Below are 229,766 nucleotides of genomic sequence, written 5' to 3'. Positions count from 1 at the left end.
GGGCCGGGTGTCGTTCCAGTGGGGCATGCGTCAGCCGAGCCGGAGCCGGTAGCGCAGCACGCGATCGCTTGCGGTCATGGTCATCACGCAGGCCTCCATCGGTTGATCGTCACCGGAGAGGATAAGCCGCGACAGGAGGATCACCGGGTCCTGTTCGCCGAGTTGAAGGGCTTCCCGTTCCACTTCGGTGGGCATACGTGCGGTGACCGATTCCTCGACGTGCCCCGCCACATGGCCGAGCCGGGCGAGCAGCGTGACTGCTCCTCCGGGCACCTTCCTCTGCTCGGCGAGCTCGGTGCCGGCCGCGATGCGGGCCGGGTAGTACGAGTCCGCGAGCTCCACGGGCAGGCCATCAAGCAGGATCAGGCGTCGTCGTACGACCACCTGCTCGCCCTCCGGGAGGCGTAGGGCCCGGGCGACTTCAAGCGGAGGCACGACCATCCCCGCAGCGAGAAGTCGCTGTCCGCCGCGACGGTTGTTCTCCGCGGCCTCCTCCGTCCACGCGTCCGACCGGCCCTGCCCACGGGGAGTCAGGTACCGCGTCGATTCGCTCTCCCATTCCTCGTTCGTCAAGGGCCGTTCCTTCCATCGGCGGACCTCCAACGTATCGCCAGGAGCCGTGGAGGCGGAGTTGCTGACACCTTGCAACCTTAAGTCGATTCGCCTTAAGGTTTGCTGTGAGCTTCGCAACACCCTTGCGAGGCACTGCTGCAGGGGGATCGATGGACCCAATGCATTCCGAGCCCGTCCCGTCGGGGGCCGCGCAACGATTCTTCGACGCCGTACCGGCATCGATCGCCATAGCCCGCGACTTCGCGACCACAACTCTGGCGGCCTGGGGCCTGTCAGGACGAGCCGATGACGTACGGCTCTGCGTCTCCGAGCTCGCCTCCAACGCCCTCACCCACGCCGCCGCCCCCGGCCGCGGATTTCTCGTGAAGGTGGCCGCCGCCGGTGGGTGGGTCCGAATCGAGGTCCACGACAGCAGTAGGACCGTGCCGCGCATTCGGCGGTCCGGCTCTACGGACATCTCCGGGCGCGGCCTGCTGATCGTCGATGAGCTCTCCGACGGTTGGGGCGTCGAGGACCGCGAACCGATCGGCAAGGTGGTCTGGTCGCGATTCAGGGCCGAGTCCGCGTCCGAATCCGGAGCGGGCGCCAGCACCGACGCCCGGCCCGACATGCGCGGGCGGGGCGACATCCTGCACGGGCGCCCGGCCCTCGTGATCGGGTTCGGCAAGCTCGGATCGAGCATTGCCCGGCTGCTGCACGCCAAGGGCGTCCATGTGACCGTCTTCGACATCGACCCCGTCCGCCGGACGCAGGCGCTTTCTCAGGGCTTCACCGTCGCCCGGGACCGGGAGAGCGCGCTGAACGGGGCAGGGCTGGTGCTCTGCGCCACGGGCGCGATCTCGTTACGCGGGGAGGACTTCCCGCATTTGCGCAATGGAGCGTACGTCGCCACCGTGACGAGCAGTGAGGATGAACTGGAACTGCTCGGACTGCCGGACGTCTACACCCGAGCGACGGTGAGCGAGCACGTGACCCGCTACCGGACCACGGGCCACTACTTCTATCTGGCCAACGGCGGCAACGCCGTCAACTTTCTGCACGGCGCCAGCGTGGGGCCTTTCATCTTCCTGGTGCAGGCCGAGATCCTGGCGGCCATCAGGATGCTCACCCGCGGTGATCTCGAATCCGGTATGCACGAGGTCAGCGCGACCGACCGCGCCGCCATCGCGGCGATCTGGCTCAACTACTTCAACAGGTGATCGACTTGGCCATCACGTCCGAACACATCCGTGCCACCGTTGACGCGTACCTGGACGCGCACCCTGAGGAGAAGGACGCGCTGTCCGTCGTGCTCGGGCTGCTTGACGACGGGGCCGACCTCAGCAGCCGTCAGGAGTTCCGCGGGCATGCCACGGCCGGCGCGGTTCTCGTCAACCGGGAGGGCGAGGTCCTGCACATTCACCATCTGGCTCTGGACACGTGGCTGCTGCCCGGCGGCCACCTCGAACCGCAGGACACCACGCTGCATGACGCGGCCCTGCGGGAGCTCACCGAGGAAACGGGTATCGCCATGGAATCGGTCACCTCGGTCGGCGACCGGCCCGTTCACATCGATACTCATCCGATCCCGGCCAACGCCGCCAAGGGCGAACCCGGCCACCGGCACATCGACTTCCGGTTCCTCTTCCGCACCGCGGCCGATGTGAGGGAACTGCAGGCCGAAGAGGTGACCGACTTCGCTTGGCGTGACGCGCCGACCCTTGCCGATGAGCGACTTCGTCAGCGGGTCCGCTCCGGGATCCGCTGAACCGGAGGGCGGAGAGCGCTTGCTCGGGTGGGGTGAACGAGGGGCAACTTCGTGGTGAAGGCATGCTGTGGTGCTCCTGTGAGTACGCCCTTTGTCTGCGCAGTCTCATTACATTGCGTGTGCTGCATGTCTGCCGCATATGCAGCCTTCCTTGAGACGGCCAGCAGGGGTGGGGGATGGCAGCAGGGGACACGGGGGGCGCGGCCGGGGTCGGTGCGCGCTGTCGGATAGACATCGATGACGAGGGATTTCACTCCTGGCGGCTCACCGCCCAGAACGGGCGGACGGTAGCGGTCGGCGCAACCGCTTACCCGGACTACGGGGAGTGCCTGCGGGCGTTCGGGCGGTTGTGTGCCGGGTCGGAGGGGCTGCCCGGGGGAGTGCAGCACGCCGCCGACAGCAACGGCTGGGTGTGGCGGCTGCGCGGTGCGGACGGGCAGACGGTCGCCGTCTCGTCGCGGGCCTACGAGCGGCACTCGACCTGCCAGACCGCCTACGACCGCTTCCGCGCGCTGCTTGCCGAGATGGGTGCCGCCGGGACCGAACAGGTGGACAACGGTCTCTCCGAAGGAGCCGATGTGCGGTAACTGACGCCATGTGAAACGAAGTTGCCTCTACGGGGCCCCTCGTTCACATCGCCTTGCGCACGCGTCCACCGCACCCCGTGAACGTCAGCCATGTGACGACACGAACGCATGACCGACCACCCGCGGCAGCCGCCGCCGAGGACGTACCGAGGCGGCTGCACGCGGATCCCGGGCTGCCCGACCGTGTCTTCCGCGCGGTGGCCCGGGGCGGTGGGGGGTTCGTGCTGGCGGTGATGCTGCTGGTCGGCGGGTTTCTGCTCTACCGGGCGTGGCAGGCGCTGTCGAAAGCCGGCTTCTCGTTCCTCACCACGGAGGCGTGGGAGCCCGACGCCGGGAACTTCGGCATCGCGGCCGTCCTCACCGGCACGGTGCTCATCGCCCTCGTCGCGATCTGCTTCGCCGTACCGCTCGCCATCGGTACGGCGCTCTACATCTGCGAGTACTCGCCGCCCCGGCTGCGCCAGACGCTGATCAGTCTGGTCGACCTGATGGCCGCCGTGCCCTCGGTGGTCTACGGGCTGTGGGGGCTGTTCTTCCTCCAGGGGCACGTGCTGGGCACGGCGCGCTGGATCGCCCGGTACTTCGGCTGGTTCCCGCTGTTCAAGGTCGACGGCGCCGACCCGTCGGACCCGCTCGCGACCGCCACCGTCTACACCTCCTCCACCTTCGTCGCGGGCATCGTCGTCGCGCTGATGGTCGCGCCGATCGCCTGCTCGGTGATGCGGGAGGTCTTCTCGCAGGCGCCGGTCGGTGAGCGGGAGGGCGCCTACGCGCTCGGTGCGACGCGCTGGGGCATGATCCGCAGCGTCGTGCTGCCGTTCGGCAAGGGCGGCATGATCGGCGGCACGATGCTGGGCCTGGGCCGCGCGCTCGGCGAGACCATCGGCGTGTACCTGATCATCTCGCCGGTCTTCGCGGTCCAGCCACACATCCTGCAGAACGGCTCCAGCTCCGTCTCCTCGCTGATCGCCCTGCGGTACGGCGAGGCCAGCGAGTTCGGCATGTCCGCGCTGATGGCCGCGGGCCTCGCGCTCTTCCTGATGACCCTCGTCGTCAACTTCGCCGCATCGTCGATCGTCGCCCGCAGCCGGTCCGGCGCGGCCAGCGACTCCTGAGGAAGGCCCGATGACCCTCGTCGCCCCGCCGCGCGGAGACAACGCCATGAGCGCCCAGAACTCCCCGCGCACCACTCTTCCCTCGAAGTCGACGTCACCCGACGCCGGGAGCCCCCGCGAGCCGCGCCGCCGGCTCGCGCTGCTGCGTGCCACCGATGTGTACGCGGTGCTGGGCGCCGCGGCGGCCTCGCTGAGCATCACCGCGCTGCTCTTCACCCGGCTGCTGCCGTTCAGCGGCGGGCTCGGCTTCACGCTCGTGGCGTACGGGCTCTTCCTCGGGCTGTACGCGCTGCTGGTCTCCTTCGACGAGGACGGTCCCGCCGTCCGCGACCGGGTGGCGGCCGTCCTCGCCCAGAGCCTGGGCCTGCTGATGCTCGCCGCGCTCGCCTTCGTCGTCGTCTACACCCTGTGGGAGGGCCGCAAGGCGCTGCCGCACCTGAACTTCTACACGCAGGACATGGCGTCGGCCGGGCCCCTCGACCCGCTGGCGGCGGGCGGGATCCTGCACGCGATCACCGGCACGCTGGAGCAGATCGGGATCGCGCTGGTGGTCACCGTTCCGACCGGGCTGCTGTGCGCGGTGTTCCTCAACGAGGTGCCGGGCCGGTTCGCGCGCTTCGTGCGGACCATCGTGGAGGCCATGACGGCCCTGCCGTCGATCGTCGCGGGCCTGTTCATCTACGCCACCGCGATCCTCACCCTCGGTCTCGACCGCTCAGGACTGGCCGCCGCCCTCGCGCTCTCCGTGATGATGCTGCCGATCATCATCCGCGCCGCCGACGTCGTCATCCGGCTGGTGCCCGGCCCGTTGCGCGAGGCCGCGTACGCCCTCGGCACCTCGCGCTGGCGGACGGTGTGGCACGTGGTGCTGCCCACCGCCAGGTCCGGGCTCACCACGTCCGTGATCCTCGGCACCGCGCGCGGCATCGGGGAGACCTCGCCGGTGCTGCTCACCGCCGGATTCACCGCCGTCACCAACACCGATCCGCTGTCGGGGCCGCAGGTCTCGCTGCCACTGGCCACGTTCGAGTTCATCAAGTCGCCCGAGCCGACGATGATCGCCCGCGGATTCGGCACGGCCGCCGTGCTGATGGCGCTCGTCCTGCTGCTGTTCGTCGCCGCCCGGGTGATCGGCGGGCGCGGCCCAGGCCGGCTGACCCGCCGCCAGGAACACCGCCGTGTGCTGGCCTCGCGCCGCGACGCGGCCCGGTTCGCCGCACGGTTCGCCGCCCGCGCCGAGGAACAGCTCGACTCCGGCTCCCGTGCATCCGCCCCGACCAGGAGTGCTTCGTGATACCCGCACCCGTACTACCGCCCGCTGATGCCCGCCGCATCCGCGCCGCCCGCGCCGTCGCCGCGCTCCTCGCGCTCCTCTGCGTGCTGCTCGCCGTCGAGCTGCCCGCGGCACCCGCCGCGCACGCCGACTCGTACACCAAGATCAGCGGGGCGGGGTCCACCTGGAGCTCCAACGCGCTGGACCAGTGGCGCCGCAACGTCACCCAGTACGGGATGACGGTGAACTACGCGGCGGTCGGATCGTCCGTCGGGCGCGAGCAGTTCAAGAACGGGGTCTCGGACTTCGGCGTCTCGGAAATCCCGTACGGGCTGACCGAGTTCGGCGTGAAGGAGGCGCCGCCGAAGCGCGGCTACGCCTATATGCCGATCGTGGCGGGCGGCACCTCGTTCATGTACAACCTCAAGATCGGCGGCAAGCGGGTCACCAACCTGCGGCTGTCCGGCGCGGTGCTCACCAAGATCTTCACGGGGAAGATCACCATGTGGAACGCACCCGAGGTCGCGGCCGACAACCCCGGCCTGACGCTCCCGGCCCGCCGGGTCATCCCCGTCGTCCGCTCCGACGGTTCCGGCACCACCGCGCAGTTCAGCACCTGGATGGCCAAGGAGCAGAGCGGCCTGTGGAACGACTACTGCCGCCGCGCCGGCAAGCCGACGCCCTGCGGCCTGACGTCGTACTACCCGGTCATCCCCGGCTCCGGGTTCACCGCCCAGTCCGGCTCGCTCGGCGTCTCCGGCTACGTCCGGCAGCCCCAGGCGGAGGGCGCGATCACGTACGTCGAGTACTCGTACGCGATCAAGACCGGCTTTCCCGTCGCCAAGCTGCTCAACAGCAGCGGCTACTACGTCGAGCCGACGGCCTCCAGCGTCGCTGTGGGCCTGATGTCCGCCCGGATCAACGACGACAAGAACTCCACGGACTATCTGACGCAGATCCTCGACAACGTCTACCGCTCCGGTGACCGCCGGGCCTACCCGCTGTCCAGCTACAGCTACATGATCGTCCCGACCACGAACGAGGCGCCGTTCACCGAGGACAAGGGCAGAACGCTCGGGGCCTTCGCCTACTACTTCCTCTGCGAGGGGCAGCAGCAGGCCGACCAGCTCGGCTACTCGCCGCTGCCCATCAACCTGGTGCAGGCCGGGCTCTCGCAGGTCCGCCGGATCCCCGGCGTCGAGGCCAAGAACGTCGACATCAAGGGTTGCCGCAACCCCACCTTCTCCTCCGACGGCTCCAACACCCTCGCCAAGAACGCCCCGTACCCGCAGCCCTGCGACAAGCGCGGGACGACGCAGTGCTCGACGGGCACGGCGGGTGCCAGGAACCAGCAGACGCCGGTGAAGTCCGGCGCCAACGGCGGCAGCTCGTCCGGCAGTTCGTCCGGCAGTTCGTCCGGAACCACCGGCGGGACGACTGCCGGCACGTCCGGCGGCACCGCGGCGGGCGGGACCACCGCCGGCGCCACGACGGCGGGCGCGACGACCGGCACCACTGGCGCCACGGCCATCGACCCGGACACCGGGGAGCAGCTGCCGGCCGACAGCGGCGGTGGCGGCGACGCGACCGTGGCGGGCAACCCCGTCTCGCTCGCCGCCGACGGGCAGGGCGCGCTGCGCACCACGCTGATGGCGCTCTCCGCGATCCTGCTGCTCGGTGTGGTCGTCGGCCCGCCGATCGCCGCCCGCGCACTGGGCGCGCGCAGCGGCCGCAGCGGCCGCACCGCCCGCACCCCAGGCAAGGGAGCGGACGCATGAACAGGCTCAACAGCAAGCGCGCGAGCAGGCGTCCGGGCCGGCAGATCCTCGGGTTCGCCGCTCTCCTCGCGGCCCTCGTCATCGCCCTGCTGCCACTGCCCGTCACCACGTCCCAGGCCAGCGCCGCCGACGGCGAGGAGTCGGCCGTCACGCTCTCCGGCAGCAAGGGCCGCTACGACGACTTCTCCGCTCTGAAGGTCACCGTCCACCAGACGAAGAAGCTGCGGGCGCAGGGCGTCCGGGTGACCTGGACCGGCGGGGCACCGACCACCGACACCGAGTTCACCTCCAACTATCTGCAGATCATGCAGTGCTGGGGGGACGGCCGGAACGGGCCCGACCGGGAGAACTGCGAGTTCGGTGCCTCGGGCATCGGCGGCACCGGCGGCCGGTGGGCCGGCCAGCGGGCGCTGCCCGACCAGGTCGACCCAGGCGAGAAGACGTACGTCCTGGACCCGGCGCACCCCTTCGACAACCCCTTCGTGCCGTTCCGCCCGGTCAAGGGAAAGCCGACCAAGTCGTCCACGGACTTCACCTACTTCGGGCCCATCGACACCAACGAGCAGCCGTTCGTACGCGTCGGGGCCGACGGCACCGGGGAGTCGGTCTTCGAGGCGCAGACCGTCGTCCAGGCGCCCCATCTCGGCTGCGGCGACGCCACGGCCGCCGGCCCGCGGCACTGCTGGCTGGTCGTCGTGCCGCGCGGGGCGCACGACACGGACGGTACGACGGCGACCGCCGGGGACAAGGTCGACGCGTCCGGGCTGTCCACCACCAGCTGGGAACAACGGCTCGTCTTCCGGCTGGACTTCCTGGCCACCGGCTCCTACTGCCCGATCGGCCAGCCCGAGTCCCGCACCATCGGTTCGGAGATGGTGACGGACGCCCTCACGTCCTGGCAGCCCACGCTCTGCCAGAGCACCGGTACGACCTTCGGGTTCAGCCAGAGCGGCGAGCCCTACGCCCGCCGCCAGGTGACGGCGGCGGCCGCCGCCGCCCCCGGTCTGGCCTTCACCCTCGACCCGGTGGAGGCCGCGGAAGGCGGGCCACCCGTCGTGCACGCGCCGGTCGCGGTCTCCGGCCTCACCCTCGGGTTCTACATCGAGACACCGGGCTCCGGCGAACTGCAGGAAATGAGACTGACGCCACGGCTCGTCGCGAAAATGCTCACGCATTCCTATATCCGTGACGTGCCGGGCTGGCAATTGGCGCAGCCGCCCGCACATGTGGCGAAGAATCCGGCGTCCCTGCGCAACGACCCGGAATTCATCGCCCTCAATCCGCAGTACAAGAACTGGGCGGTCGACGCGGCCCGGCCGCTTTCCCTGCTGGTGCCGCTGGACGAGACCGACACCGCGCGCCTGGTCTGGCAGTGGCTGCGGTCGGACCCGGAGGCCAGGGACTTCCTCGCCGGGAAGCCGGATCCCTGGGGCGCGAAGATCAATCCGTACTTCGGCAGCCTGACCCTGGACAAGGACACCGGCCTGACCGACTTCCCCAAGTCCGACCCGACGCTGTCGCCCGCGCTCTCCGTACCCCCGAACGACCCGCTCCAGTACGGGATCACCGACCTGGACCCGTACACCCAGGACATGCACGACAGCGCCCAGCGCACCCGGCGCGGCAACACCGGGCGGACGATCGTCGCCGAGCTCGACAGCAACGCCCACAAGGCGAAGCTGGTCAGCCAGGCCTCCAAGCCCGGCGACCGGGCCGTCATCGCCCTCGTCGACTCCGCCTCCGCGGCCCGGTACGGACTGCGGACCGCCGCGCTGCGCACCGCCGACGGCACGTTCGTGAAGCCGACGAACGACGCGCTCGCCAAGGGCGTCGGCACGATGCGGCCGTCGGCCGTCCCCGGGGTGCTGACCCCCGACCCCGCGAGCGCCAGGGGCGGGGCGTACCCGCTGACCACCGTCACGTACGCCGCCGCCTCGACCGGCCGGCCCGCGGCGGACCGCGCGGCGTACAGCCGGCTCATGCGGTACGCGGCGGGGCCGGGCCAGACGCCCGGCGTGTCGGCGGGCCAGCTGCCGCCCGGCTACGCGCCCATGCCGCAGTCGCTGCGCACCCAGGCGCTCGCCGCCGCCACCACCCTGGAGAAGGCGACGGACCCGCCGGGGGCGGACGGCGGCGCCACGGCCGGCGCGGGATCCGCGGGCGGCACGGTCGGGACCTCGTCCGGCACCGGCGGCGGCGCGACGACCGGCGGTCCCGGCGGCGGCACCGCCGGCACGTCCGGCGGGCCACCGGCGTCCGCCACCCCGCCCGTGAACCCCGCCCAGCACATCGATCCGCAGAAGCAGAACGTCGTCCGCGCCACCGGCTCCACGCCGGGCGCGGTGCTCGGCGCCATCCGCTGGGTGCTGCTGGCGGTCCTCGTCGCGGGCGGCGGCTCGGCGCTGGCCGGCCCGGCGATGCTCCAGTGGGGGGTGTGGCGCCGGCGGTCCTGAGGAGGGCCGTTGCATGCCGGGGGATTCGTGGTGCCTGAAGGGGATACCAGCAGTCGCATTCGCTGTGGCGAATCTCCTAAGGGGTGCCTTGGAAACCCTCCCGTAACCTTTTCATCCGCCCCAATTGGTGGCCACCGCAACGTAATTCGGGAATTGTTTGCGGTGGCCGGCCGACGGGTCGGCAGCACGAAAGTCCGGATTTTGCTTGCACGTCCATTCGGTATCCGTTTATTCGGAGGAGAACAGAAGTGAACGTCAAGTCCCGCGCTCGTATCGGCTTCATCACCGCGACTGCCGCCATCAGCCTCGCCGCCATGGCCATCCCCGCCGCGGCCAACCCGCCGGCCGGCGAGTACCGGCAGCTCGCCGGGGTCGGTTCCGACACCACCCAGGACGTGGTGAACGGTCTCGGCGACGTCGTCACGAACGCGAGCGGCAAGATCATCGCCTCTTACGACGCGACCGGAACGTCCCCCATCAAGACGCGTGCGGTGGGCTGTGACACCCTTGCCCGCCCCGACGGTTCCGGGGCCGGTATCGCCGCCCTGAACAACGCCGTGGACAACAGCACCGGCTGCCTCGACTTCGCGCGCTCGTCGAGCGGCCCGTCGGACACCAGCACCACGGACCTGACCTTCATCCCGTTCGCGAAGGACGGCGTCACCTACGCCACGCGCTCCTTCAGCGCACTGCCGACGAACCTCACCAAGACCCAGCTGACCGATATCTACAAGTGCACGCTGACGTCGCTCAACGGCGTGACGATCCAGCCGCTGCTGCCGCAGACCGGTTCCGGCACGCGGAAGTTCTGGCTGAACACCCTCGGCCTGACCGACGCCACGATCGGCTCGTGCGTCAACGGCACGATCCAGGAGAACAACGGCCTGGCCCTTACCAACAACAGCCAGATCATGCCGTACTCGATCGCCCAGTACATCGCGCAGGGCAAGAGCCTGCCGAACGTGCCGAACCGTCGTGGTTCGTCCGTGCTGCGCAACGTCAACGGCGTGGCTCCGACCACCGGCGGTGTCCTGAACACCTCCTTCCCGATCGTGCGCGACGTCTACAACGTCGTCCCGACCGCGAAGCTGACCGACGCGCTCATCTCCTCCACCTTCGTCGGCACGACGTCGAAGGTCTGCGCCCAGACCACCGTCATCCAGAACTACGGCTTCGGCTCGCTGGGCGCGTCGTGCGGCTCGACCACGGTCAAGGGCGAGAAGTGACCTTGTGCCGGAGCTGATCTGACACCTCGTTCAACGGCCGGGCGCCTCTCAGGCGCCCGGCTTCCGTCCTGACCGCGGTACATCCCTTGGGGGGATCGCCACCATGATCGTCATCGCACCACGGAAAGTCCCGGCCGTCTTGTTCGCCCTGGCGGCGGTCCTCCTCGCGGCCGCGGCCGCCCTGTTCGGCGCGGCCGCGCCGGCGCACGCCGGAGCCGCTGCGAGCGGGTCCGCTGCTAGCGCCGGGACGTTCGCGCCGACGCCCGCCGGCGGTGACCTCACCGCCGACCCGTTCCTGACGTCCCTGCGCACGTCCGCGGGCTGCCCGGCGGGCTTCGGCGCGTCGGCGGCCCTCCAGTTCGTCATGCCGGACGGCTCCGCCGTGACCATCCCCGGCGCCCGGGAGTCCGGTGGGTTCGACACCGGGCCGTTCACCCTCACCTACGACGCGATCGGCGGAACGCTGGCGGACGTCATCGGCGCGCCGGTCGCCGACGGGGACCACGAGCTGCGCGTCACGTGCTGGAACGGCACCGGGGACGCGGCGCCCGCCGCCTTCTCCACCACCATCACCAGCACCGGTGACACCTGGACGGTGAAGTCCCAGGCCGTGCCCACCGCCACCACCCTGACGGCGAGCCCGGCGGGCACCGCCGCCGCGGGCGCCGAGGTGACGCTGACGGGCGCCGTCGACCCGGCGGGGGCCGTCGGCAAGCTCGCGTTCTTCGACGGAGCGACGGCGTTGGGGGAGGCGGACGTGGTCTCCGGGCAGGCCACGGTGAAGACGTCCGCGCTCGTTGCTGGGGCGCATGACCTGACGGCGCGGTTCACGCCGGCGGATCCGGCGGCGTTCGTGGCGTCGACGTCGGCGGTGGTGACGTACACGGTCACGGCGGCGACGCAGTCGCCGTCACCGACGGATACGGGGTCTCCGACCCCTACGGACACCGGGGTTCCGTCGCCCAGCGACACGGGATCGCCTACGGCGACGGATACGGGTTCGCCCAGTGCGTCGGCGACGACGGGGGACACGACGTCGGGCGCCGGCGGTACGTCCGGTGATGGCGGTACGGGCGGGAGTTCCGGCGGCGGGTCGACGGGTGGCAACGGGAGCCTTGCGCATACCGGTGCCGGGGCGGCGCTGCCGTTGGGGGTGGCCGCGGGTGTGCTGGCTGTGGCGGGTGTCGTGTTCGTGCGGCATGCGCGGCGGAGTGGGTTGTTGACGTTCGGTGCGCCGCGGCATCGCTGACCGCCGGCCGCCGGCCGCCGGCCGCCGGCCGCTGACCGCCGGCCGCCGGCCGCTGACCGGTGGTGGGCCGGGGGCCGGGCCCTCCGGGGCGGGGCTTCGAAATCGACTATTTACGGGCCTGGCGGCCCGCAAATAGCTCGGCAGCATTTCGAAACCCCACCCCTGCGGACCCGTCCCCCTTCCGTTCAAGCCGCCGGTCTCCGTCGGTGGCCGTTCAGGGCCGCCCCTCAGGTCCTCTCTCAACGACTTGGAGCGCATCCCCGTGACCGTGCTCGCCCCACCCGCCCCGCCCGCCATCCGGTCCCCCGAGCCCGTTGCCGAACGGCCGGCTCCCGCGCCCGGTATCGCGCTGGTGGGTGCCGCGCTGTGTGTTCTTGCGGCGTTGCTGCTCGGCTTCGCCGCGAACCTGACGATCGTGGGACATCTGCAGCATGCGCGCGACCAGCGCACCGCGTACGACGATCTGCGCGCCGAACTCGCCATGGGTACCGCGCCGGTGGGACAGACGACGTTCGACGGTAAACCGTTGGAAGCGGGCGCGCCCATGGCGTTGTTGCGGATTCCGGCGCTCGGGCTGAAGCAGGTGGTCTTCGAGGGGACCACGTCGGGTGTGCTGCGGTCCGGGCCGGGGCACCGGCGGGATACGCCGTTTCCCGGGCAGGCGGGCACCAGTCAGATCTTGGGGCGGGCGTGGGGGTACGGGGGGCCGTTCAACGATGTTGCCCGGCTGCCGGTGGGCGCTGTGATCAAGGTGACGACCGGTCAGTCCACCGCTGAGTACCGGGTCACGGGGATCCGCAGGGACGGCGATCCGCTGCCCGCGGTTCTCGGTACGAACAAGGGGCGGCTGACGTTGGTCACCGCGACCGGCTGGGCCTATACGCCGTCGGGGGTCGTTCGGGTGGATGCGGATCTGGTGTCGGAGACACAGCCGAGTCCGCCCCGGCCGCGCCGGGCGGGGTGGATCGATGCCGCCGAGAAGCCGCTCGGGACCGAGAGCGGTGCCTGGATGTCGGTCTATCTGTGGTCGCAGGCGCTGCTGGCGGCCGCGCTGCTCACCGTGTGGACGCATCGACGCTGGGGGCGGTGGCAGACCTGGATCACCGCCGTTCCGGTGCTCACCGCGCTCGGGGTCGCCGCGTCCGGGGCCGCGACCTGTCTGCTTCCCAATCTGCTCTGAGAACGGAGATCTGCACCATGACCGATACCGAGGTACTTCCGGTTCTCAGCGAGACGGGCGCCGCCACGCTGCGGGCCGATGCTGTTTCCGCCTGGTTCGGCGATCACAAGGTCCTGGACCGGGTCTCGCTGACCATGCCCGCGCGCCAGGTCACCGCCCTCATCGGGCCCTCCGGCTGTGGCAAGTCGACGTTCCTGCGGGTGCTGAACCGGATGCACGAGCTGATCGGGTCCGCCTCGCTCGCCGGGCAGGTGCTGCTCGACGGGGAGGACATCTACGACCGGGGGCGCCGCATCACCAGTGCTCGCCGGCAGATCGGGATGGTGTTCCAGAAGCCGAACCCGTTTCCCGCGATGTCGCTCTACGACAACGTGCTCGCCGGGCTGAAGCTCGGCGGGATCAAGTCCACCCGGGCCGGGCGGGACGATCTGGTCGAGGAGTGTCTGACGCGGGCCGGGCTCTGGAACGAGGTCAAGGACCGGCTGCGGCAGCCCGGTGGCGCGCTGTCCGGGGGGCAGCAGCAGCGGTTGTGCATCGCGCGGTCGTTGGCGGTGCGGCCGCGGGTGCTGTTGATGGACGAGCCGTGCTCGGCGCTCGACCCCACGTCGACCCGCCGCATCGAGGAGACGATCGCGGACCTCTCGTCCGAGGTCACCATCGTGATCGTCACCCACAACATGCAGCAGGCCGCGCGGGTGTCGGACTCCTGCGCGTTCTTCCTCGCCGAGCAGGGCACGCCGGGAGTCATCGTGGAGCACGGTCCGACGGACGCCATGTTCAGCGACCCGCAGGACCCGCGCACCACCGACTACGTCAACGGCCGCTTCGGCTGACCCTCAGATGCCGGCGGCCGCCGCCAGGTCCTTCTTGAGGGCGGCCAGGACCGTGTCCGCGGTGGTGCGGGCCGCGGTGAGGGTGGTGACGGGGACGACGACCTCGAGGTAGCACTTGATCTTGGGCTCGGTGCCGCTCGGGCGCACGATCACCCGTGCCGACCCGACACCGGAGGCCGTGTCGCCGGCCAGGGTGTAGCGGAGGCCGTCGGTGGGCGGGAGCTGCTCGCTGCCCTCGGCGAGGTCCTCGGCGGTGGCGACGGTGAGGCCCGCGAGGACCGTCGGGGGCTTCTCGCGCAGCCGCGTCATGGCGTCCGCGATGAGGGAGAGGTCGGCGACGCGCGCGGAGAGCTGGTCGGTGGCGTGCAGGCCGTGGTCGAGGGCCAGGTCGTCCAGGAGGTCGTCGAGGGTGCGGCCGTGTTCCTTGAGGGACGCGGCCAGCTCGGCGATGAGCAGGGCGGCGGTGATGCCGTCCTTGTCGCGCACGCCGCCGGGGTCGACGCAGTAGCCGAGCGCCTCCTCGTAGCCGTAGCGCAGGCCGTCGACGCGGGCGATCCACTTGAAGCCGGTGAGGGTGTCCTCGTAGGGCACGCCGGCCGCGGCGGCGATCTTGGAGAGCAGCGAGGACGACACGATGGAGGCGGCGAAGGTGCCCGTCGCGTGCTTGTTCACCAGGTGGATGGCGAGCAGTGCGCCGACCTCGTCGCCGCGCAGCATCCGCCAGCCGGACGCCGAGGAGCGGTCGGGGACGGCGACGGCGCACCGGTCGGCGTCCGGGTCGTTGGCGATGACGATGTCCGGGCCGAGGGACTGCGCGGCCTTGAAGGACAGGTCCATCGCCCCCGGCTCCTCCGGGTTGGGGAAGGCCACGGTCGGGAAGTCCGGGTCGGGCTCCGCCTGCTCGGTGACCGGGGTCGGCGCAGGGAAGCCGGCGCGCGCGAAGGCCGCCATCAGGACCTCGCGGCCCACGCCGTGCAGCGGTGTGTAGACGACGGACACGTCACGCGGTCCGCCCGGTGCCACGACGCCGGCCGCCCGGGTCAGGTACGCGTCGATGACGTCGTCACCGAGGACCTCCCAGCCGTCCGCGGCCAGCGGTACGTCGGCGAGCGACCCGACCGCCGCGATCTGGTCGGCGATCTCCGCGTCGGCGGGCGGCACGATCTGGGAGCCGTCGCCGAGGTAGACCTTGTAGCCGTTGTCCTGCGGCGGGTTGTGGCTCGCGGTCACCATGACGCCGGCCACCGAGCCGAGGTGCCTTATGGCGAAGGCCAGGACGGGCGTGGGCAGCGGGCGGGGCAGCAGCGCCGCCCGCAGGCCCGCGCCGGTCATCACGGCCGCCGTGTCGCGCGCGAAGTCGTACGACTTGTGGCGCGCGTCGTAGCCGATGACGACGAGGCCGCCGGTCTGCCCCTGCGCCTTCAGATAGCCGGCGAGGCCCGCGGCCGCCCGGATCACCACCGAACGGTTCATCCGCATCGGGCCGGCCCCGACCTCGCCGCGCAGCCCGGCCGTGCCGAACTGGAGCGTCCCGGAGAACCGCTCCTCCAGTCCGGCCGCAGCTGCCTCGTCACCGGCCTCCACCGCCGTCAGGAGCGCCTCCAGCTCCGCCCGGGTGTCCGGGTCCGGGTCCTCGCCGAGCCAGGTGCGCGCGGCGTGCGTGAGCTGAATCCTGTCGGTTCCCATAAGAGCTCCTGATCGGGGGGAGGTGCGTACGGATGCTGCCGCGGACGGGGTCCGGGAGGTGCCGCCGGGCAGGCCTGTGGTGCAAGCCTGCCCGGCGGTCAGGGGCATCGACCCGTTCGGGCCGGCACGACCTAGAGGCGGCCGAGGACCTGGCCCAGCAGGCTGCCCATCCGCGTGGCGGACTCGCGGCCGGCCTCGAGGACCTCTTCGTGGTTGAGCGGCGCGCCGGTCATGCCCGCCGCCAGGTTGGTGACGAGGGAGATGCCGAGCACCTCGGCGCCGGCCTCGCGGGCGGCGATGGCCTCCAGCGTGGTGGACATGCCGACGAGGTCACCGCCGATGGCGCGGACCATGCCGATCTCCGCCGGGGTCTCGTAGTGCGGGCCGGGCAGCTGGACGTAGACGCCCTCCTCCAGGGTGGGGTCCACCTCCTTGCACAGCGCGCGCAGCCGCGGGGAGTACAGGTCGGTGAGGTCCACGAAGTTGGCGCCCACGATCGGCGAGGTCGCCGTCATGTTGATGTGGTCGCTGATCAGGACCGGCTGGCCGGGGCGGAAGTGCGGGCGCAGCCCGCCGCAGCCGTTGGTGAGGACGACGGTCTTGCAGCCCGCGGCGACGGCGGTGCGGACACCGTGCACGACGGTGGCGACACCGCGGCCCTCGTAGAGGTGGTTGCGGCCGAGGAAGACCAGGGCGCGGACGCCGCCGATCGTGACCGAGCGGACCTTGCCCGAGTGGCCGGCCACTGCGGGGGGCGGGAAGCCGGGGAGCTCGGTGATCGGGAATTCGGCGTCGGCGGTGCCGAGCTGGTCGGCGGCGGGGACCCAGCCCGAGCCCATGACGAGGGCGACGTCATGGGTCTCGGCGCCGGTGAGCTCGCGCAGGCGGGCGGCGGCGGCATCGGCGGCGCCGTACGGGTCGGGGTTAACAGAAGCGTTCACGCGCACGAGGGTATCCGGTTCCGGCCTACGCGCGTAGACGTCCCAGCGGAGCGTCCCCGGGATTTCGGATGATCCGCTGATTGACGACCGTGCCGGCGGGAGGTTAGGACACCGCCGGGACGGGTGACGGGCCCTGGTGCCGGCGGTTCAGCAGGGGCGCTTGCGCAGCTCCATCACGTAGTCGTGGGGCGCGCCGCACGATTCCGCGGCGTCCGCGATCTCACCGAGGTAGCGGGCGTTCGGCAGGCCGCCCTCGTAGTCGTTCAGCACATACGTCCAGGCGGCGACCTCGCCGTCCAGCGTGTGCACCCGCACGGTCGTACGCCGGTAGATGCTGAGCGGTACGCCCTCCCAGCGGTCCATCGACTCCTCGTCGATCGGCGCGATGTCGTACAGCCCCACGAAGACCTGCCGCAGCGGGTCCTCCACCAGGGTCGCCAGGGCACCTTCCCAGCCCATCTGCTCACCGCCGAAGGTGAGCCGCCAGCCGTCCAGCCAGCCGGTCCCGCGCAACGGGGAGTGGGGGGCGCGGCGGGTCATGAGCCGCGCGTCGAGGTTGCCTGCGTAGGCGGCGTAGAGCGACATGAGGACGAGAGTACGGGAGGGAGGTGAGCCCCCTGTAAGTGAACGCTTGGCGCGTGCGGGACAATGGGGTACGTGACTCGGATCGTGATCATTGGCGGCGGACCCGGCGGATATGAGGCAGCGCTCGTTGCCTCGCAGCTCGGCGCGGAGGTGACCGTCGTCGACTGCGACGGTCTGGGCGGGGCGTCGGTACTCACCGACTGCGTCCCGTCGAAGACTTTGATTGCCACCGCCGAGGTGATGACCACCTTCGACTCCTCGTACGAAGAGCTGGGCATCATCGTCGCGGACGACACCCCGCCGCTGGAGCAGGCGGCGCGTGTGGTGGGCGTGGACCTGGGCAAGGTGAACCGGCGGGTGAAGCGGCTGGCGCTCGCCCAGTCGCACGACATCACCGCCTCCGTCACCCGTGCGGGCGCACGGGTGATGCGCGGTCGCGGCCGACTGGAGGGCTGCCAGACCGCAGGTGGCACCCGGTGTGTCGTCGTCGAGGCGGCGGACGGCACGTCGGAGACGCTGACGGCCGACGCGGTGCTCATCGCGACCGGCGCCCGCCCGCGCGAGCTGGCGGACGCACTGCCGGACGGCGAGCGGATCCTGAACTGGACGCAGGTCTACGACCTCGACGAGCTCCCCGAGGAGCTCATCGTGGTGGGCTCCGGTGTGACCGGCGCGGAGTTCGCCGGCGCGTACCAGGCGCTCGGCTCGAAGGTGACGCTTGTCTCTTCGCGCGACCGCGTGCTGCCGGGCGAGGACCCGGACGCCGCCGCCGTGCTGGAGGACGTCTTCCGGCGCCGCGGCATGAACGTGATGGCGCGCTCCCGCGCCACGAGCGCCAAGCGTGTTCCCGGACCTGCTACGACACAGGGACCCTCCTCGCCGAAGGCGGGCGAGGAGGGACGGGTCGGCGACCGGGTGGAGGTCACCCTGGCGGACGGCCGGGTCATCACCGGCTCGCACTGCCTGATGGCGGTGGGCGCCATCCCGAACACCACCGGAATGGGTCTGGAGGAGGCGGGCGTCAAGCTCAAGGACTCCGGCCACATCTGGACCGACAAGGTCTCCCGCACCTCGGCGCCCGGCGTGTACGCGGCCGGTGACGTCACCGGCGTCTTCGCCCTCGCCTCGGTCGCCGCCATGCAGGGCCGGATCGCGATGTACCACTTCCTGGGCGACGCGGTCGCGCCGCTCAACCTCAAGACGGTCTCCTCGAACGTCTTCACCGACCCGGAGATCGCCACCGTCGGCTACACCCAGGCTGACGTCGACAGCGGCCGGATCGACGCCCGCTGCGTCAAGCTGCCGCTGCTGCGGAACCCGCGCGCGAAGATGCAGGGCATCAGGGACGGCTTCGTGAAGCTGTTCTGCCGCCCCGGCACCGGGATCGTCGTCGGGGGTGTCGTCGTGTCGCCGCGGGCCAGTGAGCTGATCCACCCGATCTCGATCGCGGTCGACAACAACCTGACCGTCGAGCAGATCGCGAACGCGTTCACCGTGTACCCGTCCCTGTCGGGCTCGATCGCCGAGGTGGCGCGCCAGCTGCACACCCGCAAGACCGCGAGCGAGCTCTAGGCCACGGCCTGGCCGCCGCTCGCGGGCGTCGGTCGCGGCCGGGAGATGACCGGACGGTAACCGGGTGGTGGAGCCGTAAAGGCTCTACCACCCGATGGTCTCTTTTGTGCACGACTTCGGTTAAGTGGCGCAAAGTGCTGAAAGCAGACGGTCGTTGGCGTTACTGTCAGTTCCGTGTTCGCTGCAGAACGTCGCCAATTGATCCTCGAAATGGTGCGGGCCAACGGAGCGGTTTCGCTCCGTGAGCTCGCCCGTGTCGTCCAGACCTCCGAAGTGACCGTACGGCGGGACGTGCGCGCTCTGGAGGCCGAAGGACTGCTCGACCGCCGGCATGGCGGTGCGGTTCTGCCGGGTGGCTTCACCAGGGAGTCCGGTTTTCCGCAGAAATCCCATCTAGCGACCGCGGAGAAGACGGCCATCGCCGATCTCGCGGCGAGTCTCGTCGAAGAGGGCGAGGCCATCGTGGTCGGCGCCGGGACCACCACGCAGGAGCTGGCCCGCCGGCTCGCGCGGATCCCGGGACTGACCGTCGTCACCAACTCCCTGCTGGTGGCGCAGGCGCTGGCACACGCGAACCGGGTCGAGGTCGTCATGACCGGCGGCACTCTGCGCGGCTCCAACTACGGCCTGGTCGGCAGCGGCGCCGAACAGTCCCTCCAGGGACTGCGGGTGTCGCGGGCCTTCCTGTCCGGCGCCGGACTGACCGCGGAACGCGGTCTGTCGACGTCCAACATGCTCTCCGCGAGCGTGGACCGGGCGCTGGTGCAGGCGGCGGCGGAGGTCGTCGTGCTGGCCGACCACACGAAACTGGGCGCGGACACCATGTTCCAGACCGTGCCCACGGATCTGATCACGCATCTGGTGACGGACGAACCGCCGCCCGGTGACGACCGCAGCGCGACCGAGCTCCAGGCCCTCGCGGACCGTGGAGTGCAGGTCGCCGTCGCGTCCCTGATGGGGGCCGACGCCATCGCGGCCGGCCGGCCGCGCCGCGAGATGCCGATGCCCGCGCCCCGGAGGCACCCGCACCCGGGACAGCCGCCGCTGCGCAGTGCGGCGCCGATCGCGGCCGACCAGCAGGCAGCCAGGATCGCCGACCTGCGGCGCCGTTAGGGACGCCGCGGGAAGGGATCCGACGGACTGGGCCCGGGCCGTGGCAGGCCCGGGTCGCGGAACGGCCTGGGGGTTGGGAAAGGCCTGGTCACGGGAGCTCCGGCATCACGCCTGCGCGGTGACTCCTGCCGGGGCGCGCAGGCCGTGCAGGGTCAGGTCCATCAGCCGGTCGAAGATCGCCTGGCGCTCCGGGTCCTTCTCGGCCACCAGCACGATGGCGTTCGTCAGCTTGAGCAGGTCGGCGATGGTCGCGTCCGCACGTACCTCACCGGCCCGCTGGGCGCGCTCCAGCAGTGCCCCGCCCGCCGCGCGCAGCGGTGCCTTGCACGCGGTCATCTTCGCGTCGCCCGCGGCCATGATGGCCGCCGCCAGCCCGCGGTACATGGTGGAGTGGACGGCGACCATCCGCAGCCACCGGACGAGTGCGTCGGTCGGTGAGTCCGCCGTCAGCAGTTCGTCCGCGCGCACGGTCAGCAGCTCGACCTCCTGCTCGAAGACCGCGTTCATCAGCGCGTAGCGGTCGGGGAAGTGCCGGTAGAGGGTGCCGATGCCGACGCCCGCGTGGCGTGCGATGTCCTCCAGCGACGCGTCGGTGCCGTGCACGATGAAGGCCTGTCGGGCCTCGGCCAGCAACCGGTCGTAGTTGCGCTGCGCGTCTGCCCGCATCGCCACCTGCCTCCCAAGGTCCGATCCCGGAATTCCAGGATCCCAGAATGGCATTGTAGAACCGGAGGCGTCCTCCGTATAGTTTGCGGAGGCACCCTCCGCTTCTGCCTCTCTGGAGGTCTACTCATCATGTCCACATCCTTGAGCACGGCTCCGGTCGCCGCCCCCGCCCCGACCCGGCGGCACCACCCGTTACTCGCTCTCTCCGCCATCGTCGGCACCCAGCTGATGCTGCTGCTGGATGCGACCGTGGTGAACGTCGCCCTGCCGGGCATAGGCGCCGACCTGGGCTTCTCCTCCACCGGCATGTCCTGGATCCTGAACGTCTACATCCTCACGTTCGGCGGCCTGCTGCTGCTCGGCAGCCGGATCGGCGACCTCATCGGCCGCCGCCGCGCCCTGATCATCGGGGTGCTGGCCTTCACCGCCGCCTCGGTGGCCGGGGGATTCGCCACCGACGCGACGCTGCTGCTCGTCTCCCGCGGCGCCCAGGGCGCCGCCGCCGCACTGGCCGCGCCCAGCACGCTTGCCCTGCTGACCACCACCTTCACCGAGGGCACCGAGCGCAACCGTGCGCTGAGCGTGTTCTCCGCGATCTCGGGCGCCGGCTCCGCCGTCGGCCTGATCGTCGGCGGGATGCTCACCGAATGGGGCTCCTGGCGCTGGGTGTTCTTCATCAACATCCCCGTCGGGCTCGCCATCGCCGCGCTGGCCCCGCGCTATGTCGCCGAGACGGCCCGCCACCCCGGCGGCCGGTTCGACGTCGCCGGGGCGCTCACCGGCACCCTCGGCATGGCCTCGCTCGTCTACGCGTTCATCCGCGTCGCCGACCAGGGCTGGAGCGACACCCGGGCGCTGACCACCTTCGCCGCGGCGGCCGCGCTGCTCGCCGCGTTCCTGCTCAACGAGGTACGGGCCGAGCGCCCGCTGGTCGTGCTGCGGCTGTTCGCGGACCGCAACCGGGCCCTCGCCTACGGCTGCATGCTGCTCATTCCGGCGGGCATGTTCGGGGTCTTCTACTTCTCCACCCAGTTCCTGCAGGGCGTACTGGGGTACAGCCCGCTGCGCACCGGCTTCGCCTTCCTCCCGCTGGCGGCCCCGCTCTTCGTGGCCGCCCGCACCGCCCCGCGCGCACTGGCCCGCTTCGGCGCCAAGCGCGTCGCGTCGGCCGGCGCCCTGCTCTCGCTCAGCGGGACGCTGTGGCTCTCGCAGCTCGACGCGGGCACCGGCTACGTTGGCGCGCTGCTCGGGCCGCTGGCCCTCATCGGGGTGGGTGTCGGCTTCACGATGATGCCGCTCAACACCCTCATCCTGACGGGCGTCCAGCCGCGTGACGCCGGTTCGGCGTCCGGACTGCTGCAGACGATGCAACAGATCGGCGGCAGCCTGGGCCTGTCGATCCTCGTCACCGTCTTCGGCACCGCGGCCCGGCACGCCGGCGGGGGCGCGGGGGAGGTCTTCACGGCGGGCGCCACCGCGGCCTTCGCGGCGGCCGCCGTCTTCACCGGCCTGGCGCTGTTGCTCGTCCTGGCCGTACGGGCGCCCTCGAAACGCTGAGGGTGCGGGACAGCGAAATGCCGGGCGGGCCCGATCGGGCCCGCCCGGCATCGTCAGTTCACCCGACCGGAGATCAGTCCTTGATCTCGCAGATCAGCGCGCCCGAGGTGACCGAGGAGCCGACCTCGGCCGTCAGGCCCTTGATGGTGCCGGAGCGGTGCGCGTTGAGCGGCTGCTCCATCTTCATGGCCTCCAGGACGACGACGAGGTCGCCCTCGTTGACCTCCTGGCCCTCCTCGACCGCGACCTTGACGATGGTGCCCTGCATCGGGGATGCCAGGGAGTCACCGGAAGCGGCCGAACCGGCCTTCTTGGTGGTGGCGCGGCGCGGCGCCTTCTTGTTCAGGCCCACCGGCATGGACGCGACACCGAGCGACGCCGGGAGGGAGACCTCCAGGCGCTTGCCGCCGACCTCGACGACCACCGTCTCGCGGGCCGGGGCCTCGTCGTCCTCGCCACCGACCGGCGCGAACGCCGTGATGGTGTTCTGGAACTCCGTCTCGATCCACCGGGTGTGGACGGTGAACGGCTCGGTGGATCCGCCCAGCTCGGGGGCGAACGCCGGGTCGGCCACGACCGCGCGGTGGAACGGGATGGCCGTGGCCATGCCCTCGACGCGGAACTCCGCCAGCGCACGGGCCGCACGCTGCAGCGCCTGCTGCCGCGTCGCGCCGGTCACGATCAGCTTGGCGAGCAGCGAGTCCCAGGCCGGGCCGATGACCGAGCCGGACTCGACGCCCGCGTCCAGCCGCACACCGGGGCCCGACGGGGGCTGGAAGGTGGTGACGGTGCCGGGGGCGGGCAGGAAGCCGCGGCCCGGGTCCTCGCCGTTGATACGGAACTCGATCGAGTGACCCCGCAGTACCGGGTCGCCGTAGCCGAGCTCCTCGCCGTCCGCGATCCGGAACATCTCCCGGACCAGGTCGATACCGGAGACCTCCTCGGTGACCGGGTGCTCGACCTGCAGACGGGTGTTGACCTCCAGGAAGGAGATCGTGCCGTCCACGGCCACCAGGAACTCCACGGTGCCCGCGCCGATGTAGCCGGCCTCCTTGAGGATGGCCTTGGACGCCCGGTACAGCTCGGCGTTCTGCTCATCGGTCAGGAACGGCGCCGGAGCCTCCTCCACCAGCTTCTGGTGGCGGCGCTGCAGCGAGCAGTCACGGGTGGAGACGACCACGACGTTGCCGTGGCTGTCGGCCAGGCACTGCGTCTCGACGTGCCGCGGGCGGTCCAGGTAGCGCTCGACGAAGCACTCGCCGCGACCGAAGGCGGCGACCGCCTCGCGGACCGCTGAGTCGAACAGCTCCGGGATCTCCTCGATGGTGCGCGCGACCTTCAGACCGCGCCCACCACCGCCGAAGGCGGCCTTGATGGCGACCGGCAGGCCGTGCTGCTGGGCGAACGCGACGACCTCGTCAGGACCCGAGACCGGGTCCGGGGTGCCCGCGACGAGCGGGGCACCGGCACGCAGCGCGATATGACGCGCCGCCACCTTGTCACCGAGATCGCGGATCGCCTGCGGCGGCGGGCCGATCCAGGTCAGCCCGGCGTCCAGCACCGCCTGGGCGAACTCGGCGTTCTCGGACAGGAATCCGTATCCGGGGTGGATCGCGTCCGCCCCTGATTCGGCTGCGGCGGCCAGCACCTTGGCGTAGTCCAGATAGCTGGACGCCGGCGTGTCACCGCCCAACGCGTAGGCCTCGTCGGCCGCGCGGACATGCAGCGCGTCCCGATCCGGGTCTGCGTAGATGGCTACGCTGGCGATCCCGGCATCCCGGCAGGCGCGGGCGACGCGGACTGCAATTTCACCGCGGTTGGCGATGAGCACCTTGCGCACGATGGCTCCCTCCTTGAAACAAGCCGAGTTTAGTTACTGACGACACTTCATGCCGAGTCACCCCTACAGGTGAGCTTGCCCACACGGAGGGTGATTCGAGCGCCGGTCGAGCGCCCGAGTGCCTGCTAAATCCACGGTACGACCCCATTCGTCCGGGTGCCCCAAGGGCCTTGGTGTGGCCCATGTCTCTCTGAGTGACCAAGGGCAGGATGCCGGATCCTTTGTGGGTTCTCCACGAATAGGGGGTGGAATCTTTGCTGGTCCGCCACCCCGAAAGGGTGGTGGGGTCATGGACCTTGCCGCGCGGCGTACCCGTTAGTAGCGTTCGCGATGCGTGATACCCGGGGTAACGGTTGCAGGTTGAAGGGGGAAAGGTGCGCAGAGGTCTGGCCGCGACCACGGCTGTAGTGCTCGTCCTTGAGGCGTTCGTCATCGCGTTCATCCATGTGGTGCTCGGCCTCGCCGTGCGCAACCAGAACATGTCCGTCGCGGGACTCGACTCCGACGGCATGGCCATCGGCACCTGGGTCGGTGGTGCTCTGTTCGGGCTCTTCCTCATCGGCTGTGCCCTCATCCCGGCGCGGGTAGCGCTGCGTGGCCGCCCGCCCGGCCGGTTCGGGCAGATCCTGCTCATCGTGTGCGCGGTCGTTCACGGCCTGCTGGGTGCGCTGGTGGTCGGCCTCGTCGGCTGGGCCGCCTTCGTCTTCATGATGGTCGTCCTGGCGCTCCTTGTCGGCACTCTGCTGCTGTACCCCGACACCGAGGACAGCGCACCCGCCGCCGGGAGCAACGGCAACGAGGTCCCGCCGCCGACCGCCCCGGCCGCAGCCTAGGACGTTACGGGCAGGGGCGGGCGGAAACCGGCGGCTACGCCGTCCAGAGGTCGGTGATCCGCACGTCCAGGTCGCCCAGCAGCCGCCGCAGCGTCGGCAGGGACAGGCCGATGACGTTGCCCGGGTCCCCGTCGATCCCGTCGACGAACGGGGCCGAGCGGCCGTCCAGGGTGAACGCGCCCGCGACGTACAGCGGCTCGCCGCTGGCGACGTAGGCGGCGATCTCGGCGTCGTCCGGCGAGCCGAAGCGCACCGTGGTCGACGCGGTCGCCGAGACCTGCTTGCCGTTCGCGGTGTCGATGACGCAGTGACCCGTCCGCAGTACGCCGGAGCGGCCGCGCATCGACACCCACCGGGCGGTCGCCTCCGCGGCGTCCGCCGGCTTGCCCAGCGCCTCGCCGTCCAGGTCCAGTACGGAGTCGCAGCCGATCACCAGCTCGCCGCCGGTCAGGCCGGCCGCTACCGCCGCGGCCTTCGCCTCGGCCAGCACCCGCGCCAGCTCCGCCGGGTTCGCGGCGGTCAGCGCGTCCTCGTCGACCCCGCTGACCACGACCCGGGGATCGAGTCCGGCCTGCCGCAGCAGGTTGAGCCGGGCGGGGGATGCAGAGGCCAGGACGAGAGGGCGACGGGTGCTCATCGGGCCATCGTAATTCGGGCCGCGGCCGCTGCGGTGCCGGGGCGGGACACTGCCGGACGGTCAGCTGTGCCAGCCGACCAGCAGCATCAGCAGGGGAATGGTCAGCGCGATCACGAGCATCGCGCGCCGCAGCATCGCCTGCACCTGCCGCATGTCCTCCGGCGGTTCGTCGCGCCGGTCGCGGTCCGACCACAACATGTCTTCCAGGTTGCGCCCGGGAAAAGGCCCGCGCCTGAGTACGGGTACTCAAGCGCGGGCCGGGAGATGACTATTTGTTCGGCTTGCTCCGCTGATGCGGCCGGGCCGGCTCGTTCAGCGCGGCCAGAAGGACGTGCGCCACGCGCCGGGACCCGGGCCGGGGACAGGGCGGGGCACGTTGTGGGCCGGGTCGGCCCACTGCTCCGTCGGGTGCGGGCCGTCGGCGCTGCCCGACGTCGCGGCGGCCCGCGCCTGGACCAGTGCCACGACGGCGGCCAGCTCCTCCGGGGTCGGATTTCCCCGCTCTACCTTGATCACCACGGGACGGCTCCTTACAGGGGGATGTTGCCGTGCTTCTTCGGCGGCAGGCTCTCGCGCTTGTTGCGCAGCGTCCGCAGCGCCTTGACGAGGTGCGAGCGGGTCTCGGACGGCATGATCACCGCGTCGATGTAACCGCGCTCGGCGGCCACGTACGGGTTCAGCAGCGTGTCCTCGTAATCGGTGATCAGCTGCTGGCGCAGCTCCTCGACCGCCTCCGGCGTCTTCGCCTCGGCCAGCGTGCGGCGGTGCAGGATGTTCACCGCGCCCTGCGCGCCCATGACCGCGATCTGCGCGGTCGGCCACGCCAGGTTCAGGTCGGCGCCCAGGTGCTTGGAGCCCATCACGTCGTAGGCGCCGCCGTACGCCTTACGGGTGATGACGGTGATCAGCGGGACCGTCGCCTCCGCGTAGGCGTAGATCAGCTTGGCGCCGCGCCGGATGATGCCGTTCCACTCCTGGTCGGTGCCGGGCAGGAAGCCGGGTACGTCCACGAAGGTGATGACCGGGATGTTGAAACTGTCGCAGGTACGGACGAAGCGGGCGGCCTTTTCCGACGCGTCGATGTCCAGACAGCCCGCGAACTGCATCGGCTGGTTGGCGATGATGCCGACCGGCCGGCCCTCGATCCGGCCGAGGCCCGCGACGATGTTCGGCGCGAACAGCGCCTGCGTCTCCAGGAACTCGCCGTCGTCCAGCACGTGCTCGATGACCTTGTGCATGTCGTACGGCTGGTTCGCGGAGTCCGGGATCAGCGCGTCCAGCTCCAGGTCCTCGGCGCTGGTCGCCAGGTCCGCCTCGACCGGGTAGGCCGGGGCCTCCGCCAGGTTGTTGGACGGCAGGTACGACAGCAGCGCCTTCACGTACTCGATGGCGTCCTTCTCGTCACCCGCCATGTGGTGCGCGTTCCCGGACGTCGTGTTGTGGGTGCGGGCGCCGCCCAGCTCCTCCATGGCGACGTCCTCGCCGGTCACGGTCTTGATGACGTCGGGTCCCGTGATGAACATGTGCGAGGTCTGGTCGACCATCACCACGAAGTCCGTGATGGCCGGCGAGTACACCGCGCCGCCCGCGCAGGGGCCCACGATCAGCGAGATCTGCGGGATCACACCGGAGGCGTGGGTGTTGCGGCGGAAGATCTCGCCGTACATGCCGAGCGAGGCCACACCCTCCTGGATGCGGGCGCCGCCGGAGTCGTTGATGCCGATGACCGGGCAGCCGGTCTTCATCGCCCAGTCCATGACCTTGACGATCTTCTCGCCGTAGACCTCGCCCAGGGCGCCGCCGAAGACGGTGAAGTCCTGGGAGAAGACCGCCACCGGGCGGCCCTCGACCGTGCCGTAGCCCGTGACGACGCCGTCGCCGTAGGGGCGGTTCTTCTCCAGGTCGAAGTTGGTCGACCGGTGCCGGGCGAGCTCGTCCAGCTCGACGAACGAGTCCTCGTCGAGGAGCAGTTCGATCCGCTCCCGGGCGGTCAGCTTGCCCTTGGCGTGTTGCTTCTCCACCGCGCGCGCGGAGCCGGCGTGCGTCGCCTCCTCCATACGGCGGCGCAGATCCGCGAGCTTGCCCGCGGTGGTGTGGATGTCGTGCTCCGGCTCGGCCATGGAGGCGGCTCTCCTGCTCTCGTGGGTCCTGTCGGGTCCTACTTGACTGGCGAGTAACGCTGTTTCGTAGCGTAACGGCGCGACTGGTTCCCGAGCAGTGCGGCGTTGGACACACTCCGCTCACAGGTCTTCTCCTAATCTGGGCGGATGACGACTCCCAACCGCTGGTCCGACCTGGAGCGCCCCCCTCTCGGCGAAGCCGCGCTGCGCCGGGCGGTCATCGCGCCGGACAGCCCCTGGACGTCCCTCGACGTCGTCGAGGCCACCGGTTCCACCAACAGTGACCTCGCACAACGCGCCAACGCCGGTGCCCCCGAAGGCGCCGTACTCGTCGCGGAGGAGCAGACCGCGGGCCGCGGCCGGCTGGACCGCCAGTGGTCGGCGCCGCCCCGCTCCGGCCTGTTCCTCTCGGTGCTACTGCGGCCCGCCGACGTACCGGTGGAGCGCTGGGGCTGGCTGCCGCTGCTCGCCGGAGTCGCGACCGCCACGGCGCTGTCCCGGACCGCCGGCGTCGACACGGCACTCAAATGGCCCAACGACCTGCTGGTCACCATCGACGGCGAGGAGCGCAAGACCGGCGGCATCCTCGCCGAGCGCGCCGGCACCGACGCCGTGATCATCGGTATCGGGATCAACGTGTCGCTGCGCACCGACGAACTGCCCGTCCCCGCCGCGGGCTCCCTCGCCCTCGCCGGCGCCAAGGGCACCGACCGCGACCCGCTGCTGCGTGCCGTGCTGCGCTCCCTCGCCGACTGGTACGGCGAGTGGCGGGCGGCCGGCGGCGACCCGGCCGCCTCCCGTCTCCAGCAGACGTACGCGGCCGGCTGCGCCACGCTCGGCCGTGAGGTCCGCGCCGAGCTGCCCGGCGGGCGTGAGCTGGTCGGCACCGCGGTCGGCGTGGACGACGACGGCCGGCTGGTGCTCGCCACCGCGGACGGGGAGCAGGCGGTGGGCGCGGGGGACGTCGTCCACATCCGCCGCGCGTAGGACCGGGGCCGGGCGGTGGAGGCAGCCCGTCCGGATCCCGGTCCTCCCTTGCGGATCTCCCGTCCGCGGGGGCGCGGAGGAGACCCGTTGACGTAGGCACGGGCAGGTGACGTGAGCTACGGCACACCTGCCGTATCGTTGAGGCGGCGTGTCGGCTTGATGATCGGAAGGGCTCGGACGGGCATTGCGCAGGGATCTGACAGGGGGCGGAGGGTGAGCGTGGACGACGCGGACCTTCCCCCGTACGCGACGGATCTGGGCACCGGCCCGGACCCGGACGGCATCGACCCCGATCAGCCGGCCGATCCGGCCGGCTCCGCCGACCCCGGGACGCCCGCCGATCCCGGTGCCGGCACGGATTCCACCGATCCCGCCGAGCATCCGCTCGCACTGCGCCTCGAACACCTCATCCTCGGCGCCGGCCGCCAGTACACGCCCTTCCAGGCGGCCCGCACCGCCGGCGTCTCCATGGATCTCGCCTCCCGCTTCTGGCGTGCCATGGGCTTCGCCGACATCGGCCAGGCGAAGGCCCTCACCGAGGCCGACGTGCTGGCGCTGCGCCGGCTCGCCGGGCTCGTCGAGGCCGGGCTGCTGAGCGAGTCGATGGCCATTCAGGTGGCCCGCTCCACCGGCCAGACCACCGCCCGCCTCGCCGACTGGCAGACCGACTCCTTCCTCGAAGGGCTCACCGAGCCGCCCGAGCCCGGCATGACGCGGGCCGAGGTCGCCTACCCGCTCGTCGAACTGCTCCTGCCCGAGCTGGAGGAGTTCCTCATCTACGTCTGGCGGCGCCAGCTGGCCGCCGCCACCAGCCGCGTCGTCCAGTCCGACGACGAGGAGGCCATCGACCGCCGGCTGGCCGTGGGCTTCGCCGACCTCGTCGGCTTCACCCGGCTCACCCGGCGGCTGGAGGAGGAGGAACTCGGCGAGCTCGTCGAGGCCTTCGAGACCACCTGCGCCGACCAGGTCGCCGCACACGGCGGGCGCCTGATCAAGACGCTCGGCGACGAGGTGCTGTACGTCGCCGACGACCCCGGCACCGCCGCCGAGATCGGGCTGCGGCTCATCGAGACGATGACCGGCGACGAGTCCATGCCCGCACTGCGCGTCGGGATGGCCTTCGGGACCGTGACCACCCGGATGGGCGATGTCTTCGGCACCACCGTGAACCTCGCGAGCCGGCTGACGTCGATAGCGCCACGGGACGCCGTCCTCGTCGACGGTGACTTCGCGCAGGCGCTCGGCGCGGCGGGCGACGCCCCCGTCTCCGAGGTCGACGCGTCCGAGGACGACAAGTACCGCTTCGCCCTGCAGCCGATGTGGCGCCGCCCGGTGCGTGGGCTCGGCGTCGTCGAGCCGTGGCTGCTGACACGCCGTAGCTGACCCCACCTCCCCTGCCGCGCGGCGGGCGCGGCTGGCATGATCCGGGGCATGACGGAGTCTGAAGTGCGGTTCGGGGAATGGGTCGCGGTGCGGCGGCACGGCGCGCGCGTCGCGGAGTTGGTGCTGGATCGCCCCAAGGCGATGAACGCCATCTCGACGGAGATGGCCGGGAACGTGGCGGCGGCCTGTGCCGCGCTCGCCGCCGACCGGACGGTCAGCGTCGTGGTGCTGACGTCCACGCACGAGCGCGCGTTCTGCGTCGGCGCGGACCTGAAGGAGCGCAACTCCTTCACGGACGCCGACCTCGGCCGGCAGCGGCCGCACACCCGTGCCGCGTACACCTCGGTGCTGGAACTTCCGATGCCGTCGATCGCCGCGGTGCACGGCTTCGCGCTCGGTGGCGGCTTCGAGCTGGCGCTGTCCTGCGACGTGATCGTGGCGGACGCCACCGCGGTGGTGGGGCTGCCGGAGGTCTCGGTGGGCGTGATCCCCGGCGGTGGCGGCACCCAGCTGCTGCCGCGCCGGGTGGGCGCGGCACGGGCCGCCGAGCTGATCTTCACGGCGCGGCGGGTGGCGGCGGAGGAGGCCCGTGAGCTGGGCCTCGTCGACGTCCTGGCCGCCGCGGGCGAGGACCGCGCGGACGCGCTGGCGCTCGCGGAGCGCATGGCCGCGAACTCGCCGGTGGGCCTGCGGGCCGCGAAGCGGGCGCTGCGGCTCGGGCACGGACTGGATCTGCGGGCCGGTCTCGACGTCGAGGACGCGGCGTGGCGGACGGTGGCCTTCTCGGGGGACCGGGCCGAGGGCGTGGCGGCGTTCAACGAGAAGCGGACGCCGGACTGGCCCGGGGAGTGACGCCGGCCCGGGTGGCGGCGGGCGGCTGACGGGGGAACAGTAAATTCGCCCAGGGAGTAGTCAAACAGCCCCAAGTGCGACATTTGTTCTTAATCTGGTGGGATGGGTGACGGGACGGCCGATCGACGGCTGCGAGCGGTCGTGGAGTTGGCGCAGGCGATGGCGGCCGCCCAGGACCCGCGCGAGGCGGTGCGGGCGGCCGCCACCAGGGCGCGGCTGGCGATGGGCGGGTCCTTCGCGGCGCTGTCGTCGTGGGAACGGGGATCGGGCCAGCTCAAGGTGCTCGTCAACGACGGCGACCTGGCGCCCGGCGAGGACCCGGAGCCGCGGGACGAGACCTATCCCGTGAACGACTTCCCGGAGATCGTCGAGTTCCTGCACGGGAAATGGGCCGGCGGCGGGGAACCGCACGCCTGGGTCGAGACGGCCGAGGAGGGCCCGCAGGGGCCGGGCGCGTACTGCCACCAGCGGGTCGCCGCCCTGCGACGGCGCGGGCGCGGCTGCTGCGTCGTGGCGCCGATCGTGCTGCACGGGCGCGCCTGGGGCGAGCTGTACGTGGCCCGGGGCGCGGGCGAGCCGGTCTTCGACCGGGCGGACGCGGACTTCGCGACGGTGCTGGCCGCCGTGATCGCGGCCGGGATCTCGCAGACCGAACGGCTCGCCGAGGTCCAGCGGCTGGCCTTCAGTGACCCGCTGACCGGGCTCGGGAACCGGCGCGCCGTCGACGTCCGGCTGGACGAGGCGCTGGAGCTGCACCGGGTGTCGGGGACCGTGGTGAGCCTGGTGGTGTGCGATCTGAACGGTCTGAAGAAGGTGAACGACCGGCTCGGGCACGCGGTCGGGGACCAGCTGCTCGAACGTTTCGGCTCCGTCCTGTCGCTGTGCGGCGCGCTGCTGCCGGGCAGCCTGGCGGCCCGGCTCGGTGGCGACGAGTTCTGCCTCGTCGCGGTCGGCCAGAGCCCGGACGAGGTGGTGGGCGCGGCGGACGAGCTGTGCCGGCGGGCCACCGAGCTGGAGGTGGGCGAAGGCGTCGCGTGCGGGGTCGCCTCGACGGGCGACCCGATCGGGCCGGTACGGACCGCCCGGCGGCTCTTCCGCCTCGCCGACGCCGCCCAGTACCGGGCCAAGGCGCTGCGCTCGACCACTCCGGTCGTCGCGGGGCGCGGGGGCCCGGACGACCCCGTCGTACGCCTCGCGGACCAGCCGCCCGCGCCCGAGGGCGAACGCCGGCGGATTCGCGGGCGCCACGGGTCCTGACGGGCGGGCCTGCCGGCGGGCCCGGTTGCCTTGCTGTGCCCGGCCCCGAGCGGTTGTCGGGTAGGGCCCGCGAAGATCACCGGGGCGGGCCATCGAAGATCGCCTGCGAAGGTAAGGAGTGACAGGCGGCGATTCACTCTCTAGGGTGCGTGAATATGAATATGCATAACGTGGTCATCGGCGCCGACGGCGCGAGCGCGGACGACGTCCTGGCCGTGGCTCGCGGCGGCGCGAAGGTCGAACTGTCGCAGCAGGCACTGACCGGGATCGCCGCGTCGCGGCAGGTCATCGAGGCGCTGGCGGCCAAGCCGGAGCCGGTCTACGGCGTGTCCACGGGCTTCGGCGCGCTGGCCGTCCGCCACATCAGCCCGGAGCTGCGCGCACAGCTGCAGCGCTCGCTGGTGCGTTCGCACGCCGCCGGCATGGGCCCGAGCGTCGAGCGCGAGGTCGTGCGCGGCCTGATGTTCCTGCGGCTGAAGACGCTCGCGTCCGGCCGCACCGGCGTGCGTCCGGTCGTCGCCGAGACGATGGCGGCGATCCTGAACGCCGGAATCACCCCTGTCGTGCACGAGTACGGCTCGCTCGGCTGTTCCGGTGACCTCGCACCGCTCGCGCACTGCGCGCAGGTGCTGATGGGCGAAGGCGTGGCCGAAGGCCCCGACGGAACGATTCGTCCGGCCGGCGAGCTGCTCGCCGAGGCCGGCATCGAGCCGGTGGAGCTGCGCGAGAAGGAGGGCCTGGCCCTCATCAACGGCACCGACGGCATGCTCGGCATGCTGGTGATGGCCTGCGCGGACCTCGCGCAGCTGTTCACCGCCGCCGACATCACCGCCGCGCTCTCGCTGGAGGCACTGCTCGGCACCGAGCGCGTCCTCGCGCCCGAGCTGCACGCCATCCGCCCGCACCCGGGCCAGGCCGCGAGCGCCGAGAACATGCGCCGCGTGCTGGAGGGCTCCGGCTTCACCGGGCACCACCAGGACGACGCCCCGCGCGTCCAGGACGCCTACTCGATCCGCTGCGCCCCGCAGGTCGCGGGCGCCGGCCGGGACACCCTGGCGCACGCCCGGCTGGTGGCCGACCGCGAGCTGATCTCCGCCGTCGACAACCCCGTGGTGCTGCCCGACGGCCGCGTGGAGTCCAACGGCAACTTCCACGGCGCGCCCGTGGCATACGTCCTGGACTTCCTGGCGATCGCCGCCGCCGACCTCGGCAGCATCGCCGAGCGGCGCACCGACCGGCTGCTCGACAAGTCGCGCTCGCACGGGCTGCCGGCGTTCCTCGCCGACGACCCGGGCGTGGACTCGGGCCTGATGATCGCTCAGTACACGCAGGCCGCGCTGGTCAGCGAGATGAAGCGGCTGGCCGTGCCGGCCTCCGTGGACTCCATCCCGTCGTCCGCGATGCAGGAGGACCACGTCTCCATGGGCTGGTCCGCGGCCCGCAAGCTGCGGACGACCGTCGACAACCTGGCGCGGATCATCGCCGTCGAGCTGTTCGCCGCGACCCGCGCCATCGAGATGCGCGAGAAGCTCACCGCGGGCGGTCTGCGGCCCGCCCCGGCCACTCGGGCGATCGTGGCGGCGGTCCGTGAGGCGGGCATCGACGGAGTCGGCCCGGACCGTTTCCTGTCGCCCGACCTGGAGGCCGCGTACGCGTTCGTCCGGGCCGGAAACCTCAACGCGGCGGCCGAATCGGTGACGGGGCCGCTGGCCTGACGCCGGATCAGCGGGGCCGGCGCCGCGCGCCGCGCGACTGCTGAGCGATTGCTGAGCCGCTGCTGAGCGTGACGATGATGAGGGGCGCACACCCGCGGGTGTGCGTCCCTCGGTGCTTCAGAGCGCCTGCGCGCGGGAGCGCCGCCCTGCGTTCAGCACCAGCCCCGCACCGCCGACGAGGAACGCGGCCCCGCCGATCAGATACGGCGTGGTGTGCACCGTTCCGGTGGCCGCGAGATGGAGCGTCCCGGTCGTCGACGTCGTCGGTCCTGATGCCGTCACGGGTGCCTTGACCTGCGAAGCGGGGGCATGATCCGGGCTGGCGGTGGCGGACGGCACGAAATACAGCGCTGCCAGTACGGAAGCCGCGGCGGCGGCGACGAACGGGCGTGGAGAGGCCAGAGGCGAGGTCAACGGATCCCCCATTGGGTGCGGCGACTTGACCGTAGACGCCGATGTTAGTGACCTGGTGTGCCTGGTGGGAAGCTGGCGCTCCGGCGTTTACGCTCCGTCGCATGAGCACTACTGAGATTCCCCGTGGCGACAGCGGCCCGCGCTATGTCCGACTCCAGGTCGAGCTCGTTCTCGAGGTCACCGGACAGCAGGAAGTGACCGCCGCCGCACTGGAGCACATCGCCGCCGACGCGGAGATGCCCGCCGAGGAGCGGACGCACGCCGAGGCGGCTGTGAAGCAGGACGAGTCCGAGGCGCTGGCCTATCTGATCGACCCGTTCGACCTGGTCACGACGGTCCCCGGGATCGAACTCGTGCAGGCCTCGTGGTCCTGCGCGCACACCGAGTACGACCCCGACTCCGAAGAGTGGGACATGTACGACGACGACGATGCCGCAGAGGAGGACGTCGAGGAGGCCACCACGCCGGCCTGATCCCGGTCCGGCTCCGCCTGATCCTGGTCTGACCTGCATTTTTCCCCGACCCCGGGCCGTTTCGCGGCCCGGGGTTCCGCACGTGTGCCTCGACACACTTTCCGGACAAAGGGAACGGACTTCCGGCCCCGCATGTTCCTCTGGTTATGGATGAGGCTCGTTTCCGGATCCATCTCGTCCGGATCCGTCGCTCGCAGGGACGCGGGCAGGACTCGCGGGAACGCGAGCAGGGAACGTGCGCCCGCAGGCATTGGAGATTTGTGTGAAGTCGCCCGACCCCGGCACCGCAACCGGCCCCGTCAACGGCATGACGCCCGACCAGCGCGCGCGCTCGCGGCGCAGGCGCCGCACCGGCCTGGCGGCCGTCGCGGTCGTGCTCGGCGGCGCGGTCGCGCTGACCGCGTGCGGCGGCAGCGGCTCGGACAAGGGCGCCGCCGCGACGGACAAGGGCAAGACACAGGCGGACGTCGACGCGGCCGCCGCCGACGTCTCCTCGGACGCCAAGATCGCCATCACCCCGAAGACGGGGACCAGCAACGCGAGCATCAGCAGCGGCACCAAGATCGCCGTGACCGACGGCAAACTCACCGCGGTCGCCATGACCGAGGTCGTGAGCGGAAAGGCCGTCAAGGGCGCGATAGCCACCGACGGCACCAGCTGGAAGCCGGACGCCTCCCTCGACCGCGGCAAGAAGTACAAGGTCGCGGCCACCGCGCAGGACGCGAAGGGCCGCGTCGTCACCGAGACCTCCACCTTCGGCACGGTCTCCGCGAGCAACAGCTTCATCGGCTACTTCACGCCGGAGGACGGCTCCACGGTCGGCGTCGGCATGCCGGTGTCGATCAAGTTCGACAAGGCCGTCACCAACAAGAAGGCCGTCGAGTCGGCCATCAAGGTGGCGTCCAGCAGCGGCCAGACGGTCGTGGGCCACTGGTTCGACTCCACCCGGCTGGACTTCCGTCCGCAGGAGTACTGGAAGGCCGGCTCGAACGTCAGCGTCAAGCTGAAGCTCGACGGCGTCGAGGGCTCCAACGGCGTCTACGGCGTCCAGAACAAGGACGTCAACTTCACCGTCGGCCGGTCCCAGGTCTCGACGGTCGACGCCACCACCAAGACGATGACGGTCGTCCGCGACGGCAAAACCATCAAGACCATCCCGATCTCGGCCGGCTCCGCCGACCACCCGACCTACAACGGTCAGATGGTGATCTCCGAGAAGTACAAGCAGACGCGGATGAACGGTGACTCGGTCGGCTTCAAGGGTGAGTACGACATCGCCGACGTGCCGCACGCCATGCGGCTGAGCTCCTCGGGCACGTTCATCCACGGCAACTACTGGGGCAACAAGTCGATCTTCGGCTCGGCCAACACCAGCCACGGCTGCATCGGCCTGAGCGACGCCAAGGGCGCCAACGACCCGGACACGCTGGGTGCCTGGTTCTTCGACCAGTCGCTGATCGGCGACGTGGTCGTGATGAAGAACTCGCCCGACAAGACGATCAAGCCGGACAACGGGCTCAACGGGTGGAACATGACGTGGAGCGCTTGGACCGCCGGGTCCGCGCTGGGTGCCACGTCCTGATCCTGCGGGTTTGCCTGCGGCCGGCTCGAGCCGGGGGCCCGAAGGTCCCTCTCTAGGCCGTGTTGCGAAAGTCCCGCCTGGCCCACGGCGTCTGGCACGCGCCCTCGCCGCGTTGTCGGGCTCGTCCACGTACGTCCAGTACGAGGACGACCCTCCGCCTTGCGAGCGCACGCACCGGACGCCGTGGACCACGCCCTCCGGGCGAACGGCGCTCCTTTCACAACACGCCCTAGCGGGCGGTCCATTCGGACGGGTCGTCCAGGACCGCCCGCACCGCGCTGTACGCCGCGCCCAGCAGCACCCCGTCCCGGCCCAGCCGTGACTCGACCACCAGCGCGCCGCCGCCCGTGACCCGTCGCCCCAGCTCCCGCCGCACCCCCGGCAGCAGCCACGGGGCCAGCTCGGAGAGCGGGCCGCCGAGGACCACCGCCTGCGGGTCGAGCAGGTTCACGGCGCCGCTCAGCGCGATCCCGAGCGCCCGGCCGGCGGCCTCCAGGGCCGCCAGCGCGGGCGCGTCGTCGTCCGAGGCCGCCGTCCGCAGCGCCTTGAGCCGCCCCGGCAGCTCCGGGGCGATACCGGCCGCGCGCAGCACCGCCTCCTCGCCCGCGTACTGCTCCAGGCAGCCGCGGGCGCCGCAGGAGCAGCGCGGACCGTCGGGGTAGACGGGGACGTGCCCGAGCTCGCCGGCGAAGCCGCGCGCTCCGCGGAAGAGGCTGCCGTTGATGACGAGGGCGGCGCCGATGCCGATCTCTGCCGAGACGTGGATGAAGTCGGTGAGGGGGGCTTGGGCAGCGCCTTGTGGGGTGTCGGTGGCGGGGAGCGCCTTCTCCCTGCCGGCCAGCCACAGTTCTGCCAGTGCCCCTAGGTTCGCCTCGTTCTCCACGGTCAGTTCGGTGCGTTCGTTCTTCCAGCCGAGGTTCGGTGCCCGCAGCACCGTGTGCTGGTCCCTCCCCACCAGGCCGGGGACCGCGACGGTCAGCCCCGCCGGGCGCAGCCCGAGCGCCACCGCTTCCTCCGTCACCTGCCGGACGAGTCCGTCCAGCTCGCCGAGCGTCTGCGCGGCGGCCCGGCCGCGGTTGCGGGCCTCCACGGTCGCTCGGGCCCGTACGGTGCCGCGCAGGTCCACGACGCAGGCCGCGAGGTGGTCCACGCCCACTTCGGCGCCGATCCCGGCGGGGCCGCGCGGGCTGAGGGCGAGGGCGGTGCCGGGGCGGCCCACGGTGCCGGGGCGCTGCGCGCCCAGCTCGGTGACGAGGCCCGCCGCGATGAGTTCGTCGACGAGCGTCGAGACGGTGGCCCGGGTGAGGCCGACCTCGGCGGCGACGGCTGCCCGGGAGAGGTTGTCGCCGGCGGCGACGGCGTGCACGACGGCGGACAGGTTGCGGCGGCGCAGGGCGGCTTGGGGGTTGGTGCCGGTTGCCACGGTCGGTCCGTTCTGTGGTCTGTGGGGGCGGGGGCCGGGCCCTCCGGGGCGGGGCTTCGAAATCGACTGTTCACGATCCCCCAACCTTCGGCCGGGGTGCCCCCAGGGGCCCACAAATAGCTCGGCAGCATTTCGAAACCCCACCCCTGCGGACCCGTCCCCCTCCGGTTCGAGCCACCCGGGGGGGGTGGGGGCCCTGGCCTCCTGCGTGTCGTTCGTCAGGTGGTGGTCAGCGCCGCTCTCAGGGATTCCAGCGTGGTTTCGTCCCGTTCGATCGGATCGTAGACCGGGCCCGCCGACGTGCCCCAGCGGGCGGCGATGTCGGTGGGTGTTTCCCCGGTGAGGAGGGCGGCCGCCTGCGCGGCGGCGCCCAGGGCGACGAGGTCGTCCGCGTCGGGGATCTGGACCGCTCGTCCGGACAGCCGGCGGACGGTCTGCCGCCAGGCGGTGCCGCGGGCGCCGCCGCCGATCAGGAGGAGGGGCTCGTCGGAGGGCCGGTCGTCGACGGCCAGGACCAGGTCCAGGGCGGTGAGGAGGGTGTAGGTGGCGCCGTCGTAGGCGGCCTGGAGGATCTGGCCGGGGGTGGTGTCGTGGCGCAGGCCGGTGAGGGTGCCCGAGGCGAGGGGGAGGTTGGGGGTGCGCTCTCCGTCGAGGAAGGGGAGGAGGGTGATCGTTCTGTTGGGTTCCACGGCTTCTCTGGTGAGGCTGAGGAGGCCGGCGATCTTGTCCACCGCCTGGGTGCAGTTCAGGGTGCAGGCGAGCGGGAGCCAGCCGCCGTGTGCCCCCGCGAAGCCGGCGACCGTTCCCGTGGGGTCGGTGGGGCGGTTGGTCGAGGGGGTGTAGACGGTTCCCGAGGTGCCCAGGCTGAGGGCGGCGCGGCCGGGGGTCAGGCCGAGGCCCAGGGCGGCCGCCGCGTTGTCGCCGGTGCCGGAGGCGACCGGGATGCCGGGTGGGAGGGGGAGGCCGGGGAGCGTGGTCCCTGCTGGTTCTCCTGGGGCCAGTACGCGGGGGAGGAGGGCTTCGTCGAGGCCGACGGTGGTGAGGACGGCGTTGTCGTAGGTCTCGGTGTCCGAGGCCCACCAGCCGGTTCCCGATACGTCGCCGCGATCCGTGACCGCCTGGCCCGTCAGCCGTTCGGTGAGGAAGTCGTGCGGCAGGCGCACTCCGGCCGTCGCGGCGGCGACGGCCGGTTCGTTCTCGCGCAGCCAGGCCCATTTCGCGACGGTGAAGCTGGCTCCGGGTACGGAGCCGAAGCGCTCGGCCCAGTGTTTGGCTCCGAAGCGTGCGACGAGTGCCTCTGCCTGGGGGGCTGATCGCACGTCGTTCCAGAGGAGGGCCGGGCGCAGGGCCTTACCCGATGCGTCGAGGGTGACCAAGCCATGTTGTTGGCCTCCGATGGAGATGGCCGAGGCCGGGTGTGGGGACAGGGCTTCGAGGGTTGTTCTGAGGGCTTGCCACCAGACCTCCGGGTCCGTTTCGCGCCTTCCGCCCTCGCTGACCGTGTGGGGCGATCTGGCCCGCGCCAGCACTTCGCCGGTGTCCACCCGGACCGCCAGCGCCTTCGTCGACTGGGTGGAGCTGTCCACCCCGATCACGACCGTCGGTTCCATTGAGCGACCCCCTTCTCTTCCCATCGCGGTCCTCGCATACTAATTTGTTCAACGGTCTTACGAATAGGAGCCGGCGCCATGAGTCTCACCCCCACCCCCGAGCACAAGTTCACTTTCGGCCTCTGGACGGTCGGCTGGCAGGGCCGCGACCCGTTCGGTGACGCCAGCCGCCCCGCCCTCGACCCGGTCGAGTCCGTCACCCGGCTCGCCGAGCTGGGCGCGTACGGCGTGACGTTCCACGACGACGACCTCATCCCGTTCGGCGCCACGGAGGTCGAGCGCGAGACGCACATCAAGCGGTTCCGGCAGGCCCTCGACGCGACCGGCCTGGTGGTGCCCATGGCCACCACCAATCTCTTCACGCACCCGGTCTTCAAGGACGGCGCCTTCACGTCCAACGACCGTGACGTACGGCGGTACGCGCTGCGCAAGACGGTCCGGAACATCGATCTGGCCGTCGAGCTCGGTGCGCAGGTCTATGTGGCGTGGGGCGGCCGGGAAGGGGCGGAGTCCGGGGCGGCCAAGGACGTGCGGGTCGCGCTGGACCGGATGAAGGAGGCGTTCGACCTGCTCGGCGAGTATGTGCTGGGGCAGGGGTACGACCTGCGGTTCGCCGTGGAGCCCAAGCCGAACGAGCCGCGCGGCGACATCCTGCTGCCGACCGTGGGGCACGCGCTCGCGTTCATCAACGAGCTGGAGCACCCGGAGCTGGTCGGGGTGAACCCCGAGACCGGGCACGAGCAGATGGCCGGGCTCAACTTCACGCACGGCATCGCGCAGGCGCTGTGGCACGGCAAGCTCTTCCACATCGACCTCAACGGCCAGACCGGCATCAAGTACGACCAGGACCTGCGCTTCGGCGCGGGCAATCTGCGGGACGCGTTCTGGCTCGTCGATCTGCTGGAGACCGCCGGTTACGAGGGGCCCCGGCACTTCGACTTCAAGCCGCCGCGTACCGAGGACTCCGACGGCGTCTGGGCCTCGGCCGCCGGGTGCATGCGCAACTACCTGCTGCTGAAGGAGCGCGCCGCCGCGTTCCGTGCCGATCCGGTCGTGCAGGAGGCGCTCAGGGCGTCCCGGCTGGACGAGCTGGCCCGGCCGACGCTGGGGGAGGGCGAGACGCTCAGTGATCTGCTGGGCGACCGGGCGTCGTTCGAGGACTTCGACGTCGAGGCGGCGGCGGTGAAGGGCATGGCGTTCGAGCAGCTCGACCAGCTGGCGATGGACCACCTGCTCGGCGCCCGCTGACCTTTCTCATCCGGCTCTCAGTCCGGCCTCACCCGTTCATCACCGCTGGTTCCTACCGTGACGGCGCAGCGGGAGTACGAGGGACCTCCGATCCACTCGTACTTCCGCCGTCCCCATTCATCCCCCCGCATCCTGGCCGGGGTGGCAACGGCGAGGAATCGCATGTTCTTTACGTATCTCAGGCGCGAGCTGCGACGTCGCAGAAAGGCCGCGCTGGTCATCGCGCTGGGGCTGGCCCTCGGTATCGGGCTGGTCATCACCGTCAACTCGGCCTCGGCGGGGATGCAGGTGGCGCAGGGCAAGGTCCTGCAGTCCCTGTACGGCCTCGGGACCGATATGACGGTCACCAAGGCCGCCGCCGCGCAGGGCAGTACCGGGGCCACCGGGCGTCCGAAGTTCAACTTCGGTGCCACCACGGACTCCAAGGAGCAGAGCAGCGACCAGGTGATGGTGCAGGGCTTCGAGTCGCTGCCCAGCACGGTCGTGTCCCAGGTCGCCGGGCAGAAGGGGGTGGACGACGCCGTCGGCGGGCTGAGCCTGCGGGTGCTGAAGGTGAGCGGGCAGTTCGACTGGGGGCAGGTCAAGCAGGGCCAGACCACCGGCGGCGGGCGCGGTGGTGGCGGCGCGCAGCCGCCGAGTGAGGTGCAGGGCGGTGGCGCGCAGTTCGACGTCAACAACTACTCGGTCTACGGCGTGGACGTCGCCAAGCCGGCGCTCGGGCCGCTGACCTCCTCGAAGATCACCTCGGGTACGTCCTTCACGAGCGCGCAGTCCAACACCGCCGTGGCCGTCCTCGACAGCTCCTACGCCAAGGAGAACAAGCTCGCGGTCGGTGGCACGCTCACCATCAAGGCCGTCAAGTACAAGGTCATCGGCATCGCGACCGCCGACAGCGGCGACTCCGCCGCCAACGTCTACATCCCGCTGACGCAGGCCCAGACGCTGGCCGGCGCCAAGGACAAGGTCACCACGGTCTATGTGAAGGCCACGGACTCGCAGCAGATCGACGGCGTCAAGTCCGCCATCCAGAACAACGTCCCGGGCACGACGGTCACCACCTCCGCCGATCTCGCCTCCACGGTCTCCGGTTCGCTCGCCACCGCTTCCGACCTGGCGACGAACCTCGGCAAGTGGCTCTCCATCGCCGTGTTGATCGCCGCGTTCCTGGTCGCGGGACTGCTCACCTCCTCCGCCGTCAGCAGGCGCGTGCGGGAGTTCGGCACGCTCAAGGCGCTGGGCTGGAAGAGCCGCCGGGTCACCGGTCAGGTGATGGGCGAGGCCCTGGTCAACGGCCTCATCGGCGGCGTCCTCGGTATCGCGCTCGGCCTCGGCGGCGCGTACCTCATCACCGCCATCAGCCCGACGCTGACCGCGTCGGTCGCCTCCGGTGGCGGTGGTGGTGGTGGCTTCGGCGGCGGGCCCGGGCGGCAGGCCGCGACGAAGGCGCTGGACATCGCGCTGACCGCTCCCGTCAGCCTCGGCACCATCGGCCTGTCGGTCGGCCTCGCCGTCGCCGGCGGCCTCATCGCGGGCACCTTCGGCGGCTGGCGCGCCTCCAGGCTCCGCCCGGCGGACGCCCTGCGCCGCGTCGAATAGCCACCCACCTTCAGTCTCAAGGGAGTTGACCATGTACCAGCTGACCGGCGTCACCAAGCACTACCGACGCGGCAAGGACACCGTCGAGGCCCTGCGGGGTGTCGATCTCACCATCGAGGACGGCGACCAGCTCGTCATCCAGGGCCCCACCGGCGGCGGCAAGTCCACCCTGCTGCAGATGCTCGGCGCCCTCGACCGCCCGACCGAGGGCTCGGTGGAGTTCGACGGCGTCGACCTCGCCCGGCTCGGCGAGGCCAAGCTCACCAGGATGCGCGCCGAGAACATCGGCTTCATCTTCCAGAGCTTCAACCTCATGCCGACGCTCACCGCCCAGGAGAACGTCGAGACGGCCCTCGTCCCCATGGGCGTCAAGCCCGCGGAACGCCGCCGCCTCGCCGTCGAGGCCCTGGAGTCCGTCGGCCTCGACGAACGTCTGAGCCACCTCCCCTCCGAGCTCTCCGGCGGTCAGCAGCAGCGCGTCGCCATCGCCCGCGCCCTCGTCAAGAAGCCCAAGGTCCTCCTCGCCGACGAGCCCACCGGCAACCTCGACGAGGCCACCCGCGACGACATCATGGGCCTCCTCGAAGGCCTGTGGAGAGAACGCGGCCTGACCTTCATCCTCGTCACCCACGACTCCGCCATCGCCAAACGCGCCCCCCGCCTGGCAACCATCCGCAAGGGCCGCGTCACGGTGACGGAGCGGGTCCTGGCGACCTAGCCGGCTGTCGGGGCCGGGCCACCCGACGAGGGCCCGGCCCCGACACGGCGGTCGGCAAGGAGACCTCCGCGGCGTACACGAGCAGGTTCGCGAAGCGCAGCCATGGGAGCAGGTGCATGTTCAGTGGCGCGTACCTTCATTGCCAGCCGTCCAATGCACGCTCTGCGTTGTCGACCAGTTCCTTATAGGTCATGACCTCAACGCGACTGATGTGTGTGTTGAGGGTGCGGAAGGCCTCGTTGATCGCGTCTTCGGCAACAACGGGTTGCGCGGCAGGGTGTCCAATCAACACGAGTGCGCTTGCTCGCCGAGTCTCGATGCCCAGTTCATCTCGAATGCGGAGTCGGTGTTCATCCAAGCCGACAAGGTAGTTGACCGCTTGGCTCACTGCGTCGTGTACTTCGGCCGTCGGTACCCAGCACCCTCGGTGTTCCTTGACCAGGCGGCCGCGCAGGCTCATGGAACGCTTCAACTCGACGATATGTAGTGCGCCATCCCCGCGTATGAGGGGGATATCCACCTCGTCGCCTGGTACCAATCGGCGCTGGACCGCTTGGCTCGCGAACTGGCCACCGAAGATCCAGTGCTGACCGTCCAGCGCGCGTTGCAAGTCGAGCTCACTCGCCTCCGGATCCTCCACCACCTTGCGCAACGCCTTGAGATCCTTCCGACGCTTTTGAATCTCGGCGGCCCGGAGTAGCAGTTGCCCCTCCTCGTCCGCTGCCAAAATTGCCAAGGAGCCAGGAGACATCACGATGTGGCGGGCAGATTTCTCCGGATCTTCCAAATCGACTCTTTCGCGTAGGACTTGCTCCATCCACGCGGCCACCTCGGCAGAGCCACGGACTATTCGATACCGGCTGGGTTGCTCCTGCGACTGTTGCATGTAACGGGCGTCCCGGGCGACGGACCCTACGTGAGTAAGCACCTCGCTCGGGCTCGCGTCGGGATACTCGCTGAGGTACTGATCGCCGAGCTGAGCGAAGAAGGCAAGACTCGCGGCTATCGTTCGTGCCAGGAAGTCCTGGTGCGAGCTCAGCGGTTGTGTCGACCGTTGAAAGAGGCGGTATCGCTCTTCGAAGTCCGGTCGGAGGATCCGACCTTCCGCGTAGTCCAGAGAGTCTTGTATCAGTCGCACGATGTGCCACTCGTCTGCCGCTGCCGCTGCCGAGCGCACGTTCTTCAGTACGGTGACGAGTGCTTGGCCTCCTCTGCAGGGGACCTTTCCGCTGCTCATATGCTTGAAGACCGATGCAAGCGCGTCCTTGACGTCAGGATCGATGGCTTGCTCGGCCACGCGCTCCAGTTGCAACTTCAACGCGAAGTCAGATCTCACATCCATAGTCACGATTCTGGTGCCTGGCACTGACAGAATCAGCTTGCGTTGTACCTGCTGAAGATGTGGAGTGCCGCGTCGATCTGTGCTTTCGTGCGGTCGTCGGCTTCCCCTTCGAGTCGCACGAAGACGACGGAGGAACCAGGGTCGGCCGCGACCAGCAGGGTCAGCGGTATTCGGCCCGCCAACGGGTAGTCGTACCAGCCCCCGGGCCTCTCCACGTCCGTGCCTGGGAGGGCGCCCTCGATAGCCCCCCAGTCCGAGTCGTCGAAGCGGTAGCCCGAGAACTCCGCAACCGACTCGCAGAACGGCCGCAGATTGGCCTCATGGATCCAGCGGCCGCCGAAGATCGGATCGGAGCACGGAGGGTCGTCTGTCGGTCGTGACGACTCCGATGGGGATGGAAACACCCGTGCCTCCCGGCCCGCAGTACCCGTCAACGTTGCGGTCAAGGTACCGCTGGTCGTCCGGATCGCGAGGGTCGTTGGCGGTGGTGCGGGACAAGCGCAGCCGTGATCGTGGTCACGGATCTTCGATGGTGGGCCGGACGGGGGACAGGAACGGGTCCGGTCGCTCGGTGAGGGCGCCGCGGGCGAGGCGGTGGACTCGGAAGGCGTTGGGGTTCTGCGGGTCTTCGTCGTCGTACGTGTGGAGCAGACCGTAGGAGCCGGGCGCGATGCGGCCGACTTCCGTGAACAGGTCGATGATCTCCGGGCCGTGCAGTCCGGAACGGTTGGGGTGGCCGGCGATGTGCAGCATCCAGCGACCGTTCATCGCGCGCAGGTCGGCCAGGTAGGGACTGTCCATGCGATCGAGGAGTGTCCGCACCTGGCCGAGGAACGCGTCGCAGGGAGTCTCGTCCTCGGGGTCGGGACTCCCTACGAGCGTGATCCAGCCGTGGTACTCGAACACGTCGTCTCAGCAGCCTGAGGGATGGCTGGACAGCCAGTTCCTGTGCTCGTCGCGTAGGGCGTCCCGCTCCTGGGGCGTTGCCAGGATGACGTCGGCCCCGCCGTCGTAGGGGTGGTGGATCCGGCGGAGATCCGTATCGGTTACGAGCACGCCGGCCAGTTCGTCATCCGCCACGTGCCGGAGCAGCGTGTCGATGCAGCCGCTCTGCCATGGTCGTCGGCTGACGTAGAGGTGGGTGTGGACGTCGGAATCGAGATCGGGGTCCTCCGCGTCCGTGAGCGTGGTCCAGCGGGAGGCGCCGTGGTCCGCGTCGCGGCGGGTTGCGGGGTGCTCCGCTTCGGCGGGAGGAACCGACCAGGCCGTGGTCACCACGTACACGTCTCTGCCGACGAACAACCCGTCCAGGACCGTGTTGTACCGGTCCAGGACGGTGGTGTACTCGTGCTCGTTCTCCGGGTAGCGCTTCCCCCCGGGGAGGCTGTGGAAGCGCACCCACCGGTCGTTGTAGACGCTTCGTAGTCGGTGCGCGACCGGCGGGCCCAGCGGCCGTCTTTCCCGCCACAGCGCGGACAGGGCTTCGCTGTCGAAACCGACATCCGCGCCGGGCGGGAGTGGGTCAGCCATCTGCCGGGGCGATTCCGGTCGGGCAGGAGCGGCCCCAGTTCGTCTCCGAGGGGGAGTCCAGGTTGACGCCGGTGCCGCCGATGCCGCAGTAGCCGTCGGGGTTCTTGTCGAGGTACTGCTGGTGGTAGGGCTCGGCGGGGTAGAAGGGGCCGGCCGGGAGGATTTCGGTGGTGATGTCGCCGTAGCCGGCCTTGGTGAGGATCTGCTGGTAGGCGTCGCGGGAGGCCTGGGCGCCGGTGAGCTGGTCCGGGGAGTGGGTGTAGACCGCGGAGCGGTACTGGGTGCCGGAGTCGTTGCCCTGGCGGTTGCCCTGGGTGGGGTTGTGGGACTCCCAGAAGACCTTCAGCAGCTCGGCGAAGGACACCAGCGCGGGGTCGTAGACGACGCGGACGGCCTCGGTGTGGGCGGTGAGACCGCTGCAGACCTCGTCGTAGGTGGGGTTCGGGGTGTGGCCGCCCTGGTAGCCGACGAGGGTGGTCCAGACGCCCGGGGTCTGCCAGAACTTGCGCTCGGCGCCCCAGAAACAGCCCATCCCGAAGTCCACGACCGCCAGATCGGCGGGGTACGGGCCGGTCAGCTGCTTGCCCAGCACGGTGTGCCGCGCGGGCACGTCGAATTCCGGCTCCGGGCGGCCCTTGAGGGCCTCGTCGGCGGAGGGCAGGTGGTTCTTGTGGCGGTTCAGGAACATGGGGGTTACTCCTCCGGGGTCGGCTCGCTCTGAGAGAACGTATGGACGGCCCGCGGGATTCCGTGCGGGTTCATTTCGCCCGCTGGAGTGCCTTCCGGATCGCCTTGTTCCGGGTGGCGACGAAGAACTCCGCGGGATCCACCTGGTAGCGCCAGGGGAGGGCGTCGATCCAGCCGTCGACCAGCCGGAACTGCTCGGCGGACTCCTGGAAGCGCCCCTGCTGATACAGGAAGAACGCGAGGAGGTGCCGGGCCTCGGGCAGCTGGGGGTGGTCCGCGCGGGCGGCGGCCACGTCGGCCAGCAGGGCGTCGACCCGGGCGAGCAGGTAGGGCGCCCGGTATCCGGCGCGCTTCACACCCTGCAAGCCGCCGTGCTCGTACCAGCTGATCAGCGGCAGAGCCTGGAGCAGGCTGCCGAGGGGAGCGCCGGCCGCGGCGTCGGCGGCGAAGCGGTTCGCCAGCTCTCCCGAACCGCACCACTTCGCGCACAGGTACTGCAGCACCGAGCTGTGGGCGAGGAAGTGGTGCGGGGCACGCTTGTCGACCTCCGTCCACATCAGGTGGAAATCGTGGTGGGAGTATCCGAAACCGATCCCGACCCAGAGTTCCGGCATTCTCGCGCAGGGGTCCTCGGGCGCCAGCTGCACGGCGCGGAAGGCCGCGGCCCGTGCTCGGGTCAGCAGGTCGAAGAACCCCTGGAACTCCTGCGCGCTGGTGTACCGCGCGTAGTGGCCCCCGCGCCTCTTCCAGGCCAGGTCGACCAGTCCGTGCGCCTCGACGAGTGCCGCGGTGGGGTCGTCCGGCCGTTCTGCCTGCCAGGCCTTCAACGAGGTGTTGTCCCAGGCGGCGAGCTTGCCCAGCCGCTCGGCCCGGTAGGCGCGGAGATCCCAGTCGTCGCCGGTGTCGGCGAGCAGCTGGGCGGCGGGCTGCCAGTCGCCGGCCCGCCCCGCGGCCAGGGCGACGTCCAGCACCGGGTCGGGGCCCGGGCGGGTCGTGTCCTGCTGATCCTTCGGCACCAGGCCGGGCTCGGGCGGCCGGCTGACCGCCCTTCTGGTCATGAACCGGTGGTACTGCCGGCGGAGCCTGGGGCTCAGCCCGAGCACGAGGAAGACAAGCAAGGCTACTGCCATGGACTCAGGGCTCCTGGATGAGGGGAAGTGCGCCGGCCAGGAGCTCGCGCAGCGGCCCGGTGTCGGGGTCGTCGGTGACGGCGGCGTCGAGGGCCTCGGGGAGGGCCTCGTCGTAACCGTCGGGGAGGGTGAGGCGGGCGGGGGTGGACCAGGAGAGCGTCCAGTCGGCCTTGCCGGCGTCGGCGAGGGTGACGCAGGTCAGCATGGACAGGCCCGAGCGCAGCGCGGGCCGCGCGAATTCGCGGGCCGCGCGGCCGGTGACGGCGGCGGCTTCGGGGGATTTGGGGAGCCGGTCGGCGATGGCCCACAGCCGGCCGGCGTCGATGGCGTCCAGGATCTCGTCGAGGCTCGCGAGGCCGCGCTCCGCGGCGTGACCGGCCCCCGCCGCGGCCTGCTGGAGCGGCCGCGCGCCAGCCCGGAAGGTGGCGAGCCCGGCCTGGCTCGCGAGGGCTTCCCAGCTGACGTGCCGCATCCTTGCCGCGCCGGCCGCGAGCGTCGCGGTCTCCAGGGCGGCCAGTACCCCGTCCGGGTCGCGCAGCAGGGTGAGGGCGGACGGTGCGTCGGGATCGTCGCGCACACCGTCGTCGGGGAGCGCTTCGAGCAGGCGGACGCGTTCGGCGATGGGCGGGTGCGAGTCGTAGGGGGAGTGCTCCGGCTCGGGGAGCTCCGCCCGCAGTCCCGCCAGCTCGGTGCGGCGGTCCGGGTCGGCCAGCAGATGCCGCAGCCCGCCGTAGAACTCGCCGGTGGGCGGGAGCAGTTCCACGTCCCAGCCGAGGGTCGCGTAGCGGCTGACGTAGAAGTCGAAGGCGGCGTCCAGGACCGGGATCTCGCGCAGTGCGCCGGCCGCCGCGTCGCGGCCCACGATGCGTGCGGCGGCGCGGTCGGCGGCGAGCTCCTGGCGGCGGCCGACGGACTGGGAGGCGCGCATGTAGAGCTTGGCGTAGCCGGTGTAGATCCTGGCCAGCACCGCGTGCGAGGCGCTGTCGTTCGCCGCGGCCTGTACGTGGAAGGACTCGATGGTACGGACGACGCTGTCCCGGCCGCGCATGGTGATGCCGGCGAGGCGGGTGTCGCGGTTGCTGTAGTGGCCGAGTTCATGGGCGAGGACGGCGCGCAGGTGGGGGACGCCGAGCCCGGTCATGAGCGGTACGCCGAGGAACAGCCGGCGCCGTCCGGGCAACAGGCCCAGCAGATGGGCGCGCTCCGAGACACCCGCGTTGACCTGGCCGGTGAGGGTGATGTCACGGGGCGGGCGGGTGCCGGCCTGCCGCGCGAGGTCACGCACCTCGGCCCACAGCTCCGGCTGCTGCGTGTCGTCCACGGTCAGCCCCGGGGGGCCCTCGTCGCCCTTGCCGCCGCGGAACATGAACACTCCGCGAATGATCGGGAAGGTCAGCAGCAGCGGCACCACGAGCAGCTTGCCGAGGAAGAGCAGGGCGAGGTGCCCCTGGAAGGACTCGTAGACGATCACGCCGAACACTCCGGCCAGCACGGCCAGCAGGCCGGTACTGAGGACGTAGAAGCCCGCGAGCAGCACGAGAGCGCGCAGCGCGCGCAAGGTTGCGCCCATTGAAGAAGGTCCCCCCACAGGACAAGAGTTCGAACTCGAAGCGGGATCATACGGCGTGGGGCAGCACCCGGACCAGGCGGTTACCGGGCCCGGGCGACTACGCTCGGCGGAATGAGCGACCACGACCAGCAGCACCAGAATTTCGAAACCCTCGCGATCCACGCCGGTCAGGCGGCGGACGCCCAGACCGGCGCCGTGGTGACGCCGATCTACCAGGTGTCGACGTACAAGCAGGACGGAGTGGGCGGGCTGCGCGGCGGCTACGAATACAGCCGCTCCGCCAACCCGACCAGAACCGCGCTGGAGGAGAACCTCGCGGCACTGGAAGGCGGCCGGCGCGGGCTGGCCTTCGCGTCCGGGCTGGCGGCGGAGGACTGCCTGCTGCGCACCATCCTGTCGCCCGGCGACCACGTGGTGATCCCGAACGACGCGTACGGCGGCACGTTCCGCCTGTTCGCCAAGGTCGTCGAGCGCTGGGGCGTCCAGTGGTCGGTGGCCGACACGTCCGACCCGGCGGCCGTGCGGGCGCAGCTGCGGCCGAACACCAAGGCGATCTGGGTCGAGACCCCGTCGAACCCGCTGCTCGGCATCACGGACATCGCGGCGCTGGCGGAGATCGCCCGCGGCGCCGGCACCGGCGTGCGGCTGGTGGTGGACAACACGTTCGCGAGCCCGTACCTGCAGCAGCCGCTCGCGCTCGGCGCGGATATCGTCCTGCACTCGACGACGAAGTACATGGGCGGGCACTCCGACGTCGTCGGCGGCGCGCTGATCACCGGTGACGCGGCGCTCGGCGACGAGCTGGCCTACCACCAGAACGCGATGGGCGCGATCGCCGGGCCGTTCGACGCCTGGCTGGTCATGCGCGGCATCAAGACGCTGGCGGTGCGCATGGACCGGCACAGCGCCAACGCCACCCGGATCGCCGAGATGCTCCAGTCGCACCCGAAGGTGTCGCGGGTCCTGTACCCGGGGCTGGCCGAGCACCCGGGGCACGAGATCGCCGCGAAGCAGATGAAGGCGTTCGGCGGCATGATCTCGTTTCAGGTGAACGGTGGCGAGGAGGCGGCCGTCGCGGTGTGCAACCGCGCGGGCCTGTTCACGCTGGGTGAGTCGCTGGGCGGCGTCGAGTCGCTGATCGAGCACCCGGGCCGGATGACGCACGCCTCGGTGGTGGGCTCCGCGCTGGAGGTCCCGGCGGACCTCGTACGGCTCTCGGTGGGCATCGAGTCGGTCGACGACCTGCTGGCGGACCTGACCCAGGCGCTCGGCTGATCCGTCCGAACCGGCTGATCCGTCGCTGTGGGCACCTGGTGCCCGAGCCGTCGTGAGGGCACCTGGTGGCCGGCCGAGCCGCTACCAGGTGTCCACCGGCGGCGTGGTGTCGAGCGGCTGCGGGTCGGGCCACTCCAGCACCGCGAACACCACGCCCGTCACGATCGCCGCGACGAGCAGCAGCCACAGCAGCTGGTGCACGAAGCGGCGCCGCCGCAGGATGCGGCGGCCGCGCTCGGCGGCCCGTTCCGCCAGGTCGGCGGGGACGTAGGGGTGCGGGGTGTCGAGGACCCGGCGGACCTCCTCCTCCTTGCGGTCCGGGGGCATCACGACGCCGCTCCCTGGATCTCGTCGGCCGCGGAAGAGCTCTCGGCCGGAGTGTCCGACGAGGACGCCGATCCCCCCGCCGATCCCCCGGGCGGACCCCCCGGCGATCCCCCGGGCGGACCCCCCGGCGGGTTCTCGCGCGAGTTCTCCGACGCGGCCTGTTTCCTGGCCTTCTCCGCCGCCGCACGGGCCTCGGTCACCGACCGGGCGGGAGCCGGCGCCGGGCGGCTGCGCAGGGTGGCCGTGGCACGGTTGCAGATGGCCCGTACGCGCTCCACAGGCAGTCCCAGCTGCGCGGCGGCCTGTTCCTCGGCGACGCCCTCGAACAGCCGCAGAACGACCACCAGCCGCTCCTGGGCGGTGAGCCGGTCCAGCGCCCCGCCGTGCGGCCGGCGCCACCAGGGCCGGTACGCGAAGCGCCGTACGAGCTCGGTGCGGGCCTGGTCGTACGGGTCCTCGGAACGCATCCGGAACCAGTTCGCGTACGTGTGCGCCAGGACGGTTCCCAGCAGTTTCTCGGCCGCGGCCGGGTCACCGGTGAGCAGGGTGGCGGCGTGCAGAAGCCGTCCTGCCGCTCCTGCGGTGAACGCCTGAAACTCGACGTCCCGTTGGTACTCCGCTGCCGCCCGGCGCGTGCCCACGCCGCCAGTGGACGTCAAGCAGGCGGTTCAGGTCAAGAGCTCTGCGGGTGCGGGGTGCGCGCGGCGGCCGGGCAGGACCGGCTCGAGCGCCGGCCCGGGCGTCGGGACCTACTCGTCGGCCGGTCCCGACTGCACCGTCGTCGCGTGCCACTCGGACAGCGCCAGGTTGAAACGCCCGAGCAGATCGCAGAACATCTCCCGCTCGTTCTCGCTCCAGCCCTCGGTGACCTGGGCCATCAGCTGCTTCCGGGAGCTGCGGACCTCTTCGAGCCGGCCGAGGCCGCGCGGCGAGAGGGCGAGCACGACGGCGCGGCCGTCCTCGGGGTGCGAGGTGCGCTTGACGAGGCCGGTGTCGACGAGCGGCGCGACCTGGCGGGTGACGGTGGAGGAGTCGATGCCCATGCCCTCCGCGAGCGCCTTCACGCCCATCGGGCCTTCGCGGTCGAGCCGGTTGAGCAGCAGGTAAGCGGCCCGGTCCATGGAGTTGCGGGCCTTGCCCACACCGCCGAGGCGGGTCTGCTCCGCGCGCCGGGCGAAGAGAGCGACCTGGTGCTGGAGCCGCTCGAAGAGTTCGGTGGGCCCCTCCTCGTCGAGGGGGGGAGAGGAGGGCGACTCCGATGGATTGGGCATGGCCGGAAGCTCGCGTTCTGTCGGTCCTGCGGAGGTTGGGAGAAGAGTACGCGGAGAGGGTCACCATGAGACCCATCCCGCACAAACCGTGCTCCGGCGGTGACACGGGACCGGAACTGGGACACTGGGCGCATGGACAGAGCGGCGCCCGCAGTACCCCACCCGATCACGCTCGACGACGTGCGCGGGGCCCACAAGATGCTGTCCGGGGTGGCCAGGGTGACCCCGATGGAGGGCAGCCGGTACCTCACCGGTCTGGTCGGCTCCCCGGTGCATCTGAAGTGCGAGAACCTGCAGCGCACCGGCTCGTTCAAGGTGCGCGGCGCGTATGTGCGGATCGCCGGCCTGACGCAGGAGGAACGATCCGCCGGGGTCGTCGCCGCGAGCGCCGGCAACCATGCGCAGGGCGTCGCGCTGGCCGCGTCACTGCTCGGTGTGCGGTCCACGGTCTTCATGCCGGTGGGCGCACCGCTGCCGAAGATCGCGGCGACCCGCGACTACGGGGCCGAGGTGCGGATGCACGGACAGGTGGTGGACGAGACGCTGCGCGCCGCCAAGGCGTACGCGGAGGAGACCGGCGCGGTCTTCATCCACCCCTTCGACCACCCGGACATCATCGCGGGCCAGGGCACGGTGGGCCTGGAGATCCTGGAGCAGTGCCCCGAGGTGCGGACGATCGTGGTCGGCATCGGTGGCGGCGGGTTCGCCGCGGGTGTCGCGCTGGCGGTGAAGGCGCTGCGTCCGGATGTGAAGGTGATCGGCGTGCAGGCGGCGGGCGCGGCGGCGTATCCGCCCTCGCTGGCGGCCGGCGAGCCGGTGGCGCTGGGCGCGGTGGCGACGATGGCCGACGGGATCATGGTCGGCCGGCCCGGCGACATCCCGTTCAAAATCATTCGCGAACTGGTCGACGAAGTCCGTACCGTTTCCGAGGACGCTCTTTCCAGCGCGCTGCTGCTGTGCCTGGAGCGGGCGAAGATGGTCGTGGAACCGGCCGGGGCGAGCCCGGTGGCGGCGCTGCTGTCCGATCCGGACTCCTTCGAGGGCCCGGTGGTGGCGGTGCTGTCCGGGGGGAACGTGGACCCGTTGCTGATGCAGCGGATCCTCCGGCACGGGATGGCCGCGGCGGGCCGCTATCTGTCCCTGCGGCTGCGGGTGACGGACCGTCCCGGTGCGCTGGCGACGCTACTGGCGGTGTTGTCAGAGGCGGACGCTAACGTCCTGGACGTGAGCCACGTGCGGACCGACCCGCGGCTGGGACTCACGGAGGCGGAGGTCGAACTGCACCTGGAGACCAAGGGGCCGGAGCACTGCGAGGCGGTCGAGGCCGCTCTGCTGGGGGCCGGCTACATGGTCATCTGACGTCCGCTCCGGGCCGAGGTGCCCGAAGATTTCGGGAGCCCTGGTCTTGACGCGATATATCGCATGCGCCATGCTCGCGATGTGTCGCGTTTGGACTCTGTGTGTGCGGGCCCGGACGCCGGCCGAAACGGGTCGCGGCCGCCCGCGAACCTCGCGAACACCGACACCAGAGACCTATCCCCGGATTGGGAGTAGTCACATGCCAGGCGCGATCTACGCCGAAGGTCTGGTCAAGACCTTCGGTGACGTACGGGCATTGGACGGAGTGGATTTCGACGTCCCGGAAGGCACGGTTCTGGGACTGCTGGGCCCGAACGGCGCCGGCAAGACCACCGCCGTACGGGTTCTCACCACCCTGCTGCAACCGGACAGCGGTAACGCCGTCGTGGCCGGTATCGACGTGCTCAAGCACCCCAACGAAGTCCGCCGCCACATCGGCCTGTCCGGCCAGTTCGCGGCGGTCGACGAGTATCTGACCGGCCGTGAGAACCTCCAGATGGTCGGCCAGCTCTACCAGATGAAGAGCCGTGACGCGAAGCTCCGCGCGGCCGAACTGCTGGACCGCTTCAACCTCGCGGACGCGGCCGACCGGCCCACCAAGACGTACTCCGGCGGCATGCGCCGCCGGCTGGACCTCGCCGCCGCGCTCGTCGTCAAGCCGCCCGTGATGTTCATGGACGAGCCCACGACGGGCCTGGACCCGCGCAACCGGCAGGTCATGTGGGAGGTCATCCAGGACCTGGTGGCCGGCGGCACGACCCTGCTGCTCACCACCCAGTACCTCGAAGAGGCCGACCAGCTCGCGCACGACATCTGCGTCATCGACCACGGCAAGGTCATCGCCCGCGGCACCTCCGACCAGCTCAAGGCGCAGACCGGCGGCGAACGCGTCGAGGTCGTCGTCCACGAGCGGGAGCGGCTCGCCGAGGCGGAGGGCGTCCTGCGCGGCTTCGGCAAGGGCGACACCAAGACCGAGGATCACACCCGCCGGATCACCGTCCCGGTCGACGGCGGTGCCAAGCTGCTCGCCGAGGTCATCCGCGATCTCGACGCCCGGGGCATCGAGATCGACGACATCGGGCTGCGCCGCCCGACCCTGGACGATGTGTTCCTCTCGCTGACCGGCCACGAGGCCGAGGTCGCCGCACCGGAAGAGGAGGCCAAGTGATGGCCGTCATCGACGCGAAGCCCACGACCACGCTCGCCCCGCGGTCCGGCGGCGGGGTCATGCAGTCCGTCCGGGACTCGCTGGTCATCGCCAAGCGCAATCTGATCCGGATGACCCGCATCCCGGAGATGATCATTTTCGGGCTGATCCAGCCGATCATGTTCGTGGTGCTGTTCACCTACGTGTTCGGCGGCTCCATGAAGGTCGGCGGCAGCACCGATCCCAACACGTACAAGGAATTCCTGATGGCGGGCATCTTCGCCCAGACCGTCACCTTCGCCACGGCGGGCGCCGGCGCGGGCATCGCCGACGACATGAACAAGGGCCTCATCGACCGCTTCCGGTCACTGCCCATGTCGCGCGGCGCGGTCCTCACCGGACGCACTCTCGCCGACCTGGTGCAGACGATGCTGACCGTCGTCGTGCTGGCCGTCGTCGCCCTGATCGTCGGATGGCGCGTCCACGAGGGCATCCCCAAGATGCTCGGCGCCTTCGGGCTGCTGCTCCTGCTGGGCTACGCCTTCTCCTGGATCGGCGCGCTGATCGGCCTGTCGGTCCGCACCCCGGAGGCGGCCACCTCCGGCGGTCTGATCTGGCTGTTCCCCGTGACGTTCATTTCCAACGCGTTCGCGGACACCACCAACATGACGCCCTGGCTGCGCCACATCGCCGAATGGAATCCGTTCAGCGCCACGGTGCAGGCCTGCCGGCAGCTGTTCGGCAACCCGGGCGTCTCGCAGTCCAGCGCCTGGCCGATGCAGCACGCCGTGTGGGCGTCGCTGCTCTGGTCCGTCCTGATCCTCGTGGTGTTCCGCACCCTGGCAGTGCGCAAGTACCGCTCCGCGACCGCCTGACCCGGACGACCGCCTGACCTGACCCGTAACGCGGAACGGGCTCCCCGCCGTACCCACGGCGGGGAGCCCGTTCTGCGGTGTCCCGGAAGGTGTGTCCAGGAAGGTGTGTCCCGGAAGGTCAGCCGCGGTGCGGCTTGACCGAGAGGATCTTCACGGAGGACTTCTTGCCGTTCGGCAGCTCGTAGACGGCGTCCTCGCCGGCCTTCTTGCCGCTCACGCCCTTGCCCAGCGGGGACTGCGGCGAGTACGTCTCCAGGGTGTCGCTCACGTACTCACGCGAGCCCACCAGGAAGGTCATGGTGTCGTCCGGGTCGCCGTCGAAGGCGATCGTCACGACCATGCCGGGCGCGACCACGCCGGTGTCGGCCGGCGCCTCGCCGACCTTGGCACGCTCCAGCAGCTGGGTCAGCTGGCGGACCCGCAGCTCCTGCTTGCCCTGATCCTCGCGCGCCGCGTGGTAGCCGGCGTTCTCCTTGAGGTCGCCCTCCTGGCGGGCTTCCTCGATCTTGGCGATGATCAGAGCGCGTGCCGGACCCGACAGGTACTCCAGCTCGGCCTTCAGCTGGTCGTACGCCTCCTGGGTCAGCCAGGTGACGCTCTCGCTGGTCTGGCTGGTCTGGGTCACTGGTGCTCCTCGTAGGTACTGCGTGGGACTGCGTCGAGTGCCTTGCCATCGCGTGGCCGGGCGAAACCTGGAGCTTAACAATTCCGGCACCCACACGGGAGCGGGAAATCGTCAGTGTGTCGTCGTGGCAGGTCAGCCCTGGTCCGCCGGCTTGCAGCCGAGCAGCTCAGCGGTCTCCCCGCGGTGGGTGGTCCGCATGGTGACCACGGTATCGACCTGCTTCTTGTGGTCGCGCATGGTCACGTCCATGCGTCCCACCTCAGTGTGGTCCTTGTCCACCGAGCGCAGCGTGCACACGGCGACCGTTCCGGCGTCCTTACGGACCTCCAGATGGATTTCCACGGCCTGGTCCGAGACGGCCCGGGACTTGATGACCTCGCCGCTCACGTCCGTGCCCGCGACCGAGTGCCAGCCGAACCAGCCGACCCCGCCCAGTGCCAGCACGCCCAGCACCAGGCCGATGATCTTCAGTCGCCGGTCGGCCCGCGCATCGGCGCCGCGTCCGTAGCGCCCTTCGGGCAGCCCCTCGCGCACCGCAGCCATGATCGTTCCTTCCGGTGGGGGCCATGGAATTAATTGCCCCCTCGCTTCGGTCACTATAGGAGGCGCCCTTTACATGGAACGAGGGGGCTACTACCGATGACTAGAGGATCCAGCCTTGACTGAGCAGCTGCGACTGATGGCCGTCCACGCCCACCCTGACGACGAGTCGAGCAAGGGCGCGGCCACCATGGCCAAGTACGTGTCCGAGGGGGTGGACGTACTGGTCGCCACCTGCACCGGCGGAGAACGCGGCTCGGTGCTCAACCCCAAGCTCCAGGGTGACCCTTATATCGAGGAGCACATCCACGAGGTCCGCGCCAAGGAGATGGACGAGGCCCGCGAGATCCTGGGCGTCAAGCAGTCCTGGCTCGGCTTCGTCGACTCCGGCCTTCCCGAGGGCGACCCGCTGCCCCCGCTGCCCGACGGCTGTTTCGCCGTGCAGGACGTCGAGGAGGCAGCCGGCGCCCTGGTGAAGCTGATCCGTGAGTTCAAGCCGCAGGTGATCACCACCTACGACGAGAACGGCGGCTACCCGCACCCCGACCACATCATGACCCACAAGATCTCCATGATCGCCTTCGAGGCGGCGGGCGACCCGGAGCGCTACCCCGAGGCCGGCGAGCCGTGGACGCCGCAGAAGCTCTACTACAACCAGGGCTTCAACAAGGCACGCACCGTCGCCATGCACGAGGCGCTGCTCTCCCGCGGCCTGGAGTCGCCGTACGCGGAGTGGCTGGAGCGCTGGAAGCAGTTCGACCGCCCCGAGCGGCAGATCAGCACCCATGTGCCCTGCGCCGACTTCTTCGAGATCCGTGACAAGGCGCTGCTCGCGCACGCCACCCAGATCGACCCGGACGGCGCCTGGTTCCACGTTCCCATGGAGATCCAGCAGGAGGTCTGGCCGACCGAGGACTACGAGCTCGCCAAGTCGCTCGTGGACACCTCACTGCCCGAGGACGACCTCTTCGCGGGCATCCGCACCGCCTAGCGCACAATGGGTACCGTGATTGCCTCCCACGCACTGACCCAGTACGTCCCGCTCGCCGCTCAGGAGCTGGACAACAACAAGGTGACGCCCGGTCTCATCGGCTTTGTGATCTTCGCGGCGATCGCGCTGTCGCTGTGGGCGCTGATGAAGAACATGGGCAAGCAGTTCAAGAAGATCGACTTCGAGGAGGCCCCGGACCCCGCTGCGGCGGCCCCGAAGCCGTCACGGGGTCTGCGGGCACACCGGGAGGCGCAGGCCGCCGCCCGGGCCTCCCAGGACAACCCGGCTTCGTAACGCGCCCAGGCGTCCCAGGACCACCAGGCTTCGTCACGCGCCCGGGCGCCGGCCGGGCCGGCCGCACACCGGCCCGGCGGGCGCTCCTGCCTGCGGCCCTCAGGGCGCCGCCGGCAGCAGGTCCATGACCATGCGCGCGGAGCGCCGCGGCATCATGCCCAGCCGCCACGCCTCCCAGCTGCCGCCGTGGGTGGCCGTACCGCGCTCCAGCAGGACGGTGTAGGCCTCGGCGTACTCCTCCAGATCCGGGTCCCGGCCCGGGTAGTGCGCGGCCAGCAGGGCGCGCAGCGTGTCGGCGGCCTGCCCGGCGCCGTCGTCGGACAGCAGGGGCTGGACGGTGCAGCGGAGGAACACCGCCCAGTCCTGGCCGCGCCGGTCGCCGAGGCCGTGGAAGAGCTCGCGGGCCTCGTCCAGCAGCGTGAGGGCCTCGACGAAACGGTTGTTCCCGGCGTCGATCACGGCGAGCTCCAGGCAGGACCAGGCCTCGCCGTGCTCGACGCCGATCCGCCGGAAGTCCTGCCGGGCGTCCTGGAGCAGCTGGCGGGCGAAGCCGCTGTTGCGGAGGTTGCCGGTGCGGACGGCCCGCTGGTCGCGGGTGACCCGGGCCGAGTGGTGGCGGGCGCAGGCCAGCCCGTACACGTCCCGTATCCGGCTGAACATGGAACGGGCCCGCTCCAGGGTGCGCAGCGCCTGGTCGCCGTTGCCGGACTCCTCCAGCGCGTGCCCCAGGTAGTACAGCGTCCAGGCCTCGCCGCGGGCGTCCTCGCAGGCCCGGTGGCGGACGAGTGCCTCGTCCAGTTCGCGGGCGGCCTCCTGGGCGTTGCCGCGCTGGAGGGTGGCGCGGGCGAGCTGGGTGCGGGTCCACGCGGCGCCGCGCGGGTCGCGGGTCAGCGCGTAGCACTGGCCGGCGCTGCGCAGCTCGGCCTCGCCCTCGTCGACCGCGCCGAGCCGCAGATGGACCTGCCCGAGCTGGAGGTGGGCCCAGGCCTGCCCGCTGACGCTCTCGTTCTGCCGGTGCAGTTCGAGGGATTCCAGGAGCAGCGGCAGGGCCTTGCCGAGCTGGCCCATGTCGCGCAGCACGGCCGCCAGCGCGTGCTGCGTCCACGCCCGGTCCTCGCCGAGCTCCGGTGCGGCCTGCAGCTCCAGGGCCTCGCGGAGCTTGCTCTCCGCCTCCCGCAGGCTGCCCTGGTGGTGCAGGGTGATGCCGAGGCTGCCGAGCGCGCGGGCGGCGCCCGCCGGGTGCTGCGCCTCGAAGTACAGGTCGACGACGGAGCTGAGGGTGGAACGCGCCTTGTCGAGTTCGCCGAGCTGCCGGGCCGCGATGCCGGTGCGCCACTGCACCGACCGCACCAGGATGTTCTGCTCCTCGTCCGGGGCGGCCTTGGACGCCTGCGCCAGCTCGCTGATCTCCCCGAGCCGGTACAGGTCGCCGCGCAGCAGGCAGTAGTCGCACAGCGCGCCGAGCAGGGCCTGGACGACGGTGCGGTCCACGCCCTCGGCGTGCCGCAGCGCGGCGGTGATGAAGCTCGACTCGTCGTCGAGCCAGCGCAGCGCCATTTCGAGCGAGGCGAAGCCGTGTGCGCCGAAGCGCCCGGCCCGGGTGGACGTCTTGCCCTCGACGAGGCGGATCACGGCGTTGGCCAGCTCGGCGTAGCTGCGGATCAGCCGCTCATGGGCGGCGGCGCGCTCGGCCGGGTCCTCCTCGTCGAGCAGCCGCGCGTGCGCGAAGCGGCGTACGAGGTCGTGCGGCCGGTAGCGGCTGCCGCGGATGTGCTCGATCAGTCCGGCCCGCGCCAGCTCCTCCAGCCGGCGGCCGGCCTCCTGCTCGTCGGTGGCCAGCAGTGCGGCGGCGGCCGCCGCGCCGAAGCTGGCCCGCCCGGCGAGCGCGAGCCGGCGCAGCAGCCGCCGGGACGGCTCGGGCTGGTCGTGGTAGCGCAGCGCGAGGATCCGCTCGACGGCCTCCTGCGGGCCGTAGGCCTCCAGGTCGGCGGCGAGTCCGGCGGCCGTGCCGTGCTCCTGCAGCGCCGCGCCGGCTATCCGCAGCGCGATCGGCAGACCGTCGCACAGGCCGCGCAGCCGCTCGGACTCCACCGAGGTGGGCTCGGGCGCCTTCGCGGTCCTGGCCAGCTCGCCCAGCAGCTCATGGGTGTCGGCGGCGCCGAGCGGGCCGACGGGCAGGCTGTGCACCCACGCGTTGGGCAGGTCCAGGGAGAGCGGCTCGCGGGCGGTGACCAGCACCAGCGCCTCGGACCGCTCGGGGACCAGCATCCGCACCTGTTCGGCGTCGGAGGCGTCGTCGAGCACGATCGTCACCGGCGTGCCCGTCAGATGCTTCTGGTACTGGTCGGCGAGCCGCCGCAGATGCTGCTCGTGGTTGGGGCGCTCCCGGAACAGCAGCTGCTCGCGGGGCGCGCCGAGCCGGTTGAGCAGGTGCAGCAGCGCGTCCCGGGTCGGCAGCGGGCGTTCGTCCAGGGCCCCGCCGCGCAGGTCCACCACGCACGAGCCGCGGAACTGGTCGCGCAGCTGGCGGGCGGCGCGCACCGCGAGGGTGGTCGCCCCGGCGCCGGCCGGTCCGTGCAGGACGACGACGGTCGGCTTGCTCTCCGTGGACACCCGGGCCTGGTGCACCCACTGCGCGATCTGCGCGACCTGCTTGCGGCGCCCGGCGAACGGGCCGTCCGCGGAGGGCAGTTGGCCGAACGACTGCTCCAGCACGGCCCGGGTCCTGGCTGCGGCGCTGCGGTCGGTGCGGCGCGGCGCCGGAACCTGGTGCCGGCCGTTGGCCGTGGCGGGGGAGGCGGCCCGGGAGGAGGCGGACTCCGCCGTCGCCCGGCTCCGGTGCTGTTCGAGGAAGGGCCGGATGCCGCGCTGCTCCACCGCGTCCAGCCAGCGCAGCCGGTACGGGGCCGGGTCGTCGGCCGCCGCGGGGGAGTCGGGAAGGGGCGTGGCCGTGCCTCTGAGTCCGACGGCCACCGCTCCGACCGCCCCGGCGGCCAGCCCGGTGGTGAGGGACGCCCCGGCCGACAGGTTCTGGCCGATGACGTCCACCGCGAACGCCGTCACCCCGACCGCGCCCGCGGTGATCGCGGCGGTGGTCACCGTCCCGCGCGGGAACCGCCCGGCGAACCCCGGCTGCCCGGCGGGCCCGTCACCGGTGGCGCGCAGATACAGCGCGTACTCCCCGGCGGCCTGCGCCATGATCTCGTCCAGCGAGGCCAGCGCCCGCTGCAGCAGCCGCTCCGCGTCCGCCGGCGTACTGCCGCGTGCCTCCTCGACCACGGCCAGCTTCAGCCGGCTCTCGACCTCCGCCCGGTCCCTCCCGGACGGTTTCGCCGGCTCTGGCGCTTCTTTCAAGGTGCTCCCCTTCGCGGTCACTCACCCGTCACCGGCGTCCTCCGGTGGGTCTCGCGGGGCGGAGCCGGGCAGGAGGTGGATACCCGGCCGATCCACTCAGCCGCTCCACCTCTCCTTACCTCGGGTGGCGGGCCGACAACCCTGTTCCCGTGTGCGGGCGCGGGAGTTGGCGAGCCGTCAGCGGTGACCCGGGCCGGGCGGCAGCCGTGCTGCGCCGGGTGTCTCTCCCCAGCTCAGAACCTGCTCAACCGCTGCTCACTTGGGTTCGCGACCGTCCGGCCGGGGCCGCGGCGGTGTTTGACTGCGCAGGTGTCGAGCGAGAGGGGCGGACCCCGCCATGGCTGACCAGCCTTCTGTGAGCGTCGGCGGTGGTCGCTGGCCGAGTCCGGGGGCTCCCCGCCGGCCCCCGGCGACTCGCCGGCCGGCGCGGGCATCGTGGACGGCGCCACGCTCTACCTGCGCGACCACCGGGACGGCGAGTGGGGCGAGCTGACCGTCACCGACCTGGACGAACAGGTCACCGCGGCACGTGAGCACGGCGGTGTGTGGAGCGCCCGGCTGCGCGCGCAGGCGGTGCTGGGGGCAGGCCTGCTGGTGACCGTCGTCGCCGCCGGGTGGCTCGGGGCGCGCCGGTCGGCCGGTCCCGCCGTGCCGCTCTTCGTCTTCGCCGCGCTCGCGTCGGCGCTGCTCGCCTGGTACGCGACCCGCAAGAACTGGCCGCTGCCGGGCGCGGTCCGCCAGCTCCTGGCGCTGTCGGCCTGCCCGCTGCCGGCCTGCGCCGGACTGGGCGCACCGCTGCACGGGCCGGTGGCCACAGAGCCTGATGCCGTGCGCACCGGCCCTCCCGTGGCCCTATGGCCCTGACATCGCCTCAACCCGGCCTGAACTGAGGTTTCTTCACTCACACAGTTGGGTGCGCCGCCGGCGGAAGCAGGGATTCCGCGAGTGGTCAGGAGCACGGAGCCGGGCAGGAATCCGTCATGGTTGCGTAAGTATTGTTCACGGGCTCCGGATCAACAGGGCCTGGCGTGAGGGCCGGCGCGCCAGGCGTCGGACGGTCCGGGATTTCGTGCCGCGCCACCGGTGGCCCCGCGTGGCAGAGTGGGTGCCGTGAACCGACTCGGCACCGCGACATCGCCCTACCTCCTGCAGCACGCCGACAACCCCGTGGACTGGTGGCCGTGGGGCGCGGAGGCGTTCGCCGAGGCCCGTGAGCGCGGGGTACCGCTGCTGCTCAGCGTCGGTTACAGCAGTTGTCACTGGTGCCATGTGATGGCGCACGAGTCGTTCGAGGACGAGACGGTCGCGGCGTACCTCAACGAGCACTTCGTGCCGGTGAAGGTGGACCGCGAGGAGCGGCCGGACGTCGACGCCGTCTACATGGAGGCGGTGCAGGCGGCGACCGGGCAGGGCGGCTGGCCCATGACGGTGTTTTTGACCCCCGACGCCGAGCCGTTCTACTTCGGCACTTACTTCCCGCCCGAGCCGCGCCACGGCATGGCCTCGTTCCAGCAGGTGCTGGAAGGCGTGCACGCGGCCTGGCGGGACCGCCGGGACGAGGTGGACGAGGTCGCCGCGCGGATCGTCAAGGACCTCGGCGAGCGGCAGAGCGCCTACGGGGCGTCGGTGACACCCGGCGCGAAGGAGCTGGACGCCGCGCTGGCCGGTCTGGTCCGGGAGTACGACGCCGACAACGGCGGCTTCGGCGGGGCGCCGAAGTTCCCGCCGTCCATGGCCGTGGAGTTCCTGCTCCGCCACCACGCCCGCACCGGCTCCGAGGACGCCCTGCGGATGGCGGCCGACAGCTGCGAGGCGATGGCCCGCGGCGGCATCTACGACCAACTGGGCGGCGGCTTCGCCCGGTACGCGGTCGACCGCACCTGGACCGTGCCGCACTTCGAGAAGATGCTCTACGACAACGCGCTGCTGTGCCGCGTCTACGCGCACCTGTGGCGCTCCACCGGCTCGGAGCTCGCGCGCCGCGTCGCGCTGGAGACCGCCGACTTCATGGTGCGCGAACTGCGCACGCACGAAGGCGGGTTCGCGTCCGCCCTCGATGCCGACAGTGATCGCGCGGACGGGACGCACGCCGAGGGGGCGTTCTACGCCTGGACGCCCGCGGAGCTGCGCGAGGCGCTCGGCGAGCAGGACGCGGCGTTCGCCGCCGCGCACTTCGGCGTGACGCCGGAGGGCACCTTCGAGGAGGGCGCCTCCGTACTGCAACTGGCGGCGGACGGTGCGCCCGGCGACGCGGACCGTGTCGCGTCGGTCCGCGAGCGGCTGCTGGCGGCGCGCGAGGAGCGGCCGCGGCCCGGCCGTGACGACAAGGTCGTCGCCGCTTGGAACGGCCTGGCCATCGCGGCGCTCGCCGAGACCGGCGCCTACTTCGACCGCCCGGACCTGGTCAGGGCCGCCCTGGACGCGGCCGACGTGCTGGTGCGGGTCCACATGGACAACTCCGGCCGCCTCGCCCGCACGTCACGCGACGGCGTCGCCGGTGACAACTCCGGGGTGCTGGAGGACTACGCGGATGTCGCCGAGGGCTTCCTCGCGCTCGCCGCGGTCACCGCCGAGGGCGTCTGGCTGGACTTCGCCGGGCTGTTCCTCGACTCGGTGCTGCACCACTTCACCGCCCCCGACGGAACGCTCTACGACACCGCCGACGACGCCGAGGCGCTCATCCGCCGTCCCCAGGACCCCACCGACAACGCCACCCCGTCCGGCTGGACGGCCGCCGCCGGGGCGCTGCTGTCGTATGCCGCCCACACCGGGTCGAGCGCCCACCGCGAGGCCGCGGAGCGCGCCCTGGGCGTCGTGGGGGCGCTGGCGCCGCGGGCGCCGCGCTTCATCGGCTGGGGGCTCGCCGTCGCCGAGGCGGCCCTGGACGGCCCCCGCGAGATCGCCGTGGTCGGAGCGCCCGACGATCCGGCCACCGCCGCCCTGCACCGGACGGCACTGCTGGCCACCGCCCCCGGCGCCGTGGTGGCGCCCGGCGCGCCCGGCAGCGACGAGTTCCCCCTGCTGCACGAGCGCCCGCTCGTCGGGGACCGCCCGGCCGCCTACGTCTGCCGGCACTTCGTGTGCGCCGCCCCGACCACCGATCCGGCCGCACTGGCCGCGTCGGTGGGAAACACGCCCGGAGCGTGAGACCGCCTAGAGGGTGAGGCCGCGCTCCAGCACGTCCAGGGTGCGTTCGACGACGTCCAGGAGTTCGCCCTGCTGGTCGTGCTCGCCCCAGTGCATGGTGGCCTCCTGGAAGGCGCCGAGCACCGCCCCGGTGAAGATCCGCAGTTCCAGGTCGTCCACCGGGCGGCCGGTGCGCTCGGCGAGGACGCCGGCGAGGATCCGGCCGGTCGCCGACATGCTCTCCATGGAGCGGGCGCGGACGGCCGGCACGTCCCGCAGCAGCCGGGCCCGCGCGCTGAGGTCCGCCCGTTCCTGCGGGTCCTCGCAGATGGCGCGCAGCGATTCCAGGAAGGCGTGCCGGATCGCCCGGAGCGGGGACTCGTCGGCCGGCCGGGCCCGGATCGCGGCCTCGATCAGCGGGTCGTACTCGTCCGTGAGGACGATGTCCTCCTTGGTGGGGAAGTACCGGAAGACGGTGCTGGGGGAGACGTCGGCGGCTTCGGCGATCCGGTCGACGGGCGTGGCGTCGTAGCCCTGCTCGTCGAAGAGCCGGTACGCGGCCCTGCGGATCGCCTGGCGGGTCTGGATCTTCTTCCGCTCCCGCAGGCCGATCTTCGGCGTGCCGGCGGGAGCGCCGGAGGGGGCGGTGGTCGGGGCGGCCGTCGTACGTGCGGACATGCCCGTCATTGTCCGGCATCGGCGGGCAGCGCGGCCACCGGCGGTACGGCCCCGGATGTGTTTCCGGCCTTGGCGCCCGCCCCGGCACTCGACTCGGCACCCGTCTCGGCGCCCGTCTCGGAAAGCGCCTCGCCGTCCGTTCCGGTTCCGGACCCGGTGGTGGCGTCGGCACCGGTCCTGGGGAGCAGTGTCGCGGTGAGCAGCGCCGCCACGAGGGCGGTGAGGCCGCAGACCAGCAGGACCGTCGTCATGCCGTGCACGTACGCGGCGTCCGCCGCGGCCGCGAGGCGGGTGTCGCCGAGCCTGCCGGCCACCACGTGGGCCGCGACCACGGAGTCGGCGGCGGCGTGCGGCGCCCCCGCGGGCAGCCGGTCGGCGTAGGCGCCGACCAGCAGCGAGCCGAGCAGCGCGATCCCGATCGCGGCGCCCACCTGCCGTACGGTGCTCAGCAGTCCCGAGCCGCTGCCCGCCCGGTCCGCGGGCAGTGCGCTGAGCGCCGCCGTCATGGCGGGGACCACCGCGAAGCCGAAGCCGAATCCCACGATGGACAGCCACAGGGCGGTGAAGCCGTAGCCGGTTTCGACGGTGGTGCGGCTGCCGAGGAACGCCGCGAAGGCGAGCACCACCAGGCCGCCGCTGATCACCGCGCGGGCGCCGAACCGCTGGATGAGGGGCGCGCTGCCCTTGGCGGCGAACATCACGCCGCCCATCATCGGCAGCAGCCGCAGGCCGGTGCCGAAGGCGTCGTTGCCGAGCACCGCCGTCAGATACGGCGGGAGGACGAACATCAGCCCGGAGAAGATGAACATGCCCAGGGTCGCGGCGAGCATGTTGAGCAGGAACGGGCGGTGGCCGAGCAGCGTCATGTCCAGCATGGGCCGGACCATCCGGCGTTCGCGCAGGACGAGGGTCGCGATCAGCACGGCGGCCCCGGCGAGCATCCCCACCACGACCGGGTCGGACCAGCCGCGGGCGGGCGCCTCGATGATCCCGTAGATCAGTGCGCCGAGACCGGCCGCGGTGAGCGCGGTGGAGACCGCGTCGACCCTGGGCGACGCCGGGTCGCGGGTCTCGGGCAGCAGGAAGACACAGGCGATGATCCCGAGGGCGGCCATCGGGACGTTGATCAGGAAGACCGAGCCCCACCAGAAGTGGTTGAGCAGGAAGCCGCCGATGATCGGGCCGAGCGGCATCCCGAGCGCGGAGGCGGCGGTCACGATGCCGACCGCCTTGGTGCGCTCCTGGGGCGCGAAGAGCGACGGCAGGACGGCGAGGGCGAGCGGCATCACCAGCGCGCCGCCGATGCCCATGACCGCACGGGCGGCGATGACCGGTTCGACGCTGGTGGCCAGCGAGCCGACGAGCGAGCCGACGAGGAAGATCCCGAGGCCCGTCACCAGCATCCGGCGGCGGCCGAAGCGGTCGCCGAGCAGCCCGGCGGGGAGCATCAGGGCGGCGAAGACGACGACATAGGCGTCCGCCATCCACTGCTGCTCGCCGGTGGTGGCGCCGAGCTGGCCGGCCATCGTCGGCAGCGCCACGTTCAGGATCGTCATGTCGAAGCCGAGCACGAGCATGCTCGCGACCATGGCGCCGAGCGCCCACCAGCGCCTGGGGTCGAGCTGTGCGGTCATGACACTCCTCCGTCAAATCTTTAAGAGTTGCTATCAAGTGACAGTAACTCGCAAAAGATGGGGCCTGTCAATATTCAGATGTGCGCGCCACCGTGCACCGGGTACGCAGAGCCGTACGCAGGACCGGGTATGCAGAGCCGTACACAGGACCGGGTGCGCAGAACCGGGTACGCAAAGGCGCCCGCGACCGGATCGGTCGCGGGCGCCTGACGTGAGTCTGGGGCGGGCCGTTGGGCGGTGCCTTGAGCGGGGCATGAGCCGGAGTCCAGGACCCCGCCCCGGTTATGCGTGCTGGTACGCGACCAGCGAGATCCCGACGTAGTGGATGACGAAGGCCGCCAGCGTCAGGGAGTGGAACACCTCGTGGAAGCCGAACCAGCGAGGTGACGGATTGGGCCGCTTGAGGCCGTAGATGACGCCGCCCGCGCTGTACAGCAGACCGCCGACGACCACCAGGACCAGCACCGCGATACCGCCGGTGCGCAGGAAGTCCGGGAGGAAGAAGACCGCCGCCCAGCCGAGCGCGATGTAGCAGGGGGTGTAGAGCCAGCGCGGCGCGCCGACCCAGAAGACGCGGAAGGCGATGCCGGCCAGCGCGCCCGCCCAGACGAACCACAGCAGCGGGGTCGCCTTGCTCGACGGGAGCAGCAGGATCGCGAGGGGCGTGTAGCTGCCCGCGATGATCAGGAAGATGTTGGAGTGGTCCAGGCGACGCAGGATCGCCTCGCCTCGCGGGCCCCAGTTGCCTCGGTGGTAGAGGCCGCTCACGCCGAACAACGCGCAGGCGGTGACGGTGAACACGGCGCACGCGATGCGACCCCGAGTGCTCTCCGCGAAAGCGGTCAGCACCACTCCCGCGATCAGTACCGCGGGGAACATTGCGGCATGAATCCACCCTCTGAGGAGGGGCTTCAGCGGTACGGGCGGGTCGAGCTCTTCTACGGCTTGAGACACAGCGGAAGTCTCCTCGACGAGGTCCATAGCGTCAATGCTACCTACGGGGCCGTAGGTTACGGCACCGTAGGTATGGCAGGTGGAAGTGGCGATGCTCACCCTTCGCGCCCTGGACAGATCGGGTTTTCTCCCCCGACACTCATATGAGTGAGGTCGGCACCGGATGAGCGGCCACGTGGCGTCCGGGTCGCAGCCCCCAAGGGGCCGAGGTAGTTCCACCATGCGGACAGCAGGACTAGAGTCCGCAAAACCCTCAAATCTGACGCCGAATCTGTGCAAATTCGGCGGGACGGAGCGATCGTGGCGCGCGAAATTGCGGCTCCCACCAATCACAAGGACCTGATCGCCTGGGTCGGCGAGATCGCCGAAATCACCCAGCCGGACGAGATCGTGTGGTGCGACGGCTCGGAGGCCGAGTACCAGCGCCTCTGTGACGACCTCGTGGCGAACGGCACCTTCAAGCAGCTCGACCCCAACAAGCGCCCGAACTCCTACTACGCCGCCTCCGACCCCACCGACGTGGCCCGGGTCGAGGACCGTACGTTCATCTGCTCCGAGCGTGAGCAGGACGCCGGCCCCACCAACCGCTGGAAAGCCCCCGCGGAGATGCACGAGATCTTCTCGGGCGAGCAGGGCCTGTTCCGCGGCTCCATGCGCGGCCGCACCATGTACGTCGTCCCGTTCTGCATGGGCCCGGTCGGCTCCCCGCTCTCCGCCAACGGCGTCGAGATCACCGACTCCGCGTACGTCGCCGTCGCCATGCGCACCATGACCCGCATGGGCAAGGCCGTCCTGGACGACCTCGGCGAGGACGGCTTCTTCGTCAAGGCCGTGCACTCCGTCGGCGCGCCGCTCGCCGAGGGCCAGGCCGACGTGCCGTGGCCGTGCAGCACCACCAAGTACATCTCGCACTTCCCCGAGACTCGCGAGATCTGGTCCTATGGCTCCGGCTACGGCGGCAACGCCCTGCTCGGCAAGAAGTGCTACGCGCTGCGCATCGCCTCCGTCATGGCCCGCGACGAGGGCTGGCTCGCCGAGCACATGCTGATCCTCAAGCTGACCCCGCCGACCGGCGAGGCCAAGTACATCGCGGCCGCGTTCCCCTCCGCCTGCGGCAAGACCAACCTCGCGATGCTGCAGCCGACCATCCCGGGCTGGACCGTCGAGACCGTCGGTGACGACATCGCCTGGATGCGCTTCGGCGAGGACGGCCAGCTCTACGCGATCAACCCCGAGGCCGGCTTCTTCGGCGTCGCGCCCGGCACCGGCGACGACACCAACGCCAACGCCATGAAGACCATGTACGCCAACACGGTCTTCACCAACGTCGCCCTGACCGACGACGGCGACGTCTGGTGGGAGGGCATGACGGACGAGCCGCCGGCCCACCTCATCGACTGGAAGGGCAACGACTGGACGCCGGAGTCCGGCACCCCGGCCGCGCACCCCAACGCCCGGTTCGCCGTCCCGGCCTCGCAGTGCCCGACCATCGCGCCCGAGTGGGAGGACCCCAAGGGCGTGCCGATCTCCGCGATCCTCTTCGGCGGCCGCCGCGCCAGCGCGGTGCCGCTCGTCACGGAGTCCTTCGACTGGCAGCACGGCGTCTTCATCGGCTCCAACATCGCCTCGGAGAAGACCGCCGCCGCCGAGGGCAAGGTCGGCGAGCTGCGCCGCGACCCGTTCGCGATGCTGCCGTTCTGCGGCTACAACATGGGCGACTACTTCGGCCACTGGATCAAGATCGGCCAGCAGGCCGACGCCGCCAAGCTGCCGAAGATCTACTACGTCAACTGGTTCCGCAAGGACGCCGGCGGCCGCTTCGTGTGGCCGGGCTTCGGCGAGAACAGCCGGGTCCTGAAGTGGATCGTCGAGCGCCTCAACGGTGAGGGCGAGGGCGTCGAGACGCCCATCGGCATCCTCCCGGCCGCGGGCGCGCTCGACACCGAGGGGCTCGACATCTCGCAGGAGGACCTGGACCTGCTGCTCTCCGTCGACCTCGACGTGTGGCGCGACGAGGCCGGCCTGATCCCCGCCCACCTCGAGACCTTCGGCGACCACACGCCGAAGGAACTGTGGGACGAGTACCGCGCACTGGTCGCCCGCCTCGGCTGACCCCCCCGCCTCCGGCGCGGATCCCCTCTCACGGGGGTCCCGCCGGGCTCGGAAAACCTGAACTCGGGCGGCCCTCCCGCATGTGCGATGCGGGAGGCTGCCCGGTGGCGCGGCGCGCCCGACCGGTAGGCACCCCGACCAAGACCGTCTGCCGGACGGACCGATGCCAACCCTCACGCCGAGGGCCCGGTCACGACTCACGTCGTGACCGGGCCCTCGGGTGTTTTCCGGCGGGGCAGGCGAGCAGCCGGAGGTTGTGCCGGCCGCGGCCGGCACAACCTCCGCCGGCGCGAGCGTTACGGCTGGCTGTAGCCGTCCAGGAAGCGGGCGATGCGCGCGCACGCCTCCGTCAGGTCGTCGGCGTACGGCAGGGTCACGATGCGGAAGTGGTCCGGCTCGTGCCAGTTGAAGCCGGTGCCGTGCACGACCATGATCTTCTCGGCGCGCAGCAGATCGAGGACCATCTGCCGGTCGTCCTTGATCTTGTAGACGTTCGGGTCCAGCCGGGGGAAGAGGTAGAGCGCCCCCTTCGGCTTGACGCAGGTGACGCCCGGGATCTGGGTGAGCGCGGCATGCGCGGCGTCGCGCTGCGCGAGCAGCCGGCCGCCGGGCAGGACGAGGCTGTTGATCGACTGGTGGCCGCCGAGCGCGGTGGCGATCGCGTGCTGGGCCGGCATGTTGGCGCACAGCCGCATGTTGGCCAGGATCGTCAGACCCTCGATGTAGCTGGAGGCGTGCGACTTGGGACCGCACACCGCCATCCAGCCGCTGCGGTACCCCGCCACCCGGTACGCCTTCGACAGCCCGTTGAACGTCAGCGTCAGCAGGTCGGGGGCGATGGCCGAGGTCGGGGTGTGGGTGGCGCCGTCGTACAGGATCTTGTCGTAGATCTCGTCGGAGCAGACGATCAGCTTGTGGCGGCGGGCGATGTCCGTGAGGCCGCGCAGCATCTCGTCGTCGTACACCGCACCCGTCGGGTTGTTCGGGTTGATGATGACGAGGGCCTTGGTGCGGTCGGTGACCTTGCGCTCGATGTCGGCGAGGTCCGGCATCCAGTCGGCCTGCTCGTCGCAGCGGTAGTGCACCGCGGTGCCGCCGGCCAGCGAGACCGAAGCCGTCCACAGCGGATAGTCGGGCGCCGGGACCAGCACTTCGTCGCCGTCGTCGAGCAGCGCCTGCATCGACATCTGGATGAGCTCGGAGACGCCGTTGCCGAGGTAGACGTCGTCGACATCCAGCGGGATGCCCTTCGTCTGGTAGTGCTGCATCACCGCCCGGCGCGCCGAGAGCAGGCCCTTCGCGTCGCCGTAGCCGTGCGCGTCGCCCAGGGTGCGCAGCATGTCCTCAAGGATTTCGGGCGGGCACTCGAAACCGAAGGGCGCCGGATTGCCGGTGTTGAGCTTGAGGATGCGGTGGCCCGCCGCCTCGAGCCGCATCGCCTCTTCGAGGACCGGGCCCCGGATCTCGTAACAGACATTCGCGAGCTTCGTGGACTGGATCACCTGCTGCATGCCCGTCACCTTACGGGCGCGTACGGCTGCCCGCCCGGTGTTTTTCGCCACGTCGGGACGGCCGGAGCCCGCGCTGCCACACTGACACGGTGGCGTCGCCCTACTCTCCGCACTCCTCATCGCTGCCGTACTCCCTCCTCAACGACGAGCCGGTGTCCGCCACCGGACGCGATCTGCTCGGTGAGAGACGGGTCGCGGAACAACTGGCCGGACTGCTCGTTTGAGCCGACGGGAGGTACACCGGGCCGGTGGTCTTCTTCACCGGACGGGTCACTCTCGCGGGGCGCTCGCGGGCGTCGGCGCTGGGCGCCCTGGCGATCACGGCCGACTTCGAGGACGTCCGCGTCCTCCTGCACCGGCTCAGCCGGGAACGGACCGGCCGATCCCGCTGAAAGCGCCCGTCACCGCGCCCGCGCCGGCTCCCGCCGCACCGAGCGGCCCGCCAGCACATCCGTGCGCCGCCCGTCCTCGATGACGAAGCGGCCGTCGATGAGGACGTGCGGGATGCCCGTCGGGAGGACGCGGGGGGCGTCGAAGGTGGAGCCGGCGGCCACCGTCGCCGGGTCGAAGAGCGTCAGGTCCGCGCGGTAGCCCTCGCGGACCAGGCCCCGGTCGGGCAGTCGCAGCCGGGCGGCGGGGCGGGAGGTGAGGTGGGCGACGCACTCCTCCAGGGTCAGGATGCCGAGCTCGCGCACGTACTTCCCCAGGTATTCGGGGAAGGTCCCGTACGCACGAGGGTGCGGTTTGTAGCCCATCAGGATGCCGTCGCTGCCGCCGGTGTGGACCCGGTGCCGCATGATCGCCCGGACGTTCTCCTCGTGGCCGACGTGCTGCAGGATCGTCGATCCCAGCCGGTCGTTGATCAGCAGGCGCCGGGCCGTCACGAACGGCTCCTCGCCGCGTTCGGCCGCGCTGCGCGCGATGGTCCTGCCGACGCAGCCCGCGAGTCCGGGATCGCTCACCCCGGAGATCTCGATCGTCGACCAGTCCATCGGCACGCCATGGCAGCCGTCCGCCCCGTCGACCTCCATGACGTGGCGGATCTTCTTCGCCGTCACGTCGTCCCGCAGCCGCGCGAGGGTCGCCTCCGGGCCGCCCTCCGTCGCCCAACTCGGCAGCATCGCCGCGAGCGTCGTGCAGCCGGGGAGGTAGGGGTAGGTGTCGAGCGAGATGTCGGAGCCGGCGTCCAGGGCCCGGTCCAGCAGCGCCAGCAGGTCCGGCGCCTTTCCCTTGTTCACACCGAAGTTCATCGTGGCGTGCGCCAGGTGCAGGGCGCAGCCGGCGTCCCGGGTCAGTGCCACCATCTCCTCGTACGCCTGGAGCGCGCCCGCCCCGTACGAGCGGTGGTGCGGGCAGTAGTAGCCGTCGTACGCCGCCACCACCCGGCACAGTTCGGTGAGTTCGGCGTCCGACGCGTACATCCCGGGCGTGTACGTCAGCCCGGACGACAGCCCGACGGCGCCCTGTTCCAGCCCCTCCGCCACCAGCCGCTTCATCGTGGTGACCTCGGCCGCCGTCGCCGGGCGGTCCTCCCAGCCCAGCGCCAGCATCCGGACGGTGCCCTGCGGGACGAGATAGGCGGCGTTCACCGCGATGCCCCGGTCCAGCCGGTCCAGGTACTCACCGACGCTGCGCCAGTCGAAGTCGATGTCCGAGCCGTCGCCGTTCCAGCCAGTGATCTGCGCGCGGACCTCGGCGAGGGTGCGGTCGTCGACCGGCGCGTACGACAGCCCGTCCTGCCCCAGCACCTCCAGCGTCACACCCTGCGCCGCCTTCGCGGAGTGGTCGGGGTCCCGCAGCAGGGCCAGGTCGCTGTGCGCGTGCATGTCGATGAATCCCGGGGCCAGGGCCAGGCCGCCGGCATCGACGACGCGGGTTCCGGTCAGCCGGATGTCCCCGAACCGCGCTGCGTCCTCGGGCCGGATCACGGAGATCCGGCCCGCGTCGATGCCGACGTCGGCCCGGTAGGCGGCCTCCCCGCTTCCGTCGATGACGCTCACGTCGCGGAACACGAGATCCATGCCGGTGCCTTTCCTGTGCTCGGTCTGCTGGACTGGGCGAAAGGGTTCAAGGGTCTAGAAGAAGGTGCGGATGTAGTCCGTGACCGTGCCGTCCGCCTCGACCAGCGGCAGCAGCTTCCACTTGTCGAACGCCGTGCAGGGGTGGGAGAGGCCGAGTCCGACCCATTCGCCGATCTCCAGGCCGGCGCCGGGGGCGATGGCGACGAACGCGTGCTGGTCGGAGAGGGCCGTCACCGTCAGCCCGGCGGCCGACCGCAGCGCGCCGTCGGTGCCACGGACGACCTGGGGTTCCGGCAGCCCGAGGTCGAAGGAGGCGTCGCGCTTGCCGGCGTTGAGGAAGGCGAGCGCGCCTTCCGGCTTGGAGACGACCTGCGCCCAGAGCCGGAACGCCGGCTGGAGGGCGCCCTCCTGGGGGATGCGGTCGTGGAACGGGGTGATCTCGCGGTAGTGGCCGTCGTCATGGGTGATGTAGGCGCCGGAGCGCAGCAGCTTGAGCAGCGGCTTCGAGAAGTCCGTCGCCTCGACCGGCTGGAACACCTCGGCGACCGTGTCGAACCAGCCGCTGCCGCCCGCGCTGAGGATGATCTCGTCGGCGTCCGCGAAGCGTCCGGCGGCGTCGAAGTCCCGGGTGAGGGCGACGAGCCGGTTCAGCCAGTCCCGTACGGTCTCCTGGGTCTTGACGGGGATCTCGCCCTCGTACCCGGCGACCCCGACGAGCCGCAGATGGCGGGCCGCGCCGACCGCTTCGGCGACCTCGGTGGCGGCCGCGGCACCGCGTACACCGGTCCGGCCGCCCTCCTCGCCCAGCTCCACGACGACGTCGAGGGGGCGGGTGGCGTCCGCCAGTGCCGCGTCCATCAGTTCCACGCCGCGTACGGAGTCGACATAGCAGGCGAAGCGGAAGTCCGGGTCGGCGGCGAGCTCGGCGGCGAGCCAGCGCAGCGCCACGGCGTCGACCAACTCGTTGGCGAGGAAGATGCGTTGGACGCCGAAGGCGCGGTACACCCGGACCTGCGTGGGGACGGCGGCCGTGATGCCCCAGGCACCGTAGGCGAGTTGCCGGGCGAAGAGCTGCGGCGCCATGGACGTCTTGCCGTGCGGGGCGAAGGCGAGGCCGTACTTCTCGGAGTAGCTCTCCATCAGCGCGAGGTTGTGTTCCAGGGACTCGGCGGACAGCGTGAGCACCGGGGTGGTGAAGCCGCCGTCGAAGAGCGAGCGCCGCTCGGCCGCCAGCTCGCCGAGGGTCCGCTCCGCGGCGTCCGGCGGCAGACCCTTGAAGCGGTGGCCGACCCGCTCCTCGTGCAGCCGCTCGGTCGTCTTCGCGACGTCCATGGAACCTCCTGGAGAATCTCTGCGCGGACCTTCGCGTTGCAACATATGCAACGTGCATTGCATGTCTTGCTTCCTGCTGTCTAACATCCCGGCAAGCACCGGGTCAACGGTGTGTGAAGCACCGGCCGGGCCGGAACAGCGGTCCTCGCCGAACCGAACAGCACCCGCCGGCCGGCCCGGACAGCAACTGTCCGACAGCCCGGACAGCAACCGTCCGACCGCCCCACCCGACAGCCCCATGAGGAGCGAGAGCGACCGTGACCGCAGTCCCGAGCGGCCCGCAGTTCGACGTAGCGTGCCTTGGCGAATCCATGGTCACCTTCGTGCCCTCGCAGCCCGGCAGCCTCGCCGAAGTCCCCGCCTTCCACCGCGGGATCGGCGGTGCCGAGTCCAACGTCGCCTGCGCCCTCGCCCGCTCCGGTCACAGCGCCCGCTGGATCAGCCGGGTCGGTGGCGACGGCTTCGGCGACCATCTGATCCGCGCCGTCGCCGCGACCGGCGTCGACGTCACCGCCGTCCAGCGCGACGCCGACCGCCCCACCGGCATCTACTTCAAGGAGCAGCTGGCGGACCGTACCGCCGTGCTCTACTACCGCGCCGGTTCCGCGGCCGCCGCCATGTCACCGGAGACCGTGCACCGCCGCGACGCCTGGTCCGGCCGCATCCTGCACCTGTCCGGCATCACCGCCGCGCTGTCGCCCGAGTGCCGTGCCCTGATGCGCTCCCTCGTCACCCGCGAGCCCGGCCGGCCCCTCGTCTCGTACGACGTGAACTTCCGCCCGGCCCTGTGGGGCACCGGCGACGACCCCTGGCTGCTCGCCGAACTCGCCCGCGGCTGCGACATCGTCTTCGTCGGCGAGGACGAGGCGCAGGACGCCTGGGGGCTGGCCGACGCGGCCGCCATCCGCACCGCGCTCCCGGAGCCCGCCGTCCTCGTCGTCAAGCAGGGCAGCACGGGCGCCACCGCCTTCACGGGTGACACCGCGACCTTCGTCCCCGCCCTCGCCGTCGACGTCGTCGAACCGGTCGGCGCGGGCGACGCCTTCGCCGCCGGGTTCCTCTCCGCGACCCTCCGCGGCCTGCCCCTCGCCGACCGGCTGCGCCACGGGCACGTCATGGCCGCCGCCGCCCTCACCGTCCCCGGCGACCTCGGCACCCCGCCCGCGCGCGCCCACGCCGACGCCCTTGTCGCCCTCGGCGAGGACGCGTGGGGGACACTGCGGCTGGGCCCCGGATGGACGGATCGGGCCGACGGCACGGATCGGGCCGGCGGGACGGAACCGGCGGGGCAGTCGGAACCTGTCCGGCGGCCGGAGCCGGCCGGGCAGTCCGATCGGGCCGGGCAGTCGGAACCGGCCGGACAGACGGATCGGGCCGGACGGACGGAGAAGGACAGATGAGCCAAACAGTCGACCGCGCCCTGCGCATCCTGCCGCTGCTCGCGGAGGGACCCGCCAACCTCGAACAGGTCGCCACCCGCCTCGACGTCCACAAGTCCACGGCGCTCCGGCTGCTGCGCACCCTGCACGAACACGGCATGGTCTACCGCCAGGAGGACCAGCGGTACCGGCTCGGCGCCCGGCTCTTCGCCCTCGCCCAGCAGGCCATGGAGACGCTGGACGTGCGGGAGATCGCCCACCCGCACCTCCTCACGCTCAACGAGAAGATCGGCCACACCATCCACCTCGCGGTCTACGAGGAGGGCGAGGTCGTCTACATCGACAAGGTCGAGAGCCGCTACCCCGTCCGGATGTACTCGCGGATCGGCAAGCCCGTCGCGATCACCGTCGCAGCCGTCGCCAAGCTGCTCCTGGCCGACCTCCCCGAGGCCGAGCGCCGCTCCATCGCCGAGCGCCTCGAATACCCCAAGTACACGGCCAGGTCGACACCCGACGCGGCCGCCTTCCTCACCGAGCTCCTGCGGGTACGTGACCAGGGCTGGGCCACCGACCTCGGCGGCCACGAGGAATCCATCAACTGCGTCGGCGCCCCCATCCGGGGCGCGGACGGCAGGATCGCCGCGGCGATGTCCGTCTCCGCGCCGAACGTCGTCGTCACCGCCGACGAACTGCTCAAACTGCGCCCGCTGATCCTCCGTACCGCGGAGGCCATCAGCCGGGAGTACTCAGGAAACACCGTTTCGAAGGACACCCCATGAGCGACAACTCCCGGACCCACGGGTCCCCCCTCCAGAAGACCGCCATCACCCCGGCGACCCACACCACCCCGCCCGCCCGGTTCTCGCACGGCGTGCGCAAGGGGAACCTGCTCCAGGTCGCCGGCCAGGTCGGCTTCCTGCCCGCCGTTGACGGCCAGGCCCCCACCCCCGCCGGCCCGACGCTCCGCGAACAGACCCTCCAGACGTTCGCCAACGTCAAGGCGATCCTCGAAGAGGGCGGCTCCTCCTGGGAGGACGTCATCATGACGCGCGTCTACCTCACCGACACCGCGCACTTCGCCGAGTTCAACGAGATCTACAACGAGTACTTCGCCGGCCTCAAGGAAGCGCCGTCGGCCCGCACCACCGTCTACGTCGGCCTCCCCGCCGGCCTGCTGATCGAGATCGACGCGCTGGCCGTCCTCGGCTGACGGTCCCCCCGAACCCCCGAACCCCCGAACCCCCGCACCCCCGAACCCCCGAACCCCCGAACCCCCGAACCCCCTGACACCACAGGTCTCCTTGCAGCACCGCACCACCAACCCTCAGCCGCCGCACGGCGCGGCGCCCGCACCACGGGCGCCGTGCCGCGGTCCTCCCTGCCCTCCCCCGAATACGGAGTCCCCACGTGTTCTCATCGCTCGCCACCCTCGCGGCAGACCCACCCCCACCGACGCCGCACACCGGCGGCCTCCTCCTGCTGATCCACGGCACGGCCGGACTGCTGACCGTCGCCGCCCTCGGCATCGGCCTGCTGCTCGTCCTCATCATCAAGGCGCGCGTCCAGCCGTTCGTCGCACTGCTCGGCGTCTCCATAGCCGTCGGCCTCGCCGCGGGTCTGTCCGTCACCGAACTCTTCGGCACGGTCCAGAAGTCCAGCGCCACCTCGCTCATCGAGACCGGCATGGGCGGCACCCTCGGCCACATCGCGATCATCATCGCGCTCGGCACGATGCTCGGCGCGATCCTGGAGATATCCGGCGGCGCCGAAGCCCTCTCCGCCCGCCTGCTCAACGCCTTCGGCGAGAAGCGCGCCCCGCTCGCGATGGGTCTGACAGGCCTCATCTTCGGTATCCCGGTCTTCTTCGACGTCGGCATCTTCGTCCTCGCGCCGATCGTCTACGCCGCCGCCAAGCGCGGCGGCAAGTCGATGGTCCTCTACGCGATGCCGCTCCTCGCGGGCCTCTCCATGACCCACGCCTTCCTGCCCCCGCACCCGGGCCCGGTCGCCGCGGCCGGCCTGCTGCACGTCCAGCTCGGCTGGGTCATCCTGATGGGCGCCGCCGTCGGCATCCCGTCCGTCATCGCCGCCTGGGTCTACGCCGCCTGGATCGGCAACCGCATCTTCGTCCCCGTCCCGCAGGACATGGTCGACGCCGCCGACGAGGCCAAGGCCGCCGTCGCCGCCGAACAGCAGGCCGCGGGCGTCACCCCCGTCGAGACCCCCGTCTCGCTCGGCACCGTCCTCGCCATCATCGGCACCCCGCTGCTGCTCATCCTGTGCGCGACGTTCTCCTCCATCGCCCTGGACCCGAGCACCGGCCGCTCGGTCATCGAGTTCTTCGGCCACCCCTTCGTGGCCCTGATGATCGCGCTCTTCCTCGCCTACTACCTGCTCGGCATCCGCCGCGGCTGGTCCCGCAAGTCCCTCGAAACCGTCTCGACGGCCTCGCTCAAGCCGGTTGGCAACATCCTGCTGGTCGTCGGCGCGGGCGGCGTCTTCGGCGCCGTCCTCAAGGGCAGCGGGGTCGCTCAGGCGCTCGCCGACGCCTTCGACAGCGCCGGCCTGCCGGTCATCGTCCTCGCCTGGCTGATCTCGGTGGTCCTCCGCGTCGCCCAGGGCTCCGCGACCGTCGCGATCGTCACCACCGCCGGAATCGTCGCCCCCATGCTCTCCGCCGGCGACTTCTCCCAGGCCCACCTGGCCCTGGTCATCATGGCGATCTCCGCCGGCTCCATCTTCGCCTCGCACGTCAACGACGGCGGCTTCTGGATGGTCTCCAAGTACTTCGGCATCTCCGAACGCGACACCCTCAAGTCCTGGACGGTCCTCGAATCCGTCCTCTCGGTGGCGGGCTTCGCGGTGGCCGCGTCGCTCAGCCTTGTTATCTAAGGGCTTGCAGGGAAGCAACACCTTGATTCCCTGCAAGCCCTTAGGCGCGCGGTTTGGTGGATGGGGGTGGCCGGCCCGGCGGGGCCGGCCACCCCCATCAGTCGTCGGCGCCGGCCTGGGCGGGAATGTCGTCGGAAACCCCCGCCCACCACCCGTCCTCGTCATCCGCCCGCACCTTGATCCCGTGCACGAGCGCATCGATGTCGGGCATCACTTGTCCGAGCCGCACGAGATCCCCGGTCGACGCGAACACGACGACGTCCACGGCGTGGTGCTCGTCGCGGAAGGCGTACCAGAGGTTGGCGACGATCTCGTTGCCGTCGAGCTCGACGTGCCCCAGGGCTTTTAGGCCCTCGCCGAGGTGGCCGGCGTGGAAGGTGTCCACTTGGGGTGGACGGAGGAGCTCGGGGTCCTCGGCGCGGACCAGGCGCTGGAGCGCGCCGCGCTTATCGCCTTCGGCGGGGTAGTAACCGAGCGAGACGGTGAAGGATCCTCGGGCATCGTCAGCCATGTGGAGGTACGTGAACATGCCGAGTTGATGCCTGGCATGAGCGTCATAGGACCGGATGATGGCTTTGGACAGCCGCCGCATGGGCAACCACCTGTACGGCTGTCGCCGGAGGGTAAGGATCGTGTCCGCGGATGACCGCGCCCATGCGTTCTGGTCACCCCATCCGGCCTCCTCCCACGAGGGCACAGCCGTGATGTCAACCCAGAGGTCTAGCCGGTAGAGGACATCCACCCAGCTCAATTCGGGGCTCCAGTTGTGAGGTCGGGATCGAGCCAGCTCGTGTGGAACTTGAAGGAGTCCTTGCCGGATCCGTAAGCATCCAGGCTCGGCTTTGAGGCGAAGATTTCGCTGTTGCCCGCGGATTTATCTGCAAGATCGACTGATGTGCCGACTGCGAAGGCGGCGGAATTCTTCACGGCACTGCCATTGACGTCTCGATCCGCAGATTGAACGGCTGAACTTTCAGCATGCTTGGCACTTTCATGCGCACTCGCCTTCTTGGCTACAGCTGTCTCTCTTGATCCGCCCGCACGAAGAACCTCGGCCGCCGATACCTCCGGTTCATGCTGCGACGGATACTTCGCCGCCGCGCGGGCCTTCGCATCCATCTGTTTCAGTTGGCCCTGCAAGTACTGCCGTCGCGGCTTCGAAATGCTCCGGTTTCGCAGCTCGCGCGCGATCTCCTGCCGGGCTCCGCTCTGTTCGGCCCGGGCCGCCGATACGGCGTCCTTCGCCGCCTGCCGCGAGGCAACCCGCGTGGCGTCCACGCCCGCCGTTACCCCCTGTTCCGCCGCCTTGCCCATGCGCAGCGTGAGGATCGCGACGACATCGAGGCCGACGTCGGCCCACGTGCCGTTGCCGGTGGCGGCGAGGGCTGTGTGGACGAGGGCGGTGCCGTAGGTGGCGGCTTCGGCTCCGGCGATGGCCCAGGACGCGGCGAGGGCGAGCCAGGCGGGGGCGGTGGGGGCGCAGGCGATGAGGACGGCGGCGATGGCTACGACGGTGGCGATCCAGCCGATGATCTCGAGTGCTTCGTTGATCCAGGCGGCGTTGCGTTCGAGGAGGTTGGAGGTCCAGCTCCAGCACGAGTCCTCCAGCGAGTCGTCGAGGAGGTCCTCGATGGCGCCGGAGAGGCGACGGGCGTCGGATTCGTAGTCGCCGACGGCACCGTCGAAGGCGGCCTGTGCACGGATGAGTGAGGCGCGGGCGTGGTCGAGGTCGCTCTTTTGGGTGGGGGTGAGATCGGCTTCGGGGAGGGCGTCGAGCGGGGTGATGATGTCGTGCGCCGCGGTGGCGGCGCGGTGGGCGGCGGCGGTCTGGTGCTGGGCGTCCTCGACGGCTTCGGCCCAGGCGGAGACCTTGACGGCGACCGCCTCGTAGCGGTCGGCGACCTTGCCGAGCTTGTCGCGCAGGCGGTCCGCGCCGTCCTGGAGGGCGTCGGCGTAGTCGCCCTTCAGCCCCGTGCCGTCGGAGAGGGCGCGGAGCCGGGTGATCTGGGTGCGGATCTCGATGGCGGTGTCGGTCATGGTCCGGCGGCCGGTGCGGATGTCGGCGGGGGAGCCGGGGGTGGGGTCGGCGTAGGGGTCCTCGGTGCGCAGGGGGTGCCAGTCGCGGGGGCGGTGGGGCATCGGGAGGGCTCAGCCCTTCGCTCGGGCGGCGAGGTCGCGGTCGACGGCGGCGAAGGCCGCCTTCGTCCCGCGGACGAGGTTGAGGACTTGGCCGAGGTTCCAGAGGGTCTCTTTCCTGTTGTCCTTCCAGTTGTCGGCGAAGGTGTGCATGACCTCGGCCATGCGCGGGGCGCCGACGGCGTGGGCGAGGGCGTCCTGGGTGGCGGGGCAGCGCTCGAGGGCGGTGCGGATGGAGCTGAGGGAGTGCTCCGACGCGTCGAGGAGGCGGCCGTCGACCTTCAAGTCGGCAGCGCTGGTGCATGTGTTGGACATATGTCCGGACTCCTGTGGGGTTGTGTTCCTGTGGAACGATCTGGCCGGGCATAGGTCACAGGCATGAACCGGCGACGGAAAAGGGTGAGTTGTGATGGTTGGCGGATACCGGCTGGTGCTGCCGCCCGGCTGGGGGCGGATTCCGTTACGGGAGGGGACCGAGGACGCGATCCGGGGGATCGTGACGTCGGCCTTCGATGGTTCGCGCGGGGACGCGGTGGCTCAGGTGCGGGTCCGGCTGGAGGGCCGGCTGCGGGAGCTGGCGGTCACGGCGCGCCGGGACGGCGCCGGGCTCGACCTCTACCTCCCCGTACGGCCGCGCGGCGGAGCCGCACCGGTGCCGGCGTCGTTCGTGGTGTCGGAGCTGGCGGTGGGCGGCAGGAAGGAGCGGCGGGAGTACGTCGTGGGCGAGGCCCGTCGGGTGGACTACGTGCTGCCCGTCCCGGACGTCCCCGGGCGCTGTCTGGCCGCCGCGTTCTCGACGCCGACGGCCGTGGCCGAGCCCCGGCTGGCCGATCTGATGGTGGAGCTGTTCGACGCCGTGATGGGGACTTTTCGCTGGTCGGAAGCGTCGGATGCGCCGCGGACCGGCTGACGGGAGACATCCGGAAGTTCTTCGGTTCCCCGCGCCGACGGAACGCGCGATGAACACCCACTGAAGCAGAGGCGTCGGGTGAACGGGCACTTCGGGTCAAGGGGCGCATCCGGTCTTCCGGCGGGCTAGCGTCCCCTTCGGAGGAAGCCATGCCGACGAAGGAAGCCGCCCTGAAAGGGGCCGGTGACAGCGCCACCAGTGATGCCGACGACACCAGCGACACCAGCACCGCCACCGGGACCGGGGACCGGGGGTCCGCCCCCGCACCGCACATCCGCCGCCGCGCCACCGCCCTGGCCGCGTTGATCACGGCTCTGGCGTTCTGCGTCGGCGACGCCGTCGCGACGACCTTTCCGTTCGGACGCCACAGCCGGAGCGTCAGCGACCTGGGCAACCAGTTCGTGCCGTTCCACGCGCACCTGTGGGACCTGCTGCACGGCAGGGCCGACGGCGGGCTGCTCGTCAACTGGCAGTCCGGGTACGGCTCCAGCTTCCTTCCCGACCTCGGCACGTATGTGAGCAGCCCCTTCGCGCTGCTGGTCGGGCTCTTCCCGCGGGACGAGATCGACCTCGCGGTGTACGTGATCACCGTGCTGAAGATGGCGTCGGCGGGCGCCGCGATGGCGTTCCTGCTGCTGACGCTCCGCAAGGGCCGCTGGTGGACGGCCGGGACGCTCGGCGCCTCGTACGCGCTGTGCGGCTGGTCGATGGCCGAGGCGTCGTACAACCTCATGTGGCTGGACGGGCTCATCGCGTTCCCGCTGCTGTGCCTGGTCGGCGAGTGGGCGCTGACGAACCGGCGCCCGGTGCTCGGCCCGCTGGTCGTCGCCCTGGCCTGGACGGCCAACTTCTACACGGCGTACATGGCGACGATCGGTGCCGCGCTCGTCCTGCTGCTGCGGCTGCTGCTCGGCCGGGAGGACGTGCGGCGCAAGCTCGCCGTGCTGGGGCGGGCCGTGCTGGCGACGCTGCTCGGCATCGGGCTGGCGGCGCCGCTGATCCTCGTCGTGTTCAAGGCGACGAAGCTCGCGCACCCCGGCCGCGTCAACGAGTTCGCGCCGTCCGCCATGCCCGACGTGCTGGCGCGGCTGCTGCCCGGCACGTACACCTTCGGGACCCCGGCCGTCTGGGTCGGCACGGTCGCGCTGCTGCTCGCGCTGACCCTGCCGTTCAACACGGCGGTCGCCCGGCGCGAGCGGGCCGGCTGGAGTGCGCTCGTTCTCATCGTCCTGCTGTCCATGCAGTGGAAGCCCACGCACCTGGCCTGGCACGCGTTCGCCACGCCCAACGGCAGTTCCTACCGGCAGACGTTCGTGCTCTGCGGGGTGCTGGTCATCGCCGGCTGGCTGTCCCTCGCGCAGGGTGTGCCGCGGCTCAAGCCGCTGCTGGGCGGCGTCGGGCTGCTCGTGCTGGTGACCGCGATCGGAAGCACCAGCGTCGTCACGGAGTCCTGGACGGTGCCGCTGCTGGCGTTCTCCCTGACGGCCGTCCTCGGCAGCCTCGTGCTGCTGCGGTCGGTGGAGGCCCGGCGGCGTACCGCCCGCTGGGCGCCGGTGCTGGCAGCCGCGCTGCTGGTGGGCGCGCAGGTGGGGGAGTCGGCGGTCTCGGAGGCGTCGTACGACAAGGCGCGGCTCGGGCGGCTCGACGACTACGGGCCGTGGAGCCAGCGCCAGGACGTGCAGAGCGCCGCGGTCTCCCGGTCCGACGGCTGGCCCGCGTACCGGACGGATCCCGGCATCTGGCAGACGGTCGGCAACGATCCGCTGGTCGTCGGCGGGCAGGGCGCCCAGTACTACAGCAGCCTCACCTCGGAGGTCTGGGCGAGCACGCTGACCGCGCTCGGCGGCGGCTACTCCTCGCGCGGCCGGTCGCCGCGCAGCATCGACGGGCCGGTCACCGACGCGATCTTCTCGATCGGCGCCCGGCTGCACTCCAACCAGGACCCGTTCCGGCACCCGCTGCGCGGCCCGTACACGACGACGGTGTCGGTCTCGCGGATGGACGTTCCCCCGCTGGTGACCGTCCGCCCGGCCGGCGGACCGCGGTCCTACGGCGACAACACGTTCCGCAACCAGGAGGCGCTGCTCGGCGTCACTGTGTACACCGTTCCGCGGGTCGAGATACGCGACGCCGACGGCAGCGTGCCGAAGCTGACGCTGGGCGGCCAGTACGGGGTCAGGGCGCGCGAGGCGGGGAAGAGCGGGCCCACGCAGCTGCTGCGGGCGCACTGCCCGGCGGGCAGCGAGGTGTTCCTCTCGGTGCCGGACTTCGCCGGCCAGGGCGGGCTGCGCGGGGTGTCGGACGGGGTGCGCTTCGACGCCCGCCCGCCGCAGAACCGCGCGACCGTCCAGCCCCTGGGAACGGTGCCGGCCTCGGGCGATGTGCGGGTGGACCTGATAGCGCTGGGCGCCGGAGCGCTCCCCAAGGAGCCGATCGGCTGCCTCGACCCGGCGAAGCTCGCCGCCCGGGTGGCCGCGTTGAAGGCCACCGGTGCGACGCGGGTGTCGGTGTCCGGCAGCCGTCTGACCGCCGAACTGCCGCCCGGCAGCACGGGTGTCGCCGTGATCGCCGCCCCGGCGATCGAGGGGTGGAGCTGCTCGACGGGCGGCGCCGCCGCCCGGCCGGCCGGTAACCACCTGGGCCTGCTGTCGGTCCCGCTGGACGGCACGTCGCGCACCATCAGCTGCGACTTCACCCCGCCGGGGCTGAAGGCGGGGTCCGCGGTGGGCGGCGCCGCGGCGCTGGGGCTCCTCGCGCTGGCCGGGTACCGGTGGTGGTCGCGCAGACGCCGTCCCACCGAAGCGGCCGCAGCATGACACCGCGCCCGCCGGGAGGCTGTGAGCCGTCCCGGGGGGCGCGGTGAGTCATGCGGTGGGTGATTCAGGCGTTACGGCAGGGCGTGGACGTGGGCGCCAACCGAGTTGGACCACTGGTTGCCGTTCTTGGCGTCCCAGTTGGTGGACCAGGTCATCGCACCGCGCAGCGTCGGCCACTTGGTGGCCGGCTTGAAGGTGCCGCAGCCGGTGCCCTTGGTCAGGCAGTCGATCGCGTTGTTGACCACCGACGGGTCGACGTAGCCGGAGCCCGCGCCGCTCGTCGAGGCCGGGAGCCCGAGGCCGACCTGGGACGGGTCGAGCCCGCCCTGGATGACCGTGCAGGCCTGCGTGGTGATGAAGTCCACGGAGCCCTGCGAGTAGACGCCGCCGTCACAGCCGTTCATCGAACCGCTGTTGTAGTACTGGGTGTTGACGACGGTCAGGATGTCCTTGATCTTCAGCGCGGTGGCGAAGTAGCCGCTCGACGGGGAGAGCATGTCGATCGTCTGCGGCGCCATCGTGATGATGAGGCCGGACCCCGCCTTGCTGCTCAGGCTGCGCAGCGCCTGCGACATGTACGTGGAGTTGAGCCCGTTCTCCAGGTCGATGTCGACGCCGCTGAACCCGTACGTCTGCATCAGCGAGTAGACGCTGTTGGCGAAGTTGGTGGCGGAGGCCGAGTCGTTGATCGACACGGTGCCGTTCTGGCCGCCGATGGAGATGATGACCCGCTTGCCGGCCGCCTGCTTCGCCGCGATGTCCGCCTTGAACTGGGCGACGGAGTAGTTCAGCGCCGGGTCCAGGTTGAAGGTGACCCCGCCGGGCGTGCCGGAGGCGTCGGCGAACGAGACGGCGATGATGTCGTACTGGTTCTGCACCTGGGCGATGGTCTGGACGGTCGCGCCGTTGTTGAAGTTCTGCCAGTACCCGGTGAGGACGTGCTTGGGCAGGCTGCCGGCCGGGGGAGTGGTCGGCGGGGTGGTGGGAGGCGTGGTCGGCGGTGTCGTGGGGGGAGTCGTCGGCGGGGTGGTCGGCGGCGTCGTGGGCGGTGTCGTCGGGGGCGTGGTGGGAGTGCCGCCGGGACCGGTCAGGACGACGTCGTCCGCGAAGTACGCGGGCTGTGCGTACCAGCCGTTGAGGTAGACGGTGACCGAGGTGGTGCTCGCGCCCGTCGTGAAGTTGGTGCTCAGCTGCTGGTACGAGCCGGCGGACGGGGTCCAGGTCGACACGTCCGAGGTGCCGGTGCCGCTCGCGCCGAGGTAGACGTACGAGCCCTGCACCCAGGCGCTCAACGAGTACGCGGAGTTGGGCTTGACGCTCACGGTCTGCGAACACTTGGCGTTGTCGGAGCTGCTCGGACTGCCCTTGAGGGCCGAGGACCCACCGTGCACCGGGCTGGAGACGGCCGCACCGCTGCCCGCCGTGCACGTCCAGCCGGACAGTCCGCTCTCGAAGCCGGCGTTGCTGACGAGATTGGTGTCGGCGGCCTGCGCGGTCCCGACGTTGGCTATCGCGAAGCCTGCGGCCACGAGCGAGGCGGCTCCCACGGTGGCGAGGGCCGTACGCGCGACCTTCGGTCTCCGATAAGCATGCGATGCACGTTCCACGACTGCCTCCTGGGGGCAAGGAGTTGGGGGGTGGTGGGGAATGCGCATGAGGGTTGGGCGGCGTGCCCTGCGTGCGACCAAACTGGTCCAGACCAATGGGGTTGTCAAGACCTCTGGCCTTCACCAGTCGTTCATGGGGCGCATCCAGGCGTTTACCGATCCTGATCCGCGACTTTCCGCACTCATTCCGCTACACATCGATAGGCTGGCGCACGCGATCCGGCGGGTGAACGGTCCTTGCGCGGGACAGGAGGGCTGCGGATGTCGAGCGTCATAACGGTCACAGCGGACGATCTCGCGCTTCCGCTCGAGCAGCATGTCGCGCGCACCTCCGCGGCGCTCGACGCCTACGGGCACCTCATCGCCCTCGCCTCGCCCGATCCCGCCGACCCCGGCCGGCGCCGGCTGCACACCGTGCGTGCCGCGCTGGAAGCGGACCGGATGGCGATCGTCCCCGTCGATCTGCCGCCGCTCGCCGCCGCGCTGCTCGGGGAGCAGCTGCGCCAGCTGGCCGGCACCGACCTGGGGCCAGGCGTGCTCGCGGGCGCCGCCCGGCTGCTCTCGTACTACCTGTACTCCGGCGCCCTGCTCGGCTCGGTCAGCAAGCTCGACCGGGTGCCGGTCACCGTCGGCAAGCACTTCAAGTCCCTGGTCCCCGGGCGGCATTTCGCCGTCATGGCCCACCCGGAGCCGGGGCTGACCGAGGCCGGTCCCGACGCCGTCCCGCCGGGTCCCGGCTTCCTCACCCAGCTCGCGGTCGCCGGGCACGGCCTCGACGCCGGCTGGGTCACCGGCCCGCTCGCCGCCGCCTGGCGCACCCAGCACATCCGCGAGGTGCCGCTGCCGGAAGGGTCGGCGCGGTGGTGGGGCACCGGCCGGCTCGTCGAGTTCACCGCGTACATCGCGGACATCGGCATTCTGTACCAACTGGTCACGTCGGTCCGCCGGGACACCTGCCCGTGGTGCGGCCTCGAGGTGATCGGCGACCAGTGCCTCTTCTGCTCGACGCGGCTCGGCGACCGTGCCGACCGCGCCGCCGACCGCTCCGACCGTACGCAGCAGGTCGCGGCCCAGGAGCAGCCGTTACGCCGGCCGCAGCAGCAGCGCCCGCCGCAGTACCAGCCGCAGCACCAGCGGCAGGAACCGCCGTCGCGGGTGCTGCCCACCCCCAACCGCCCCCAGCTCGAACCCCATAAGCGATAGGTCTGCCTGCCGATGAATTCACGTCAGCGACGCGGTGTCGTCCTCCTGGTGGTCTCCGTGCTGTGCGCGGTGGCGGCCTTCGCGGGAGTCGTCACGGTCATCGGCAACGCACGGTCGGAGGTCGGCCCGAAGGTCACCGCCTACCAGCTGACCAAGGACGTGCCGGCCTACACGGCGGTGACGTCCGGGCAGTTGGAGAAGGTCCGGATACCGGAGAAGTGGCTTCCCGACACCGCCGTGCGCGACCTCGCCTCCGTCCAGGGGATGGTCGCGGCGATCCCGCTGAAACGCGGCTCGCTGCTGGAGTCCGGCATGGTCGCGGCCAGGCCGGTGCTCCAGTCCGGCCAGATGGAGATCGCCATCATGATCGACGCGGAGACCGGCGTCGCCGGGAAGATCACCCCGGGGTCGAAGGTCAACATCTTCGCCACCTTCGCGGGCAAGAAGGACACCGACCCCGATGTCTCGAAGATCATCGTCACCGGGGCGCGGGTCATCGACGTCGGCGAGATCAAGGCGTTCGACAAGAGCCAGGACTCCCAGCGGCAGGCCGCCCAGGGCGTGCCGATCACGTTCGCGCTCGACGCGGCCGACGCCCAGCGCGTCGCGTTCTCCGAGTCCTTCGCGCGTCACGTCCGGCTGGCGCTGATCGCCCCGGGCGACGACAGCGCCCCGGCCGCTGTCGACCGCACGTACACCCTGGCGGGGGACACGGGAGGCAAGAGGTGATCGTGAGGATCCTGTCCGGCACCAGTGACCCGGATGCCGCCCGCGCACTGGCCGGTCTGCTGCACCAGCTGCCCGGCGCGGAACCGGGCCCCGCACTGCCCGACTCCACGCTGCTGCTCGACACCCTCGCCCGGGCCGCCGAGGCGGGGATGGACGAGCTGCCCGAGGTCGTCATCGTGCACGACGGCATCACCCCGATGCCCGCGCTGGAACTGATACGGGAGGTCGCGCTCCGCTTCCCGGCCGTCGGCGTCGTCCTGCTCACCGCCGACCCGAGCCCGGCCGTGCTCTCCGCCGCGATGGACTCCGGAGCGCGCGGCGTCATCGGGCTGCCGCTGTCGTACGACGAGTTGGGCGCCCGCGTCGAGGCGGCCGCCGCCTGGGCCGGCGGGGTCCGCCGCCACCTCAGCCCGCAGCGCGCGCTGCCCGCCGTGGCCGGCGGCACCCTCGTCGCCGTCGCCGGTGCGAAGGGCGGCGTCGGCACCACCGTCACCGCCATCCAGCTCGCACTGGCCGCGCACGCCGCCGGCCGGTCCACCGCCCTCGTCGACCTGGACCTGCAGGGCGGCGACATCGCCTCGTACCTGGACGTCCAGTTCCGCCGCTCGATGGCCGACCTGGCCGACATCGCCGACATCTCGTCGCGCGTCCTGCACGACGCGATGTACGTCCACGAGTCCGGGCCCGCCCTGCTGCTCGCCCCGGGCGAGGGCGAACGCGGCGAGGACGTCACGGACCGGTCGGTGCGGCTGGTCCTGCACGCACTCCGGCAGCGGTACGAAGTGGTCGTCGTCGACTGCGGCACCCAGCTGACCACGGCCAACGCCGTGGCCGTCGAGACCGCCGACACGGCGCTGCTGGTCACCACCCCGGACGTCGTCGCGGTCCGCGCGGCCAAGCGCATGGTCCGGATGTGGGACCGGCTGCAGATCCGCAAACCGCAGGACACCACGACCGTCGTCAACCGCTACACGCGCGGCACCGAGATCCAGCCGTCCCTCGTCGCCCGCATCACCGGCACCAAGGTCGCGGCCTCCGTCGTGCCCGCCGCGTTCAAGGAACTCCAGTCCGTCATCGACGCGGGACGCCTCCACGACCTCGACAACCGCTCCACCGTGAAGCAGGGCCTGTGGGCGCTGGCGGCCGAACTCGGCCTCGCCGTCGGCGGCCACGCGCTGCCCAAGGCGGCCCGGCGCGGCAGGCGCAGCCTGCGCGACGACCGGGGCCAGGTGATCCTGGAGACCCTCGGCATGACGCCGATCATCCTCATCACCCTGATCCTGGTCTGGCAGGCGGTGCTCGCGGGCTACACGTTCACGCTCGCCGGCCACGCGGCGGACGAGGCGGCGCGGGCGGCGGCGGTGGGCACGGACGCGGACGCGGTGACGGCGGCACAGCGGGACCTGCCGGGCGCGTGGAACGGCACCACGACCGTCGACCGGAGCGACGGCAAGGTCACCGTCACCGTCAACCTCCAGGTCCCCGTCCTGTTCCCGGGCGCGATCGACTTCCCGCTGACGGTGCACGGCCACGCGTCCACGGTGGACGAGGAGACGAAGCGATGACCGGGCGCAGAGCGCGTACGTGGCGTGAACGCGGTTCGGCGTCCCTGGAGTTCCTCGGCGTCCTGCCGATCCTGCTGCTCATCGCCCTCGCCGGGATCCAGCTCGGCTTCGTCGCGTACGCCGCCAACCAGGCCGGCACGGCCGCCCGTACCGCCGCCCGCACCGCTGCGCTGCGCGCCCCGCACCCGGACGCGGGGGAAGCGGGCCGCAACGCGGTGAGCGACTGGCTGCGGGACGGCACCGTCATCTCGCCCGCCTCCGACGACGGCGACTCCGTCACCATGACCGCCACCATCAACATCCCGTCCGTCATCCCCGGCGTGAGCATCTTCGGTCCGGTGCGGCGCAGCGCGACCATGCCGAAAGAAGACACCACGCCATGAGCCTGCGCGCCCGCCTCGCCGTCACGGAAGAGGCCACCCCCCAGACCCAAGAGGGCCACATGGTGGCCGTCTACCGCACCAAGCTGCTCCAGGAGATCGACCTCGCCGAGATGTCGGCGCTCGCCACCGCCGAGCGGCGGGCCCGGCTGGAACGGGTACTCGGGCACATCATCAGCCGCGAGGGCCCGGTGCTGTCGACGAAGGAGCGCGCGGGCATCATCCGCCGCGTCGTGGACGAGGCGCTCGGCCTCGGCGTCCTCGAACCGCTCCTCGAAGACCCGACCATCACCGAGATCATGGTCAACGGACCGGACAAGATCTACGTCGAGCGGGGCGGCCGGGTCGAGCAGGTGGCCGTCCGCTTCTCGTCCGCCGAGCAGCTGCTGCAGACCATCGAACGCATCGTCTCGACCGTCAACCGCCGGGTCGACGAGTCCAATCCGATGGTCGACGCGCGCCTGCCGAGCGGTGAGCGCGTCAACGTCATCATCCCGCCGCTGTCGCTGAGCGGCCCGACGCTCACCATCCGCCGCTTCCCGCGCGCCTACACCCTGCAGGAACTGATAGCCCTCGGCACCCTCGACGAGCACATGCTGATGCTGCTCTCCTCGCTGGTCCGCGCGAAGTGCAACATCATCGTCAGCGGGGGCACCGGCTCCGGCAAGACGACGCTGCTCAACGCGCTGTCCGGGCTGATCCCGGAGGGCGAGCGCATCATCACCGTCGAGGATGCCGCCGAACTGCAGCTGCAGCAGGACCACGTCATCCGGCTGGAGACCCGGCCGCCGAACGTCGAGGGCGAGGGCCGCATCACCATCCGCGACCTCGTACGCAACTCCCTGCGCATGCGGCCCGACCGCATCATCGTCGGTGAGGTCCGCGGCGGCGAGACCCTCGACATGCTCCAGGCGATGTCCACCGGCCACGACGGCTCGCTCGCCACCGTCCACGCCAACTCGGCCGAGGACGCGGTGCTGCGCCTGCAGACGCTGGCCTCGATGAGCGAGGTCAAGATCCCCTTCGAGGCGCTGCGCGACCAGATCAACAGCGCGGTGGACGTGCTCGTGCAGCTCACCCGGCATGTCGACGGCACCCGCCGCATCGTCGAGATCGCCATGCTCTCCTCCCGCGGCCGTGACGTCTTCCGGCTCACCAGCGCCACCCGCTTCCGCGCCGAGCCGCTCGGTGCGGACCGCATCGTGCGCGGCTGGTACGAGCACCACCCGCTGCCCCGCGAGCTGGCGGAGCGCCTGTACCTGGCTGGTGAACACGTCCCGGCCGCCTTCGGCGTCGGCTCCAGCGAACTGGAACTCGACATCCGGGAGGCCAAGTGAGCGACCAGCTCCCGCTGATCGTCATCGGAGCCACCCTGCTCGCCCTGACGCTGGGTGTCTGGGGCCTGCACGCCTGGTCCGGCGGCCGCGCCGAACGCGCCGCCCTCGTCGAACGCCTCGCGGGCGAGCTGGGGTCGGGCGCCGGGCGGCATGTCCCCTTCGCCGCCCTGGACCGCCGGGTGCGCGCCACCGGCTGGGGCCGCCGGCTCGCCGGCCGCCTCGCGGCCACCGGCACCGACCTCACCCCCGGCCAGTTCACCGCGGCGGCCGTCGGCCTGGTCGGCGGCGCCTGGCTCGTCGCCGACGTCGTCCTCGCCCCGTTCTTCGGGCCGATCGCCGGGATCCTCGCGTTCTGGTCCGCGTACTCCTTCCTGGAGTGGCGCCGCCGCGTCCGCACCGAACGCTTCATCGCCCAACTACCCGAACTGGCCCGCGTCCTGGCCAACGCCACCCAGGCCGGCCTCGCGCTGCGCACCGCGGTCGGCATGGCGGCGGACGAGCTGGAGGCGCCGGCGGGCGAGGAGCTCAAGAAGGTCGCCGACGCGATGGCGATGGGCCACTCCGTCGAGGACGCGCTGGCCGAACTCCAGGAACGCCTGCCCAGCCGCGAGCTCATCGTCCTGGTCTCCACCCTTGTCCTGTCGAGCCGCGCGGGCGGTTCCGTCGTCGAGTCGCTCCGCAACCTGACGGTCACGCTGGAGGAGCGCAAGGAGACCCGGCGGGAGATCCGCACCCAGATGTCGCAGGTCACGGTCACCGCGTACGCCGTCCCCGTCATCGGCATCGGCTCGCTGTTCCTGCTGAACCAGATCATGCCGGGCTCGCTGAGCGCGATGACCGGCTCCAACCTCGGGCGCATCTGCGTGCTGATCTCGCTGGGCCTGTACGTGGTGGGCTTCTGGATGATCCGCCGGATGTCCCGGATCGACGTCTGAATCGACTGATGAAAGGGGTGAGCTGCTCATGGTGATGATCGGCCTCGGGCTGGCCCTCGCCCTGGCACTGTGCGCGGTCGGCGTGGTCCACGCGATCGCCCTCCTGCGCTCCGACGCCAAGCTCCCCGACGACCTGATGCTCGCCCTGGAAGTAGGCCGCACCCGAACCACCCGCACCGGCAACGCCGTCGACCAACTCGGCATGCGCTGGTCCCCGATGGTGATCCGCTGGATGGGCCCCGCCCGCGTCGCCAAAATGCGCATGAAGATCGACCACGCGGGCCACCCGCACGGGTTGACGGTGGAACGGTATGCGGCGCGGCGGGCGGTGTACGGGGCGCTGGGCGGGCTGGCGGCCTTCGCTCTCCTCACGAGCGGCCACTGGTTCCTGGCGCTGATTCTGGTCGGCTACGCATGGGGCTGGGCCGACCTCGGCCTCTGGCTCGCGGTCCGCAAACGCCGCGACGACATCGAGCGCACCCTCCCCGACTTCCTGGACGTGCTGGCGGTGGTGGTGAGCGCGGGTCTCGGCTTCCGTCAGGCACTGGAGCGCGTCAACACGGTCTACAAGGGACCGTGGTCGGACGAGATCCGCATTGCGCTGCGGCAGATGGATGTCGGGGTGAGCCGTCGCGACGCTTTCGATCAATTGCGGAAGCGAAATCGAAGCGATCAGGTAAGCCAATTCGTGAGCACTTTGCAGCAAGGCGAAGAGCTGGGCGCACCGATCGCCCGCACCCTTCTGCAGATAGCCCAGGACATGCGCAGGACCGAAGCGCAGAACGCCCGTCGGCGAGCGGCGAGAGCAGTGCCCAAAGCCACAGGCGTGATCACCACGTTGCTCGTGCCCGCGACCATGATCCTGCTGCTCACCGGCACGATCATGGGTTCTCAGATCAACTTCAACCAGATCATGGGGAATGGGTGATTCCGCACATGTGTGATGTACGGAACCGCCATATTGGATGCGCCAGTTGGCGCGTAAAGGGCTGCGGTTGCACGGGGTTCGGGTGTACCTTTGCAGACGCAACCATATTTGCACCTGCAATCAAGAACGGATCGGTACGGACCGGACCGGTGAGAGGCGGTGCGCCGTGAAGGGTGACGTCGAGGTCTGCGGTCGTAGTGAGCGTGTGAACGAGGGACCGGCCGTCGCATCGGGCGTGGTCGGCGTTCGTCAGGTGACAAAGGATGGGGCGATCAGACATGAGCAGGTGGGCAGTGAAGCGGCTCGTGGTCACGCAGATCTGGATGCGCGAGAGGGCGACGGACCGGGGGCAGACGTCGTTCGAGTACCTCGGCATCGCGGTGGTGATCGCGGTGATTATCGGCGCGTTGGCGACGACGGATATCGGAACCACGATCCGTACCGCCATCATCAACGCGATCGGAAAGATCTCGGGCGGCAACGGCAAGTAAGGCGCCGGGGACATGACGAGGGGCAGACCTTCGGCATCTACATCGTCGCTGTGGCGGCGCTGTTCTTCCTAGCGTTCGCGTTCTTCGCGGTGGGCCAAGCGTCCGCCAAGCGCAATGGCGCCCAGACCGCCGCGGACGCGGCGGCTCTGGCCGCCGCGCGGGAGACCCGTGACGAGGTGAAGGGGACCTTTGAGGACGCCTTGATCGCGGGGGACCTGGTGAACCTGGGCCAACTGCTCGGGGGAGTGGGCATGAACGGGGCGGGCGCATGCACCGCCGCGGAAGCCCTGGCATCGCAGAACGACGCTGAGGTCGCCACCTGTGCGCGCTCGGGCGGGCTGCCCGGTTCGACCGTCGCCGTCGTCACCAAGGGGACTGTGGGCAAGTCGGTGATCGACGGCACTGAGAACATCCACGCGAAGGCCGACGCCACGGCTGTTGTCGAAGCGCGCTGCGTCTTGAACGGCAAGGACGGAAAAGCCGTCAAGTTCAAGTGCAACGGGGAGGATCTCAGTGTCGACGCGACAGAGAACGGGTTCGTCCTGGATCTGTCGATGTTCTTCACTGTGCACCTCAGCAAGTGATGGCCGAGCAAGCGAGGATCGGGGAGCAATGGGAATTCGACGCAGCACGGTAGGCCGCCGGGCCGGGATGGTGGTGGCTCTTGCGGCCGGCGCCGTCTTGACACTGGCCGGCTGCGGCGGAGGGGGCGGCGACAAGCCCTCTGACAACAAGCCCTCGACCAAGTCCGCTGCTCCCCAAGGGGGCTCCTCGTCCGGGGGTAAGTCGCTGACTCCGGAGCCCACTCAGGTGCTGGCGCAGATCAAGGGCGAGAAGAACATCGTCGTCACCATCAACTCGGCCGTCAGGGATGCAGGCGGCTTTGTCACCGTCTCCGGCACAGTCACCAACAACGGCGACGAGGCATTCACTGCCGGGAGCTGGCAGGGCGCCGAGGTGGCTCTCGTCCCGTCCGGGTCCTCCCTTGCCGGAGCCGTCCTCGTCGATCAAGCGGGAAAGAAGCGGTATTACGTTCTCCGGGACACGGAAGGGAAGTGCCTCTGCACGATGGGGCTCAACCTCATCCAGCCCAAGGAGACCCGTCCCATCTTCGCGCAGTTCCCCGCTCCACCCACCGGTACCACCTCCGTGGAGTTCCAGCTCCCCACCATGCCGCCCGCCAAGATCCAGATTTCGGAGGGGTGAGCGATCATGCCCCGTACCAAGCGACGTGCCGCCGGTGCGGCCGTGCTCACGCTTTCGGTTGTCACGATCACGTTCGCCGGGCCCGTCGGGATCGCGCGGGCGGATGGGGGGCCGTCGGCTTCGCCTTCTACGGTGGCGCCTTCGGCGCCGGTGAAGGTCGATCCGACCTCGCCGCGGCTGAAGTTGCCGGAAGGGGCGACGCTGGCGCCGGCGAAGGTGCTGGACATCGTGGCGGTCACGGACCAGTCGTCGACGAGTGCGAGTCAGCCGGAGCAGCGGCATGAGGAGTCCAACTCCTCGATCACGTACGCGCTGCAGTCGGAGGTGCTGTTCGAGATCGACAGTGCGGTGCTGTCGCCGGCCGCGGCGGCGCGGATCAAGGCCATTGCGGGCGACATCAACGCAAAGAAGGTTTCGTCACCCATCCGGGTCTTCGGGTTCACCGACAACCTGGGCAGCAGCGAGCACGGGGACGTGTTGTCGAAGCAACGCGCCGACGCCGTCTACAAAATTTTGGCCCAGGCGCTCGGATCCGCCGGTGGCGCAAGCCACAGTTTCCAGGTGCGCGGCTACGGCGAGGACTATCCCATTGCTGACAATTCATCCGAAGCGGGACGCCGTCAGAACCGCCGGGTGGAGATTACGTTCACACCGTCCGCCGCGTGAGGTGCTGAGCACGTGCTCATAAGCGGTACGGTGTAACTCCCCCCCCTCGGGCCGGTTCGCTCTCCCCCCCTGCGAACCGGCCCGTTTTTTGTTGCCCTCATCCGGGCGCCCGCCGCACCCGCGCCCCCGCCGGAGCCTCAGAGCCGGCAGCCGCCCGTCGCGTCGACGATCTGGCCGGTGATCCAGCGGGCGTCGTCGGAGGCGAGGAAGGCGACGGGGGCGGCGATGTCGTCGGGGAGGCCGACGCGGCCGAGTGCGGTGTCCGCGGCGACCAGCTCCTGCGCTTCCGGGTTGCCGCGCAGCCAGAAGGCGTTGGCGTCGGTGTCGACCGTGGCGGGGGCCACCGTGTTGACGGTGATGTTGCGCGGGCCGAGGTGCTTGGCGAGGGTGTGGCCGAGGACGTCGAGCGCGCCCTTCGTCATGCCGTACGCGATCGTCTCGGGAAGCGCGATGCGGGTGACGGCGGAGCTGATGTTGATGATGCGGCCGCCGTCGCGGAGCAGCGGCAGCACGCGCTGGACAAGGAAGAACGGCGCGCGCACATTGACGGCGAAGAGCCGTTCGAAGCGCTCCGGTGACTCCGCCTCGATCGGCCCGCCGGCGGCGTTGATCGCGGCGTTGTTGACGAGGATGTCCAAGCGGGGTGCCTGGCCGGTGTGTTCGCGCAGCCCGCGTTCGAGGGCGTGCACCAACGTGTCCACATCGCCCTCGACACCCAGCTCGGCCTCCAGGGCGAAGGCCCGGCCCCCGGCCGTCAGGATGCCGTCGACCGTCTCCTTGGCCGCGGTCTCGTTGCTGCCGTAGTGGACCGCGACGAGGGCGCCGTCCGCCGCGAGGCGCTGGGCGATCGCGCGCCCGATGCCACGCGAGGCTCCGGTCACCAGTGCCGTCTTGCCGGTCAGATCTCCCATGGCGGGCTCCTTGTCAGGGTGGGCGCTGTGCGGTGGGGCGACTTTCGCGCGGCGTGCTGACCGGCTGCGCACCGCGCGCTGACCCTAGATTGGCGCCATGCGGGAAAAGGGGATTATTCGGTATGTAGCGGGCGTGGTCGGCGCGGCCGCCGTGCTGAGCGCGTGCTCCGCCGGTGAAGGAGCGCCCGAGGGGTGGAAGGTGCTGCGCGGCGGCTCGGTGGCCGTCGCGCATCCGAAGGCGTGGGAGGAAGCGCGGCCCGCAGGGAAGAGCACCGCCGGCGCGCAGGCCTCCGCCGTGCTCCGCGGCGCGGGCGGCCGCCCGGTCGGCGAGATCACCGTGTGGCCCGGCGGCGCCACCCGGCGGGGCGTCCGCGCACACGCCATGACGATCGACGGCCGGCCCGCCCAGCAGCTGCGGTACGTGGAACGGGCGGCGGACGGCAGCAGCAACCGGGCCGTCGAGATCACCACGACCGACAGCCACGGCCGCCCGGTCCTCGTCCGTGTCACCGGACCCGACGTCGACGGCTGGCCCGATGAACTGCGGCAGATCGTCAACAGCATCGACGTCAGCTGAGGTCAGCGGACGTCAGCCGGCATCGATCTTCACCCGCACCCCGCGCCGCAGCCCCCAGCGCTCCATCGCGCCCGCCTCCGCCTCCAGCACATGCCGCGCGCGCAGCCGGGGCCGCCCCAGGCGGCCGGGCGGCATGGTGCGCACCGCCAGGACGCGCAGCCGGCGGTCCAGATAGGCGACGTCGATCGCGAAGCGCATCCGTACGGTGTGCACGCTCGTCGCGGGTGTGAGCAGGAGCGCCCCCGTCAGTCCGTCCCGCCCGAGCAGTCCCCGGGTCCTGGCCCGGTAGGAAGCGGCGATCTCCAGCGGTACGGGCGGGAGCGGCTCCCGGCCCGTGCCGTCAGCTGATTCCCCGGCCTCTCCCGCCGCCACCGCTTCCGGCGCGGTGAGCCGCAACGTTCCGCCGCCGTCCTGCCACCGGACCGTCCGACCCGTCAGACCCATCCGTCCCGCACCTCCGTGTAGCCTCGGCCCCCGAAACCCCGCAGGGCCGCGCCTCCCGCGCCGTGCCGAATCCGTCCCGCACGGGAGGACCCCGGATGTCTGTCTACCTCACCGCAGTCGCCGCCGTCTGGGGAATCGTGGCGGGCCTCGCGTTGCCGCGCGCCATCCACCGGCTCGCGGTCGCGTCCGGGGAACCGGTGCGCGCGGACGACGAGGACGGCCTGCCGTATCCCCCGGGCCCGCGCGGCTGGATCGGCGGGAGCAGTGGGAGCAGCGGGAGCAGTGGGAGCAGCGATAACGGTGGGACGGGCACACGGCAGCGCCCGTACGGCACCGTGCTCCTCTGCGTCACGGCCTGCGCCGCGCTCGCCGCGCTCGTCGGGGCGCGTCCCGAACTGGTGGTGTGGCTGCTGCTCGTGCCGCTCGGCGTGCTGCTGGCCCGCATCGACCTGGCCGTCTTCCGGCTCCCCGACGTCCTGACCCTCCCCGTGCTGGCCGGCACGGCCGCCCTGCTGGGCGCCGCCGCCCTGCTGCCGGGGCACGAGGGCTCCTGGCCGCGGGCGTTGCTCGGCGGGGTCGTCCTCGGGGCGGTCTACTTCCTGCTGTTCCTCATCAACCCGGCCGGCATGGGCTTCGGCGACGTGAAGCTCGCCCCGACGCTCGGCCTCGCCCTCGGCTGGTACGGCTGGCCGGTGCTCTTCGCGGGCACCTTCGCGGGGTTCGTCCTCGGCGCCGTCGCCGGGCTCGTGCTGCTGGCCACCCGCCGGGCGAACCGTAAGACGCCCCTGCCCTTCGGGCCGTTCATGCTGATCGGCGCGCTGGGCGGAGTGCTGCTGGCGACCGCCTGACCACCACCGGCACCACCCCGCCCGACGCAAAGCGAAGGAACGCGCCGCGAAGCAACGCGCCGCGAAGCAACGCGCCGCGACGACGTCAGTCCTACGCCTCGCTGCTCACCGACCAGAGGTTCACGCCCTCCGGCTCCACCGCGTACTGGTCGATCTCCGCCAGCTCCTCCGTCGTGAGCTTCGGCGCGCCGACCGCCGCCACGTTGGCCTCCAGCTGCTTGACCGACGACGCGCCGATGAGCGCCGAGGTGACGCGCTCGTCGCGCAGCACCCAGCTCAGCGCGAGCTGGGCGAGGGACTGGCCGCGGCGCTGCGCGATCTCGTTGAGGGCCTGGAGCCGGGTGACCGTCTCCTTGTTGACCAGGCCCGGGTCGAGGGACTTGCCCTGGGCGGCGCGGGAGTCGTCGGGGATGCCGCCGAGGTACTTGTCCGTCAGCAGACCCTGGGCGAGCGGTACGAAGCCGATGCAGCCCATGCCCTCGTCGGCGAGGACGTCGAGCAGTCCGTCGTCCTCGATCCAGCGGTTGATCATCGAGTACGAGGGCTGGTGGATGAGCGCCGGGACGCCCAGCTCGCGCAGGATGCGGGCCGCCTCGCGGGTGCGCTCGGGGCTGTACGAGGAGATGCCGACGTAGAGCGCCTTGCCCTGCTGGACGGCGGAGGCCAGGGCGCCCATCGTCTCCTCGAGCGGGGTCTCCGGGTCGAAGCGGTGCGAGTAGAAGATGTCGACGTAGTCGAGGCCCATGCGGGACAGCGACTGGTCGAGCGAGGCGAGCAGGTACTTGCGGGAACCGGCGTCGCCGTACGGGCCCGGCCACATGTCCCAGCCGGCCTTGCTGGAGATGACCAGCTCGTCGCGGTACGGGCGGAAGTCCTGCGCCAGGATCGTCCCGAAGTTGGACTCGGCGGCGCCGTAGGGCGGGCCGTAGTTGTTGGCCAGGTCGAAGTGGGTGACGCCCAGGTCGAAGGCGCGGCGCAGGATCGCGCGCTGCGAGTCGAGGGTGCGGTCGTCACCGAAGTTGTGCCACAGGCCCAGCGAGATCGCGGGGAGCTTCAGCCCGCTGCGGCCGGTGCGGCGGTACTCCATGGAGTCGTAGCGCTCGTCGGCGGCGCGGTAGAGGGAACGGTTATTCATGCACTCTGCCTATCACGCCTCCGGGCCCCCGGATCCGAACCGGAAGCCGGGCACCCGGTTCGTGTGCTCACCGCCGCGCGCAGTACTGTGGCGATCGGGTGACGAGCGCTGGAGGGGCTGGTACGCGATGAATCTGCGCGACCTGGTGTATGGGCTGTATGCCCGCCGAGTGGAGCACCGCCTCGATCTGGCCCAGGGACCCAAGCACATCGGTGTGATCCTGGACGGCAACCGGCGCTGGGCCAAGGCCGCGGGCGGTACGACGGAGCAGGGCCACCGGGCCGGCGCCGACAAGATCGCCGAGATGCTGGGCTGGTGCGAGGAGACCGGGGTCAAGGTCGTCACGCTCTGGCTGCTGTCGACCGACAACCTGGACCGTCCCGCCGAGGAGCTCGTCCCGCTGCTGGGCATCATCGAGGGCGCGGTGAGCGGGCTGGCCGAGACCGGCCGCTGGCGCGTCCACCACGTCGGCACGATGGACATGCTGCCGGCGCGCACCCAGTCGGTGCTGAAGGAGGCCGAGCAGGCCACCCATGGCGTCGAGGGCATCCTCGTGAACGTCGCGGTCGGCTACGGCGGGCGACAGGAGATCGCGGACGCGGTCCGCTCGCTGCTGCACGAGCACGCGGGGCGCGGCACGTCCATCGAGGACCTCGCCGAGCTGCTGGACGTCGAGCACATCGCGGAGCACCTCTACACCCGCGGTCAGCCCGACCCGGACCTCGTCATCCGCACCAGCGGAGAGCAGCGGCTGTCGGGCTTCATGCTCTGGCAGAGCGCCCACTCCGAGTACTACTTCTGCGAAGTCTTCTGGCCGGCCTTCCGCAAGGTCGACTTCCTGCGCGCGCTGCGTGACTACGCGGCGCGGCACCGCCGCTACGGTTCGTAGCCGTCCGAGGCCGGCTCGACGACCACGTCCGGCCGACCGCGAGTACCCCCTCCTGCCGATCCCGGGTACCTCCTGCGGCCGACCCCGAGTGGCCGCTCCGTAGCCTCCTTCGGCCATCTGCCGCAGCATCTTCCGTTCATCTGCCGCACTTTTTTCGGGCCCGCGCCAGGATTGATGGCACAGCTGTCATATGCAGTCGCATAGGCACCCGCTTTCGAGGGCATACACCGGTCAACAGCGGACGGCACCCAGGTTCGTCCGCCCGGGAGGCCCATTGCCCACGGACGTGCCGTTTACGGAGGGCCGCGGACCGGCCCACGCGCCCGGTCCCGGCCCAGTACAGCGCGACGTTGTCGCACCCCGACCTCTGCCCGAGGGGGTTCGTCCACACGTGGTGAAAAGCAAGAATCGCCGGGAGCACGACCGGCGCACTTACGTCCTCGACACCAGCGTCCTGCTTGCCGACCCCAATGCCCTCACCCGCTTCGACGAGCACGAAGTCGTGCTCCCGGTGGTGGTGGTCACGGAGTTGGAGGCCAAGCGGGCCCATCCAGAGCTCGGCTACTTCGCCCGACAGGCGTTGCGGCTGCTCGACGACTTCCGGATCAAGTACGGGCGTCTCGACGCCCCGATCCCGATCGGCGAGCTGGGTGGCACGCTCCGCGTCGAACTGAACCACTCGGACCCCGGGGTGCTCCCCGTCGGGTTCCGGCTAGGTGACAACGATTCGCGCATTCTGGCGGTCGCCCGCAACCTCCAGGCCGAGGGGTACGACGTCACGGTCGTCTCCAAGGACCTGCCGCTGCGGGTGAAAGCCTCCTCCGTCGGCCTCGCGGCCGAGGAGTACCGGGCCGAGCTGGCGATCACGTCGGGCTGGACCGGTATGGAGGAGCTGCTGGTCGACGCGGAGGAGGTGGACAGGCTCTACGCGGAAGAGGTCATCGTCCTGCCCGAGGCGGGCGACCTGCCCGTGCACACCGGACTGGTCCTCCAGTCCGAGCGCGGCAAGGCGCTCGGCCGGGTGACCGAGGACGGCCGGGTGCGGCTGGTGCGCGGCGACCGGGAGGCCTTCGGGCTGCACGGCCGCAGCGCGGAACAGCGGGTCGCGCTGGATCTGCTGCTCGATCCCGATGTGGGGATCGTGTCGCTGGGCGGCCGGGCCGGCACCGGCAAGTCGGCACTGGCCCTGTGCGCGGGCCTGGAGGCGGTGCTGGAGCGTCAGCAGCACCGCAAGGTGATGGTCTTCCGGCCGCTGTACGCGGTCGGCGGACAGGAGCTGGGATACCTGCCGGGCAGTGAGTCGGAGAAGATGAGCCCCTGGGCTCAGGCCGTCTTCGACACGCTGTCCGCGGTGACATCGAAGGAGGTCATCGAGGAGGTCGTGGCGCGGGGCATGCTCGAAGTGCTGCCACTGACCCACATCCGCGGCCGGTCGCTCCACGACGCGTTCGTGATCGTGGACGAGGCCCAGTCGCTCGAACGGAACGTCCTGTTGACCGTTCTGTCGCGTATCGGTGCCGGATCGCGGGTCATTCTGACCCATGACGTGGCACAGCGGGACAACTTGAGGGTCGGGCGGTACGACGGTGTGGTGGCCGTCGTCGAAAAGCTCAAGGGACATCCGCTCTTCGCGCACATCACCCTGAACCGGTCCGAACGCTCCCCGATCGCCGCATTGGTGACGGAGTTGCTGGAGGACAACGGGGTATGACCCGGTAACCGTGCGTGAGTTGAGGCTGCTGCGCCCCCAAGGGGCGCAGCAGCCTAGCGTTGTGGGGCGCGCCGCGCCGGGGTTTTCCGCTCATGAAGCCGTGTGACGTTTGCCACGCATCCGTAAATTGCTTGACGGCCTTCCCTTCCCGCTAGGGTGTGACGCTGTCAGGCCCCGCTTACGGCACACCCACACCCCCAGCGGTGTGGAACCCCAGAACTGAACAGCGTTGCCGCCGTAAGCCGCCCGAGCACCACGCGGAATCCCGTCAGGGACCCGCACCGGGCCAGTGCCCCCGTGACCAGTCGGACCGTTCGCGGTCCGGAACAAGGGGAGGCCAGCGTTCAGGGGCACGATTCGGTCCGCGAGGTCACCACGCGGACGGTGCTGGAAGGACAACCGTGTGAGCCGGATCTCGGTCCGGGGATTCGCAGTGGCCTCGGCCACCGCAGTCACCACCGTGGGCGCCGTAGTCGGCGTCGCAGCAGGCGCTGACCAGGGCTCCAACCAGCCTGTCGAGGCCGCCGGCGCGACGACCGTACTCGCGGACATACCCGCTGGCCAGCAGGTTCAGCAGGCTTCACTGACGCAGCAGGCGCAGGCACAGTCCGACGCCGCCGACGCGACAGCGAAGAAGGCAGCCGAGGACAGCGCGCGCCAGCAGGCAGCCAAGGACGCCTCCGCCAAGAAGAAGGCCGCCGACGAAGCGGCCGCCAAGGCGAAGGAAGCCCGGGAACTGGAGGCGAAGGCGGCGGCGAGCCGTTCCGCGGAGCGTGCGACGTTCGCGGTCAAGAGCTCGTACACGACGGCCGAAGTCAAGGCCATGGCCCTGCAGATCGTCGGCTCCAGCCAGTTCCAGTGCTTCTCCAACATCGTGGAGCACGAGAGCGGCTGGGACTACACGGCGACCAACCAGTCCTCTGGCGCGTACGGACTCGTGCAGTCCTACCCGGGCTCGAAGATGGCTTCCGTCGGCGCCGACTGGCGGACCAATCCGGCCACGCAGATCAAGTGGGGCCTCAACTACATGAACGAGCGGTACGACAGCCCGTGCGGTGCCTGGTCCTACTGGCAGCAGCACCACTCGTACTGAGTCACGGCGGCCGGTTCGTCCCGGTATCAGGTGAGCTTCCCCGTGTGCCCCCCGACCCCAGCCGGTCGGGGGGCACACGCATGAGCGGAGCGGCACAGGGCGGGCGGCAGGAGAGGCAACCCCGGGCACGAGTAACGTCGTCCTCCTCACCGATGCCGGTGCGGGTGCCGGAACGAAGGGGCAGGGGAACGCGATGTCGGAAAAGCGCCATTGGAGCGCGGTGGTTGCCTCCAAGCTGGCCAAGCTCGCCGACCGCCTCGACGAACGGCGCGCGGAGGTGACGGCCGAGCAGGACGAGCAGCCCGACGCCCCGCCGCCGAAGACCAGGCCGCGACCGCATGTCCCGCGGAAGGCCGGATCCGGGACCGCAGCCGAGTCCGAGCCGAGGCCCGCGCCCAAGGCCGTGGCGGCCGCCGGCCATCCGCCGCAGGCGCCGGGCGGCGCACAGCTGCCCGACCCGCTGGGCGTCGTGCCGTGGAGCATGCGCGTCGCGGCCGAGGTCGCCTGGCGGCTGCTGGTACTGGCCGGCACCGTCTGGGTGCTGATGCGGATCATCGGCGCCATCCAACTGGTCGTCCTGGCCTTCGTCGCCGCGCTCCTCATCACCGCGCTGCTCCAGCCCGTCGTGGGCCGGCTCAGACGCGCCGGGGTACCGCGCGGCCTCGCCACCGGCATCACCTTCATCGGCGGCTTCGTGCTGATGGGCCTGGTCGGCTGGTTCGTCGTGTGGCAGGTGATGGACAACGTCGACGACCTGTCCACCAAGCTCACCGACGGCGTCGCCGAGATGAAGCGCTGGCTGCTCAACAGCCCGTTCCACGTCACCGAGGACCAGATCAACCAGCTCGCCAAGAACCTCACCGACACCATCAGCACGAACACCAAGGCCGTCACCGACGCCGGCCTCCAGGGCGTCACCGTCATCGTCGAACTGCTCACCGGCATGCTGCTCGCGATGTTCAGCACGCTCTTCCTGCTCTACGACGGCCGCAACATCTGGAACTGGACCCTCAAGCTCTTCCCGGCCGCCGCCCGCGACGGGCTGGCGGGCGCCGGGCCGCGCGCCTGGCGGACGCTGACGCTCTACGTGCGCGGCACGGTGATAGTGGCCCTCATCGACGCCGTCTTCATCGGCGTGGGCATCTGGTTCCTGAACGTGCCGATGGCGGTGCCGCTGGCCGTCGTCATCTTCGTCGCCGCCTTCGTCCCGCTGGTCGGCGCGGTCGCCTCGGGCGCGCTGGCGATGGTCGTCGCGCTCGTGACCGAGGGGCCGTTCACCGCCCTGATGGTGCTCATCGTGGTGCTCGCGGTCCAGCAGATCGAGGGCCACATCCTGCAGCCCTTCATCCTCGGCCGCGCCGTCCGCGTCCACCCGCTGGCCGTGGTGCTCTCCGTCGCCGCCGGCTCGCTCATCGCCGGCATCGGCGGCGCCGTCGTCGCGGTCCCGCTCGTCGCCGTGACGAACACGGTCGTCGGCTACCTCCGCAGCCACGCCCGGGAGGCCGCCATGGTCACCGAGCCCGGCCCGCACGGCGCCACGGTCGAGGAGCTCGCCCCGATCGGCGGCCTGGCGGAGGAGAGCTAGCACCTGGGCACGCACAACCGCACACGTACAGCGGGCCCCCGACCATCGGTCGGGGGCCCGCTGCGTGATGCGGTGCGGCTGCTCAGCCGGCGATGACGGCCTCGGCGTCCAGCGTCGTTCCGACCGCCTGGACGACGGCGGCGATCTTGACCGCTTCCTGGATCGTCTCGCGCGAGACGTCCGCCTTGCGCAGTACGGCCTCGTGCGAGTCCAGGCACTGGCCGCAGCCGTTGACGGCCGAGACCGCCAGCGACCACAGCTCGAAGTCGACCTTCTCCACACCCGGGTTGCCGATGACGTTCATCCGCAGCCCCGCGCGCAGCGTGCCGTACTCCGGGTCCGACAGCAGGTGCCGGGTCCGGTAGAAGACGTTGTTCATCGCCATGATCGCGGCAGCGGACTTGGCGGCGGTGTACGCCTCGGGGGAGAGGTTGGCCTTGGCCTCCGGCTCCAGCTCGCTCAGCACCCGCGGCGAACGCGACGCGATGGCGACGGCGAGCACCGTGCCCCACAGCTGCTGCTGCGGAAGCTCGGAGTTACCGATGACCGAACCGAGGTTCAGCTTCAGGTCCTTGGCGTAGTCGGGCAGCGCCGACTTGAGGTTGTCCAGCGACATACCGGATCACTCGCCCGCGAGGAGCGCGACCGGGTCGAGGGTCGTCTCGCCCTTGCTCCAGTTGCACGGGCACAGCTCGTCGGTCTGCAGGGCGTCGAGCACCCGCAGCACCTCCTTGGGGTTACGCCCCACGGAACCGGCGGTCACCATCGTGAACTGGATCTCGTTGTTGGGGTCGACGATGAACACGGCACGCTGCGCGAAGCCGTCCTCGCCCTCGACGCCGCAGTCGCGCATGAGCTCGTGCTTGGAGTCCGCGAGCATCGGGAAGGGCAGGTCACGCAGATCGGCGTGGTCCTTGCGCCAGGCGTGGTGCACGAACTCGGAGTCGCCGGAAACGCCGAGGATCTGGGCGTCGCGGTCGGCGAACTCGTCGTTCAGCTTGCCGAACGCGGCGATCTCGGTCGGGCAGACGAAGGTGAAGTCCTTCGGCCAGAAGAACACCACGCGCCACTTGCCCTCGTACGACTTGTGGTCGATCTGGGCGAAGGCCTTGTCCGCGTCGAGATCGACGCAGGCAGTCAGGTCGTAGGTGGGGAACTTGTCACCGACAGTGAGCACGCGCTCTCCTTGAAACATTGGAAATCCCTTTTGAGGCTTTCCAGAGGGTTGGACGTATTCCACCCTCCCATGGCGTCTATTGATCACAGAAATAGCTAGACTCGACGGCGTTGATCGGAGTCGCCTATCAGTAGCCCGGAGTGTCAGTGAGCAAGCAGCCCAGCCTGTCCCAGTTGCGGGCCTTCGCCGCCGTGGCCGAGTACCTGCACTTCCGTGATGCGGCGGCGTCCATCGGGACCAGTCAGCCGGCGCTCTCCGGTGCGGTCGCCGCGCTGGAGGAGACGTTGGGAGTGCAGCTGGTCGAGCGGACGACGCGCAGGGTGCTGCTCACCGCGGCGGGGGAGCGGATCGCGGCGCGGACACGGAGCGTGCTCGACGCCGTGGGGGAGCTGATGGAGGAGGCGGAGGCGGCGCGGGCGCCGTTCACGGGAGTGTTGCGGCTCGGGGTGATTCCGACCGTCGCGCCGTATCTGCTGCCGACGGTGCTGCGGCTGGTCCATGTCCGCTACCCGGCGCTGGATCTGCAGGTGCACGAGGAGCAGACGTCGTCACTGCTGGAGGGGCTGACCGGTGGGCGGCTCGATCTGCTGCTGCTCGCGGTGCCGCTCGGGATGCCCGGGGTGACCGAACTGCCGCTCTTCGACGAGGACTTCGCCGTGGTCGCACCGCAGGGGCACTGGCTGGCCGGACGGCAGGCCATTCCCCGTGAGGCGCTGCGGGAGATGGACCTGCTGCTGCTCGACGAGGGGCACTGCCTGCGCGACCAGGCGCTCGACATCTGCCGGGAGGCCGGGCGGCCGGGCGGCGTTCCGGTGACGACCACCGCGGCCGGGCTGTCCACGCTCGTGCAGCTGGTCGCGGGCGGGCTCGGGGTGACGCTGCTGCCGCGGACCGCGCTGCTGGTGGAGACCGGGCGCAACGACCAGCTGTCGACCGGGTACTTCGCGGATCCCGCGCCGTCACGGCGGATCGCGCTCGCGATGCGCGGCGGGACCGCCCGCGCGGAGGAGTTCACGGCCTTCGCGGCCGCGCTGCGCGAGGCGCTGCGGCCGCTGCCGGTGCGCGTCCTCGACGCGGAGGACGCGGAGGCAGCGGAGAACGTGACGGACGGGGCGGACGTGTTGGAGTACGCCGACGCCGGCCGGGCCTGAGGGAAGCAGGTCCGGCCGGCGTCGGTGCCGGAATCCGGTGGGGTTACTCGGTCCGCAGACCGTCCGGGCGCATCATGCGCCACAGCGGCGGCAGGCTGAGCAGCGTGACGAGCAGGACCACGCCCGCCCCGACGCCCGTCATCGTCGCGGCACTCGCCCAGTCGACGCGGATCGGTGAGCCGACCATCTTCAGCAGCACGGAGCCGAGTCCGAGGCCGCCGATCACCGCCAGCGCCAGGCCGAGGGCGACCGGTAGCGCGGTCTGCCACAGCACCGACAGCCCGAGGGTGGAGCGCCGGGTGCCGAAGGCGATCAGCACCGCGAGCAGCTTCTTGCGCTCGCGCAGCTGCTCCAGCATCGAGACCAGCAGGCTGATGCCGATCAGCAGCAGGGTGGTGACCGCGCCGATCAGCAACCCGCGCTTGATGCTGGTGTACTTGCGCACCGTGCGGGTGCCTTCGAGCGTGTAGGTGTTCGCGCTCTCGCCCAGCCGGGCCGTGGTGTTGCGGACGTACTCCTCCGCGTCCGGCCGTTGCGCGTCGAGCTTGATCAGCACCGTGGCGCGCGCTTGCTGCGTCCGGGCCACGTCCAGGGTGCCGGGGGTGGCGAGGATGCCCCACTGCACGTCGCCGTTGGGGCTGGTGCGGGACTTGACCGTGCGGGCGGTGGCCGGGACGGTCCACGGCCGGGGCGGGCCGGTCAGCACGCCGCTCTGCGGGGCGTTGAGGTCCAGCCGGGCGCCGGCCTTGGAGATGTCGGGCGGGGTGGTGTACGACGCGTCCGGCAGGACGCGGTAGACGCTTCCGTCGGCGCAGTCGCCGACGGCGGCGATCTCGGCGAGTGCGGCGCAGTCGCCGACGATCACCGGGAACTCCAGGATCTCGCCCGCGGCGTCGGGGTTGCCGGAGGCCTTCGCCTTCGCCGCCGCGCCGTCGGGGATGGCGGACGTCTGGACGAGACCGAGCGCTGAGCGCACTCCGGGGGTGGTCCGGTAGGCCTGGAACGCGGCGGTCGCCTGCGGGCCGTCGGTGACATCGACGCTCGCCTGCATCTGGGCCCGGTTCGGGTCCTTGCCGGTGTCGGAGGTGAAGCCGCTCTCGATGCCGCTGAACAGCATCTGCAGGGCGATGGCGCCGGCCACCGCGACGGTGATGCCGTTGACCATCCGGGCGGAGGCGCCGCTGTTGAGCTGCAGACGGCGGGTGGCGAGCTGCCAGGGGATCCGGCCGCCGCCGAAGCGGTTGACGATCATCTCGACGAGCCAGGGCAGGACGGCGGTGACACCGACGAGCAGCAGGATCGCGCCCGCCGAGATCTGGTACGCGTTGAGGTCCGCGTTGCCCTGGACGCCGCCGAACAGCGGGGCCAGCAGCGCCAGTCCGGCGACCGGAATGAGCAGCCGCCACCACAGGCGGCGCTTGCGCAGTGCCGCGTTGCGGACGACCCCCAGCGGTTCGATGGCGATACCGCGCAGCGCGAGGACGGTGACCGCGACGGCCGCCGCCGGGACGCCGAGCACGATCAGCAGGGCGAGGCCGGTGCCGGGCCGGACGTCGGAGGGGAAGACGCTCAGCCTGTACAGCTCGATCTGCCCGGTGAAGTGTCGTCCCAGCAGGAAGAACCCGAGGCCGAACACGAGCCCGACGACCGCGCCGACGAGTGCCTCGCCGGCCGCGATCCGTCGGGTCATCCGGGTGTCGGCGCCGACCAGCCGCAGTGCGGCGAGCCGCCGGTCGCGGCGTTCGCCGCCGAATCGGACGGCGGTGGCGATGAGGATGGCCACCGGCATCAGCAGCACCACGAGGCCGATGATGACGAGCAGGGTCAGGACCGCGCCCAGCCCCTCGGAGCTGCGCCGGGCGCCGCCGATCGTGTCGACGCGGGTGGCGTGTGCGTCGGTGAGGGTGTCGCTGCCCGCGTAGTAGACGAGTTCGGCGGGGCCGAGCAGTCCGGCCTTGGCGATGGTGCCGGTGACGCGGTAGTTGAGCCGCTCCTTGAGCAGCTTGCCCTCGGAGGAGTCCAGCAGCTTGGCGAGCGCGGGGGAGACGGTCATCTCGCCCGGGGCCGGGACCCTGCTCAGGCCGGGCGGTACCGGCGGCTTGTCGCCGTCGGGGTCCAGGACCCGGCCGTAGACGTCCACGCCGTGGTAGACGGTGTCGGTGTTGTTGATCAGCATGGTCGACGCGGTCGGCTTCAGCTTCTCGCCGAAGTACATGTCGTCACGGTCGTGGCTGCGATCCGAGCGGGCCTGCATCATCGCCGGGACGGCGGACGCGAGCAGCAGCACCGCCACGCCGAGGCCGACGCCGACGGCGGTCAGCAGGTTGCGGATCCAGCCTTCCTTGCCGCCGGCGAGCGTGAAGCGCGCGCCGAGCGCGAGGTCGCGGACCCAGGTACGGGCGTCGGTGCGCGGCAGGGTGCGTGGAGGAGTGGTGCGCGGGGCGTTCTCCGAGGGCGTGCTCACGCGACCCGCTCCATGTCACGGGACTTGCCGTCGCGTACGACGATCTCGCGGTCGGAGTACGCGGCGACCCGCGCTTCGTGGGTCACCAGGACGACGGCCGCGCCGGTGTCCCGGGCGGCGTCGGTCAGCAGCCGCATGACGCGCTCGCCGTTGAGGGAGTCCAGGGCGCCGGTCGGCTCGTCCGCGAAGATCACCCGGGGTCCGCCGACCAGCGCACGGGCCACCGCGACCCGCTGGCCCTGGCCGCCGGAGACCTCGCCGGGGCGCTTGTGCCCGAGGTCGTCGACCTCCAGCCGGTGCAGCCACTCGGTGGCCAGCCGCTCGGCCTCCTTGCGCTTGGCGCCGTTCAGCCGCAGCGGCAGCGCCACGTTCTCGACGCAGGTCAGCTCGGGGACGAGCTGGCCGAACTGGAAGACGAACCCGAAGTCACCGCGGCGCAGCGCGCTGCGGGCGGCGTCCGACATGGCGGACAGCTCTTCGCCCCGGTACAGGACCTTGCCGGCGTCGGGCCGCACGATGCCGGCCAGGCAGTGCAGCAGCGTCGACTTGCCGGAGCCGGAGGGGCCCATCACGGCCACGACCTCGCCGGAGCGGATCGTGAAGTCGGCGCCGTCCAGGGCGGGGGTGGGGCCGTAGGTCTTGTGCAGCGCGTCGGCGGAGAGCAGCGGCGTGCTGGGCTGAGGGGTGGAGCTGGTCACTTGCGTACCTCCGTCGCGAGCTGGTCGAGCCGGGCGGCGGTGAGTTCCAGCCACCGCAGATCCGCCTCGAGGTGGAAGAGAGCGTGATCGCAGATCAGCTGGTCGGCGAGGTCGCCGCTGGACTTGCGACGGGTCAGTTCCCGCATGAGCCGCAGATGCTCGGCGCGCTGGGTGTCCAGCAGGTCGATGGCGCTGCGGCCGGTCAGCAGGGCGAGGACGACCTTCGTGTACAGGGTCGTCTGCAGATACGGCTCGGGCTTCTCGGGCTGGGCGAGCCACGTCTCGACGTCGGTCAGTCCGGCGTCGGTGATCGCGTACCGCTTGCGCTCGGGGCCGCTGCCGGGCTCTATGCCCTCGACCTCCACGAGCCCGTTCTTCAGGAGTCGGGCCATCGTCGAGTAGACCTGCCCGTAGTGCAGCGGGCGGTCGTGGCCGAAGCGTTCGTCGAAGGCGCGCTTGAGGTCGTAACCATGGCGTGGGCCGGACTCAAGAAGCCCGAGCAGGGTGTGGCCGATTGACATGCGAGCACTCTACATGACGTGTATACGTGGTGTGTATAGACGTGGTGTGTAGTGGATCATCGCAGGTCAAGCCACTCCTATCGGCTCTCGATCCCTTTTCCTCCCTCTGCCGACGGTTCTGTCTGCGACTCTGCGGACGGCTCCGCCGACCGGGCCGGACGGCCGCGGCGGGGGATCGGCCCGGCGGCGCCGGGGAGGCGCCCGGCCTCGGCGAGCGCCCGGCGCAGCAGGAACTCGATCTGCGCGTTGGTGCTGCGGAGCTCGGTCGCCGCCCACGTCGCGATGGCGTCGTGGACGGCGGGGTCGAGCCTCAGCAGCACCTGCTTGCGGGCGGCGCGGCCGGTGCGTTCCGTCACTGGTAGAGGGTCCCGGTGTTGAGTACGGGCTGGGCGGCGCGGTCACCGCACAGGACCACGAGCAGGTTGCTGACCATGGCGGCCTTGCGCTCCTCGTCGAGCTCGACGATGCCCTGCTCGGAGATCCGGGTCAGTGCGGACTCGACCATGCCGACCGCGCCCTCGACGATGGTCTGGCGGGCGGCCACGATCGCGCCGGCCTGTTGGCGCTGGAGCATCGCGGAGGCGATCTCGGGGGCGTAGGCGAGGTGCGTGAAGCGGGACTCGATGATCTTCACGCCGGCCGCGCCGACCCGTGCGGCGATCTCGACGGAGAGCTTCTCGGTGATCTCCTCGGCGTTGCCGCGCAGCGACAGGCCCTCCACATCGTGCGCGTCGTACGGGTAGTTCGTCGCGATGTGCCGGACGGCGGTGTCGGTCTGGATCGCGATGAACTCCACGAAGTCGTCGACCTCGAAGACCGCCTGCGCGGAGTCCCTGACCTGCCAGACGACGACCGCGGCCAGCTCGATCGGGTTGCCGTACGAGTCGTTGACCTTCAGGACCGCGGTCTCGTGGTTGCGGATCCGGGTGGAGATCTTGCGGCGGCTGGTGAACGGGTTCACCCAGCGCAGCCCGTCCTGGCGGATGGTGCCCTGGTAGCGGCCGAAGAGCTGGCAGACGCGGGCTTCGCCGGGGGCGACCTGGGTGAGGCCGAACATGGTGATGAAGGCGGCGATCGCGATCAGCACACCGGCGCCGATCAGGACGCCCGCCAGCGCGCCGCCGCTGTCCTTGGCCTGGGCGATGCCGACGATGAAGAGCGCGATGCCGCCGAACAGCACCGGCACGGCGATCAGCAGGAAGGGCAGCCCCGGCATGCCGACGGCCACCCGTTCGGTGACATGCGGGGCAGGCATCTCAGGGATCTCGGACTGGAGATCGGTGGTGCGGTTCTCGGACATGGGTCCCCCGTTCACAGTGCTCGGCGCGCTCATTCGCCCGCCTAGCAAAGTGATAGCACATTAATCATCCGCAAGCTATGGGCAGACGATGCAGCCCCGGGGCACGGAGGGGGGTAACACGTGCGCCGGGGCTGCGGTTTCGAGGGGCGGAGGTGCTGCGGCGGGGTCAGCCGCTCTTGACGGCGACCGAGATCCGGTCGCCGACCTCCTTGTCGATGGAGCGCCAGTACTGCAGCGCCCGCTCCAGGACGGGTGCGCTGACACCCTTCAGCAGATGGCCGGAAACGTTCGTCACCAGCCGGGCGCGGGCAGCGTCGTCGAGCACCTGCCGCACCTGTGTGCCGGCCTGTCCCCAGTCGTCGTCCTCGCGGTGCGGCGCGTACGCCTCCCGCACCATCTCGCCCGCGCTCGCCCAGCCCGCCGGCTCACCGAACCGCTCGGTGTCGGCGGCCGGACCCCCGTAGGAGTTCGGCGCGTACACGGCGGCCGTACGGGACGGCTCGTACCGCATCGGGCCGTCCTTGGCGTACGAGTAGACCGGCGAGTGCGGCCGGTTCGGGGGCAGTTGTGCGTAGTTCGGGCCGATCCGGTACCGGTGGGTGTCCGGGTACGAGAAGAGCCGGCCGATCAGCATCTTGTCCGGGGACGGGCCGATGCCCGGCACCATGTTCGACGGTTCGAAGGCTGCCTGCTCGATGTGGACGAAGAAATCCTCCGGGTTCCTGTCCAGCGTCATCCGGCCGACCTCGATCAGCGGGTAGTCGCCGTGCGGCCACACCTTGGTCAGATCGAACGGGTTGAACCGGTACCCGGACGCGTCCTCGAACGGCATGACCTGCACCTTCAACGTCCACGAAGGGTGCTCGCCGCGCTTGATCGTCTCGAACAGATCGCGCCGGAAGGCATCGGGGTCCTCGCCGGCCAGCGCGTCCGCGTCGGCCTGGGTGAGGAAGTCGATGCCCTGGTCGGTGATGAAGTGGTATTTGATCCAGAACCGCTGCCCGGCGCCGTTGACCCACATGAAGGTGTGCGAGCCGTAGCCGTTCATGTGGCGGAAGTTCTTCGGGATGCCGCGGTCGCCCATCAGCCAGGTGACCATGTGCGCGGTCTCCGGGGAGAGCGTCCAGAAGTCCCACTGCATGTCGTTGTCGCGCATGCCGTTGTCGGCGCGGCGCTTCTGCGAGCGGATGAAGTCCTGGAACTTCTGCGGATCGCGGACGAAGAACACGGGCGTGTTGTTGCCCACCAGGTCGTAATTGCCCTGCTCCGTGTAGAACTTGAGCGCGAAGCCCCGAGGGTCGCGCCAGGAGTCCGGGCTGCCCTGCTCGCCCGCGACGGTGGAGAAGCGGGCCAGCATCTCGGTGCGCCGGCCCGGCTGGAAGAGATCGGCCTTGGTGAACTGGCTGACGTCGTTCGTGACCTCGAAGCTGCCGTAGGCTCCGCTGCCCTTGGCGTGCACCACCCGCTCGGGGACCCGTTCACGGTTGAACTGGGCCATCTTCTCGATCAGATAGTGGTCCTGCAGCAGGATCGGGCCGTCCGGCCCCACCGTGAGCGAATGCTCGTCGCTCTCCGCCGGGACACCGGCGTTGTTGGTGGTGTACGGGGTGCTCATCGCGTGTGTCTCCCGTTCGAGTCGAGAGTCCGGTACCGGGGCGTCGCTTCGACCACCCTTGCACCGAACCTCCCGCTCGGCACGCCGGGCGACAGCGGGGCGCCGGAGGCCGCGCGGCCTCCGGCACCCGGGCCCGGGTGCCGGGAACTACGGAATCGCCAGCTCGAACCAGACGACCTTGCCCGCACTCAGTCTTGTGGCCCCCCACCGCTGAGCCATCCGGCTGACGAGATACAGGCCGCGGCCACCCTCGTCCTGCGGCTGGGCGTGCCGCATCTGCGGCAGCAGCGGCGCGTCGTCGCCGACCTCGCAGCGCAGCACGTCGGTGCGCAGCAGCCGCAGCGTGATGGGCCGCTCGGCGTACCGGACGGCGTTGGTGACGATCTCGCTGACCAGGAGTTCGGTCGGCTCGATCAGGTGCTCCAGGTCCCAGCGGCGCAGCGCCTGGCGGGCGAGCCGCCGGGCCCGGCCGGCGGTCTGCGGCTGCGGCTCCAGGTACCAGTAGGCGACGTCGCTCGGCGAGATCCCGTCGAAGCGGGCGGCCAGCAGCGCGATGTCGTCGTCGCGGTCGCCGGGGCCGAGGATCTCCAGGATCTCGTCGCAGAGCGGTTCCAGCGGCGGCGGCGACAGCACGGTCGCGGCGTCGTGCAGCCGCTCGCGCAGCAGCTCGATGCCGCCCCAGACGTCCCGTGTCCGGGACTCGACGAGGCCGTCGGTGTACAGCACGAGGGTCGCGCCGGCCGGCGCCGGCAGCTCGACCGCCTCGAACGGCACCCCGCCGACGCCGATCGGCGCGCCCGGCGGTACCCGCAGCACCTCGGCCAGGCCGTTGGCGTGCAGCAGGATGGGCGGCGGGTGGCCGGCGTTGGCCACCACCAGCCGGTGCGCGATCGGGTCGTAGACCGCGTACACGCAGGTCGCCATGCGGTCGCTGCCGAGCCGCTGGGCCTGCTCGTCCAGGTGGTACAGCACCTCCTGCGGCGCCAGGTCGAGCCCCGCGAGGGTCTGCACCGTGGTGCGCAGCTGGCCCATGATCGCCGCCGAGGTCATGGAGTGGCCCATGACGTCGCCGACGACGAGCGCGACGCGGCTGCCGGGCAGCGGGATCGCGTCGTACCAGTCGCCACCGACCCGGGCCGATTCGGCGGCCGGCAGATAGCGGCTGGCGAGCCGGACCCCGGTGGGCTGCGGCAGGGAGTCGGGCAGCATCTCGCGTTGCAGCGCGTCCGCGATGTACGCCTCGCGTCCGTACAGCACCGCCTTGTCGACGCCCAGCGCCGTGTGGGTGGCGAGCTGGGCGGCGACCAGGAGGTCGTCGGACTCGAACGGCGGCCGGTCGGGGCGGCGCAGCAGTACGGCGGCGCCGATGACCCGGCGGCGGCCGCGCAGCGGGGCGAGTATCGCGCGGCGTCCGGTCGGCAGGACGGGCGGGTGCAGCGGTCTGTCGCTCCTGGCGGCACCCGGCTCGGGGTGTAATCCGGGCCGTTCTCCGGGCCGACCCGCGCCGGCGGAGGCCGAAGGACCCTCGCCGAAGCGCAGCAGTTCCTCCAGTGCGGCGGCGGACTGCGGGTGCTCCGCGAAGACCGGGCGTACGCCGCGCAGCACCTCGGCGAGCGGGCCGTCCAGCCGGACGAGGGTGCTCTCGGCGGCGCCGCCGTAGGCGGGCTCCGCGGGCACCGGGGCCAGCACGGTGCCGACGTAGGACTGCCCGCTGGGCTCGTCGAGGCCGCCGTCGGCGCGCCGCAGCCGGAGCACGAGCGGCCCTGACGGCCGTTCGTCGCCGACCGGCAGCGGGTCGCGGAGGTAGACCAGGATCGCGTCGGCGAACGCGGGGACGGCGGAGCGGCACAGGCCCAGCAGGATCTCGTCGAGGTCCAGACCGCGGGCGATCCGCCGGGTGGCCGCCCCGACGTACCGCAGCCGCTCGGCCTCCGAGCCCGAGGAAACCGCCGTACGGGTGCCGAGGGTGCCGGAGGCGCCGGGCGGGGTGGGCGGCGTGGAGCCCGGGGGCGCGGGCGCCGCGGGGGTGGGTGCGAGCGCCGCCGCGGGCTCCTCGTGGCGCGGATGGCCGGCGGGCTCCATGGCGGCACCCGCCGGCCCCTGGGTCCCGCGCGGCGGGGTGCTGGAGAACGACGCGTCGGCGGCGGCTTCGCGCCGGGGCGTGCCCGCGGCCTGCGCCGCCTGCCGGTCCCGTGCGGAACGGTCGTCGGGGAGCGCCTGGGGCGGCGAGGGCTGGTCCTCCCGGTCGGAGCCCGGGGGCAGGCGGAAGCCGCCGCGCGGGTCCGGCAGCGGTGCCGGCAGGGCGGCATCCGGTCCCGGTTGCCGCGCCGGGGGCGGGGGCGTGCGATCCGTGGTCACGCGAGTCGTTCCATCCGGTTGTGCGCCACGCGCTGGCCGCGGCGGGGATTGGGCCGTGTCAGGCGCGTCGTCGGCAGTAGAGGAAGAGCTGCTCCTCCGGCGGCACGTCGGTGCTCGCCGGTGCATAGGCGTACGACTCCTCCTCGATCACCTCGAAGCCCGCGTCCGCCACTACCTGGTGCAAATCATCCCGTAGATAACCGGATACCCGGATGGTGTTACCAAGGAACGGGATGGCGAAGTCGTCCACATCCGCTTCGACCATCGAGAGGATGAAGAGACCCGCGGGCTCCAGCAGATCATGGATGGCGCGCAATGCGTAGGGAATCTCCGCGCGCGGCAGCATCAGCAGCGAGAAGAAGGCCGCGACGCCGTCGAAACGTCCGAGGTCGAGGGGGCCGCCGGGGCGCAGGTCCGCGATGTCGCCCTGGTGGAACTCGGCCTCCGGCACGTACTGCGCGGCCAGCGCGAGCATGCCGGCGGACAGATCGACGCCGACGACCCGGTGTCCGGCCCCGGCGAGCTGCCGGGTGCTGGGCAGGCCGGTGCCGCAGCCCAGGTCGAGCACCCGCGATCCGGCGGGCAGCGTCTCCGCGAGCCACCGGCCCGCGGTGAGCTGGCCGTCCTTGTGGGGGAACGCCTCGTCGTACCGGTCGCCGATCGCGTCGAACGCTTCGGCCTGGCCGCCGCGGTCCCGCTTTATGTCCTCGTAGCCGCCGGTTCCCACTGCCTCGGTCCTCCTTGGTGCGCGTGGCTTGATGACTTGGCGTCAGGCTCTGGGTGCTGGTTGGGAATTGCGCGGTGTTGCGGAGCACGATCCTACGTTTGACGACCCGGGGCGCATCAAGGGGCTCACGAGGTCACTTTGCCGGACGGTTCCAGTCGTCCGGGAGTGACGGTACCGGCCAGCCGGGATCCGGGCGCCAGTCCTCCCAGCCGTCCCGGAAGGGCCGGCCCCAGGACCTGATGACCCCGGCCGCCTCCAGTCCGGCCGACCGTACCCGCTCGGCGCGTTCGGCGGGCATAAGGCCCGCGAGCTGCGCCTGGGCGAACTCGTCCTCGTCCAGCCAGTGCCAGCTGCGGTCCGGGCGGACCGCGATGTCGAGGAAGTGGTCCTCGGAGTCCAGACCGCCGGACCAGCGCCGGCGCGGCTCCTCCAGGTTCACGTACCAGTTCTTCAAATGCCACCTTTTGTCCCAGAAGAGCCAGACCGACCAGGGCTCGCCAGGGTGTGCGATTTTCAGCACACCCGCCCCCCACCACTGCTCGACGCGCGTAGTGCGCGGCTTGAGATAGCGGGTGGCGAGCGGCTCCCGGTTGATCGGGGAGCCATCGGTGAGCACCGGCTTCACACAGGAGGTACCGGGCGCCATCCAGACCGCGAGCAGCTCGGCGTCATCGCGCACGACGGTCACCGGGCGGCAGATGTGCAGCTCGTCGGTGCCGTTGCCCCGATAACGCCACAACACTTGCTCACCCGGCGACCAGTAGCCGCTGGTACCCGGCCCGTTTCCGTCAAGAAGAGTGTCGGCTGTCATGAACAGATCTTACGGATCAGCCCTTAAGGATGGGTCATGCGCAGCACATCCAACGCCGCGTCCAGCTGCTCCTCGGTCAGTTTTCCCTGTTCGACATAGCCCAGCTCGATCACCACGTCCCGGATGCGCTTGCGCTCCGCGACGGCTTTCTTGGCGACCTTGGCCGCCTCCTCGTAACCGATGTATTTGTTCAGCGGGGTGACCACCGAGGGCGAGGACTCCGCGTACTCACGGGCCCGCTCGACATTGGCGGTGATGCCGTCGACGGTGCGGTCGGCGAGCAGCCGGGAGACGTTGGCGAGCAGCCGGACGGATTCCAGCACATTCCTGGCGATGACCGGGAGCATCACATTGAGCTCGAAGTTCCCGGCGGCGCCGGCCATCGTGATCGTCAGGTCGTTGCCGGCGACCTGGGCCGCGACCATCAGCACGGCCTCCGGGATCACCGGATTGACCTTGCCCGGCATGATCGACGAGCCCGGCTGGAGATCGGGCAGGTTGATCTCGGCCAGTCCGGTCCGCGGTCCCGACGCCATCCAGCGCAGATCGTTGGAGATCTTGGTCAGGCCGACCGCGACCGTCTTGAGCTGCCCCGACGTCTCGACGATGCCGTCCCGGGCGCCCTGCGCCTCGAAGTGGTCGCGCGCCTCGGTCAGCGGCAGCCCGGTGGTCCGCGCCACCTCGGCGATCACCGCGGCCGAGAAACCGGGCGGGGTGTTGATGCCGGTGCCGACCGCGGTGCCGCCGAGCGGCAGCTCCGCCAGCCGGGGCAGCGCGCCCCGCAGCCGCTCGACGCCGTACCGGACCTGGGCCGCGTAGCCGCCGAACTCCTGGCCCAGCGTGACGGGCGTGGCGTCCATCAGATGCGTACGGCCGGACTTCACGACGTCCGCGAACTCGGCCGCCTTGCGCTCCAGGGACTCCGCGAGGTGCTCCAGCGCGGGCACGAGGTCGCGGGTGACGGCGGCGGTGGCCGCGATGTGGATGGACGACGGGAACACGTCGTTGGACGACTGTGACGCGTTGACGTGGTCGTTCGGATGCACGTCACGGCCCAGCCGCTCGGTGGCCAGCGTCGCGATGACCTCGTTGGCGTTCATGTTGGAGGACGTGCCGGAGCCGGTCTGGAAGACGTCGATGGGGAACTGGTCGTCCCAGCGGCCGTCCACCACCTCGGCCGCCGCCTCCTGGATCGCCTCGGCGATGTCCTTGTCCAGGACGCCGAGTCCGGCGTTCACCTTGGCGGCGGCCGCCTTGATCCGGGCCAGCGCCTCGATGTGCGCGCGCTCGATCCGCTGGCCGGAGATCGGGAAGTTCTCCACCGCCCGCTGGGTCTGGGCCCGCCATTTCGCGTCCGCGGGCACCCGTACCTCGCCCATCGAATCGTGCTCGATCCGGAAAGGCCGGTCCTGGGACTGCTCCTCGGGCATGGCTGGATTCCTCTCCTCGGCAACTCCTCGACAACATTCCCATTGTCGTACTACTTCCAAGTAACACCCATCAGTAGGACAGTGCCGTAGCCCATTTCATTCCTGTGGAAGGAGCGACGTATGCGCATGTCGAGAAAGAGACGTTGTCGTGCCGCCGGGACGGTACTGGCCGTCCTCGCGACCGTCCTCGCGGGCGGTGCCGGTCTGACCACCACGGCCTCCGCGGCCCCGCAGAACAGCACCGTCAAGCCGCTCTCCGCCGACCTCGAGCAGGTCCGCGCCGCCGAGGCGACGGCGCTGTACGGGAGTCCGGCGATCCGGCCGATGGCCGACCGCAAGACCGGGCTGATCTCGCTGGGGGACAGCGAGATCTCCGGCGAGGGCGTCGGCACCTACGAGGCGGGCACGGACGGCCCCACGAACTGGTGCCACCGCTCCCCGGACTCCGCGATCCACCGCACCGGCATCCCGGCCGACGAGACGTACAACGTCGCCTGCTCGGGCGCGTACACCGGCAACATCAGGATCGGCGGCAGCAAGCAGTACGCGGACGAGCTGGTGCAGAGCGACAGCCTCGCCATCAAGGCCCGCAACACGAAGATCAAGATGGTGGTGCTGGTCGCGGGGGCCAATGACGACCTGCAGTTCGGACCGGTCATCACCGACTGCGTGGAGCGCTGGTTCCTGCTCCAGGGCAGCTGCGACTCCAAGTACGCGCCCGGCTGGCAGGCCCGCGTCGACGGACTGGTGCCCAAGGTCGAGGGGACCGTGCAGGACCTGCGGACGGTCATGCGCGACGCCGGCTACGCGGACGCCGACTACAAGCTCGTGGTGATGGGCTACCCCAGCCCGATGAGCCCCGACATCTACGACAACCCCGGCTTCCCCGGCAAGATCCCGGGCGGCTGCACCGGCTACGACACGGACCTCGCCTGGGGCCGCAACTCCGCGGTGCCCGCCTTCGAGCTCGGCATGCGCCAGGCCGCCGAGGCCACCGGGGCGGTGTACCTCGACAACTCCCGGCTCTTCCACGGGCATGAGGCGTGCACGGACAACACCTGGGCGCGCGGCCTGGTCGTGAACATCACCAACCCGTTCCCGCCCGACGCCAACTCCGTACGCCAGTCCTTCCACCCGAACGCCCGCGGCCACGGCGCCTTCGCGTCGTGCCTGACCCAGCTCTACAACTCCGGCTACCAGGAAGCCGGTTGCGCCGACCCGGCCAGCACCGGCACTCCGGTGCTCCACCAGGGCGCCTGGGACGACGCGTTCAAGCCGGTCACCAACGCGGCCACCGGCCAGTGCATGGACGCCAACGGCGGCTCGTCGCGCAACAACACCGCGCTGCTCGGCTGGAGCTGCCACGGGGGCCGCAACCAGTCCTTCGCGTACGACACCCAGTACCAGTCGCTGCACATCGCGCTCAGCCAGGACCGGTGCATGGACGTGCCGGCCTCGAACTACAGTGCCGGGACCGGCCTCATCCTGTGGGACTGCCACGGCGGCACCAACCAGCGGTTCACCATGACGGCGGGCACCATCCGCCCGGTGGCGGCCACCGGCCTGTGCGTGACCCAGAGCGCCGCGAGTTCGCCGCTGAAACTGGCGGCTTGCGACGGCTCCGCGAGCCAGCGCTTCGCGTAACGGCTCGCGACGGAACACGAACGGGCCCCGCCGATGGAGCGCCGGGGCCCGTTCGTGCTGCTGTTGTTCCCAGGGTCGGAGGATCAGCCCCGGCGGCCGATCGAGAGCACCGGGCCCGACGGGTCGGTGAAGAAGTCGTTGCCCTTGTCGTCGACGACGATGAACGCGGGGAAGTCCTCCACCTCGATCTTCCAGACCGCTTCCATGCCCAGCTCCGCGTACTCCAGGACGTCGACCTTCTTGATGCAGTCCTGGGCGAGCCGCGCGGCCGGGCCGCCGATCGAGCCGAGGTAGAAGCCGCCGTGCGCCTTGCACGCGTCGGTCACCTGCTTCGAGCGGTTGCCCTTGGCCAGCATGACGAACGAACCGCCGGCCGCCTGGAACTGCTCGACGTACGCGTCCATCCGGCCCGCCGTGGTCGGGCCGAACGAGCCGGACGCGAAGCCCTCGGGGGTCTTGGCCGGGCCCGCGTAGTAGACGGGGTGGTCGTGCAGGTACTGCGGCATGGACTCGCCCGCGTCCAGCCGCTCCTTGATCTTGGCGTGCGCGATGTCACGGGCCACGACGAGCGTGCCGGACAGCGACAGCCGGGTCTTGACCGGGTACTTGGACAGCTCGGCGCGGATGTCCGCCATCGGCCGGTTCAGATCGACGCGCACGACGTCGTCGTCCAGGTGCTCGTCCGTGGTCTCCGGGAGGAAGCGCGCCGGGTCGGTCTCCAGCTGCTCCAGGAAGACGCCCTCGGCGGTGATCTTCGCGACGGCCTGCCGGTCGGCCGAGCAGGACACCGCGATGGCGACGGGCAGCGACGCGCCGTGCCGGGGCAGCCGCACCACGCGCACGTCGTGGCAGAAGTACTTGCCGCCGAACTGCGCGCCGATGCCGATCTTCTGCGTCAGCTCGAAGACCTTCTCCTCCAGGCCCTTGTCCCGGAAGCCGTGCCCGTCCGGCGAGCCCTCGCCCGGCAGCTCGTCCAGGTAGTGCGCGGACGCGTACTTGGCGGTCTTCAGCGCGAACTCGGCGCTGGTGCCGCCGACCACGATCGCCAGGTGGTACGGCGGGCAGGCCGCCGTACCGAGCGAGCGGATCTTCTCCTCCAGGAACTTCATCATGGAGGCCTCGTTGAGGACCGCCTTCGTCTCCTGGTAGAGGAACGACTTGTTGGCGCTGCCGCCGCCCTTCGCCATGAACAGGAACTTGTACGCGCCGCCGTCGGTCGCGTACAGCTCGATCTGGGCCGGCAGGTTCGAGCCGGTGTTCTTCTCGTCCCACATGGTCAGCGGGGCCATCTGCGAGTACCGCAGGTTGAGCTTGGTGTACGCGTCGTAGATGCCGTGCGACAGCGCCGCCTCGTCACCGCCGGAGGTCAGCACGTTCTGGCCGCGCTTGCCCATCACGATCGCGGTGCCGGTGTCCTGGCACATCGGGAGCACGCCGGCCGCCGCGATGTTCGCGTTCTTCAGCAGGTCCAGCGCGACGAAGCGGTCGTTCGGCGATGCCTCGGGGTCGTCGAGGATCCGCCGCAGCTGGGTGAGGTGGGCCGGCCGCAGGTAGTGCGAGATGTCGTGCATCGCCTCGGCGGCGAGCGTGCGCAGCGCCTCCGGCTCGACCTTGAGGAAGGTGCGCCCGTCCGCCTCGAAGGTGCTCACACCCTCGGAGGTGATCAGCCGGTACGGCGTCGTGTCCTCGCCGAGCGGGAGGAGATCCGTATAGGAGAACTCGGGCATTTTGGGGGGCTTCCTCACTCGGCTGCGTCATTCGGCTGCGTCGACGAACGGTGTCCAGCGTAGAGCCCGCCGGCCGCTCGATCGGTGTGAGGTGAGGCTCACCCGCACTAGTCGCGATCTATCGCGTTTGTGTACGGTGGGCGGGTGGATGAATCGCAGCTCCAGAAGAAGTCGCAGCAGCCGGTGTCGATGCACAAGCCGACCACCGAAGCGGAGCTGCGCGCGTCCGATGCCGACCGTGACCGCATTTCCGACATTCTCCGCGATGCGCTGGCCGAGGGCCGGTTGAGCGCGGAGGAGCACTCGGAACGCCTCGACCATGTCTATGCCGCCAAGACGCTGGGCGAGCTGGAGCCGCTGGTGCGGGACCTGCCGGCCACCCGGGAGGGCGGGCCGCGGCCGCTCGCGCCGCTGGCCGATCCGTCGTCGCCCGTCGTGGCCGAGAATCTCGTCGCGGTCTTCGGCGGCGCCGCCCGCAAGGGGCGCTGGCTCGTCGGCCGGCGCACCAACGCCTTCGCCTGCTTCGGCGGTGTGGAGATCGATCTGACCGAGGCCGTCTTCCAGCATCAGCAGATCGTCATCCATGCCACCGCGATCTTCGGAGGCGTCGAAGTACGCGTCCCGGAGAACGTCACTCTGCGTGGCAGCGGGACCGGGATCTTCGGTGGTTTCGAGGTCAGGACGTACGAGGCCCCGGATCCGAACGCACCGGTCGTCATCGTCACCGGCACCGCCATCTTCGGCGGCGTCGAGGCGAAGGCGAAGCGCGGGAAGCGCCTCAAGGAATGGATCAACAAGCGCCTCGACGGGTAGGGATGGGGCTGTCGCACTCCCGCATCATGCCGCGCGTTCACGCCATGCATGGTGCGGGTTTACGCCCCGCGCAAGCTGGCTGGTTTTGGCCACTGGCCAGTGTTCATCAGGGGTGTTGTTCGGTGGTCCGGATCGGACGATCGCCCATGCGCGCCCCAGTCGGACAGATGTTCGACTGAGAGGCCCTGGCGGCGAACACGGTCCGCATGAACACGCGCACAGCGGGTAGGGCTCCGACCACGTCACCCGCCTGGTTCCTCCCCGTTGCGACCCCCTGGAACAGCACGCGTGGAGCTCACCCGCGGTGACGGGCAAGGGTGACAAACGCCGAGCCGTCGTCAGGAGTATCCCGTGCTTCAACCGATCGAGCCCGTCAAGGACACTGCCCTCCCGCCGAGTCACCCACGGGATCTGGCAGGCCCATGGCACTCGGAGGCGGCGTGCCGCAGTGATGAGGCGGGATTGTTCTTCGCCCCGTCCAAAGAGCCGACAGCGGCGCGGCTGTCCCGTGAGGAGAACGCGAAGCGGGTGTGCGCCCGCTGCCCGGTGATGCTGGAATGCCGGGAACACGCACTGCGGCAGCCAGAGCCGTACGGCGTGTGGGGTGGTCTGACCGCCGCCGAACGCCGGGTCGTACTCGCCCGCAGGCGCCGCCGCGAGGCGGAACTGCCGCGGACGGACCGGATCGCCGCCGCAGGCTGAACAGGCGAACGGGCCGGGTCCGCCGCGTCAGTCGGCGGGCCCGGCCCGTACGTTTTCCCTGCCGCCCTCGCGCCTGCCCAGGGCGCTCAGCGGCGGTTCAGCGAGTGCTCGGCGCGTGCCGGGTGCCGGCCGCGCGCTCGAGCGGATGCGCCAGGTCTCAGCGCGCGCGGTCGAAGTCGATCGCGCTGTACGCGCGCAGCTTCGACAGCCGGTGCGTGGAGGAGATCTGCCGGATCGTGCCGGACTTGGAGCGCACCACCAGTGATTCGGTGGTGGCGGTCTCGGCGCGGTAGCGGACGCCCTGGAGCAGCTCGCCGTCCGTGATGCCGGTCGCGACGAAGAACACGTTCTCCCCGCTGACCAGGTCGTTGGTGTGCAGCACGCGGTCCAGGTCGTGGCCCGCGTCGAGTGCCCGCTGCCGCTCGGCGTCGTCCTTCGGCCACAGCCGGCCCTGGATCGTGCCGCCGAGGCACTTGATCGCACAGGCGGCGATGATGCCTTCCGGCGTGCCGCCGATGCCCATCAGCATGTCCACGCCGGTGCCGTCGCGTACGGCCATGATGGCGCCCGCGACATCGCCGTCCGCGATGAACTTGATCCGTGCGCCGGTCTCCCGGATCTCCTTGACCAGCCCGTCGTGGCGCGGCCGGTCGAGGATCATGACGGTGACGTCCTCGGGCGCGCTGTGCTTCGCCTTGGCGACCCGGCGGATGTTCACCGCGGCGGGCGCCATGATGTCGACGTAGTCGGCGGCCTCGGGGCCGGTGACCAGCTTGTCCATGTAGAAGACGGCCGACGGGTCGAACATCGTGCCGCGGTCGGCCACGGCGAGCACGGCCACCGCGTTGGACATGCCCTTGGCGGTGAGGGTCGTCCCGTCGACGGGGTCCACGGCGACGTCGCACTCCGCACCGGTGCCGTCGCCGATCCGCTCGCCGTTGTAGAGCATGGGGGCGTCGTCCTTCTCGCCCTCACCGATGACGACGACGCCGTTCATCGAGACGGTGGAGACGAGCGTCCGCATCGCCTTCACCGCGGCGCCGTCCGCGCCGTTCTTGTCACCACGGCCGACCCAGCGACCGGCGGCCATGGCGGCCGCCTCCGTCACCCGGACGAGTTCCAGGGCAAGGTTGCGATCAGGGGCCTCGGGACTCACTTCGAGCTGGGGCGGCAAATGCTGTTCGGTCATCACAGCGCACCTTTCTGTACGAGGACGGCCGGAAAAGAGGGTGCTGTGACCTTATCGGGTCATCGCGAATATGAGCAGGGCGCACGTCACATGAGCGGCGCCCCCACGGGCCTGGTCGGCGTGTCCCGGGCCGGGCCCGCGCGGTGCGCCCCGGCGTCCCGGCGGCCGACCCCCGGGCCGGAGCGCCACCCGGCATGGGGGACCATAGGAGCGTGGCAAACAAGCGTGGCAATCAGACGGTGCGGGACCTGGTCCTGTCGATGGTGGTGCTCGGCGTCGTCGTCGCGTTCATCTACATCTTCATCCCGCACGACACCAACGCGGACCCGGTCAAGCCGATCGGCTTCCAGACCGAGCTGAGCCAGGCGCGGCGCGACGCGCCCTTCCCGGTGGCCGCGCCCGAGGGGCTCGGCCAGGACTGGCGCGCTACGACGGTGACGTACGACGCCAAGGACGCCAAGGCCGTCGAATGGCACCTGGGCTTCGTCGATCCGCAGAACGAGTACGCGGCCGTGGAGCAGGGCAACGGCCCGGCGGCGAAGTTCATCGCGGACAAGAGCAAGCGCGCGGTGCGGGACGGGAACCGTACGGTCACCGTCGCCGGGGTGGCGTGGGACCGGTACAAGGGCCCGAAGTACAACGCGCTGGTGCGGGTGGAGAAGGGTGTCACCACGATGATCACCGGCACCGCCCCCGACGAGCAGCTCGCCGAACTGGCGGCCGCGCTCAAGGCGTCCTGACCCGTTGCCGCGCCGACCCGCTGGCGCGCCGACCCGCTGGCGCACAGGCCCGCGAAACTCACCCTGTCCGGACGCGAGCGCCGGGCGGCCCGTGACGGGCGCCCGGCGTTCGGGAGTGTGCGGGGAGATCAGACGGTCGTGACGACCTCGTCGTAGGCCAGACGGGGGCTGCGGGTCGGGAACCAGGAGTCGGTGCCGGGCTTGCCGATGTTCACCACGGCGAGGACCGAGTGCTCACCGTCGGGGAAGAACTCCTTGTCGATGCCCGCGGCGTCGAAGCCGGTCATCGGGCCGGCGGCCAGGCCGGCGGCGCGGATGCCCAGGATGAAGTAGCCGGCCTGCAGCGAACCGTTGAGGGTGGCGGCCTGCTCGCGCACGGAACGCTCGGAGAAGAAGAGGTCCTTCGCCTGCGGGAAGTGCGGGAACTGGGTCGGCAGCTCCTCGTGGAACTCGTTGTCCGCGGCGAGGATCGCGACCAGCGGGGCGGCGGAGGTCTTCGGCTGGTTGCCCTCGGCCATGTGCTTCACGAGGCGCTCGCGGCCCTCGGCGGAACGCACCAGGACGATACGCAGCGGCTGCTGGTTGAACGCGGTCGGCGCGTACTTGACCAGGTCGTAGATCGCCTGGATCTGCTCGTCGGTCACGGGCTCGTCGGTGAAGGTGTTGGCCGTGCGGGCCTCACGGAAGAGCAGGTCCTGGGCGGAGGCGTCGAGTACGAGAGACATGGGAACCTCTTACGGAATCGTGGCAATTTGCGCCGATCGGGCACGTCGCGAACACTCTCATCAACCTGTGTGAAAGTTCAACGATTCCTGGGTCCGGGGTGACGCTCGTCACATCCATGCCGGTTCGACCGTCGCTCGAGCCGTCAAGTGACCGCCCCGCCACGTCACTCGGCGGCGGACTCCTCGTCCGGCGCCTCGGCGAGCGCCGCGTCCAGCCGGGCCCGCGCGCCCTCCAGCCAGCGCCGGCACACCCGCGCGAGTTCCTCGCCGCGCTCCCAGAGCGCCAGCGACTCCTCCAGCGTCGAGCCGCCGGCCTCCAACCGCCGTACGACATCGACGAGCTCGTCCCGCGCCTGCTCGTATCCCAGCGTGTCCTGTTCTGCCATGGTCACAGCCTAGGCCGGAGGTACGACAGTGCCGGTGACCTTCACCAGGAACGCACCGCCGGAGACCCGGGCGCGCAACTCCTCGTCCGCCGCCACCTCGTCGGGGCCGCGCACCACGGAACCGTCCTCGCGCTGCAGCACCGCGTAGCCGCGCTGCAGGGTCGCGGCGGGGGAGAGGGCCACCACCCGCGCCCGGGTGTGCTCCAGCTCGTCGTCGGCCCGGTCCAGCAGATGCCGCAGCGTCCGGCGGCTGCGGTCCAGCAGCGCGTCGACCTGCTCCTCGCGGTGCTCGACCATCGTGTGCGGCCGGGCCATCGACGGCCGGCTGAGCGCCGCGTCCAGACCGCGCTGCTCACGGTCGAGCAGACCGGTCACGACGCGCAGCGCCCGCAGCCCCAGATGCTCCACCCGGGTCAGTTCCTCGCCCACGTCCGGGACCACCCGCTTCGCCGCGTCCGTCGGGGTGGACGCCCGCAGGTCCGCCACCAGGTCCAGCAGCGGGGAGTCCGGCTCGTGCCCGATCGCCGACACGACCGGGGTGACGCACGCGGCCACCGCCCGCACCAGCTGCTCGTCGGAGAACGGCAGCAGGTCCTCCACGCTGCCGCCGCCGCGCGCCACGATGATCACGTCGACCTCGGCATGCGCGTCCAGCTCGCGCACCGCCTCCACCACCCGGGGCACCGCCTGCGCGCCCTGCACCGGCACGTTGCGCACCTCGAAGCGGACGGCGGGCCAGCGCAGCCGCGCGTTCTCCAGCACATCGCGCTCCGCCGCCGAGGCGCGGCCGGTCACCAGCCCGATGCACTGCGGAAGGAAGGGCAGCGGGCGCTTGCGGTCCAGCGCGAACAGACCCTCAGCCGCCAGCGCCTTCTTCAGCTGCTCCAGCCGGGCCAGCAGCTCCCCGACGCCGACCGGCCGGATCTCCGTCGCGCGCAGCGACAGCTGCCCGCGCGGGCCGTACCACTCGGGCTTGGCGAACAGCACGACACGGGCGCCCTCGCCGACCACGTCGGCGATCTGGTCGAACACCGCCCGGAAGCACGTCACCGAGATGGACACATCGTGCGACGGGTCGCGCAGCGTCAGGAACACCACGCCCGCACCCGGGCGCCGCGACAGCTGGGTGATCTGCCCCTCCACCCAGACGGCGCCGAGCCGGTCCACCCACCCGCCGATCAGCCGTGACACTTCGCCGACGGGGATCGGCGTATCCGCCGACGTACTCAGAGCCATGTGCCGAGCGTATCGGCCGCCGCCGACAGCGGGATTGCCTTCCGGCCGCGCTGTGGGCCGTGCTGTGTACGGCGACACGAAGGTGACGGTTATCGCTCCGCCGCGGTCCGCCGCCGGGAGAGCTGGGCGGCCAGCACGATCAGTCCCGCGGCCAGCCAGACGGCCCCGACGACCTGGGCCGATCCTGCGGCTTCGACGATCACGGCGATGGTGATGGCGAGGCCGAGCAGCGGTACGACGATGTGGCGCAGCACGCTGGGCGGCCCCCCCTGGCGGCGGACGGCGAACCAGCCGACGACCGACAGGTGCAGCAGCGAGAAGGCGGTGAGCGCGCCGATGTCGACGACGGAGACCAACCGGTCCAGGCCGTCGTCGCGGCGGGCCGCCCAGACCGCGGCGACCAGGGTGACGACCGCCGCGAACAGCAGCGCCCGCCGGGGCACCCCGCTGCCCGCGTCGATCTTGGACAGCGGTCCCGGCAGCCGCCGGTCGCGGGCCATCGCGAAGAGCAGCCGGCCCGCCGCTGCCTGCCCGGCGAGCGCCGCGAAGGCCGCGCCGATGGCCTTGCTGACGGCGACGAGGTCGTGCAGCCAGCCGCCGACGGCCGCGTCCACGGTGTCGTAGAAGGCGGACCCCTGCCCGGCCGGCTTCGCGGCCAGCTCGGCAGCGGACATCGGAGCGAGCAGCGCCGCCAGATACGTCTGCACGATGAACAACACACCCGCCATGACGAGGCAGAACAGCACGGCCCGCGCGACCTTCGCCGAGCCGCCCGCCGCCTCCTCGGCGAAGGAGGCGATGGCGTCGAAGCCCAGATAGGACAGCACCGCGACGGACACGGCGCCCAGCACCGCGCCCAGGGAGAACGCGCCCTGGCCGGAGAAGGGCGAGGCCCAGCCGCGCTGCGCCCCGTCCGTGCCGAGGACGACGACCGCGGACACCACGAAGATCAGCAGCACCACGATCTCCAGGGCGAGCACGAGGAAGCCGACCGCCGCCGCGGCCCGCACCCCCCACAGGTTGAGCCCGGTCGTCACCACGACCGCGATCGTCGTCCACACCCACTGCGACACCGACGGCACCAGCGCGTGCAGCGCGATCCCGGAGAAGAGATAGGCCACCGCGGGGATCAGCAGATAGTCGAGCATCGCCATCCAGCCGGCGATGAAGCCGGGCCCCTCACCGAGCCCGGCCCGCGCGTAAGCGAAGACCGAACCGGCCTGCGGGACGACCCGCACCATCTGCGCGTAGCTGAACGCGGTGAACGCCATCGCGACCGTCGCGAACACATAGACCAGCGCGACCGCCCCGTGCGATCTGGCGTCCAGCGCGCCGAACACGCCGACGGGTGCCATGGGGGCGATGAAGAGCATCCCGTAGACCACGAGGTCGCGGAAGCCGAGGTTGCGCCGCAGGGTGCCTTCGGCGGCGCGGGCCGTGTCGTCCGGGGGAGCGGGGGTCGGTGCGCTCATGCCCCTCAGCTTGCGCGAAGGGTGCCGTGACCACGAACGGAGCGGAGCCGGGCGGACACGTCCCCCGGCGCCGCCGGGCGGCCTTCTTCGGACCGGACGGCTGCCCCGTACCATGGCTGACATGACTGCTACGACTGCCCGACGCGTCCTGCTCGCAGCCCCCCGCGGATACTGCGCAGGCGTGGACCGCGCCGTGATCACCGTCGAGAAGGCACTGGAGCAGTACGGAGCGCCGATCTATGTGCGCAAGGAGATCGTGCACAACAAGTACGTGGTGCAGACCCTGCAGAAGAAGGGCGCGATCTTCGTCGACGAGACGGAGGAGGTGCCCGAGAACGCCATCGTGATCTTCTCGGCGCACGGCGTCGCCCCCGTCGTCCACGAGGAGGCCGCGCAGCGCAGCCTGGCCTCGATCGACGCGACCTGCCCCCTGGTCACCAAGGTGCACAAGGAAGCCGTCCGGTTCGCGAACGAGGACTACGACATCCTGCTGATCGGCCATGAGGGCCATGAAGAGGTCGTCGGCACCATGGGCGAGGCCCCGGAGCGCATGACGCTCGTCGACGGCCCCGCCGACGTGGCGAACGTCGAGGTCCGCGACGAGAGCAAGGTCGTCTGGCTCTCCCAGACCACGCTCTCCGTCGACGAGACGATGGAGACCGTCGACGCCCTCAAGGAGCGTTTCCCCAACCTGATCAGCCCCCCGAGCGACGACATCTGCTACGCCACGCAGAACCGCCAGGTCGCGGTGAAGCAGATCGGCGCGGAGGCGGAGCTGGTCATCGTCGTCGGCTCCAAGAACTCGTCGAACTCCGTTCGGCTGGTCGAGGTCGCCCTGCAGGCCGGTTCCAAGGCCTCGTACCTGGTGGACTTCGCCGACGAGTGCGACGAGGCGTGGCTGGAGGGCGTGACCACGGTCGGCGTCACCTCGGGCGCCTCCGTCCCGGAGATCCTCGTCGAAGGTGTGCTGGACTGGCTGGCCGAGCGCGGCTTCGGCGATGTGGAGATCCTCCGGTCGGCGGAAGAGAGCATCGTTTTCTCGCTGCCGAAGGAATTGCGGCGTGACCTGCGTGCGGAGACCGCCCCCGGGGCATCTGCCCAGGGGTGAGCCGAACGGCTCACGTGCCGAGGGGTGAGCCGAACGGTTCACGCTTAGCGTGGAGGTCATGAACGTGTTCGGCGTGGACATCGGTGGCACAGGCATCAAGGGCGCTCCGGTCGATCTGGAGCGCGGCGATCTGGCGGAAGTGCGCTGCAAGGTGTCGACCCCGCATCCGGCCACCCCGGACGCCGTGCTCGACGGCGTCCAGCAGGTCGTGGAGCATTTCGGCTGGTCGGGGCCGGTCGGCGTGACCTTCCCCGGGGTCGTGGTGGACGGGGTGACCCGGACCGCGGCCAATGTCGACTCCGACTGGATCGGCAAGGACGCCCGCGCCCTGATCTCGGAGCGGCTGGGCATGCCGGTGGCCGTCCTGAACGACGCGGACGCGGCCGGCATGGCCGAGATGACCTTCGGCGCCGGCCGGGGCCGCGGCGGGACGGTGATCCTGCTGACGCTGGGCACCGGCATCGGCAGCGCGGTCTTCGTCGACGGGCACCTGCTGCCCAACACCGAGCTGGGCCATCTGGAGCTGCACGGCCATGACGCGGAGAAGCGCGCGTCGGTCAAGGCCCGCGAGGAGGACGACCTCAGCTGGGAGCACTGGGCGCACCGGCTGACGAAGTACCTCGCCCATGTGGAGATGCTGTTCTCGCCCGAACTGTTCGTGATCGGCGGCGGGGTGAGCCGCAAGGCGGAGAAGTTCCTGCCGCTGATCGAGGGGATCAGCGCCGAGATCGTCCCTGCTGGTCTGCAGAACAACGCGGGGATCGTCGGAGCCGCCATGAACGCTGCAAAGCTCTGACGCCGACGATGCCGGCGGCCAGCAGCGTGCCGGTGTAGAGCCAGCCGGTCAGCAGGGCCAGACCGGTGAACATGCCCAGCAGATGGCCGACGAAGCCGCCGCCGTTGTCGTCACCGGTCAGCGCGATGGCGGTGGCGAACGCGATGGGGGCGGCGATCGGCGCCGCCACCAGGTCGTACGGCCGGACGTACAGCCCCGCCGTGACGCACACCGCGATGAACACCAGCCCGAAGAAGACCCCGGGCCCGTCGAAGAGCAGGGCGTCCAGCGCACCGCCGGTCACCGTGACCACGACGGTCAGCAGCCCCGTCCCCAGCCCGGTGAGCTTCGGCTGGGCCTGTGGCAGTCGCACCACCCTGGCGAGCGCCGTGATCGTGGGCGCGAGCGAGGCCAGCGGCCCGCGACGTGCCGACCGGTAGACCACCGAACCCCCCACCGTGCCCGTGGGGCGGGCCGGCCTGGGCAGCCGGGGCCTGCCCTGGGCGTCTCTGCTGCCGTTCCCGGTGTCGTTTTTGGTGCCGTTCCTGGTGCCGGTGCGCGCACTGTGTTGCTCCACCCACTCAAAGTAGGCGGATGACCCCGGTCATACCCTGGCAGGACACGCCTTTGCCCGGTCCTTGGCCTTCTGTTCGACGGCGACGGGTCGGGCCCGCGCTCGCCCCGTAGACTGGTGGATCGGTCCCTGGACCACTCCACTCTCCTCGCTCCTCTCGTTACGGGAAGTCGCCACGTGTCGCTCACGATCGGAATCGTCGGTCTGCCGAATGTCGGCAAGTCGACCCTTTTCAACGCCCTGACCAAGAACGACGTGCTGGCGGCCAACTACCCGTTCGCCACCATCGAGCCGAACGTGGGCGTCGTCGGCGTCCCCGACCCGCGCCTCGCCCAGCTCGCCAAGATCTTCGGCTCGCAGAAGCTGCTCCCCGCCACGGTCGACTTCGTCGACATCGCGGGCATCGTGCGCGGTGCGAGCGAGGGTGAGGGCCTGGGCAACAAGTTCCTGGCGAACATCCGCGAGTCGGATGCGATCTGCCAGGTCATCCGGGCCTTCAAGGACGAGAACGTCGTGCACGTCGACGGCAAGGTCTCGCCCAAGGACGACATCGAGACGATCAACACCGAGCTGATCCTCGCGGACATGCAGTCCGTCGAGAAGGCCGTCCCGCGCCTCACCAAGGAGGCCCGCCTCCAGAAGGAGAAGGCCGCCGTCCTGGCCGCGGTCCTGGACGCCCAGAAGATCCTCGAAGAGGGCCGCACTCTCTACGCCGCCGGCATCCACGCCGGCACCGAGCAGGGCCGCCTCCTCCACGAGCTGCACCTGCTCACCGTCAAGCCGTTCCTCTACGTCTTCAACGTGGACGAGGACGAGCTGACCGACGAGGACTTCAAGAACGAGCAGCGCGCGCTCGTCGCCCCCGCCGAGGCGATCTTCCTGAACGCCAAGATCGAGGCCGAGCTGATCGAACTCGACGACGAGGAGGCCCTCGAGCTCCTGCAGTCCATGGGCCAGGAGGAGCCCGGCATGGCCGTCCTCGGCCGCGTCGGCTTCGACACCCTCGGCCTGCAGACGTACCTCACCGCCGGCCCCAAGGAAACCCGCGCCTGGACCATCAAGAAGGGCGCCACGGCCCCCGAGGCGGCCGGTGTGATCCACACCGACTTCCAGCGCGGCTTCATCAAGGCCGAGATCGTCTCCTTCGACGACCTCGTCGCCTGCGGCTCCATCCCCGAGGCCCGCGCCAAGGGCAAGGCCCGCATGGAGGGCAAGGACTACGTGATGCAGGACGGCGACGTGGTCGAGTTCCGCTTCAACGTGTAGCCGGTGACATACCACCACGTCACTGATCTGACAAACATGCAGGTCAGAAGGGGTCCGGCCTTCCGGGGTCGGGCCCTTTGTTTTTTCCCGTGCTGGGATGATGCTGGGATAGCTGACCCCTCGTCACCTGTCATCACCCCTGCTCATCCCTACCGTGCTGGGATCGTGCTGGGATGGCGTGCGGCGCCCGTGCTGGGTTGTGGGCCGGTGCTGGGTGAGTGTGCGGGTGGGGCTCATTGCGGGCGGGGCCCGTACGGACTCCAGCCGCGGAGGAAGGGTTCAAGGTCGGCGGCGCCGGGTTTGGACGGCGTGGGGAGCTTTGGCGCTGAGGCGGTCTCGATGAGGCGTTGGAGGTGCGTGGTTGCGAACGCGAGCCACTCCTCGATGACCGGAACGGGAACCTTCGGTGAAACGGGCCCAGATCCAGTCGCGCAGCGTCTCGGTGTTGAGAAGCCGTATTCCTATCGATCGTGAAGGCGGTACCGCACGGTGCGCGATCCGGGGCTGACCCGCTAGCGGTCGGTGTAGTGGCCGTAGACGCGGGCGATCTCCAGTACGTCACCACTCACCCGGTACACGAGGCGGTGTTCCTCGGTGATACGCCGCGAGCACCAGCCCTTGAGTGCGCCTTTCAGCATCTCGGGCTTTCCGATGCCGTTGCCGTCATCGGGGTTGCGCTGGATGTCCGCGATCAGGACGTTGATGCGCTTGAGGCTGCGCCGGTCGATCATGGCCCACTGCGCGTACTGCTCCCATGCGCGGGTGGAGAACATGACCTTCACTCCGCCGCCTCCGGGTCGATCAGGTCGCGCACAGTGCCGCGTCCGGCGTCCAGCTCAGCAACAGACTCCATCAGCTCAGCGGCGGTGCGCGCGTTGCCGAGCAGGTACATGGTCTCCGTCCACGCTTCGTAGTCGGACTCTGCCATGAGGACGGCGTTTCCCTGTTTGGAGGCGATCCGCACCGGTGCGTGATCGTCGTTGACCTTCTTCAGCAGCGGGAAGAAGTCCCTCCGCGCCTCGGTTCCAGTGATCGTCATTGCTGTTGTCCCTTTCGCTCCGGCCGCCCTCGAATGGTACTGAAAACTGTACATCACCAGTACGGATTTCGGTACCAGAGAGCCTAGCGGCTGCTCATCCCAGCCAAGATCACCCAACCAGGCACCCTGTTCGATCAGATGCCTCGTTGAGGCGCACAGGGAGACGATGCTGGATGTCGAGGTCGACATCGGCGTGTCCCGGGGCCAACTCTGGGCGATTGTCAAGGGGGCGCGACCGGGCCCGGTAGGCTTGCCTGTCCGGGGTGGGCGGGGTGGATCCGGGTGGGCCACCGTCTGCCGACAGGCGAAGGGATCGGCGCATGGCCACCGTATTTCGGGTGGTGACCGTGGATGACGAGGACGGCCATGAGGTTCGGACGCAGTACTACGACGAGGCGGGGGGCGAGATCCCTGCCCCCCGGCTGTCTGTCGTGCGCGGGTCGGCCCGTGGCGCCGTATCCCGTGTTGCCGTACCCCCTGTTGCCGTAGCTCATGCGGCTGTTGAGCCCGCGGGGGGTCGGGAAAGGGTTTCGTCCCCGGCGTTCGCCGGGGAGCAGTGGGCGGTGTTGTCCGGGTGTGTGGCGGTGTTTCTGCCGGCGGATCCACCGCGCAGTGGGCGCGTCGCGTTTCATGTCGCGGGGAGCGGTCGGCTTCCCGTGGGTTTGCCGGCCGAGGACGTGGAGATCGTTACCGCGCATGGGCGTGGTGCGCGTCGGCGTACGGTGTCGGCGGTGGTGCGGCCGTTGGCCGAGGTGCTGCCCTGGGTCTTGTCCGTGGACGTGGAGGCGGATGCGCCGTGCGGTGAGACGGCGGCAGTCTGGCGGCATGCTGCTCTGTACGCCCTGCACCTGGCGGGGCGTGGGCTGCTGCTGCCGGGGCTCAGCGCCGGTGACCATGATGCCTGGCGGCTTGGCCCTTATGCGGAGGCGGACGCGACCTGGGTGCGAGCGCTGGCCGAGGTCATGCCGCCCGCCGCGTACGCCGTACCGCTGGAGTCCGCGGGGGAGGGGAGTGCGCGTACGCCGCTGCAACTCCCCGATCCTTACGCCCGGTTGAGGGAGTTCATGGACGCGGTGGCGGATCTGCTGCCGCGTACCCCTGCCGCATCGGCGGCCGCGGGGATGCGGCCGTTCGCCTCGCGGGATGCGCAGCACCTGCCGGGGCTGCGGGCGTGGGCCGCGCAGGTGGCCGACGGCCGGGATGCCGGTGTACGCGTCTCGCTGCGGCTCGAACTGCCGGGCGGCGCGATGCGTGAATATGCGGACGACGAGGGCGACGCGTACGACGAGGACGCGTACGACGCTGCTCTGGAGGTGGCCGGTGCATCAGTGCGGGCCGTCGTGCAGGTGCACTCGCTCGCCGATCCGCTGCTCCTCGCGGACGCGGCCGGCGTCTTCAGTGGCGAGAGCGGCGGTTTCGGTCCGCGTACCCGCGTCCAGGTGGAGGACGTTCTGCGCCGGGCCGCCGCTGCGTGGCCGCCGCTGCACCGGATCCTCTCGCTGCCGGTTCCAGATGAACTCGCCCTGGACGACCAGGAGTTCATTGGACTCCTGGCAGGCGGGGCGGCCTCGCTGTCGGCCGCCGGGGTGGCCGTCCACCTCCCCAAGGAGCTGGCGCGGGAGATGACGGCCCGCGCGGTGATCGAGCCCGACAAGGAGGCCGAGCGCGAGAAGGATGCCGAGACCCCCGCGTTCTTCTCGCCCGAGCAACTCCTCTCCTTCCGCTGGGAGTTCGCGGTCGGCGACCGTACGCTGACGCAAGGCGAGCTGGACCGGCTCGCGCAGGCCCGCCGCCCCCTGGTGCGGCTGCGTGACCAGTGGGTCGTGGTGGACGCGGAGCTGCTGCGCAAGGCGCGCAGGGCCCGCAAGGAACTGGGCGCCCTCGATGCGCTGGCCGCCGCGCTCACCGGCAGCGTGGAGGACCCCGACGGTGTTCTCGTTCCCGTACGGGCAGGAGGGTGGCTGGCCGCGCTGCGCGACAGGCTCGCCGCTCCCGAGCGGGCCAGTGCGGCCGAGTTGGCCGCGCCAGCCGCCCTGGACGCCACCCTGCGCGGCTATCAGCTGCGCGGACTTGCCTGGCTGGACCGGATGACCAGGCTGGGGCTCGGCGCCTGCCTCGCCGACGACATGGGCCTGGGCAAGACGATCACCACGATCGCCCTGCATCTGCGCCGCCAGGAGGATCCGGCGACCGCGGGCAGGCCGGCTCTGGTGGTCTGTCCGGCATCCCTGCTCGGCAACTGGGGCCGGGAGATCGACAGGTTCGCGCCCGGCACCCCCTGGCGCCGCCACCATGGACCGGGGCGCGATCTGGGCGGCCTCAAGCCGGGCGAGATCGTCCTCACCACATACGGAACCATGCGCCGCGACGCCCAGGCGCTCGCCGAAGCCGGGCCGTGGGGGCTCCTCGTCGCGGACGAGGCGCAGCACGTGAAGAACCCGGCAGGGGCCACCGCGAAAGCGCTGCGCACCCTGCCGAGTTCGGCGCGCGTAGCCCTGTCGGGCACGCCGGTGGAGAACAACCTCAGTGAACTGTGGGCGCTCCTGGACTGGGGCACCCCCGGGCTGCTCGGCTCCCTGAAGACCTTCAGGCAGCGGTACGGGCGGGCCGCCGAGCGTGCCGCGCGCGGCGGTGCGGCCGGCGAGGAGGACAGTGCGGCGGCCGAGCGCCTCGGCCGGCTCATCCGCCCCTTCGTGCTGCGCCGCCGCAAGGCCGACCCGGGCATCGCGCCCGAGCTGCCACCGAAGACAGAGACCGATGAGCGGGTGCTGCTGAGTAGGGAGCAGACCGTGCTCTACGAGGCGCAGGTACGCGAGTCGCTCGCCGCGATCCGGGAGGCGAAGGGCATCGCCCGGCACGGCCTCGTACTCAAACTCCTCACCGCGCTCAAGCAGATCTGCAACCACCCCGCCCAATATCTGAAGGAGCCCGACGCGACCCGGCTGACCGGCCGCAGTGGCAAACTGGAACTCCTCGACGAACTCCTCGATGTGATCGTCGCCGAGGACGCGTCCGTGCTGCTGTTCACCCAGTACACGCAGATGGCCCGCCTCCTCGAACACCATCTGACCGCGCGCGGCATCAACTCCCTTTATCTGCACGGCGGTACGCCGGTGAAGCGGCGCGAGGAGATGGTCGACGCCTTCCAGCACGGCGAGGCCCCGGTCTTCCTGCTCTCCCTGAAGGCCGCGGGCACCGGCCTCAATCTCACCCGCGCCGGGCACGTCATCCACTACGACCGGTGGTGGAACCCGGCCGTGGAAGATCAGGCCACCGACCGCGCGTACCGCATCGGCCAGACCCAGCCCGTCCAGGTCCACCGCCTGATCTCCGAGGGTACGGTGGAGGACCGGATCGCCCAACTCCTCAGCAGTAAGCGTGACTTGGCGGACTCCGTGCTCGGGGGGCAGGGCGAGGCCGCCCTCACCGACCTGAGCGACGATGAACTCGCCGATCTGGTCTCCCTGCACTCCGCCCACGGCGACAGGAGCCGCCGATGAGACGCCGCACCGGTACCCTCGCCCTCCCGGCGCCGCAACTGGCGCGCGGGCAGCGGGAGATGGCGAGCAGCTGGTGGGGCGAGGAGTGGATCGACTCCCTTCAGACGCCTTCCTCGTCGTTCGGGTACGGATTCTCCGCGGGCCACGACAGCCGCCTGGCCCGCGCCCGCACCTACGCACGCAAGGGGGCGGTCGGCGAGATCACGGTGCGGCCGGGGTCGGTGGCCGCCCGCGTCAAGGGCAGCCGCCGTACCCCCTACCGCTGCGAGATCCACGTACCCGAACTGTCCGAGGCGCAGTGGGACAAGCTCTTCGAGGAGTGGACCGCCGCCGGGCGGGAGCTGCTGCTCGAACTCGCCCAGGGTCGGCTCGGCGTACACGCGGTCGATGCCGCGGTGCGGGCGGAGACGGATCTGGTCCCACCGCCGGACGCGTTCGTCTACCACTGCTCCTGTCCCGACTGGGGCGACCCGTGCAAGCACGCCGCCGCGCTGTCGTACGCGTTCGCGCGGGCCCTGGACACCCGCGCCGAGGCGCTGCTCGTACTGCGCGGACGCGACCTTGTCGAGGCAGCCACCGAGATCTCGGTACGCCACAGAGCGCGGGAGCAGTCCGCGGCGGACGAGGAGGCCGTACGGGCGGCGCGGCCCAGTGGGGTCCCGGCGGGTGAGGCGTTCGCGCGGGCCCGGGCCCGCGCGGCGGACGGTCCTGCCGTACTGCCGGTGCTGCCCGCGCCCCTCCTTGTTCCCGTCCCGGCTCCTGTCGTGGGCCAGGAGAGGGCCGCGGCGATGACGCCGGTGCTGCTCGTGGGCGAGTCCGTCGCCCCGGAAGCGCTGCACCTGCTGGCTGTCGATGCCGCCCGGCGTGCTTCGGCGGTCTATGTGTGGGCGGTTGACCAGCGGGATGTCACCGATACAACGGCGGCTGCCGGGGCCGCGCAGACGCAGGCGGCCGATCTTCTGATGCTGGACGGCGACCCCTGGCACGACACCGTGCGCCGGGCTGCTGCCGCCGACGGCGACCTGCCGGTGGTCTCCCGCCTCCTGAACAGCTCGGGCCGGGCCCGCACCCAGCTCGCCCGGGCGAGCGTCGCCTGGCGCTACGGCGGCCCGGCGGCGCTGAGCGCCCTGGACGGCACACTCGTACCGCCGCCCGAGACTGAGGCCGCGGCACGCGAGCGGCTGCTGCAGGTACGGATTCCAGGCCGGTCAGGACCGCCCAGGCCGCGCCGGACCCGTGGCCGCCTGCAGCTGGTCGGCGAGGACGTCGAGCTGCGCTGGGGCTCGGACGGGTGCTGGTACCCGTACCAGAAGGAGCGCGGCCAGTGGTGGGCGGCGGGCCCGCCCGCCACCGACGCCGACGAGGCGCTGTACGGAGCCCTCGGCGCACAGTGACCTTGGGGCGAATGGACGGGTGCGGCGAATGGACGGCACGACCTGGCAGCTCTCCATCGACAAAGGGGCGCCCTCACCGACGAACCCGTCCCAGTCGTGGCGGTCTCCCGCCGCAGAGTCGACGGCCCGAGGCCCGATGCCGCCTACGGCCCCGGCGGCTTGCTGAACGCTTGGCCGCTGTGAGGGGCGGATCGCAGGCGAGACACGGGAGTTGGCGAGCGCGATCAGGTCGAAGACGATGCGGAAACGCCCCGCAGACCTCAGCCCCTTGCCGACGCTGTTGTGTACCGTTGGCGACCCCGGGTCTTGTATTTTGTCGCGCATCCTGTGCTGGGATGGTGCTGGAATGCTCCCACATACCCGCAGGTCAGAGCGTTGTGGGGTAGTTCCGCTTCAACGTCTGATCGGTTCGTTACCGCAAGCTGGGTTGTTCGTCAGGTTCGCAGATGGCAAGGGGTCGACTCTTTCGGGAGTCGACCCCTTGCCGGTTCCCGTGCTGGCATCGCCCTCTTCTCCACAAGGCCCTCGGGGCCCAGCGGTCGGATGGCGGCGCGCGAGCGTGGCCAGCGTTGCCAGGTCGCCAGCGGTGGTGGGGGCGAAGCCGTGCACGACGACCGGTGGTCCGCCGTGATCGGACAGACTCCGTGCCCAGCTCGCCCAACTCGACCGGCGTGCGGACGAGTTGGGCCACGCCCGGCAGACCCTGCGGCGGGCGATCGCGACCACCGAACAGGCCGGATGACCACACGCCGTCCGGACGACGTCAGGACGTGAGGGGCTCGGGTGCCGGGGCTGAGGTGGTGGGTGCGGTGGTGGTCGGGGTGGGTGTGGGGGTGGGCGTCGTCGACGGCGAGTGGGTCGGGGTCGGCGAGGGGGAGTGGGTCGTTGTCGAGGAGTGCGGCGACGGGGTGGCCGAATGCGTGGTCGTCGGCGGGGTGGAGGTGACGCTGCCCGGACGGTTCGTCAGGGTGTCCGTGGCGCCCGTGTCGCCCCTCGGGCGCTTGAACCACTGGTCCGTCTGCGCGTCGTAGAGGACGAACGCGTCCACGTCCTTCTTCGCGTCCGCCACGGTCACCACCTTGGCCGGGTCGTAGGACGGCCATGCCTGCCCGGTCGTCTTCGCGTTCTGCGCGGGTGCCGGCGACTGGAGCGGGTTGCCGCAGGCGCAGCGCACGCGCGGCTCCCCGCGGTCACCGACCAGGACGGCGGTGCCGGTCTGCAGCACGGACTGGAAGGCGGTGGCCTTGCCGTCCTTGAAGCCGTGATTGGTGACGCTGGTGTCCATGCGCAGCTGTACGGGCGTCAGGGAGCGCAGATAGGCGGGGATTTCGGACGGCTCGATGCCTTCGACGCCGGCGAAGGCCTTGGCTTTCGCCGCGTCGCCCGTCAGGAAGTCGATCTGCCGTTCGACGTCACAGCTCGACACCTTGAGCGTGCCGCCGTACAGGCCGGGCGCCGAGCCGTCCGCGGTGCTGGTGCCGTCCGTCCCGCTGGACAGCAGGCTGGGCATCGGGCTGGCGGAGGCGGGCTCCGAGGAGTCCTTCGCCGTTGACTGGGTGAAGGGGGCGGTGCCCGCGGCGGCTGCCGGCTGGAGCAACAGCTCGGGGCCCGTGCTGTCGGAACCGCTCGTGTCGGCGGACTTCTTGTCCGGACGGGTGAGGAAGACGACCAGAGCCACGGCCGCGACCAGGACGACCGCGATCAGGGCGACCCGGGGCGCGGACCGCCACCAGGGCCGGTGGTCTCCCGGGCCCCCGCTCCCGTCCCCGCCGCCTCCGCCGCCCCGGCCGCCGCTCCCGTCCTCGGGGCCGCCCGGCGAGCCGCCCTGCCCCGACGGGGCGGGCTGCTGCCGGGGCATGGCCTGCGTCGGGTCCGACGGGCGCGGCGCGGCGAGCGGGCCCGACGGTGGGCCGGTCGGGTGGCTTTCGGGGGGCGGTGCAGATGTCACGAGTCCCTCTTCCGGCGCGCGGATCGTCCGGCGCAGTGAGAAATTTGCCCAGTAATCATCAGTTTTGGTCCATTGTGTGATCCGGTGCACTGTCGCCCGCAAGTTCTGCATCGCCTCCGTTCCCGGCAGGAGACAGCGTGAGTCAGCCGCGAAGCCCCGTTCCCAGCGCCCTCCGGGCCTGGGGAGAGGCCCTCGCCACAGCCGTGGCGGGGACCGCCGTCATGCTCGTCGTGGCCGCCCTCGGCCTGTGGGCGGCGGGCGCGGGCGACCTTCCCGGCGGCGCGTTCCCCCCGGTGGTCGCGGCCGTGGTCGTCATGGCGGTCGGCGGCTCGGTCGAACTGTCAGGTGACGCCGGGTTCCTCGCCCGGACGGACGCCGCCATCGACGTCATTCCGCTGTCGGTGACGCTGGCCGGCTCCCTCGTGACCGCCGTCGTCTTCCTGCTGCCGCTGCGCGCGAGGGCGGTGACCGACGTCGGAGAGCTGCTCGGCCGGGTCGCCCGAACGGCCGTGCTCTGGCTGCTGCTGCTCCTGCTGCTCGCCCTCGCGGCCCGCCACACCTTCAGCATCCCGGTGGGCAACGGCATCGAGCAGGACCTCGGCGAGGCGCTCGGCGCGACGCCACAGGTCGGATTCCGCGCGGACGTCCCCCCGACCCTCGGATTCGGCCTCCTCTGGGTGCTGGCCGTGCTCGCGCTCGCCTTCCTCGTCTCCCGGAAGGCACCGCTGCCCTCCCGGCTGCTGCACTTCCAGAACTCCGTCCGGCCGCCGGCCTTCGCGATGCTGCTGGTGCTGCTCGGCTATGTGGTGATCGGCCTGATCGCCGGGCTGGTCACCCTGATCACGCGGGGCCATCCGGCTGAGACCGTCGCCGTCCTGCTCCTCGGCCTGCCGAACCTGGTCTGGATCGCACTCGGCCTCGGCATGGGCGGAACGTGGGAGGGGCACGTGGACCAGGCCATCGGGCTGCCCATGCCGCACATGCTCGACCAGGTGCTCCGCAGCAAGGGCGTGGACCGGAACCTCGACATGAGCTCGCTCACCCAATACGACGGCCGGGCCTGGCTGCTGGTGGCCGTGGCCGCCGTGGCGCTGCTCGGTGCCGGGTTCGTCGCGGCGGTACGTTCCCCGGTCCGGACGCCGGCGTGGCGGCACGCCGTCGACATGGCCGTGGCCTCGGCCGTCGCCCTGCTCCTCGTCGGACTGACCACCCGGATCTCCGCGCGCTACGGGCTGTCCCTGATCGGCATCGGAGACCTCGGCGGCGGTCTGGGCGGAGAGGTCTCCCTGGAACCGCACCTCTTCCTGCTGGTCGTCCTGGCGGCGCTCTGGGGGCTGGTCACCGGGTTCCTCGGCAGCCTGCTGGCCCGGCACGTACGCCATCGTCCGGGCGACGTGAAGGACGCGACGGCGGACTGAGACGGGCAGGGGGCGGTCGTGGCCGCGAGGTGACGGGCGGTGAACGTCAGCCGGGGCGGGCCGGGAACACCGGCGCGGCCCAGCCCGGTGGTGGCGGCGGAGCCGCGGTCCGCTGCCGCCGGCCGTCCGCCTCCGCGCCGCCACCCGAGTTCACCCGGGTGGCGGCATGCTCGGCCGGCGGACTCCCCGCCGTCCCCGGCCGGCCGCTCCGGCCGGCGGTCCGCAGCGCCGTGACGAACCCCCGGCAGGTCTCGTAACGGTTCTCGGGGGCCTTGGCCAGGGCCTTGCCCAGCACCGCGTCGACGGCCTGCGGCAGGCCCGGCCGCAGCTCGGACAGGCCCGGCGGCGAGTCGTACTGGTGCGCCCAGAGCAGGGCCATGTCGTCGTCGCGGCGGAACGGCGGCGCCCCGGTCAGCATCTCGAAGACCACACAGCCCAGGCTGTAGACGTCGCACCGGCCGTCCACCGGCCGGCCCGAGATCTGCTCGGGCGCCACGTAGTCCAGCGTGCCCACGAACTGCCCGACGCTGGTGAAGCCGGTCAGCGACAGCGACTTCTTCGTCAGGCCGAAGTCCGTCAGATAGGCGTGCTCGGGACGGTCGCTGTCGGTGCCTTCGGCCAACAGGATGTTGCCGGGCTTGACGTCCCGGTGCACGAGGTCGTGCGCGTGCGCGGCGTCCAGCGCCGAGGCCACTTGCAGGGCCACCCGGCAGGTGGCCTCGAGGGACAGCGTCCCTTCGCGGTCGAGCAGCGCCCGCAGGTCCCTGCCCTCGACGTACCGCATGGCGATGTAGAGCACGCCGTCCGTCTCACCGGCCTCGAAGATCGGCACGATGTGCGGATGGTCGATGGCCGCCGCCACCCGTGACTCATGGGCGAAGCGCTTGCGGAAGTTGTCGTTGCGGGCGAGTTCCGGCGCCAGCACCTTCACGGCCACGGTCCGGCCGAGCCGCAGGTCCCGCGCCCGGTAGACGACCGCCATACCGCCCCGGCCGATCTCGTCCTCCAGCTGGTACTCCGCGATCCGGTGCCCGCGCAGTCCGGAGTCGGGTGAGGGGTCCCGGCTGGTCACCGGGGCTCACCGAACCGCGTCGGCGGATGGTCGGCCGACGGGACGACACGGGTCTTCCCGGCGGCCGGGGGCCCATCGGCGAACCTCGTCTTCTCGGCGACCCGGGTCTCGTCGGCGCCGGCGGCCGCCTCTTCAGGAGGTACGGCCCCGCCGCCTCTGTCCGCGTTCCCGTCGCCACCCCCGGCCGACGGCCGTTGCGAGGCGGCGAACGTCCGCAGCGACACCCCGTCGCAGTAGCACCACCGCTCGTGGCGCTGGTCGTAGAGCCAGACCGCTTCGCCGTCCACGACCACACCGACCCGCATGCCGCGCGTGCGCTCCCGGAACTCCTCGCCGTCCAGCTGCCCGGCGCCCAGTTCCTCGACCAGCCGCCGGTAGCGGCCCACCTCGGCCTCGACGGTGGCCAGCAGCGGCCGGGGGTCGGCGGTCCGGGCGGACGGCTGCCCGGCGGCGGGCGGTCCGTGCGGGACCGACAGCAGCAGCCGGCCGTCCACCCACGCCGACCACCCGTTGGAGCACAGCGCCAGCGCCCAGTCCCCCCGGCGGTCGACGACCTGGACGGGCAGCAGCGGGTCCAGCGGGCCGCTCGGCTGCGTCGCGTCCGGTGCCGACCAGGTCATCAGGCCTTCCGGCGGGACGACATGGGTGGGAAGGAAGTCGGGAGCGACAGTCACGGGCAGCTCCTCGGGGCACGGGTACGGGTACGGGTACGGGTGGGGATGGCAGACGAAAGCGCGGGGCGTTCGGCGCTACTTCCGCATGATCGCGGGTTCGTGCCGCCGCAGCAGCCTGGCGACCAGGAACCCCAGCACCGCCGAGAGGACGACCAGCATGCCCATGTTCAGCAGCCAGACCCCGGGCGAGTGCCGGAACAGCGGGTCCGAGGTGAGTTCCTGCGGCACGATCCGGTGCAGGCCCACCGTGCCCGCCATGGCGCCCAGCGCCCAGCGGGACGGCACCAGCCAGGACAGCTGCTCCAGCCCCGGCACGCCGTTCAGCTTCAGCAGCGCACCGCAGAACACGACCTGCACGATCGCGAGGAGGACCAGCAGCGGCATGGTGACCTCCTCCTTCCGCACGAGCGCGGACACGAACAGGCCCAGCATCATCGCGGTGAAGGCCAGCAACGCCACGGCGAGGGTGATTTCGAGGAGTGGTGGCAGGAACACCCCTTTCCCTCCAGGGGCGTTCAGATCCACGCCGAACAGCCCCACCATGGTGAGCACCACGGCCTGCACCACCGTGATCGTCCCGAGCACCACCACCTTCGACATCAGATACGCGGACCGGGACAGCCCGACGGCCCGTTCCCGCTGGTAGATCACCCGCTCCTTGACGAGCTCGCGTACGGCGTTCGCGGCGCCGGTCAGCACGGCTCCGACGCACAGGATCAGCAGCCCGTTCAACGCCGTCTCCTGGGTGAGCTTGCTGCCGGCCAGGGCGTGGGCCATCGCGCCCATCACGAACGGCAGGGCCACCATGATGATCAGGAACGTCCGGTCGGCCGTCAGCGCGGCCGCGTACCGCCGGACCAGCGTGCGCAGTTGCGCGCCCCAGCTCTGCGGCTTCGGCGGGGCGACCGGGACCCGCGCGGGCCCGGGGACGTGCTGCGGCTGCCGGGACTCCGTCGAGATGTACTGCCGGTGCAGCGGCGAGGCGCGGTACAGGCCCGACCAGTCGCGCTCCCCGTCGTTCTCGAACGCCTCGAAGGCCTCCGGCCACTGTTCGAACCCGAAGTACGCCAACGCGTCCTCCGGCGGCCCGTAGTACGCGATCTTCCCGCCCGGCGCGAGCACCAGCAGCCGGTCGCAGACGTCCAGGCTCAGCACGCTGTGCGTGACGACGATGACCGTGCGGCCGTCGTCCGCCAGGCCGCGCAGCATGTGCATCACCGAGCGGTCCATGCCCGGGTCGAGACCGGACGTCGGCTCGTCGAGGAAGAGCAGGGACGGCTTCGTCAGCAGCTCCAGCGCCACGCTCACCCGCTTGCGCTGGCCGCCGGAGAGGCTGTGGATGGGCTGGCCGACCCGCTGGCCGAGTCCCAGCTCCTGGATCACCTCGTCGACCCGCGCCTGCCGCTCCGCCTTGACGGTGTCCTCGGGGAAGCGCAGTTCCGCCGCGTAGCCGAGGGCCCGCCGCACGGTCAGCTGCGAGTGCAGGATGTCGTCCTGCGGTACGAGGCCGATGCGCTGGCGCAGCTCGGCGTAGTCCCGGTACAGGTCCCGGCCGTCGTAGAGGACGGTGCCCTCGTCCGCGGGGCGCTGCCCGGTCAGCGCGTTGAGCAGCGTCGACTTGCCCGCGCCGCTCGGGCCGACCACCGCCAGCAGGCACTTCTCGCCGACCGGGAAGGAGATCCCGTCCAGCAGCGTCCGGTGGCCCTTGTCGATCCGTACCGCCAGGTCCTGCACGTCGAGCGACACCTCGCCGGTGTCGACGAACTCCTGGAGTTCGTCGCCGACGAGGCAGAAGGCGGAGTGACCGATGCCGACGATGTCGCCGGGGATCACCGGGGCGCGGGCCACCGGCTGGCCGTTGAGGTAGGTGCCGTTGTGGCTGCCCAGGTCGACGATCTCGTAGCCGTCAGGACCCGCCCGCAGCTCGGCGTGCCGGCGCGAGACCACCAGCTCGTCGATCACCAGGTCGCTGTCGGGAGCGCGGCCGATCCGCACCGTGCGGGCCGTCGAGGGCAGCGGCCGCACGGAACTCGGCCGGCGGAACGTACGGGTGGCGGCGGGATGCGAGACGGACGACGGCCGCCGGACCTCCGCCGGGTGCACCACCGCCGGTCTGCTGAGGACCGCCAGCGGTCCGTCGTCCGCGTCACCGAACCGGATCACGCTGCCGGGGCCGACCGAGGACAGCCGCACCCGCTGTCCGTCGGCGTACGTGCCGTTGGTGCTGTGGTCGTCCTCCAGCATCCAGTGGCCGACGGCGGGCCGGAGGACCGCGTGGTGCCAGGAGACCCGGTCGTCGCTCAGCACGACGTCGCTCTGCGGATCGCGCCCGATACGGTAGGACCTGCTCGGTTCCATCACCTGAGAGTCGCCGTCAGCTTCGACGACGAGCTCGGGTGCGATGGGAGTGACCGGTCGGTCTTCCATGGTCAAATTTTACGGCGGGGAGCCGGGCCCCGCCCGTCGGCAGGTGCCCGTCGGCAGACGGCCGTCACCGGGCCGCGCCGGTGATCACCGAGGGATCACCAGCCGATCACCTTCGGATCACCGGCCATGGGGTGGCATCGGAGGCCGGCTACCGCTGCGTATCCTCGGTTGCCGGGGCGAAGCGGATCGTGGAGGTATGAGGTGGAATTCCGGCTGCTCGGATCCGTCGCCGTGGTCACGGAGAACGGGGACGTGGCGCTGGGGCCCGCCAAACGCTCCAGCCTGCTGGCCATGATGCTGTTGCGGCCCAATACCCCGGTGAACGTCAGCCAGCTGATCGGCGCCCTCTGGGAGGACGAGCCGCCCGCCCACGCCAAGACCGTCCTGCAGGGCCATGTCTCACGGCTGCGGGCGGTGCTCGCCGAGCACGGAGCGTCGGCGTACGGGGTCGAGCTCGCCACGCAGGGGACGGCGTACACCCTGCACCTGCCGGAATCCCTGGTGGACGCCCATCGCTTCGAAGAGCTCGTCGCGCTTGCCGGGGTGCAGCGGCGGCCCGCCGACGCCGTGCGGATGCTGCGGGAGGCGCTCTCCTTCTGGCAGGGACCCGCGCTCACCGGGACCGTGCAGAGCCGGCCGCTGGAGGCGGCGGCCGGCGGGCTGGAGGAGCGGCGGCTGGCCTCGGTGGAGGCGCTCGCCGACGCGTACGGGCAGCTCGGCGAGCACGGCCGGGCCGCCGCCGTGCTCCGCACCGAAGCCGTCGCGCACCCGCTGCGGGAGACCCTGGCGGCCGCGCTGATGCTGGCGCTGGGCCGCTCGGGGCGCCAGTCGGACCGATCGGCTGGTACCACCGCACCCGGCGGCTGCTCGCCGAGGAGCTCGGCGTTGACCCCGGCGAGGCGCTCGGCGAGGCGTACGCGACGCTCCTGCGTTCCGCGGAACCCATGCCGGCCCAGCGCCCCGCCCTCCACACCGCGGTCGCGGTCCCCGAGCAGCTGCCACGGCCGCCGCGCGGATTCACCGGACGGGGCGCCGAACTGGCGTCGCTCGCCCGGGCCGTCGATGCCGGGGACGCGCCCGTCTGCCTGGTCACCGGGCCCGCCGGCGTCGGCAAGACCGCCTTCGCCGTGCACTGGGCGTACGACCGGCGCGCCGACTTCCCGGACGGACGGCTCTTCGCCGACCTGCGCGGCTTCAGCGACACCCCGGCGCCCGAAGCCGGCGCCGTACTGCGGGAGTTCCTCCTGGCACTCGGTACCCCGGCGCAGCGGATACCGGAGACCGCCGACGCGATGGGCGCAATGTTCCGCTCCCTCACCGCGGACAGCCGGCTCCTCGTCGTCCTCGACAACGCGCGCTCCTCCGAGCAGGTCCGGCCGCTGCTCCCCGGCGGTGACCGCTGCACGACGCTGGTCACCAGCCGAGACCGGCTCGGCGGCCTCATCGCCTCCGACGCGGCCCGGCCGGTACCTCTCGGACACCTTCCGCCGGCCGACTCGGTGGCGCTGCTCCGCAGCGTGCTGGGCGCGGATCGGGTCGCCGCCGAGCCCGGCGCCGCCGCGCGGCTGGCCGGACTCTGCGACGGGCTGCCGCTCGCCCTGCGGGTGACGGCGGCACGGCTGGCCGAGCGGCCGCAGTGGACGCTCGACGCGATGGTCGGCGAACTGGCCGACGAACAGGGCTGTCTGGCCCTGCTGAACATCGAGGACACCGGGGTCTCGGCCGCACTGCGGCTGACGCTGCAGCAACTGCCCGAGCCGGCCGCCCGGATGTTCCGCGCGCTCGGCCTGCACACCGGGTCCGACCTGGACCGTTTCGCGGCGGGCGCGCTCGCCGGGATGTCCCCCGCACAGGCCTCCGCCGACCTGGACCGGCTCGCCGCGGCCCATCTGCTCACCGAGACCGTCCCCGGCCGCTGGACGCCGCACGACCTGGTCCGCCTCTACGCCCGCCATCTCGCCCCGCAGGCGGACCCTCAGGGCCTGCACCGCCTCATCGACCACTACCTCTACACAGGGCTCGCGGCGGACGCCGCCGCCGAACCCGGTTCCCAGCCCTGCTACTCGCTGCCCCCGGACTTCCGACGGCCCCCGGCGACCAGGGAGTTCGAGGACCGTGCGGCGGCGCTGGCCTGGTACGAGGCGGAGCGTCCGGCATTGGAGGGCGCGGTCGCCGCGGCCGTCGCGATGGGCCTGCACGACCGGGCCTGGCGGCTCGCCGTCGTGCAGTGGCCGCTGATGCTGTGGCGGATCAGGGACGGCTGGGTGCCGCTCCTCCGGACCGGGCTCGACTCGGCGGAGCACGTGGGCGACCTGGACGCGCAGTCGCGGGTGCGGGCACTGCTCGGCTGGGTGCTGCACGAGGAGGGCCGGGACGCCGAGGCGCTCGTCCAGCTGGAGCAGGCGCCCGAACTGGCCGCACGGGCGGGCGACGCGATCAGCGAGGCGGTGGCCTACGTCAACCTCGGGGCCGTCCTGGACTCCACCGGTGACCACGTCCGGGCGGGGCAGCTGATGACCCACGCGGTCACGCTCGCCGCACGGACCGGCCATCCCCCACCCAGGTGCTGACTCTCCAGCATCTGGCGAGGCACTGCCTCACCACGGAGGCGTACGAGGAGGCGCTCGCGCACACGCTGTCCGCGGCGGAACTGGTCTCCCCCGACGCGGTGGTCGGCCGGGCGATGCTGCAGATCGTCCGGGGCGAGGCGCTGGCCGCCCTCGGCCGTCCCGACGAGGCCGCTGACCAGCTGAAAGGGGCTGCGGCAGCAGCCGAAGCGGCCGGGTTCACGGAGGGCTCGGCACGGGCCGCGGAACTGCTCTCACGGCTGTCAGCCGATCGTTAGCGGTACGTAAGCGGGACGGCAGCGCGCCACCGGAAGGTTGTATTCAGCACCGAATGCGTGCGCCGACCATCCATTACGGGGAGATCCACCGTGCGTATCCACCGCAAGAACACCATCGCCGCCGCCGTTGTCGTCGCCGCACTCTCGCTGGGCCTGACCGCCTGCGGCGGCAGCGACACCGACGCGAAGGCCGCGGGGACCCCGAACGCTTCGCAGACCCCCTCGGACACCGCGTCGAAGCCGGCGGCCGGCACGGCGGGCACCGGGGCGACGGCGGACCCCGCCGCGTCCAAGAGCAAGACGGGCTCCACTTCCGGCACCGGCGGTAAGAACTCGACCGGCTCGACGGACACGTCCAAGGTCCCCGCCTGCGGCTACAAGGACGTGAAGATCACGATGGCGAAGGCGGACGAGACGCCCACCGAGCACATCGTCCTGACCGCCCTCAACACCTCCGGCCGCTCCTGCCGCCTCCTCCAGTACCCGCTGATCGCCTTCGGCGACATCCAGACCGCCAAGGACATCCCGGCCGTCGCGAAGAGCAAGCCCGCGACCCCGATCGTCCTGAAGTCCGGCGAGCCGGCCTACGCGAACGTCCGCGTCGGCCTGGGCGGCGTGCACGAGAACAACAAGGTCGTCACCACCTTCAACGTCAACCTCTTCGCCGCCAACGGCCCCGCCGAAGGCAGCCGCGTCGTCACCGCCCCCTCGGGCGGCCTCTCCGTCGACGAGTCCGCCGCGAAGACCGGCTACTGGACGTACGAGCTCCGCAACGGCGCCGACGAGTTCTGAGCGCCGCGTGCGAGCGCTACGGACCATCAGGTCGACCGGATTCGACGTCTGATTCCCGCCGGACCCCGCGGCGGCAACGGCGCAAGCTCAAGGCATGTCATCTCGCTTTGATTCCAAGGTAATTGTCGTCACCGGGGGAAACTCCGGAATGGGAAGGGCCGTCGCGGAACGCGTCGCGTCCGAAGGGGCCGCTGTGGTGATTGCCGCGCGGCGGAAGGATGTCGGGGAGGAAGTCGCCGCGGGGATTCGCGCCGCCGGTGGGCGGGCGGTGTTCGTGGGGGCCGATGTCACCGTTGAGGAGGAGGCCGCCCGCGTGGTGGAGGTCGCGGTGGCGGAATTCGGGCGGCTGGACGGGGCTTTCAACAATGTCGGCGGGGTGAATGCGTTCGGGCCGGTGCAGTCGATCGACGCCGACGGCTGGCAGGCGGATATCGCGCACAATCTGTCGACCGTGTTCTACGGCCTCAAGTACCAGATTCCGGCGATTGTCGCGGCCGGTGGTGGCGCGATCGTCAACAACGCGTCCAATCTCGGCGTCGTGGGAATGGCCGGGGTCTCGCCGTACGTGGCGGCGAAGCACGGGGTCGTCGGGCTGACGCGGGCGGCGGCGCTGGAGACCGCCGAGCAGGGGGTGCGGGTCAACGCGCTGGTGACCGGGGGAGTGGACACTCCGCTGTTCCGGGCCACGATGGGCGCGACACCGGAGGCGGTGGCGGCGATCGCCGCGATGCACCCGATGGGGCGGATCGCGCTCCCTGAGGAGATCGCCGCGTTCACCGCGTTCCTGCTGAGCGACGAGGCGGCGTTCATCACCGGCGCCGCACTGGCGGTCGACGGCGGCTTCACGGCCCGCTGAGGGCCGCCCCCGGGGGCATCACGGCCGCAGGGTCAGTTCGAACCAGACGGTGCGACCGGCCGGACCGCCCGTGATGCCCCAGTCGGCGGCGAGGACCTCGACGAGGCCGAGGCCGCGGCCGCCCTCCCCGTTGCCGTGCAGCACCCGCGGGACCTCGCGGCTGCCCTGGTCGTGGACGGCGATGCGCACGGTGCCCGCGGGGAAGCCCAGTTCGACGGTGAAGCCGCCGAGCGGATCCCCCGACCTGGTGTGCAGGATCGCGTTGCTCGCCAGTTCGCTCACCAGGAGCACGGCGTCGTCGATGACGTGGCGGTAGCCCGGGTCCGCGAGGAACTGGGTGACGTAGCGGCGGGCGGTGGAGACATGGGCCGGGGTTCCGGGGAAGGTCCGGAAGGCCGTCCCCGGCGGGCTCGGAGCCGGGGCAGGGACCTGCGCGGGGATCGCGGCCGGGACCGGGCCGGAAGGGGCCGTAGGGGCCGCTAAGACGGGGACGGCGGCAGGGAGCGCGTTCCGCCCGAATGCGCCTGGCTGCTGCTTCATGAGCGGTCCTCTTCCTGTGGGACCACCCGCAGCGCGAGCAGCGTCAGATCGTCCTGCGGGGAGCCGCCGGCGAATTCCATGACCTGTTGCTCCACCGCGCTCACCACCGCCTCCGCGGACAGGCCGCGGGTCCCGGCCAGGGCCGTGAGCAGCCGGTCGTCGTCGAAGAACGACCGGTTACGGTCGCGGGCCTCGGTGACGCCGTCCGAATACATCAGCAGGACGTCCCCGCCCCTCAGGACGAGTTCCTCGACCTCGGCCTCCGGGGATGGGCACAGCCCGAGCGGCCGGCCGCCGCCCCGGGCGAACCCGACCGTGCCGTCGGCCCGCAGTACCGCGGCGGGCAGATGCCCGGCGCTGGCCAGCCGCACCCGGGCCAGACCCCGCTCCACCCGGACCTGGGCGACGACGGCGGTCACGAACCGGTCGGTCGGATGCTGCACGGCCATCGCGTGGTTGACCTTCTCCAGCACCACGTCCGGGCGCTCCTCCCAGACGCTCAGGGTGCGGATGCCGTGCCGCACCGCGGCCGTGACGGACGCGGCCTCGACGCCCTTGCCGCAGACATCGCCGACGACCAGGCCCCAGCCGCCGAGGGTGGCGAACGCGTCGTAGAAATCGCCGCCCACCTGCGGGCCGTCGCCCGGCGGCCGGTACAGGCCGGCCACCTCGGTGAACGGGATCTCCGGCAGCTCGGACGGGAGCAGGCTGAACTGGAGCACCTGCGCGGCGTTCTCCTGGCGGCGGTGGTCCCGTTCGGCGAGCAGCGCCATCGCGAGGTGCTGGCCCAGCTCCTCCAGCAGACCGAGATCGGGGAGGGTGAAGCCGTGGGACCCGCCGCGGCGCAGCAGGACCAGCGCGCCCAGCGTCTCGGGACCGCTGCCCAGCGGTACGCCCAGGACCGGGCCCAGGGGGCGCGGAGTGACGCTGTCGACGGGGGGCGCCGGTTCGAGCAGGGCGGCGCCGGAGGCGATGACGGCACGGGCCACGCGCTGCGCCGTGGCCGTCGACGCCTCGCGGCCGGCCCGGGTCCCGGGCCGCGGACCGGGTGCCGGGCGGGCGTAGGGCGGCGCGTCCGCGGGCATCGCGGCGACCTGGTGCGGGGTCCCGGCCCGTACGAGGAAGAAGATGACCCGGGCGGAGAACTCGTTCGCCAGCAGGGTCGCGGCCCGTTCGAGCAGACCGGGCCCCGGCCGCAGCGGTTCGCCGACCAGCAGCCGCGTCATCCTGCAGACGACGTCCAGCCGCCGTACGCCCATGGCGACTTCGTCCCGCTGGGTCGCCGTGTCCGGGCTCCGGTCGCGGATGCTCGTGCGGTTCGAGGTGGCGATCGCACGATGGACGGTGCCGGCGGCGACGTGGTCCGTGCGCGCGGCATCGTCGCGGGGAAGGCGGGGGTCGTGGGCGTCCGGGGATTCGGCGGAGTCCGGGGACAGGACGACGGCGGAGATCAGCTGCCGGGCGCCCGGCGGGGTCCGCAACTGGGCCAGTTGGATCCGCACCGCGCTCGTTCCGTCGGTGCTGGTGAGCAGCAGGGGCAGCGGTCCGGGCCGGGCGCCGCGCTGCGCGGCACCGAGCGCCGACCGGAAGACCCGGCGGTACCCCGCCTGGACCCGCGCCGCCAGCGGCTGCCCGGTCAGCTGCTCGCCGGTGCTGCCGAGCAGCCGGGCCGCCTCGTCGTTGGCGCGGTGGATGGCGCCTTCGGGGCTGAGCAGGAACACCGGGACGGGGAGTTCGCGGAAGGTGGTGTTGAGCATCTGCCACTCGCGGTCGGCGCCCTCGACGCGCTGGGCGATCCGTTCGCCGTGCGCGTGCAGCTCCTCCATGCAGGTCCGCAACTCGTCCTCGGCGACTTCCAGTTCGACGAGTGCCAGGTCGAGTGCGCCGAGGATGTCCGCGGGGCGGCCGTCGCGGCGCCCGCGCAGATCGGAGATCCGCTCGCTGAGCGCGCTCAGTTCCTGATGGAACTCGGCCAGGTCCCAGGATCCTGGACCGTGGGCAGCCGGCATCACTCCGCTGTTCCGGGGCTGGACAGAAGCGCCCCCGGGCCCGGTGCGCGCTGGGTGAGCTGTCATTAACTCAACGTAACGCAACCCGTATCGGACTCGGGCAGAATCGCTGAGCGGCTTGACGTGTTGAGGTGGAACCGGTATTGCGGAAGCCGCCCGGTCCGCCGCCGGTGAGGGCGGTGGACCGGGCGGCGCTACCGGTCGGATCAGCGGTTCAGTTGCTCAGTTGCTCAGCGGTTCAGCGGTTCAGCGGTTCAGCAGTCCCCGCGGTTCAGCGGTGGCCGAGGCCGCGGTCGATGGCGGCTATCAGTTCACCGTCGGCGGTGTCGCCGTCCAGGGACCAGACCATGGCGCCGCCCAGTCCGTGGTCGCGGATCCAGGACGTCTTCGCCTTGAGGACCTGGGGGTCGTCGTAGGTCCAGAAGTTGGTGCCGTCGTAGAGCCACGCGAAGCCGTTACGGGTATCGCGGTACACGTGGTAAGTGCCCGAGGCCGCAAAGGCCTTGAGGGCGTGGTAGTCCTCGTTGCCGGGCTGCCAGGTGGCGGGGGCCGGGCCGGTGGACGGTTGGTAGAGGCCGTGCGTGCCGCCGTCGGGGACGCCGGTCCAGCCCTGGCCGTAGAAGGGCACGCCGAGGACGAGCTGCCGGGCGGGCGCGCCGCGCTTCAGCCAGTCGCCGACGGCCTGCGCGTCACTGAACTCGTTCGGAACAGGGGAGTTCCGGGGAGTGGTGAGCGCCGACTGCTGGTTGGTGGTGGCCTCGTAGGGCCCGTGGAAGTCGTAGCCCTGGACGGTGCCGAAGTCCAGGTAGTTGAAGATCTTGCGGGCCTCGAAGCCGGCGTCGATCTTGGCCGGGGCGGCCGGGAGGAACGCCGACAGGTCGTAGTGCCGGTGCGTCCGGCGGCCGTACGCGTCGAGCTGGCGGCGGAACTCGGCGGTGAGCGCCGTGAAGTTCTTCTTGTCCTCGGGGCGGTAGACGGTGCCGGTGTTGCCGGCCGAACCCGGCCACTCCCAGTCGATGTCGATGCCGTCGAACAGGCCCGCGGCGGACCCGGGGCCGCCCTTGCCGTCGAGCAGTGGCAGGTTGCCCTTGATGAAGACGTCGATGCAGGACGCGACGAAGGCGCTCCGCGAGGCGGGCGTGAGCGCCGCGTCGGAGAAGTTCGTGGACCAGCCCCAGCCGCCGATCGAGATCATCGTCCTGAGGCGCGGGTTGGCCTTCTTGAGCTCGCGCAGTTGGTTGAAGTTGCCCGCCAGCGGCTGCTCCGCGGTGTCGGCGGTGCCGTCCACGGAACTCGCGGCGTCGAGCGGGCGCTGGTAGTCGGCCCAGGCGTCGCCCTGGCCGGGCACGTTCGCCTCGAAGCACTTGCCGTCGGTGCCGATGTTGGCGAAGGCGTAGTTGAGGTGGGTCAGCTTGGCGGCGGTACCGCTGGTCTGCAGATTCTTGACCTGGTAGTTGCGGCCGTAGATGCCCCACTGGGTGAAGTAGCCGACCCGCTTGTACTCCGGGCCTTGGTGATGCCCGGGCTGGTGCGCGCTGGCGGCGGTGGTGAGCGCGGGCAGCCCCACCACCAGGGACAAGGAGCAGGCGGCGACGGCCAGCCTGCCGAGAAATCTTCGACGCATGGGGCTCTTTCCTGTGCGTGAGCCGGGAATGTAGCCGTGCTGTGCGGGGAGCGCTGTGCGGGAGTGCTGTGCCGGGACATGCGGAGATGTGCAGAACAGGAAAGTATTGGCCTAGACCAATACGGTCAAGGGGGTACGGCAAGGTTCCGGGGAGTCCGTAGGATCCCCGGGTGGACATACCGCCGCCCCATCCGCCGTCAGAAGACCAGCCCCAGCCGCAGCCCGAGGACCAGCCCCGGCCGCCGCAGGACGATGAGCCGCAGCCGGAAGACGCACCGCCGCCGGCGAACGACGGGCCGAGCCTGGTGAAGTCGGCCGAGCCGACCGCGTCCGAGCCGACCACGCCTGAGTGGGCCGCGCCCACCGGGCCCGCGCCGGACCCGACCGCCTCGAGCCTGCCGTCGTACCCGCAGCCCCCGGCCGGGCCGCAGCCGCCGTACGGTCAGGCGCCGCACGGCCAGCCGCCGTTCCCGCCGCCGGGTCCGTACGGGCAGCCTCCGTACGGTCAGCCGCCCTACGCCCAGGGCCCGTACCCGCCGCCCCCGTACCAGCAGTACTGGTACCCGCCGCCGCCCCCGCAGTCGATGAACGGCATGGCCATCGCGTCCTTCGTGCTGGCCGTGAGCTGCATCCCCGTGTTCGGGGTGGTGTTCGGGATCGTCGCGCTCGCCCAGATCCGCAAGCGGGGGCAGCAGGGCAAGGCGCTGGCCATCTCGGGCATCGCGGTCTCCGGCGTGGCGACGCTCTTCCTCGCGGTGGTGATCACCCTCGGGGTGGTCGGCGCCCTGAACAGCGGCACGCGCACGGACGACCTGCGGACGGGCCAGTGCTTCAACCTGCACGGTGATTCGCTCAGCGAATCCAGCGGCGAGTCCAAGGGTGTCGACGTGGTGCCGTGCGCCGAGGAGCACGACGCGGAGACCTTCGGCGTCACCTCCCTCTCGGACGCGTCCTCGGACTACCCCGGCGACGACGCGGTGCAGACGATGGCCGACACCAAGTGCAATGTGCTCGCGGAGGACTACCTCGACGGCTCCGGCCGGTCGGTCGACTCGCTCAGCATCTACTACTCGCTGCCGCGCGAGAGCGGTTGGTCCAACGGCGACCGCAGGGTGACCTGCTTCTTCGGCGACGGCGGCCGGAAGATGACCGGCTCGGTCAAGGCGTCCTCGGGGGACTCGGGAACCAACGCGTAAACCTTTGGGCATGGCTTGCGGTCAACCACCCAGGGTTGTCAAGCTGTCGCAGATAGTCAACCTGAGGGAGGGGCACCGTGCCTTTCGGTGAGCAGCCCGCATATCTTCGTGTGGCCGACGACCTGCGCCAGAAGATCCTCGACGGGACGCTCGCGCCGCACACCCGGCTGCCCTCCCAGGCGCGCATCCGTACCGAGTACGGGGTGTCCGACACCGTCGCGCTGGAGGCCCGCAAGGTGCTGATGGCCGAGGGGTTCGTCGAGGGACGCTCCGGCTCGGGGACCTATGTGCGCGAGCGTGCGGAACCGCGCCGCATCATCCGCTCGGGCTACCGCCCGGCGAGCCCGCCCAGCCCGTTCCGCCAGGAGCAGGGCGACGAGGGCGTGAAGGGCACCTGGGAGTCGAGCAGCAACCAGGACCTGGCGACGCAGCCGGTGGCCGAGCGGCTGCGGATCGAGCCGGGGGACCGCGTCATGCGTACGCGTTACCTCTACCGGACCGACGGCGAGCCGATGATGCTCGCGACCTCATGGGAGCCGCTGGCCGTCACCGGCCGCACCCCGGTGATGCTGCCGGAGGAGGGGCCGCTCGGTGGGCAGGGCGTCGTCGAGCGGATGGCGGGCATCGAGTTCGTGGTCGACAACATGGTCGAGGAGGTCGGCGCGCGGCCCGGTCTCGCGGACGAGACGGCGGCGCTCGGCGGAGTGCCCGGCCACATCGTGATGGAGGTCAGGCGGACGTACTACGCGTCCGGCCGTCCGGTGGAGACCGCGGACATCATCGTGCCGGCCGAGCGGTACCGCGTTGCATACCACCTGCCGGTGAAGTGACCGGTGAAGTGATCGATAGCCGGACATCGGGGTCCGGGCCTGTCATGCGGACGTAACGCGAGGCCGACGGCCTTAACCGGCGGGCAATCGAGCTCCGCCACCACTTGTCATGTCCGGAACCTACTTTGCGGCGATGACGGACACCGCGACACCCACGGACAAGGCGGTACCCGAGGCGCCGGCAGTGCCCGGCACCCCCGAGCCGCCCGGCGCACCTGGCGCACTCGGCGCGCCCAAGAGGAACTACGCCAAGCTCGCGGCCGACGAGAGCCGTGAGGACTACTCGCTGCGCTACGCGCCGCACTCCTTCCGCCGCTGGTCGCCGACGATGGTGGCGTCCACCGCCCTCGGCGGGATCGCCTATCTCGCGGACTTCGCGATCGGCGCGTCGATCGTCTTCACCTACGGCTTCACCAGCGGACTCGCCTCGATCCTGTGCGCCGCGGCGATCATCTTCCTCACCGGCATCCCCATCGCCCGCGCCTGCGCCACCTACGGCCTGGACATGGACCTCGTCACGCGCGGTGCGGGCTTCGGCTACTTCGGCTCCACCCTCACCTCGCTGATCTACGCGAGCTTCACGTTCATCTTCTTCGCGCTCGAAGGCTCGATCATGGCGCAGGCGCTGCACTCGGCCCTGCACATCCCGGTGGCGGTCGGCTATCTGATCACCACGCTCATCGTCATCCCGTTCGTCTTCCGGGGGATGGGCGCGCTCGCCAGGCTCCAGGCGTGGACACAGCCGGTCTGGCTGATCGGCCTGGTGCTGCCGTTCCTCGTCCTGGCCTTCCAGTCGCCCGACTCCTGGGGCGCGTTCGGGTCCTTCGGCGGCACCGAGGGGGCGGGCTCCGGCTTCCACTGGCTCGGCTTCGGACTCGGTACGGGCGTGGCGCTCTCGCTCATCGCGCAGATCGGCGAACAGGCCGACTACCTGCGGTTCATGCCCGCCAAGACCGAGCAGAACAAGCGCCGTTGGAACCTCGCGGTGCTCGCCGCCGGGCCCGGCTGGGTGATCATCGGCGCGGCCAAGCAGCTGGGCGGCGCGTTCCTCGCCTTCTGCGCGCTCGCGGCCGTCGGCAAGACGCACGCGCTGGAGCCGATCGCGCCGCAGATCGAGGCGCTCAAGCCCTGGCTGGGGTCGGTGGCGCTGCCCGCGGCCGCGGTCTTCGTCGTGGTCTCACAGATCAAGATCAACACGACCAATGCCTACAGCGGGTCGCTGTCCTGGTCGAACTTCTTCTCCCGGATCACCCACAAGCACCCGGGCCGTGTCTGGTACATCTTCCTGAACCTCGGCATCGCGCTGACGCTGATGGAGATGAACATGTTCTCCATGCTCGGCAAGTTGCTGGGCTTCTACTCCAACGTCGGCATCGCGTGGATCGCGGCGGTCACCGCCGACCTCGTCATCAACAAGCCGCTCGGGCTGAGCCCGAAGTACATCGAGTTCAAGCGCGCCTATCTGCACGCGGTGAACCCGGCCGGCTTCGGCGCGATGGCCATCGCCTCCACGGTCTCGATCCTCGCTTTCTTCGGTCTCTTCGGCGAGTACGCGGAGGCGTTCAGCACCTTCATCGCCCTCGGGCTCGCCATGACCCTCAGCCCCCTGCTGGCCTGGGCGACCAAAGGCCGCTACTACCTGGCCCGGCCGAATCCGGTCAATGGTCCGGGGGTTGAAGTAGCGGATGTGACGGCCACCCACACCTGCACGGTGTGCGCGACCGCGTACGAACTGCCGGACGTCGCCGACTGTCCCGTCCAGTCGGGGCCGATCTGCTCGCTGTGCTGCAGTCTCGACGCCGGGTGCGGTGATGTCTGCAAGGACGCCGACGGCGGCGGCGGACCGGTGCTGATGCCGCTGCCCACCGTTCGAACCAGCTGATCCAGTCGTACAGTTGGCCGAATCGGTACCTCTTCCTGGCAACTCGTCCCCGAGCCGTGAAGCTCGGGCGTAGTGTCGGGCATATGCGGATTGCCGTTTCCTCGGACATGGATGAACCGGTGGCGCGGCTGGTCGTCGACGAGCTGCGCCACCGCGGCCACACCGTGCTCGCCTTCGGGGCGCTGCGGGCCGGAGATCGTAAGGACTGGGCGTGGTGCGCCGAGGCGGCCGCGCGGGAAGTGGCGGCCGGGCGTACCGAGCAGGCCGTGGTCTGCTGCTGGACGGGTACGGGTGTGTCCATCGCCGCCAACAAGGTGGCGGGCGTGCGCGCCGCCCTGTGCGGTGACGCCTACACGGCGCGTGGCGCGCGCAAATGGAACGACGCGAACGTGCTGGCCCTCAGCCTGCGGCTGACCAGCGGGGCGCTGCTCTCCGAGATCCTGGACGGGTGGTTCGACGCGGTCCCGAGCGGCCACGCGGACGTCCAGGCCAACATCGAGCACGTCGATTCCATCGGGGTTCCCGACGGGGTCTCGGACGGGGGCTCCGGCGGGGTTTCCGACGCTGCGTCCGACGCTGCGCCCGATGAGGCTGACGACGGGGCTCCGGTCGGGGAGACGGTCCGATGACCGAGCTCCCGTGGGTCGTCGTACGCCAGGACGACAACGGCAACCGCTACCGCGTCGGCCGCTACGCGACGCGTGAGGAGGCCGAACGCGTCTCCGACATGCTGGACGCGCGCGGCCACAAGCAGCTCTATCTCGTCGAGCGGATCGACCGCCAGGCGTCGTAGGGTTCCGCGCATGACATTGCGCGTGGTCGTGGGCGGAGCCGTACTGGACCAGGGCCGGCTCCTCGCCGCCCGCCGCAGCGCCCCGCCCGCGCTCGCCGGCCGCTGGGAGCTGCCGGGCGGCAAGGTCGAGCCGGGTGAGACCCACGAGCAGGCCCTCGTGCGCGAGCTGCGCGAGGAGCTCGGGGTGGAGGTCGAGCCGATCGCCCGGATCCCGGGGGAGTGGCAGCTGAGCGCGGGGCTGGTCCTGCACGCGTGGACGGCGCGGCTGGTGTCGGGAACGCCGGCGCCGCTGGAGGACCACGACGAGCTGCGGTGGCTGTTGCCCGACCGTGTCCACGAGGTCGACTGGCTCGACCAGGACCGACCGGCGGTCGCCTGGACCGCCGCCCACCTCCTCGCCTCCGGCTGAGGTTCCCCTGCTACCTGTGCTGCCATGTGCGCCTTGACGCCGGGCGAGGCGGGGGTGGCCTCAAACGCCGGCCGGGCTGAGCGGACTCCCTTGCGCATCAGGTGGCCTCGAGCGCCGGCCGGGCTGATGGGCTCGCTCACCCGCCGAGTGGCCAAACGTGGGCCGTTCGGTGGTAGCCGCAGGCGTCCGTTCGGCCGCGAGCACCCAACCGTCCGACGTTCGCCCCGCCGGGCGCGTAAGCCGCGGTCGGGCCGGTCGATGGCCCGCGCCCCCGCCCCGGGGCCTGGGCCTGGGCCGGGGCGGTCAGGTCCGGCTGAGCGGCAGCGACCAGGCGGACCGCGCACCGCGGCTCCTGGCCGCGGCCGTACCTACCGGTGCCGCGGGCCCCACGCCCGCCACCGCAGGCGGACCTCGCGCCGCAGCGTCCCTCCCGGCTGGGGCCGTACTCGCCTACCGCGCCGCAGGCGCGCTTCGCGTCGGGGCGGCATCCGCACCCACCTCCCGCCGTACTCCCCCCACCGCGCCGGAGGCGTCGCGGTACGGAGGGGGAGATATCGGGTATGTGGGGGTTGATCCCTCTTCATAGCCGGGCGATCCGGCCCAATTCGGTCAGGGACGATGTGGACGGCTTGAGCAGCAGCGATGAGGCGGCGGGGGCGCGGAGGCGCGGCGGGCTGCAGCCGGGGCCGGCGGCCGAGGTCGCGGACAGCCCGACGGGCACGTTGCTGGACACGCTGCGGGTGGCCGTCGTCATGCTGGACACGTCGGGCCGGGTGTTGCTGTGGAGCCCCCTCGCAGAGGAAATGCTGGGGTGGGCGGGCGAGCACATCGTCGGGCGCCGCGTCGGCGGCCTCTTCGACATGGGCGAGGCGTCCGGCGGTGCCCGCCGGATGGCTGCGGTGCCCGAGCCGGGCAGGGCCGAGCGGATCCTGGCCGACCTGCTGCGCAACGGCCGCTGGGACGGAATCCTGTCGCTGCGGCACCGCGACGGCCACAGCGTGCAGGTCGAGGCGCGCGCCTCGCTGCTGGTGGACGGGGACGGCCGGCCGTTCGTCCTCGCCTCGGTCGCCGAGACGGCCCGGCTGCGCACCCTGGAGCACGACCTCGCCGCGCTGGACGCGCTCTACGACTCGTCACCGCTGGGCGTCGCGGTCTTCGACACGGAGCTGCGCTACGTACGGGTCAACGAGGCGCTGGCCCGGATGAACGGGCTGTCCTCCGCGGAACACATCGGCCGGACCGTCAGCGAGATCGTCGACGACCCGGGGGCGGCCGCCGAGCTGACCACGTTGCAGCGTGCGGTGCTGGCCACCGGCCGCCCCGTCATCGACCTGATGATGCTGGCCCCGCGCGGCCTCGGCCACCGCTCCATCTCCTACCACCGCCTGGAGGACCGGGCGGGCCGGGTGCTGGGCATCAGCGCGACGGTGATGGACGTGACCGAGCGGAAGGAGGCGGCCGACAAGGTCGAGCGGGCCCGCAGCCGGCTGGCGCTGCTCAACGACGTCGGTGCGCGGATCGGCGGCCTGCTGGACGTACGCCGGGGCGCGGAGGAGCTGGCGCGGGCGCTGGTGCCGAGGTTCAGCGACTACTCGGGGGTGATCCTGCACGCGGCGGTCGCCGACGGCGGGGAGCTGCCGACGGTGCAGTACAGCGAGAGCACGCCGATGCGGCAGCTGGGCGTGGGCGCGATCCGGCAGGGTCCCGAGGTGGACCGGATGATCAAGCTGGGCTCGGTCGTCTCGTTCACCCGCAAGTCCATCTTCGGCACGGTGCTGGCCACCGGGCGGCCGCAGTTGGTGGAGAACAACGAGCAGTTGCTCGCGACGACGTTCCCCGGTGACCCCAAGGTGCGGGCCACCATGGAGCTGGGCATCCACTCGCTGCTGGTGCTGCCGCTGCGGGCGCGCGGCGTCGTGCTGGGGCTGCTGGTGGTCAGCCGGGCGGACAGCAGGGAGGCGTTCGACCGCGACGACCTGGCCCTGGCGATGGAGCTCGCCGACCGGGCGGGCTCCGGGCTCGACAACGCGCGGCTGTACGTCCGGGAGCGCGAGGGCGCCCTGATGCTGCAGCGCAGCCTGCTGCCGCAGAGCGTTCCGCAGCCGCAGGGCGTCGAGGTCGCCTTCCGGTACGTGCCCGGCAGCAGCGGCACCGAGGTGGGCGGCGACTGGTTCGACGTGATCCCGCTGGCCGGCGGCCGGGTCGCGTTCGTCATCGGCGATGTGATGGGGCACGGGCTCGGCGCCGCCGCGACCATGGGACGGCTGCGTACCGCCGTCCGGACCCTCGCCGGACTCGACATGCCGCCGCACGAGTTGCTGCGCCGCGTCAACGACCTCGGCGACGACCTCGCCCAGGACCAGGACGAGGGCTGGATGGCCACCGTCGTGTACGCCGTCTACGACCCGGCGACCCGGCGCTGCACCCTGGCGAAGGCCGGGCATCTGCCGCCGGTGCTGGTCTATCCGGGGGAGGAGTGCGGTTTCGCGGGGTGCGGCGCGACCCTGCTGGAGATGCCGTCGGGAGCGCCGCTCGGTGTCGAGGGTGTGGAGTTCGAGTCCGTGGAGCTGGACGTACCGGACGGCACGGTGCTGGTGCTCTACACCGACGGGCTGGTCGAGGCGCGCGGCGAGGACATCACCGACGGTCTGGACCGGCTCTCCACGGTGCTGTCCCGACCTCTCTCCTCGCTGGAGGACGCCTGTGACGATCTGCTCGCGACGATGGTGCCGGGCCGGGAACCGGACGACGTGGCCCTGCTGATGGCCCGGCTCGGCGGTCTCCCCGAGGGCAGCACCGCCTCGTGGACCTTCCCGGCCGAGCCCAGTGCCGTGCGGCGGGCCCGCCGCCATGTCCGCGAGACCCTCGCCGACTGGCACCTCGAATCGCTGACCGATGTGACGGTGCTGCTCGTCAGCGAACTGGTCACCAACTCCCTGCGGTACGCGCACGGTCCGATCGGCGTACGGATGGTGCGCGGCGGCTCGCTGCTCGTCGAGGTCTCCGACCCGCTCCCCGATCCGCCGCTGGAACGCGAGGCCACCACCGAGGACGAGGGCGGCCGCGGTCTGCAACTCGTGGCGCGTGCCTCACGGCGCTGGGGCACCCGGCACGGGCGGCTCGGCAAGACGGTGTGGTTCGAGCTCGCGATGCCTCCCGCCGTGTCCGGCACCTGACAGAGTGGTTCAGCGACTCCCCACCGGGTAGCGAGTAGAGGCGAACGGGAACCAGTGGGAGCCGAGATGATGCTGTGATCGTCAAGACCGTGTGCGGGACGGTCGTGATGCTGAATACTCGGCTCCAAACCGGTCCATGTGTGCTGAGCTGGAGGGGTCGGGCTAGTGAACGACGTGCCAGCGGGGGCCGATGTGTCTGATGAGCGGGGCGGGACCACTTCTCCCCGGGCCACGGTCTGGCAGTCCAGCCCGCCGGGTTCGATCTACGACTACATCCGCGTGGCCTCCTTCTCGATCGGCCCCGACGGGCGGATCGACCAGTGGAGCGACCGGGCCGCCGAGTTCTTCGGGGTGCCGGCCGCGCAGGCGCTCGGCAAGGACCCCATCACCGCGTTCGCGCCGCCGGACACATGGGACCGCGGCCATGAGCGGGTGGCGGAGATCCTGGACGGCCGGGAGTGGATAGGTCTCGCGCCCTACCGTGACGCCGCCGGTACCGAGGGCATCGCCGAGATCTATGTGATGCCCGCCGACCGGGGGGCGCTGTGCATCGCCGTCGACGTCTCGTCGCTGCGGCAGATAGAGACCGACCTGGCAGCATCGCAGGCCGTCTTCGGGCAGTCCCCGATGGGCTTCGTCCTCTTCGACACCCATCTGCGGCTGCTGCGCGTCAACGAACGTTTCGCGACCGTCTTCGGCCGCACCGCCGAGGAGCACCGCGGCCGCGGCCCGCACGACTTCCTGTCCCGGGTCGAGGCCGACCGGCTCACCGCCGCGCTGCGCCAGGTGCTGGAGAGCGGGGATCCGGTCCTGGACATGCCGCTGGTCGGCACCGTGCCGGGGGAGAGCGGGCGCCGCCGCTGGGCGATCTCGCTGTACCGGCTGCACAGCGGCAGCGGGCGGCCGATAGGGGTCGCCGGGCTCGCCATGGATGTCACCGGGCGGCAGCGGGCCGAGCGCGAGGCCGCGCACGCCCGCCGCAATCTCGCCCTGCTCAACGAGGCCGGGGTGCGGATCGGCAACTCGCTGGACCTGGAGACCACCGCCCGCGAACTGCTCGACGTCGCCGTGCCGCACTTCTGCGATCTGGCGTCCGTCGACCTGTACCAGGCGCTGCTCGTCGGCGAGGAGGACCTCGGGGGCACGTCGGACGGCAGTGGCGAGGTGCGCCGGGTGGCGTTCGCCAGTGCCGTCTCGAACGCGCCCTCCGCGATCCTGGGCGGTGACGGCGAGGACGGCTCGGTGCCCGTCGGATCCGTCCACCGCCACCCGTTCAACTCGCCCTGCGCCAGCGCGCTCAGGACCGCCCAGACGCAGATGGTCGGAGTGGACCCCGAGCCGGACCTGGGCGGCGCGCTCGTCCAGTCCACGCTGATCGTCCCGATGGTCGCCCGTGACACCGTCCTCGGCCTGGTGCAGTTCTCCCGGGCCAAGGGCAGCGAGCCGTTCTCGGAGCGGGACCGGATGCTCGCGGAGGAGCTGGCCGCGCGCGCCGCGGTCTGTATCGACAACGCGCGGCTGTACCGGCGCGAGCACGAGCGGGCGCTGATACTGCAGCGCAGCCTGCTGCCACCGGGCAATCCGGAGGCGGCCGGGCTGGACATCGCCTGTCGCTATCTGCCGGGCAACATGGAGACCGAGGTCGGCGGCGACTGGTTCGACGTCATCGAGCTGCCGGGGCACCGCACCGCGCTCGTCGTCGGCGACGTGATGGGCCGGGGGCTGCGCGCCGCCGTGGCGATGGGTGAACTCCGCACCGCCGTACGGACGCTGGCCCTGCTCGACCTGGAACCGGCCGAGGTGCTCACCGCACTCGACGAGGTGGCCCGCGGCCTCGGCGCCCCGCCGGAGACCCGCAGCCGGCGCGGCAAGGACCGCGGCGGCACGGACCTCACCGAGGTCTACCTCGCCACCTGCGTCTACGCCGTGTACGACGCGGTCACCCGGCGGTGCACGATCGCCAACGCCGGGCATCTGCCGCCGGTGGTCGTCGAGCCGGGTGAGCCCGCGCTCATGCTGGAGGTCCCCACCGGGATGCCGCTCGGGGTGGGCGGCGAGCCCTTCGAGGAGGTCGACGTCGAGCTCCCGGACGGCGCGCTCCTCGGGCTCTACACCGACGGCCTCGTCGAGTCCCGCAACCACCCGCTGGACGAGGGCCTCGAAGCGCTCCGCGCCGCGTTCGACGATCCGCAGCGTCCCCTGGAGGACGTCTGCGACCACATCCTCGCGACACTGGACACCGCCCACGGCGAGGACGACATCGCCCTCCTGATGGCCCGCGTCCACGGTCTGCCGGCCGACTCCGTCGGGGACTGGACGCTGGAGCCGCACCCCGCCTCGGTCGCCCGCGCCCGCGAGTACGCCCGCGAACGGCTGCTCTCCTGGGGTCTGGAAGAGCTCGTCGACACCACGGAACTACTGGTCAGCGAGCTCGTCACCAACGCCCTGCGGCATGGCGACGGCGACATCCGGCTCCGGCTGCTGCGCGACCGCACCCTCGTCTGCGAGGTCTGGGACGGCGCGCTGGTGCAGCCCAGGCGGCGGCGCGCCCGCGACACCGACGAGGGGGGCCGCGGCCTCCAGCTCGTCAGCCTGCTCAGCGAGAGCTGGGGCAGCCGCCGCACCCACCGCGGGAAGACCGTCTGGTTCGAGCTCGCCCTGCCGGGCGACGGCGGCCCCGGCGGAGGACCGGGGCGGGAACCAACCGTGGACGAGCTGCTGAGCATGTACTAGGGCGTGTTGCGAAAGGAGCGCCGTTCGCCCGGAGGGCGTGGTCCACGGCGTCCGGTGCGTGCGCTCGCAAGGCGGAGGGTCGTCCTCGTACTGGACGTACTCGGACGAGCCCGACAACGCGGCGAGGGCGCGTGCCAGGCGTCGTGGGCCAGGCGGGACTTTCGCAACACGCCCTGGACACGGGGGCCGCCGGGCGGGCTACTTGACGGCCTTGAGGGCGGCGAGGCGAGCCTCGACCTCCGCGCTGTCGGAGAGGGTGTCGAGGCTCTCGAACTGGGCGTCCAGCGAGGACGCGGCCAGCTCCTCCTTGCCCTTGGCCTTGGCCTCCTCGCGCCGGACCTTGTCCTCGAAGCGGCCCAGCTCGCTGGTCGGGTCGAGCACGTTGATGTTCTTGGCCGCGTCCATCATCTGGTTCTGCGCCTGCGCGGACTTGGCCCGCGCCACCAGCGAGTCCCGCCTGCTCTGCAGTTCACCCAGCTTGGTGCGCATCTGGTCGAGACCGGACTTGAGCTTGTCGACGATCTCGGTCTGGCCCGCGATGACCGGCTCCGCGGTCCTCGCCTCCTTCTCCGACGTGACCTGGCGGCCCAGCGCGACCTTCGCGAGGTTGTCGAAGCGGTCGGCGTCCGCGGTGCTTCCGGCGGCCCGCAGCTCATCGGCCTTCTTGCTGGCGGCGAGGGCCTTGCCGCCCCATTCCGCGGCGGCCGCCACGTCCTCGTCGTGGTCCTGCTCCATCAGCCGGAGATTGCCGATGGTGGCGGCGACCGCCTCCTCGGCCTCGGAGATGTTGTTGCTGTAGTCGCGGATGAGCTGGTCGAGCATCTTCTGCGGGTCCTCGGCCTGGTCGAGGAGCGCGTTGACGTTGGCCTTCGCGAGCTGGGTCACCCGGCCGAGGATCGTCTGCTTCGTCATGGCTGGAGCTCCTTTGCAGGTAGGTAGGAGAAGCGAGGAGCTGGTCAGAAGCGGCCGCCGCCGCCCATCCGGCCACGGGTGCCGCCTCCGCCGAAGCTCCCGGGACCCCCGCCCCCGCCGAATCCGCCACCGCCGCCGAATCCGCCCCCGCCGCCGTTCAGGATTCCGCCGAGGATGATCCCGCCCAGCACGGCGCCGCTCATCCCTCCGCCGCCGCGCCCGCCGCCTCCGAAGCCGCCGCCGCTCACATCCTGCTGGGCGAACTGCTGTGCCTGACACGCCAGTTGGTCCGCCTGCTGCGCCTCGGAGAGCGCGCCCGCCGCATCGGTGGCGGCCAGCGACTCGGCCTGCTCCAGCCGCCGTTCGGCCTCGGCGAGCCGGGTACGGGCCTGGCTGCCGATCGCGCCGCGATGTGTGGTGATGACGTCCCGGGCCGCGGCCACCTCGCTGCGGGCCGCCAGCAGGGCCTGGCCCAGCAGACCGCGGGCCCGCTGCTCGTTCACCGCTCCCTCGCGGGCGCCGGTCAGTGCCGCGTCGAGAGCGGCGTCCGCCTCCTCGATCCGGCGCAGCCCCGAGATCGGGTCGTGGCGGCCGGCCGTCAGCTCCTGCCGTACGTCGCCGAGCACGGACTCGGCGCGGGCTATCCGGCCCCGCAGATCCGCCGTCGGCGCCCCGTCGGCGGTCCCGCTGAGCAACCCCTTGGCATCGGCCAGGTCGGTGTCGGTCCCGGTCAGCGCGTCCTGGAGCCTGGCATCGGCCTGCTCCAGTTCCTCCGCCCGGCGTACGACCGACTCGGCGAGCGTCCCGGCCTGGTCGAGGGCGCCTTCGGCGGCCCGTACGAACACCGCCGCCCGGGACATGTCGCCCGCGTCGATCGCCTTCCTGGCCCCGTCGATCGCGGTCCCGGCGAACACCAGCCGGTCCCGCGCCTCGGCCGGATGGCCGGTGACCGGTTCGACGGCCGCGTCCGCGTACGTCCGGGTGAGGGTGCCGATCGCGGTCTCGGCGGCGGTCACATGCGTGTCGAGCGCCGCCGCGGTCGCCTCGGCCTGCGCGAGCGCCTGCGGGGCGTTGGACTCCAGCGCCCGCAGCCGGTCGAACGCGTCGGACTCGGCGTCCAGCCGGCGGTTCGCCTGGGTGCAGCGGCTCAGGATCTCGTCGAGCATCAGCCGCCGGGTCGCCTCGTCCTCGGGAAAGGCGTCGTCGAGCTTCTGCCGCAGCCGGAAGGCGGCGGTCAGCTCACCGCGCGCGTACGAGACCGCCTCGGTGAACGGCTGGGCCGCCTCGTCACCGAACTGCGCCGCCGCGAACCCGAGCTCCTCCTGGCTGGTGCGCACGGCGTCGTCCGTCTCCACCAGCAGCTGCTTCGCCTGGGCGTCGAGCTCCGGGAGCGGCGTGACCCGCGGCCGCTCGGCGGCGCCACCCCGGCCCCAGCCGCCGCCCTGCGGCGGCGCGCCCCGGCTGCCCCGTTTGCGCCGCGAGTACACGAGCGCGCCCAGCACGCCGGCGCTGCCGACCGCTGCGACCGGGATCCACAGGCTGCTCGACCCGTTCCCGCCCGAGCCGCCGCCCGGATCCTCGGTCCCCGGCGTGATCGCGGGCGCCACGACCGGCTGTCCGCCGAGCACCGCCCCGAACCCGTTCGCGGCGCCGATGGCGGCGCCCGCCCAGTCGTTCTGCTTCAGCGCGGGCTCGATCGCCGAGCGGTTCACCTCGTCCAGCTGGCTCTGGGTGAACCCCGAACTCTGGTCGGCGGAGACGGCGTACTGCCGGTCGTGCGTCGCGACGGCCAGCAGCACGTCGTTCTGCCCGAGGCCGTTGCGCTGCGCGGTGGCGTTGGCCCACTCCTGGGCGTCCCGCCCGGAGAAGCCGTTCACATAGGCGACGAAGAGCTGGATCCGATGGCCGGCGTAGAGCTTCTCCAGCGCGTCCGCCACCTGCTGCTTACGGTCACCCAGCGCGCCGACCTTGTCGGTGATCTGGCCGGTGCGCGACAGGGTGATCGGGTCGTCGGCGTGCGCGGTACCGGCGGCGCCGGCGAGCGGCAGCAGCAGGGCGCCGAGGAGCGCCACGATTCCGCCGAGTCGCCGCATCAGCCGCATCCGATCCGCCACGCGCCTGCGGCATGGCTCTGTTCGGGAGCGTATGCGCGGTTTGTACGGCTCGCGACCGTACGGCCTCCGGCCGAGTGCCGGAGGCCGTACGGTGCGGTTACGGCCGCCGCAGGATCTTGTTGCCCAGCCAGACCAGTGGGTCGTACTTGCGGTCGACCGCCCGCTCCTTGAGCGGGATGAGTGCGTTGTCGGTGATCTTGATGTGTTCCGGGCAGACCTCGGTGCAGCACTTGGTGATGTTGCAGTAGCCGAGTCCGTGGTCGTCCTGGGCCGACACCTTGCGGTCCAGGCCCTCCTCGGCGGCCGCGTCCAGCGGATGCATGTCGAGCTCGGCGATCCGCATCAGGAAGCGCGGCCCGGAGAAGGCGATCTTGTTCTCCTCGTGGTCGCGGACCACGTGGCAGGTGTCCTGGCACAGGAAGCACTCGATGCACTTGCGGAACTCCTGGGAGCGTTCCACGTCCTGCTGCTGCATCCGGTACTCGCCCGGCTTGAGGCCGGCCGGCGGCACGAACGCCGGCACCTCGCGCGCCTTCGCGTAGTTGAAGGACACGTCCGTCACCAGGTCACGGATGACGGGGAACGCGCGCATCGGGGTGACGGTGACGGTCTCGTCGGCCGTGAAGACCGACATCCGCGTCATGCACAGCAGGCTCGGCCTGCCGTTGATCTCGGCGCTGCACGATCCGCACTTGCCGGCCTTGCAGTTCCAGCGGACCGCGAGGTCGGACGCCTGGGTGGCCTGCAGTCGGTGGATGATGTCGAGGACGACCTCGCCCTCGTTCACTTCCACCTGGTAGTCGTTCAGGTCCCCGCCGTCGGCGTCGCCCCGCCACACCTTGAAGTGTGCTGTGTACGTCACGGGGCCAACTCCTCGTCCGTCAGATACTTCAGCAGTTCTTCCTTCTCGAACAGGGCGAGGAGGTCGTCCCGCATCGGGTCCATGTCGCGGCGCCGGAGCGTGACCTGGCCGCGCTCCGGGTCGGTGTCGGCGAGCCCGCCGCTGGGGTCGGACAGCTCGCAGACGAGATTGACCTTCCGCCAGGTCCGGTCCATGCCGGGATGGTCCTCGCGGGTGTGGCCGCCGCGGCTCTCGGTGCGCTCCAGCGCGGCACGCGCCACGCACTCGCTGACCAGCAGCATGTTGCGCAGGTCGATCGCCAGGTGCCAGCCGGGGTTGAACTGCCGGTGGCCCTCGACGCCGGCCCGCCGCGAGCGCATCCGCAGATCGGTGAGGCGGCTGAGCGCCTCCTCCATCTCCGGGGCCCGGCGGATGATGCCGACCAGGTCGTTCATGGCCTGCTGCAGTTCCTGGTGGAGGGTGTACGGGTTCTCCGCGACCTGCCCCTGCGGCAGGTCGGGGTCGGAGGCCTCAGCGCTGAACGGGCGCAGCGCCTCGGCGGCCGCGCTGTCGATCTGGTCCTCGGGGACGGCGGGCCGCCCGGTGCCGAGCGCGGCCACGTACTCCGAGGCGTGCAGTCCGGCCCGGCGGCCGAAGACCAGCAGGTCGGAGAGGGAATTGCCGCCCAGCCGGTTCGAGCCGTGCATTCCTCCGGCCACCTCGCCCGCCGCGTACAGTCCCGGCACGCCGCGGGCCGCCGCGGTGTCGGGCTCCACGTCGACGCCGCCCATCATGTAGTGGCAGGTCGGGCCGACCTCCATGGGTTCGGCGGTGATGTCGACGTCGGCGAGTTCCTTGAACTGGTGGTGCATCGACGGCAGCCGCCGTTTGATCTCCTCGGCCGGGAGCCGGGTCGAGACGTCGAGGAAGACCCCGCCGTGCGGAGTGCCGCGGCCCGCCTTGACCTCGGAGTTGATGGCGCGGGCCACCTCGTCGCGGGGGAGCAGCTCCGGCGGCCGGCGGAATGTGGCCGGGTCGGCGTACCAGCCGTCGGCCTCCTGCTCGGACTGCGCGTACTTCTCCTTGAACACGTCCGGGATGTAGTCGAACATGAACCGTTTGCCGTCGCTGTTGCGCAGTACCCCGCCGTCGCCGCGGACCGACTCGGTGACGAGGATGCCCTTGACGGACGGCGGCCAGACCATCCCGGTGGGGTGGAACTGGATGAACTCCATGTTGATGAGCGGCGCGCCCGCGAGCAGTGCCAGCGCGTGCCCGTCGCCGGTGTACTCCCACGAGTTGGAGGTCACCTTGAAGGACTTGCCGATGCCGCCGGTCGCGAGGACCACGGCCGGGCTCTCGATGACGAAGAGCCGGCCCGACTCGCGGATGTAGCCGAAGACCCCGCTGACCGCCGGGCCGTCCTTGAGCACCCGGGTGACCGTGCACTCCTGGAAGACCTTGAGCCGCGCCTCGTAGTCGCCGAACTCGGCGAAGTCCTCCTGCTGCAGGGAGACGATCTTCTGCTGGAGGGTGCGGATCAGCTCCAGGCCGGTCCGGTCGCCGACGTGCGCGAGCCGCGGGTACTCGTGGCCGCCGAAGTTGCGCTGCGAGATCCGGCCGTCCTTGGTGCGGTCGAAGAGCGCGCCCCAGGTCTCCAGCTCCCACACCCGGTCGGGTGCCTCGCGGGCGTGCAGTTCGGCCATCCGCCACTGGTTGAGGAACTTCCCGCCGCGCATGGTGTCGCGGAAGTGCACTTCCCAGTTGTCGTTGGAGTTGGCGTTGCCCATGCTGGCCGCGATACCGCCCTCGGCCATCACCGTGTGCGCCTTGCCGAACAGCGATTTGCAGATGACCGCCGTGCGCATGCCCTGCTCGCGGGCCTCGATGGCGGCGCGCAGACCTGCCCCGCCCGCGCCGACGACGACCACGTCGTAAGTGTGCCTTTCGACTTGCGTCATGCTTGTTGGCATCCCCTTCGTTTAGAAGAACCGCGGGTCGTCGAAGGCGCCGCTGGCGACGAGATATACGTAGAAGTCCGCGAGGGCCACGCTGATCAGCGAGACCCAGGCGAGCAGCATGTGGTGCCGGTTGAGCCGGCCGACCCAGCCCCAGAGGCGGAACCGCACCGGGTGCTTGGAGAAGTGCTTGAGCCGGCCGCCGATGATGTGCCGGCAGGAGTGGCAGGAGAAGGTGTACGCCCAGATCAGGGTGATGTTCACCAGCATCACGAGGGTGCCGAGACCCGCGTGCCCCCAGTTGCCGTCCGCGTCCCGGAAGCTCAGCACCACGTCGTACGTCAGGATCCCGGCGACCGGGATCGCGAAGTAGAAGAAGTACCGGTGGATGTTCTGCAGGATCAGCGGGAACCGCGTCTCACCGGTGTACGTGGCGTGCGGCTCGGCGACGGCGCAGGCGGGGGGCGAGGCCCAGAACCCGCGGTAGTACGCCTTGCGGTAGTAGTAGCAGGTGAGCCGGAAGCCGAGCGGGAAGATCAGCACGATCAGGGCCGGGGAGATGCCCCACCAGCTCCCGAAGAGGTGCCAGTCGGCGCCGCCGTTCATGTCGGTGCAGTTCGACGCCAGGCACGGGGAGTAGAACGGCGAGACGTACGGCGCCGCGTAGTAGTCCCCGTTCGCGAACGCGCGCCACGTCGAGTAGACGACGAACGCCCCCAGGCCGAGCGCGGTCACCAGGGGCGGAACCCACCACCGGTCGGTCCGCAGATGTCGGTTCGGGATGGCCGCGCGCCCCTGAGTGTGGACACCGCGGCGGGCGGGACTGCTGTCGGCGGACTCGGTGCTGGAGGTGGTTCCGGTGGCCAATGCGTACTCCGGAGGGGAGCGGAAGGGGCGGGAGCCGGTGACGGCTGCGGTGCCGGGCTGGCTGCGGCTGCGCGGAGGGCGCGGTTACGGCGCGTGGCCGTGGGGCGATCCCAGGCCTTCGTCCTCGCAGTCGGACCACAGCGCGGGGTCGTACGGGGTGTCGGGCACGATCACCATCTCCACCGGGCCCGGTGGGGCGGCGGACGGTGCGGCCTCGCGCAGCAGGGTCAGGCTCTCGCGGAGGTGGTCCGCGTCGGCACGTACACGACGCATGTCGAGGCTGTTCCCGACGTGCTGCTCCAGCCGGCCCACGCAGCGGACCAGGTCGTCCAGCCGGCGCTGAACCGATGTCAGATCGTCTTGCAGGGACATGGATTTGCCCTCAGCTCTGCCGCAGTGCGGTTGGTGACGCTCATGCGGAAGCGAGTGTCGCGCGTCACATGCGCCATTGGGAAGAGCGCGTGCGGGGGAAATGGCGCCCGTTCCGGAATCGCGCCCCGGCCGCACGCCCGCGCGGGCCGCGGGCGGGCGCCCCACCGCCGTTCGGGTGGCCTGTGGCCCGCTTCGCGCCGTGTCGCGGCGCCGTGCGGGTACCTGTCGCTTTCAGTAGGTGCGATAAGCGACAAATACCGCCAACTGAGTATTACTGGTGCACGTCCCGAAGGCGTATGCCGGACCGAAGGCGGCCGGAGAGCCCGCGGAGGTACCTGACCCATGTCCCGCAGCGTCATTCCCGCATCCGTAGGCGGGGCAGAGCCCCGGCCCAGGTACCGCCCCCGGCCCGCAGGTCCGGGGCTGCGCGGTGCGGCCCTCGTGGGCGTCGCCGCGCTCGCCCTCGCCGGCTGCTCCGCCGAGACCACCGCGGCCCCGGCCGTCTCCGGCACCGACATCGCCGCCGCGCCCCGCGCCGGCGTCAAGGACGGCGGAACGCTGCGCTGGGCCGTCGACAGCGTGCCGGCCACCCTCAACGCGTATCAGGCGGACGCCGACGAGGACACGGCCCGGATCGCCGGCGCCGTGCTGCCCGTGATGTTCCGCCTCGACAACCGCGGCGCCCCGCAGCGCGACGCGGACTTCCTGGCCGACGCCTCCGTCGTCGAGACCGAGCCGAAGCAGGTCGTGTCGTACAAGCTCAACCCGAAGGCGAAGTGGAGCGACGGCCGGGCCGTCGGCGCCGACGACTTCAGCGCGCAGTGGAAGGCGCTGAGCGGCCGGAACGCCGCGTACTGGACCGCGCGCAACGCCGGCTACGACCGGATCGCCGACGTCAGCCAGGGCGCGGACAGCCACGAGGTCAAGGTCACCTTCGCCACCCCGTACGCCGACTGGCGGTCGCTGTTCACACCCCTCTATCCCAAGGCCGTGACCGGCAGCCCGGACGCCTTCAACGAAGGCGCCCGCTCCGCGCTGACCGCCGTCGCGGGGCCGTTCAGGATCAAGGACGTGAACCGTACCGGGGGCGCCGTCACCCTGGTCAGGAACCCGGCCTGGTGGGGCCAGCGCGCCAAGCTCGACCAGCTGGTGCTGACCGTCGTGCCGGCCGCCGGCCGCGCCGCCGCGCTGACCGGCGGAAAGCTCGACGTCGCGGAGCTGGACCCGACCGCCCTCGCCTCGGTCCGCAAGGCCGCCGCCGCCAAGAAGCTTGCCGTCCGCAAGGCCCCCGGGGCCGCGTACTCGCAGCTCGCCCTCAACGGCAGCACGGGCCCGCTGGCCGACGAACGGGTCCGCCGCGCGGTGGCCCGCGCCGTCGACCGGCAGGCCATCGCCGACGCCGTGCTGAAGCCGCTCGGCCTGCCCGCCAAGCCGCTCGGCAACCACCTGGTCCTCGCCTCGCAGAACGGCTACGCGGACCACAGCTCGGCCCTCGGCTCCGCGGACGCGGGCCAGGTCCAGGCGCTGCTCGCCGACGCGGGCTGGGAGCACACCGCACCGCAGTCCCGGTCCGGGGCCAAGGCCGCCAACCCGGCCAAGCCCGCCGCTCCGGTACCCACCAAGCCCGACGCGGCCGCCCCGGCCCTCGGTGTGACGGTGGTCGAGCCCAGCGGAACGCTGCGCAAGGCCGGCAAGCAGCTCAGCCTGCGGTTCGTCGTCCCCTCCACCTCGCCGGTGCTGGCCGACGTGGGGAACCGGATCGCGACGATGCTGTCGAAGATCGGGGTCCGCACCGAGATCACCAAGGTCGCCGACACGAGCTTCTTCCACGACCACGTCGCCTCCGGAAACTTCGACCTGGCCCTGTACTCCTGGCCCGGCACGGCCTACCCGGCCACCGACGACCGGCCGATCTTCGCCAAGCCGCTGCCCGCCCCCGACGGATCGCTGACCGTCGAGCAGAACTACTCACGGGTCGGCACCGACCAGATCGACCAGCTGCTCGACCAGGCCGGCTCGGAACTGGACCAGAAGGCGGCCCGCGACCTCACCGCACGGGCCGACTCCCGGATCTGGGCCGCGGCCGGCTCCGTCCCGCTCTTCCAGCGCCCCGAGGTCGTCGCGCTGCGGCCCACGGTCGCCAACGCCGGCGCCTTCGGCTTCGAGTCCCCCCGATACCAGGACATCGGGTTCCGTAAGTAGGGGTCCGCGCGCAGCGCTTTTGCCGGATCGGGCCGCCCCGCCGCCCGGATGGCGGAATACGCCCGGATACCGCCGCTGCCACGGGTCCTTCCGGTTGTCACACCGGTCCTGCCGGCTCCGGAAGGAGCCTGTGGGGCCGGTGATACCGGCGTTCAAACCTCGCTCGGGCGGCCGAGTCGCCGCGGGCCCCGTACCATGGGGTAAGGCCGCGGCTTGTCCTGCCCGGCGGGCGAGTGCGTCAACACGGAACGCGCAGCCATCCACGATCCCGGGAGAAGCGCCGCAGCATGTCCACGCGCCACGATATTCGTAACGTCGCCATTGTCGCCCACGTCGACCACGGCAAGACGACCCTTGTCGACGCCATGCTCAAGCAGGCCGGCGCATTCGCTGCCCACCAGCACCTCGATGACCGCATGATGGACTCGAACGACCTGGAACGTGAGAAGGGCATCACGATCCTGGCCAAGAACACGGCCGTGAAGTACCACCCCAAGGGTGGCGGTGACGTCATCACGATCAACATCATCGACACCCCCGGCCACGCCGACTTCGGTGGTGAGGTCGAGCGCGGCCTGTCGATGGTCGACGCGGTCGTGCTCCTCGTGGACGCCTCCGAGGGCCCCCTGCCGCAGACCCGCTTCGTGCTGCGCAAGGCGCTGACGGCGAACCTGCCGGTCATCCTGTGCATCAACAAGACGGACCGCCCGGACTCCCGGATCGACGAGGTCATCAACGAGACCTACGACCTCTTCCTTGACCTGGACGCGACCGAGGAGCAGATCGAGTTCCCGATCGTCTACGCCTGTGCCCGTGACGGCGTCGCCTCGCTGACCAAGCCGGAGAACGGCACGGTCCCCTCGGACAGCGACTCGCTGGAGCCGTTCTTCTCCACCATCCTGTCGACGGTCCCCGCGCCCGAGTACACCGAGGGCGCGCCGCTCCAGGCACACGTCACCAACCTGGACGCCGACAACTTCCTCGGCCGTATCGCGCTCCTCCGCGTCGAGGAGGGCGAGCTTCGCAAGGGCCAGCAGGTCGCGTGGATGAAGCGTGACGGTTCGGTCACCCAGGTCAAGATCACCGAGCTGCTGATGACCGAGGCGCTCACCCGCAAGCCGGCCGAGATGGCGGGCCCCGGCGACATCTGCGCCGTGGCCGGTATCCCGGACATCACCATCGGCGAGACGCTGGCCGACCTGGAGAACCCGGTCGCGCTGCCGCTCATCACGGTCGACGAGCCGGCCATCTCCATGACCATCGGTACCAACACCTCGCCGCTGGTCGGCAAGGGCGGCAAGGGCCACAAGGTCACCGCCCGCCAGGTGAAGGACCGGCTGGACAAGGAGCTCATCGGTAACGTCTCGCTCCGCGTGCTGCCGACCGAGCGTCCCGACGCGTGGGAGGTCCAGGGCCGTGGCGAGCTGGCGCTGGCGATCCTCGTCGAGCAGATGCGCCGCGAGGGCTTCGAGCTGACCGTCGGCAAGCCGCAGGTCGTCACCAAGACGATCAACGGCAAGGTCCACGAGCCGGTCGAGCGCATGACGATCGACACCCCCGAGGAGTACCTCGGCGCGATCACCCAGCTGATGGCGACCCGCAAGGGCCGCATGGAGACCATGACGAACCACGGCTCCGGCTGGGTCCGCATGGAGTTCATCGTCCCGGCCCGTGGCCTGATCGGTTTCCGTACCGAGTTCCTCACGGACACCCGCGGTACCGGTATCGCGCACAGCATCTTCGAGGGTCACGAGCCGTGGTTCGGCGACCTGCGCACCCGTAACAACGGTTCCCTGGTGGCGGACCGCGCCGGCGTCGTGACGCCGTTCGCGATGATCAACCTCCAGGAGCGCGGCGTGATCTTCGTCGAGGCGACCACCGAGGTGTACGAGGGCATGATCATCGGTGAGAACTCGCGTTCCGACGACATGGACGTGAACATCACCAAGGAGAAGAAGCTCACCAACATGCGCGCCGCCTCCGCGGACAACACCGAGAACGTGGTGCCGCCGCGCAGGCTCTCCCTGGAGCAGTCCCTCGAGTTCTGCCGCGAGGACGAGTGCATCGAGGTCACCCCGGAGACCGTGCGTATCCGCAAGGTCGTCCTGGACCAGAAGGAGCGCGGCCGCGCGTACTCCCGCGCCAAGCGCTGACGACGGCCCGGCGCCTCGCGGTGCCGGTGCGTCCCGCCCGGGCCGCTGAACGGACACCGGGCGGTCGCTGAGACGTCACAGGGGCGCCACTGAGGCGTCACCGGGAGGGGGTTCGGGGATTTTCCCCGGGCCCCCTCCTCAGCTCTTCTCAGCGCGCGCGGACGCGCTTCCCGGGACGATCCAGGCCGGGGGCTGCAGTACCGGGGTCTTCCAGTAGATGTCGAGCCGGGTGATGAGCCCGTCCTCGCCGAGTTCCATGACGTTGGCGAACGACATCACGTTCCGCTCGTCCGCCGCCGTCGGCTGGATCGTCTCGACAGCCTCGTTGAGCACCCGCCGGCCGTCGGCGCTGAGGAACGTCCGGCGGGACTCCAGCCGGTGGAAGGCCATCCGCTCCGTCACCCGTGAGACGAACGCCACATAGGCGTCCCGACCCCGGACGGTGTCGTCCTCGTCGCCGCGCATCCCGACGCGTACGAAGCCCTCCGCCAGGGTGGAGGCGACCAGCCCCCAGTCGTGCGTGTCGACCCCCCGCCAGAACGACTCCACCGTCTCCTGGCGCCGAGCGTGTTCCAACTCACTGTGGGGCACTGGGGATCCCTTCCCGCGGCCGGCTATAACCTGACGGTCAGTCAGATTAGCCGCCCCTCCGTCAGGAGGCGATGGGTGCGACCAGCTCGACCTCGAACCCCTCGGCGTTCTCCAGATAGGCGGCGTAGTGCGCCTCGCCGCCCGCGAAGGGGTGCCGGTCGGGGAACATCAGGGTCCAGCCGTGCTCCGGCGCCCGGGCCGCGAGATCGTCGGCCATGGCGCGGTCGGCCACGTGGAAGGCCAGGTGGTTCAGGCCCGGCCGGAGCCGCTCGTGCCGGTCGCCGGCGAGGGCGGGTGAGCGCTCGACCACGATGTACGTGGGGCCGAGTTTCCAGCTGCGCCCCGCGGGCCAGTCCTGGAACGGGGTGTAGCCGAGCTCGCCCAGCAGCCAGCCCCAGCTCGCGGTGGCGGCGGGCAGGTCGGCGACCCACAGTTCGACGTGATGCAACAGTCCGGAGATCTCCTGGCTCATGGGCCGATTCAACAGGCTCCGGCGGCCGGGCGGGCCCGGTCGTATCGGGGACGCGGGGAGGTGACCCGCGTAGACTTGCCGTGGATTTTTCGGACTCCCCGCAACCGATTTCGCCGGGCCTGCGTCCGCATAGCGGACGCGATTCGCCGGATGTTGCGTTAACAGTCCGTTTCGCGGGTGTCTGTCTACGTTCCAAATGTCCTAATTGTGGGCCAAGTTCATACCCGATGTGATCAAAGCGAGACCATTTGGGTGTGGTTACGCGCCTAAACGTGCCCGATAGTGGGACGCAGTTCAGCTCGGGTCAATGGGTCCAAGCGCTTATGGGGAGCGCCGACTCACGAGCAACAGAGGGCCGGTTTCGCTGTCAGGGGTGTCAGCGGATGGTCGGCCTTCTTTTCACGTAAAAACAGTGAACTCCTGAGGAGGCAATCCATGCGCGGTGCCAAGAGCGCCAAGTGGGTCGTTGGCGCGGTCATCGTTGCTCTTGCAGCGACCGCTTGCGGCGGCGACAACAAGGACGACAAGTCGTCCGCAGGTGCGGGTAAGGGCGGGGGCACCTTCAGCCTCGGCCTCGTGGAACCGGTCTCTATCGACCCGGTCAACGCGCAGGAGTCCGAGGGCATCCTCGTCACGGACAACCTGTTCACCGGCCTGTACGAGCCGACCGCAGACGGCAAGGTCATACCCGCCCTCGCGACCTCCAAGACGGTCAGCGACGACGGCAAGACCTGGACGTTCAAGATCAAGCCCGGCACCAAGTTCACCAACGGTGAGGTTGTCAACGCCGAGGCGTTCATCCGCGGTTGGACCCGTCTGGCGGCGAAGGCTTCCGCTTCGGACGTGGCCACGCCCAACGTCGGCGGGATCGACGGCTTCGAGGCGCTGCAGAAGGGCACGGGGACCACGTTCTCCGGCCTGAGCGCCCCGGACGAGAACACCCTCCAGGTGAAGCTCGCCACCCCGGACTTCGAGTTCGACGTCAAGACCACGCACACGTCGATGTCCCCGGTCCCGAAGGTCGCGGGCGCCGGCAAGAACCAGGCCTACAACGATGCCCCCATCGGCAACGGCCCGTTCAAGATGTCGGGCAAGTGGGAGCACAACAAGTCCATCACGCTGGTCCGCAACGACGACTACGGTCTGGCCAAGGCGCACCTGGACAAGGTCAACATCTCCATCCTGAACTCGGCGAACGCCTCTCAGCTGGAGTACCAGGGCTTCCAGTCGGGTCAGTTCGACTGGGCCCGGATGCCCACGGCGCAGCTGACCGCGGCCAAGGCCAAGTACACCGCGCAGGGCGAGTGGATTCAGGCCGAGACCAGTGGCATGAACTACCTGCTCCCGATCACGGACAACGGCCCGCTGAAGACCGCCAAGGCACGTCAGGCGATCTCCTACGCGATCGACCGTGACGCGATCATCGCGGGTGTCTTCCAGGGTATGCAGACCAAGTCGACGACGATCCTTCCGCCGTCGTTCGCGGATGTGTACACCAAGGACCTCTGCGTCTCCTGCATCAAGCAGGACAAGGAGAAGGCGAAGTCTCTCGCGGCCGAAGCCGGTCTCAAGCCCGGTGACGAGCTGCACTTCGGCTTCAACACCGGTGGTGGCCACGAAGAGTGGGTCCAGGCCGTCGCCCAGCAGGTCAAGGACGTCCTCGGTCTGAACGTCAAGATTGACGCGAAGCCGTTCAAGGAGCTGCTCGCGGCCCAGCAGGCGCCGGGTGCCACCGGTGCCTACCGCTTCGCGTGGGGTGCGGACTACCCGACCCCGGACAACTTCCTGTTCCCGCTGCTGGACTCCAAGTCCATCAACCCGGACGCGTCCGGCAAGGTCCAGGGCGACAACCGTGCCCGCTACAACAGCCCGGCGTTCGACGCACTGGTCGAGAAGGCCCGTAGCACGAAGGACACCACCGCCCGCAACGAGGTCTACAAGCAGGCCGAGAAGCTCGCGATGGACGACCAGGCCCTGATCCCGCTGTGGAACCGCACCCAGTTCCGTCTGGTGAACACCAAGAAGTTCGCCAACGGCGCCATGGACTTCCACGAGGACCCGAACCTCGCGCAGATCACCCTGAAGTAGTCACATTCCGCCGCACGTCGTGCGGCGCGAACCGGGGGCCGGGGAGACCGAGTCGAGACTCGGTCGCCCCGGCCCCCGGCCCCCGTCGGGAGCGGTGTGATCCACCGCCCCGTCCAGGCGCGCCCGATCCGGGCGTTGTGGCTGCTTCGGTGCGGCAGCGAGGTAGAGAGGTAAGTCATGGGAAGGTATGTGGTCCGCAGGCTGGGCCAGCTGGTTGTCGTCGTGCTCGGTGCGACGATGATCCTGTTCGCCTGCCTGTTCGTGCTCCCGGGTGACCCGGTGGGCTCGATCGGTGGCGACAAGGCGCGTGATCCCGCGGTGGTCAAGGAACTGCGCGCGCACTACGGGCTCGACGACCCGCTGGTCGTCCAGTACGTGCACTACGTGGAGAAGCTCGGCAAGGGTGACCTGGGCGAGGATTACACCCAGGGCCGCTCGGTCAACGAGATCCTCCAGCCCAAGTTGGTGAACACGGCGAAGCTCGCGGTGACCGCGATCATCTTCGACGTCATCCTGGGCCTGAGCGTCGGTGTACTGGCGGCGATGCGCAGATACTCGGTCTGGGATGTTTCGGTGACCTTCCTCACCACGCTCGCCGTCGGCGTACCTTCCATCGTTATCGGCATGATCCTGCAGCGCTTCTTCGTTGTGGAGCTGGGCTGGTTCCCGCTCATTTCGGACGGGTCGTTCAATTCGATGGTGCTTCCGGCGGTAACGCTGGCCATCATCGACGCCGCTCTCGTCGCGCAGATCGCCCGGAGCACCATGCTCGAAGTGCTGCGTGCGGACTACGTCAAGACGGCGGTGGCCAAGGGGCTGCCGCGTCGCACCATCCTCACCCGGCACATCATGCGCAACTCGGTCATCCCGGTGATCACCTACCTGGGTATCTCCTTCGGCGGTCTGCTCGGTGGCGCCCTCATCACCGAGACGATCTTCAACTGGGACGGCATCGGACTCGCGCTGATCACGGCGATTCAGTCGCAGAACAACCCGATCATCGTCGGCGTGGTGACGTACAGCGTCGCTGTCTTCATCCTGCTGAACCTGATCGTCGATCTGCTCTACGCCGCGCTCGATCCGCGCATCCGCCTCTCCTGACCCGCAGGGTCGTCCCGAATTAGGAGTCACACCATGACTGAGGTCGTCACGGGCATGGATGGGTCGGGTACCACCGCGGCCGGTCCGGCCCCGGCCGCGCCGAGCGCAGCCGAACCGAGCGTTGCGAGGATCAGCAACTGGAGCGAGATCCGCGCCCGCTTCCTCGCCAACAAGCTGGCCGTCTTCGGCCTGCTGATCGTCGTCATCCTTCTGCTGGTAGCAGTCTTCGCCCCGCTGATCGCACCCGCGGACCCGCTCCACCAGGACCTGATGAACACCCTGAAGGAGCCGAGCAGCAAACACTGGCTGGGGACCGATGCCCTCGGCCGCGACCAGCTGTCCAGAATCATCTACGGCAGCCGGATCGCGATGATCGTCGGCCTGGCCTCGATCCTGCTCGCCTGCTTCATCGGCATCACCCTGGGTGCGATAGCCGGCTACTTCGGCCGCATCTGGGACACACTGATCATGCGCGTGGCGGACGTGTTCTTCGCCTTCCCGCTGCTCGTCGGCGCCATCGTCATCATCCTGCTGATGGGTCGTGGCGTACTGCCCGTCGTGATCTCGCTGGGCATCTTCTCCTGGGCCACCTTCGCCCGTCTGCTGCGCAGCCAGATCCTGTCGGTGCGCGAGATGGACTACGTGCACGCCGCCAAGGCGCTGGGTGCGAGCCGCCGCAGGATCGTGCTGAAGCACATCCTGCCCAATTCCGTCACCTCGGTGGTGGTCTACGCGGCCAGCAGCGTCGGTATCGCGATCGTCGCGGAGGCGTCACTGTCCTTCCTGGGTGTCGGGGTGAGCCCCGAGGTCGCCGAGTGGGGAAACATGATCTTCGCCGGCAAGGACTTCATGGGTGTCAAGGACTACCTGTGGGTGTACCCCAGCCTGTCGATCGTCACCACCGCGCTCGGCTTCGTCTTCCTCGGCAACGGCCTGCGCGACGCGCTCGACCCGAAGCTCCGGTGAGGCGCCCCCATGAGTCGGACCCCCACGAGCTACGAGCAAGCAGGACGAAGGTGACGGCATGACCACGGTTGAAACGGCCGCCGAGAGCATTGGAACGACCGCCGCCGGCGGGCCCCTGCTCGAAGTGCGCGACCTGCACGTGGAATTCAAGACCCGGGACGGTGTGGCCAAGGCCGTCAACGGCGTCAACTACAGCGTGAGCGCCGGTGAGACGCTGGCGGTGCTCGGCGAGTCGGGCTCCGGCAAGTCGGTGACCGCGCAGGCGATCATGGGCATCCTGGACAGCCCTCCCGGGCGCGTGGCCCAGGGCGAGATCCTCTTCCACGGGCAGAACATCCTGGCCCTGCCGGAGAGCGAGCGGCGCAAGCTGCGCGGCAACAAGATGGCGATGATCTTCCAGGACGCGCTGTCATCGCTCAACCCGGTGCTCTCCGTCGGCTTCCAGCTCGGCGAGATGTTCCGCGCCCACCAGGGGCTGTCGAAGAAGGACGCGAAGAAGAAGGCCATCGAGCTGATGGACCGCGTCCGGATCCCGGCGGCCAAGGAGCGGGTGGGCGACTACGCGCACCAGTTCTCCGGCGGTATGCGCCAGCGCATCATGATCGCGATGGCCATCGCCCTCGAGCCCGACCTGATCATCGCGGACGAGCCGACCACCGCGCTCGACGTGACGGTCCAGGCCCAGGTCATGGACCTGCTCGCGGAGCTGCAGCGCGAGTCCAACATGGGTCTGATCCTGATCACCCACGACCTCGGCGTGGTCGCCGACGTCGCGGACAAGATCGCGGTCATGTACGCGGGCCGGATCGTCGAGACCGCGCCGGTGCACGAGATCTACAAGCGGCCGGCCCACCCGTACACCAAGGGCCTGCTCCGCTCGATCCCGCGCCTGGACCAGAAGGGCCAGGAGCTCTACGCGATCAAGGGGCTCCCGCCGAACCTGCTGGCCGTTCCCTCCGGTTGCGCGTTCAACCCGCGCTGCGAGATGGCGCAGGACATCTGCCGGACCGATGTGCCGCCGCTGCACACGGTGACCGAGGCCGACGGCGGCGAGCTGCCGGGCCGTGGCAGCGCTTGCCACTTCTGGAAGGAGACGATCCATGGCTGATCTCAGCAAGGACGATGAGACGACAGTCGAGGCCGTCGAGGCGGCGATCAACGCCCCGGTCGACCGCGGCGAGCCGATCCTCCAGGTCCGGAACCTGGTCAAGCACTTCCCGCTGACCCAGGGCATCGTGTTCAAGCGGACGGTCGGCGCGGTCAAGGCCGTCGACGGCATCTCCTTCGACCTGTACCAGGGCGAGACCCTGGGCATCGTCGGCGAGTCCGGCTGTGGCAAGTCCACCGTCGCCAAGCTGCTGATGAGCCTGGAGACGGCCACCGCGGGCGAGGTGCTCTACAAGGGCCAGGACATCACCAAGCTGTCGGGGAAGGCCCTCAAGGTCGTCCGCCGCAACATCCAGATGGTGTTCCAGGACCCGTACACGTCGCTGAACCCGCGTATGACGGTCGGCGACATCATCGGCGAGCCCTTCGACATCCACCCCGAGGTGGCGCCCAAGGGCACCCGCCGCAAGAAGGTCCAGGACCTGCTGGACGTCGTCGGGCTCAACCCGGAGTACATCAACCGGTACCCGCACCAGTTCTCCGGCGGCCAGCGGCAGCGCATCGGCATCGCCCGCGGTCTGGCGCTCAACCCGGAAGTCATCATCTGCGACGAGCCGGTCTCCGCGCTCGACGTGTCGGTGCAGGCCCAGGTCATCAACCTGATGGAGAACCTGCAGGACGAGTTCAACCTCTCCTACATCTTCATCGCCCACGACCTGTCGATCGTCCGGCACATCTCGGACCGGGTCGGCGTGATGTACCTCGGCAAGATGGCCGAGATCGGCTCCGACGCCGAGATCTACGAGTACCCGACCCACCCGTACACCCAGGCGCTGCTCTCGGCCGTCCCCGTTCCGGACCCCGAGGCCCGTGCCCACCGCGAGCGCATCATCCTGACCGGAGACGTCCCGTCCCCGGCCAACCCGCCGTCCGGCTGCCGGTTCCGTACCCGCTGCTGGAAGGCGCAGGACAAGTGCGCCACGGACGTTCCGCTGCTGGCGATCCCGGAGCGCTTCAAGGGCGTCGACTCGCCCGCCGCCCATGACTCGGCGTGCCACTTCGCTGAGGTCAAGGACGTGGTGGGCGTCGCGTAACCACGCCGCACACCGTGTGAGGGCCCCTGCTGATCCGTCCTGGATCAGCAGGGGCCCTCACGCGTTCCCGCTCGCTCGGTCCGCCACCAGGTGCGTGGTGGCGATGCGCATGTTCATGGCGCAGGGGATCGTGCCGTCCGGGAGGGCGAGGGAGGCCGCGCCCGCGGTGAAGGTCTCGCGCAGCGCGTTCGTGGCCTCCCGGGAGAGGGGGCCGAGGTCGTAGAGGGCGGAGAGGGTGACCCATACGTCCTCGAGGGAGCCGCTCAGGTCGATCCGTACGGTGTCCCAGCCGACCGGCGCGAATCCGGCCGGGGTGAGGATCGCGTCGAGCCCCGCGCGGTCGCGGGTCCGCCGGTCGCCCAGGCGGGGGATCCGGTGGGTGTCGGGCACCGCCTCGACGACGGGTCCGGTCAGGGCGATGAAGAGCTCGTACGCCTCGCCGCCCGCGGCTCCGCCGCCCAGGGCGAGCGCCAGCAGACCGCCGGGGGCGAGGACCCGGGCGAGCTCGGCGGCGACCCGGTCGACGTCGTTCATGAGCATCAGCGCCATGTGGGAGACACAGGCGTCGAAGTGGTCGCCGGGGAAGGGCAGGTCCTGGGCCCGTGCCTCCAGGAGCGTCGCACCGGCCAGCGCCGGCCGCCGGCGCGCGAGGGCCAGGTCGTCGGGGGAGAGGTCGACGCCCGCGAGCTCCCGGCCACCGGCCGGCGCCTCAGCTGCCCCCTCGTCACCGGACTGCGCGCCGGCCGTTTCCGCCACCTGCTCCAGCAGGAACCCGTCACCGCAGCCGAGGTCCAGCACCCGCCGGTGTCCGCCCACCAGGTCGCTCAGGATCCGGTAGCTGGAGCGGCCGGCTGCGTCCCGGCCGCGGGCCAGGGAGCGCGATGTCACGGCCGGGTGCTCGGCGTGAAAGGCGCGCAGGAACGATTCTTCGGCTGGTGGCATCACCCTTCTGACCCTATGTCGGACAACGTCGCTGAGTGAGGCGTTGGCCCACACGGGGTGTCGGCCGGGAGTTCGTGGGGCGACACGGGTGCGCTAGAGGTGCGTCGGTGACGGGTTTGGGGTGTCATGAGGAACTAAGTGTCATTTGTGACCCATGAGGAGGCACGCGATGCGCGGATCCACGCGCTTGAAGTGGGCCGTCTGTGCGACGGCCGTCGCCCTGGCGGCCACCGCCTGTGGCGGAGGGGGCAGCGACAGCGGTGGTGGAGGCGGCGCATCGGGAATCGTCAGTGCCTCGTGGGGAGACCCGCAGAGCCCGCTGGAGCCGGCCAACACCAATGAGGTGCAGGGCGGCAAGGTGCTGGACATGCTCTTCCGCGGTCTCAAGAAGTACAACCCGAAGACCGGCAAGGCCGAGAACATGGTCGCGGCGTCGATCACCACCACCGACTCGCAGAACTTCGCGATCAAGCTGAACCCCGGCTGGACCTTCAGCGACGGCGACCCGGTCACGTCCGACTCCTTCATCAACGCCTGGAACTACGGCGCGCTGCTGAAGAACGCCCAGAAGAACGCGAGCTTCTTCCGCTTCATCGACGGCTACGACGCGGTGCACCCGGAGAAGGAGGGCGCCGCGTCCACCGCCCAGACGCTCGGCGGGCTGAAGAAGGTCGACGACCTGAACTTCACCGTCAAGCTCGGCGCCAAGTTCTCCACCTGGCCCGACACGCTGGGCTACTCGGCGTACGACCCGCTGCCGAAGTCGTTCTTCTCCGACCACGCCGCCTGGCTGAGCAAGCCGATCGGCAACGGCCCCTACACGGTGGACTCGTACACCAAGGGCCAGACCATGAAGATGCGCAAGTGGGCCGGGTACAAGGGTCCTGACGCGGCCCAGAACGGCGGCATCGACCTGCGGGTCTACACCGACAACAACACCGCGTACACCGACCTGCAGGCCGGCAACATCGACCTGGTCGACGACATCCCCGCGTCGCAGCTCAAGAACGCCAAGTCGGACCTGGGCGACCGGTTCATCAACCAGCCGGCCGGCATCATCCAGACCGTCTCGTTCCCGCTGTACGACGCGAAGTGGTCGGGGCCGAACGCGGCGAAGATCCGCCAGGGTCTGTCGATGGCGATCAACCGCGCGCAGATCACCGAGCAGATCTTCCAGAAGACCCGTGAGCCCGCCAGCGACTGGACCTCGCCGGTGCTCGGCGAGGCGGGCGGCTTCAAGGCCGGGCTGTGCGGTGACGCCTGCACGTTCAACCCGACCGAGGCCAAGAAGCTCATCACGGAGGCCGGCGGCCTGCCCGGCGGGCAGGTCACCCTGACGTCCAACGTGGACACCGGTTCGCACAAGGACTGGTCCGACGCGGTCTGCAACAGCATCAACAACGCGCTCGGCAACGACAAGGCCTGCGTCTTCAACCCGATCGGCACCTTCGCGGACTTCCGCTCGAAGGTGACGAGCAAGCAGATGACCGGCATGTTCAGGACCGGCTGGCAGATGGACTACCCGCTGATCCAGAACTTCCTGCAGCCGATCTACTACACCAACGCGTCGTCGAACGACTCGCACTACACGAACGCGAACTTCGACAAGCTCATCAACGAGGCGAACGCCGAGCCGGACACCGCGAAGGCCGTCGCGCTGTTCCAGGACTCGGAGAAGCAGCTCGCCATCGACATGCCGGCCATCCCGCTCTGGTACCAGAACGGCACCGGGGGCTACTCCACCAAGATCTCCAACGTGACGCTGAACCAGTTCAGCGTCCCGGTCTACAACGAGATCAAGGTCAGCTGACCCGCGCGGTGGCCCGGCGCGGTGACACCGCGTCGGGCCACCGCCCGACTTTGGGGAAGGCCCCATGGGACGCTATGTGATCCGGCGCCTGCTGCAGATGATCCCGGTGTTCATCGGCGCCACGTTCCTGATCTTCGTGATGGTGTACGCGCTCGGCGACCCGGTGGCCGCGTTCTTCGGCGACCGCGCCCCCGACCCCGCCACGGCCGCGCAGATCCGGCACCAGTACGGCCTCGACAAGCCGTTGTGGCATCAGTACCTCGACTACATGGGGAACATCTTCACCGGTGACTTCGGGACCGCGTTCAACGGGCAGCCCGTCACCGAACTGATGAAGAGCGCCTTCCCGGTGACGCTGCGCCTGACGCTGGTCGCGATCTTCTTCGAGATCGTCATCGGCATCACCTTCGGTGTGATCACCGGTATGCGCCGCGGCCGCCCCATCGACACCTCGGTGCTGCTGATGACGCTGGTCGTGATCTCCATCCCGGTCTTCGTGCTCGGCTATGTGCTGCAGTACGTGATCGCGGTGCAATGGGGCATCGGCGAGCCATCGGTATCGCCGGAAGCACCGCTCAACGAACTGATCCTGCCCGGCATCGTGCTGGCGCTGGTCTCCCTGGCGTACGTCACCCGGCTGACCCGGACGTCCATCGCCGAGAACACCCGCGCCGACTACGTCCGCACCGCCGTTGCCAAGGGGCTGCCCCGGCGCCGCGTCATCCTGCGGCACCTGCTGCGCAACTCGCTCATCCCGGTCATCACCTTCATCGGGACGGACATCGGCGGCCTCATGGGCGGCGCGATCGTCACCGAGCGGATCTTCAACATCCAGGGTGTCGGATACCAGCTCTACCAGGGCATCCTCCGGCACAACTCAGCGACAGTGGTCGGCTTCGTCACCATCCTGGTGATCGTCTTCCTGCTGGCGAACCTGCTCGTCGACCTGCTCTACGCGGTCCTGGACCCGAGGATTCGGTATGCCTGAGGAGTACGACCGATCGAACGAGTCCGTCGCCCCCACCGGCATGGGCGGAGGGATGGACCTGGCCGCCTCCGAGGCCCAGACGCTCGATCACGGGCCGGGCCACGGACCGCAACCGGGCGGCCCGACGGGCAAGCCCCGCAGTCTGTGGTCCGACGCCTGGCACGACCTGCGGCGCAACCCGATCTTCATCATCTCCGCGCTGCTGATCCTCTTCCTGATCGTCATCTCGCTGTGGCCCTCGCTGATCGCCAGCGGCAACCCCCTCCAGTGCGATCTGTCCAAGTCCCAGCAGGGCTCCCAGCCCGGCCATCCCTTCGGCTACGACAACCAGGGGTGCGACGTCTACACCCGCACGGTCTACGGAGCCCGCGCGTCGGTCACCGTCGGCGTCTGCGCCACGGCGGGCGTCGCGCTGCTGGGCGGCATCCTGGGCGGGCTGGCCGGCTACTTCGGCGGCGCCTGGGACGCGGTGCTCTCCCGGATCAGTGACATCTTCTTCGCCATCCCGATCATCCTCGGCGGCCTGGTCTTCCTGTCGGTCGTCACCAACTCCACGGTGTGGCCGGTCATCGGCTTCATGGTGCTGCTCGGCTGGCCGCAGATCGCCCGTATCGCGCGCGGCTCGGTGATCACCGCCAAACAGAACGACTACGTCCAGGCGGCCAAGGCGCTGGGGGCCAACCACACCCGCATCCTGCTGCGGCACATCGCCCCGAACGCGGTCGCCCCGGTGATCGTGGTCGCGACCATCGCGCTCGGCACGTACATCGCGCTGGAGGCGACGCTGTCCTGGCTCGGGGTGGGCCTCAAGCCGCCGACCGTCTCCTGGGGCATCGACATCTCGGCGGCGTCCACCCAGATCCGCAACGCACCGCACATGCTGCTGTGGCCCGCGGGCGCGCTGAGCATCACCGTGCTCGCGTTCATCATGCTCGGCGACGCGGTGCGCGACGCCCTCGATCCCAAGCTGCGCTGACGGAGGCGTTCCATGACCAGCCTGATCACGCAGGTCGAGCAGGATCCGCCGGACCCGCAGGGGGTCCTGCTGGACGTGCGGAACCTGCACGTCGAATTCCGCACCCGCGACGGGGTCGCCAAGGCCGTCAACGGCGTCGACTACACGGTGAGCGCGGGCGAGACGCTCGCGGTGCTCGGCGAGTCGGGCTCGGGGAAGTCGGTGACCGCGCAGGCGATCATGGGCATCCTGGACTCGCCGCCCGGCTTCGTCACCCAGGGCGAGATCGTCTTCCAGGGCCAGGACCTGCTGACGATGGGCAAGGAGGACCGCCGCAGGGTGCGCGGCGAGCGGATGGCGATGATCTTCCAGGACGCGCTGTCCTCGCTGAACCCGGTCCTGAGCGTCGGCGAGCAGCTCGGCGAGATGTTCACCGTCCACCGAGGGATGTCGCGCAAGGACGCCAAGGTCAAGGCGATCGAGCTGATGGAGCGGGTGCGCATCCCCGCGGCCAAGCAGCGGGTGGGCGACTTCCCGCACCAGTTCTCCGGCGGTATGCGCCAGCGCATCATGATCGCGATGGCGATGGCCCTGGAGCCCGACCTGATCATCGCCGACGAGCCGACGACGGCGCTGGACGTGACGGTCCAGGCGCAGGTGATGGAGCTCCTCGCGGAGCTCCAGCGCGAGCTGCACATGGGTCTCATCCTGATCACCCACGACCTCGGCGTGGTCGCGGACGTCGCCGACAAGATCGCGGTGATGTACGCGGGCCGGATCGTTGAGACCTCGCCCGTGCACGAGATCTACCGCAAGCCGGCCCACCCGTACACCAAGGGCCTGCTCCGGTCGATCCCGCGCCTGGACCAGAAGGGCCAGGAGCTCTACGCGATCAAGGGCCTGCCACCGAACCTGCTGCACATCCCGGCCGGCTGCGCGTTCAACCCGCGCTGCCCGATGGCCCAGGACATCTGCCGCACCGATGTGCCGCCGCTGTACGAGGTCAGCGAGACACGGGCCAGTGCCTGTCACTTCTGGACGGAGACCATCGGTGAGTGAGACCACGACCCACTTGACGAAGGAGCCCGCCGTCGCGCCGGACAGGGAGCCGATCCTGAGTGTCCGCGGTCTGGTCAAGCACTTCCCGTTGACCCAGGGCATCCTCTTCCGCAAGCAGATCGGCGCGGTGAAGGCGGTCGACGGGGTCAACTTCGACCTCTACCGGGGCGAGACGCTCGGCATCGTCGGGGAGTCCGGCTGCGGCAAGTCCACCGTGGCCCGGCTCCTGATGAACCTGGAGACGGTGACGGCCGGTCAGGTGCTCTACAAGGGCGAGGACATCACCAAGCTGTCGGGGAAGGCCCTCAAGGTCGTCCGCCGCAACATCCAGATGGTGTTCCAGGACCCGTACACGTCGCTGAACCCGCGTATGACGGTCGGCGACATCATCGGCGAGCCGTACGAGATCCACCCGGAGGTCGCCCCGAAGGGCGACCGCCGCAAGGCGGTCGAGGACCTGCTGGACGTGGTCGGCCTCAACCCCGAGTACATCAACCGCTATCCGCACCAGTTCTCCGGCGGCCAGCGGCAGCGCATCGGCATCGCCCGCGGCCTGGCGCTGCGCCCCGAGATCATCGTCGCGGACGAGCCGGTCTCCGCGCTGGACGTGTCGGTGCAGGCGCAGGTGGTGAACCTGATGGGGCGGCTGCAGGACGAGTTCAACCTCTCGTACATGTTCATCGCCCACGACCTGTCGATCGTCCGGCACATCTCGGACCGGGTCGGCGTGATGTACCTCGGCAAGATCGTCGAGATCGGCAACGACGACGAGATCTACGAGCACCCGACCCACCCGTACACCCAGGCGCTGCTGTCGGCCGTCCCCGTTCCCGACCCGGACGCCCGCGACCGGCGCGAGCGGATCATCCTCGTCGGCGACGTACCGTCCCCGGCCAACCCGCCGTCCGGCTGCCGGTTCCGCACCCGCTGCTGGAAGGCGCAGGAGCGCTGCACGCTGGAGGAGCCGCTGCTGGCCGTCCCGGCGGTCTTCCGCGGGCTCGACTCACCCGCCGCGCACGACAGCGCCTGCCACTTCGCGGAGGAGAAGCAGGTGGTCCCGACGGAGGAGTGACCGGGCGGGCGCGGCCCCCCGCGGCCGTCAGGACGCGCGCACGCCACGGCCCGTACCCGGGTGCTGCTGGGGTGTCCGGGTACGGGCCGCGGGCCGAACGGAGGACGGAAGCCCGGGTCAAAGGGTCTTTTCGGCCGCCCCCTCGATCGCGGCCAGCGCCGGGTCGAGGATGATGTCCTCTTCCCTTGCCGCGATCGTCGGTTCTTCGGGGAAGTGGCACGCCGTGAGGTGGCCGTCCCGGTTGCCGCCGAGCTGGATCAGCGGTGGTTCCTCCGACGCGCACACATCGCGCGCCTTCCAGCAGCGCGTACGGAACCGGCAGCCCGACGGCGGGTTGATCGGGGACGGGACGTCGCCGGCCAGCCGGATGCGCTCCCGGTCCTCCCCGTCGATGTCGACCTCGGGGACCGCCGAGAGCAGCGCGTGGGTGTACGGGTGGCGCGGCCGGTTGTAGATCGAGTCCCGGTCGCCGACCTCGACGATCTTGCCGAGGTACATCACCGCGACCCGCTGGGTGAAGTGCCGCACGATGGCCAGGTCATGGGCGATGAAGAGGAAGGCGATCCCCATTTCCGCCTGGACCTTCTGCAGCAGATTGACGACCTGCGCCTGGATCGAGACATCGAGGGCCGAGACGGGTTCGTCGGCCACGATGAGTTTCGGTTCCAGGGCGAGGGCCCGGGCGACGCCGATGCGCTGCCGCTGGCCGCCGGAGAATTCATGCGGAAAGCGGTTGTAGTGCTCGGGGTTGAGTCCGACGGTCTCCAGCAGTTCCCGGACCCGTTGTTCGCGGCCACCGGGCGGATTGATGTTGTTGATCTCCATCGGCCCGCCGATGATCGTTCCCACCGTCTGCCGCGGATTGAGCGACGAGTACGGGTCCTGGAAGATCATCTGAATTTCCGAGCGGACCGGCATCATCTCCTTGCGGGTGGCACGGGTGATGTCCCGGCCCCGATAGGAGATCTTTCCGCCGGTCGGTTCCAGCAGCCGGGTGATCAGCCGGCCGGTGGTGGATTTGCCGCAGCCGGACTCACCGACCAGACCGAAACTCTCACCGGTGTGGATGGTCAGATCGATACCGTCGACCGCCTGGACCGCACCGACCTTGTGCTTGATCGGAAATCCGGCGTGGATAGGGAAATGCTTGGTGAGGCCGGTGACTTCGAGCAGCGTCTCTCCCGAGGCGCCGTCGCGCGGTGAAGGGACCGCGTCGGCCTTGGTGATGGTGGTGTCCTTGCTCATGATGCTCGCCCCAGATGACCGGTCAGCCCAGCCGGGGCTGAATCTTCTCGATGAATACGGACTGCTTCTGCTCTGCGGTCAGATGACAGGCGGACCCCCGGCCCGCCGGCAGGTCCGGCCGGTCGGTCGCGCAGCGCGTACCGCCGACCAGGTCGAGGAACTCGCACCGGGGGTGGAACGCGCAGCCGGTCGGCGGATTGAGCAGGCTCGGCGGAGTGCCGGGGATCGGGCTCAGCGGTTCGTTGACGTCCGAGGACAGCCGCGGCATCGAGCTGAGCAGACCCCAGGTGTACGGGTGCTGGGGGGACTTGATGACCTCCCGCACCGAGCCGCGCTCCACGGCCCGGCCCGCGTACATCACCAGCAGATCGTCCGCGATCTTGGAGACGACGCCCAGGTCGTGGGTGATCAGGATGATCGCCGAGCCGAACTCCTGCTGGAGGTCCTTGAGCAGGTCCAGGATCTGCGCCTGGACGGTGACGTCGAGTGCGGTGGTCGGCTCGTCCGCGATGAGCAGGTCCGGGTTGCAGATCAGCGACATCGCGATCATCGCGCGCTGCCGCATACCGCCGGAGAACTGGTGCGGATAGTCGTCCACCCGGGTCTTGGGCTGCGGGATGCCGACCTTCTCCAGCATCTCGATGGCCTTCGCCCGGCCCTCGCGCTTGCTCGCGCCGGTGTGCTTCATGAACGGCTCGGCGATCTGCCGGCCCACCGTGTAGTACGGCGAGAGCGCCGTCAGCGGGTCCTGGAAGATCATCGCCATCTTGTTGCCGCGCAGCTTCTCCAGGGTGCGGTTGCTCGCCCCGGTCAGCTCCTGTCCGTCCAGCAGGATCTCGCCGGTGACGGTGGTGCTCATCGGGTTGTGCAGCCCGAGCACCGTCAGGTTCGTCACGGACTTCCCGGAGCCCGACTCCCCGACGATGCCCAGCGTCTTGCCGCGTTCGAGGTCGAAGGAGAGCCCGTCGACGGCCTTCACGATGCCGTCCTCGGTGGAGAACCGCACATGCAGATCACGCACGGAGAGGAACGGATCGGACCCGGGCAGGGCCGGTTCTCCCTCGGTCTTGGTCATGGTGGTCACTGACGGGGCTCCTAGGAGAGGCGCACGCGCGGGTCGATGAACGCGTAGGCGGCGTCCACGATGATGTTGAACAGGACGATCAGGGCGGCGCTGAACAGCATCACGCCCATGAGCATCGGCAGGTCCGTCCTGAGCACCGAGTCCACGGCCAGTCGTCCGATGCCCGCCAGCGAGAAGGTGAACTCGGTGATCATGGCGCCGCCCAGCAGGGTGCCGATGTCCAGGCCCAGCATGGTGACGATCGGGATCAGCGAGCCGCGCCACGCGTACCGGAAGAACACATAACGGCTCGACATGCCCTTGGCGCGGGCGGTGCGGACGTGTTCCTCCTGCAGCTGGTCGATCATCGTGGACCGGGACATACGCGTGTAGCCCGCGGTGAAGATGATCGACAGGACACACCAGGGGATGAGCAGTCCGCTGAACCAGCCGACGGGATCCTCACTGATCGGGACGTACTTGGGCTGGTCCATGATCTGGTTGTTGTAGACCAGCAGGGCCAGCACGATCGGGCCGACGAAGTAGATCTGCATCGAGCTGAGCACCAGCGACACCGAGCTGAAGAACTTGTCGATGAAGGTGCCGCGCCGCCAGGCGGCCAGCATGCCGGCGCCGAGACCGACGAGCAGGAAGACCACGATGCCGCCGGCCGCGAGCGAGAGCGTGAGCGGGAAGCGGTTGAGGATGGTCGGCCAGACCGGGTCCGAGTTGGCGAACGAGTAGCCGAAGCAGGGGGCGCTGCAGTCGCCGACGCTGAAGTGGCGGCCCGCGAAGATGCCGACCATGTAGTGGAAGTACTGGACCGGGATCGGCTCGTCGAGACCGAGGTTCCGGTGGATCAGCGCGATGTTGTCGGGGGTGCAGTTCTTGCCGCAGGACAGCAGTGCCGGGTCGTGCGGGATCGCGAAGAACAGGAAGTAGGTGAAGGCGCTGATGAAGAGCAGGATGACTAGCGCGCCGAGCGTCCGGCGTACGAGGAATCGAAGCATGACAGTCGCAGCTCTCAGAGGACGGCGGCGGTGGGCTGTGCCGCCCGCCGGCGGGACCGGGACCCGGTCCCGCCGGAAGGCGTCTGCGGTGCTTACTGGTTGACGAAGAGCTTCGTCAGGTCGATTCCGGAGGTGACGTTGTTGTAGACGACGCCGCCGACCTTGGAGCCGAAGAGCTGGAGCTGCTTGTAGAACACCGTCGGGACACCGGGGATCACGTCGGTGGTGATGTAGGCGTTGAGCTTGAACCACTCGTCAGCGGCCTTGACCGGGTCGGTGATCGCCTTGATGCGGTCGATCTCCGAGTTGATCTTCGGGTCGTTGACGTGCGAGTAGTTCGGCGCCTGGTCGGCGATCGTGCGGCCGTCGAAGACCGGCGGGATGACGGTCAGGGTGCTCGGCCAGTCCGCGCCCCACGCGCTCGCGTAGATGTCGTAGGGGTTGTCGACCTTGCCGATCAGGTCGTAGTACGTGTCGGACGGCAGGTCCTTGCGCTGGACGTCGAAGCCGGCCTTCTTGAGCGCGTCCGCGATGGCGACCGAGTACTCCTGGCCCGCGGCGGTGTTGATGTACGCGTACGTGATCTTGGTGTTGAGCTTGCCCGCGTCCGTGAGGATCTTCTTCGCGGCGACCTGGTCACCGTCGGGCTTGGCGACCTTGCCCAGCGGGTCGCTCTTCTGGTAGCCGGCGAGGGTCGGGCTGATGTAGCCGCCCGCGTACTCGGCTCCGTACGAGGCACCGAGGGCCTGCCAGACCGGCTTGGTCGGGATGGCCAGCGCCAGCGCCTTGCGGATCTGGAGGTCGGTGATCTTCTTCATGTTGAAGTTGATCTGGCCCACGAACGGCTGGTAGCCGGAGACCGTGCGCTTGAAGATCGAGGCGGTCCCGACGACGGTCGGGGTGCTCTTGGTGTCCACGGCGTTCGCGAAGCTCAGCGACGTCTGGTTCTCACCGGCGTCCGACATCAGGCGCTTGGTGGAGTCCGGTGCCTGGTGGTTGAACGTGATGTCGAAGGTGTCGACGTACTGGTGGCGCGCCGGGTCGGTCTTCGGGTCCCAGTTGGTGTTCTTCACGAGCGTCATGGACTTGCCGCTCTCGAAGGACTTGATCTTGTACGGACCCGACGCGACCGGCGCCTTGTCGTACTTCTCCTTGGTGTCCTTCGCGGAGTCGACCACCGCGTAGCCCGCCATGGCCATCAGGTACGGCGTGTCCGGCTGCGCCGTCGGGAAGTGGAAGACGATGGTCTTGGCGTCCGGGGTCTGCAGCAGCGAGTCCGGCAGGTGCGCGCCCTTGTACGGGCCGTCCGGGAGCAGCTTGCGGTAGTCGGAGCCTGCGGTGTTGGCGAGCCACTGCTGGAGGTAGGCCGGGCCGTTGGTGATGAACGGCGCGAACAGCCGCTCCACCGACCAGCGGATGTCCTTCGAGGTGATCGGCGTGCCGTCCTCGAACTTGACGCCGTCCTTGAGCGTGTACGTCCAGGTCTTGCCGGCGTCGGTCTCCTTGCCGCTGTCGGTGGCGAGGTCGCCGACGACGGTGTACTTGCCCTTGCTGTCGAGCTTGTACGTCGTCAGACCGCGGTGCAGGAGGGTGGCGAGCTGGCCCTCGTTGCTGACGTAGATCTGGCCCGGGTCGAGGTGGGTGTAGCTGTCGCGCTCCAGGGCGTGCAGCGTGCCGCCGGGCTTGGCGCCCGGTACCTCTTCGGCGGGACCCGTGGAGGCGGCGGCGTCACCGAAGGTGATCTGCGACTGCTGCTGCTTCGCGTTCTGGTCCTGCTTGTCCTTGGTGTCGTTCTTGCTCGTACCGCCGCCGCCGCTGCTGCACGCGGTGAGCATCAGCGCGCCCGCCGCCACGGCCACCAGGGTGGCCTTCGTTCTACGCATGTAGACCGTCATAGCTGTCTCTACACCTACCTGTTCGTCGATGGCTGTTGTGCTGACTGACTCATCCGGTGCTGGGGCGGCGGTGCGCCCCCGCGGTACGGCTTCAGCGTCCCGATTTCGGGTCGAACGCATCCCGGACCGAGTCCCCGAGCAGGTTGAACGCGACGATGAAGATCACCATGGCGATGCCGGGGAAGAACATGTAGGTGATGTCGTTCTGGGCGATGTCACCACCCTTGGCGAACATCCGGCCCCAGTCCGGCGTGGGCTCGATGATGCCGACGCCCAGGAAGGAGAGGCCGGCCTCCGCGGTCACGAAACCGGGAAGCATGAAGGTGGCCTGCACCAGGATCGGAGTGACCAGGTTCGGCAGCAGCTCGCGGCGGACGATGCGCCACGACGACGCACCGGTGACCTTGGCCGCCTCGATGAACTCCCGTTCGCGCAGGCTGAGTACCTGGCCACGCAGGATGCGGGAGAGGCCCATCCAGCCGAGGAACCACTGGACGGCGATCAGCGCGGTGACGCGCAGGTAGGTGGGCGTCTCGTCCTGCGGATCGACGAAGATCGCCACCACGATCGGCATGAAGGCCACGAAGAACAGCTGCGAAGGGAACGCCAGCAGCAGGTCGGAGACGCGGCCGATGAAGTAGTCGGCCCGGCCGCCGAGGTAGCCGGAGGTGATGCCGAGCAGGATGGCGGTCGTCACCGTGGCCAGGGTGACCGCGACGCTGATGAACAGCGAGGTGCGGATCCCGTACAGCAGCTGGGTGAAGACGTCGCGGCCGAGCCCCGGCTCGATGCCGAACCAGAAGCTGCTGCTCACCCCGCCGTTGGGCGCCACCGGGTACCCGAACTCGTTGAGCAGGTCGGAGTTGTTCTGCCCGTAGAGGGTGTAGGGGTCCTTGCCGTACAGCTTGGAGATCACCGGCGCCAGGATCGCGATGGCGAAGAAGAAAATGACTACGAACGCGGAGAGGACTCCGGTACGGTCGCGTTTGAAGCGCCGCCACATGAGTTGGCCGGGGGAGAAGCCGACGATGTCGCCGGCCTGTTTGCCCAGGCCCTGGGTCTGAGCCGCCGGGTCGATGGAGCCGTCATCGGCGTCCGTGACCACGGCCTGGGTTTGACTCGTCATAACGAATGCCCCCACACCAGGAGTCTGTCGTCGCGACTGAAAACTTCGTCGCGGGTTGAGCGGACTTTGGCAATGGATTCATCCTCCAGTCAAGGGGGTGGCGGGGGAAGAAACTGCGCATGGGCTCTTCTTGAGCGAAGATTGTGCAGATTGCCGCGCCAGCGTGCTTGACAATGATCCTTTTCGGACGGCATTTGAGGATCTTTGCGGATCAAACGCGTTTACACGTAAGCAACTTGACTGTCGCAACACCGATATACGGACGTAGCACTCTGAACAGCGTACGGCCGTGCGGGTGCCGTGAGCCGGCCGGGACACCTGAGGGTGCCCCGGCCGACTGCCGTTCGGGGAAAGCCTGTTCCCCTCCCTGATGTACGGGTATATCTATGGGAACGGTGTGCCTGGGGGGAGATGGCCTTGAATCAGGGCAATGTGCTCGCGCGGGGAGCGCGGGTCGCGGGCGGGATCATTTGTGTCGTTCTCATTGCTGCAGAGATCATTTGGATCGGCCGGGACATCGGCAATGTGGGCGTGAAAGACACATTTCTGACCTGGATCGGACGTATTTTCTCTGGTCAGCAGCATGCGCCGCTCGGCACGTCCATCACGGACGTGATTCTGGTGGTGATCTATCTGGGCGCCCTGCTGGCGGCCGCGCAGCCGATCGCCTCCGGCGCCTTCGTGACGGCCGGAGTGCTCACGCTGCTCTACCGGCTCCCACTGCTGTGGATCCTGACCGAGGACGAAACCCGGGGCCTCCACCTGCGGGACCGTGCGCTGTACACCGCGATCGGTGCGGTCCTCGCCGCCGTGGCGCTCATCGTCGTCGCGGCCGCCGGACGGCGCCCGGTGGTCTCACCGGCCGACGGTGAGCCGCCCGCTCCGCCGCGCACCGGACCCGCGATCTTCGGCGGGCTGCTGCTGATGTTCCTCGCGCTGGCGTCCGTCGCCTGGGAGGCGTACTACATCCAGCACTTCACCTCGGACCGCATGGGACCGTTCTCGTACTGGCGCCAGTTCACCGGGAAGCAGCCCTCCGGCGTCCTGCTCGCCCCGCCGGGTTTCTGGGTGGACTGGGTGGTGATCGTGCTGTGCGTGGTCGCCGCGGTGCAGGCGTTTGCCAGGAAGCCGGTCGCGCGCCCGCTGGGCATGGCACTGGGGTGGCTGCTGGCCGCCTACGCGGTGTTCACGCTGGACATCTACGCCAAGCAGAAGATGCTCTTCGAGTTCGGCGACCTGGACACCACCGACATCCTGCAGCAGCTCACCTCCGTCGTGGAGGTCGTCGTGGGAATCCTGATCATCCTGCTGCTCGCGCTGCGCGGCACACACCGTCCGCCGGTAGTGCCCGCCTGGGGGGCGCCAGGAGGTCAGTACGGCGCGTGGGGCGCACCGCCCGCCCCAGCCCCGTACAACGACGCCCCGTACGGCCAGTCGCCGTTCGGCGGCCCGCCGCCCCTCCCGCCGGAGTACCCGCCGAACACGCCACCGCGCCCCCAGACACCGCCCGGCTGGTAGCGGGCGGGACTGCGGGCGCGGAGCGCGCGGCTTCTGCCACCGGTGGTTACGCGACGCCCAGCGTCCGCTTGAGGAACGCCACCTGGAGCAGCAGCAGGTTCTCCGCGACCTCTTCCTGCGGGGTCATGTGCGTGACCCCGGAGAGCGGGAGCACCTCGTGCGGCCGGCCCGCCGCCAGCAGCGCGGAGGACAGCCGCAGCGAGTGCGCCACCAGGACGTTGTCGTCCGCGAGACCGTGGATGATCATCATCGGCCGGACCTGGTCCGCCGCACCCGACAACCCCTCGTCGGTGACGAGGGAGTTGGCGGCGTACACCTCGGGGTGCTCGTCCGGGTGGCCGAGGTAGCGCTCCTGGTAGTGCGTGTCGTACAGCCGCAGATCGGTGACGGGCGCGCCGACGACGCCCGCGTGGAAGACGTCGGGGCGGCGCAGCACGGCGAGCGCGGAGAGATAGCCGCCGTACGACCAGCCGCGGATGCCGACCCGGTCCAGGTCCAGCGGGTACGACCCGGCCAGCGCGTGCAGCGCGTCGACCTGGTCGTCCAGCGTGATCCCGGCGAGATTGCCGACGACGGACTTCTCCCAGGCGGGGGAGCGGCCGGGGGTGCCGCGACCGTCCGCGACGATCACCGCGAAGCCCTGGTCGGCGAACCACTGCGAGACCAGGTGGGCGTTGTGCGCCGACACCACGCGCTGGCCGTGCGGCCCGCCGTACGGGTCCATGAGGACCGGCAGCGGCCCGTCGCCCTCCCGGTATCCGGTCGGCAGCAGGACCGCCGCCGGGATCCGGCGTTCGCCCGCCTCGGTCAGCCGGACGACCGCCCGCAGCGCCGGCTGCTGGGCGTACGAGGTGATGACGGCGGCCGGCTTGTCGTCCCGCAGGACCCGCACCCGGGCGCCGGCGGTCTCCAGCGTCGCGGAGGTGAGCACCGTCAGAGGCCCGGAGCGGACCGCGGAGTGCACGCCGGGCTCGTCCGAGACCCGGGTGACGCCGTGTTCGCCCACCCGGTAGACGTGGATCTCGCCGATCTCGGGGGTGTCCGCCGCGGCCCCGGCCGACGCCGAGACGAGGACGTCGTCCGCGGTGATGTCGAGCACGGCCCTGATGTGCAGCTGCGCGCCGGTCAGCGGTCGGTCGCCGACGACCAGGACGCGCGCCCCGGCCCGCCCGTCGCCCGCCACCACCCCTTCAGGGAGCTTCGCGCCCCCCTTGATGTCGGCGATCCGGACCAGCTTCCCGTCCGGCGTCCAGGCCGGCACCCCGGGGAAAAGATCAAGCCAATCCTGATCTTCCTCGGCGTGCACCGGGTGGGTGCGGCCGGAGTCGGTGTCGACGCTGAGGAAGAGCTGACTGCGCTGGTCACGCGCCTGGACGAGCAGAACGGGCGGGCCGGCCGCCGACCAGTGCACCTGCGCGAGATACGGGTAGCGCTCCCGGTCCCACTCCACGTCCACCCGGGAACCGTCGAGGCCGACCAGCGCCAGCGTCACCACCGCGTTGGCCGTACCGGCCGCCGGGTAGGCGATCTCGGCCGGGCGGCGGCCCGGATGGGCCGGGTCGGCGATCCACCAGCGCTGTACGGGGGTCTCGTCGACCCGGGCGGCCAGCAGCCGCTCACCGTCCGGCGACCACCAGAAGCCGCGGCTGCGGCTCATCTCCTCCTGCGCGATGAACTCCGCCAGCCCCCACGTCACCTCGTCGCCGTCCGGCTCCGCGAGCGCCCGGTCGTTGCCGCCGTCCGCGTCGACGACCCGGAGCGCGCCGCCCGCGCCGTACGCCACCCTGCGCCCGTCGGGCGACGGCCGGGGGTCGACGACGGGGCCCGCGGTGGTCAGCTCGCGCGCCGTCCCGGCCCGCAGCTCGGCCACGAACAGCCGCCCGGAGAGCGCGAACGCCGCCAGCTCCACGGCCTGGTCCACCGCATAGCCGACCACCCCGGACGACCCCTCACGGCTGCGCTCCCGCCGCGCCCGCTCCTGCGCGGAGAGCTCCTCGCCGGCCCCCGCCAGCAGCGCCGCCGGATCCGCCGCGATGCGCTCCTGACCGGATTCCGGATCGAGGATCCACAGCAGATTCGACGCGTCGGTCCCGGACCGGGACCGCAGGAACGCCACGCGCTCCCCGTCCGGCGAGACGGTGAACGCCCGGGGTGAGCCCAGCGAGAAGCGCTGCGTCCGGGCGTGCTGACGTGGAAACGAGAGCTCTTCAGTCATGCCACCGACCCTAGAGGGCCGTACCGGCGTCGACCGGGTCTGGCGGAAAACCGGCTATGCGCCCCCGCGTGCTTCCGTGCACCGAGATATGCGGTGGCACGGAAAGTTATGATCAGTTGCCGTGTGTGGGTAAGGGTTAGTAGCAACTGGCAAGTGTCGTGCCCCTGCGTACCTGGGAGGTGAGCCGTTGTGGCGCTATCGATTTCGGCGGTGCTGCTGCTGCTGATCGTCGTGGCCCTGCTGGTCAAGAAGTCTGGGCTCAAAGGCGGCCACGCGGTGGTCTGCACGCTGCTCGGCTTCTACTTGGCGAGCTCCTCCGTGGCCCCGACGATCCAGCAGCTGACGACGAGCGTCGCGGGCATGATCGGGGGCTTCAAGTTCTGAGGGGCACGCACCGGGTCGTTACGCTCTTCCCATGAGCGATCTCCCTCCCAGGCGGCTGCTGCTCGTCCATGCGCACCCGGACGACGAGTCGATCAACAATGGCGCGACGATGGCCAAGTACGCGGCCGAAGGCGCCCATGTCACCCTCGTGACCTGCACTCTCGGCGAAGAGGGCGAGGTCATCCCGACCGATCTCGCGCATCTGGCCGCGGACCGTGACGACACCCTCGGCCGGCATCGCATCGGAGAGCTCGCAGCGGCCATGAAGGAGCTCGGGGTCACCGATCACCGCTTCCTGGGCGGGCCCGGCCGCTACCGCGATTCGGGGATGATGGGCGTCGTCCAGAACGAGAACCCGGACTGCTTCTGGCAGGCCGACGTGGACGAGGCCGCCGGCCATCTTGTGGAAGTCATCCGCGAGGTCCGGCCGCAGGTCCTGGTCGCCTACGACCCGAACGGCGGCTACGGGCACCCCGACCATATCCAGGCGCACCGTGTCGCGATGCGCGCGGCCGAGCTGGCCGCGGCCGAGGGCCACGCCATCGAGAAGATCTACTGGAACTGCGTACCGCGCTCCGTGATCGAGGAGGGCTTCGCGGCCCTCGAGGCGGCCGGCAAGGAGATCCCCTTCGAGGGGATCGCCTCGGCCGACGACGTACCGGGCGTGGTCGACGACGCGAAGGTGACGGCGGCGATCGACGGGACCGCGTACGGGGAGCGCAAGGCCGCGGCGATGCGCGCCCACTTCACCCAGATCGCGGTGGACGGCCCGTTCTTCGCCCTCTCCAACGACCTCGGGCAGCCGCTGTTCGCCTCCGAGTACTACGTGCTGGTGCAGGGGACCGCGGGCGCGGAGCGCGAGGACGACCTGTTCGTCGGGGTGCGGGTATGAGGCCGGCCACGACGGCGGGTGCGGGCAAGGAAGCACAGCGATCGGCGGGCCGCGCGGGGATGGGCGGCACGGGCCGGACCGTGTCGTATCTCGTGCTCGGGGTGCTCGCCGCGCTGGTCGGCGGGGCGGGCGCGCTGGTCCAGGACGGCTGGTTCCCCGGCGGGCTGCTGCTCGCGCTGGCGGGCGTCGCGGGGCTGTTCTACGGCGGGGTGAAGCTCACCGGCACCCGGTTGGGAGCGGCGGTACCGGGCGCCGTGTGGCTGATCACCGTGATGCTGCTGAGCTCCGCGCGACCCGAGGGCGACTTCCTCTTCGCGGCCGGTATCGGCCCGTACATCTATCTGTTGGGGGGAGCACTCGCGGGAGTGGTCTGCGCCACTTTGCCGCAATTGCCCTCATCCGGGGCTAATGACTCCCGACTTGGCGGCTGACCCGCTGTCCGTGGTGTGCTGAGGAGCGAGCGTTCCACCGGTCACGGGGATCGCTCCGGCGCCGCCCAGTATGGTGGTGCGCGCTGGCGAGCCGCCTGAGGATGGCCGTGAGGTGGCGAAGCTAACCGGGAGAGCCTGCTTTGAGTCGTGAAACTGACAGTTCGTCCTCCGGGAACCAGGGGGGTCGCGGCGGGGCCGCGTACCCGTCGGGGACCCCGCCGTACGGAACCCGCCCGTTTCCGTCGCTGCACCCGCAGGAGGGGTCGCAGGACGGCGACGCCACGCCCGAGGCACCGGTGCCGCCGGCCGCCGAGGAGCCCAGGACCGAGACCACGATGACCACCAGGATCCGGATCAACATCCCCGGATCCCGGCCGATTCCGCCGCTGGTCATGCGGACCCCCGTCGAGGACCGCACGCCCGCGGAACCGTCCGGCGACCCCGACCCGGGCCGCCCCGCGTTCAGTTGGAACGCCGTGCCGGCGCCCGCGCCCGCTGCCGAGCCGGCCGGGGAACCGGAGCCGGACGAGGCCCCCGGGCCGGAGCGGACCAGCGACTGGTTCGCCCCCCGGAAGACCTCCGCGGCGGCTCCCGCGCCGTCCCCCGCACCGGGTCCCACGCCGCCTCCGGCATCGGACAGTACCCAGCCGATCAGCGTCGCCGGCCTGCAGTTCCCCGACGACGTCCGCGACCCCCGGCCGGCCGGCGGACAGCCGACGGCGGGCCCGTACCTGGCGCCGCCGATGGGCACCCCGCTCGGTGGCCCGGGAGCCTTCCCCGGGAACCGGGACGACACCCCGTGGCCCGGCTCGAACCCGCTGGCCCCGCAGGACCCCGCGTTCAGCGACCCGTCCTACCGCGATCCCGGCTTCGCCGACCCGGCGTTCAACGGCCCCCCGTTCGGGCCGGGCGGAGCGCCCGGTGAGGGCGACCGCAGCACGCCTTTCCCCGCCTACCAGCCGCCCGCGGGCCAGGGTCCGCAAGGACCGGCGGGACCGACCACCGGCCCGGTGACCGGCGCGGCGCGGCTGCCCCTGGCGGGCCAGCCCGCCCCCGGCACCACCGGGCCCGGTGCTCCCGCCGCCCCCGGTGCTCCCGGTGGGCGCGTGTCGGGCGACACGCTGGTCAGCGGCATCCCGACGGTGCCCGCCGGCCCCAGGACGCCCAAGCCGCCGGCCGCCGGCGAGGACTCCTACCGCTTCGAGGCGGACAGCACTCCGGCGAAGCCCAAGGGCCGCTCCAAGGTGATATTGGCGGGCGGCCTCCTGGTCTTCCTCGCGGGTATCGCCTACGGCGCCGGCCTGCTGATGAACCACGCCGAAGTGCCCAAGGGCACCACCGTCCTCGGTGTCGACATCGGCGGGAAGTCGCGCGACGAGGCCGTCAAGGCGCTCGACGCGAAGCTCGGCAACCGCATCACCGCCCCGATCAAGGTGAAGATCGGCGCCCGGACGCTGGAGCTCAAGCCCTCGGTGGCCGGCCTCTCCATCGACAACCTGGCCACCGTCCGCTCCGTCGCGCACACCGACTACAACCCGGTCTCGGTGATCGGCTCGCTCCTCGGCGGAGCGCGGCCGGCCGAACCCGTGCTCGTCGAGGACGACGAGAAGCTGAAGTCCGCGCTGCAGAACCTGTCGCAACAGGCGGCCGGCGGATCCGGTTCCGAGGGCATGGTGAAGTTCGTCAGCGGCAAGGCCGTCGGCGTACCCGGCACCCCGCGGCAGGCCGTCGACGTCGACGGCTCGATGAAGAAGGTCACCGACGCGTACCGGACCCGCGCCGAGACCGGCCGGGACCAGTTGGTGGAGCTGACCGCCACGACCGTGCAGCCGAAGGTCACCCAGGCCCAGATCGACGAGGCGATCGCCGGCTTCGGCAAGTCCGCGATGGCCGGGATCGTCACCGTGAAGGCCGACGGCTCGCACAAGGTCCCGTTCGGCCCGAACAAGTCGCTGCCCAAGTTCCTGACGATGGTCGCGGACGCCAACGGCAAGCTCCAGCCGTCCTTCGACCTGGTCGTCCTCAAGGACCTGTACGGCAAGGCGTTCACCGGCGTGCTCATCGTGCGGGACAACGGCACGAAGTCCGCCGTCACCCCGAAGGACGTCGCCGACGCGATGCTGCCGGCGCTGAACTCGTCGGACCAGTCCAAGAAGACCGTGGTGATCCCGCACGTGGCGAAGTAGCGCCAGGTCGTATCGTCCTGGGCCCCCGGCAGCGGTCCGGACCATGACATCTGTCATGCGGAAGACACGATGTCCGGCACTGCCGGGAGGGCCCGCCGCTCGGCGAAGCTGATGCCATGACCGCACCAGCCGTACAGACCGCGACCGACGGGCCCACTACGGGCGAACCCGTGGTCGGCTTCAGCGGCGTGAACAAGAGCTTCGGCCCTGTGCACGCTGTCGCCGACCTCACCCTGACCCTGCACCCAGGCGAGACCGTGGCGCTGCTCGGTCCCAACGGGGCCGGCAAGTCCTCGGCCCTCGATCTGCTGCTCGGGCTGCGCAACCCCGACTCCGGCGGTATCGAGGTCTTCGGCACCACCCCGGCGCAGGCCATCGCGCAGGGCCGGGTCGGCGCGATGCTGCAGAGCGGCGGCCTCATGGAGGACGTGACGGTGCGGGAGATCATCTCCCTGGCCTGTGCGCTGCACCCGCGTGCCTACCCGGTGGACGAGGTGCTGGCCACCGCCGACATCACCGACATCGGCGACCGCAAGGTCAACAGGCTCTCCGGCGGCCAGGAGCAGCGGGTCCGCTTCGCGCTCGCCACCGCCGGCGACAACGATCTGATCGTGCTCGACGAGCCGACCGTCGGGATGGACGTCACCGCCCGTCAGGCGTTCTGGGCGACGATGCGCCGCCGGGTCGACGAGGGCCGCACGGTGCTGTTCGCCACCCACTACCTGGAGGAGGCGGACGCGATCGCGGACCGCGTCCTGGTCCTGCACCGCGGCCGGCTCATCGCCGACGGCACCGCCGCCGAGATCAAGGCGCGGGCCGGTGCCCGCCGGATCACCTTCGACCTCCAGGGCGCGATCGACGAACCCGCGCTCAGGGCGCTGCCGCACCTGGTGGGCGTCGAGGTGTCCGGGGCCACCGTCCGGATCCGTTCCGACGACGCCGACGCGACGATGCACGCGGTCTACGGCCTGGGGCTCTACCCCCGCAATCTCGAAGTCGCGGGCCTCGGCCTGGAGCAGGCGTTCCTCGCCATCACCGACGCGGCATCCGCCGAGGAGGCGGAAGAGCGATGAAGACTCTGATCAAGCTGGAGATCCTGCGCGTCCTGCGCAACAAGAAGTTCATGTTCTTCTCGGTGATCTATCCGCCGCTGCTCTTCCTGATCATCACGGCGGGCACCGACCCCAAGGCGAAGCTGCCCGGCACCGATCTGTCGACGGTCGCGTACTTCATGGTCGCGATGTCCGCGTTCGGTGCCATGACGGCCGTCCTGATGGGCAACGCCGAGCGGATCGCCCGGGAGCGCGAGAAGGGCTGGGTGCGCCAGCTGCGGCTCACCGCGCTGCCCGGCCGCGGCTACGTCACCGCGAAGATCGCCTCGGCGGCCACCATCAGCCTGCCGTCGATCCTGCTCGTCATGATCGTCGGCGCGGCCGTGAAGCAGGTGCGCCTGGACGCCTGGCAGTGGGTCGCGATCCTGCTGTGCAGCTGGGCCGGCAGCTTCGTCTTCGCGGCGCTCGGGGTGGCCATCGGCTACGTCGCGTCCGCCGATGTCGCCCGGCCGATCTCGATGATCGCCTACTTCGCGCTGGCGCTGCTGGGCGGTCTGTGGGTGCCCTTCACATCCTTCCCGCAGTGGATGCAGAACATCGCCCAGTACCTGCCGGCCCGGCCCTACGCGGCGCTCGGCCAGGCCGTCGAGCTCGGGGACGCCCCGCATGTGAAGGACATCGCGATCCTGCTGGTCTATCTGCTGGTCTTCGCGGGCGGCGCGGCGTACCTGTACCGCAAGGACACCCAGAAGGCGTGACACCGTGAAGCCCGTGAAGTCCGTGAACCCCGCCGACGGCGCCCGCGCCGGACGAGAGAACTGGGCGCCGTGGCGCGCGGAGCTGGAGGCCGCCGACTCCACCTCCATGGGCCGCGTGCCGGAGACCCGCAGGCAGGCCGTGGTCAAGCTGCTGTGGATCGCCATCTGGATGCTCTACCTGGGCGCCCCGGTGGACGACCTGGTGCACGGCGGCCACGGGACCGCGGTGGTCGTCCTGGCCTCGCTGGGCCTCACGGGATTCGTCATCGCCTATCTGTCGCTGGTCTTCCTGCGGACCAACACCGAGGAGGAGAAGCGCTGGGTGTACTGGGTGCTGTGCGCCCTCGCCGGGCTGGCGGCGGTCACCTCGGCGACCCTGGGCAAGCCCTGGCTGGTGCTCTTCGTCTACGTCTCGGTGGCGTGCGGGGCGGTTCTGCCGCCGACCCGGTCCCGCTGGCTGATCCCGGCCGCCACCGGGGCGCTCGCCCTCATCGGCTCCTTCGTCGACACCCAGCGGGACCTCTTTCCGGCGCTGCTGATCCCTTGCCTCCTCGGAGGGTTCGCGATGGTGGGCATCAGACAACTCGTCCAGACGATGCGGGAGCTGCGCGAGGCGCGGGAGACCGTGGCGCAGCTCGCCGCGACCGAGGAACGGCTGCGGCTCGCCCGTGATCTGCACGATCTGCTCGGCCACTCGCTGTCCCTGATCACGCTCAAGAGCGAGCTGGCCGGCCGGATGCTCCCGGACCGGCCGGTGGACGCCGCGCAGCAGGTCGCCGACATCGAGAAGGTCAGCCGCCAGGCGCTCGTCGACGTCCGTGAGGCGGTGAGCGGCTACCGCCGCCCCACGCTGGCCACCGAACTGGCCGGAGCCCGCACCGCGCTGGCCGCCGCCGGCATCGCCGCCGACCTCCCGGTGGAGCTGCCGCCCACCGCGGCCGCACAGGACGACGGAACGTCCCCGGCGCTCGCCCCGGACACCGAGGGCGCGCTGGCCTGGGCCCTTCGTGAGGCGATCACCAACGTCATCCGGCACAGCGGCGCCACCCGCTGCGTGATCACCCTCACCGAGCGGTCCGACGACGGCGCCGGCACCGTCGTCCTCACCGTGACGGATGACGGCCGCGGCCCCGCCGGCGGCCCCGGCAACGGCCTCTCCGGCCTGGAGGAGCGCCTGCTGCTCGCCGGCGGCAGCCTCACCACCGGCCCGGCGGCGCCGACCGGTTTCACGCTCAGCGCGAGCGTGCCACGGCGTACCCCTGTGGTGACGGTTCCGCCCCTCGCCTGACCTGGTACGCGGCGGCGTCGCGTCCCCCCGTTCGGACGTGTGCCGGTTTCCCGCGGAGCTCCGTCGGCTACCTGTCACCAGCCGAAGACCGCCTCGGCCGGCGCCGGTCCGCCGATCGCCGTTCGCATCCCAGGGCTCCAGGGAGAACGCATGGCTGCACGACGGTCCACGAGCGCCGGACCGGGGCCCGGCTCCGAACGGGCGGGAGCACTGCGCAGGCTCGGTGAGTGGTGCGCCCGGCGCTGCGTCGTGGTCATCATCGTCTGGCTGGTCGCCCTGGCCGGGCTGCGCGTCCTGCAGAACACCTTCGGCGGCACGTACTCGGACGACTTCTCGTTGCCGGGCACCCGGTCGAACACCGGCCAGCAGGTGCTCCAGAAGAACGCTCCGGCCTCCAGCGGCACCAGCGCCCAGGTGGTCATGCACGACTCCAAGGGCCAGCTGACCGGCGTCACGGACCAGATCAACCAGACCGTCGCCGCGCTCCAGAGGGTCCCGCACGTGACCTCGGTGACGAGCCCGCTGCCGGCCTCGGCGTCCGCCCCGCCGACGGGTGCGATCTCCAAGGACGGGACGATCGGCTACATCACCGTCCGCTTCGACAAGAATCCCACGTCGATCGGCGAATCCCTGGTCGGCAACGTCGACGGCGCCGTCGCCTCGCTGCGGTCCGCGGGCATCGACGTCGAGTACGGCGGACCTCTCGGCGAGGCCGCCCGGCCCGACACCAAGGACTTCACCAGCGAGGCCATCGGGTTCGCCGTCGCGGTGGTCGTCCTGCTGGTGGGATTCGGCAGCGTCATCGCCGCCGGCCTGCCGCTCGTCAGCGCGCTGATCGCGGTGATCGTCGGGCTGAGCTGTCTGAGCCTGCTGGCGGCGGCCTCCACCTTCGCGAGCGTCTCGCCGACCCTGGCCACGATGATCGGGCTCGGCGTGGGCATCGACTACGCGCTGTTCCTGATCACCCGCTATCGCCAGCTGCTGATGGACGGCGACGATCCGCCCGTCGCGGCGGGCCGGGCGGTGGCCACCAGCGGCCGGGCGGTCCTGGTCTCCGGCTGCACGGTGATCGTCGCGCTGCTCGGCCTGTACGTGTCGCGGGTCAGCTTCATCGGCAAGCTGGGCGTGGCGGCGGGCGTCACCGTGGTCACGGCGGTGCTGGGCGCGCTCACCCTGGTCCCCGCGCTGCTCGGACTGATCGGTCGCCGGATCGACCGCTTCACCTTCCGCAAGCCCGTCGCGGAGGGTACCCAGGGCCTGGAGGGCGAGGCGCAGGGCGGCTGGCACCGGTACGCCCAGCGGGTGGAGCGCCGCCCCTGGTGGTTCCTGCTCGGCGGGGTGGTGGTGATCGCGGTCCTGGCGATCCCGCTGCTGTCGATCCGGCTCGGCCATATCGATGACGGCGCCGATCCGACCAGCTTCACCGACCGGCGGGCGTTCGACCTGATCAGCGAAGGCTTCGGGCCCGGTGCCAACGGTCCGCTGACCATCGTGGTCGACCAGACCGACGTACCGGCCGCCGACCGGGCGGCGCTGGCCACCTCGGTGCAGAAGGCGCTCACCGGCGTACCCGGCGCGGCGAGCATCAGCCCGCCGCAGCCCACCAGCAACGGCCAGGTGCTGATCTCCACCGCGATCTCCGAGGTCGTTCCGCAGGCCGCGGGCACCACGGATCTGACCAACCATCTCGAGGACGACGTCCTGCCGAAGGCGGTGTCGGGCACCGCCGCCCGCACCTATCTGACCGGGACGACCGCCGCCCAGGTGGACTTCCTGGACCTGATCTCCGCACGGCTGCCGCTGATCATCGCGGTGGTGGTGGGGCTGGCCTTCATCATCATCCTGACCGTCTTCCGCGGTCTGCTGGTGGCGCTCAAGGCCGCCGTGCTCAACCTGCTGTCGATCGCCGCCTCGTACGGGGTGGTGGTCGCGGTGTTCCAGTGGGGCTGGGGCGGCCCGGCACTCGGCGTCAACGGCACGGTCCCGATCGAGAGCTATGTGCCGATGATGATGTTCGCCATCGTCTTCGGGCTCAGCATGGACTACGAGGTGTTCCTGCTCTCGCGGGTGCACGAGGCCTGGGAGCGCACCGGGGACAGCAAGGGCAGCGTGGCGCACGGTCTGGAGATCACCGCACGGGTGATCACCTGCGCCGCGCTGATCATGGTGAGCGTCTTCGCCGCGTTCATCCTCAGCGACAACATCGTCATCAAGATGCTGGGTCTCGGCCTGTCGGTGAGCGTCCTGATCGACGCCACCATCGTCCGGCTCCTGCTGGTGCCCGCGGTCATGACGCTGCTCGGCCGGCACGCGTGGTGGATGCCGCGCTGGCTCGACCGGGTGCTGCCGCACGTGGACGCCGAGGGTACGACGGCCTGACGGTGCGGCGGCCCTACTCTGGCCGTATGACTGAGGCCAGCGGCGGGCCACCCGCACGGAACGTACGAGTCCTCCTCGCCGACGACCAGTCGATGGTGCGGGAAGCGCTGGCCACGCTGCTGGGCCTGGAGGACGACATAGAGGTGGTCGCCCAGGTCGCCCGGGGCGACGAGGTGCTGGCGGCGGCCCGCGCCTACGCACCGGACGTGGCGCTGCTCGACATCGAGATGCCCGGCCTGACCGGGATCGAGGCGGCGGCGCAGCTCCGCAAGGCGCTGCCGGGCATCAGGATCGTGATCGTCACGACGTTCGGCCGCCCCGGGTACCTGCGGCGCGCGATGGAGTCCGGCGCCGAGGCGTTCCTCGTCAAGGACGCGCCGGCGTCCCAGCTCGCCGACGCGGTACGGCGGGTGCTGCGCGGGGAGCGGGTCATCGACCCGACGCTCGCGGCGGCGGCGCTGGCCGACGGGGCGGACCCGCTGACCGCCCGCGAGCGGGACGTACTGCGGGCGGCGGCCGACGGGTCGGTGAACGCGGAGATCGCACGGAGCCTGCTGCTGTCCGAGGGCACGGTCCGCAACTACCTCTCGACGGCGATCCAGAAGACGGGCGCCCGCAACCGGGCGGAAGCGGTGCGGATCGCCCGCGAGAAGGGCTGGCTCTAGGGTCTGTCCGGCGGCTCAGTTCAGCAGCGCGCGCGCCGATCTGGCCTGTCCCTGGATGGACTTCGCGGCCTCCGGATCGATGATCTTCAGCATCTCCGCGTAGGCCTCCATCTCGGCCGCGCCCTGCAGGTAGTCACCGCGCCGTACGAGGAGCTGGGCGCGTTCGTAGCGCAGCCGGGCCGGGTGCCGGGGGAGCAGCAGGGCGAGCTCGACGGCCCACAGCTGCACGCCGATCTCCTCGGGCCGGGCGGCCGCCCAGGCGCGGATGTTGTTCAGCACCCGCAGCACGATGTCGAGCGGGTCGGCGGGCACCAGCATGTCCGGCGCCAGCGGGGCGCCGGTCGCGCCCGCGACGAGCAGCCCGGCGTCGTCGGAGTCGAGCACCCGGCCGCCGTGGAACGGGTCGGCGAGCACGAAGTGCCCGGCGGGATCACCCAGGCCGACGACGAAATGGCCGGGCAGGGCCACCCCGTAGACCGGGGCGCCGGCCCGCCGGCCGACCTCGATCCAGACCACCGACAGCAGGATCGGCAGACCGCGCCGGCGGCGCAGCACCTCGTGCAGCAGCGAGGACTCCAGCCGCCCGTAGTCGGCGGGCAGCCCGGCGAAGCCGCAGGTGCCGCCGAGGAGCGCGGACAGCGCGCGGGCCCAGTCGTCGGGCGTCGTGAGGCCGTAGGGCAGCATTCCGGCCAGCCGGTCGAGCTCGATCTGCGCCGTGTCCGGACCGGTCCGGCCGAACTCGGGGTCGGCCTCCGCGCCGATCAGCAGGCACAGCTCGGCGAGGTCGGGCCGCTCCTCGCGGGCCGCCTCCGCGAAGCGCTCACGCCACGGGCCCGTCACGGCGACGGCCGGCGGTAGTGGTAGCCGTGATGGGTGGTGAAGCCCATCCGGTCGTACAGCGCCCGCGCGGCGTCGTTGTCCGCCTCGACCTGGAGATACGCGAACGACGCGCCCTCCTCGACGGCCCGGCGGGCGAGCGCGGCCATCACCGCGGTGGCGAGCCCCCGCCGCCGGAACGCCGGTTCGACCTCGACGGCACCGAACAGCGCCCACCGGCCGTCCACCACGCCGCGCCCGATCGCCCCGGGCGCGGTGGCGAACCAGACGGACGGCCCGCCGAGCACCACCTTCAGTGCCTGTTCCGCCAGGTCACCCGTGCGGTGGTACGACGCGAGCCAGGAATCCCCGGGCTCGCGGGTCAGGGTGACGGCGTCCGCGCCGGGCAGTTCCGCGAGCGGCGCGAGGGGTGCGGTACGGACCAGGGTGTCGGCCTCCCGGAGCCAGCCGCGCCGGTCGAGCTCGGCGGCGAGCGGCCCGTCGTCGGGGACCTGGAGGTACGGGGTCGTGCCGCGTTCGCCGTACCAGCGCACGACGAACTCCAGCGCCTCGTCCAGCGGCATCTCCGGATCACCGTGCGCGAGAACGGAGTTGGCCCGCCGCGTGAAGCCCTCCCGTCGCCCACCACCACCCTTCCGAGGGAGCGCTCCGCGCACCCCTTCTGTGGCCCGCAGCGTCCACTCGCCCAGCCGCTCGCTCTCCGTGGCCGGCCAGGCGCGCGAGGCCGCTTCCTGGAGCTCCGCCGCGCTCACCCGAGCGCTGCGGCGGACCGGAGCGGGGGGCACGACCTTTCCCGCGACCAGCGCAGATTCGGCGATCCGGACGGTTTCACCGTCCCGGCGGGTGACGCACACCACGCCGTGATCCCACGATGCGAGAACACCGAGGGTGTCGCTGAACGTAGGCTGCCCGTCAGCGATCTCCAGTACCCGCCGTACCGAAACGCGTTTCCCCACGTCAGCAGGGCTGATGCGGACCACTAGCCGTCCTGTGGCGGCAAAATCCATAGTCATCAGTGCCCCTCTTGTTCGTCTCGTGCCCAGGAACGGAGATACTAGAGGCGGGCATCGACGACGCCGCGCTCCCGCGCGAGATGAGCCCTACCGAGGAGGAACGACAGCGTGACCTACGTCATCGCGCAGCCTTGTGTCGACGTCAAGGACAAGGCGTGTATCGAAGAGTGCCCGGTCGACTGCATCTACGAGGGCTCCAGGTCCTTGTACATCCACCCGGACGAATGCGTCGACTGCGGCGCCTGTGAGCCGGTCTGCCCGGTCGAGGCCATCTTCTACGAGGACGACACCCCGGAGGAGTGGAAGGACTACTACAAGGCGAATGTGGAGTTCTTCGACGAGCTCGGATCGCCCGGTGGCGCCTCGAAGCTCGGACTGATCGAGCGGGACCACCCCTTCATCGCCGCGCTGGAACCGCAGAACCAGCCCGGCTGATCAAGACCGCACGACGCGTCGGTCCCGTACGGGGAGGCTTCCGTACGGGACCGGTGTCGTTCTCCAGTCCAGGAAAGTGAGCACCAGCGTGGCGCCAGTCTCCGACCGTCTCCCCGTCTTCCCCTGGGACCGGCTAGAGCCGTACAAGGCCGCGGCGGCCGCACACGCCGACGGCATCGTCGACCTGTCGGTGGGCACCCCCGTGGACCCGGTCCCGGCCGTGATCCGCAAGGCACTGTCCGCCGCGGCGGACAGCCCCGGCTATCCGCTGACGTACGGCACCGGCTCGCTGCGGGACGCCGTCGCGGACTATCTGCGGGACCGGCTCGGCATCGCGGGCGCCCAGCCGGCGAACGTGCTGCCGCTGATCGGCTCCAAGGAGCTGGTCGGCTGGCTGCCGACGCTGCTGGGGCTGCGCGAGGGCGATCAGGTCGCCTACCCGGAGCTGGCCTACCCGACGTACGAGATCGGGGCGCTCGTCGCCCGCGCCGAGCCGGTGACGTACGCCGACCCGGTCGCCGACCTCGACCCGGCGCGGGTCCGGCTGCTCTGGCTCAACACCCCGTCGAACCCGACCGGCCGGGTGCTGGACGCCGCCGAGCTGCGCCGCATCGTGGACTGGGCGCGCGAGCACGGCATCCTCGTCGTCTCCGACGAGTGCTACATCGAGCTGGGCTGGGACGCGGCACCGGTCTCCGTGCTGCACCCCGACGTGTGCGGTGACAGCCACGACGGGCTGATCGCCGTCCACTCGCTCTCCAAGCGCTCCAACTTCGCCGGGTACCGGGGCGCGTTCCTGGCCGGCGACGCGGCCGTCGTCAAGGAGCTGCTGGGGGTGCGCAAGCACACCGGCATGATCGTCCCGGCGCCCGTGCAGTCCGCGATGATCGCCGCGCTCGGCGACCGCGAGCACGCCGTCGTGCAGAAGGAGCGCTACGCCCGGCGGCGGGCCGTGCTGCGGACCGCCTTCGAGGCCGCCGGATTCCGGATCGAGCACAGCGAGGCCAGCCTCTACCTGTGGGCGACGCGTGGGGAGTCCTGCTGGGACACCGTCGGTGACCTGGCCAAGCAGGGCATCCTGGTCGCGCCGGGCGAGTTCTACGGTCCGACGGGCGCGCACTTCGTACGGGTCGCGTTCACCGCGCTCGACGAGCGGGTGGACGCCGCGGTGCGCCGGCTGGCCTGACGTCCCCTGTTGTCCCCGCAACGCCGGAAGGGGCCCGGAGAGCGCGCGCTCTCCGGGCCCCTTCGCGTGGGTCCGCCGTGCCTAGCCGCCGATCGGCAGGCTGCTGAGCGGCAGTGCGTCGGTCGGGAGGGTGCTGATCGGGAGGGTGCCGGCCGACGGGAGCGAGGAACCGCCGGGCATGCCGGCGACCGGGAGGGTGTCGGCGCCGGACAGGCCGGCCGCGCCCACGGACTTGGTGGTCGAGCCGAGGAGATCGCCGGTGGAGCCGGCGGCGTCGCCTGCGGCCTTCTGGGCGGCCGGGGCGGCGGTCTTGCCGGTGGTGCCGACCGTCCGGCCCGCGGCCGGGACGGCCGTCTGCACGGTCTTGCTGCCGGCCTCGGTGGCCAGGCCGCTGGCCTGCTGGGAGGCGCCGTCGAGGGTGTTGCCGAGGCTCGCGCCGTCAAGGTTGGTCAGTCCACCCAGGTCAGCCGTCTGCGGCAGCTCGGCGGCCGACGCGGCGCCGGCGCCCAGCAGGGGAGCCGCGGCCGCACCGATCAGCAGGGCAGCACGGGCGATCCGACGCGAAAGGGGGAGGGACATGGTGCTCCTTTTACGGAGGGGGGACGGGACATGTCCGCCGGGCGGACGTGCTGACTACCGCTCCAGGAGCCCGAAGGTTGCGGCCGTTCGAGGTAAAGAGTTGGTAATGCGTCGCATAATAGTGCTCCGGCAAAATGGTCCATTCCGGTCACGGCGCAAAGAAGTGAGGAAACGTCACATCGCTTGCGTCACAAGGGAGTTGGCGGCCGGTCGGGGGAATTGGCCGCTTCCGGAGTTTGACGTAGCCGCTATGCGCCTGCGGGTGATGCGCCGCACTATTGCGCGACCGTGATCCGTACGTCGCCGTCGGCGGTCTCGGCCGCACTGGTGTCGGACTTCTGCCAGCCCTTGCCGGAATCGGCCGCCCGCCACTGCTTGTCCCGGAACGAGACCTTCTCGACCTTCAGCTCCGCGGAATGGGCCACCGCCCACTGCGCCAGCTCCCAGCCGCGGCGCTTCCCGTCCCCCTCCGCCGCGCCTCCGGCGGGGGTCGACGGCACCTGGACGGTCCGCTCGCGCGCCGTGCCGCCACCGGCCCTGCCCTCGGCCGGGCGCGGGGTGACCTGCGGTCCGAACTCACGGGCCAGCTGCTTGCGGACCCGCGCGGGATCGCCCGTCGTAACGGTCTCGCCCGAGCTCAGGGTGCAGCTGAGCGCGCCGGGCTGCCGGCCGGTCAGCGCCGAGGTCAGCAGGGTCGCGTCCGCCTCGTGCTTCGCGTACGCCTGGGGGAAGCCGCTCTTCTGCACCCGCTGGGCGGCCACGGTCAGCGGCAGCCGCGCATAGCCCTCGATCTTCACCAGGCCGTCGAAGAACTCGTTCGTGGCGTGCACCGGGTCCATGATCTGTGCCGGGGTGCCCCAGCCCTGCGAGGGCCGCTGCTGGAACAGGCCGAGCGAGTCCCGGTCGCCGTGGTCGAGATTGCGGAGCATCGACTCCTGCATCGAGGTGGCCAGCGCTATCGTCAGCGCCCGCTCCGGCAGCCCCCTGGACGTCGCGACCGCGGCGATCGTCGAGGCGTTCTCCGCCTGCTGCGATTCGAGCTCCATGGTGTTGCCGTCCGCCGCGACCGTGCACCCGGCGCGCTGGGAGCGGCTCTCGACGACGTAGTAGGCGCCGTATCCGGCGATCCCGAGCAGGACGAGGCCCGCCACGGTCAGCCGGAGTCGGCGGCCGTTCCGGCGAGGACGCCGCTCCGGCGTCGGCGAAGGCTGGGACATGAGGCCCACCGTACCCACACACCGCTCCCGGAGCCCGAACGCCGACGCCGGACGTGCGCACGTCGCGGGAGGCCTCCGGGCACCGCCGGTAGGGTCGGGGGCATGACCGCAAGCCCGCTCGACCTCAGCCAGGATGCCGCCGCCGTCACGGCGCAGCTCGTGGACATCCCTTCTGTCAGCCTCGCCGAGAAGGCGCTGGCCGACATCGTGGAGGAGGCGCTGCGCGCCCTTCCGCACCTGACCGTGGACCGGGACGGGGACGCGGTCGTGGCACGGACGAACCTGGGCCGCGCCGAGCGGGTGGTGCTCGCCGGACACCTCGACACGGTGCCGATCGCGGACAACCTGCCGTCCCGGCTCGACGCCGACGGACTGCTGTGGGGCTGCGGCACCACCGACATGAAGTCCGGCCTCGCCGTACAGCTGCGCCTCGCCGCGACCGTGCCCGAGCCCAACCGCGACCTCACCTTCGTCTTCTACGACGCCGAGGAGATCGCCGCCCAGTTCAACGGCCTCAAGCGGCTCGTCGAGAACCACCCGGAGTGGCTGGCGGGCGACTTCGCGGTGCTCCTGGAGCCCACCGACGCCCAGGTGCACGGCGGTTGCCAGGGCACCCTGCGGGTCAGGGTGCAGACCACCGGCCGCCGCGCCCACTCCGCGCGCAGCTGGCTCGGTGAGAACGCCATCCACAAGGCCGCGCCGATCCTCGCCCGGCTCGCCGCCTACGAGCCCCGCCGGGTCGTCATCGACGGGCTGGTCTACCCCGAGGGCCTGAACGCGGTGATGATCGAGGGCGGGCACGCGGGGAATGTGATTCCCGACACGTGCGCCGTGATCGTCAACTACCGGTTCTCGCCCGATCAGACCGAGGCCGAGGCGCTCGCGCACGTCACCGAGGTCTTCGAGGGATTCGAGGTCGTGCCCACCGACAGCGCGCCCGGCGCGCTGCCCGGACTGTCCCAGCCGGCCGCCGCCGCGTTCGTCGCGGCCATCGGAACTGAGCCTTTCGGCAAGGAATCCTGGACCGACGTGGCCCGTTTCTCCGCCCTCGGCATCCCGGCCGTCAACTACGGTCCCGGCAATCCCAAGCTGGCCCACACCCGCGAGGAGAATGTGTCGGTGGCCGCCGTCCTGGAGGCCGAGGAGCGGCTGCGGGCCTGGCTCACCGCCTGACGCCCAGGACCCGGCGGGGGGGCTGGGTGGGAACCGCACGGGCCGTTATCCGCGTGATGTTCCCACCATGGTGTGATCGGATGCAACCGATCGTGTGGGGGGAAAGAAGGCCGTTCCATGGGACTGACCAGTCCGCTGTTCTTCGTGGTGCTCATCGTCGCGGCCGTCGTGGCCGTGGCGGGGGCCGTGCTGCTGTGGGGGCGTGTGCCGGGCCCCCGGCTGGTCCGGCTGCCCGCCCGCGTCGGGATGATCGTGGTGTGCCAGCTGACGGCGGTCTTCGTGGTGATGGCCGGGGTGAACAACCAGTACGGCTTCTACGCCTCCTGGGACGACCTGCTCGGCGGCGGCAGCGGGGGCGGCAGCATGAACACCTCCGCGAAGCACAAGGCGCCCCCGCCGGGACCGGCGCAGCTGACGGTGAAGTTCGCCCCGTACGCGCAGGGGTTCCGCAAGGCGGACGTGCTCGGCGCCAAATCCGGCGCGTCGGGTGACGTCATGGTCTGGACGCCGCCGCAGTACGACAAGAAGGAGTACGCGAACACCCGCTTCCCGGTGATCGTGGTGCTGCACGGCCTGCCCGGGAGCCCGCGCAGCTTCCTGCGCGCCATGCGGCTCGGCCAGATCATGGAGCGGCAGATCACCGAGGGCAAGGCCGAGCCGGCCATCCTCGTCCTGCCGACGATCACGCCCAAGGGCGCCAAGGCCGGCTGCGCCGACGCGCCGGGCCGGGGCAAGGGCGGCACCTGGCTCGCCCAGGACGTGCCGGACGTGGTCGCGCACAACTTCCGTACGCTGCCCGCCCCGAGCGGCTGGGCGGTGATGGGCATATCGACCGGCGGCTACTGCGCCGCCCGGCTCGCCCTCGACTACCCCTCCCGGTACGTGGCGGGCGCCGCGCTGGCCCCCGACAACCCCGCCGAGGGCCCCCGTTCACCGCTGTGGCTGGCCCACAACACCAAGCCGAACGTGGACCTCCTGGTGGGGTCGAGCGTCCAGGACCCCGAGAGCCCGCCGCGGTTCGCCGAGTGGCTCGGCCACGCGGTGCAGGCGCCGACGACCGTCACCCCGATGCTGCTGGACACCGGCGGCCACAACTGGAAGACCTGGGGACGGATGTTCCCCGACGCGCTCACCTGGGTGAGCAGCCACCTGGAGGCTCCGCGCGTTGTGCCGCTGGCCAGCCCGGACGCGCCGTGATGCGTCGTACGCTGCTCGCATGAGTACCGCACGCAGGGACACGAGCAACGCGCAGGAGGCGGCAGCGGCGGCCAACGAGGCGGCCGAGCACTCTTCTCCGCAGGGACAGGGCTGGCCGGAACGGCACACCGGGCCGGTGGTCCGGAGGCGCGGCCAGGTACAGGCCGGCACCACCGACCAGCGGTTGCTGGACAGCCGCGGCCCCTCGGAATGGGTGCACGGCGATCCCTGGCGGGTCATGCGCATCCAGTCCGAGTTCGTCGAGGGATTCGGCGCCCTGGCCGAACTCGGCCCCGCGGTCAGCGTGTTCGGCTCCGCGCGCACCCCGGTCGACTCCGCGGAGTACGCGGCGGGCATCTCGATCGGCCGCGCGCTGGCCGAGGCCGGCTTCGCGGTGATCACCGGCGGCGGCCCCGGTGCCATGGAGGCCGCCAACAAGGGCGCGGGCGAGGCCGGCGGGGTGTCCGTCGGGCTCGGCATCGAGCTGCCCTTCGAGCAGGGCCTCAACCCCTACGTCGACATCGGGGTGAACTTCCGCTACTTCTTCGTCCGCAAGACGATGTTCGTGAAGTACGCGCGCGGCTTCGTCGTGCTCCCCGGCGGTTTCGGCACCCTGGACGAGCTGTTCGAGGCCATCACCCTCGTCCAGACGAAGAAGGTCACCCGGTTCCCGATCGTCCTGTTCGGCACCGCGTACTGGAGCGGCCTCGTCGACTGGGTCCGGGGCACCCTGATCGAGGGCGGCAAGGCCTCCGCGGCCGATCTGGAGCTGTTCCATCTGACCGACGACGTGGACGAGGCCGTGGCCCTGGTGACCAAGGAGACCGAGGGCTGAGCCGCGCCCCTACGCCAGCCCGCGGCGGGCGACCGCGGGCGGCCGGTGCCCCGCGATGGAGGCCACCATGTCCAGCACCTGACGGGTCTCGGCGACCTCGTGGACGCGGTACACCCGGGCCCCGAGCCAGGCCGAGACCGCGGTGGTCGCCAGCGTCCCGATCAGCCGTTCCTTGACCGGGCGGTCGAGCGTCTCGCCCACGAAGTCCTTGTTGGACAGCGACACCAGCACCGGCCACCCGGTCTCCGTCATCTCCGGGAGCCGCCGGGTCGCCTCCAGCGAGTGCCGGGTGTTCTTGCCGAAGTCGTGCCCGGGGTCGATGAGGACGGCGTCGCGCCGCACACCGAGCCCGACGGCCCGCTCCGCGAGGCCCACGGTGACCCGCAGGATGTCCGCCATGACGTCCTCGTACCCGGTCCGGTGCGGGCGGGTGCGCGGCTCGACGCCGCCGGCGTGCGTGCAGACCAGCCCGGCGTCGTAGCGGGCGGCGACCTCGGCCAGCTTCGGGTCGACGCCGCCCCAGGCGTCGTTCAGCAGATCGGCGCCCGCCTCGCAGGCCGCCTCGCCCACCTCGTGCCGCCAGGTGTCGACGCTGATCACGACGTCCGGGTGCCGCCGGCGGACCTCGGCGACGAAGGCGACCGTGCGGCGGATCTCCTCCTCGGCCGAGACGTCCTCTCCGGGACCGGCCTTGACCCCGCCGATGTCGATGATCGCGGCGCCCTCGGACACCGCCCGTTCCACGCGCAGCAGGGCCGGTTCATCGCTGAACGTGGCGCCCTGGTCGTAGAACGAATCGGGTGTCCGGTTCACGATCGCCATGATGACCAGCTCGTCGTCGCCGAACTCCCGCGTGCCCAGCCGCAGCATTTGCGTGTGCCTCCTGTAGATCGCCCACCGGCGACGATAGCCGCAGGAGGGTGCCGGCTCCCCACAGGAGGGTCCGGCGGGGGCCGGACATGGCACCATCGTGCAAACACATCGCGCGGCCCCGGGAGACGGTCTTGTTCTGGTTCATGCTCATCGCGCTGGTCGCGGTGGTCGCCGCAGTGGCACTGGCCGTACTCGGCGACGGCGGCCCGCTCCGCGACGCGGACCCGGACCGGATCGACGACCGGCTGCCCGTCGACCGCCCGCTGGTCCGCGCCGACATCGACGGGCTGCGGCTGCCGGTGGCCGTACGCGGCTACCGGATGCTCGACGCGGACGAGGTGCTGGACCGCCTCGCGGCGGAGCTGGCCGAGCGGGACGCGCGCATCGCGGATCTGGAGTCGGCCCTGGCCGGCGCCCAGGCGACCGCCCTGGGCACGCCGGCACTGCTGGACCCGCCGCTCTCGCTGTCGGTCCTCGACCAGCCGCCCATGCGGCCGGACGCACCGTCGGACACCCCGCCCTCGCTGCGCAAGGACCCGGAGGACCGCCCCCATGAGTGAGCGCGGCACGGTCACCGGCGAGGACGGCCTGGCCCGCTGCCCCTGGGGGCTGTCGGCGCCGGAGTACGTGGCGTACCACGACGGCGAGTGGGGCCGTCCGGTGCACGGCGACGACGCGCTCTACGAGCGGCTGTGCCTGGAGGCGTTCCAGTCCGGGCTCTCCTGGATCACGATCCTGCGCCGCCGCGAGGGCTTCCGCGCCGCCTTCGCGGACTTCTCCATCAAGGCGGTCGCGGCGTTCACCGACGAGGACCGGGAAAGGCTGCTCGCCGACCCCGGCATCATCCGCAACCGCGCCAAGATCGACGCGTCCCTCGGTAACGCCCACGTGGCCGCCGGGCTGGGCGCCGGCGGCCTCGACGAGCTCATCTGGTCGCACGCGCCGGACCCGGCGGGCCGGCCGGTGCCGCGCACGCTCGACGACGTACCGGCGACCACGCCCGAGTCGGTTGCGCTGGCCAAGGACCTCAAGAAGCAGGGCTTCCGCTTCGTCGGGCCGACCACGGCCTACGCGATGATGCAGGCCTGCGGCCTGGTCGACGACCACCTGGCCGGCTGCCACGTGCGGACCACCAGGTCGTAGACCTGTTGCGCCGCTACCGGCCCAGGTAGCGCGGCGGCTCCTTCTTGAGGAACGCCTCCACGGCGATCCGGTGGTCCTCCGACGCGCCCGCGATGGTCTGGAGCTCGTCCTCCTTCTCCAGCGTCTCCAGGAGCGAGTGGTCCGTCCCGTACGCCAGCGACGCCTTGATCGCCGCGTAGGCCACCGTCGGCCCCGCCGCGAGGCTCCGTGCCACCGCCAGGGCCTCAGCGGCCAGGTCCGCGGCCGGGACGACCTTGTTGGCGATTCCGAGCTCCAGGGCCTCCTGGGCGGTCACGTTGCGGGGGAAGAGCAGCAGATCGGCGGCGCGGCCGTGGCCGATCAGCCGGGGGAGGGTCCACGACGCGCCCGAGTCCGCGGTCAGTGCCACCTTCGCGAAGGACGTGTTGAAACTCGCCGTGTCGGCGACCACCCGGTAGTCCGAGGCGAACGCCAGACCCGCGCCGGCGCCCGCGGCGACCCCGTTGATTCCCGCGACCACCGGCTTCGGCATCGTCGCGAGGGCGGTGACGATGGGGTTGTAGTGCTCCCGGACCGTCGACATCGTGGCGCCCGTGCCGGACTCGCGGTCCTCCATCAGCAGGCCGACATGCTCCTTGAGGTCCTGGCCGACGCAGAAGGCGCGCCCGGTTCCGGTCAGCAGAACGGCCCTGACCTGGGAATCCGCCGCCGCGCCCCGGACGGCCTCGCGGAGCGCGACCTTGGTCTCGACGTTCAGGGCGTTCATGGCATCGGGACGGTTCAAGGTGATGGTCGCGAGCCCGTCGCTCACCTCGTACAGCACGCTGTCGGACATGGATGATCCCCTTCGTCGCGGCTCCGGTCCTGGCCAGCATGCCGGACATCGCCACAGGCGAACATGTGACGTACGTCAAACATTCAACGGGGCGAATGCGGCACGGAACGGGAGTGCGGCGGCGAAGTATCGCAGTCTCATCACCGAATTGGCCGGTTTTGTGGGAGGGGTTTCTCGAACGGATGGGAACCGATGTTGGTCATCGGGTCGGCACATGCGGGATAATGGTCGAGAACCAATGTGTTCGAGTCCGAGCTGGTTTCAGGAAGGGGAACGAGCATGGCGGCCATGAAGCCGCGGACGGGTGATGGCCCGCTCGAGGTCACCAAGGAGGGGCGGAGCATCATCATGCGCGTTCCGCTCGAGGGCGGCGGACGGCTTGTTGTCGAGCTGACTCCTGACGAGGCGGATGCCCTCGGCGACGCGCTGAAGAAGGCCATCGCCTGACACGAGCGCGTTCCCAATAAACGTCACGGCCCCGATTCCTGACCGTTCCAGGTCCGGAACCGGGGCCGCTGCCGTGTCCGGGACCCGGCTACGGGCCTCGGCGGACCGCGCAGAGCAGCCCGTCGTCGGTGGGCAGCAGGACGGGCGCGAACGCCTTGCTCTCGCGGACCGCGCGCATCAGCTCGCGCAGCCGCACGGCCTCGGTGTCCTGATGGGCCGCGTCGAGCGTGCGGCCCTGGGCGAAGGTCCCCTCGAAGCAGACCAGCCCGCCCGGACGCAGCAGGCGCAACGATTCGCCGAGGTAGTCCAGGTACTCGAGACGGTCCCCGTCGCAGAAGACGAGGTCGTACCCGCCGTCCGCCAGCCGCGGCAGGACCTCCAGCGCGCGGCCGGGGATGAACCGGGCGCGGTTGGCGGCGAAGCCGGCGTCCCGGTAGGCCTCGCGGGCCAGTTGCTGGCGGTCGGGTTCCGAATCGACGGTGGTCAGCACGCCGTCCGGCCGCATCCCGAGCAGCAGATGGATGCCGGACACACCGGTGCCGGTGCCGATCTCGACGACGGCCTTGGCGTCGGAGGCGGCGGCGAGCAGCCGCAGCGTCGCGCCGGTTCCGGGGGACACAGGGCGCAGACCGGACTCGTGGGCGCGCCGCCGGGCTCGTATCAGCGCGTCGTCTTCGGCGACGAAGGCGTCGGCGAACGCCCAGCTCGCCTGCCGGTTGCCGGTAATGGCCCTCTCCCTGTCCCCGTCGGTGTTGCGGCCCGCCCGGCGACTGTATCCTCCCCCAGCTACCGCTGGGTGGGACCCCCGAGCCGGGAACCTGCTGATGGGACTGCGCGTTAGTAGGGCGGGACCGAGAACGTGCGGTACGCGGGAAGTGCCTCCGTGCAGCCGCCCCGACCAGGTCCCCGGCGAGACAGCGCACTTATCCGGAGCTAACGGGCGAGGTGGATATGGTAGTGGCTCTACTGGAGACCACCAGAGCCGACAGGGGAGGTGCGGCTGCGGCCGGTGATCGGGGAGTGCTCCGGCATATTCTCAGGTCCTCCGGACAGCCGAAATCCGTGACCAACACTGCTGACCGTTCACGCAACGACGTACCCGCCAACGCGACTTTCGCCACCGACGGGGAGAACCAGGCGTGGACGCCTCCTTCCTGGGAGGAGATCGTCAGCACGCACAGTGCCCGCGTCTACCGCCTGGCGTACCGCCTGACGGGCAACCAGCACGATGCCGAGGACCTCACACAAGAAGTCTTCGTCCGTGTCTTCCGTTCCCTGTCCACGTACACGCCCGGCACCTTCGAGGGCTGGCTGCACCGCATCACCACCAATCTCTTCCTGGACATGGTGCGGAGACGTCAGCGGATCAGGTTCGACGCGCTCGGCGACGACGCGGCGGAGCGGCTCCCGAGCCGTGAGCCGTCCCCCGCACAGCACTTCAACGACACGCACTTCGACGCGGACGTCCAGCAGGCGCTGGACACCCTCGCGCCGGAGTTCCGCGCCGCCGTCGTGCTCTGTGACATCGAGGGGCTGTCGTACGAGGAGATCGCCGCCACCCTCGGCGTGAAGCTCGGCACGGTCCGGAGCCGGATCCACCGCGGCCGTTCCCACCTGCGCAAGGCTCTTGAGCACCGTTCCCCCGCGGCCCGACCGGGCCGTGCGCTGGCCGCCGCCGTACCGAAACCGGGCCTGGAGGGCGGGAGAGCGTGAGCAGTAGCGGTACCGGCCGGCAACACGTCGCATCTGCCGAGCAGCATCTCGGCGATCGGCTCGCCGCGTTCGTCGACGGCGAGTTGCCCGATGACACCCGGGACCGGGTGCTCGCGCATCTGGTGACGTGTCCCCAGTGCAAGACAGCCGCCGATGAGCAGCGCCGGCTGAAGAACGTCGTGGCGACCACGGCGCCGCCGACCCTGTCCGCGGGCCTGCTGGCCCGGCTCCAGGGACTGCCGGGCGGTGGCGACGACGAGGGAAGAGGCCCGTTCGACGGCGGCCTCTTCAGTGCTGATGTGTTCGGGCAGAGCGCGGCGGAGGAGTTCTCCTTCCTGTCCCCTGGTCCCGATCTCGCCGCACCGACCGATGTGCGGTCCCGCGGTTTCCGGATCCATGAGGTCGAGCGTTCGGCGTCCTCGCCCGGTTCGGCCTCGCGCGGCCGGCGGTTCGCCTTCGCGGCGGCCGGCGCGTTCTCGATGGCGGCCATCGCGCTCGGCGGTGCGCTCCCGATGGACGCGTCGATCGACAGCGGCGCCCCGCGCCCCGAGGAACAGGGCCCCGCGGTCGCCCCGCTCAGCGGCGTCAACTCGGTCTCCGACCTCAAACCGCTCCGCAACGACCTGGTGAACTCGGCGGAGGACCGCTATCTGCGGCATCCCCCGCTGGCGGGCGCCACGCCGGCCTCGGTGACCCGTCCGCTGATGGCGTCCGTGCCGGTCACCAAGCCCGCACCGACCGCCTCGCTGACCCCGGCGGCCACTCCAGGACCTGCCGTACACCGCTGACCCGCACGGCTGAGGCCATCCGGCCGTGTGGCACTTGCGGACTTCCGCATACCGCCCGCAGGCTCGAAGAATGAGCGATGAGGCGGACCGGCCGCAGTGGTGGAGTCGCCCGTCGGGCCCGGTGCCCGGCGCGGGCGGCGCGGAGGCGGCAGGACCCGCCCCGGACGAGGCGTTCCCCGACCCGTACCTGCTCAACCGCATGTCCGGCGGCGCCGCCGAGCCCGCTCCCTGGCACGGTCCCGGCACCCCGGCCCGCGCCCGTCGCGGACGGGCGGCCCCGCTGATCGCGGGCGCCGCGCTGGTGGCGCTGCTCGCCGGCGGGATCGGCGGAGCGGCCGGCGTCTACGCCGAACGGCACAGTGCCCAGGACGGCGATCAGGTGACACTGCCCCAGGTCTCCGAGGGCAGCGCCGACCGGGCGGGCGACAGCGTCGCGGGGATCGCGGCCAGGACCCTGCCGGGCGTCGTCTACATCCATGTGAAGGGCGCCGCGGGCGAGGACACCGGCACCGGGTTCGTGCTGGACGCCAAGGGCCACATCCTCACCAACAACCATGTGGTCGGCGCCGCCGGCAAGGGTGCCGACATCCAGGTCACCTTCAACGGCGGCCAGCTGAGCAAGGCGAAGGTGGTCGGGGTGGACAGCGGCTACGACCTCGCCGTCATCGAGGTCAGCGGGGTGTCCGGGCTGCGGCCGCTCACCCTCGGCAACTCCGATTCGGTGCGGGTCGGCGATCCGGTGGTCGCCATCGGCGCCCCGTACGGCCTCGAAGGCACCGTCACCGCGGGCATCATCAGCGCCACCCGCAGGCCGATCACCGCCGGCGGCGCCACCGACGGCACCGACGTCAGCTATGTGGACGCGCTGCAGACCGACGCACCGATCAACCCCGGCAACTCCGGCGGCCCGCTCGTCGACGGGCAGGGGAGGGTGATCGGGATCAACAGCGCGATCCGGGCGGCCGACGACGGCGGCCCGGCCGGCGGCCAGGGCGGCAGCATCGGCCTCGGCTTCGCCATCCCGGCCAACCAGGCGAAACGGGTCGCAGAGGAGCTGATCAACACCGGTAAGGCCACCCACCCGGTGATCGGGGTGACCGTCGACATGACCTACGAGGGGGACGGCGCCCGGGTCGGCGGCAAGGCGGGCACCACCGCGGTGACCCCCGGCGGTCCCGGCGACCAGGCCGGCATCGAGGCCGGTGACGTCATCACGGCGGTCGACGGCGAGCGGGTGCACCGCGGCGAGGAGCTGATCGTCAAGATCCGCAGCCACCGACCGGGTGACCACCTCACACTCACCCTGGTGCGCGCCGGAACGGAGCGTACGGTCGAGCTGACCTTGGGTTCGGCCACCGGGGGCTGACCCTTTACCCGGTGTCGACGTAGTGTTGGCCCAAGCCACTCCCGCGCTGCCCGCGCGGCCAGGTACGGTAAGTCGACCCGGACCCTGCCCACCCGGCTGTGGACGTCCCAAGGAGCTGCAAGGTGTTCTTCGACATAGGCCCGATGGAGATGATCGCGCTTGTCATCCTTGCGGTGCTCGTCTTCGGCCCGGACAAGCTGCCGAAGGTCATCCAGGACACGATGTCGTTCATCCGAAAGGTGCGGGCCTTCTCGGACAGCGCCAAGGAGGACATCCGCAAGGAGCTGGGGCCCGAGTTCAAGGACTTCGAGTTCGAGGATCTGAACCCCAAGACGTACATCCGCAAGAACATCCTGGAGAACGAAGAGCTCGGTCTGCAGGATCTGCGCAACGGTTTCGACTTCCGCAAGGAGATGGCCGAGGTCACGGATGCCGTGAACGGCACCGACACCACGGCCGCGGCCGCCGCCGGCGCCGCGGGTGCCGCCACGAGCACCCCGGACCGGCTCCGCAAGCGCGAGACGCTGGACAAGGACGAGCCCCCGCCGTTCGATTCCGACGCGACCTGAGTCAACCTGTTTGTCCCGTTCCACCCCTTGGGGTGGCTATTCTCCATGTGTCCGCCATCACCGTGCGCCGTTTTGGCCTCCGGGCCCGGCTCCGGTCCGGCAAGATGGCGGAGCCCAAAAGGGCATGGAGGAGGCGCCACCCCGATGGAGACGAAGACCGGCACAGCGGATCGAGCGGTCGACGGCTACTTGATGGCCGACTTCCCGTGGTACGGGCTGGACGAGGCGTTCACCGGACGCCGCTGGCTGACCGCGGTCGGCACCAGCGCGGACGGAACCGTGGAGCACGGCTCGATAGGGCATGGCGACGAACCGTCCATCAAGGCGGAGACCACCGACCCCCAGGCCCAGCGGTTCGCCGTGGTCGTGACGGTCGCCCGGCGTCCCGGCCGGCGCAGCTCGGACGGCACCGGCGTACTGGAGGCCACCTCGGTGTCCTCGGCGGCCTGGCTGGCGGGCTCCGGCCTGCTGTCCTGCACCTGGCCCAGCCATATGGAACGCGCACTGCGCCAGGACTGGCTCGACCAGCAGATCGCGACCGCCTGGGACCTCGCCGACGATCTGGCCGGCCCCCACTGGTCGACCCTGACGCTCCCGGTGGACGGCGAGCCCACCACGTTCCACTACCGGGAGTCCGCGTACGGCTGGGTCCTGGCGGGCTCCGCGCGCGGCGCCCACCTGGGCGCGTACGGGCGCGGCATGAGCGCGTACGGGCTGGGACTGGCCGTGGTGAAGGACATCACCTCGTACGACGGCTGACGGCCGGCATGACGGTGCCCCCGACCGCACTGCGGCCGGGGGCACCGTCATGAACTCAGAACTTGTTCCGCGGGGTGATCCCCAGCGACATACCCGCCAGGCCGCGGGCCCGACCGCCGAGCTTGCCGGCGATCGCCTTGAGGGCGAGCGCCGCGGCGGAGTCCGGGTGGCTCAGGACGACCGGGCGGCCGTCGTCGCCGCCCTCGCGCAGCCGTACGTCGATCGGGATCTGGCCCAGCACCGGCACCGTCGCGCCCGTGGTCCTGGTCAGGCCCTCGGCGACCCGCTCGCCGCCGCCGCTGCCGAAGACGTCGACGATCTCGTCGCAGTGCGGGCACGGCATCCCGGACATGTTCTCCACGACGCCGACGATCTTCTGGTGGGTCTGCACCGCGATGGACCCGG

General features: G+C 70.8%; 205 protein-coding genes and 4 pseudogenes (2 of these 209 running past the window's edge). 118 read left to right on the top strand and 91 right to left on the bottom strand.

Going from position 1 to position 229,766, the window contains the following annotated elements; translation table 11 throughout:
- Together C6N31_RS01990 and C6N31_RS01985 are read right to left on the bottom strand one after the other, a co-directional pair.
- Positions 1-27 carry the beginning of a GntR family transcriptional regulator gene (locus tag C6N31_RS01990; protein WP_138352202.1) on the bottom strand. It extends 744 nt beyond the left edge of the window, so the window shows 27 of its 771 coding nt (coding positions 1-27); it begins with the start codon at positions 25-27; its stop codon lies beyond the left edge, outside the window.
- Between the two features lie 3 nt (positions 28-30).
- Positions 31-573, bottom strand: a complete 543-nt coding sequence (locus C6N31_RS01985; protein WP_164294925.1) for a GntR family transcriptional regulator — start codon at positions 571-573, stop codon at positions 31-33.
- 149 nt (positions 574-722) lie between these two features.
- Here C6N31_RS01985 and C6N31_RS01980 point away from each other — a divergent pair, with 149 nt between their 5' ends.
- The 11 genes from C6N31_RS01980 (at position 723) to C6N31_RS01930 (ending at position 14,014) form a co-directional block, all read left to right on the top strand.
- Positions 723-1,772 carry an ATP-binding protein gene (locus C6N31_RS01980; RefSeq protein ID WP_232484666.1) on the top strand — a complete coding sequence of 350 codons (1,050 nt, stop codon included), beginning with the start codon at positions 723-725 and terminating at the stop codon, positions 1,770-1,772.
- Entirely contained in the window at positions 1,769-2,320 is a 552-nt protein-coding gene (locus C6N31_RS01975; protein ID WP_307811155.1) for an NUDIX hydrolase, read from the top strand. The genes C6N31_RS01980 and C6N31_RS01975 overlap by 4 nt, the downstream gene beginning before the upstream one ends.
- Positions 2,321-2,496: 176 nt before the next feature.
- Positions 2,497-2,907: a DUF1508 domain-containing protein gene (locus C6N31_RS01970; protein ID WP_138352200.1), complete on the top strand. Its 411-nt coding sequence runs from the start codon at positions 2,497-2,499 to the stop codon at positions 2,905-2,907.
- A 92-nt stretch (positions 2,908-2,999) separates the two neighbouring features.
- Positions 3,000-4,022 carry a phosphate ABC transporter permease subunit PstC gene (gene pstC / locus C6N31_RS01965; RefSeq protein WP_138352199.1) on the top strand — a complete coding sequence of 341 codons (1,023 nt, stop codon included), beginning with the start codon at positions 3,000-3,002 and terminating at the stop codon, positions 4,020-4,022.
- Between the two features lie 10 nt (positions 4,023-4,032).
- Positions 4,033-5,316, top strand: a complete 1,284-nt coding sequence (pstA, locus tag C6N31_RS01960; protein ID WP_198357046.1) for a phosphate ABC transporter permease PstA — start codon at positions 4,033-4,035, stop codon at positions 5,314-5,316.
- Complete coding sequence (gene pstS / locus C6N31_RS01955; protein ID WP_269289463.1) at positions 5,313-7,073, top strand: phosphate ABC transporter substrate-binding protein PstS; 1,761 nt, start codon at positions 5,313-5,315, stop codon at positions 7,071-7,073. Before pstA ends, pstS begins: the two co-directional genes overlap by 4 nt.
- Positions 7,070-9,526 carry a hypothetical protein gene (locus C6N31_RS01950; protein ID WP_198357045.1) on the top strand — a complete coding sequence of 819 codons (2,457 nt, stop codon included), beginning with the start codon at positions 7,070-7,072 and terminating at the stop codon, positions 9,524-9,526. Before pstS ends, C6N31_RS01950 begins: the two co-directional genes overlap by 4 nt.
- A gap of 248 nt (positions 9,527-9,774) precedes the next feature.
- Positions 9,775-10,752, top strand: a complete 978-nt coding sequence (locus C6N31_RS01945; RefSeq protein WP_198357044.1) for a substrate-binding domain-containing protein — start codon at positions 9,775-9,777, stop codon at positions 10,750-10,752.
- Positions 10,753-10,855: 103 nt separating this feature from the next.
- A complete protein-coding gene (locus tag C6N31_RS01940) occupies positions 10,856-12,001 on the top strand; it encodes an Ig-like domain repeat protein (RefSeq protein ID WP_198357043.1) in 1,146 nt (381 codons plus the stop codon).
- 352 nt (positions 12,002-12,353) lie between these two features.
- Positions 12,354-13,181, top strand: coding sequence for a sortase (locus C6N31_RS01935; RefSeq protein WP_138352196.1), 828 nt, complete (start codon positions 12,354-12,356; stop codon positions 13,179-13,181).
- Between the two features lie 17 nt (positions 13,182-13,198).
- Positions 13,199-14,014: a phosphate ABC transporter ATP-binding protein gene (locus tag C6N31_RS01930; protein ID WP_138352195.1), complete on the top strand. Its 816-nt coding sequence runs from the start codon at positions 13,199-13,201 to the stop codon at positions 14,012-14,014.
- A gap of 3 nt (positions 14,015-14,017) precedes the next feature.
- Here the strand turns inward: C6N31_RS01930 and C6N31_RS01925 are convergent, their stop codons facing one another.
- The 3 genes from C6N31_RS01925 to C6N31_RS01915 all read right to left on the bottom strand — a co-directional run bounded on the left by C6N31_RS01925 (position 14,018) and on the right by C6N31_RS01915 (position 17,226).
- Positions 14,018-15,700 (bottom strand): phospho-sugar mutase, encoded by a 1,683-nt coding sequence (locus C6N31_RS01925; RefSeq protein WP_138352194.1) that lies wholly within the window; start codon positions 15,698-15,700, stop codon positions 14,018-14,020.
- A gap of 131 nt (positions 15,701-15,831) precedes the next feature.
- A complete protein-coding gene (locus C6N31_RS01920) occupies positions 15,832-16,641 on the bottom strand; it encodes a purine-nucleoside phosphorylase (protein ID WP_138352193.1) in 810 nt (269 codons plus the stop codon).
- Between the two features lie 147 nt (positions 16,642-16,788).
- Positions 16,789-17,226 (bottom strand): gamma-glutamylcyclotransferase family protein, encoded by a 438-nt coding sequence (locus C6N31_RS01915; protein WP_138352192.1) that lies wholly within the window; start codon positions 17,224-17,226, stop codon positions 16,789-16,791.
- Positions 17,227-17,289: 63 nt separating this feature from the next.
- Here C6N31_RS01915 and C6N31_RS01910 point away from each other — a divergent pair, with 63 nt between their 5' ends.
- Both C6N31_RS01910 and C6N31_RS01905 read left to right on the top strand, forming a co-directional pair.
- Positions 17,290-18,798, top strand: coding sequence for an NAD(P)H-quinone dehydrogenase (locus tag C6N31_RS01910; protein ID WP_138352191.1), 1,509 nt, complete (start codon positions 17,290-17,292; stop codon positions 18,796-18,798).
- A 174-nt stretch (positions 18,799-18,972) separates the two neighbouring features.
- Positions 18,973-19,911: a DeoR/GlpR family DNA-binding transcription regulator gene (locus tag C6N31_RS01905; RefSeq protein ID WP_138352190.1), complete on the top strand. Its 939-nt coding sequence runs from the start codon at positions 18,973-18,975 to the stop codon at positions 19,909-19,911.
- Positions 19,912-20,016: 105 nt separating this feature from the next.
- Here C6N31_RS01905 and C6N31_RS01900 read toward each other — a convergent pair whose 3' ends face one another.
- Positions 20,017-20,577 (bottom strand): TetR/AcrR family transcriptional regulator, encoded by a 561-nt coding sequence (locus C6N31_RS01900; protein ID WP_138352189.1) that lies wholly within the window; start codon positions 20,575-20,577, stop codon positions 20,017-20,019.
- 129 nt (positions 20,578-20,706) lie between these two features.
- Here C6N31_RS01900 and C6N31_RS01895 point away from each other — a divergent pair, with 129 nt between their 5' ends.
- The gene (locus C6N31_RS01895) at positions 20,707-22,134 is read left to right on the top strand and encodes an MFS transporter (protein WP_198357042.1); all 1,428 of its coding nucleotides are present in this window, start codon (positions 20,707-20,709) and stop codon (positions 22,132-22,134) included.
- A gap of 73 nt (positions 22,135-22,207) precedes the next feature.
- Here the strand turns inward: C6N31_RS01895 and C6N31_RS01890 are convergent, their stop codons facing one another.
- On the bottom strand, positions 22,208-23,974 hold the full coding sequence (locus C6N31_RS01890) for an acetyl/propionyl/methylcrotonyl-CoA carboxylase subunit alpha (protein ID WP_164294915.1): 1,767 nt from the start codon (positions 23,972-23,974) through the stop codon (positions 22,208-22,210).
- A gap of 374 nt (positions 23,975-24,348) precedes the next feature.
- Here C6N31_RS01890 and C6N31_RS01885 point away from each other — a divergent pair, with 374 nt between their 5' ends.
- Positions 24,349-24,807: a hypothetical protein gene (locus C6N31_RS01885; RefSeq protein ID WP_138352186.1), complete on the top strand. Its 459-nt coding sequence runs from the start codon at positions 24,349-24,351 to the stop codon at positions 24,805-24,807.
- A gap of 34 nt (positions 24,808-24,841) precedes the next feature.
- Here the strand turns inward: C6N31_RS01885 and C6N31_RS01880 are convergent, their stop codons facing one another.
- The 4 genes from C6N31_RS01880 to C6N31_RS01865 form a co-directional block, all read right to left on the bottom strand.
- Complete coding sequence (locus tag C6N31_RS01880) at positions 24,842-25,444, bottom strand: nucleoside triphosphate pyrophosphatase (RefSeq protein ID WP_138352185.1); 603 nt, start codon at positions 25,442-25,444, stop codon at positions 24,842-24,844.
- Between the two features lie 60 nt (positions 25,445-25,504).
- Complete coding sequence (gene mmpB / locus C6N31_RS01875; protein ID WP_187144992.1) at positions 25,505-25,642, bottom strand: morphogenic membrane protein MmpB; 138 nt, start codon at positions 25,640-25,642, stop codon at positions 25,505-25,507.
- A 114-nt stretch (positions 25,643-25,756) separates the two neighbouring features.
- Positions 25,757-25,960: an acyl-CoA carboxylase subunit epsilon gene (locus C6N31_RS01870; RefSeq protein ID WP_138352274.1), complete on the bottom strand. Its 204-nt coding sequence runs from the start codon at positions 25,958-25,960 to the stop codon at positions 25,757-25,759.
- A 14-nt stretch (positions 25,961-25,974) separates the two neighbouring features.
- Positions 25,975-27,564 (bottom strand): acyl-CoA carboxylase subunit beta, encoded by a 1,590-nt coding sequence (locus C6N31_RS01865; protein ID WP_138352184.1) that lies wholly within the window; start codon positions 27,562-27,564, stop codon positions 25,975-25,977.
- Positions 27,565-27,711: 147 nt separating this feature from the next.
- Between C6N31_RS01865 and C6N31_RS01860 the strand changes: the two genes are divergently transcribed.
- From C6N31_RS01860 to hutH, 5 genes are all read left to right on the top strand, one after another.
- Positions 27,712-28,551, top strand: a complete 840-nt coding sequence (locus C6N31_RS01860; RefSeq protein WP_138352183.1) for a biotin--[acetyl-CoA-carboxylase] ligase — start codon at positions 27,712-27,714, stop codon at positions 28,549-28,551.
- A gap of 213 nt (positions 28,552-28,764) precedes the next feature.
- Complete coding sequence (locus tag C6N31_RS01855) at positions 28,765-29,934, top strand: adenylate/guanylate cyclase domain-containing protein (protein WP_438817404.1); 1,170 nt, start codon at positions 28,765-28,767, stop codon at positions 29,932-29,934.
- 48 nt (positions 29,935-29,982) lie between these two features.
- Positions 29,983-30,786, top strand: coding sequence for an enoyl-CoA hydratase/isomerase family protein (locus C6N31_RS01850; RefSeq protein WP_138352181.1), 804 nt, complete (start codon positions 29,983-29,985; stop codon positions 30,784-30,786).
- 102 nt (positions 30,787-30,888) lie between these two features.
- Complete coding sequence (locus tag C6N31_RS01845) at positions 30,889-32,043, top strand: GGDEF domain-containing protein (protein WP_138352180.1); 1,155 nt, start codon at positions 30,889-30,891, stop codon at positions 32,041-32,043.
- Between the two features lie 161 nt (positions 32,044-32,204).
- Positions 32,205-33,758 (top strand): histidine ammonia-lyase, encoded by a 1,554-nt coding sequence (gene hutH, locus C6N31_RS01840; protein ID WP_187145319.1) that lies wholly within the window; start codon positions 32,205-32,207, stop codon positions 33,756-33,758.
- Between the two features lie 117 nt (positions 33,759-33,875).
- Here the strand turns inward: hutH and C6N31_RS01835 are convergent, their stop codons facing one another.
- Positions 33,876-34,172: a hypothetical protein gene (locus tag C6N31_RS01835; protein ID WP_232484665.1), complete on the bottom strand. Its 297-nt coding sequence runs from the start codon at positions 34,170-34,172 to the stop codon at positions 33,876-33,878.
- Between the two features lie 101 nt (positions 34,173-34,273).
- Here C6N31_RS01835 and C6N31_RS01830 point away from each other — a divergent pair, with 101 nt between their 5' ends.
- Positions 34,274-34,645: a hypothetical protein gene (locus C6N31_RS01830; protein ID WP_138352177.1), complete on the top strand. Its 372-nt coding sequence runs from the start codon at positions 34,274-34,276 to the stop codon at positions 34,643-34,645.
- A gap of 307 nt (positions 34,646-34,952) precedes the next feature.
- A complete protein-coding gene (locus tag C6N31_RS01825; RefSeq protein ID WP_138352273.1) occupies positions 34,953-36,227 on the top strand; it encodes a L,D-transpeptidase in 1,275 nt (424 codons plus the stop codon).
- 229 nt (positions 36,228-36,456) lie between these two features.
- Here the strand turns inward: C6N31_RS01825 and C6N31_RS01820 are convergent, their stop codons facing one another.
- Together C6N31_RS01820 and xylB are read right to left on the bottom strand one after the other, a co-directional pair.
- Positions 36,457-37,650, bottom strand: coding sequence for an ROK family transcriptional regulator (locus C6N31_RS01820; RefSeq protein ID WP_138352176.1), 1,194 nt, complete (start codon positions 37,648-37,650; stop codon positions 36,457-36,459).
- 218 nt (positions 37,651-37,868) lie between these two features.
- Complete coding sequence (gene xylB / locus C6N31_RS01815; protein ID WP_198357041.1) at positions 37,869-39,260, bottom strand: xylulokinase; 1,392 nt, start codon at positions 39,258-39,260, stop codon at positions 37,869-37,871.
- Positions 39,261-39,338: 78 nt separating this feature from the next.
- Here xylB and xylA point away from each other — a divergent pair, with 78 nt between their 5' ends.
- The 3 genes from xylA (at position 39,339) to C6N31_RS01800 (ending at position 42,822) form a co-directional block, all read left to right on the top strand.
- Positions 39,339-40,508: a xylose isomerase gene (gene xylA, locus C6N31_RS01810; protein ID WP_138352174.1), complete on the top strand. Its 1,170-nt coding sequence runs from the start codon at positions 39,339-39,341 to the stop codon at positions 40,506-40,508.
- A 162-nt stretch (positions 40,509-40,670) separates the two neighbouring features.
- Entirely contained in the window at positions 40,671-42,104 is a 1,434-nt protein-coding gene (locus tag C6N31_RS01805; RefSeq protein ID WP_198357040.1) for an ABC transporter permease, read from the top strand.
- A gap of 31 nt (positions 42,105-42,135) precedes the next feature.
- A complete protein-coding gene (locus C6N31_RS01800; RefSeq protein WP_198357039.1) occupies positions 42,136-42,822 on the top strand; it encodes an ABC transporter ATP-binding protein in 687 nt (228 codons plus the stop codon).
- 136 nt (positions 42,823-42,958) lie between these two features.
- Here the strand turns inward: C6N31_RS01800 and C6N31_RS01795 are convergent, their stop codons facing one another.
- The 7 genes from C6N31_RS01795 to C6N31_RS01765 form a co-directional block, all read right to left on the bottom strand.
- Positions 42,959-44,164: a Shedu anti-phage system protein SduA domain-containing protein gene (locus tag C6N31_RS01795; RefSeq protein WP_198357038.1), complete on the bottom strand. Its 1,206-nt coding sequence runs from the start codon at positions 44,162-44,164 to the stop codon at positions 42,959-42,961.
- Between the two features lie 32 nt (positions 44,165-44,196).
- Positions 44,197-44,568, bottom strand: coding sequence for a hypothetical protein (locus tag C6N31_RS01790; protein ID WP_307811150.1), 372 nt, complete (start codon positions 44,566-44,568; stop codon positions 44,197-44,199).
- A 112-nt stretch (positions 44,569-44,680) separates the two neighbouring features.
- A complete protein-coding gene (locus tag C6N31_RS01785) occupies positions 44,681-45,070 on the bottom strand; it encodes an Imm7 family immunity protein (RefSeq protein ID WP_138352169.1) in 390 nt (129 codons plus the stop codon).
- Positions 45,071-45,076: 6 nt separating this feature from the next.
- A complete protein-coding gene (locus C6N31_RS01780) occupies positions 45,077-45,694 on the bottom strand; it encodes a DUF3885 domain-containing protein (RefSeq protein WP_232484664.1) in 618 nt (205 codons plus the stop codon).
- A complete protein-coding gene (msrA, locus tag C6N31_RS01775; RefSeq protein ID WP_138352168.1) occupies positions 45,687-46,382 on the bottom strand; it encodes a peptide-methionine (S)-S-oxide reductase MsrA in 696 nt (231 codons plus the stop codon). Before msrA ends, C6N31_RS01780 begins: the two co-directional genes overlap by 8 nt.
- A 70-nt stretch (positions 46,383-46,452) precedes the next feature.
- Positions 46,453-47,511: a hypothetical protein gene (locus C6N31_RS01770; protein ID WP_138352167.1), complete on the bottom strand. Its 1,059-nt coding sequence runs from the start codon at positions 47,509-47,511 to the stop codon at positions 46,453-46,455.
- 4 nt (positions 47,512-47,515) lie between these two features.
- Positions 47,516-49,081, bottom strand: a complete 1,566-nt coding sequence (locus C6N31_RS01765) for a M48 family metalloprotease (protein WP_138352166.1) — start codon at positions 49,079-49,081, stop codon at positions 47,516-47,518.
- Positions 49,082-49,192: 111 nt separating this feature from the next.
- On the opposite strand from C6N31_RS01765, the gene C6N31_RS01760 reads away from it, so the two are divergent.
- The gene (locus C6N31_RS01760; protein ID WP_138352165.1) at positions 49,193-50,356 is read left to right on the top strand and encodes a cystathionine gamma-synthase; all 1,164 of its coding nucleotides are present in this window, start codon (positions 49,193-49,195) and stop codon (positions 50,354-50,356) included.
- A gap of 81 nt (positions 50,357-50,437) precedes the next feature.
- Here C6N31_RS01760 and C6N31_RS01755 read toward each other — a convergent pair whose 3' ends face one another.
- From C6N31_RS01755 to C6N31_RS01745, 3 genes and pseudogenes are all read right to left on the bottom strand, one after another.
- Positions 50,438-50,683: a hypothetical protein gene (locus tag C6N31_RS01755; protein WP_232484663.1), complete on the bottom strand. Its 246-nt coding sequence runs from the start codon at positions 50,681-50,683 to the stop codon at positions 50,438-50,440.
- A 173-nt stretch (positions 50,684-50,856) separates the two neighbouring features.
- Positions 50,857-51,324: pseudogene (locus C6N31_RS01750) on the bottom strand (sigma factor-like helix-turn-helix DNA-binding protein); the annotation flags it as partial.
- 108 nt (positions 51,325-51,432) lie between these two features.
- The gene (locus C6N31_RS01745; protein WP_138352162.1) at positions 51,433-51,954 is read right to left on the bottom strand and encodes a MarR family winged helix-turn-helix transcriptional regulator; all 522 of its coding nucleotides are present in this window, start codon (positions 51,952-51,954) and stop codon (positions 51,433-51,435) included.
- 132 nt (positions 51,955-52,086) lie between these two features.
- On the opposite strand from C6N31_RS01745, the gene ilvA reads away from it, so the two are divergent.
- The 3 genes from ilvA (at position 52,087) to C6N31_RS01730 (ending at position 55,335) form a co-directional block, all read left to right on the top strand.
- Positions 52,087-53,313: a threonine ammonia-lyase gene (gene ilvA, locus C6N31_RS01740; RefSeq protein ID WP_138352161.1), complete on the top strand. Its 1,227-nt coding sequence runs from the start codon at positions 52,087-52,089 to the stop codon at positions 53,311-53,313.
- A gap of 199 nt (positions 53,314-53,512) precedes the next feature.
- On the top strand, positions 53,513-54,481 hold the full coding sequence (locus C6N31_RS01735; RefSeq protein ID WP_138352160.1) for an ATP-binding cassette domain-containing protein: 969 nt from the start codon (positions 53,513-53,515) through the stop codon (positions 54,479-54,481).
- Positions 54,481-55,335 (top strand): ABC transporter permease, encoded by an 855-nt coding sequence (locus C6N31_RS01730; protein WP_138352159.1) that lies wholly within the window; start codon positions 54,481-54,483, stop codon positions 55,333-55,335. Before C6N31_RS01735 ends, C6N31_RS01730 begins: the two co-directional genes overlap by 1 nt.
- Positions 55,336-55,453: 118 nt before the next feature.
- Here C6N31_RS01730 and greA read toward each other — a convergent pair whose 3' ends face one another.
- Entirely contained in the window at positions 55,454-55,960 is a 507-nt protein-coding gene (greA, locus tag C6N31_RS01725; protein ID WP_138352158.1) for a transcription elongation factor GreA, read from the bottom strand.
- A 132-nt stretch (positions 55,961-56,092) separates the two neighbouring features.
- Positions 56,093-56,503 carry a DUF4307 domain-containing protein gene (locus C6N31_RS01720; RefSeq protein WP_138352157.1) on the bottom strand — a complete coding sequence of 137 codons (411 nt, stop codon included), beginning with the start codon at positions 56,501-56,503 and terminating at the stop codon, positions 56,093-56,095.
- A 115-nt stretch (positions 56,504-56,618) separates the two neighbouring features.
- Here C6N31_RS01720 and mca point away from each other — a divergent pair, with 115 nt between their 5' ends.
- Both mca and C6N31_RS01710 read left to right on the top strand, forming a co-directional pair.
- Positions 56,619-57,491 carry a mycothiol conjugate amidase Mca gene (mca, locus tag C6N31_RS01715; RefSeq protein WP_138352156.1) on the top strand — a complete coding sequence of 291 codons (873 nt, stop codon included), beginning with the start codon at positions 56,619-56,621 and terminating at the stop codon, positions 57,489-57,491.
- A gap of 6 nt (positions 57,492-57,497) precedes the next feature.
- Positions 57,498-57,785, top strand: coding sequence for a hypothetical protein (locus C6N31_RS01710; RefSeq protein WP_203674270.1), 288 nt, complete (start codon positions 57,498-57,500; stop codon positions 57,783-57,785).
- A gap of 99 nt (positions 57,786-57,884) precedes the next feature.
- Here the strand turns inward: C6N31_RS01710 and C6N31_RS01705 are convergent, their stop codons facing one another.
- Entirely contained in the window at positions 57,885-61,064 is a 3,180-nt protein-coding gene (locus C6N31_RS01705) for an AAA family ATPase (protein ID WP_417791499.1), read from the bottom strand.
- Between the two features lie 510 nt (positions 61,065-61,574).
- Here C6N31_RS01705 and C6N31_RS01700 point away from each other — a divergent pair.
- Both C6N31_RS01700 and C6N31_RS01695 read left to right on the top strand, forming a co-directional pair.
- On the top strand, positions 61,575-62,003 hold the full coding sequence (locus C6N31_RS01700) for a hypothetical protein (RefSeq protein WP_198357037.1): 429 nt from the start codon (positions 61,575-61,577) through the stop codon (positions 62,001-62,003).
- Between the two features lie 246 nt (positions 62,004-62,249).
- The gene (locus C6N31_RS01695; protein ID WP_138352152.1) at positions 62,250-64,286 is read left to right on the top strand and encodes a thioredoxin domain-containing protein; all 2,037 of its coding nucleotides are present in this window, start codon (positions 62,250-62,252) and stop codon (positions 64,284-64,286) included.
- A 6-nt stretch (positions 64,287-64,292) separates the two neighbouring features.
- On the opposite strand, the gene C6N31_RS01690 is transcribed toward C6N31_RS01695, so the two are convergent.
- The 3 genes from C6N31_RS01690 to trhA form a co-directional block, all read right to left on the bottom strand.
- Entirely contained in the window at positions 64,293-64,943 is a 651-nt protein-coding gene (locus C6N31_RS01690) for a TetR/AcrR family transcriptional regulator (protein ID WP_232484662.1), read from the bottom strand.
- Between the two features lie 5 nt (positions 64,944-64,948).
- Entirely contained in the window at positions 64,949-66,577 is a 1,629-nt protein-coding gene (locus tag C6N31_RS01685; RefSeq protein WP_138352150.1) for a DHA2 family efflux MFS transporter permease subunit, read from the bottom strand.
- Positions 66,578-66,859: 282 nt separating this feature from the next.
- Complete coding sequence (gene trhA, locus C6N31_RS01680) at positions 66,860-67,558, bottom strand: PAQR family membrane homeostasis protein TrhA (RefSeq protein WP_138352149.1); 699 nt, start codon at positions 67,556-67,558, stop codon at positions 66,860-66,862.
- 273 nt (positions 67,559-67,831) lie between these two features.
- On the opposite strand from trhA, the gene C6N31_RS01675 reads away from it, so the two are divergent.
- On the top strand, positions 67,832-69,643 hold the full coding sequence (locus tag C6N31_RS01675; RefSeq protein ID WP_138352148.1) for a phosphoenolpyruvate carboxykinase (GTP): 1,812 nt from the start codon (positions 67,832-67,834) through the stop codon (positions 69,641-69,643).
- 296 nt (positions 69,644-69,939) lie between these two features.
- Here C6N31_RS01675 and C6N31_RS01670 read toward each other — a convergent pair whose 3' ends face one another.
- Positions 69,940-71,154 (bottom strand): pyridoxal phosphate-dependent aminotransferase, encoded by a 1,215-nt coding sequence (locus C6N31_RS01670; protein ID WP_138352147.1) that lies wholly within the window; start codon positions 71,152-71,154, stop codon positions 69,940-69,942.
- An 89-nt stretch (positions 71,155-71,243) separates the two neighbouring features.
- On the opposite strand from C6N31_RS01670, the gene C6N31_RS45065 reads away from it, so the two are divergent.
- Both C6N31_RS45065 and C6N31_RS01665 read left to right on the top strand, forming a co-directional pair.
- The gene (locus C6N31_RS45065; protein WP_269287763.1) at positions 71,244-71,378 is read left to right on the top strand and encodes a hypothetical protein; all 135 of its coding nucleotides are present in this window, start codon (positions 71,244-71,246) and stop codon (positions 71,376-71,378) included.
- 24 nt (positions 71,379-71,402) lie between these two features.
- Positions 71,403-71,546 carry a hypothetical protein gene (locus tag C6N31_RS01665; protein WP_198357036.1) on the top strand — a complete coding sequence of 48 codons (144 nt, stop codon included), beginning with the start codon at positions 71,403-71,405 and terminating at the stop codon, positions 71,544-71,546.
- 9 nt (positions 71,547-71,555) lie between these two features.
- Here the strand turns inward: C6N31_RS01665 and C6N31_RS01660 are convergent, their stop codons facing one another.
- Together C6N31_RS01660 and C6N31_RS01655 are read right to left on the bottom strand one after the other, a co-directional pair.
- Positions 71,556-73,175, bottom strand: coding sequence for an N-acyl-D-amino-acid deacylase family protein (locus C6N31_RS01660; RefSeq protein WP_198357035.1), 1,620 nt, complete (start codon positions 73,173-73,175; stop codon positions 71,556-71,558).
- Between the two features lie 54 nt (positions 73,176-73,229).
- Positions 73,230-74,507: an amino acid deaminase gene (locus tag C6N31_RS01655; protein WP_138352145.1), complete on the bottom strand. Its 1,278-nt coding sequence runs from the start codon at positions 74,505-74,507 to the stop codon at positions 73,230-73,232.
- 311 nt (positions 74,508-74,818) lie between these two features.
- Here C6N31_RS01655 and C6N31_RS01650 point away from each other — a divergent pair, with 311 nt between their 5' ends.
- The 4 genes from C6N31_RS01650 to C6N31_RS01635 all read left to right on the top strand — a co-directional run bounded on the left by C6N31_RS01650 (position 74,819) and on the right by C6N31_RS01635 (position 78,778).
- A complete protein-coding gene (locus C6N31_RS01650; protein ID WP_198357106.1) occupies positions 74,819-75,907 on the top strand; it encodes a sugar kinase in 1,089 nt (362 codons plus the stop codon).
- Entirely contained in the window at positions 75,904-76,665 is a 762-nt protein-coding gene (locus tag C6N31_RS01645; protein ID WP_138352144.1) for an IclR family transcriptional regulator, read from the top strand. Before C6N31_RS01650 ends, C6N31_RS01645 begins: the two co-directional genes overlap by 4 nt.
- Positions 76,662-77,096: a RidA family protein gene (locus tag C6N31_RS01640; RefSeq protein ID WP_138352143.1), complete on the top strand. Its 435-nt coding sequence runs from the start codon at positions 76,662-76,664 to the stop codon at positions 77,094-77,096. The genes C6N31_RS01645 and C6N31_RS01640 overlap by 4 nt, the downstream gene beginning before the upstream one ends.
- A gap of 197 nt (positions 77,097-77,293) precedes the next feature.
- Positions 77,294-78,778: a GntP family permease gene (locus tag C6N31_RS01635; RefSeq protein ID WP_138352142.1), complete on the top strand. Its 1,485-nt coding sequence runs from the start codon at positions 77,294-77,296 to the stop codon at positions 78,776-78,778.
- Between the two features lie 97 nt (positions 78,779-78,875).
- Here the strand turns inward: C6N31_RS01635 and C6N31_RS01630 are convergent, their stop codons facing one another.
- The 3 genes from C6N31_RS01630 to C6N31_RS01620 form a co-directional block, all read right to left on the bottom strand.
- Positions 78,876-79,370 (bottom strand): hypothetical protein, encoded by a 495-nt coding sequence (locus C6N31_RS01630; RefSeq protein ID WP_198357034.1) that lies wholly within the window; start codon positions 79,368-79,370, stop codon positions 78,876-78,878.
- 155 nt (positions 79,371-79,525) lie between these two features.
- Positions 79,526-80,815, bottom strand: coding sequence for a hypothetical protein (locus C6N31_RS01625; protein WP_198357033.1), 1,290 nt, complete (start codon positions 80,813-80,815; stop codon positions 79,526-79,528).
- 111 nt (positions 80,816-80,926) lie between these two features.
- Positions 80,927-81,229: a hypothetical protein gene (locus C6N31_RS01620; RefSeq protein ID WP_138352139.1), complete on the bottom strand. Its 303-nt coding sequence runs from the start codon at positions 81,227-81,229 to the stop codon at positions 80,927-80,929.
- 94 nt (positions 81,230-81,323) lie between these two features.
- Between C6N31_RS01620 and C6N31_RS01615 the strand changes: the two genes are divergently transcribed.
- Together C6N31_RS01615 and C6N31_RS01610 are read left to right on the top strand one after the other, a co-directional pair.
- A complete protein-coding gene (locus tag C6N31_RS01615) occupies positions 81,324-81,824 on the top strand; it encodes a hypothetical protein (protein WP_198357032.1) in 501 nt (166 codons plus the stop codon).
- Positions 81,825-81,973: 149 nt separating this feature from the next.
- Positions 81,974-84,640, top strand: a complete 2,667-nt coding sequence (locus C6N31_RS01610; protein WP_198357031.1) for a YfhO family protein — start codon at positions 81,974-81,976, stop codon at positions 84,638-84,640.
- 71 nt (positions 84,641-84,711) lie between these two features.
- Here C6N31_RS01610 and C6N31_RS01605 read toward each other — a convergent pair whose 3' ends face one another.
- Positions 84,712-86,295 carry a chitinase gene (locus C6N31_RS01605; RefSeq protein WP_138352136.1) on the bottom strand — a complete coding sequence of 528 codons (1,584 nt, stop codon included), beginning with the start codon at positions 86,293-86,295 and terminating at the stop codon, positions 84,712-84,714.
- Positions 86,296-86,508: 213 nt separating this feature from the next.
- On the opposite strand from C6N31_RS01605, the gene C6N31_RS01600 reads away from it, so the two are divergent.
- From C6N31_RS01600 to C6N31_RS01550, 11 genes are all read left to right on the top strand, one after another.
- Positions 86,509-87,450, top strand: coding sequence for a hypothetical protein (locus C6N31_RS01600; protein WP_232484661.1), 942 nt, complete (start codon positions 86,509-86,511; stop codon positions 87,448-87,450).
- A 12-nt stretch (positions 87,451-87,462) separates the two neighbouring features.
- Positions 87,463-88,179: a Flp pilus assembly protein CpaB gene (gene cpaB / locus C6N31_RS01595; RefSeq protein WP_138352135.1), complete on the top strand. Its 717-nt coding sequence runs from the start codon at positions 87,463-87,465 to the stop codon at positions 88,177-88,179.
- On the top strand, positions 88,176-89,744 hold the full coding sequence (locus C6N31_RS01590; RefSeq protein ID WP_198357030.1) for a CpaE/TadZ family protein: 1,569 nt from the start codon (positions 88,176-88,178) through the stop codon (positions 89,742-89,744). The genes cpaB and C6N31_RS01590 overlap by 4 nt, the downstream gene beginning before the upstream one ends.
- Positions 89,741-90,127 (top strand): TadE/TadG family type IV pilus assembly protein, encoded by a 387-nt coding sequence (locus C6N31_RS01585; RefSeq protein WP_138352133.1) that lies wholly within the window; start codon positions 89,741-89,743, stop codon positions 90,125-90,127. Before C6N31_RS01590 ends, C6N31_RS01585 begins: the two co-directional genes overlap by 4 nt.
- Positions 90,124-91,461 (top strand): TadA family conjugal transfer-associated ATPase, encoded by a 1,338-nt coding sequence (locus C6N31_RS01580; protein WP_138352132.1) that lies wholly within the window; start codon positions 90,124-90,126, stop codon positions 91,459-91,461. The genes C6N31_RS01585 and C6N31_RS01580 overlap by 4 nt, the downstream gene beginning before the upstream one ends.
- Entirely contained in the window at positions 91,458-92,396 is a 939-nt protein-coding gene (locus C6N31_RS01575) for a type II secretion system F family protein (RefSeq protein WP_138352131.1), read from the top strand. The genes C6N31_RS01580 and C6N31_RS01575 overlap by 4 nt, the downstream gene beginning before the upstream one ends.
- Before the next feature lie 34 nt (positions 92,397-92,430).
- Positions 92,431-93,324, top strand: coding sequence for a DUF5936 domain-containing protein (locus C6N31_RS01570; protein WP_198357105.1), 894 nt, complete (start codon positions 92,431-92,433; stop codon positions 93,322-93,324).
- Positions 93,325-93,602: 278 nt separating this feature from the next.
- Positions 93,603-93,815: a hypothetical protein gene (locus tag C6N31_RS01565; protein ID WP_198357029.1), complete on the top strand. Its 213-nt coding sequence runs from the start codon at positions 93,603-93,605 to the stop codon at positions 93,813-93,815.
- A gap of 50 nt (positions 93,816-93,865) precedes the next feature.
- Positions 93,866-94,399: a pilus assembly protein TadG-related protein gene (locus C6N31_RS01560; protein ID WP_307811142.1), complete on the top strand. Its 534-nt coding sequence runs from the start codon at positions 93,866-93,868 to the stop codon at positions 94,397-94,399.
- A gap of 226 nt (positions 94,400-94,625) precedes the next feature.
- Entirely contained in the window at positions 94,626-95,021 is a 396-nt protein-coding gene (locus C6N31_RS01555; protein ID WP_306664928.1) for a hypothetical protein, read from the top strand.
- A 6-nt stretch (positions 95,022-95,027) separates the two neighbouring features.
- The gene (locus tag C6N31_RS01550; RefSeq protein ID WP_138352128.1) at positions 95,028-95,687 is read left to right on the top strand and encodes an OmpA family protein; all 660 of its coding nucleotides are present in this window, start codon (positions 95,028-95,030) and stop codon (positions 95,685-95,687) included.
- Between the two features lie 137 nt (positions 95,688-95,824).
- On the opposite strand, the gene C6N31_RS01545 is transcribed toward C6N31_RS01550, so the two are convergent.
- A complete protein-coding gene (locus C6N31_RS01545) occupies positions 95,825-96,598 on the bottom strand; it encodes an SDR family NAD(P)-dependent oxidoreductase (protein ID WP_198357027.1) in 774 nt (257 codons plus the stop codon).
- A gap of 97 nt (positions 96,599-96,695) precedes the next feature.
- On the opposite strand from C6N31_RS01545, the gene C6N31_RS01540 reads away from it, so the two are divergent.
- On the top strand, positions 96,696-97,175 hold the full coding sequence (locus C6N31_RS01540) for a hypothetical protein (protein WP_198357026.1): 480 nt from the start codon (positions 96,696-96,698) through the stop codon (positions 97,173-97,175).
- Positions 97,176-97,187: 12 nt separating this feature from the next.
- On the opposite strand, the gene C6N31_RS01535 is transcribed toward C6N31_RS01540, so the two are convergent.
- Entirely contained in the window at positions 97,188-97,619 is a 432-nt protein-coding gene (locus C6N31_RS01535) for a DUF192 domain-containing protein (protein WP_198357025.1), read from the bottom strand.
- 95 nt (positions 97,620-97,714) lie between these two features.
- Between C6N31_RS01535 and C6N31_RS01530 the strand changes: the two genes are divergently transcribed.
- The gene (locus C6N31_RS01530; protein WP_198357024.1) at positions 97,715-98,467 is read left to right on the top strand and encodes a prepilin peptidase; all 753 of its coding nucleotides are present in this window, start codon (positions 97,715-97,717) and stop codon (positions 98,465-98,467) included.
- Positions 98,468-98,558: 91 nt separating this feature from the next.
- Here C6N31_RS01530 and mgrA read toward each other — a convergent pair whose 3' ends face one another.
- A complete protein-coding gene (mgrA, locus tag C6N31_RS01525) occupies positions 98,559-99,602 on the bottom strand; it encodes an L-glyceraldehyde 3-phosphate reductase (RefSeq protein ID WP_138352122.1) in 1,044 nt (347 codons plus the stop codon).
- A 127-nt stretch (positions 99,603-99,729) separates the two neighbouring features.
- On the opposite strand from mgrA, the gene C6N31_RS01520 reads away from it, so the two are divergent.
- From C6N31_RS01520 to C6N31_RS01505, 4 genes are all read left to right on the top strand, one after another.
- Positions 99,730-100,491, top strand: coding sequence for an isoprenyl transferase (locus C6N31_RS01520; protein ID WP_138352121.1), 762 nt, complete (start codon positions 99,730-99,732; stop codon positions 100,489-100,491).
- A gap of 391 nt (positions 100,492-100,882) precedes the next feature.
- A complete protein-coding gene (gene phoH2, locus C6N31_RS01515) occupies positions 100,883-102,202 on the top strand; it encodes an RNA 5'-3' helicase PhoH2 (protein ID WP_138352120.1) in 1,320 nt (439 codons plus the stop codon).
- A 403-nt stretch (positions 102,203-102,605) separates the two neighbouring features.
- Positions 102,606-103,295 carry an aggregation-promoting factor C-terminal-like domain-containing protein gene (locus C6N31_RS45860; protein WP_138352119.1) on the top strand — a complete coding sequence of 230 codons (690 nt, stop codon included), beginning with the start codon at positions 102,606-102,608 and terminating at the stop codon, positions 103,293-103,295.
- Positions 103,296-103,488: 193 nt separating this feature from the next.
- Complete coding sequence (locus C6N31_RS01505) at positions 103,489-104,880, top strand: AI-2E family transporter (RefSeq protein WP_198357023.1); 1,392 nt, start codon at positions 103,489-103,491, stop codon at positions 104,878-104,880.
- A gap of 82 nt (positions 104,881-104,962) precedes the next feature.
- Here C6N31_RS01505 and C6N31_RS01500 read toward each other — a convergent pair whose 3' ends face one another.
- A complete protein-coding gene (locus tag C6N31_RS01500; protein ID WP_138352117.1) occupies positions 104,963-105,496 on the bottom strand; it encodes an alkyl hydroperoxide reductase in 534 nt (177 codons plus the stop codon).
- Positions 105,497-105,502: 6 nt separating this feature from the next.
- Positions 105,503-106,057 (bottom strand): peroxiredoxin, encoded by a 555-nt coding sequence (locus C6N31_RS01495; RefSeq protein WP_138352116.1) that lies wholly within the window; start codon positions 106,055-106,057, stop codon positions 105,503-105,505.
- A 146-nt stretch (positions 106,058-106,203) separates the two neighbouring features.
- Between C6N31_RS01495 and C6N31_RS01490 the strand changes: the two genes are divergently transcribed.
- On the top strand, positions 106,204-107,208 hold the full coding sequence (locus C6N31_RS01490) for a hydrogen peroxide-inducible genes activator (RefSeq protein ID WP_244809374.1): 1,005 nt from the start codon (positions 106,204-106,206) through the stop codon (positions 107,206-107,208).
- Positions 107,209-107,251: 43 nt separating this feature from the next.
- Here C6N31_RS01490 and C6N31_RS01485 read toward each other — a convergent pair whose 3' ends face one another.
- From C6N31_RS01485 to C6N31_RS01440, 10 genes are all read right to left on the bottom strand, one after another.
- Complete coding sequence (locus C6N31_RS01485; RefSeq protein WP_244809376.1) at positions 107,252-109,672, bottom strand: ABC transporter permease; 2,421 nt, start codon at positions 109,670-109,672, stop codon at positions 107,252-107,254.
- Positions 109,669-110,370, bottom strand: coding sequence for an ABC transporter ATP-binding protein (locus tag C6N31_RS01480; protein ID WP_138352114.1), 702 nt, complete (start codon positions 110,368-110,370; stop codon positions 109,669-109,671). The genes C6N31_RS01485 and C6N31_RS01480 overlap by 4 nt, the downstream gene beginning before the upstream one ends.
- Complete coding sequence (locus C6N31_RS01475) at positions 110,367-110,891, bottom strand: PadR family transcriptional regulator (RefSeq protein WP_138352113.1); 525 nt, start codon at positions 110,889-110,891, stop codon at positions 110,367-110,369. The genes C6N31_RS01480 and C6N31_RS01475 overlap by 4 nt, the downstream gene beginning before the upstream one ends.
- A 77-nt stretch (positions 110,892-110,968) precedes the next feature.
- Positions 110,969-111,247: a type II toxin-antitoxin system antitoxin gene (locus tag C6N31_RS01470; protein ID WP_138352112.1), complete on the bottom strand. Its 279-nt coding sequence runs from the start codon at positions 111,245-111,247 to the stop codon at positions 110,969-110,971.
- Entirely contained in the window at positions 111,244-112,191 is a 948-nt protein-coding gene (locus tag C6N31_RS01465; RefSeq protein ID WP_138352111.1) for an SPFH domain-containing protein, read from the bottom strand. Before C6N31_RS01465 ends, C6N31_RS01470 begins: the two co-directional genes overlap by 4 nt.
- A 166-nt stretch (positions 112,192-112,357) precedes the next feature.
- Complete coding sequence (locus C6N31_RS01460; protein WP_138352110.1) at positions 112,358-113,806, bottom strand: catalase; 1,449 nt, start codon at positions 113,804-113,806, stop codon at positions 112,358-112,360.
- 147 nt (positions 113,807-113,953) lie between these two features.
- Entirely contained in the window at positions 113,954-115,888 is a 1,935-nt protein-coding gene (locus C6N31_RS01455; RefSeq protein WP_232484719.1) for an ATP-binding SpoIIE family protein phosphatase, read from the bottom strand.
- Between the two features lie 334 nt (positions 115,889-116,222).
- Positions 116,223-116,891 carry a class I SAM-dependent DNA methyltransferase gene (locus C6N31_RS01450; RefSeq protein WP_138358591.1) on the bottom strand — a complete coding sequence of 223 codons (669 nt, stop codon included), beginning with the start codon at positions 116,889-116,891 and terminating at the stop codon, positions 116,223-116,225.
- 133 nt (positions 116,892-117,024) lie between these two features.
- Entirely contained in the window at positions 117,025-117,702 is a 678-nt protein-coding gene (fomD, locus tag C6N31_RS01445; RefSeq protein ID WP_138358593.1) for a cytidylyl-2-hydroxypropylphosphonate hydrolase, read from the bottom strand.
- A gap of 23 nt (positions 117,703-117,725) precedes the next feature.
- Positions 117,726-119,132 (bottom strand): class II fumarate hydratase, encoded by a 1,407-nt coding sequence (locus tag C6N31_RS01440; RefSeq protein WP_138358595.1) that lies wholly within the window; start codon positions 119,130-119,132, stop codon positions 117,726-117,728.
- Positions 119,133-119,252: 120 nt separating this feature from the next.
- Between C6N31_RS01440 and C6N31_RS01435 the strand changes: the two genes are divergently transcribed.
- Positions 119,253-120,776 (top strand): ricin-type beta-trefoil lectin domain protein, encoded by a 1,524-nt coding sequence (locus C6N31_RS01435; protein WP_232484660.1) that lies wholly within the window; start codon positions 119,253-119,255, stop codon positions 120,774-120,776.
- 83 nt (positions 120,777-120,859) lie between these two features.
- Here the strand turns inward: C6N31_RS01435 and C6N31_RS01430 are convergent, their stop codons facing one another.
- Positions 120,860-122,503 (bottom strand): fumarate hydratase, encoded by a 1,644-nt coding sequence (locus C6N31_RS01430; RefSeq protein WP_138358597.1) that lies wholly within the window; start codon positions 122,501-122,503, stop codon positions 120,860-120,862.
- 189 nt (positions 122,504-122,692) lie between these two features.
- On the opposite strand from C6N31_RS01430, the gene C6N31_RS01425 reads away from it, so the two are divergent.
- Together C6N31_RS01425 and C6N31_RS01420 are read left to right on the top strand one after the other, a co-directional pair.
- Positions 122,693-123,316, top strand: coding sequence for a DUF1707 SHOCT-like domain-containing protein (locus C6N31_RS01425; RefSeq protein WP_138358627.1), 624 nt, complete (start codon positions 122,693-122,695; stop codon positions 123,314-123,316).
- Between the two features lie 351 nt (positions 123,317-123,667).
- Positions 123,668-124,018 (top strand): WhiB family transcriptional regulator, encoded by a 351-nt coding sequence (locus C6N31_RS01420; RefSeq protein WP_138358599.1) that lies wholly within the window; start codon positions 123,668-123,670, stop codon positions 124,016-124,018.
- Positions 124,019-124,175: 157 nt separating this feature from the next.
- On the opposite strand, the gene glpX is transcribed toward C6N31_RS01420, so the two are convergent.
- The gene (gene glpX, locus C6N31_RS01415) at positions 124,176-125,207 is read right to left on the bottom strand and encodes a class II fructose-bisphosphatase (RefSeq protein WP_138358601.1); all 1,032 of its coding nucleotides are present in this window, start codon (positions 125,205-125,207) and stop codon (positions 124,176-124,178) included.
- A 212-nt stretch (positions 125,208-125,419) separates the two neighbouring features.
- Here glpX and C6N31_RS01410 point away from each other — a divergent pair, with 212 nt between their 5' ends.
- Positions 125,420-125,947, top strand: coding sequence for a DUF4245 domain-containing protein (locus C6N31_RS01410; protein WP_244809380.1), 528 nt, complete (start codon positions 125,420-125,422; stop codon positions 125,945-125,947).
- 128 nt (positions 125,948-126,075) lie between these two features.
- Here the strand turns inward: C6N31_RS01410 and C6N31_RS01405 are convergent, their stop codons facing one another.
- The 4 genes from C6N31_RS01405 to C6N31_RS01390 form a co-directional block, all read right to left on the bottom strand.
- The gene (locus tag C6N31_RS01405) at positions 126,076-126,672 is read right to left on the bottom strand and encodes a malonic semialdehyde reductase (protein ID WP_138358605.1); all 597 of its coding nucleotides are present in this window, start codon (positions 126,670-126,672) and stop codon (positions 126,076-126,078) included.
- A 164-nt stretch (positions 126,673-126,836) separates the two neighbouring features.
- Positions 126,837-127,058, bottom strand: coding sequence for an exodeoxyribonuclease VII small subunit (locus C6N31_RS01400; RefSeq protein WP_138358607.1), 222 nt, complete (start codon positions 127,056-127,058; stop codon positions 126,837-126,839).
- A 9-nt stretch (positions 127,059-127,067) separates the two neighbouring features.
- A complete protein-coding gene (gene xseA / locus C6N31_RS01395) occupies positions 127,068-128,294 on the bottom strand; it encodes an exodeoxyribonuclease VII large subunit (protein WP_138358609.1) in 1,227 nt (408 codons plus the stop codon).
- Positions 128,295-128,383: 89 nt separating this feature from the next.
- Entirely contained in the window at positions 128,384-129,766 is a 1,383-nt protein-coding gene (locus tag C6N31_RS01390) for an APC family permease (RefSeq protein ID WP_138358611.1), read from the bottom strand.
- A gap of 112 nt (positions 129,767-129,878) precedes the next feature.
- Here C6N31_RS01390 and C6N31_RS01385 point away from each other — a divergent pair, with 112 nt between their 5' ends.
- Positions 129,879-130,874, top strand: coding sequence for a 4-hydroxy-3-methylbut-2-enyl diphosphate reductase (locus C6N31_RS01385; RefSeq protein ID WP_138358613.1), 996 nt, complete (start codon positions 129,879-129,881; stop codon positions 130,872-130,874).
- Positions 130,875-130,932: 58 nt separating this feature from the next.
- On the top strand, positions 130,933-131,670 hold the full coding sequence (gene ppgK / locus C6N31_RS01380; RefSeq protein ID WP_138358615.1) for a polyphosphate--glucose phosphotransferase: 738 nt from the start codon (positions 130,933-130,935) through the stop codon (positions 131,668-131,670).
- Here the strand turns inward: ppgK and C6N31_RS45855 are convergent.
- On the bottom strand, positions 131,591-132,226 hold the full coding sequence (locus C6N31_RS45855) for a DUF6542 domain-containing protein (protein ID WP_232484659.1): 636 nt from the start codon (positions 132,224-132,226) through the stop codon (positions 131,591-131,593). The genes ppgK and C6N31_RS45855 overlap by 80 nt on opposite strands.
- Positions 132,227-132,400: 174 nt before the next feature.
- Here C6N31_RS45855 and ychF point away from each other — a divergent pair, with 174 nt between their 5' ends.
- Positions 132,401-133,489 (top strand): redox-regulated ATPase YchF, encoded by a 1,089-nt coding sequence (ychF, locus tag C6N31_RS01370; protein WP_138358617.1) that lies wholly within the window; start codon positions 132,401-132,403, stop codon positions 133,487-133,489.
- Between the two features lie 512 nt (positions 133,490-134,001).
- Here the strand turns inward: ychF and C6N31_RS01365 are convergent.
- Positions 134,002-134,271: a Txe/YoeB family addiction module toxin gene (locus C6N31_RS01365; RefSeq protein WP_138358619.1), complete on the bottom strand. Its 270-nt coding sequence runs from the start codon at positions 134,269-134,271 to the stop codon at positions 134,002-134,004.
- Positions 134,268-134,717 carry a type II toxin-antitoxin system Phd/YefM family antitoxin gene (locus C6N31_RS46860; protein ID WP_381586432.1) on the bottom strand — a complete coding sequence of 150 codons (450 nt, stop codon included), beginning with the start codon at positions 134,715-134,717 and terminating at the stop codon, positions 134,268-134,270. Before C6N31_RS46860 ends, C6N31_RS01365 begins: the two co-directional genes overlap by 4 nt.
- A gap of 374 nt (positions 134,718-135,091) precedes the next feature.
- On the opposite strand from C6N31_RS46860, the gene C6N31_RS01355 reads away from it, so the two are divergent.
- Both C6N31_RS01355 and C6N31_RS01350 read left to right on the top strand, forming a co-directional pair.
- Positions 135,092-138,028 (top strand): SCO1167/SCO6262 family helicase, encoded by a 2,937-nt coding sequence (locus C6N31_RS01355; protein WP_269287962.1) that lies wholly within the window; start codon positions 135,092-135,094, stop codon positions 138,026-138,028.
- On the top strand, positions 138,025-139,422 hold the full coding sequence (locus C6N31_RS01350) for an SWIM zinc finger family protein (RefSeq protein ID WP_198357021.1): 1,398 nt from the start codon (positions 138,025-138,027) through the stop codon (positions 139,420-139,422). Before C6N31_RS01355 ends, C6N31_RS01350 begins: the two co-directional genes overlap by 4 nt.
- Before the next feature lie 763 nt (positions 139,423-140,185).
- Here the strand turns inward: C6N31_RS01350 and C6N31_RS45850 are convergent.
- Complete coding sequence (locus C6N31_RS45850) at positions 140,186-141,370, bottom strand: DUF6777 domain-containing protein (RefSeq protein WP_198357020.1); 1,185 nt, start codon at positions 141,368-141,370, stop codon at positions 140,186-140,188.
- A gap of 137 nt (positions 141,371-141,507) precedes the next feature.
- Here C6N31_RS45850 and C6N31_RS01340 point away from each other — a divergent pair, with 137 nt between their 5' ends.
- Positions 141,508-142,788, top strand: a complete 1,281-nt coding sequence (locus tag C6N31_RS01340) for a streptophobe family protein (protein WP_198357019.1) — start codon at positions 141,508-141,510, stop codon at positions 142,786-142,788.
- A gap of 46 nt (positions 142,789-142,834) precedes the next feature.
- Here the strand turns inward: C6N31_RS01340 and C6N31_RS01335 are convergent, their stop codons facing one another.
- The 3 genes from C6N31_RS01335 to C6N31_RS01325 form a co-directional block, all read right to left on the bottom strand.
- Positions 142,835-143,860 carry a serine/threonine-protein kinase gene (locus C6N31_RS01335; protein WP_138351061.1) on the bottom strand — a complete coding sequence of 342 codons (1,026 nt, stop codon included), beginning with the start codon at positions 143,858-143,860 and terminating at the stop codon, positions 142,835-142,837.
- Complete coding sequence (locus C6N31_RS01330; protein WP_381586430.1) at positions 143,857-144,534, bottom strand: hypothetical protein; 678 nt, start codon at positions 144,532-144,534, stop codon at positions 143,857-143,859. The genes C6N31_RS01335 and C6N31_RS01330 overlap by 4 nt, the downstream gene beginning before the upstream one ends.
- A 75-nt stretch (positions 144,535-144,609) precedes the next feature.
- Positions 144,610-146,961, bottom strand: coding sequence for an ABC transporter ATP-binding protein/permease (locus tag C6N31_RS01325; RefSeq protein WP_138351059.1), 2,352 nt, complete (start codon positions 146,959-146,961; stop codon positions 144,610-144,612).
- Positions 146,962-147,087: 126 nt separating this feature from the next.
- Here C6N31_RS01325 and C6N31_RS46855 point away from each other — a divergent pair.
- The 5 genes and pseudogenes from C6N31_RS46855 to C6N31_RS01310 all read left to right on the top strand — a co-directional run.
- Positions 147,088-147,735: pseudogene (locus tag C6N31_RS46855) on the top strand (AfsR/SARP family transcriptional regulator); the annotation flags it as partial.
- 170 nt (positions 147,736-147,905) lie between these two features.
- Positions 147,906-149,531, top strand: coding sequence for an NB-ARC domain-containing protein (locus C6N31_RS46850; protein ID WP_438817403.1), 1,626 nt, complete (start codon positions 147,906-147,908; stop codon positions 149,529-149,531).
- On the top strand, positions 149,525-149,806 hold the full coding sequence (locus C6N31_RS46845; RefSeq protein ID WP_438817402.1) for a hypothetical protein: 282 nt from the start codon (positions 149,525-149,527) through the stop codon (positions 149,804-149,806). Before C6N31_RS46850 ends, C6N31_RS46845 begins: the two co-directional genes overlap by 7 nt.
- Before the next feature lie 90 nt (positions 149,807-149,896).
- On the top strand, positions 149,897-150,598 hold the full coding sequence (locus tag C6N31_RS01315) for a DUF4232 domain-containing protein (protein WP_198357018.1): 702 nt from the start codon (positions 149,897-149,899) through the stop codon (positions 150,596-150,598).
- Between the two features lie 94 nt (positions 150,599-150,692).
- Entirely contained in the window at positions 150,693-151,454 is a 762-nt protein-coding gene (locus C6N31_RS01310) for an SDR family NAD(P)-dependent oxidoreductase (protein WP_138351093.1), read from the top strand.
- Positions 151,455-151,472: 18 nt separating this feature from the next.
- Here C6N31_RS01310 and C6N31_RS01305 read toward each other — a convergent pair whose 3' ends face one another.
- The 3 genes from C6N31_RS01305 to C6N31_RS01295 form a co-directional block, all read right to left on the bottom strand.
- Positions 151,473-151,994 (bottom strand): ATP-binding protein, encoded by a 522-nt coding sequence (locus C6N31_RS01305; protein ID WP_138351057.1) that lies wholly within the window; start codon positions 151,992-151,994, stop codon positions 151,473-151,475.
- Positions 151,991-154,003: a SpoIIE family protein phosphatase gene (locus C6N31_RS01300; RefSeq protein WP_187144997.1), complete on the bottom strand. Its 2,013-nt coding sequence runs from the start codon at positions 154,001-154,003 to the stop codon at positions 151,991-151,993. The genes C6N31_RS01305 and C6N31_RS01300 overlap by 4 nt, the downstream gene beginning before the upstream one ends.
- A gap of 271 nt (positions 154,004-154,274) precedes the next feature.
- Complete coding sequence (locus C6N31_RS01295) at positions 154,275-155,627, bottom strand: glycoside hydrolase family 18 protein (protein ID WP_198357017.1); 1,353 nt, start codon at positions 155,625-155,627, stop codon at positions 154,275-154,277.
- Positions 155,628-155,797: 170 nt separating this feature from the next.
- Between C6N31_RS01295 and C6N31_RS45840 the strand changes: the two genes are divergently transcribed.
- From C6N31_RS45840 to C6N31_RS01255, 8 genes and pseudogenes are all read left to right on the top strand, one after another.
- On the top strand, positions 155,798-156,823 hold the full coding sequence (locus C6N31_RS45840) for a DUF4190 domain-containing protein (protein ID WP_138351054.1): 1,026 nt from the start codon (positions 155,798-155,800) through the stop codon (positions 156,821-156,823).
- 77 nt (positions 156,824-156,900) lie between these two features.
- On the top strand, positions 156,901-157,653 hold the full coding sequence (locus C6N31_RS01285; protein WP_138351053.1) for a GntR family transcriptional regulator: 753 nt from the start codon (positions 156,901-156,903) through the stop codon (positions 157,651-157,653).
- A gap of 133 nt (positions 157,654-157,786) precedes the next feature.
- Positions 157,787-159,535, top strand: coding sequence for a purine-cytosine permease family protein (locus C6N31_RS01280; protein ID WP_232484657.1), 1,749 nt, complete (start codon positions 157,787-157,789; stop codon positions 159,533-159,535).
- Between the two features lie 83 nt (positions 159,536-159,618).
- A pseudogene (locus C6N31_RS01275) lies at positions 159,619-160,050 on the top strand (RpiB/LacA/LacB family sugar-phosphate isomerase); the annotation flags it as partial.
- Positions 160,051-160,160: 110 nt separating this feature from the next.
- A complete protein-coding gene (locus tag C6N31_RS01270; RefSeq protein WP_138351051.1) occupies positions 160,161-160,328 on the top strand; it encodes an SPOR domain-containing protein in 168 nt (55 codons plus the stop codon).
- A gap of 10 nt (positions 160,329-160,338) precedes the next feature.
- Entirely contained in the window at positions 160,339-160,737 is a 399-nt protein-coding gene (locus C6N31_RS01265) for a (deoxy)nucleoside triphosphate pyrophosphohydrolase (RefSeq protein WP_138351050.1), read from the top strand.
- Positions 160,738-161,366: 629 nt separating this feature from the next.
- Positions 161,367-163,913 (top strand): ATP-binding SpoIIE family protein phosphatase, encoded by a 2,547-nt coding sequence (locus C6N31_RS01260; RefSeq protein ID WP_232484656.1) that lies wholly within the window; start codon positions 161,367-161,369, stop codon positions 163,911-163,913.
- 192 nt (positions 163,914-164,105) lie between these two features.
- Positions 164,106-166,646, top strand: a complete 2,541-nt coding sequence (locus C6N31_RS01255) for a SpoIIE family protein phosphatase (RefSeq protein ID WP_244809387.1) — start codon at positions 164,106-164,108, stop codon at positions 166,644-166,646.
- 198 nt (positions 166,647-166,844) lie between these two features.
- Here the strand turns inward: C6N31_RS01255 and C6N31_RS01250 are convergent, their stop codons facing one another.
- The 6 genes from C6N31_RS01250 to C6N31_RS01225 form a co-directional block, all read right to left on the bottom strand.
- Positions 166,845-167,558: a PspA/IM30 family protein gene (locus C6N31_RS01250; protein ID WP_138351046.1), complete on the bottom strand. Its 714-nt coding sequence runs from the start codon at positions 167,556-167,558 to the stop codon at positions 166,845-166,847.
- Positions 167,559-167,602: 44 nt separating this feature from the next.
- Complete coding sequence (locus tag C6N31_RS01245) at positions 167,603-169,651, bottom strand: TPM domain-containing protein (protein ID WP_232484711.1); 2,049 nt, start codon at positions 169,649-169,651, stop codon at positions 167,603-167,605.
- Between the two features lie 118 nt (positions 169,652-169,769).
- On the bottom strand, positions 169,770-170,534 hold the full coding sequence (locus C6N31_RS01240; RefSeq protein ID WP_138351045.1) for a succinate dehydrogenase/fumarate reductase iron-sulfur subunit: 765 nt from the start codon (positions 170,532-170,534) through the stop codon (positions 169,770-169,772).
- Positions 170,531-172,474, bottom strand: coding sequence for a fumarate reductase/succinate dehydrogenase flavoprotein subunit (locus C6N31_RS01235; protein ID WP_138351044.1), 1,944 nt, complete (start codon positions 172,472-172,474; stop codon positions 170,531-170,533). Before C6N31_RS01235 ends, C6N31_RS01240 begins: the two co-directional genes overlap by 4 nt.
- 21 nt (positions 172,475-172,495) lie before the next feature.
- On the bottom strand, positions 172,496-173,338 hold the full coding sequence (sdhC, locus tag C6N31_RS01230; RefSeq protein ID WP_138351043.1) for a succinate dehydrogenase subunit SdhC: 843 nt from the start codon (positions 173,336-173,338) through the stop codon (positions 172,496-172,498).
- A gap of 84 nt (positions 173,339-173,422) precedes the next feature.
- Positions 173,423-173,710 (bottom strand): Rv0250c family protein, encoded by a 288-nt coding sequence (locus tag C6N31_RS01225; protein ID WP_138351042.1) that lies wholly within the window; start codon positions 173,708-173,710, stop codon positions 173,423-173,425.
- A gap of 342 nt (positions 173,711-174,052) precedes the next feature.
- On the opposite strand from C6N31_RS01225, the gene C6N31_RS01220 reads away from it, so the two are divergent.
- On the top strand, positions 174,053-175,912 hold the full coding sequence (locus C6N31_RS01220; RefSeq protein WP_164295298.1) for an ABC transporter family substrate-binding protein: 1,860 nt from the start codon (positions 174,053-174,055) through the stop codon (positions 175,910-175,912).
- A 287-nt stretch (positions 175,913-176,199) separates the two neighbouring features.
- Positions 176,200-178,065 carry a translational GTPase TypA gene (gene typA / locus C6N31_RS01215; protein WP_138351040.1) on the top strand — a complete coding sequence of 622 codons (1,866 nt, stop codon included), beginning with the start codon at positions 176,200-176,202 and terminating at the stop codon, positions 178,063-178,065.
- 138 nt (positions 178,066-178,203) lie between these two features.
- Here the strand turns inward: typA and C6N31_RS01210 are convergent, their stop codons facing one another.
- Both C6N31_RS01210 and C6N31_RS01205 read right to left on the bottom strand, forming a co-directional pair.
- Positions 178,204-178,656, bottom strand: a complete 453-nt coding sequence (locus C6N31_RS01210) for a nuclear transport factor 2 family protein (RefSeq protein WP_164295296.1) — start codon at positions 178,654-178,656, stop codon at positions 178,204-178,206.
- Positions 178,657-178,717: 61 nt separating this feature from the next.
- The gene (locus C6N31_RS01205) at positions 178,718-179,128 is read right to left on the bottom strand and encodes a VOC family protein (protein ID WP_187144998.1); all 411 of its coding nucleotides are present in this window, start codon (positions 179,126-179,128) and stop codon (positions 178,718-178,720) included.
- Positions 179,129-179,563: 435 nt separating this feature from the next.
- Here C6N31_RS01205 and C6N31_RS01200 point away from each other — a divergent pair, with 435 nt between their 5' ends.
- The 5 genes from C6N31_RS01200 (at position 179,564) to C6N31_RS01180 (ending at position 185,484) form a co-directional block, all read left to right on the top strand.
- The gene (locus C6N31_RS01200; RefSeq protein WP_138351038.1) at positions 179,564-181,216 is read left to right on the top strand and encodes a peptide ABC transporter substrate-binding protein; all 1,653 of its coding nucleotides are present in this window, start codon (positions 179,564-179,566) and stop codon (positions 181,214-181,216) included.
- A 177-nt stretch (positions 181,217-181,393) separates the two neighbouring features.
- On the top strand, positions 181,394-182,317 hold the full coding sequence (locus tag C6N31_RS01195; protein WP_138351037.1) for an ABC transporter permease: 924 nt from the start codon (positions 181,394-181,396) through the stop codon (positions 182,315-182,317).
- A gap of 33 nt (positions 182,318-182,350) precedes the next feature.
- On the top strand, positions 182,351-183,283 hold the full coding sequence (locus C6N31_RS01190; RefSeq protein WP_138351036.1) for an ABC transporter permease: 933 nt from the start codon (positions 182,351-182,353) through the stop codon (positions 183,281-183,283).
- A gap of 58 nt (positions 183,284-183,341) precedes the next feature.
- Positions 183,342-184,391 (top strand): ABC transporter ATP-binding protein, encoded by a 1,050-nt coding sequence (locus tag C6N31_RS01185; RefSeq protein WP_138351035.1) that lies wholly within the window; start codon positions 183,342-183,344, stop codon positions 184,389-184,391.
- Positions 184,384-185,484 (top strand): ABC transporter ATP-binding protein, encoded by a 1,101-nt coding sequence (locus tag C6N31_RS01180; protein WP_138351034.1) that lies wholly within the window; start codon positions 184,384-184,386, stop codon positions 185,482-185,484. The genes C6N31_RS01185 and C6N31_RS01180 overlap by 8 nt, the downstream gene beginning before the upstream one ends.
- Before the next feature lie 57 nt (positions 185,485-185,541).
- On the opposite strand, the gene C6N31_RS01175 is transcribed toward C6N31_RS01180, so the two are convergent.
- The gene (locus C6N31_RS01175) at positions 185,542-186,426 is read right to left on the bottom strand and encodes a class I SAM-dependent methyltransferase (protein WP_138351033.1); all 885 of its coding nucleotides are present in this window, start codon (positions 186,424-186,426) and stop codon (positions 185,542-185,544) included.
- Positions 186,427-186,595: 169 nt separating this feature from the next.
- Here C6N31_RS01175 and C6N31_RS01170 point away from each other — a divergent pair, with 169 nt between their 5' ends.
- The 5 genes from C6N31_RS01170 (at position 186,596) to C6N31_RS01150 (ending at position 192,310) form a co-directional block, all read left to right on the top strand.
- On the top strand, positions 186,596-188,236 hold the full coding sequence (locus tag C6N31_RS01170) for a peptide ABC transporter substrate-binding protein (protein ID WP_138351032.1): 1,641 nt from the start codon (positions 186,596-186,598) through the stop codon (positions 188,234-188,236).
- A 64-nt stretch (positions 188,237-188,300) separates the two neighbouring features.
- Positions 188,301-189,224: an ABC transporter permease gene (locus C6N31_RS01165; RefSeq protein ID WP_138351031.1), complete on the top strand. Its 924-nt coding sequence runs from the start codon at positions 188,301-188,303 to the stop codon at positions 189,222-189,224.
- Positions 189,217-190,200, top strand: a complete 984-nt coding sequence (locus tag C6N31_RS01160) for an ABC transporter permease (RefSeq protein WP_138351030.1) — start codon at positions 189,217-189,219, stop codon at positions 190,198-190,200. The genes C6N31_RS01165 and C6N31_RS01160 overlap by 8 nt, the downstream gene beginning before the upstream one ends.
- Before the next feature lie 12 nt (positions 190,201-190,212).
- A complete protein-coding gene (locus tag C6N31_RS01155) occupies positions 190,213-191,238 on the top strand; it encodes an ABC transporter ATP-binding protein (RefSeq protein ID WP_138351029.1) in 1,026 nt (341 codons plus the stop codon).
- Positions 191,201-192,310, top strand: coding sequence for an ABC transporter ATP-binding protein (locus tag C6N31_RS01150; RefSeq protein WP_381586416.1), 1,110 nt, complete (start codon positions 191,201-191,203; stop codon positions 192,308-192,310). Before C6N31_RS01155 ends, C6N31_RS01150 begins: the two co-directional genes overlap by 38 nt.
- Before the next feature lie 117 nt (positions 192,311-192,427).
- On the opposite strand, the gene C6N31_RS01145 is transcribed toward C6N31_RS01150, so the two are convergent.
- The 5 genes from C6N31_RS01145 to C6N31_RS01125 all read right to left on the bottom strand — a co-directional run bounded on the left by C6N31_RS01145 (position 192,428) and on the right by C6N31_RS01125 (position 198,649).
- On the bottom strand, positions 192,428-193,555 hold the full coding sequence (locus tag C6N31_RS01145) for an ABC transporter ATP-binding protein (protein ID WP_138351027.1): 1,128 nt from the start codon (positions 193,553-193,555) through the stop codon (positions 192,428-192,430).
- A gap of 22 nt (positions 193,556-193,577) precedes the next feature.
- Positions 193,578-194,639: an ABC transporter ATP-binding protein gene (locus C6N31_RS01140; RefSeq protein WP_138351026.1), complete on the bottom strand. Its 1,062-nt coding sequence runs from the start codon at positions 194,637-194,639 to the stop codon at positions 193,578-193,580.
- A gap of 11 nt (positions 194,640-194,650) precedes the next feature.
- Positions 194,651-195,628 (bottom strand): ABC transporter permease, encoded by a 978-nt coding sequence (locus C6N31_RS01135; protein ID WP_138351025.1) that lies wholly within the window; start codon positions 195,626-195,628, stop codon positions 194,651-194,653.
- A gap of 92 nt (positions 195,629-195,720) precedes the next feature.
- Positions 195,721-197,511 carry an ABC transporter substrate-binding protein gene (locus C6N31_RS01130; RefSeq protein WP_138351024.1) on the bottom strand — a complete coding sequence of 597 codons (1,791 nt, stop codon included), beginning with the start codon at positions 197,509-197,511 and terminating at the stop codon, positions 195,721-195,723.
- Positions 197,512-197,614: 103 nt separating this feature from the next.
- Complete coding sequence (locus C6N31_RS01125; RefSeq protein ID WP_232484655.1) at positions 197,615-198,649, bottom strand: ABC transporter permease; 1,035 nt, start codon at positions 198,647-198,649, stop codon at positions 197,615-197,617.
- Positions 198,650-199,180: 531 nt separating this feature from the next.
- Here C6N31_RS01125 and C6N31_RS01120 point away from each other — a divergent pair.
- A complete protein-coding gene (locus C6N31_RS01120) occupies positions 199,181-200,167 on the top strand; it encodes a hypothetical protein (protein ID WP_138351023.1) in 987 nt (328 codons plus the stop codon).
- Between the two features lie 46 nt (positions 200,168-200,213).
- Here C6N31_RS01120 and C6N31_RS01115 read toward each other — a convergent pair whose 3' ends face one another.
- Positions 200,214-202,382, bottom strand: coding sequence for a S9 family peptidase (locus C6N31_RS01115; RefSeq protein ID WP_198357016.1), 2,169 nt, complete (start codon positions 202,380-202,382; stop codon positions 200,214-200,216).
- Positions 202,383-202,571: 189 nt separating this feature from the next.
- Here C6N31_RS01115 and C6N31_RS01110 point away from each other — a divergent pair, with 189 nt between their 5' ends.
- The 9 genes from C6N31_RS01110 (at position 202,572) to C6N31_RS01070 (ending at position 212,417) form a co-directional block, all read left to right on the top strand.
- A complete protein-coding gene (locus C6N31_RS01110; protein ID WP_138351021.1) occupies positions 202,572-202,766 on the top strand; it encodes a hypothetical protein in 195 nt (64 codons plus the stop codon).
- Between the two features lie 31 nt (positions 202,767-202,797).
- Positions 202,798-203,658 (top strand): N-acetyl-1-D-myo-inositol-2-amino-2-deoxy-alpha-D-glucopyranoside deacetylase, encoded by an 861-nt coding sequence (mshB, locus tag C6N31_RS01105; RefSeq protein ID WP_138351020.1) that lies wholly within the window; start codon positions 202,798-202,800, stop codon positions 203,656-203,658.
- A complete protein-coding gene (locus C6N31_RS01100) occupies positions 203,655-204,089 on the top strand; it encodes a DUF6113 family protein (RefSeq protein ID WP_381586408.1) in 435 nt (144 codons plus the stop codon). Before mshB ends, C6N31_RS01100 begins: the two co-directional genes overlap by 4 nt.
- Positions 204,090-204,229: 140 nt before the next feature.
- Positions 204,230-206,275 carry a VanW family protein gene (locus C6N31_RS01095; protein ID WP_187145000.1) on the top strand — a complete coding sequence of 682 codons (2,046 nt, stop codon included), beginning with the start codon at positions 204,230-204,232 and terminating at the stop codon, positions 206,273-206,275.
- Positions 206,276-206,391: 116 nt separating this feature from the next.
- Positions 206,392-207,348, top strand: coding sequence for an ABC transporter ATP-binding protein (locus C6N31_RS01090; protein ID WP_198357015.1), 957 nt, complete (start codon positions 206,392-206,394; stop codon positions 207,346-207,348).
- Entirely contained in the window at positions 207,345-208,085 is a 741-nt protein-coding gene (locus C6N31_RS01085) for an ABC transporter permease (protein ID WP_138351018.1), read from the top strand. Before C6N31_RS01090 ends, C6N31_RS01085 begins: the two co-directional genes overlap by 4 nt.
- 106 nt (positions 208,086-208,191) lie before the next feature.
- On the top strand, positions 208,192-209,373 hold the full coding sequence (locus C6N31_RS01080; RefSeq protein ID WP_198357101.1) for a sensor histidine kinase: 1,182 nt from the start codon (positions 208,192-208,194) through the stop codon (positions 209,371-209,373).
- A 150-nt stretch (positions 209,374-209,523) separates the two neighbouring features.
- The gene (locus tag C6N31_RS01075) at positions 209,524-211,752 is read left to right on the top strand and encodes an MMPL family transporter (RefSeq protein WP_198357014.1); all 2,229 of its coding nucleotides are present in this window, start codon (positions 209,524-209,526) and stop codon (positions 211,750-211,752) included.
- 26 nt (positions 211,753-211,778) lie between these two features.
- Positions 211,779-212,417: a response regulator transcription factor gene (locus tag C6N31_RS01070; RefSeq protein ID WP_198357013.1), complete on the top strand. Its 639-nt coding sequence runs from the start codon at positions 211,779-211,781 to the stop codon at positions 212,415-212,417.
- Positions 212,418-212,432: 15 nt separating this feature from the next.
- Here C6N31_RS01070 and C6N31_RS01065 read toward each other — a convergent pair whose 3' ends face one another.
- Positions 212,433-213,257: a transglutaminase family protein gene (locus C6N31_RS01065; protein ID WP_138351015.1), complete on the bottom strand. Its 825-nt coding sequence runs from the start codon at positions 213,255-213,257 to the stop codon at positions 212,433-212,435.
- Positions 213,254-214,261 (bottom strand): GNAT family N-acetyltransferase, encoded by a 1,008-nt coding sequence (locus tag C6N31_RS01060; protein WP_138351086.1) that lies wholly within the window; start codon positions 214,259-214,261, stop codon positions 213,254-213,256. Before C6N31_RS01060 ends, C6N31_RS01065 begins: the two co-directional genes overlap by 4 nt.
- Before the next feature lie 114 nt (positions 214,262-214,375).
- On the opposite strand from C6N31_RS01060, the gene fdxA reads away from it, so the two are divergent.
- Both fdxA and dapC read left to right on the top strand, forming a co-directional pair.
- Positions 214,376-214,702, top strand: coding sequence for a ferredoxin (gene fdxA / locus C6N31_RS01055; protein ID WP_138351014.1), 327 nt, complete (start codon positions 214,376-214,378; stop codon positions 214,700-214,702).
- 88 nt (positions 214,703-214,790) lie between these two features.
- Positions 214,791-215,888 carry a succinyldiaminopimelate transaminase gene (gene dapC, locus C6N31_RS01050; protein WP_164295283.1) on the top strand — a complete coding sequence of 366 codons (1,098 nt, stop codon included), beginning with the start codon at positions 214,791-214,793 and terminating at the stop codon, positions 215,886-215,888.
- Positions 215,889-215,969: 81 nt separating this feature from the next.
- Here dapC and C6N31_RS01045 read toward each other — a convergent pair whose 3' ends face one another.
- Positions 215,970-216,467, bottom strand: coding sequence for an ATP-binding protein (locus tag C6N31_RS01045; RefSeq protein WP_138351012.1), 498 nt, complete (start codon positions 216,465-216,467; stop codon positions 215,970-215,972).
- A gap of 275 nt (positions 216,468-216,742) precedes the next feature.
- The gene (locus C6N31_RS01040; protein WP_198357012.1) at positions 216,743-217,684 is read right to left on the bottom strand and encodes a VldE C-terminal domain-containing protein; all 942 of its coding nucleotides are present in this window, start codon (positions 217,682-217,684) and stop codon (positions 216,743-216,745) included.
- A gap of 102 nt (positions 217,685-217,786) precedes the next feature.
- Between C6N31_RS01040 and dapE the strand changes: the two genes are divergently transcribed.
- From dapE to C6N31_RS01025, 3 genes are all read left to right on the top strand, one after another.
- Entirely contained in the window at positions 217,787-218,857 is a 1,071-nt protein-coding gene (gene dapE / locus C6N31_RS01035) for a succinyl-diaminopimelate desuccinylase (protein WP_138351010.1), read from the top strand.
- A 117-nt stretch (positions 218,858-218,974) separates the two neighbouring features.
- Positions 218,975-220,054 carry an alpha/beta hydrolase gene (locus tag C6N31_RS01030; RefSeq protein WP_164295281.1) on the top strand — a complete coding sequence of 360 codons (1,080 nt, stop codon included), beginning with the start codon at positions 218,975-218,977 and terminating at the stop codon, positions 220,052-220,054.
- Positions 220,055-220,073: 19 nt separating this feature from the next.
- Complete coding sequence (locus C6N31_RS01025; protein ID WP_198357011.1) at positions 220,074-220,889, top strand: LOG family protein; 816 nt, start codon at positions 220,074-220,076, stop codon at positions 220,887-220,889.
- A 9-nt stretch (positions 220,890-220,898) separates the two neighbouring features.
- Here the strand turns inward: C6N31_RS01025 and folP are convergent, their stop codons facing one another.
- Positions 220,899-221,759, bottom strand: coding sequence for a dihydropteroate synthase (gene folP / locus C6N31_RS01020; protein ID WP_138351007.1), 861 nt, complete (start codon positions 221,757-221,759; stop codon positions 220,899-220,901).
- Positions 221,760-221,893: 134 nt separating this feature from the next.
- Between folP and C6N31_RS01015 the strand changes: the two genes are divergently transcribed.
- Both C6N31_RS01015 and C6N31_RS01010 read left to right on the top strand, forming a co-directional pair.
- Complete coding sequence (locus tag C6N31_RS01015) at positions 221,894-222,322, top strand: cell division protein DivIVA (RefSeq protein WP_232484654.1); 429 nt, start codon at positions 221,894-221,896, stop codon at positions 222,320-222,322.
- Complete coding sequence (locus C6N31_RS01010; protein ID WP_198357010.1) at positions 222,315-222,905, top strand: DNA-3-methyladenine glycosylase I; 591 nt, start codon at positions 222,315-222,317, stop codon at positions 222,903-222,905. The genes C6N31_RS01015 and C6N31_RS01010 overlap by 8 nt, the downstream gene beginning before the upstream one ends.
- A gap of 13 nt (positions 222,906-222,918) precedes the next feature.
- Here the strand turns inward: C6N31_RS01010 and chcB are convergent, their stop codons facing one another.
- The gene (gene chcB, locus C6N31_RS01005; protein WP_138351005.1) at positions 222,919-223,719 is read right to left on the bottom strand and encodes a 2-cyclohexenylcarbonyl CoA isomerase; all 801 of its coding nucleotides are present in this window, start codon (positions 223,717-223,719) and stop codon (positions 222,919-222,921) included.
- 279 nt (positions 223,720-223,998) lie between these two features.
- Between chcB and C6N31_RS01000 the strand changes: the two genes are divergently transcribed.
- On the top strand, positions 223,999-224,166 hold the full coding sequence (locus C6N31_RS01000) for a DUF3117 domain-containing protein (RefSeq protein WP_069464762.1): 168 nt from the start codon (positions 223,999-224,001) through the stop codon (positions 224,164-224,166).
- Between the two features lie 88 nt (positions 224,167-224,254).
- Here the strand turns inward: C6N31_RS01000 and C6N31_RS00995 are convergent, their stop codons facing one another.
- A complete protein-coding gene (locus C6N31_RS00995) occupies positions 224,255-224,893 on the bottom strand; it encodes an O-methyltransferase (protein ID WP_244809857.1) in 639 nt (212 codons plus the stop codon).
- A 224-nt stretch (positions 224,894-225,117) separates the two neighbouring features.
- On the opposite strand from C6N31_RS00995, the gene sigE reads away from it, so the two are divergent.
- The 5 genes and pseudogenes from sigE (at position 225,118) to C6N31_RS00970 (ending at position 229,361) form a co-directional block, all read left to right on the top strand.
- Complete coding sequence (sigE, locus tag C6N31_RS00990) at positions 225,118-225,879, top strand: RNA polymerase sigma factor SigE (protein ID WP_187145001.1); 762 nt, start codon at positions 225,118-225,120, stop codon at positions 225,877-225,879.
- Complete coding sequence (locus C6N31_RS00985) at positions 225,876-226,667, top strand: zf-HC2 domain-containing protein (RefSeq protein ID WP_198357009.1); 792 nt, start codon at positions 225,876-225,878, stop codon at positions 226,665-226,667. The genes sigE and C6N31_RS00985 overlap by 4 nt, the downstream gene beginning before the upstream one ends.
- Before the next feature lie 13 nt (positions 226,668-226,680).
- A pseudogene (locus C6N31_RS00980) lies at positions 226,681-228,033 on the top strand (S1C family serine protease); the annotation flags it as partial.
- A 122-nt stretch (positions 228,034-228,155) separates the two neighbouring features.
- Positions 228,156-228,602 (top strand): sec-independent translocase, encoded by a 447-nt coding sequence (locus C6N31_RS00975; RefSeq protein WP_138351000.1) that lies wholly within the window; start codon positions 228,156-228,158, stop codon positions 228,600-228,602.
- Between the two features lie 144 nt (positions 228,603-228,746).
- Positions 228,747-229,361 carry a hypothetical protein gene (locus C6N31_RS00970; RefSeq protein WP_138350999.1) on the top strand — a complete coding sequence of 205 codons (615 nt, stop codon included), beginning with the start codon at positions 228,747-228,749 and terminating at the stop codon, positions 229,359-229,361.
- A 55-nt stretch (positions 229,362-229,416) separates the two neighbouring features.
- On the opposite strand, the gene C6N31_RS00965 is transcribed toward C6N31_RS00970, so the two are convergent.
- Positions 229,417-229,766: the 3' end of an Mrp/NBP35 family ATP-binding protein gene (locus C6N31_RS00965; RefSeq protein ID WP_138350998.1), read on the bottom strand. 808 nt of this gene lie beyond the right edge of the window; only the last 350 of its 1,158 coding nucleotides appear in the window; its start codon lies beyond the right edge, outside the window; the stop codon is at positions 229,417-229,419.

Origin of the sequence: Streptomyces fildesensis (assembly GCF_016107395.1) — a bacterium.
GTDB lineage: Bacteria > Actinomycetota > Actinomycetes > Streptomycetales > Streptomycetaceae > Actinacidiphila > Actinacidiphila fildesensis.
The sequence above is the reverse complement of the archived record's forward strand: the minus strand, read 5'-3'. Positions and strand labels throughout refer to the sequence as shown.

Bases quoted from the DNA above. Each gene is read 5' to 3' on its own strand.
- C6N31_RS01980 (WP_232484666.1), top strand. From the start codon at position 723: ATGGACCCAATGCATTCCGAGCCCGTCCCGTCGGGGGCCGCGCAACGA.
- C6N31_RS01970 (WP_138352200.1), top strand. From the start codon at position 2,497: ATGGCAGCAGGGGACACGGGGGGCGCGGCCGGGGTCGGTGCGCGCTGT.
- pstA (WP_198357046.1), top strand. From the start codon at position 4,033: ATGACCCTCGTCGCCCCGCCGCGCGGAGACAACGCCATGAGCGCCCAG.
- C6N31_RS01950 (WP_198357045.1), top strand. From the start codon at position 7,070: ATGAACAGGCTCAACAGCAAGCGCGCGAGCAGGCGTCCGGGCCGGCAG.
- C6N31_RS01940 (WP_198357043.1), top strand. From the start codon at position 10,856: ATGATCGTCATCGCACCACGGAAAGTCCCGGCCGTCTTGTTCGCCCTG.
- C6N31_RS01930 (WP_138352195.1), top strand. From the start codon at position 13,199: ATGACCGATACCGAGGTACTTCCGGTTCTCAGCGAGACGGGCGCCGCC.
- C6N31_RS01925 (WP_138352194.1), bottom strand. From the start codon at position 15,700: ATGGGAACCGACAGGATTCAGCTCACGCACGCCGCGCGCACCTGGCTC.
- C6N31_RS01915 (WP_138352192.1), bottom strand. From the start codon at position 17,226: ATGTCGCTCTACGCCGCCTACGCAGGCAACCTCGACGCGCGGCTCATG.
- C6N31_RS01910 (WP_138352191.1), top strand. From the start codon at position 17,290: ATGGGGTACGTGACTCGGATCGTGATCATTGGCGGCGGACCCGGCGGA.
- C6N31_RS01900 (WP_138352189.1), bottom strand. From the start codon at position 20,577: ATGCGGGCAGACGCGCAGCGCAACTACGACCGGTTGCTGGCCGAGGCC.
- C6N31_RS01895 (WP_198357042.1), top strand. From the start codon at position 20,707: ATGTCCACATCCTTGAGCACGGCTCCGGTCGCCGCCCCCGCCCCGACC.
- C6N31_RS01880 (WP_138352185.1), bottom strand. From the start codon at position 25,444: ATGAGCACCCGTCGCCCTCTCGTCCTGGCCTCTGCATCCCCCGCCCGG.
- mmpB (WP_187144992.1), bottom strand. From the start codon at position 25,642: ATGTTGTGGTCGGACCGCGACCGGCGCGACGAACCGCCGGAGGACATG.
- C6N31_RS01865 (WP_138352184.1), bottom strand. From the start codon at position 27,564: ATGGCCGAGCCGGAGCACGACATCCACACCACCGCGGGCAAGCTCGCG.
- C6N31_RS01860 (WP_138352183.1), top strand. From the start codon at position 27,712: ATGACGACTCCCAACCGCTGGTCCGACCTGGAGCGCCCCCCTCTCGGC.
- C6N31_RS01850 (WP_138352181.1), top strand. From the start codon at position 29,983: ATGACGGAGTCTGAAGTGCGGTTCGGGGAATGGGTCGCGGTGCGGCGG.
- C6N31_RS01845 (WP_138352180.1), top strand. From the start codon at position 30,889: ATGGGTGACGGGACGGCCGATCGACGGCTGCGAGCGGTCGTGGAGTTG.
- hutH (WP_187145319.1), top strand. From the start codon at position 32,205: ATGCATAACGTGGTCATCGGCGCCGACGGCGCGAGCGCGGACGACGTC.
- C6N31_RS01830 (WP_138352177.1), top strand. From the start codon at position 34,274: ATGAGCACTACTGAGATTCCCCGTGGCGACAGCGGCCCGCGCTATGTC.
- C6N31_RS01825 (WP_138352273.1), top strand. From the start codon at position 34,953: ATGACGCCCGACCAGCGCGCGCGCTCGCGGCGCAGGCGCCGCACCGGC.
- xylB (WP_198357041.1), bottom strand. From the start codon at position 39,260: ATGGAACCGACGGTCGTGATCGGGGTGGACAGCTCCACCCAGTCGACG.
- xylA (WP_138352174.1), top strand. From the start codon at position 39,339: ATGAGTCTCACCCCCACCCCCGAGCACAAGTTCACTTTCGGCCTCTGG.
- C6N31_RS01805 (WP_198357040.1), top strand. From the start codon at position 40,671: ATGTTCTTTACGTATCTCAGGCGCGAGCTGCGACGTCGCAGAAAGGCC.
- C6N31_RS01800 (WP_198357039.1), top strand. From the start codon at position 42,136: ATGTACCAGCTGACCGGCGTCACCAAGCACTACCGACGCGGCAAGGAC.
- C6N31_RS01795 (WP_198357038.1), bottom strand. From the start codon at position 44,164: ATGGATGTGAGATCTGACTTCGCGTTGAAGTTGCAACTGGAGCGCGTG.
- C6N31_RS01780 (WP_232484664.1), bottom strand. From the start codon at position 45,694: ATGGCTGACCCACTCCCGCCCGGCGCGGATGTCGGTTTCGACAGCGAA.
- msrA (WP_138352168.1), bottom strand. From the start codon at position 46,382: ATGTTCCTGAACCGCCACAAGAACCACCTGCCCTCCGCCGACGAGGCC.
- C6N31_RS01770 (WP_138352167.1), bottom strand. From the start codon at position 47,511: ATGGCAGTAGCCTTGCTTGTCTTCCTCGTGCTCGGGCTGAGCCCCAGG.
- C6N31_RS01765 (WP_138352166.1), bottom strand. From the start codon at position 49,081: ATGGGCGCAACCTTGCGCGCGCTGCGCGCTCTCGTGCTGCTCGCGGGC.
- C6N31_RS01760 (WP_138352165.1), top strand. From the start codon at position 49,193: ATGAGCGACCACGACCAGCAGCACCAGAATTTCGAAACCCTCGCGATC.
- C6N31_RS01755 (WP_232484663.1), bottom strand. From the start codon at position 50,683: ATGCCCCCGGACCGCAAGGAGGAGGAGGTCCGCCGGGTCCTCGACACC.
- C6N31_RS01745 (WP_138352162.1), bottom strand. From the start codon at position 51,954: ATGCCCAATCCATCGGAGTCGCCCTCCTCTCCCCCCCTCGACGAGGAG.
- ilvA (WP_138352161.1), top strand. From the start codon at position 52,087: ATGGACAGAGCGGCGCCCGCAGTACCCCACCCGATCACGCTCGACGAC.
- C6N31_RS01735 (WP_138352160.1), top strand. From the start codon at position 53,513: ATGCCAGGCGCGATCTACGCCGAAGGTCTGGTCAAGACCTTCGGTGAC.
- C6N31_RS01730 (WP_138352159.1), top strand. From the start codon at position 54,481: ATGGCCGTCATCGACGCGAAGCCCACGACCACGCTCGCCCCGCGGTCC.
- C6N31_RS01720 (WP_138352157.1), bottom strand. From the start codon at position 56,503: ATGGCTGCGGTGCGCGAGGGGCTGCCCGAAGGGCGCTACGGACGCGGC.
- C6N31_RS01710 (WP_203674270.1), top strand. From the start codon at position 57,498: ATGGGTACCGTGATTGCCTCCCACGCACTGACCCAGTACGTCCCGCTC.
- C6N31_RS01690 (WP_232484662.1), bottom strand. From the start codon at position 64,943: ATGTCCGCACGTACGACGGCCGCCCCGACCACCGCCCCCTCCGGCGCT.
- C6N31_RS01685 (WP_138352150.1), bottom strand. From the start codon at position 66,577: ATGACCGCACAGCTCGACCCCAGGCGCTGGTGGGCGCTCGGCGCCATG.
- trhA (WP_138352149.1), bottom strand. From the start codon at position 67,558: ATGGACCTCGTCGAGGAGACTTCCGCTGTGTCTCAAGCCGTAGAAGAG.
- C6N31_RS01670 (WP_138352147.1), bottom strand. From the start codon at position 71,154: ATGCAGCAGGTGATCCAGTCCACGAAGCTCGCGAATGTCTGTTACGAG.
- C6N31_RS01660 (WP_198357035.1), bottom strand. From the start codon at position 73,175: ATGGATCTCGTGTTCCGCGACGTGAGCGTCATCGACGGAAGCGGGGAG.
- C6N31_RS01655 (WP_138352145.1), bottom strand. From the start codon at position 74,507: ATGGACGTCGCGAAGACGACCGAGCGGCTGCACGAGGAGCGGGTCGGC.
- C6N31_RS01650 (WP_198357106.1), top strand. From the start codon at position 74,819: ATGGTCACCTTCGTGCCCTCGCAGCCCGGCAGCCTCGCCGAAGTCCCC.
- C6N31_RS01645 (WP_138352144.1), top strand. From the start codon at position 75,904: ATGAGCCAAACAGTCGACCGCGCCCTGCGCATCCTGCCGCTGCTCGCG.
- C6N31_RS01640 (WP_138352143.1), top strand. From the start codon at position 76,662: ATGAGCGACAACTCCCGGACCCACGGGTCCCCCCTCCAGAAGACCGCC.
- C6N31_RS01630 (WP_198357034.1), bottom strand. From the start codon at position 79,370: ATGCGGCGGCTGTCCAAAGCCATCATCCGGTCCTATGACGCTCATGCC.
- C6N31_RS01625 (WP_198357033.1), bottom strand. From the start codon at position 80,815: ATGACCGACACCGCCATCGAGATCCGCACCCAGATCACCCGGCTCCGC.
- C6N31_RS01620 (WP_138352139.1), bottom strand. From the start codon at position 81,229: ATGTCCAACACATGCACCAGCGCTGCCGACTTGAAGGTCGACGGCCGC.
- C6N31_RS01615 (WP_198357032.1), top strand. From the start codon at position 81,324: ATGGTTGGCGGATACCGGCTGGTGCTGCCGCCCGGCTGGGGGCGGATT.
- C6N31_RS01610 (WP_198357031.1), top strand. From the start codon at position 81,974: ATGCCGACGAAGGAAGCCGCCCTGAAAGGGGCCGGTGACAGCGCCACC.
- C6N31_RS01605 (WP_138352136.1), bottom strand. From the start codon at position 86,295: ATGCGCATTCCCCACCACCCCCCAACTCCTTGCCCCCAGGAGGCAGTC.
- C6N31_RS01600 (WP_232484661.1), top strand. From the start codon at position 86,509: ATGTCGAGCGTCATAACGGTCACAGCGGACGATCTCGCGCTTCCGCTC.
- cpaB (WP_138352135.1), top strand. From the start codon at position 87,463: ATGAATTCACGTCAGCGACGCGGTGTCGTCCTCCTGGTGGTCTCCGTG.
- C6N31_RS01585 (WP_138352133.1), top strand. From the start codon at position 89,741: ATGACCGGGCGCAGAGCGCGTACGTGGCGTGAACGCGGTTCGGCGTCC.
- C6N31_RS01580 (WP_138352132.1), top strand. From the start codon at position 90,124: ATGAGCCTGCGCGCCCGCCTCGCCGTCACGGAAGAGGCCACCCCCCAG.
- C6N31_RS01570 (WP_198357105.1), top strand. From the start codon at position 92,431: ATGATCGGCCTCGGGCTGGCCCTCGCCCTGGCACTGTGCGCGGTCGGC.
- C6N31_RS01565 (WP_198357029.1), top strand. From the start codon at position 93,603: ATGAGCAGGTGGGCAGTGAAGCGGCTCGTGGTCACGCAGATCTGGATG.
- C6N31_RS01550 (WP_138352128.1), top strand. From the start codon at position 95,028: ATGCCCCGTACCAAGCGACGTGCCGCCGGTGCGGCCGTGCTCACGCTT.
- C6N31_RS01545 (WP_198357027.1), bottom strand. From the start codon at position 96,598: ATGGGAGATCTGACCGGCAAGACGGCACTGGTGACCGGAGCCTCGCGT.
- C6N31_RS01540 (WP_198357026.1), top strand. From the start codon at position 96,696: ATGCGGGAAAAGGGGATTATTCGGTATGTAGCGGGCGTGGTCGGCGCG.
- C6N31_RS01535 (WP_198357025.1), bottom strand. From the start codon at position 97,619: ATGGGTCTGACGGGTCGGACGGTCCGGTGGCAGGACGGCGGCGGAACG.
- C6N31_RS01530 (WP_198357024.1), top strand. From the start codon at position 97,715: ATGTCTGTCTACCTCACCGCAGTCGCCGCCGTCTGGGGAATCGTGGCG.
- mgrA (WP_138352122.1), bottom strand. From the start codon at position 99,602: ATGAATAACCGTTCCCTCTACCGCGCCGCCGACGAGCGCTACGACTCC.
- C6N31_RS01520 (WP_138352121.1), top strand. From the start codon at position 99,730: ATGAATCTGCGCGACCTGGTGTATGGGCTGTATGCCCGCCGAGTGGAG.
- C6N31_RS01505 (WP_198357023.1), top strand. From the start codon at position 103,489: ATGTCGGAAAAGCGCCATTGGAGCGCGGTGGTTGCCTCCAAGCTGGCC.
- C6N31_RS01500 (WP_138352117.1), bottom strand. From the start codon at position 105,496: ATGTCGCTGGACAACCTCAAGTCGGCGCTGCCCGACTACGCCAAGGAC.
- C6N31_RS01475 (WP_138352113.1), bottom strand. From the start codon at position 110,891: ATGTCAATCGGCCACACCCTGCTCGGGCTTCTTGAGTCCGGCCCACGC.
- C6N31_RS01465 (WP_138352111.1), bottom strand. From the start codon at position 112,191: ATGTCCGAGAACCGCACCACCGATCTCCAGTCCGAGATCCCTGAGATG.
- C6N31_RS01460 (WP_138352110.1), bottom strand. From the start codon at position 113,806: ATGAGCACCCCGTACACCACCAACAACGCCGGTGTCCCGGCGGAGAGC.
- C6N31_RS01455 (WP_232484719.1), bottom strand. From the start codon at position 115,888: ATGGAGCCCGCCGGCCATCCGCGCCACGAGGAGCCCGCGGCGGCGCTC.
- fomD (WP_138358593.1), bottom strand. From the start codon at position 117,702: ATGACAGCCGACACTCTTCTTGACGGAAACGGGCCGGGTACCAGCGGC.
- C6N31_RS01440 (WP_138358595.1), bottom strand. From the start codon at position 119,132: ATGCCCGAGGAGCAGTCCCAGGACCGGCCTTTCCGGATCGAGCACGAT.
- C6N31_RS01435 (WP_232484660.1), top strand. From the start codon at position 119,253: ATGCGCATGTCGAGAAAGAGACGTTGTCGTGCCGCCGGGACGGTACTG.
- C6N31_RS01430 (WP_138358597.1), bottom strand. From the start codon at position 122,503: ATGCCCGAGTTCTCCTATACGGATCTCCTCCCGCTCGGCGAGGACACG.
- C6N31_RS01425 (WP_138358627.1), top strand. From the start codon at position 122,693: ATGCACAAGCCGACCACCGAAGCGGAGCTGCGCGCGTCCGATGCCGAC.
- glpX (WP_138358601.1), bottom strand. From the start codon at position 125,207: ATGACCGAACAGCATTTGCCGCCCCAGCTCGAAGTGAGTCCCGAGGCC.
- C6N31_RS01405 (WP_138358605.1), bottom strand. From the start codon at position 126,672: ATGTCTCTCGTACTCGACGCCTCCGCCCAGGACCTGCTCTTCCGTGAG.
- C6N31_RS01400 (WP_138358607.1), bottom strand. From the start codon at position 127,058: ATGGCAGAACAGGACACGCTGGGATACGAGCAGGCGCGGGACGAGCTC.
- xseA (WP_138358609.1), bottom strand. From the start codon at position 128,294: ATGGCTCTGAGTACGTCGGCGGATACGCCGATCCCCGTCGGCGAAGTG.
- C6N31_RS01390 (WP_138358611.1), bottom strand. From the start codon at position 129,766: ATGAGCGCACCGACCCCCGCTCCCCCGGACGACACGGCCCGCGCCGCC.
- C6N31_RS01385 (WP_138358613.1), top strand. From the start codon at position 129,879: ATGGCTGACATGACTGCTACGACTGCCCGACGCGTCCTGCTCGCAGCC.
- ppgK (WP_138358615.1), top strand. From the start codon at position 130,933: ATGAACGTGTTCGGCGTGGACATCGGTGGCACAGGCATCAAGGGCGCT.
- C6N31_RS46860 (WP_381586432.1), bottom strand. From the start codon at position 134,717: ATGTCGACCTCGACATCCAGCATCGTCTCCCTGTGCGCCTCAACGAGG.
- C6N31_RS01350 (WP_198357021.1), top strand. From the start codon at position 138,025: ATGAGACGCCGCACCGGTACCCTCGCCCTCCCGGCGCCGCAACTGGCG.
- C6N31_RS01325 (WP_138351059.1), bottom strand. From the start codon at position 146,961: ATGGAAGACCGACCGGTCACTCCCATCGCACCCGAGCTCGTCGTCGAA.
- C6N31_RS46850 (WP_438817403.1), top strand. From the start codon at position 147,906: ATGCCGGCCCAGCGCCCCGCCCTCCACACCGCGGTCGCGGTCCCCGAG.
- C6N31_RS01310 (WP_138351093.1), top strand. From the start codon at position 150,693: ATGTCATCTCGCTTTGATTCCAAGGTAATTGTCGTCACCGGGGGAAAC.
- C6N31_RS01305 (WP_138351057.1), bottom strand. From the start codon at position 151,994: ATGAAGCAGCAGCCAGGCGCATTCGGGCGGAACGCGCTCCCTGCCGCC.
- C6N31_RS01300 (WP_187144997.1), bottom strand. From the start codon at position 154,003: ATGCCGGCTGCCCACGGTCCAGGATCCTGGGACCTGGCCGAGTTCCAT.
- C6N31_RS01295 (WP_198357017.1), bottom strand. From the start codon at position 155,627: ATGCGTCGAAGATTTCTCGGCAGGCTGGCCGTCGCCGCCTGCTCCTTG.
- C6N31_RS01280 (WP_232484657.1), top strand. From the start codon at position 157,787: ATGACGGACACCGCGACACCCACGGACAAGGCGGTACCCGAGGCGCCG.
- C6N31_RS01270 (WP_138351051.1), top strand. From the start codon at position 160,161: ATGACCGAGCTCCCGTGGGTCGTCGTACGCCAGGACGACAACGGCAAC.
- C6N31_RS01265 (WP_138351050.1), top strand. From the start codon at position 160,339: ATGACATTGCGCGTGGTCGTGGGCGGAGCCGTACTGGACCAGGGCCGG.
- C6N31_RS01250 (WP_138351046.1), bottom strand. From the start codon at position 167,558: ATGACGAAGCAGACGATCCTCGGCCGGGTGACCCAGCTCGCGAAGGCC.
- C6N31_RS01245 (WP_232484711.1), bottom strand. From the start codon at position 169,651: ATGCGGCGACTCGGCGGAATCGTGGCGCTCCTCGGCGCCCTGCTGCTG.
- C6N31_RS01235 (WP_138351044.1), bottom strand. From the start codon at position 172,474: ATGACGCAAGTCGAAAGGCACACTTACGACGTGGTCGTCGTCGGCGCG.
- C6N31_RS01225 (WP_138351042.1), bottom strand. From the start codon at position 173,710: ATGTCCCTGCAAGACGATCTGACATCGGTTCAGCGCCGGCTGGACGAC.
- C6N31_RS01220 (WP_164295298.1), top strand. From the start codon at position 174,053: ATGTCCCGCAGCGTCATTCCCGCATCCGTAGGCGGGGCAGAGCCCCGG.
- typA (WP_138351040.1), top strand. From the start codon at position 176,200: ATGTCCACGCGCCACGATATTCGTAACGTCGCCATTGTCGCCCACGTC.
- C6N31_RS01205 (WP_187144998.1), bottom strand. From the start codon at position 179,128: ATGAGCCAGGAGATCTCCGGACTGTTGCATCACGTCGAACTGTGGGTC.
- C6N31_RS01200 (WP_138351038.1), top strand. From the start codon at position 179,564: ATGCGCGGTGCCAAGAGCGCCAAGTGGGTCGTTGGCGCGGTCATCGTT.
- C6N31_RS01195 (WP_138351037.1), top strand. From the start codon at position 181,394: ATGGGAAGGTATGTGGTCCGCAGGCTGGGCCAGCTGGTTGTCGTCGTG.
- C6N31_RS01190 (WP_138351036.1), top strand. From the start codon at position 182,351: ATGACTGAGGTCGTCACGGGCATGGATGGGTCGGGTACCACCGCGGCC.
- C6N31_RS01185 (WP_138351035.1), top strand. From the start codon at position 183,342: ATGACCACGGTTGAAACGGCCGCCGAGAGCATTGGAACGACCGCCGCC.
- C6N31_RS01180 (WP_138351034.1), top strand. From the start codon at position 184,384: ATGGCTGATCTCAGCAAGGACGATGAGACGACAGTCGAGGCCGTCGAG.
- C6N31_RS01175 (WP_138351033.1), bottom strand. From the start codon at position 186,426: ATGCCACCAGCCGAAGAATCGTTCCTGCGCGCCTTTCACGCCGAGCAC.
- C6N31_RS01170 (WP_138351032.1), top strand. From the start codon at position 186,596: ATGCGCGGATCCACGCGCTTGAAGTGGGCCGTCTGTGCGACGGCCGTC.
- C6N31_RS01165 (WP_138351031.1), top strand. From the start codon at position 188,301: ATGGGACGCTATGTGATCCGGCGCCTGCTGCAGATGATCCCGGTGTTC.
- C6N31_RS01160 (WP_138351030.1), top strand. From the start codon at position 189,217: ATGCCTGAGGAGTACGACCGATCGAACGAGTCCGTCGCCCCCACCGGC.
- C6N31_RS01155 (WP_138351029.1), top strand. From the start codon at position 190,213: ATGACCAGCCTGATCACGCAGGTCGAGCAGGATCCGCCGGACCCGCAG.
- C6N31_RS01145 (WP_138351027.1), bottom strand. From the start codon at position 193,555: ATGAGCAAGGACACCACCATCACCAAGGCCGACGCGGTCCCTTCACCG.
- C6N31_RS01135 (WP_138351025.1), bottom strand. From the start codon at position 195,628: ATGCTTCGATTCCTCGTACGCCGGACGCTCGGCGCGCTAGTCATCCTG.
- C6N31_RS01130 (WP_138351024.1), bottom strand. From the start codon at position 197,511: ATGCGTAGAACGAAGGCCACCCTGGTGGCCGTGGCGGCGGGCGCGCTG.
- C6N31_RS01125 (WP_232484655.1), bottom strand. From the start codon at position 198,649: ATGACGAGTCAAACCCAGGCCGTGGTCACGGACGCCGATGACGGCTCC.
- C6N31_RS01115 (WP_198357016.1), bottom strand. From the start codon at position 202,382: ATGACTGAAGAGCTCTCGTTTCCACGTCAGCACGCCCGGACGCAGCGC.
- mshB (WP_138351020.1), top strand. From the start codon at position 202,798: ATGAGCGATCTCCCTCCCAGGCGGCTGCTGCTCGTCCATGCGCACCCG.
- C6N31_RS01100 (WP_381586408.1), top strand. From the start codon at position 203,655: ATGAGGCCGGCCACGACGGCGGGTGCGGGCAAGGAAGCACAGCGATCG.
- C6N31_RS01090 (WP_198357015.1), top strand. From the start codon at position 206,392: ATGACCGCACCAGCCGTACAGACCGCGACCGACGGGCCCACTACGGGC.
- C6N31_RS01085 (WP_138351018.1), top strand. From the start codon at position 207,345: ATGAAGACTCTGATCAAGCTGGAGATCCTGCGCGTCCTGCGCAACAAG.
- C6N31_RS01080 (WP_198357101.1), top strand. From the start codon at position 208,192: ATGGGCCGCGTGCCGGAGACCCGCAGGCAGGCCGTGGTCAAGCTGCTG.
- C6N31_RS01075 (WP_198357014.1), top strand. From the start codon at position 209,524: ATGGCTGCACGACGGTCCACGAGCGCCGGACCGGGGCCCGGCTCCGAA.
- C6N31_RS01070 (WP_198357013.1), top strand. From the start codon at position 211,779: ATGACTGAGGCCAGCGGCGGGCCACCCGCACGGAACGTACGAGTCCTC.
- C6N31_RS01060 (WP_138351086.1), bottom strand. From the start codon at position 214,261: ATGGATTTTGCCGCCACAGGACGGCTAGTGGTCCGCATCAGCCCTGCT.
- C6N31_RS01045 (WP_138351012.1), bottom strand. From the start codon at position 216,467: ATGTCCCTCCCCCTTTCGCGTCGGATCGCCCGTGCTGCCCTGCTGATC.
- C6N31_RS01040 (WP_198357012.1), bottom strand. From the start codon at position 217,684: ATGTCCCAGCCTTCGCCGACGCCGGAGCGGCGTCCTCGCCGGAACGGC.
- dapE (WP_138351010.1), top strand. From the start codon at position 217,787: ATGACCGCAAGCCCGCTCGACCTCAGCCAGGATGCCGCCGCCGTCACG.
- C6N31_RS01030 (WP_164295281.1), top strand. From the start codon at position 218,975: ATGGGACTGACCAGTCCGCTGTTCTTCGTGGTGCTCATCGTCGCGGCC.
- C6N31_RS01025 (WP_198357011.1), top strand. From the start codon at position 220,074: ATGAGTACCGCACGCAGGGACACGAGCAACGCGCAGGAGGCGGCAGCG.
- folP (WP_138351007.1), bottom strand. From the start codon at position 221,759: ATGCTGCGGCTGGGCACGCGGGAGTTCGGCGACGACGAGCTGGTCATC.
- C6N31_RS01010 (WP_198357010.1), top strand. From the start codon at position 222,315: ATGAGTGAGCGCGGCACGGTCACCGGCGAGGACGGCCTGGCCCGCTGC.
- chcB (WP_138351005.1), bottom strand. From the start codon at position 223,719: ATGTCCGACAGCGTGCTGTACGAGGTGAGCGACGGGCTCGCGACCATC.
- C6N31_RS01000 (WP_069464762.1), top strand. From the start codon at position 223,999: ATGGCGGCCATGAAGCCGCGGACGGGTGATGGCCCGCTCGAGGTCACC.
- sigE (WP_187145001.1), top strand. From the start codon at position 225,118: ATGGTAGTGGCTCTACTGGAGACCACCAGAGCCGACAGGGGAGGTGCG.
- C6N31_RS00970 (WP_138350999.1), top strand. From the start codon at position 228,747: ATGGAGACGAAGACCGGCACAGCGGATCGAGCGGTCGACGGCTACTTG.